215 protein-coding genes, 2 tRNA genes, 1 pseudogene and 1 riboswitch (1 of these 219 cut by a window edge) are annotated in these 223,834 nt (G+C 71.8%); of the genes and pseudogenes, 130 read left to right on the forward strand and 88 right to left on the reverse strand.

Annotated features, from left to right (window positions below):
• Positions 1–117 precede the first annotated feature (117 nt).
• The 3 genes from ACLQ27_RS14475 to ACLQ27_RS14485 all read right to left on the reverse strand — a co-directional run bounded on the left by ACLQ27_RS14475 (position 118) and on the right by ACLQ27_RS14485 (position 4,592).
• Positions 118–2,139, reverse strand: a complete 2,022-nt coding sequence (locus ACLQ27_RS14475) for an ABC transporter permease subunit (protein WP_425867117.1) — start codon at positions 2,137–2,139, stop codon at positions 118–120.
• Positions 2,136–3,566, reverse strand: coding sequence for an extracellular solute-binding protein (locus ACLQ27_RS14480; RefSeq protein ID WP_357491352.1), 1,431 nt, complete (start codon positions 3,564–3,566; stop codon positions 2,136–2,138). The genes ACLQ27_RS14475 and ACLQ27_RS14480 overlap by 4 nt, the downstream gene beginning before the upstream one ends.
• A gap of 255 nt (positions 3,567–3,821) precedes the next feature.
• A complete protein-coding gene (locus tag ACLQ27_RS14485; protein WP_357491350.1) occupies positions 3,822–4,592 on the reverse strand; it encodes an IclR family transcriptional regulator in 771 nt (256 codons plus the stop codon).
• A gap of 217 nt (positions 4,593–4,809) precedes the next feature.
• On the opposite strand from ACLQ27_RS14485, the gene ACLQ27_RS14490 reads away from it, so the two are divergent.
• From ACLQ27_RS14490 to ACLQ27_RS14520, 7 genes are all read left to right on the forward strand, one after another.
• A complete protein-coding gene (locus tag ACLQ27_RS14490; RefSeq protein ID WP_357491349.1) occupies positions 4,810–5,361 on the forward strand; it encodes an RNA polymerase sigma factor in 552 nt (183 codons plus the stop codon).
• Positions 5,358–6,164, forward strand: coding sequence for a zf-HC2 domain-containing protein (locus tag ACLQ27_RS14495; RefSeq protein ID WP_357491347.1), 807 nt, complete (start codon positions 5,358–5,360; stop codon positions 6,162–6,164). Before ACLQ27_RS14490 ends, ACLQ27_RS14495 begins: the two co-directional genes overlap by 4 nt.
• A gap of 11 nt (positions 6,165–6,175) precedes the next feature.
• Entirely contained in the window at positions 6,176–6,976 is an 801-nt protein-coding gene (locus tag ACLQ27_RS14500) for an ATP-binding cassette domain-containing protein (protein WP_234588531.1), read from the forward strand.
• Positions 6,973–8,295 (forward strand): hypothetical protein, encoded by a 1,323-nt coding sequence (locus ACLQ27_RS14505; protein ID WP_425867120.1) that lies wholly within the window; start codon positions 6,973–6,975, stop codon positions 8,293–8,295. Before ACLQ27_RS14500 ends, ACLQ27_RS14505 begins: the two co-directional genes overlap by 4 nt.
• Positions 8,292–8,864, forward strand: a complete 573-nt coding sequence (locus ACLQ27_RS14510) for a hypothetical protein (RefSeq protein WP_425867121.1) — start codon at positions 8,292–8,294, stop codon at positions 8,862–8,864. Before ACLQ27_RS14505 ends, ACLQ27_RS14510 begins: the two co-directional genes overlap by 4 nt.
• Positions 8,865–8,996: 132 nt before the next feature.
• Positions 8,997–10,118, forward strand: a complete 1,122-nt coding sequence (locus ACLQ27_RS14515) for a hypothetical protein (protein WP_425867123.1) — start codon at positions 8,997–8,999, stop codon at positions 10,116–10,118.
• 16 nt (positions 10,119–10,134) lie between these two features.
• On the forward strand, positions 10,135–10,419 hold the full coding sequence (locus ACLQ27_RS14520) for a hypothetical protein (protein ID WP_357491341.1): 285 nt from the start codon (positions 10,135–10,137) through the stop codon (positions 10,417–10,419).
• A gap of 61 nt (positions 10,420–10,480) precedes the next feature.
• Here ACLQ27_RS14520 and ACLQ27_RS14525 read toward each other — a convergent pair whose 3' ends face one another.
• From ACLQ27_RS14525 to ACLQ27_RS14535, 3 genes are all read right to left on the reverse strand, one after another.
• Positions 10,481–11,224 carry a hypothetical protein gene (locus ACLQ27_RS14525; RefSeq protein ID WP_425867125.1) on the reverse strand — a complete coding sequence of 248 codons (744 nt, stop codon included), beginning with the start codon at positions 11,222–11,224 and terminating at the stop codon, positions 10,481–10,483.
• Positions 11,225–11,349: 125 nt separating this feature from the next.
• A complete protein-coding gene (locus tag ACLQ27_RS14530) occupies positions 11,350–11,775 on the reverse strand; it encodes a nitroreductase/quinone reductase family protein (RefSeq protein ID WP_234588539.1) in 426 nt (141 codons plus the stop codon).
• On the reverse strand, positions 11,772–12,551 hold the full coding sequence (locus ACLQ27_RS14535) for an SDR family NAD(P)-dependent oxidoreductase (RefSeq protein WP_425867127.1): 780 nt from the start codon (positions 12,549–12,551) through the stop codon (positions 11,772–11,774). The genes ACLQ27_RS14530 and ACLQ27_RS14535 overlap by 4 nt, the downstream gene beginning before the upstream one ends.
• Positions 12,552–12,656: 105 nt before the next feature.
• On the opposite strand from ACLQ27_RS14535, the gene ACLQ27_RS14540 reads away from it, so the two are divergent.
• Entirely contained in the window at positions 12,657–13,262 is a 606-nt protein-coding gene (locus ACLQ27_RS14540; protein ID WP_425867129.1) for a TetR/AcrR family transcriptional regulator, read from the forward strand.
• A gap of 390 nt (positions 13,263–13,652) precedes the next feature.
• On the opposite strand, the gene ACLQ27_RS14545 is transcribed toward ACLQ27_RS14540, so the two are convergent.
• Positions 13,653–14,099: a hypothetical protein gene (locus ACLQ27_RS14545; RefSeq protein WP_425867131.1), complete on the reverse strand. Its 447-nt coding sequence runs from the start codon at positions 14,097–14,099 to the stop codon at positions 13,653–13,655.
• Between the two features lie 286 nt (positions 14,100–14,385).
• Here ACLQ27_RS14545 and ACLQ27_RS14550 point away from each other — a divergent pair, with 286 nt between their 5' ends.
• Entirely contained in the window at positions 14,386–14,913 is a 528-nt protein-coding gene (locus ACLQ27_RS14550; RefSeq protein ID WP_425867132.1) for a hypothetical protein, read from the forward strand.
• A gap of 501 nt (positions 14,914–15,414) precedes the next feature.
• Here the strand turns inward: ACLQ27_RS14550 and ACLQ27_RS14555 are convergent.
• A tRNA-Lys gene (locus tag ACLQ27_RS14555) sits at positions 15,415–15,486 on the reverse strand.
• A gap of 208 nt (positions 15,487–15,694) precedes the next feature.
• Here ACLQ27_RS14555 and ACLQ27_RS14560 point away from each other — a divergent pair.
• Together ACLQ27_RS14560 and ACLQ27_RS14565 are read left to right on the forward strand one after the other, a co-directional pair.
• Positions 15,695–15,997, forward strand: coding sequence for a hypothetical protein (locus tag ACLQ27_RS14560; RefSeq protein ID WP_357491335.1), 303 nt, complete (start codon positions 15,695–15,697; stop codon positions 15,995–15,997).
• A gap of 129 nt (positions 15,998–16,126) precedes the next feature.
• Positions 16,127–17,209, forward strand: a complete 1,083-nt coding sequence (locus ACLQ27_RS14565; protein ID WP_425867134.1) for an NAD-dependent epimerase/dehydratase family protein — start codon at positions 16,127–16,129, stop codon at positions 17,207–17,209.
• A gap of 111 nt (positions 17,210–17,320) precedes the next feature.
• Here the strand turns inward: ACLQ27_RS14565 and ACLQ27_RS14570 are convergent, their stop codons facing one another.
• The 7 genes from ACLQ27_RS14570 to ACLQ27_RS14600 form a co-directional block, all read right to left on the reverse strand.
• The gene (locus ACLQ27_RS14570; RefSeq protein ID WP_425867341.1) at positions 17,321–18,517 is read right to left on the reverse strand and encodes a hypothetical protein; all 1,197 of its coding nucleotides are present in this window, start codon (positions 18,515–18,517) and stop codon (positions 17,321–17,323) included.
• A 104-nt stretch (positions 18,518–18,621) separates the two neighbouring features.
• The gene (locus ACLQ27_RS14575; protein ID WP_234588548.1) at positions 18,622–19,371 is read right to left on the reverse strand and encodes a ZIP family metal transporter; all 750 of its coding nucleotides are present in this window, start codon (positions 19,369–19,371) and stop codon (positions 18,622–18,624) included.
• 42 nt (positions 19,372–19,413) lie between these two features.
• Complete coding sequence (locus tag ACLQ27_RS14580) at positions 19,414–20,604, reverse strand: GNAT family N-acetyltransferase (RefSeq protein WP_425867136.1); 1,191 nt, start codon at positions 20,602–20,604, stop codon at positions 19,414–19,416.
• Between the two features lie 90 nt (positions 20,605–20,694).
• A complete protein-coding gene (locus ACLQ27_RS14585) occupies positions 20,695–21,387 on the reverse strand; it encodes a hypothetical protein (RefSeq protein WP_425867138.1) in 693 nt (230 codons plus the stop codon).
• Entirely contained in the window at positions 21,384–22,229 is an 846-nt protein-coding gene (locus tag ACLQ27_RS14590) for an ATP-binding cassette domain-containing protein (RefSeq protein ID WP_234588551.1), read from the reverse strand. The genes ACLQ27_RS14585 and ACLQ27_RS14590 overlap by 4 nt, the downstream gene beginning before the upstream one ends.
• On the reverse strand, positions 22,226–22,564 hold the full coding sequence (locus ACLQ27_RS14595; protein ID WP_357491326.1) for a PadR family transcriptional regulator: 339 nt from the start codon (positions 22,562–22,564) through the stop codon (positions 22,226–22,228). Before ACLQ27_RS14595 ends, ACLQ27_RS14590 begins: the two co-directional genes overlap by 4 nt.
• Before the next feature lie 102 nt (positions 22,565–22,666).
• Positions 22,667–23,386, reverse strand: coding sequence for a PP2C family protein-serine/threonine phosphatase (locus tag ACLQ27_RS14600; protein ID WP_234588555.1), 720 nt, complete (start codon positions 23,384–23,386; stop codon positions 22,667–22,669).
• Positions 23,387–23,448: 62 nt separating this feature from the next.
• Here ACLQ27_RS14600 and ACLQ27_RS14605 point away from each other — a divergent pair, with 62 nt between their 5' ends.
• A complete protein-coding gene (locus ACLQ27_RS14605) occupies positions 23,449–24,504 on the forward strand; it encodes a LuxR C-terminal-related transcriptional regulator (protein WP_425867141.1) in 1,056 nt (351 codons plus the stop codon).
• Between the two features lie 7 nt (positions 24,505–24,511).
• On the opposite strand, the gene ACLQ27_RS14610 is transcribed toward ACLQ27_RS14605, so the two are convergent.
• Entirely contained in the window at positions 24,512–25,072 is a 561-nt protein-coding gene (locus tag ACLQ27_RS14610) for a helix-turn-helix domain-containing protein (protein WP_425867143.1), read from the reverse strand.
• A 55-nt stretch (positions 25,073–25,127) separates the two neighbouring features.
• Here ACLQ27_RS14610 and ACLQ27_RS14615 point away from each other — a divergent pair, with 55 nt between their 5' ends.
• Positions 25,128–26,360, forward strand: a complete 1,233-nt coding sequence (locus ACLQ27_RS14615; protein WP_425867145.1) for a benzoate/H(+) symporter BenE family transporter — start codon at positions 25,128–25,130, stop codon at positions 26,358–26,360.
• Between the two features lie 42 nt (positions 26,361–26,402).
• Here the strand turns inward: ACLQ27_RS14615 and ACLQ27_RS14620 are convergent, their stop codons facing one another.
• The 4 genes from ACLQ27_RS14620 to ACLQ27_RS14635 form a co-directional block, all read right to left on the reverse strand.
• Complete coding sequence (locus ACLQ27_RS14620) at positions 26,403–26,771, reverse strand: hypothetical protein (protein WP_234588559.1); 369 nt, start codon at positions 26,769–26,771, stop codon at positions 26,403–26,405.
• 79 nt (positions 26,772–26,850) lie between these two features.
• Entirely contained in the window at positions 26,851–27,102 is a 252-nt protein-coding gene (locus ACLQ27_RS14625; RefSeq protein WP_357491318.1) for a hypothetical protein, read from the reverse strand.
• An 81-nt stretch (positions 27,103–27,183) separates the two neighbouring features.
• Entirely contained in the window at positions 27,184–27,657 is a 474-nt protein-coding gene (gene mscL, locus ACLQ27_RS14630; RefSeq protein ID WP_234588566.1) for a large conductance mechanosensitive channel protein MscL, read from the reverse strand.
• A gap of 39 nt (positions 27,658–27,696) precedes the next feature.
• Positions 27,697–28,413 carry a FadR/GntR family transcriptional regulator gene (locus ACLQ27_RS14635; protein ID WP_425867147.1) on the reverse strand — a complete coding sequence of 239 codons (717 nt, stop codon included), beginning with the start codon at positions 28,411–28,413 and terminating at the stop codon, positions 27,697–27,699.
• A gap of 50 nt (positions 28,414–28,463) precedes the next feature.
• Between ACLQ27_RS14635 and ACLQ27_RS14640 the strand changes: the two genes are divergently transcribed.
• On the forward strand, positions 28,464–29,741 hold the full coding sequence (locus tag ACLQ27_RS14640) for an MFS transporter (protein ID WP_425867149.1): 1,278 nt from the start codon (positions 28,464–28,466) through the stop codon (positions 29,739–29,741).
• Positions 29,742–29,754: 13 nt separating this feature from the next.
• On the opposite strand, the gene ACLQ27_RS14645 is transcribed toward ACLQ27_RS14640, so the two are convergent.
• Positions 29,755–30,111 carry an STAS domain-containing protein gene (locus ACLQ27_RS14645; protein ID WP_007454464.1) on the reverse strand — a complete coding sequence of 119 codons (357 nt, stop codon included), beginning with the start codon at positions 30,109–30,111 and terminating at the stop codon, positions 29,755–29,757.
• 165 nt (positions 30,112–30,276) lie between these two features.
• Here ACLQ27_RS14645 and ACLQ27_RS14650 point away from each other — a divergent pair, with 165 nt between their 5' ends.
• From ACLQ27_RS14650 to ACLQ27_RS14675, 6 genes are read left to right on the forward strand one after another with little or no spacing between them, the layout of a single operon-like run.
• Positions 30,277–31,137 carry an STAS domain-containing protein gene (locus ACLQ27_RS14650; protein WP_357491316.1) on the forward strand — a complete coding sequence of 287 codons (861 nt, stop codon included), beginning with the start codon at positions 30,277–30,279 and terminating at the stop codon, positions 31,135–31,137.
• Positions 31,137–31,547, forward strand: coding sequence for an STAS domain-containing protein (locus tag ACLQ27_RS14655; protein ID WP_234587807.1), 411 nt, complete (start codon positions 31,137–31,139; stop codon positions 31,545–31,547). The genes ACLQ27_RS14650 and ACLQ27_RS14655 overlap by 1 nt, the downstream gene beginning before the upstream one ends.
• On the forward strand, positions 31,544–31,963 hold the full coding sequence (locus ACLQ27_RS14660; RefSeq protein WP_234587805.1) for an ATP-binding protein: 420 nt from the start codon (positions 31,544–31,546) through the stop codon (positions 31,961–31,963). Before ACLQ27_RS14655 ends, ACLQ27_RS14660 begins: the two co-directional genes overlap by 4 nt.
• Entirely contained in the window at positions 31,960–32,967 is a 1,008-nt protein-coding gene (locus ACLQ27_RS14665) for a SpoIIE family protein phosphatase (protein ID WP_425867343.1), read from the forward strand. Before ACLQ27_RS14660 ends, ACLQ27_RS14665 begins: the two co-directional genes overlap by 4 nt.
• The gene (locus ACLQ27_RS14670) at positions 32,964–34,325 is read left to right on the forward strand and encodes a sensor histidine kinase (RefSeq protein WP_357491311.1); all 1,362 of its coding nucleotides are present in this window, start codon (positions 32,964–32,966) and stop codon (positions 34,323–34,325) included. The genes ACLQ27_RS14665 and ACLQ27_RS14670 overlap by 4 nt, the downstream gene beginning before the upstream one ends.
• Position 34,326: 1 nt before the next feature.
• Complete coding sequence (locus tag ACLQ27_RS14675; RefSeq protein ID WP_425867152.1) at positions 34,327–35,865, forward strand: SpoIIE family protein phosphatase; 1,539 nt, start codon at positions 34,327–34,329, stop codon at positions 35,863–35,865.
• A gap of 37 nt (positions 35,866–35,902) precedes the next feature.
• Here the strand turns inward: ACLQ27_RS14675 and ACLQ27_RS14680 are convergent, their stop codons facing one another.
• Positions 35,903–36,706, reverse strand: a complete 804-nt coding sequence (locus ACLQ27_RS14680) for an AraC family transcriptional regulator (RefSeq protein ID WP_357573582.1) — start codon at positions 36,704–36,706, stop codon at positions 35,903–35,905.
• A 31-nt stretch (positions 36,707–36,737) separates the two neighbouring features.
• Here ACLQ27_RS14680 and ACLQ27_RS14685 point away from each other — a divergent pair, with 31 nt between their 5' ends.
• From ACLQ27_RS14685 to ACLQ27_RS14700, 4 genes are all read left to right on the forward strand, one after another.
• A complete protein-coding gene (locus ACLQ27_RS14685; protein WP_357573581.1) occupies positions 36,738–37,316 on the forward strand; it encodes a TIGR03086 family metal-binding protein in 579 nt (192 codons plus the stop codon).
• A 163-nt stretch (positions 37,317–37,479) separates the two neighbouring features.
• The gene (locus tag ACLQ27_RS14690; RefSeq protein WP_234587799.1) at positions 37,480–38,016 is read left to right on the forward strand and encodes a PadR family transcriptional regulator; all 537 of its coding nucleotides are present in this window, start codon (positions 37,480–37,482) and stop codon (positions 38,014–38,016) included.
• Positions 38,013–38,714, forward strand: coding sequence for an ABC transporter ATP-binding protein (locus ACLQ27_RS14695; protein WP_234587798.1), 702 nt, complete (start codon positions 38,013–38,015; stop codon positions 38,712–38,714). The genes ACLQ27_RS14690 and ACLQ27_RS14695 overlap by 4 nt, the downstream gene beginning before the upstream one ends.
• Positions 38,711–40,234: an FtsX-like permease family protein gene (locus ACLQ27_RS14700; protein ID WP_357573580.1), complete on the forward strand. Its 1,524-nt coding sequence runs from the start codon at positions 38,711–38,713 to the stop codon at positions 40,232–40,234. Before ACLQ27_RS14695 ends, ACLQ27_RS14700 begins: the two co-directional genes overlap by 4 nt.
• A gap of 36 nt (positions 40,235–40,270) precedes the next feature.
• On the opposite strand, the gene ACLQ27_RS14705 is transcribed toward ACLQ27_RS14700, so the two are convergent.
• A complete protein-coding gene (locus ACLQ27_RS14705; RefSeq protein WP_357573579.1) occupies positions 40,271–40,456 on the reverse strand; it encodes a hypothetical protein in 186 nt (61 codons plus the stop codon).
• 153 nt (positions 40,457–40,609) lie between these two features.
• Entirely contained in the window at positions 40,610–42,706 is a 2,097-nt protein-coding gene (locus ACLQ27_RS14710; protein WP_357491300.1) for a S9 family peptidase, read from the reverse strand.
• A gap of 96 nt (positions 42,707–42,802) precedes the next feature.
• On the opposite strand from ACLQ27_RS14710, the gene ACLQ27_RS14715 reads away from it, so the two are divergent.
• Positions 42,803–44,161 (forward strand): FAD-binding oxidoreductase, encoded by a 1,359-nt coding sequence (locus ACLQ27_RS14715; RefSeq protein WP_357491298.1) that lies wholly within the window; start codon positions 42,803–42,805, stop codon positions 44,159–44,161.
• Between the two features lie 22 nt (positions 44,162–44,183).
• On the opposite strand, the gene ACLQ27_RS14720 is transcribed toward ACLQ27_RS14715, so the two are convergent.
• A complete protein-coding gene (locus tag ACLQ27_RS14720) occupies positions 44,184–46,253 on the reverse strand; it encodes a SpoIIE family protein phosphatase (protein WP_234587785.1) in 2,070 nt (689 codons plus the stop codon).
• Between the two features lie 355 nt (positions 46,254–46,608).
• Here ACLQ27_RS14720 and ACLQ27_RS14725 point away from each other — a divergent pair, with 355 nt between their 5' ends.
• Both ACLQ27_RS14725 and ACLQ27_RS14730 read left to right on the forward strand, forming a co-directional pair.
• On the forward strand, positions 46,609–50,976 hold the full coding sequence (locus ACLQ27_RS14725; RefSeq protein WP_357491294.1) for a HAMP domain-containing protein: 4,368 nt from the start codon (positions 46,609–46,611) through the stop codon (positions 50,974–50,976).
• Entirely contained in the window at positions 50,973–51,527 is a 555-nt protein-coding gene (locus ACLQ27_RS14730) for a response regulator (RefSeq protein WP_357491292.1), read from the forward strand. Before ACLQ27_RS14725 ends, ACLQ27_RS14730 begins: the two co-directional genes overlap by 4 nt.
• Positions 51,528–51,536: 9 nt before the next feature.
• Here the strand turns inward: ACLQ27_RS14730 and ACLQ27_RS14735 are convergent, their stop codons facing one another.
• Positions 51,537–52,034 carry a GbsR/MarR family transcriptional regulator gene (locus ACLQ27_RS14735; RefSeq protein WP_234587782.1) on the reverse strand — a complete coding sequence of 166 codons (498 nt, stop codon included), beginning with the start codon at positions 52,032–52,034 and terminating at the stop codon, positions 51,537–51,539.
• 92 nt (positions 52,035–52,126) lie between these two features.
• On the opposite strand from ACLQ27_RS14735, the gene ACLQ27_RS14740 reads away from it, so the two are divergent.
• Entirely contained in the window at positions 52,127–53,023 is an 897-nt protein-coding gene (locus ACLQ27_RS14740) for an ABC transporter ATP-binding protein (protein ID WP_357491289.1), read from the forward strand.
• Complete coding sequence (locus tag ACLQ27_RS14745) at positions 53,020–54,633, forward strand: ABC transporter permease (RefSeq protein WP_425867158.1); 1,614 nt, start codon at positions 53,020–53,022, stop codon at positions 54,631–54,633. Before ACLQ27_RS14740 ends, ACLQ27_RS14745 begins: the two co-directional genes overlap by 4 nt.
• Positions 54,634–54,751: 118 nt before the next feature.
• On the opposite strand, the gene ACLQ27_RS14750 is transcribed toward ACLQ27_RS14745, so the two are convergent.
• Complete coding sequence (locus ACLQ27_RS14750) at positions 54,752–55,087, reverse strand: STAS domain-containing protein (RefSeq protein WP_007454492.1); 336 nt, start codon at positions 55,085–55,087, stop codon at positions 54,752–54,754.
• 164 nt (positions 55,088–55,251) lie between these two features.
• On the opposite strand from ACLQ27_RS14750, the gene hemL reads away from it, so the two are divergent.
• Genes hemL through ccsB form a run of 6 tightly spaced genes read left to right on the forward strand, consistent with a single transcriptional unit; the run spans position 55,252 to position 61,271 of the window.
• On the forward strand, positions 55,252–56,592 hold the full coding sequence (gene hemL, locus ACLQ27_RS14755) for a glutamate-1-semialdehyde 2,1-aminomutase (protein ID WP_357491285.1): 1,341 nt from the start codon (positions 55,252–55,254) through the stop codon (positions 56,590–56,592).
• 3 nt (positions 56,593–56,595) lie between these two features.
• Positions 56,596–57,243: a histidine phosphatase family protein gene (locus ACLQ27_RS14760; RefSeq protein ID WP_234587777.1), complete on the forward strand. Its 648-nt coding sequence runs from the start codon at positions 56,596–56,598 to the stop codon at positions 57,241–57,243.
• A complete protein-coding gene (locus tag ACLQ27_RS14765) occupies positions 57,243–57,812 on the forward strand; it encodes a TlpA family protein disulfide reductase (RefSeq protein WP_425867160.1) in 570 nt (189 codons plus the stop codon). Before ACLQ27_RS14760 ends, ACLQ27_RS14765 begins: the two co-directional genes overlap by 1 nt.
• Positions 57,812–58,639 carry a cytochrome c biogenesis CcdA family protein gene (locus ACLQ27_RS14770; RefSeq protein WP_234587772.1) on the forward strand — a complete coding sequence of 276 codons (828 nt, stop codon included), beginning with the start codon at positions 57,812–57,814 and terminating at the stop codon, positions 58,637–58,639. Before ACLQ27_RS14765 ends, ACLQ27_RS14770 begins: the two co-directional genes overlap by 1 nt.
• Positions 58,639–60,294: a cytochrome c biogenesis protein ResB gene (gene resB, locus ACLQ27_RS14775; RefSeq protein ID WP_357573574.1), complete on the forward strand. Its 1,656-nt coding sequence runs from the start codon at positions 58,639–58,641 to the stop codon at positions 60,292–60,294. Before ACLQ27_RS14770 ends, resB begins: the two co-directional genes overlap by 1 nt.
• On the forward strand, positions 60,294–61,271 hold the full coding sequence (gene ccsB / locus ACLQ27_RS14780) for a c-type cytochrome biogenesis protein CcsB (protein ID WP_425867163.1): 978 nt from the start codon (positions 60,294–60,296) through the stop codon (positions 61,269–61,271). Before resB ends, ccsB begins: the two co-directional genes overlap by 1 nt.
• 70 nt (positions 61,272–61,341) lie before the next feature.
• Here the strand turns inward: ccsB and ACLQ27_RS14785 are convergent, their stop codons facing one another.
• The 3 genes from ACLQ27_RS14785 to ACLQ27_RS14795 form a co-directional block, all read right to left on the reverse strand.
• Entirely contained in the window at positions 61,342–62,703 is a 1,362-nt protein-coding gene (locus ACLQ27_RS14785) for a hypothetical protein (RefSeq protein WP_357573572.1), read from the reverse strand.
• Positions 62,704–62,781: 78 nt separating this feature from the next.
• A complete protein-coding gene (locus tag ACLQ27_RS14790; RefSeq protein ID WP_357573571.1) occupies positions 62,782–63,057 on the reverse strand; it encodes a hypothetical protein in 276 nt (91 codons plus the stop codon).
• Between the two features lie 180 nt (positions 63,058–63,237).
• Positions 63,238–63,714, reverse strand: a complete 477-nt coding sequence (locus ACLQ27_RS14795; protein WP_357573570.1) for a MarR family winged helix-turn-helix transcriptional regulator — start codon at positions 63,712–63,714, stop codon at positions 63,238–63,240.
• A gap of 74 nt (positions 63,715–63,788) precedes the next feature.
• Between ACLQ27_RS14795 and ACLQ27_RS14800 the strand changes: the two genes are divergently transcribed.
• Positions 63,789–64,343: a carboxymuconolactone decarboxylase family protein gene (locus ACLQ27_RS14800; protein WP_357491274.1), complete on the forward strand. Its 555-nt coding sequence runs from the start codon at positions 63,789–63,791 to the stop codon at positions 64,341–64,343.
• 4 nt (positions 64,344–64,347) lie between these two features.
• Here the strand turns inward: ACLQ27_RS14800 and ACLQ27_RS14805 are convergent, their stop codons facing one another.
• Entirely contained in the window at positions 64,348–65,223 is an 876-nt protein-coding gene (locus ACLQ27_RS14805) for an alpha/beta fold hydrolase (protein WP_357491272.1), read from the reverse strand.
• Between the two features lie 134 nt (positions 65,224–65,357).
• Here ACLQ27_RS14805 and ACLQ27_RS14810 point away from each other — a divergent pair, with 134 nt between their 5' ends.
• The 4 genes from ACLQ27_RS14810 to mqnP all read left to right on the forward strand — a co-directional run bounded on the left by ACLQ27_RS14810 (position 65,358) and on the right by mqnP (position 69,151).
• Positions 65,358–66,164 (forward strand): helix-turn-helix domain-containing protein, encoded by an 807-nt coding sequence (locus tag ACLQ27_RS14810; protein ID WP_234587759.1) that lies wholly within the window; start codon positions 65,358–65,360, stop codon positions 66,162–66,164.
• Complete coding sequence (locus tag ACLQ27_RS14815; protein WP_425867167.1) at positions 66,155–66,343, forward strand: DUF397 domain-containing protein; 189 nt, start codon at positions 66,155–66,157, stop codon at positions 66,341–66,343. Before ACLQ27_RS14810 ends, ACLQ27_RS14815 begins: the two co-directional genes overlap by 10 nt.
• Positions 66,344–66,779: 436 nt before the next feature.
• On the forward strand, positions 66,780–68,240 hold the full coding sequence (locus ACLQ27_RS14820) for a menaquinone biosynthesis decarboxylase (protein ID WP_357573569.1): 1,461 nt from the start codon (positions 66,780–66,782) through the stop codon (positions 68,238–68,240).
• Positions 68,240–69,151, forward strand: a complete 912-nt coding sequence (gene mqnP, locus ACLQ27_RS14825; protein WP_357491268.1) for a menaquinone biosynthesis prenyltransferase MqnP — start codon at positions 68,240–68,242, stop codon at positions 69,149–69,151. The genes ACLQ27_RS14820 and mqnP overlap by 1 nt, the downstream gene beginning before the upstream one ends.
• Here the strand turns inward: mqnP and ACLQ27_RS14830 are convergent.
• Positions 69,148–70,110 (reverse strand): terpene synthase family protein, encoded by a 963-nt coding sequence (locus ACLQ27_RS14830; RefSeq protein WP_425867170.1) that lies wholly within the window; start codon positions 70,108–70,110, stop codon positions 69,148–69,150. The genes mqnP and ACLQ27_RS14830 overlap by 4 nt on opposite strands.
• Before the next feature lie 161 nt (positions 70,111–70,271).
• Between ACLQ27_RS14830 and ACLQ27_RS14835 the strand changes: the two genes are divergently transcribed.
• Positions 70,272–70,901: a UbiX family flavin prenyltransferase gene (locus ACLQ27_RS14835; RefSeq protein WP_357573568.1), complete on the forward strand. Its 630-nt coding sequence runs from the start codon at positions 70,272–70,274 to the stop codon at positions 70,899–70,901.
• A gap of 101 nt (positions 70,902–71,002) precedes the next feature.
• Here ACLQ27_RS14835 and ACLQ27_RS14840 read toward each other — a convergent pair whose 3' ends face one another.
• Complete coding sequence (locus tag ACLQ27_RS14840; protein WP_007454516.1) at positions 71,003–71,269, reverse strand: BldC family transcriptional regulator; 267 nt, start codon at positions 71,267–71,269, stop codon at positions 71,003–71,005.
• Between the two features lie 269 nt (positions 71,270–71,538).
• Here ACLQ27_RS14840 and ACLQ27_RS14845 point away from each other — a divergent pair, with 269 nt between their 5' ends.
• From ACLQ27_RS14845 to ACLQ27_RS14855, 3 genes are read left to right on the forward strand one after another with little or no spacing between them, the layout of a single operon-like run.
• Entirely contained in the window at positions 71,539–71,997 is a 459-nt protein-coding gene (locus ACLQ27_RS14845) for an Lrp/AsnC family transcriptional regulator (RefSeq protein ID WP_234587753.1), read from the forward strand.
• A gap of 56 nt (positions 71,998–72,053) precedes the next feature.
• The gene (locus ACLQ27_RS14850) at positions 72,054–72,884 is read left to right on the forward strand and encodes an SDR family NAD(P)-dependent oxidoreductase (RefSeq protein WP_357491261.1); all 831 of its coding nucleotides are present in this window, start codon (positions 72,054–72,056) and stop codon (positions 72,882–72,884) included.
• Between the two features lie 31 nt (positions 72,885–72,915).
• Positions 72,916–74,007 carry a PLP-dependent cysteine synthase family protein gene (locus tag ACLQ27_RS14855; protein ID WP_357491259.1) on the forward strand — a complete coding sequence of 364 codons (1,092 nt, stop codon included), beginning with the start codon at positions 72,916–72,918 and terminating at the stop codon, positions 74,005–74,007.
• A 72-nt stretch (positions 74,008–74,079) separates the two neighbouring features.
• On the opposite strand, the gene ACLQ27_RS14860 is transcribed toward ACLQ27_RS14855, so the two are convergent.
• The 3 genes from ACLQ27_RS14860 to ACLQ27_RS14870 all read right to left on the reverse strand — a co-directional run bounded on the left by ACLQ27_RS14860 (position 74,080) and on the right by ACLQ27_RS14870 (position 77,424).
• A complete protein-coding gene (locus tag ACLQ27_RS14860) occupies positions 74,080–74,700 on the reverse strand; it encodes a putative glycolipid-binding domain-containing protein (RefSeq protein WP_425867344.1) in 621 nt (206 codons plus the stop codon).
• 116 nt (positions 74,701–74,816) lie between these two features.
• Entirely contained in the window at positions 74,817–76,808 is a 1,992-nt protein-coding gene (locus ACLQ27_RS14865) for a DEAD/DEAH box helicase (RefSeq protein WP_425867173.1), read from the reverse strand.
• A gap of 205 nt (positions 76,809–77,013) precedes the next feature.
• Positions 77,014–77,424, reverse strand: coding sequence for a hypothetical protein (locus ACLQ27_RS14870; RefSeq protein ID WP_425867175.1), 411 nt, complete (start codon positions 77,422–77,424; stop codon positions 77,014–77,016).
• Here ACLQ27_RS14870 and ACLQ27_RS14875 point away from each other — a divergent pair.
• Positions 77,402–78,139 carry a hypothetical protein gene (locus ACLQ27_RS14875; RefSeq protein ID WP_425867177.1) on the forward strand — a complete coding sequence of 246 codons (738 nt, stop codon included), beginning with the start codon at positions 77,402–77,404 and terminating at the stop codon, positions 78,137–78,139. The genes ACLQ27_RS14870 and ACLQ27_RS14875 overlap by 23 nt on opposite strands.
• Before the next feature lie 9 nt (positions 78,140–78,148).
• On the forward strand, positions 78,149–78,301 hold the full coding sequence (locus ACLQ27_RS14880) for a hypothetical protein (RefSeq protein WP_425867179.1): 153 nt from the start codon (positions 78,149–78,151) through the stop codon (positions 78,299–78,301).
• 579 nt (positions 78,302–78,880) lie between these two features.
• Here the strand turns inward: ACLQ27_RS14880 and ACLQ27_RS14885 are convergent.
• Entirely contained in the window at positions 78,881–80,419 is a 1,539-nt protein-coding gene (locus ACLQ27_RS14885) for a C40 family peptidase (protein WP_425867181.1), read from the reverse strand.
• A gap of 237 nt (positions 80,420–80,656) precedes the next feature.
• Between ACLQ27_RS14885 and mqnE the strand changes: the two genes are divergently transcribed.
• The 3 genes from mqnE (at position 80,657) to ACLQ27_RS14900 (ending at position 82,628) form a co-directional block, all read left to right on the forward strand.
• Positions 80,657–81,826 (forward strand): aminofutalosine synthase MqnE, encoded by a 1,170-nt coding sequence (mqnE, locus tag ACLQ27_RS14890; RefSeq protein WP_354853815.1) that lies wholly within the window; start codon positions 80,657–80,659, stop codon positions 81,824–81,826.
• 23 nt (positions 81,827–81,849) lie between these two features.
• The gene (locus ACLQ27_RS14895; protein WP_357491253.1) at positions 81,850–82,287 is read left to right on the forward strand and encodes a hypothetical protein; all 438 of its coding nucleotides are present in this window, start codon (positions 81,850–81,852) and stop codon (positions 82,285–82,287) included.
• A 62-nt stretch (positions 82,288–82,349) separates the two neighbouring features.
• A complete protein-coding gene (locus tag ACLQ27_RS14900; RefSeq protein ID WP_357491251.1) occupies positions 82,350–82,628 on the forward strand; it encodes a DUF4229 domain-containing protein in 279 nt (92 codons plus the stop codon).
• 101 nt (positions 82,629–82,729) lie between these two features.
• On the opposite strand, the gene ACLQ27_RS14905 is transcribed toward ACLQ27_RS14900, so the two are convergent.
• Positions 82,730–84,067, reverse strand: a complete 1,338-nt coding sequence (locus ACLQ27_RS14905) for a C39 family peptidase (RefSeq protein ID WP_425867183.1) — start codon at positions 84,065–84,067, stop codon at positions 82,730–82,732.
• Positions 84,068–84,279: 212 nt separating this feature from the next.
• On the opposite strand from ACLQ27_RS14905, the gene ACLQ27_RS14910 reads away from it, so the two are divergent.
• From ACLQ27_RS14910 to ACLQ27_RS14925, 4 genes are all read left to right on the forward strand, one after another.
• Complete coding sequence (locus ACLQ27_RS14910; RefSeq protein WP_357573563.1) at positions 84,280–86,157, forward strand: M14 family metallopeptidase; 1,878 nt, start codon at positions 84,280–84,282, stop codon at positions 86,155–86,157.
• A 177-nt stretch (positions 86,158–86,334) separates the two neighbouring features.
• Positions 86,335–86,399: riboswitch (cobalamin riboswitch) on the forward strand.
• Positions 86,400–86,508: 109 nt separating this feature from the next.
• Positions 86,509–87,438, forward strand: coding sequence for an ABC transporter substrate-binding protein (locus ACLQ27_RS14915; RefSeq protein WP_425867186.1), 930 nt, complete (start codon positions 86,509–86,511; stop codon positions 87,436–87,438).
• Positions 87,439–87,469: 31 nt separating this feature from the next.
• The gene (locus tag ACLQ27_RS14920; RefSeq protein ID WP_357491243.1) at positions 87,470–88,567 is read left to right on the forward strand and encodes a FecCD family ABC transporter permease; all 1,098 of its coding nucleotides are present in this window, start codon (positions 87,470–87,472) and stop codon (positions 88,565–88,567) included.
• 47 nt (positions 88,568–88,614) lie between these two features.
• Positions 88,615–89,409 (forward strand): ABC transporter ATP-binding protein, encoded by a 795-nt coding sequence (locus tag ACLQ27_RS14925; RefSeq protein ID WP_357492058.1) that lies wholly within the window; start codon positions 88,615–88,617, stop codon positions 89,407–89,409.
• Here ACLQ27_RS14925 and ACLQ27_RS14930 read toward each other — a convergent pair.
• From ACLQ27_RS14930 to ACLQ27_RS14950, 5 genes are all read right to left on the reverse strand, one after another.
• A complete protein-coding gene (locus tag ACLQ27_RS14930) occupies positions 89,381–90,154 on the reverse strand; it encodes a VOC family protein (protein ID WP_357491241.1) in 774 nt (257 codons plus the stop codon). The genes ACLQ27_RS14925 and ACLQ27_RS14930 overlap by 29 nt on opposite strands.
• Before the next feature lie 93 nt (positions 90,155–90,247).
• A complete protein-coding gene (locus ACLQ27_RS14935; protein WP_357491239.1) occupies positions 90,248–90,985 on the reverse strand; it encodes an ABC transporter permease in 738 nt (245 codons plus the stop codon).
• A gap of 11 nt (positions 90,986–90,996) precedes the next feature.
• Positions 90,997–91,950: an ABC transporter ATP-binding protein gene (locus ACLQ27_RS14940; protein WP_357491237.1), complete on the reverse strand. Its 954-nt coding sequence runs from the start codon at positions 91,948–91,950 to the stop codon at positions 90,997–90,999.
• Positions 91,947–92,273 carry a transcriptional regulator gene (locus ACLQ27_RS14945; protein ID WP_234584813.1) on the reverse strand — a complete coding sequence of 109 codons (327 nt, stop codon included), beginning with the start codon at positions 92,271–92,273 and terminating at the stop codon, positions 91,947–91,949. The genes ACLQ27_RS14940 and ACLQ27_RS14945 overlap by 4 nt, the downstream gene beginning before the upstream one ends.
• Positions 92,270–92,908 carry a transporter gene (locus tag ACLQ27_RS14950; protein ID WP_357573559.1) on the reverse strand — a complete coding sequence of 213 codons (639 nt, stop codon included), beginning with the start codon at positions 92,906–92,908 and terminating at the stop codon, positions 92,270–92,272. Before ACLQ27_RS14950 ends, ACLQ27_RS14945 begins: the two co-directional genes overlap by 4 nt.
• A gap of 180 nt (positions 92,909–93,088) precedes the next feature.
• On the opposite strand from ACLQ27_RS14950, the gene ACLQ27_RS14955 reads away from it, so the two are divergent.
• Positions 93,089–93,652 carry a hypothetical protein gene (locus ACLQ27_RS14955; RefSeq protein WP_425867191.1) on the forward strand — a complete coding sequence of 188 codons (564 nt, stop codon included), beginning with the start codon at positions 93,089–93,091 and terminating at the stop codon, positions 93,650–93,652.
• Positions 93,653–93,723: 71 nt separating this feature from the next.
• On the opposite strand, the gene ACLQ27_RS14960 is transcribed toward ACLQ27_RS14955, so the two are convergent.
• Together ACLQ27_RS14960 and ACLQ27_RS14965 are read right to left on the reverse strand one after the other, a co-directional pair.
• The gene (locus tag ACLQ27_RS14960; RefSeq protein WP_425867193.1) at positions 93,724–96,099 is read right to left on the reverse strand and encodes a HelD family protein; all 2,376 of its coding nucleotides are present in this window, start codon (positions 96,097–96,099) and stop codon (positions 93,724–93,726) included.
• Between the two features lie 692 nt (positions 96,100–96,791).
• Entirely contained in the window at positions 96,792–98,042 is a 1,251-nt protein-coding gene (locus tag ACLQ27_RS14965) for a DUF222 domain-containing protein (RefSeq protein WP_425867195.1), read from the reverse strand.
• A gap of 351 nt (positions 98,043–98,393) precedes the next feature.
• Between ACLQ27_RS14965 and ACLQ27_RS14970 the strand changes: the two genes are divergently transcribed.
• The 3 genes from ACLQ27_RS14970 to ACLQ27_RS14980 are packed head-to-tail and all read left to right on the forward strand — an operon-like array spanning position 98,394 to position 101,489.
• The gene (locus tag ACLQ27_RS14970; RefSeq protein ID WP_425867196.1) at positions 98,394–98,972 is read left to right on the forward strand and encodes an ArsR/SmtB family transcription factor; all 579 of its coding nucleotides are present in this window, start codon (positions 98,394–98,396) and stop codon (positions 98,970–98,972) included.
• A 43-nt stretch (positions 98,973–99,015) separates the two neighbouring features.
• On the forward strand, positions 99,016–100,686 hold the full coding sequence (locus tag ACLQ27_RS14975; RefSeq protein WP_425867198.1) for an MFS transporter: 1,671 nt from the start codon (positions 99,016–99,018) through the stop codon (positions 100,684–100,686).
• Positions 100,638–101,489 carry a menaquinone biosynthetic enzyme MqnA/MqnD family protein gene (locus ACLQ27_RS14980; protein ID WP_357491221.1) on the forward strand — a complete coding sequence of 284 codons (852 nt, stop codon included), beginning with the start codon at positions 100,638–100,640 and terminating at the stop codon, positions 101,487–101,489. Before ACLQ27_RS14975 ends, ACLQ27_RS14980 begins: the two co-directional genes overlap by 49 nt.
• 189 nt (positions 101,490–101,678) lie before the next feature.
• Here the strand turns inward: ACLQ27_RS14980 and ACLQ27_RS14985 are convergent, their stop codons facing one another.
• Both ACLQ27_RS14985 and ACLQ27_RS14990 read right to left on the reverse strand, forming a co-directional pair.
• On the reverse strand, positions 101,679–102,641 hold the full coding sequence (locus ACLQ27_RS14985; protein ID WP_357491219.1) for a hypothetical protein: 963 nt from the start codon (positions 102,639–102,641) through the stop codon (positions 101,679–101,681).
• Positions 102,641–103,630 (reverse strand): hypothetical protein, encoded by a 990-nt coding sequence (locus ACLQ27_RS14990; protein ID WP_425867200.1) that lies wholly within the window; start codon positions 103,628–103,630, stop codon positions 102,641–102,643. Before ACLQ27_RS14990 ends, ACLQ27_RS14985 begins: the two co-directional genes overlap by 1 nt.
• 371 nt (positions 103,631–104,001) lie before the next feature.
• Between ACLQ27_RS14990 and paaA the strand changes: the two genes are divergently transcribed.
• The 29 genes from paaA to ACLQ27_RS15135 all read left to right on the forward strand — a co-directional run bounded on the left by paaA (position 104,002) and on the right by ACLQ27_RS15135 (position 133,407).
• Positions 104,002–105,081 carry a 1,2-phenylacetyl-CoA epoxidase subunit PaaA gene (paaA, locus tag ACLQ27_RS14995; protein ID WP_425867201.1) on the forward strand — a complete coding sequence of 360 codons (1,080 nt, stop codon included), beginning with the start codon at positions 104,002–104,004 and terminating at the stop codon, positions 105,079–105,081.
• Positions 105,078–105,365 carry a 1,2-phenylacetyl-CoA epoxidase subunit PaaB gene (gene paaB, locus ACLQ27_RS15000; protein WP_234584771.1) on the forward strand — a complete coding sequence of 96 codons (288 nt, stop codon included), beginning with the start codon at positions 105,078–105,080 and terminating at the stop codon, positions 105,363–105,365. Before paaA ends, paaB begins: the two co-directional genes overlap by 4 nt.
• Positions 105,362–106,087, forward strand: coding sequence for a 1,2-phenylacetyl-CoA epoxidase subunit PaaC (gene paaC, locus ACLQ27_RS15005; protein WP_357491213.1), 726 nt, complete (start codon positions 105,362–105,364; stop codon positions 106,085–106,087). Before paaB ends, paaC begins: the two co-directional genes overlap by 4 nt.
• A complete protein-coding gene (gene paaD / locus ACLQ27_RS15010) occupies positions 106,084–106,560 on the forward strand; it encodes a 1,2-phenylacetyl-CoA epoxidase subunit PaaD (RefSeq protein WP_357491211.1) in 477 nt (158 codons plus the stop codon). Before paaC ends, paaD begins: the two co-directional genes overlap by 4 nt.
• Positions 106,557–107,666, forward strand: a complete 1,110-nt coding sequence (paaE, locus tag ACLQ27_RS15015; protein ID WP_425867204.1) for a 1,2-phenylacetyl-CoA epoxidase subunit PaaE — start codon at positions 106,557–106,559, stop codon at positions 107,664–107,666. The genes paaD and paaE overlap by 4 nt, the downstream gene beginning before the upstream one ends.
• Positions 107,663–108,064, forward strand: coding sequence for a hypothetical protein (locus tag ACLQ27_RS15020; RefSeq protein WP_357573554.1), 402 nt, complete (start codon positions 107,663–107,665; stop codon positions 108,062–108,064). Before paaE ends, ACLQ27_RS15020 begins: the two co-directional genes overlap by 4 nt.
• 52 nt (positions 108,065–108,116) lie before the next feature.
• Positions 108,117–108,395, forward strand: coding sequence for a type II toxin-antitoxin system Phd/YefM family antitoxin (locus tag ACLQ27_RS15025; protein WP_357573553.1), 279 nt, complete (start codon positions 108,117–108,119; stop codon positions 108,393–108,395).
• The gene (locus ACLQ27_RS15030) at positions 108,392–108,802 is read left to right on the forward strand and encodes a type II toxin-antitoxin system VapC family toxin (protein ID WP_357573552.1); all 411 of its coding nucleotides are present in this window, start codon (positions 108,392–108,394) and stop codon (positions 108,800–108,802) included. Before ACLQ27_RS15025 ends, ACLQ27_RS15030 begins: the two co-directional genes overlap by 4 nt.
• A 75-nt stretch (positions 108,803–108,877) precedes the next feature.
• Positions 108,878–110,068, forward strand: coding sequence for a cyclic dehypoxanthinyl futalosine synthase (gene mqnC / locus ACLQ27_RS15035; RefSeq protein ID WP_425867206.1), 1,191 nt, complete (start codon positions 108,878–108,880; stop codon positions 110,066–110,068).
• 217 nt (positions 110,069–110,285) lie between these two features.
• On the forward strand, positions 110,286–111,488 hold the full coding sequence (locus tag ACLQ27_RS15040; protein ID WP_425867208.1) for a hypothetical protein: 1,203 nt from the start codon (positions 110,286–110,288) through the stop codon (positions 111,486–111,488).
• Positions 111,489–111,691: 203 nt separating this feature from the next.
• The gene (locus ACLQ27_RS15045) at positions 111,692–112,960 is read left to right on the forward strand and encodes an LPXTG cell wall anchor domain-containing protein (protein ID WP_425867210.1); all 1,269 of its coding nucleotides are present in this window, start codon (positions 111,692–111,694) and stop codon (positions 112,958–112,960) included.
• Between the two features lie 186 nt (positions 112,961–113,146).
• Positions 113,147–113,857, forward strand: a complete 711-nt coding sequence (locus tag ACLQ27_RS15050; RefSeq protein WP_357491203.1) for a demethylmenaquinone methyltransferase — start codon at positions 113,147–113,149, stop codon at positions 113,855–113,857.
• 68 nt (positions 113,858–113,925) lie between these two features.
• Positions 113,926–114,150 (forward strand): hypothetical protein, encoded by a 225-nt coding sequence (locus ACLQ27_RS15055; protein WP_425867213.1) that lies wholly within the window; start codon positions 113,926–113,928, stop codon positions 114,148–114,150.
• Positions 114,151–114,289: 139 nt separating this feature from the next.
• Positions 114,290–115,567, forward strand: coding sequence for a geranylgeranyl reductase family protein (locus ACLQ27_RS15060; RefSeq protein ID WP_234584654.1), 1,278 nt, complete (start codon positions 114,290–114,292; stop codon positions 115,565–115,567).
• A gap of 135 nt (positions 115,568–115,702) precedes the next feature.
• The gene (locus ACLQ27_RS15065; protein WP_007454588.1) at positions 115,703–116,068 is read left to right on the forward strand and encodes an NADH-quinone oxidoreductase subunit A; all 366 of its coding nucleotides are present in this window, start codon (positions 115,703–115,705) and stop codon (positions 116,066–116,068) included.
• 14 nt (positions 116,069–116,082) lie between these two features.
• Complete coding sequence (locus tag ACLQ27_RS15070) at positions 116,083–116,760, forward strand: NuoB/complex I 20 kDa subunit family protein (protein ID WP_234584640.1); 678 nt, start codon at positions 116,083–116,085, stop codon at positions 116,758–116,760.
• A gap of 55 nt (positions 116,761–116,815) precedes the next feature.
• Positions 116,816–117,553: an NADH-quinone oxidoreductase subunit C gene (locus ACLQ27_RS15075; protein ID WP_357491199.1), complete on the forward strand. Its 738-nt coding sequence runs from the start codon at positions 116,816–116,818 to the stop codon at positions 117,551–117,553.
• A 112-nt stretch (positions 117,554–117,665) separates the two neighbouring features.
• A complete protein-coding gene (locus tag ACLQ27_RS15080; protein ID WP_234584613.1) occupies positions 117,666–118,991 on the forward strand; it encodes an NADH-quinone oxidoreductase subunit D in 1,326 nt (441 codons plus the stop codon).
• Positions 118,988–120,148, forward strand: coding sequence for an NADH-quinone oxidoreductase subunit NuoE (gene nuoE, locus ACLQ27_RS15085; protein ID WP_425867216.1), 1,161 nt, complete (start codon positions 118,988–118,990; stop codon positions 120,146–120,148). The genes ACLQ27_RS15080 and nuoE overlap by 4 nt, the downstream gene beginning before the upstream one ends.
• Positions 120,145–121,461, forward strand: coding sequence for an NADH-quinone oxidoreductase subunit NuoF (nuoF, locus tag ACLQ27_RS15090; RefSeq protein ID WP_234584607.1), 1,317 nt, complete (start codon positions 120,145–120,147; stop codon positions 121,459–121,461). The genes nuoE and nuoF overlap by 4 nt, the downstream gene beginning before the upstream one ends.
• Complete coding sequence (locus ACLQ27_RS15095; protein ID WP_357573546.1) at positions 121,461–123,968, forward strand: NADH-quinone oxidoreductase subunit G; 2,508 nt, start codon at positions 121,461–121,463, stop codon at positions 123,966–123,968. The genes nuoF and ACLQ27_RS15095 overlap by 1 nt, the downstream gene beginning before the upstream one ends.
• Entirely contained in the window at positions 123,965–125,317 is a 1,353-nt protein-coding gene (gene nuoH / locus ACLQ27_RS15100) for an NADH-quinone oxidoreductase subunit NuoH (RefSeq protein ID WP_234584602.1), read from the forward strand. The genes ACLQ27_RS15095 and nuoH overlap by 4 nt, the downstream gene beginning before the upstream one ends.
• Before the next feature lies 1 nt (position 125,318).
• On the forward strand, positions 125,319–125,960 hold the full coding sequence (nuoI, locus tag ACLQ27_RS15105; RefSeq protein ID WP_234584599.1) for an NADH-quinone oxidoreductase subunit NuoI: 642 nt from the start codon (positions 125,319–125,321) through the stop codon (positions 125,958–125,960).
• Positions 125,957–126,727 (forward strand): NADH-quinone oxidoreductase subunit J, encoded by a 771-nt coding sequence (locus ACLQ27_RS15110; protein ID WP_357573544.1) that lies wholly within the window; start codon positions 125,957–125,959, stop codon positions 126,725–126,727. The genes nuoI and ACLQ27_RS15110 overlap by 4 nt, the downstream gene beginning before the upstream one ends.
• A gap of 58 nt (positions 126,728–126,785) precedes the next feature.
• Complete coding sequence (gene nuoK, locus ACLQ27_RS15115; RefSeq protein ID WP_357491189.1) at positions 126,786–127,085, forward strand: NADH-quinone oxidoreductase subunit NuoK; 300 nt, start codon at positions 126,786–126,788, stop codon at positions 127,083–127,085.
• A gap of 11 nt (positions 127,086–127,096) precedes the next feature.
• Complete coding sequence (gene nuoL / locus ACLQ27_RS15120; protein WP_357491187.1) at positions 127,097–129,022, forward strand: NADH-quinone oxidoreductase subunit L; 1,926 nt, start codon at positions 127,097–127,099, stop codon at positions 129,020–129,022.
• A gap of 64 nt (positions 129,023–129,086) precedes the next feature.
• The gene (locus tag ACLQ27_RS15125; RefSeq protein ID WP_234584591.1) at positions 129,087–130,622 is read left to right on the forward strand and encodes an NADH-quinone oxidoreductase subunit M; all 1,536 of its coding nucleotides are present in this window, start codon (positions 129,087–129,089) and stop codon (positions 130,620–130,622) included.
• A gap of 55 nt (positions 130,623–130,677) precedes the next feature.
• Positions 130,678–132,231 (forward strand): NADH-quinone oxidoreductase subunit NuoN, encoded by a 1,554-nt coding sequence (gene nuoN / locus ACLQ27_RS15130; protein WP_234584574.1) that lies wholly within the window; start codon positions 130,678–130,680, stop codon positions 132,229–132,231.
• A gap of 90 nt (positions 132,232–132,321) precedes the next feature.
• Positions 132,322–133,407 (forward strand): polyprenyl synthetase family protein, encoded by a 1,086-nt coding sequence (locus ACLQ27_RS15135; protein WP_234584573.1) that lies wholly within the window; start codon positions 132,322–132,324, stop codon positions 133,405–133,407.
• An 80-nt stretch (positions 133,408–133,487) separates the two neighbouring features.
• On the opposite strand, the gene ACLQ27_RS15140 is transcribed toward ACLQ27_RS15135, so the two are convergent.
• Entirely contained in the window at positions 133,488–134,687 is a 1,200-nt protein-coding gene (locus tag ACLQ27_RS15140) for an MFS transporter (RefSeq protein WP_425867221.1), read from the reverse strand.
• Positions 134,688–134,841: 154 nt separating this feature from the next.
• Here ACLQ27_RS15140 and ACLQ27_RS15145 point away from each other — a divergent pair, with 154 nt between their 5' ends.
• Entirely contained in the window at positions 134,842–135,624 is a 783-nt protein-coding gene (locus tag ACLQ27_RS15145; RefSeq protein ID WP_234584571.1) for an IclR family transcriptional regulator, read from the forward strand.
• A 111-nt stretch (positions 135,625–135,735) separates the two neighbouring features.
• Here the strand turns inward: ACLQ27_RS15145 and ACLQ27_RS15150 are convergent.
• Positions 135,736–137,864 (reverse strand): annotated as a pseudogene (locus ACLQ27_RS15150) (PhoX family protein).
• A gap of 215 nt (positions 137,865–138,079) precedes the next feature.
• Here ACLQ27_RS15150 and ACLQ27_RS15155 point away from each other — a divergent pair.
• Together ACLQ27_RS15155 and ACLQ27_RS15160 are read left to right on the forward strand one after the other, a co-directional pair.
• Positions 138,080–138,595, forward strand: coding sequence for a sigma-70 family RNA polymerase sigma factor (locus ACLQ27_RS15155; protein WP_266249813.1), 516 nt, complete (start codon positions 138,080–138,082; stop codon positions 138,593–138,595).
• A complete protein-coding gene (locus ACLQ27_RS15160; RefSeq protein WP_357491179.1) occupies positions 138,592–139,311 on the forward strand; it encodes an anti-sigma factor family protein in 720 nt (239 codons plus the stop codon). Before ACLQ27_RS15155 ends, ACLQ27_RS15160 begins: the two co-directional genes overlap by 4 nt.
• Positions 139,312–139,485: 174 nt before the next feature.
• Here ACLQ27_RS15160 and rarD read toward each other — a convergent pair whose 3' ends face one another.
• The 4 genes from rarD to eccE form a co-directional block, all read right to left on the reverse strand.
• Entirely contained in the window at positions 139,486–140,403 is a 918-nt protein-coding gene (rarD, locus tag ACLQ27_RS15165) for an EamA family transporter RarD (RefSeq protein ID WP_357491177.1), read from the reverse strand.
• Positions 140,400–140,897, reverse strand: coding sequence for a GNAT family N-acetyltransferase (locus ACLQ27_RS15170; RefSeq protein ID WP_357491175.1), 498 nt, complete (start codon positions 140,895–140,897; stop codon positions 140,400–140,402). Before ACLQ27_RS15170 ends, rarD begins: the two co-directional genes overlap by 4 nt.
• A gap of 118 nt (positions 140,898–141,015) precedes the next feature.
• Positions 141,016–141,402 carry a phage holin family protein gene (locus ACLQ27_RS15175; RefSeq protein ID WP_234584566.1) on the reverse strand — a complete coding sequence of 129 codons (387 nt, stop codon included), beginning with the start codon at positions 141,400–141,402 and terminating at the stop codon, positions 141,016–141,018.
• 110 nt (positions 141,403–141,512) lie between these two features.
• Positions 141,513–143,510 (reverse strand): type VII secretion protein EccE, encoded by a 1,998-nt coding sequence (eccE, locus tag ACLQ27_RS15180; RefSeq protein ID WP_425867225.1) that lies wholly within the window; start codon positions 143,508–143,510, stop codon positions 141,513–141,515.
• Between the two features lie 287 nt (positions 143,511–143,797).
• Between eccE and ACLQ27_RS15185 the strand changes: the two genes are divergently transcribed.
• The gene (locus ACLQ27_RS15185; protein ID WP_234584564.1) at positions 143,798–144,118 is read left to right on the forward strand and encodes a WXG100 family type VII secretion target; all 321 of its coding nucleotides are present in this window, start codon (positions 143,798–143,800) and stop codon (positions 144,116–144,118) included.
• Positions 144,119–144,138: 20 nt separating this feature from the next.
• A complete protein-coding gene (locus tag ACLQ27_RS15190; protein WP_234584563.1) occupies positions 144,139–144,432 on the forward strand; it encodes a WXG100 family type VII secretion target in 294 nt (97 codons plus the stop codon).
• A gap of 85 nt (positions 144,433–144,517) precedes the next feature.
• Here ACLQ27_RS15190 and mycP read toward each other — a convergent pair whose 3' ends face one another.
• A complete protein-coding gene (mycP, locus tag ACLQ27_RS15195; protein ID WP_425867228.1) occupies positions 144,518–145,741 on the reverse strand; it encodes a type VII secretion-associated serine protease mycosin in 1,224 nt (407 codons plus the stop codon).
• A 152-nt stretch (positions 145,742–145,893) separates the two neighbouring features.
• Between mycP and ACLQ27_RS15200 the strand changes: the two genes are divergently transcribed.
• Positions 145,894–149,001, forward strand: coding sequence for an SseB family protein (locus ACLQ27_RS15200; protein ID WP_425867230.1), 3,108 nt, complete (start codon positions 145,894–145,896; stop codon positions 148,999–149,001).
• A complete protein-coding gene (locus tag ACLQ27_RS15205) occupies positions 148,998–149,363 on the forward strand; it encodes a hypothetical protein (protein ID WP_234591389.1) in 366 nt (121 codons plus the stop codon). Before ACLQ27_RS15200 ends, ACLQ27_RS15205 begins: the two co-directional genes overlap by 4 nt.
• Before the next feature lie 4 nt (positions 149,364–149,367).
• Here the strand turns inward: ACLQ27_RS15205 and ACLQ27_RS15210 are convergent, their stop codons facing one another.
• The 5 genes from ACLQ27_RS15210 to acs form a co-directional block, all read right to left on the reverse strand.
• Positions 149,368–150,300 (reverse strand): alpha/beta fold hydrolase, encoded by a 933-nt coding sequence (locus ACLQ27_RS15210; protein ID WP_425867232.1) that lies wholly within the window; start codon positions 150,298–150,300, stop codon positions 149,368–149,370.
• 65 nt (positions 150,301–150,365) lie between these two features.
• Positions 150,366–150,767, reverse strand: a complete 402-nt coding sequence (locus ACLQ27_RS15215; RefSeq protein ID WP_425867234.1) for a hypothetical protein — start codon at positions 150,765–150,767, stop codon at positions 150,366–150,368.
• Between the two features lie 204 nt (positions 150,768–150,971).
• A complete protein-coding gene (locus tag ACLQ27_RS15220; RefSeq protein WP_234591394.1) occupies positions 150,972–153,398 on the reverse strand; it encodes an immune inhibitor A domain-containing protein in 2,427 nt (808 codons plus the stop codon).
• Positions 153,399–153,730: 332 nt separating this feature from the next.
• A complete protein-coding gene (locus ACLQ27_RS15225; protein ID WP_357491162.1) occupies positions 153,731–156,523 on the reverse strand; it encodes an immune inhibitor A domain-containing protein in 2,793 nt (930 codons plus the stop codon).
• Positions 156,524–156,765: 242 nt separating this feature from the next.
• On the reverse strand, positions 156,766–158,730 hold the full coding sequence (gene acs, locus ACLQ27_RS15230; RefSeq protein WP_425867236.1) for an acetate--CoA ligase: 1,965 nt from the start codon (positions 158,728–158,730) through the stop codon (positions 156,766–156,768).
• A 501-nt stretch (positions 158,731–159,231) separates the two neighbouring features.
• Between acs and ACLQ27_RS15235 the strand changes: the two genes are divergently transcribed.
• Entirely contained in the window at positions 159,232–159,978 is a 747-nt protein-coding gene (locus ACLQ27_RS15235; protein ID WP_425867238.1) for an oxidoreductase, read from the forward strand.
• A 6-nt stretch (positions 159,979–159,984) separates the two neighbouring features.
• On the opposite strand, the gene ACLQ27_RS15240 is transcribed toward ACLQ27_RS15235, so the two are convergent.
• From ACLQ27_RS15240 to ACLQ27_RS15270, 7 genes are all read right to left on the reverse strand, one after another.
• The gene (locus ACLQ27_RS15240; protein WP_234584132.1) at positions 159,985–160,617 is read right to left on the reverse strand and encodes a TetR/AcrR family transcriptional regulator; all 633 of its coding nucleotides are present in this window, start codon (positions 160,615–160,617) and stop codon (positions 159,985–159,987) included.
• Entirely contained in the window at positions 160,512–161,876 is a 1,365-nt protein-coding gene (locus ACLQ27_RS15245) for a methyltransferase (protein WP_357573537.1), read from the reverse strand. The genes ACLQ27_RS15240 and ACLQ27_RS15245 overlap by 106 nt, the downstream gene beginning before the upstream one ends.
• Positions 161,873–162,805, reverse strand: a complete 933-nt coding sequence (locus ACLQ27_RS15250; RefSeq protein WP_357573536.1) for a hypothetical protein — start codon at positions 162,803–162,805, stop codon at positions 161,873–161,875. The genes ACLQ27_RS15245 and ACLQ27_RS15250 overlap by 4 nt, the downstream gene beginning before the upstream one ends.
• Before the next feature lie 201 nt (positions 162,806–163,006).
• On the reverse strand, positions 163,007–163,810 hold the full coding sequence (locus tag ACLQ27_RS15255; protein WP_234584135.1) for an HAD family hydrolase: 804 nt from the start codon (positions 163,808–163,810) through the stop codon (positions 163,007–163,009).
• Positions 163,811–164,390: 580 nt separating this feature from the next.
• Positions 164,391–165,110, reverse strand: a complete 720-nt coding sequence (locus ACLQ27_RS15260; RefSeq protein WP_425867241.1) for a hypothetical protein — start codon at positions 165,108–165,110, stop codon at positions 164,391–164,393.
• Between the two features lie 208 nt (positions 165,111–165,318).
• Positions 165,319–165,855 carry a hypothetical protein gene (locus ACLQ27_RS15265; RefSeq protein ID WP_357573534.1) on the reverse strand — a complete coding sequence of 179 codons (537 nt, stop codon included), beginning with the start codon at positions 165,853–165,855 and terminating at the stop codon, positions 165,319–165,321.
• A gap of 205 nt (positions 165,856–166,060) precedes the next feature.
• Complete coding sequence (locus tag ACLQ27_RS15270) at positions 166,061–166,675, reverse strand: DUF4240 domain-containing protein (RefSeq protein ID WP_357573533.1); 615 nt, start codon at positions 166,673–166,675, stop codon at positions 166,061–166,063.
• 396 nt (positions 166,676–167,071) lie between these two features.
• Between ACLQ27_RS15270 and ssd the strand changes: the two genes are divergently transcribed.
• The 7 genes from ssd (at position 167,072) to ACLQ27_RS15305 (ending at position 172,311) form a co-directional block, all read left to right on the forward strand.
• Positions 167,072–168,175, forward strand: coding sequence for a septum site-determining protein Ssd (gene ssd, locus ACLQ27_RS15275; protein WP_234584139.1), 1,104 nt, complete (start codon positions 167,072–167,074; stop codon positions 168,173–168,175).
• Complete coding sequence (locus ACLQ27_RS15280; RefSeq protein ID WP_357491148.1) at positions 168,172–169,383, forward strand: TadA family conjugal transfer-associated ATPase; 1,212 nt, start codon at positions 168,172–168,174, stop codon at positions 169,381–169,383. Before ssd ends, ACLQ27_RS15280 begins: the two co-directional genes overlap by 4 nt.
• Positions 169,380–170,567, forward strand: coding sequence for a type II secretion system F family protein (locus ACLQ27_RS15285; protein WP_357573532.1), 1,188 nt, complete (start codon positions 169,380–169,382; stop codon positions 170,565–170,567). The genes ACLQ27_RS15280 and ACLQ27_RS15285 overlap by 4 nt, the downstream gene beginning before the upstream one ends.
• Positions 170,567–171,250, forward strand: coding sequence for a type II secretion system F family protein (locus ACLQ27_RS15290; RefSeq protein ID WP_425867245.1), 684 nt, complete (start codon positions 170,567–170,569; stop codon positions 171,248–171,250). The genes ACLQ27_RS15285 and ACLQ27_RS15290 overlap by 1 nt, the downstream gene beginning before the upstream one ends.
• Before the next feature lie 22 nt (positions 171,251–171,272).
• Complete coding sequence (locus ACLQ27_RS15295; protein ID WP_234584142.1) at positions 171,273–171,440, forward strand: DUF4244 domain-containing protein; 168 nt, start codon at positions 171,273–171,275, stop codon at positions 171,438–171,440.
• Between the two features lie 113 nt (positions 171,441–171,553).
• The gene (locus ACLQ27_RS15300; RefSeq protein ID WP_357492050.1) at positions 171,554–171,868 is read left to right on the forward strand and encodes a TadE family type IV pilus minor pilin; all 315 of its coding nucleotides are present in this window, start codon (positions 171,554–171,556) and stop codon (positions 171,866–171,868) included.
• Complete coding sequence (locus ACLQ27_RS15305; RefSeq protein WP_425867247.1) at positions 171,868–172,311, forward strand: Rv3654c family TadE-like protein; 444 nt, start codon at positions 171,868–171,870, stop codon at positions 172,309–172,311. The genes ACLQ27_RS15300 and ACLQ27_RS15305 overlap by 1 nt, the downstream gene beginning before the upstream one ends.
• A gap of 122 nt (positions 172,312–172,433) precedes the next feature.
• Here ACLQ27_RS15305 and ACLQ27_RS15310 read toward each other — a convergent pair whose 3' ends face one another.
• The 3 genes from ACLQ27_RS15310 to ACLQ27_RS15320 form a co-directional block, all read right to left on the reverse strand.
• The gene (locus ACLQ27_RS15310) at positions 172,434–173,012 is read right to left on the reverse strand and encodes a hypothetical protein (protein ID WP_234584144.1); all 579 of its coding nucleotides are present in this window, start codon (positions 173,010–173,012) and stop codon (positions 172,434–172,436) included.
• Positions 173,013–173,131: 119 nt separating this feature from the next.
• The gene (locus ACLQ27_RS15315) at positions 173,132–173,335 is read right to left on the reverse strand and encodes a hypothetical protein (RefSeq protein WP_234584145.1); all 204 of its coding nucleotides are present in this window, start codon (positions 173,333–173,335) and stop codon (positions 173,132–173,134) included.
• 99 nt (positions 173,336–173,434) lie between these two features.
• A complete protein-coding gene (locus ACLQ27_RS15320) occupies positions 173,435–175,813 on the reverse strand; it encodes a DEAD/DEAH box helicase (protein WP_425867347.1) in 2,379 nt (792 codons plus the stop codon).
• Between the two features lie 188 nt (positions 175,814–176,001).
• Between ACLQ27_RS15320 and ACLQ27_RS15325 the strand changes: the two genes are divergently transcribed.
• The 7 genes from ACLQ27_RS15325 to ACLQ27_RS15355 all read left to right on the forward strand — a co-directional run bounded on the left by ACLQ27_RS15325 (position 176,002) and on the right by ACLQ27_RS15355 (position 185,465).
• The gene (locus tag ACLQ27_RS15325) at positions 176,002–176,358 is read left to right on the forward strand and encodes an STAS domain-containing protein (RefSeq protein WP_007454668.1); all 357 of its coding nucleotides are present in this window, start codon (positions 176,002–176,004) and stop codon (positions 176,356–176,358) included.
• The gene (locus tag ACLQ27_RS15330) at positions 176,358–176,792 is read left to right on the forward strand and encodes an ATP-binding protein (protein WP_234584146.1); all 435 of its coding nucleotides are present in this window, start codon (positions 176,358–176,360) and stop codon (positions 176,790–176,792) included. The genes ACLQ27_RS15325 and ACLQ27_RS15330 overlap by 1 nt, the downstream gene beginning before the upstream one ends.
• A 339-nt stretch (positions 176,793–177,131) precedes the next feature.
• Positions 177,132–179,492, forward strand: coding sequence for a sodium-translocating pyrophosphatase (locus ACLQ27_RS15335; RefSeq protein ID WP_357573531.1), 2,361 nt, complete (start codon positions 177,132–177,134; stop codon positions 179,490–179,492).
• Between the two features lie 102 nt (positions 179,493–179,594).
• Entirely contained in the window at positions 179,595–180,137 is a 543-nt protein-coding gene (locus tag ACLQ27_RS15340) for a hypothetical protein (protein ID WP_234584148.1), read from the forward strand.
• Positions 180,128–180,877: a hypothetical protein gene (locus ACLQ27_RS15345; protein WP_357491137.1), complete on the forward strand. Its 750-nt coding sequence runs from the start codon at positions 180,128–180,130 to the stop codon at positions 180,875–180,877. Before ACLQ27_RS15340 ends, ACLQ27_RS15345 begins: the two co-directional genes overlap by 10 nt.
• A gap of 435 nt (positions 180,878–181,312) precedes the next feature.
• Positions 181,313–184,159: a type I DNA topoisomerase gene (gene topA / locus ACLQ27_RS15350; RefSeq protein ID WP_234584150.1), complete on the forward strand. Its 2,847-nt coding sequence runs from the start codon at positions 181,313–181,315 to the stop codon at positions 184,157–184,159.
• Between the two features lie 79 nt (positions 184,160–184,238).
• Positions 184,239–185,465 (forward strand): CapA family protein, encoded by a 1,227-nt coding sequence (locus ACLQ27_RS15355; RefSeq protein ID WP_357573529.1) that lies wholly within the window; start codon positions 184,239–184,241, stop codon positions 185,463–185,465.
• Positions 185,466–185,512: 47 nt separating this feature from the next.
• Here ACLQ27_RS15355 and ACLQ27_RS15360 read toward each other — a convergent pair whose 3' ends face one another.
• Positions 185,513–186,829, reverse strand: coding sequence for a D-arabinono-1,4-lactone oxidase (locus ACLQ27_RS15360; protein WP_357573528.1), 1,317 nt, complete (start codon positions 186,827–186,829; stop codon positions 185,513–185,515).
• Positions 186,830–187,055: 226 nt separating this feature from the next.
• Here ACLQ27_RS15360 and ACLQ27_RS15365 point away from each other — a divergent pair, with 226 nt between their 5' ends.
• Positions 187,056–187,661 carry a TetR/AcrR family transcriptional regulator gene (locus ACLQ27_RS15365; RefSeq protein WP_234584216.1) on the forward strand — a complete coding sequence of 202 codons (606 nt, stop codon included), beginning with the start codon at positions 187,056–187,058 and terminating at the stop codon, positions 187,659–187,661.
• 21 nt (positions 187,662–187,682) lie between these two features.
• Here ACLQ27_RS15365 and ACLQ27_RS15370 read toward each other — a convergent pair whose 3' ends face one another.
• The gene (locus ACLQ27_RS15370; protein WP_425867251.1) at positions 187,683–188,888 is read right to left on the reverse strand and encodes an amino acid deaminase/aldolase; all 1,206 of its coding nucleotides are present in this window, start codon (positions 188,886–188,888) and stop codon (positions 187,683–187,685) included.
• Positions 188,889–189,232: 344 nt separating this feature from the next.
• Between ACLQ27_RS15370 and tmk the strand changes: the two genes are divergently transcribed.
• The 6 genes from tmk to ACLQ27_RS15400 all read left to right on the forward strand — a co-directional run bounded on the left by tmk (position 189,233) and on the right by ACLQ27_RS15400 (position 195,134).
• On the forward strand, positions 189,233–191,296 hold the full coding sequence (tmk, locus tag ACLQ27_RS15375; protein WP_425867349.1) for a dTMP kinase: 2,064 nt from the start codon (positions 189,233–189,235) through the stop codon (positions 191,294–191,296).
• Entirely contained in the window at positions 191,296–192,570 is a 1,275-nt protein-coding gene (locus ACLQ27_RS15380; protein ID WP_425867253.1) for a DNA polymerase III subunit delta', read from the forward strand. Before tmk ends, ACLQ27_RS15380 begins: the two co-directional genes overlap by 1 nt.
• A 122-nt stretch (positions 192,571–192,692) precedes the next feature.
• Positions 192,693–193,022 (forward strand): YbaB/EbfC family nucleoid-associated protein, encoded by a 330-nt coding sequence (locus ACLQ27_RS15385; protein ID WP_007454690.1) that lies wholly within the window; start codon positions 192,693–192,695, stop codon positions 193,020–193,022.
• A gap of 1 nt (position 193,023) precedes the next feature.
• Complete coding sequence (locus tag ACLQ27_RS15390) at positions 193,024–193,329, forward strand: hypothetical protein (protein ID WP_357491123.1); 306 nt, start codon at positions 193,024–193,026, stop codon at positions 193,327–193,329.
• Positions 193,329–194,009: a hypothetical protein gene (locus tag ACLQ27_RS15395; protein ID WP_357491121.1), complete on the forward strand. Its 681-nt coding sequence runs from the start codon at positions 193,329–193,331 to the stop codon at positions 194,007–194,009. Before ACLQ27_RS15390 ends, ACLQ27_RS15395 begins: the two co-directional genes overlap by 1 nt.
• A gap of 285 nt (positions 194,010–194,294) precedes the next feature.
• Positions 194,295–195,134 (forward strand): PSP1 domain-containing protein, encoded by an 840-nt coding sequence (locus ACLQ27_RS15400; RefSeq protein WP_234584157.1) that lies wholly within the window; start codon positions 194,295–194,297, stop codon positions 195,132–195,134.
• Positions 195,135–195,217: 83 nt separating this feature from the next.
• Here ACLQ27_RS15400 and ACLQ27_RS15405 read toward each other — a convergent pair whose 3' ends face one another.
• The gene (locus tag ACLQ27_RS15405; RefSeq protein ID WP_357491119.1) at positions 195,218–196,954 is read right to left on the reverse strand and encodes a metallophosphoesterase family protein; all 1,737 of its coding nucleotides are present in this window, start codon (positions 196,952–196,954) and stop codon (positions 195,218–195,220) included.
• A 143-nt stretch (positions 196,955–197,097) separates the two neighbouring features.
• Here ACLQ27_RS15405 and ACLQ27_RS15410 point away from each other — a divergent pair.
• A tRNA-Thr gene (locus tag ACLQ27_RS15410) sits at positions 197,098–197,174 on the forward strand.
• 250 nt (positions 197,175–197,424) lie between these two features.
• Here ACLQ27_RS15410 and ACLQ27_RS15415 read toward each other — a convergent pair.
• Positions 197,425–198,477, reverse strand: a complete 1,053-nt coding sequence (locus ACLQ27_RS15415) for an aldo/keto reductase (protein WP_357491117.1) — start codon at positions 198,475–198,477, stop codon at positions 197,425–197,427.
• Between the two features lie 89 nt (positions 198,478–198,566).
• On the opposite strand from ACLQ27_RS15415, the gene ACLQ27_RS15420 reads away from it, so the two are divergent.
• Positions 198,567–199,172, forward strand: a complete 606-nt coding sequence (locus ACLQ27_RS15420; protein WP_357491115.1) for a TetR/AcrR family transcriptional regulator — start codon at positions 198,567–198,569, stop codon at positions 199,170–199,172.
• 142 nt (positions 199,173–199,314) lie between these two features.
• Here the strand turns inward: ACLQ27_RS15420 and ACLQ27_RS15425 are convergent, their stop codons facing one another.
• From ACLQ27_RS15425 to ACLQ27_RS15435, 3 genes are all read right to left on the reverse strand, one after another.
• Positions 199,315–199,923: a nucleotidyltransferase domain-containing protein gene (locus tag ACLQ27_RS15425; protein ID WP_357573524.1), complete on the reverse strand. Its 609-nt coding sequence runs from the start codon at positions 199,921–199,923 to the stop codon at positions 199,315–199,317.
• 147 nt (positions 199,924–200,070) lie between these two features.
• Positions 200,071–200,601, reverse strand: a complete 531-nt coding sequence (locus ACLQ27_RS15430) for a 2'-5' RNA ligase family protein (protein ID WP_357491111.1) — start codon at positions 200,599–200,601, stop codon at positions 200,071–200,073.
• 16 nt (positions 200,602–200,617) lie between these two features.
• Entirely contained in the window at positions 200,618–201,412 is a 795-nt protein-coding gene (locus ACLQ27_RS15435; RefSeq protein ID WP_357491109.1) for an AraC family transcriptional regulator, read from the reverse strand.
• A gap of 97 nt (positions 201,413–201,509) precedes the next feature.
• Between ACLQ27_RS15435 and ACLQ27_RS15440 the strand changes: the two genes are divergently transcribed.
• Together ACLQ27_RS15440 and ACLQ27_RS15445 are read left to right on the forward strand one after the other, a co-directional pair.
• Positions 201,510–202,715, forward strand: a complete 1,206-nt coding sequence (locus tag ACLQ27_RS15440; RefSeq protein ID WP_357491107.1) for an MFS transporter — start codon at positions 201,510–201,512, stop codon at positions 202,713–202,715.
• Complete coding sequence (locus tag ACLQ27_RS15445) at positions 202,712–202,906, forward strand: ATP-binding cassette domain-containing protein (protein ID WP_357491105.1); 195 nt, start codon at positions 202,712–202,714, stop codon at positions 202,904–202,906. Before ACLQ27_RS15440 ends, ACLQ27_RS15445 begins: the two co-directional genes overlap by 4 nt.
• On the opposite strand, the gene ACLQ27_RS15450 is transcribed toward ACLQ27_RS15445, so the two are convergent.
• The gene (locus ACLQ27_RS15450) at positions 202,907–203,551 is read right to left on the reverse strand and encodes a class I SAM-dependent methyltransferase (protein WP_357491103.1); all 645 of its coding nucleotides are present in this window, start codon (positions 203,549–203,551) and stop codon (positions 202,907–202,909) included.
• A 153-nt stretch (positions 203,552–203,704) separates the two neighbouring features.
• On the opposite strand from ACLQ27_RS15450, the gene ACLQ27_RS15455 reads away from it, so the two are divergent.
• Both ACLQ27_RS15455 and ACLQ27_RS15460 read left to right on the forward strand, forming a co-directional pair.
• Positions 203,705–204,109 (forward strand): VOC family protein, encoded by a 405-nt coding sequence (locus ACLQ27_RS15455; RefSeq protein WP_357491101.1) that lies wholly within the window; start codon positions 203,705–203,707, stop codon positions 204,107–204,109.
• An 80-nt stretch (positions 204,110–204,189) separates the two neighbouring features.
• Complete coding sequence (locus tag ACLQ27_RS15460) at positions 204,190–204,546, forward strand: VOC family protein (RefSeq protein WP_357491099.1); 357 nt, start codon at positions 204,190–204,192, stop codon at positions 204,544–204,546.
• 21 nt (positions 204,547–204,567) lie between these two features.
• Here the strand turns inward: ACLQ27_RS15460 and ACLQ27_RS15465 are convergent, their stop codons facing one another.
• Positions 204,568–205,185: a pyridoxamine 5'-phosphate oxidase family protein gene (locus ACLQ27_RS15465; protein WP_357491097.1), complete on the reverse strand. Its 618-nt coding sequence runs from the start codon at positions 205,183–205,185 to the stop codon at positions 204,568–204,570.
• A gap of 164 nt (positions 205,186–205,349) precedes the next feature.
• Between ACLQ27_RS15465 and ACLQ27_RS15470 the strand changes: the two genes are divergently transcribed.
• The 3 genes from ACLQ27_RS15470 to ACLQ27_RS15480 are packed head-to-tail and all read left to right on the forward strand — an operon-like array spanning position 205,350 to position 207,513.
• Positions 205,350–205,850, forward strand: a complete 501-nt coding sequence (locus ACLQ27_RS15470; RefSeq protein WP_357491095.1) for a DUF2231 domain-containing protein — start codon at positions 205,350–205,352, stop codon at positions 205,848–205,850.
• Positions 205,847–206,398, forward strand: coding sequence for an Hsp20/alpha crystallin family protein (locus ACLQ27_RS15475; RefSeq protein WP_234584176.1), 552 nt, complete (start codon positions 205,847–205,849; stop codon positions 206,396–206,398). Before ACLQ27_RS15470 ends, ACLQ27_RS15475 begins: the two co-directional genes overlap by 4 nt.
• An 8-nt stretch (positions 206,399–206,406) precedes the next feature.
• A complete protein-coding gene (locus ACLQ27_RS15480; RefSeq protein WP_357491093.1) occupies positions 206,407–207,513 on the forward strand; it encodes a glycosyltransferase family 9 protein in 1,107 nt (368 codons plus the stop codon).
• Positions 207,514–207,520: 7 nt separating this feature from the next.
• On the opposite strand, the gene ACLQ27_RS15485 is transcribed toward ACLQ27_RS15480, so the two are convergent.
• On the reverse strand, positions 207,521–208,399 hold the full coding sequence (locus tag ACLQ27_RS15485) for a glycosyltransferase (RefSeq protein WP_234584178.1): 879 nt from the start codon (positions 208,397–208,399) through the stop codon (positions 207,521–207,523).
• Positions 208,396–210,192 carry a D-glycero-beta-D-manno-heptose 1-phosphate adenylyltransferase gene (gene rfaE2 / locus ACLQ27_RS15490; protein ID WP_357491091.1) on the reverse strand — a complete coding sequence of 599 codons (1,797 nt, stop codon included), beginning with the start codon at positions 210,190–210,192 and terminating at the stop codon, positions 208,396–208,398. The genes ACLQ27_RS15485 and rfaE2 overlap by 4 nt, the downstream gene beginning before the upstream one ends.
• A 181-nt stretch (positions 210,193–210,373) precedes the next feature.
• Between rfaE2 and ACLQ27_RS15495 the strand changes: the two genes are divergently transcribed.
• The gene (locus ACLQ27_RS15495) at positions 210,374–210,916 is read left to right on the forward strand and encodes a type 1 glutamine amidotransferase domain-containing protein (RefSeq protein ID WP_425867263.1); all 543 of its coding nucleotides are present in this window, start codon (positions 210,374–210,376) and stop codon (positions 210,914–210,916) included.
• Positions 210,917–211,056: 140 nt separating this feature from the next.
• Positions 211,057–212,733 carry an MDR family MFS transporter gene (locus ACLQ27_RS15500; protein ID WP_357491087.1) on the forward strand — a complete coding sequence of 559 codons (1,677 nt, stop codon included), beginning with the start codon at positions 211,057–211,059 and terminating at the stop codon, positions 212,731–212,733.
• 62 nt (positions 212,734–212,795) lie between these two features.
• Here ACLQ27_RS15500 and ACLQ27_RS15505 read toward each other — a convergent pair whose 3' ends face one another.
• A complete protein-coding gene (locus tag ACLQ27_RS15505) occupies positions 212,796–213,428 on the reverse strand; it encodes a TetR/AcrR family transcriptional regulator (protein ID WP_425867267.1) in 633 nt (210 codons plus the stop codon).
• A 127-nt stretch (positions 213,429–213,555) separates the two neighbouring features.
• Between ACLQ27_RS15505 and ACLQ27_RS15510 the strand changes: the two genes are divergently transcribed.
• Positions 213,556–214,590: an aldo/keto reductase gene (locus ACLQ27_RS15510; RefSeq protein WP_357491083.1), complete on the forward strand. Its 1,035-nt coding sequence runs from the start codon at positions 213,556–213,558 to the stop codon at positions 214,588–214,590.
• 3 nt (positions 214,591–214,593) lie between these two features.
• Here the strand turns inward: ACLQ27_RS15510 and ACLQ27_RS15515 are convergent, their stop codons facing one another.
• Positions 214,594–215,085, reverse strand: a complete 492-nt coding sequence (locus ACLQ27_RS15515; RefSeq protein WP_355134399.1) for an NUDIX domain-containing protein — start codon at positions 215,083–215,085, stop codon at positions 214,594–214,596.
• Positions 215,086–215,141: 56 nt separating this feature from the next.
• Here ACLQ27_RS15515 and ACLQ27_RS15520 point away from each other — a divergent pair, with 56 nt between their 5' ends.
• Entirely contained in the window at positions 215,142–216,791 is a 1,650-nt protein-coding gene (locus ACLQ27_RS15520; RefSeq protein WP_357491081.1) for a fatty acid--CoA ligase, read from the forward strand.
• A 187-nt stretch (positions 216,792–216,978) separates the two neighbouring features.
• Here the strand turns inward: ACLQ27_RS15520 and ACLQ27_RS15525 are convergent, their stop codons facing one another.
• The 6 genes from ACLQ27_RS15525 to ACLQ27_RS15550 form a co-directional block, all read right to left on the reverse strand.
• On the reverse strand, positions 216,979–217,989 hold the full coding sequence (locus ACLQ27_RS15525) for an NADPH:quinone reductase (protein ID WP_357491079.1): 1,011 nt from the start codon (positions 217,987–217,989) through the stop codon (positions 216,979–216,981).
• 28 nt (positions 217,990–218,017) lie between these two features.
• On the reverse strand, positions 218,018–218,707 hold the full coding sequence (locus ACLQ27_RS15530) for an HAD family hydrolase (protein WP_425867351.1): 690 nt from the start codon (positions 218,705–218,707) through the stop codon (positions 218,018–218,020).
• On the reverse strand, positions 218,704–219,528 hold the full coding sequence (locus ACLQ27_RS15535; RefSeq protein ID WP_234584218.1) for an SCO6745 family protein: 825 nt from the start codon (positions 219,526–219,528) through the stop codon (positions 218,704–218,706). The genes ACLQ27_RS15530 and ACLQ27_RS15535 overlap by 4 nt, the downstream gene beginning before the upstream one ends.
• 189 nt (positions 219,529–219,717) lie before the next feature.
• Entirely contained in the window at positions 219,718–220,434 is a 717-nt protein-coding gene (locus ACLQ27_RS15540) for an FKBP-type peptidyl-prolyl cis-trans isomerase (RefSeq protein ID WP_234584188.1), read from the reverse strand.
• Positions 220,435–220,534: 100 nt separating this feature from the next.
• Positions 220,535–221,173: a DUF4241 domain-containing protein gene (locus tag ACLQ27_RS15545; RefSeq protein WP_425867271.1), complete on the reverse strand. Its 639-nt coding sequence runs from the start codon at positions 221,171–221,173 to the stop codon at positions 220,535–220,537.
• A gap of 75 nt (positions 221,174–221,248) precedes the next feature.
• A complete protein-coding gene (locus ACLQ27_RS15550) occupies positions 221,249–222,271 on the reverse strand; it encodes a Ku protein (RefSeq protein ID WP_357491071.1) in 1,023 nt (340 codons plus the stop codon).
• A gap of 85 nt (positions 222,272–222,356) precedes the next feature.
• Here ACLQ27_RS15550 and ligD (ACLQ27_RS15555) point away from each other — a divergent pair, with 85 nt between their 5' ends.
• Together ligD (ACLQ27_RS15555) and ligD (ACLQ27_RS15560) are read left to right on the forward strand one after the other, a co-directional pair.
• Positions 222,357–223,298 carry a non-homologous end-joining DNA ligase gene (gene ligD, locus ACLQ27_RS15555; RefSeq protein WP_425867273.1) on the forward strand — a complete coding sequence of 314 codons (942 nt, stop codon included), beginning with the start codon at positions 222,357–222,359 and terminating at the stop codon, positions 223,296–223,298.
• On the forward strand, positions 223,288–223,834 hold the 5' portion of the coding sequence (gene ligD / locus ACLQ27_RS15560; RefSeq protein ID WP_234584192.1) for a non-homologous end-joining DNA ligase. It continues 371 nt past the right edge of the window; 547 of the gene's 918 nt are visible here — the first part of the coding sequence; it begins with the start codon at positions 223,288–223,290; its stop codon lies beyond the right edge, outside the window. The genes ligD (ACLQ27_RS15555) and ligD (ACLQ27_RS15560) overlap by 11 nt, the downstream gene beginning before the upstream one ends.

The following is a 223,834-nucleotide window of genomic DNA, read 5'->3' on the forward strand; positions in this document are numbered from 1 at the left end:
TGGGGGGGGGGGGGGGGCGGGGGGTTGCTGACGCGGCGGGGGGGGGCGGGGGGCGCCCTACGGGCGCCCGCGCCCCGTCCGGACCACGCCACGCGACGGGTTCGGCGTCCACGTGCGTCAGCCCTTCACCGCGCCCGCGGTGAGCCCTTCGGTGAGGAAGCGCTGCCCGAGGGCGTACATGATCACCACGGGGATGCTGACGAGCAGCGACGCCGCGGCGAGTTGTCCCTGCGGCACGACATCCCCGGCGATCATCGACTGCATTCCCACCGGCAGCGTCTTGTACTCGTCCTTCGTGATGAACACGAAAGCGAAGAGGAACTCGTTCCAGGCGTTGGTCAGGGTGAAGAGCGCGACCGCCAGCAGCCCCGGCTTGGCCAGGGGCAGCACCACCCGGCCGAACGCCTGGATGCGGCTGCACCCGTCGACGAGCGCGGCCTCCTCCAGCTCGACGGGGATCGACGAGAAGTACCCGACCAGCAGCCAGGTGGCGAACGGCAGCGTGAACGTCGGGTACGTGACCACCAGCGACCACAACGAGTCGGTGAGCCGCGCGCCGATGAGCATCTGGTAGAGCGGGATGAACAGCAGTGCGCCCGGCATCACGTAGGTGAGCAGGACCGTGACGGTGAAGCCCTGCGCGCCCCGGAACCGCAGCCGGGCCAGCGCGTATCCCGCGAGGGCCGCGCAGACCAGCGCCACCGCCGTGGACGCCGCGGACACCAGGAGGGTGTTGAGGTACCAGCGGCCGAACGGCTGGTTGGCGAAGAGCGCGGTGAACTGCTCGGTGGTCCAGGGTGTCGGCCACAGGTCGTCCGTCCGCATCACGACCTGGCCCTCGGACTTGAAGGCCGTGACCCCGATCCAGTACAGCGGACCCAGCACGAAGAAGAGCAGCCCGGCCAGCGCGACCCAGGAGCCCAGGCCCGACACCGTCGAGGATGCCCGGCGACCGCCGCGCGACTGGAGGGTCGAGACCACGCGGCCGACCGCCGCCGCGATCAGCAGGATCACCCCGAGGATCACCGCCGCCTTCCAGAAGATCTGCGGCGAAGCCCAGAGCAGCAGGCCGGTGACCACCGCGGTGATCATCCACGGCAGGGCCTTGCGCGCCCGCGTACCGACCCGCAGCGCCGCGCGTCGTGCCCGGGGCAGGTTCGCTCCCGAGTCCTGACGCAGCAGCCGGACCAGGAGGAACACCAGCCCGCCGATGACCGGCAGCATGATGAGCGTGACCGCCGCACCGGCGCCGTACTGCAACTGCAGAATCGCCTTCGAGTACGCGACGAGCACGTACGGCGCTGTCACGTCACCCGGGCCGCCCTGGGTCAGCAGCCAGACCAGGTCGAAGTTGTTGAACGTCCAGATCGACGACAGGGTCACCGTCACGGTGATCACGTGACGCAGTCCGGGCAGCGTCACGTTGACGAACCGCTGCATCGACGAGGCACCGTCGATTGTCGCCGCCTCGTACAGGTCCGCCGGGATGGCCTTCAACCCGGCCAGGAAGCACACGGTGAAGAACGGCACCCCCTTCCAGACGTTCACGAGGATCACCGACGGCATGGCCAGCTCCGGGTCGGACAGCCAGCCCGCCGGCCAGCTGTCGACCAGGTGCAGGTCGACCAGCAGCGGTCCGATCCCGGTGGCGGTGAGCAGGTTGTTGACGCTGCCGAAGATCGGGTCGAGCAGCGCGCGCCAACTGAACGCCGTCACCACGGTCGGCACCACCCACGGCACCAGGAGCAACCCCGCCAGCACCGCCCGCCCGCGGCGCCGGTGGTGCAGCAGCAGGGCCGCGGCCAGCCCGAGCACGACCTTGAAGATCTCGGCGTACGCGGTGAAGACGAACGAGTTCACCACGCCCGTGTGGAACTGGCCGTCGTCGACGAGGTGCAGGTAGTTGTCCAGGCCGACGAAAACGGTGTCCTGCCCGTGTCGTTCCGTGGTGCTGGTGATGATCGACCGGGCGATCGGCACGAGGACGAGCCCGCCGACCAGTACGGCCATCGGGGCGAGGAACAGCGCGGCCAGTCGCCAGTCACGCCCCAGCCGCCGCTGGACCGCCGTGAGGGAGCCGGGTCCCGGCGGCGGGGAGACCCTCGCCGCCGGAACCCGCGCGGGACGGACCGACCTCACTGCGGCAGCCCCTGCTGGTTGAAGATCTGCACCATCTTCGCGTGGGCCGCCTTCACGGCCTGCGCCGGCGCGGTGCCCTGCACGACCTGCTGCATCATGTCGGTGAGGACGTACGCCGAGCCGACGGCCTGCTGGCCGGCGCTGGCCTTCTGCGGGAAGGTCAGGCCGTTCTTCGTGTTCAGCGGCAGTTTCAGTTCGGTGATCCTGCGGAGCATCGGGAACGCCGGGTCACCGCTGGTGAAGAACGGGTCGGCGTCCCAGACCTTCTCCCAGGCGGGCATCACCAGGCCGGGCGCCTCCTTCGCCACGCCGAGCAGCGCGGGCGCGCTGACCAGGTACTGCGCGAGGAGCTTGGCGAGCTGAGGGTTCTTGGCGCCCTTGAAGACGACGAAGCCCTGCGACTGGCCGAGCAGCAGGGGATTGTTGGTCGCCGGCCCGATGCAGTCGGAGAACACGTGGGTGTTGGCGTGCACCGGGTTCTTCTTGGTCCGGGAGTCCGCGTAGACGCTGAACTGGTTGCGGGTGTAGCCGAGGATCCCGGCGAGCCAGTTCTCGTTGTTGCTGGTGTCGGTCCAGCTCGCGATCCCCGGCGGCAGCATCGGCTTGTACTTGGGATTGGTGTAGATGTCGCCGAGGAAGGTCACCGCCTGCACCGTCTCGGGGGAGTCGAACGTGACCTTCCGGGCGTCGTTGGAGGCGATCGATCCGCCGTACGCGTTGATCAGCGCCTCGATCATGCCGTTGCCGTCACCGGACCGGTTGACCGTCATGCCCCAGCCGAACCGCCGCTTGCCCGGATCGGAGATCTCCAGGCACAGGTCCCGCAGCTCCTCCCAGCTGTAGATGTCCTTCGGGGTGATGCCCTTGTCCTGCATCCAGTCCTTTCGCAGGAACGATCCGATCCCGATGAAGTGGTACGGGATCGCGAACCACCTGCCGTCGAAGACGCAGAAGTTCTTGGCCTCGGCGCAGGGTTCGCCGTACTTGGCGGTCAGCGCCTGGACGACGTCCGTCACGTCCTCCAGGTCGCCCAGCGACTGGAACTGCGCGACGAACCGTGAGTCGGTCATGAACGCCAGGTCGCGCGCCACCCCACCCTTGACCTCGGCGTCGATCTTGGCCACCACGTCACCGGCGTCGGCCTGGACCAGACTGTTCTCGATCTTCGTGCCGGTGGTGTCGGCGAACTTCTTGATCGAGCTGTCGAGGGCCTCGTTCGCAGCCGTCGAGTACAGCTTCTGGGACAGCATCCCCATCGAGGAGCCCTTCATCGACGACGCGGCGTCGATCAGCTCCTGTGGAACGTCCGGTTGCACCTTGCTGGGTGATTCGGAGCTGCCCCCACACGCGGCCAGGCCGGTCGCGCCGAGCACTCCCACCCCCACCCCCAGAAAGCCGCGCCGAGACCACGCCGACTTTTCCTCCATGGAACTTCGCCTCCTTCGTTTCCCCGCGCACGGCGGCACGCCGAAGGCTCGCCTGGCGAACGCCGTGATGGTTGTGTGTTCCAGTTGGGTTTCTGTGGCGGCGACCACCTGCGGTCGCCCGTCGAGAAGGGACCACCGCCGTTCGAGATTTCGAACTAGGTTCGATATACCGGATCGAGTGGACGCGACGCTAGAGCAGCTTGGTGAGTTATGTCAATGTTTCGATGTTGTTTCGAGCCGAAAGCGGGAGGTCGGCTATCGAGACTGGGCCCGGTAGCCCATGCGAGCCGACAGCGCAGCAGCGCCGTCCCGAACCAGCCCGGTCCACTCCACCTGCACCTCAGGCGTCCAGCGAATGATCGGCGCGGACAGGCTCATCGCGGCGATGGTGGCACCGGAGTGGTCCCGGATCGCCGCCGCGACGCAGCGCATCGCGCTGTCCGACTCGCCGACGTCTACCGCGACGCCGTCCGCCCGGACACGTTCCAGGTGCTCACGCAGCAGCTCCGGGTCGGTGATACTGGCCGGCGTCATCCCCGGCAGAGGATCCTTCAACAGGACGCCGTCCAGGTCCGCCTGATCGAGGGCTGACAGCAGCACCTTGCCGACCGCCGTGCAGTGGGCCGGCAGGCGCAGCCCGACACCGGACACCATCCGCACGGGGTGCGTGCTGTCGAACTTGACGAGGTAGATGACATCGGCGCCGTCGAGCACCGCCACATGAACCGCCTCGTCACACTTGGCGGCCACGTCCCGCGCGACCCCCTGCGCCTCGCGTACCAGATCAAGCCGGCCCGCGAACGCCGCGCCCAGCTGGAACAGCGGCATGCCGAGCCGGTACTGCACCGGCTGGCCCGGTACGGAGATCAGATACGAGCGGGCCTCGAGGGTGACGAGCAACTCGTGGACTGTGGTGCGGGGCAGGTCGAGTCGCTCCATCACCTGACGGGCCGACAGCTGGGGGCAGTCCAGGAACAGTTCGAGGACGTCAAGCGCGCGGATGACTGCCGGTACCACACGGGGCATGTCGAAAGTCCCTTCGCAGTGCCGGACTCGTGCCAACGATCTCCACACGGACCAGCACCCGAAGAGGATAACTACGTCAACTCCGAGCGCGCCACGAACGTGGCTGGACAGTAAGGGAGGCCGGGCACGCTCACGTGCCCAGACCGCCGCCGAGGTTGGTGACGGCGGTCACACCGGTGCGTGACCCGATCGCGAGGAGGTCGTCGTCTTACCTGTTGTGAGACGAAGCCTGGACGCGGCCGACGAGCAGGAACTCGTACGCCGCGTGGCCCGCGGTGACCGGCGGGCCTTCGACGAGCTCTACCGGCGTACCGCACCGTGGCTGGAGGTGCGGCTGCGGCGTCGGTGCGCCGACCCGGACGTGGTCGCCGACGTCCTCCAGGAGACCTACCTGACCATCTGGCGGGCGGCCGGCAGCTTCGCCGGCGACCAGGCCAGCGGCAGCGCCGTCGGCTGGCTGTGGACCATCGCCGCGCACCGCCTGGTCGACGCGTTCCGGCGTCGCTCCCGGCAGGCCCGGACGCCGCAGGTGCACCCGGCCGAGACGGTCGTGCCCGCCGCCGAGGACGAGGTGCTCGCCGGCCGCGTCGGGCAGGAACTCGAACAGGCCCTCGCCGTACTGCCGCCCGAGGTCCGCGCGGTGCTCCGCGCCACAGTCCTCGACGGCTTCACCGTCCGCGAGACGTCGGTGCTGCTGGGCGTACCCGAGAACACCGTCAAGTCCCGGATCCGCCGCGCCCGGATCGTCCTGCGGGAGGCCCTGTCATGACCACGCATCCCACCCTGAACGACATCGACCGCTACGCCGACGGCGATCCCGGCCTCGACGAGGCGACCGTCTGGTCGATCGAGGTGCACCTGGAGAGCTGCGCCGACTGCCGCGCGCGCCTGGCCGGCAGCACCACCGCCGAGTCGCGCGCCCTGGTCGCCGAGGTCGCGGCAGCCGTCGACCGTGGGATCGCCGCCGGCCCCGCCCCACGATCAAGGGCATTTTTCCGTACGCCGGTGCGCCAGCGCTGGTTCGTGGCGGCGCTGCTGCCGTGGGTCGCCATGACCGCCGGCGTGCTCGGCAGCGCGGCCCTGCTCACGTACTTCCTGGCCGAGTTGCCGTCGATCGTGTTGCTGCTCGCGCCCCTGGCGCCGCTGCCCGGGGTCGCGGCTGCCTGGAGCAGACGCGGCGACCCGGCCTGGGAGCTGATCGTCGGCACCCCCTCGGCCGGTCTGACGATGCTGCTGCGCCGTACCGCAGTGGTGCTCGTCCTCGTCATCCCGGTCCTCGCCGCGTTCGCCGTCCTCGGCGCCAGCCGTGCGAACCTCGCGCTGATGCTGCTGCCGTGCCTGGCCTTCACCGCCGCCACGCTGCTGCTCGGCTCCCTCGTCGGCGTCCACCGCGCCGCGATCGGCCTGATGGTGGCCTGGGCCGCCGCCGTGGTCGCGCCCAGCCTCGCCACCGCCGAACTGCCGGTGCTCCTGCAACCGGCGGCCACCGGTGGGTGGGCCGTCGTCACTGTCGTGCTGGCCGCCCTGACCCTCCTGCGCGCCAACAGCTTCCGGCGCCTCACCTCGTTCTGAAGGGAACCACCATGCGAGCGGTGAGTACGGTCGAGACGGCCGCCACCATCCACCCCTGGGCCATCCACGCCGAGGCGCTGAAGGTACGAGCCGGCCGCCACCTGGCCGTCGACGGGCTCGACCTGAGCCTGGGTACGGGCGTGCACGGCCTGCTGGGGCGCAACGGCGCGGGCAAGACGACGTTGATGCGTGCCCTCGCCACGGTGCTCAAGCCGGCCGGAGGTCGGCTCACCCTGCTCGGCAGTTCCGTCGACGGCCGCGCCGACCTGCGCCAGGCCCGACGCGCGCTGGGCTACCTCCCGCAGCACTTCGGCTACTACCCGCGGTTCACCGTGCGCGAGTTCGTGTCGTACCTGGCCTGGTTGAAGGAGATGCCGAAGCCCGACATCCCGGCGGCCACACAGCGGGCGATCGACCGCGTCGGCCTCAGCGCCAAGGCCGACGCCCGTCTGCGGACACTCTCCGGCGGGATGCTGCGCCGGGCCGGCGTCGCCCAGGCCATCGTCAACGACCCGCAGGTGCTGCTGCTGGACGAGCCGACCGTCGGCCTCGACCCCGAACAGCGCCTCGACCTGCGCGAGTTGCTGCGCGACCTGGGTACTGACGCCTGCGTACTGGTCTCCACCCACCTCGTCGAGGACGTGGTAGCCGCCTGCACCGAGGTCGTGCTGATCAACGAGGGCCGGCTGGTGTGGCAGGGCACCCCCGCCGCGCTGGCCGAGCAGGGCGACGAACACCACCCGGGCGACAGCCCCGCCGAACGCGGCTACTCCGCTCTGCTCCGCCGCCACCTCGCGGAGGCCGCCCGATGAGCGTCCTGGGGATCGAACTGCGGCGCTCCGCCGCGGCCGGCGCCGCCCTGATCACGTTGACGGTCGGCGTCGCCGCCCTCTACACCGCCCCGGGACGCTGGTCGCAGGGCTGGATGTCCCTCGCGCTGACGGTGAAGGAGTACATGATCCTGCTGTGGCCGATCGCCCTGGCCGCCGGAGCGTGGCAGGGCCGCCGCGAGCACCGGGCCAAGGTCGGCGAACTGTTCGCCACCACACCCCGGTCCCGTGCCCGCCGGATGCTGCCGGTCCTCGTCGCGATGGGGGCGTCGGCCGGGCTCGCCTTCCTGCTCGTGATCGCCGCAGGCGGCCTGCGGATCGCCTCGACCGCCGCCTACTTCCCGCCGGACGTCGTCGCCATCACGCTTGTCGGCGCGCTCTCCCTCGTCGCGGCGGCCTGGCTCGGCCTGGGCATCGGGCGGCTGCTGCCCACTCTGGTGACCGCTCCCGTGCTCGCCGTGGCCGGCGTGCTGCTGGTCTTCTTCACCGCGATCATGCGACCGGACTGGATGGGCGCGATCCTGTCGCCCGCCTACGGCAGCAGCCCGTTCTACGCGTTCCAGACCATCGACCCACGGGTCACCGCCGTGCTCGCCCTCTTCATGGGCGGGCTCGCGCTGACCGGCGTACTCCTGCTGGTCGCCGGTGGCCGACGGGCCTCGATCGCCGCCGCGTTGCCGGTGCTGCTCGGCTTCGGCGTCGCGGCGGCGATCGTCCCCCGCGACGAGGCAGCGCTCGTCGCGCCGGTCGACCCCGTCGCCCGCGAACTCGTCTGCACCGACGACGCGCCGAAGGTCTGCGTCACCCGCGTCAACGCGAACGTGCTGGACGCGCTGACCCCACTCGCCCGCCAGGGCCTGGCCGTCCTCGCGCAAATGCCGGACGCCCCCACGCAGGTGTACGAGGACCGGCGGGCCTACCTCATCGAGGACGCGCCCGCCCGCGACACCGACATCGTCACGATCGTCGTCCGGATCGACGACCACGGTGGCCTGGCCCACCCCGACGCCGTGGTCCCCGAGATGGTCTTCGGCCTGGGCACCGGGTACGGCAACCCGGACTGCGAGCGCAACGGCGCTGTCGAACGGGCGGCCGCCTACCACCTGCTCGGCCGCGAGCCGGTCTCCGACGTCGGCGTCATCCCCGAGATGATCGAGGAAGAACCGCAGCTCAACGCCGAGGCGGTCGCCCTGTGGCAGGGCCTGCAGAAGCTACCCGCACCGGAGGCGATGTCCCGCGTGACTGCGGTACGCGACGCGATCCTGGCCTGCCAGGACCCCACCGGACTGCTGTCGCGATGACCCTGCACCTGCGCGCGCGACGCGTACCCCTGGCGCTGGCCGCCTCCGTCGGCGCGGCGGCCCTGATCTGGGCGCTGTGGCTGACCCTCGCCAAGGAACGCGACGCCATCCTCCTGCTCGTCGTGCTGACGGTCATGCTGATGGTGGCGGTCCTGTCGACCACGCTGGCCGCCCCCGACGAAGACCTGGAACGCACCGCCGCACTGCACTGGCCGTGGCGCCGAGCCGTGCATCTGCTGGCCGCGCTGGCGCTCGTACTCGGCGTGCTGCTCGCCACCCAGCTCACCGGTGCCCGGTTCGGCCCCGCCGCGCTGGTGGTCCGCGACTCCGCCGGCCTGCTGGGCCTGACCGCCCTCTGCGCGGCGGTCGTGGGCGCGGCCCGCGCCTGGTTCGTCCCCATGGGCTGGGCTGTCGTCGCGGCCCTGTTCCCCCAACCGGGCACGTGGGGGACGCTCGCCACCTGGCCGGGGCAACCCCACACCAGCCGGCCGGCGGCGGCGCTCGCGGCCGTCCTGGCAGTGGCGGGCCTTCTGGCGTACGCGCTGCGGGGAGCCGCCCGACCCGAGTGACGGCGTGCGCGAGCATGGCGATCTGTGGTTGTCAGGTGACACCATGTGGTCATGATGGGTTCGTCCTCTATGGAGATCCTCGGGCTGGTTCGTCGGCTCCGGGTCGGGACACGCGGTCTGGGTCGGGTGCAGGTGGCGGCCGTCGAACTGGACGATTTCGTCACGTCCTACCGGGACTCGCCCGCCCTGCTCCTCGCCGTGGCGCGCGCCTTCGTCGCCGTGCTGGACGAAGCCGACGTCCCGCACGATCGGTTGTGCCAGATCGAGTCGCTGGTCGAAGCGCTCGCCGCTCACCTGGGCGCGGCTCTCGCGGTCGAGGAGAGGGTCGCCCCGCAACCGCCGAAATGGCTCGACGTCGCATCGCCCGCACACGGTCACGTCAACGTCTCCGGGGTCCTCACCGCGTTCAGCAAGGGGCACGTGACGACCGCCGACTCCGCCACAGTCGTCACGGCCAACAACTGCACGCTTGAGGCCGAGGACCACTACCACGTACGCCGGGTGTCGCTCGACTGCCGCAGCCTCTACGAGGACACGAAGGCGATGGCTGCCTTCGTTCGGGCGATGCACGACCCGTCGCCCGACAACACCGCACAGCTGCTGGCCCGACTGGAAGGCATCATCGGCCCGCGGCGTCCCGTGGGGCCGCAGCAGTATCGCCATCGCCTGCCCGCCGCCGTCGCCACGCACACGGCCCGCGCCGCCGTCGTCGCAATGGGCACGGGCTCGACCGCGCACACCGAAACCAACTACCACATCCGCGAGACTGTGGTTCCCCTCGCCGAGCTGCTGTTGCTACGGCCGGACCTCATTGCCGCCCTGGCGGTACGCCGTGACGGTGACACCCTGGCAGGGCCGCTCCTGGCGGCACTCGGCACGGTCGAGGACCCGGTCCTGCTGCGCAACGCGAGGAGCCTCCCCTCTGTCGGGACCTCGGTGTCACACTCCCTCGGCGGTACGCGCGTCCGCCTGGCGAGCGCCGTGATGGTCGGCTACGGCAACACGCTGACCGCCACCAGCACGGTGAAGCGCGGCCAGTTGGGGCACACCAACCTCAACCGGTTCGACAGAACCCTGGCGAAGAGCAGCAAGGCGCAGCGCGAGAGGGCGAAGTTGCACTCGCCGCAGACCGCGCCATTCCCCCGTCGGGCTTCCATGCCCGACGACTTCTCGCGCGGGCGAGGCCCGCAGCCCTGCCAGCCTGACAAGGGCCCGAAGCGGCGCCCCCGCCCGTCTGGGCCAGGCCCCATCTGAGGAAGAGAGGGTTCCTGTGAAGCTGCTCGTCGCGGTCGTCTTCGTGGTGGCGCTTGTCGCCGCCGGCATCTTCTTCCTCAACCAGGGTCTGAGTCGCGCCAACCAGTTCGCGGGAATCGGATCCTTTCTGCTCGCCCTGCTCGTCGCGGGCTCCACGGCGATGAACGCCGTCCGCCGGCCGTCCACCAGGGAGCCCGAGACCGTGACGAAGGACGGCAACACGGCGACCAACTCCGGTGTGGTGTCGATGGGGCCGAACGCCGTCCACCACACCGTGATCAAGAAGCCCCGGTGGCGGTGACCCACCAGGACGGGCTGTTTGCGGCCGCGTCCGGCAATGCTGGTTGCGTCGCCGCTGCCGGCTAGGATCCGGTCGACTGGTATCTGCGGAGCGCGGCTTCGGCGACCTGGATCAGCAGCTCGTCGTCGCCAGGTCTGTTGCCCTCCTCCTGGATCGCTACCAGGGCGGTTCCGACATGGATGAGCAGGACGTCGCACTTGAGGACGTTGGTGCCCGACGTCGCCGTGCAGTTGAGGTGGACACTGTCGTCGCCCAACTGGGGGCCGGGCGTCAAGGCGAATCGGTGGATGGCATTGTCGCCCTGACCGGAGAGCGCAACCGTGGGGCAGCGGTCGACGAAGGTACGCAGGCCCGCCATCGCCCGTCGGGCACCGTCATCGGGGTAGGTGCGGAGGACTTCCGTGCCCACCCAGAGGTCATCGGGACCGGTGTCATAGCTGAGGGTGGCCGCGGCGGTCGCCGACGGAGCCCCGGTCAGCCGGCGGGCGGACAGCAGGGGGATCATCTCGCGTGAACAGGGCGCGTCACCGGCCGAGGGGCCATCTCCCGCGTCCGAGGCCATGACCGTCGCGATGTCCACGGAGAATCCCGGCGGCAGCGACTCCGTACCCACCAGGCGCGCGGACAGCGTCGGCGAGTACCCGGCACCGCCCGTCGCTGGAACGGGGGAGGGTGGCGTGGTCGCCGCCGCTGGCTTCGTTCCGCTCGCCGACGGATTGGCCGCGGGAGCGGTCGACGGAGCGCACGCCGCCGCCATGCATACGGCCACCACCGCGACCGACCTACGCAGCACCACAATGAGCACGGACCCGACTCCACCTCTCGCGGGACGCGTCAAGCTACCAGCGATGGGCCGGCCGAGCCGTCCCGGGCCATCGAGCTGACGGGGGTTGGCGAGTCGACGCGGGTGACATCTCGTGACGTGCGCCCTCAGTCGAAGTCGATGCGCATCAGTCTGCTGTTTGCCCAGTCCTCCAGCCGTGTCGGTCGTATGGTGCCGGGGTCGTGGGGCTGGTTGAGGTCGTCGACGATGGCGGCGAGGACCGCCGCTCGTTCGGCCGGGTCGGTGACCGGCGTGGCGTGGGCCGCCAGGTCGGCAGTGACGCCGTTCTTCAGGTGGAAGGTGAAGGCGGGGTTCGCGCGCAGGTTCGCGTGCCAGCCGGTGGCCCCTCCGCCCGCGCCGCTACAGAGGTAGGTGGCGCCGTGGGCGCGGTAGAAGAAGATTTCGATGCGACGGGGCCGTCCGGTGCGCCGCCCGGTGGTGGTGATGTCCACGACCCGTTCGCGGGTGCCGGCCGCTGGCGTGATCTCGATGGCTCGTCTGATCTCCGGTGGCAGGTGCGAAAGCGATGTCATGCGGCCTCGTTCTTCACGGCGGGCCCGAGGAGGAGCCCGCCGTCGACGATGTGTTCGGCACCGGTGATGAAGGCGGCGTCAGGCGAGGCCAGGAACAGCAGCGTCGCCGTGATGTCGGCGGGTTGCCCGAGCCGGGGAACCGCGAACGGCTCGGGTGTGTAGAAGTCGGCGATCGGGGCGTCGGCACCGGCCGCTGGCTCGGTGATGAACGCGGTGGCGACGACACCGGGGTGGATGGTGTTGACGCGGATGTTGTCGCGGCCGAGTTCGAGGGCGGCGGTCCGGGTGAGCCCACGGACGGCCCACTTGCTGGCGACGTAGGGCGCGTAGAAGGCGGTGCCGCCGGTGCCCATCGTGGAGGCGATGTTGACGATCACCCCGCCGCCCGCTCGTCGCAGCGCTGGTGCGGCGGCCCTGATGCCGAGGAACGTGCCGGTGAGGTTGATGTCGAGGATGCGAGCCCACGTGGCCAGGTCGGTGGACTCGATCAGGGCTGGCGGGTTCTGCACCCCGGCGTTGTTGACCAGGATGGTGAGCGCGCCGAACGCTTCCTCGGTCGCCGCGACGGCGTCGGCCCACGACGTCTCGTCGGAGACGTCGAGGCGTACGAAAAGGGCTTTGTCTCCCAGGTCGGCGGCGAGGGCGGCGCCGCGCTCGGCGTCGATGTCGCCGACGACGACGTTGGCGCCCTCGGCGTGGAAGGCGCGGACGTGACTCGCGCCCTGGCCTCCGGTGCCGCCGGTGACGAGAACTGTCTGAGCGGTGAAGCGGGACATGCGGTCCTCCGTGAGGGGCCAGATGGTGAGTCGAACGACTCACCATGACGACAGTACGTCGCCGCTAATGGTGAGTCAACCCACTCACCTCGCTATGATGGCCGCATGACGACCTATCACCAGCGGGTGGCTCAGCAGAAGCGCGCGCTGATCGTGCAGGCCGCCACGCAGCTGTTCCTCGAACTGGGCTACGACCGGGCGTCGCTGGCGCGCATCGCCGAGGAGGCCGGGGTGTCGAAGGCGACGCTGTTCAAGCAGTTCCCGACGAAGGCGGCGCTGTTCGACGCCATAGTCGTCGACTCCTGGGCCGGCGAGGATGACGCCGAAGTGCCGTCCGTGGGTGACCTGGCAGCCGGCCTGACCGCGCTCGGACGCCATTACGCCGCGCTGTTGGGCCGGCCCGGGATGGTGGATCTGTTCCGCATCGTCATCGCCGAGCTGCCCCGCTTTCCCGAACTGGCCAAGGCGCACTTCGCAGAAGGCAAGCTGCCGTACTTCGAGACGGTGCGCACCTACCTCATGGCCGAGCGCGACGCGGGGACGGCCGACATCTCGGATCCGCAGATGGCCGCCACGCAGTTCCTCGGGATGATCTCCAACTACGTGTTCTGGCCGAGCCTGCTGGTCCCGGGCTGGACCGTCACCCCGCAGCGCGTGAGCGCGGTGGTGGACGACGCCGTCCGCACCATGGTCGCCCGCTACGGTCGGTAGACATCCGACGGGGTCTGTCCACGTCTACGACCTCGGGCTGCCGCCCTCCCCCGCACAGCCTTTGGCTGCCCTCGTCCGGGCCGTTTGCTCGCAGGGCCGTCGCGCAGCGATGCGAAGCACCCTTGAGGTCGGAGAGGCGGCCCCGCATCCTCCGCGCCGCATCCCCACCACGGCCGGCGGTGACTCGCCCTACGGCGCGGCGGTGCGACGGCCGCCACGCACCGGCCGCCTTGATAGACGTACAGAAAGTCCTCCCACGGCCGGCCGGCAGCCGGCTGTCCGCTCGGGGCTTGCGTGACAGATCGGTATCAGGACCTGGGTGATGCCTCGCTGAGGGTGGCAACAGCGACCGATGGAACTCCGTGAAGGCAGGAGGAGATCCGAGCCGGCTCACTGATCCGGCTCACGCTCCGGGCAGTCGGCGTGCCGCCAGGTAGCCGCCAGGTCCTGGCTCGTCACGATCAACCTTCCGGAGAGACAGTCGATTTCGTGTCGGCACCCGTGTTCGTGCGGCAGCACTTCGTCCAGCATCACGTCTTGGAGCTGGACCACGTCCAGCCCTTGGCCGGCCGGCTCAATCGCCAGGCTCTGCACGCCGCTGTACCGGATCGTCAGGTCTTCCTCGTGTTTCCAACAGTTGTGCCGCAGGTACAGCTCAAGCCACGCGCTTCCGCCGGTTCCACCGGACGTCAGTCGCGCGGGCTTGAGGTCCTTGACGCACCGCTGACCGAAGAAGTCATAGTGGCCGGGGTCAGTGGCGAACCTGCGTGCTCCTTCGGGCAACGAGTCAGCAAGCGACGGCAACTGCCGCAGGTATTCGTTGGGATCCAGAGTCACGCCACTGCGGGTCCGCCCAACGCTGACGTATCTCACTGCCGCCCTCCACTCCCGCTACCCACAGCTGGTACGAGCGGGGGCATCATCGCACCTACGGCGGAGCGCACAAGAGATCGTCTAGCCGAACGCGTCGCCCACGTTCCGAGACTGATCTGTCACGCAAGTCCTGAGACCCGACACGGCCGGCAGCCGGCCTGTCCGGGTGTGAGTCCGTCACGGTGGGCGAGAGGGGGCCAATGAACTTCCTCAGTTCCGATGGGATGCTGAAACGGTGGCCGGCGGATGGATGCGGAAGCAGATCAACGATTTCTTGGCGTTGAAGGATCAGGTCATCCGGTCATGGAGTGGCGTGGAGATGGCAGTGCGGGGCGGCGACGGGCCGGCACCCGAGTTCGCTGACCAGGACGTGCCCTGCCTACATCTGTGGGCCCTGCACGCACGGACCGACTCCGGCGAGACGGTCACCATCGCCACTTATCAGGACGACGACCTGTTCGGATTGAGGATTGACTTGAGTGCCGGGTCGAACGTCGATGACGTTAGCCATGGTTATCGACGTCGTAACCTGCCAGAGTTGCCCACGGGGCTGGTCCGGAAGGTGTCGATTGATCTGGACGGTGACGTTGTCGCCGAAGTCGGACTTCAAGTTGAAGGCCACGATCTGCTGCTGGTGGCCGGCGAAGCGGAGGAGAACTTCGAAGGCCGGCTCGTATGGCGCCGCCTTGACGAGTCTGTCCTCGCGTTCACTGACCCGAACACTGTCGAACAGATGCAGTGGGTACCAACTCGTGGGCGGCTACGAAGAATCACCTGATGCCTCACTGCGTGCCGGAGGAGCAACCTTGTTCGAGTACCTGGCCACCCCGTGCACCCTTGGACATCTCACTGCCCCATGGCCGCTCGCCTCAAAGCCTCGTCGTCAAGACCGCGTTCTCGGCGACGCGACCACAGCTCATGCAGACCGTCCTCGATGGCACCTGGCTCCATGAGTCGATCGGCGGATGCAAGCGCGCTCAGGATGGTCAACTTGTCGGTGAGTACGACGAGTGTGCAGCGGCCTCGGCAGCGATGCCTCGCCCGGCGGCCTCCACGGCTCGCTGGGTCCCCTCCGGGCCTTGAACGATCTCGGCGAACAGGCCGAGTAGCCGTGAGTTGCGCACGAGTGGTCGGTCCGTCATCACCGGCCCTTGTAGCCGAGTGCTTGGACTCAGGAGGTGGCCCGACCAGCGACCGGGCTACTGCTGTACTTCGCTGCCGTACCGGCCTGGATCATGGCAACAGCGGCCCTACGAAGGGCCGCTGACCTGCGGAAGAGTGGGCCGCCAGGGACTCGAACCCTGAACCTATGGATTAAAAGTCCACAGCTCTGCCATTGAGCTAGCGGCCCGCGCGCTCAGGTTACCTGACAGTCAGCATCGCTGACTCTCGGCTTCCAGTCGGCCGTCGATGCCTGGTGAGGCCACGTGATCAACACCAGATCGGCGATGTGGCGGTGTCCGAGGCGCTGGATACCGCCAGGTCGGGGAGGTGGAGTGGATCACGCCGGCCGCACGCCCCCGTGTGTGGCGGGGGGCGGCTGGGGAACGGGTACGGACATGAGCGCGAGCGGCAGCCCGGCGGTGGCGGCTTCCGGGGAGGTGATCGGGCCGGACGGCGTACGTCAGCCGGGCGGGGAGGTGCACGCGTGGCTGCCCGGCCAGAACCAGACCGTCTGCGGTCTGGCGCTCAGCCGGACCCGGCTGCGCCGCTTTCCGCATGTGCGCTTCGACTATCTGGGTAGCGACGTGCTCACCGAAGCGGACGCGGTGGGCTGGATCTGCCCACGTTGCCTGGCGGCCACGCTTGGCCGCCGGGGCAAGGAGAAGCACGGCTGGGTCCGCGACTCGCCGCGCCCTTGATCCACTCGGGTTCACGGAAGTCGGGCTGTCCCGGCCCCGCCGATACCCCGGTATGCAGGAAGCCGAGTCGATCACGGGTGCGGCGCGCGACGGAGGTTGACTGGCTGCTGGACGGGTACGGGGTCGGACATGCGGATCGTGGTGGTGGGGGCGAGTGGCAACGTCGGCACGGCGGTGCTGCGGCGGCTGCGCCGGGAGCGCGACGTGGAGCTGGCCGGGGTGGTCCGGCGGTTGCCCGGCCCGCATGCCGGTACGCCGTACGAGCAGGTGGAGTGGCACTCGTGCGACATCGGTGCGCCGGGCGCGGCGGGCCAGCTCGCCGAGGTGTTCGCGGGAGCGGACGCGGTGGTGCACCTGGCCTGGCAGATCCAGCCCAGTCACGACCAGCGGGTGCTGCGCCGGACGAACGTCGACGGCAGCCGGGCGGTGTTCGAGGCGGTGGCGCGGGCCGGGGTGCCCGCCCTGGTGTACGCCTCGTCGGTCGGCACGTACGCGCCCGGCCCGAAGGACCATCCGATCAGCGAGCGGTGGCCGGCCACCGGAGTCCCCGGCTCGTCGTACAGCGAGCACAAGGCCGAGGTCGAGGCGCTGCTGGACGGGCTGGAGCGGGAGCACCCGACGCTTCGGGTGGTTCGCCTGCGGCCCGGTCTGATCTTCCAGCGTGACGCCGGCACGGAGATCACCCGCTATTTTCTCGGCCCCTTGGCGCCGGTACGACTGCTGCGCTTCGGCCGGATACCGCTGGTGCCGACCAACCGGCGGCTGCGGATGCAGGCGGTCCACGCCGACGATGTGGCTGACGCGTACGCCAGGGCTGTTCTTGGTGATGCGCGCGGCGCGTTCAACGTCGCCGCGGACCCGGTGCTGACCCCGGAGCTGGTGGCTCGGCACTTCCACGGCTGGACGGTGCCGGTGGCCGCTCCGGTGCTGCGGGTGGCGGCGGCGCTGACCTGGCGGGCCCGGTTGCAGCCGGTGGACGCGGGCTGGGTCGAGTTGGGCCTGAACGCGCCGCTGATGTCCAGCGAGCGGGCCGAGACGGAGCTGGGTTGGGTACCCAAGATCGATGCTCTGACCGCGCTCAAGGAGCTGGTCGCCGGCATGGCCGGTGGCGACCACACGGCGAGCCCGCCGCTCTCCGCGGCGCGGACCCTGCCCGGCCGCCCCGCCGGCCTCCTGCACGCCCACCCGCCAGGCGAGAAGAACCCCTACTGACGCGGTGATCAAGAGCTTCGGGTCAGAAAACCCGCCCGAGGTGACCCAAACCTCTTGATCACCCGCGGCAGCCGACAGCCGGCCAGGGAGCCAGGGAGCCGGAGAGCAGGGTCAGGCGGGTTTGGGGCCGATCACCTCGGGGTTGCGGGCGCCCAGGAAGAAGATGCCGCGGTAGCCGGGGGTCTCGAACTTGCCGCTGGGATTGCGGCGCAACGGGGAGTTTTCGATCTTCATCGTGCCGGTGCGGTTGTTGCTCACGAAGAAGATCGCGCCGCCGCCCTCGTTGGCCTTGTTGTTCTCGATGACGGTGCCGGCGATCCGTACGGTGAACTCGTTACCGTCGCAGTAGATCGCGCCGCCGCTGCCGCCGCCGGGCGTGCCGGACTTGGCCGGGTTGGCGCCGCTGCCGATCGCCTCGTTGTTCCGCAGCAGGCTGTTCAGCACCACCCAGGACACGCCGATGCTGCTCAGCGCCCCTCCGTTCGAGCAGGAACCGCCGTCGAAGGTGCTGCTCACGACGTACACCGGCTTGTTCTCGTACTGGCTCAGCACCCGGACCGCCGCGCCCCCCAGGTCCGGGCCGGTACGGTCGCAGCGGTTGTGGACGAAGCGCGAGTTGACCACCTTGAACCGCCCGCCGCGGACGAAGATCGCGCCCCCGCCGCCGCCCTCGGTCCGGTCGCCGGTGGAGTTGCCGTCGGCGAAGGTCAGGTTCTGCACGGTGAGCTGTGGGTGGTCCTGGTTCTGGCAGTGCGAGGTGGTGAAGCCCTGGGCCTCGTCGCAGGTGTTCATGTAGAGGATGCGGCGCTGCCCCTGGCCGCTCAGCGTGACCCGGCCGCCGCCGTCGAGCACGATCTTCGGCCCGTTGGCGTTGCGGACCTTCGCGGTGGCGGCCATCTTGATCGTCACCGGGGCCGGTCCACAGTTGAACGTGATGACGCCCCCGGCGGCCACGGCCTTCACCACCGCCGCCGAGGTGCAGCTTGCCGGGGTGCCGGTGCCGATGGTGCGGGTCGGCTTCGACGTGTCCACCGCGCGCGCCTCGGTCGGCACGCTGGCGTGGCCGTTCGGGTTGCCGGCCGCCAGCGCCTTGGCGGCCGGGGTGGTCGGCTTCGGGCTCGCGCTGGCTCCGGGGCCGCCGAGACCGTCCCGGCCCGCCGGTGCGACACCCTGGTCGCCAGTCGCGAGGGCGTCCGGCGTGGCCTGCGGGGTGGCCGACGCGCCGGCCGGAGCCGGATCGGTGGACCCGCAGGCGGGCAGGGTCGCGGTGGCGACACCGAGGACGAGCAGAGCGGCAAGCGACGTCATGCGCACCCGGGTGATGCTAGGAGCCGCGACGGCGTCACCACTAATCCGCCGGGCCGGTTTAATGCCCCGCTAAGCCACGCCGGGCATCGGGACCACCGGGGCGCTCACGCGTGGGAGAGCGCGAAGGCCGTCAGGAAACCGGCGACCGTGATGAGGCCGACCAGCAGGTGAGCGTTCTCGAACGCCTCCGGGACCATGGTGTCGGTGATCATGGCGAGGATCGCGCCGGCGGCCAGCGCGGTGATGGCGGCCAGCACCTCCGGCGGTGCGCCGCCCAGCAGGGTGTTGCCGACCAGCGCCGCCACGCCGCTGATCAGCGCGATCCCGGTCCACAGCAGGAAGACGTACCGCCGGGTGCGGCCCGCCTGACGCATGCCTGCCGCGCTGGACAGCCCCTCCGGGACGTTGCTGAGGAACACCGCCGCCACGGTGACCAGGCTGACCGTGCCGCCGGCGAGCAGGCTGGCGCCGATCACCACCGATTCCGGTACGCCGTCCAGCAGCGCCCCGACCGCGATCGCCGACCCCGAGCCGGGCTGCTCGCCCTCGGACGGCTGCTGGTCCCCCGAGCGCTTGCGGTGCCGCGCGCCGTGTCGGGCGAGACCCACGTTGGCCAGGGTGTAGGCGGTTGCGCCACCCGCCGCGCCGAGCACGGTGGGCAGCATCCCGCCCTGCTCGTGGGCCACGTCGATCAGCTCGTACGAGACGGCGGAGATCAGCACCCCCGCGCCGAACGCCATGATCGACGCGGTGATCCGCTGCGGCACCCGGGCGAAGAAGCCGACCGCCGCCCCGATCAGCAGAGCCGACCCGGCCAGCAATCCCCAACCACCCGCCTGCAACCACTCCGGCATTCCGGGGACCGTACCCGCCGGAGCGAGGTCGGCAAACCGCGCTCAGAAGTCGGCGAAGAGGTACGGCACCCGGCGTCCGAAGATGTCGCGCAGCTCGGTAGCGGCGTCCGCCGGTACGTCGCCCAGCCCTCGCAGCGGTAGCTCGGCCGGGTCCAGGACCCCGTACGCCAGGGCGGACAGCCCGGCCGCGGTCAGCGTGGCCGTCGGCGTGCGGCCGTCGTCGTCGGCGACCAGTTCCAACGCGCCTGTCGTACCGTCGAGCAGGTGGGTGCCGGCCAGCCACCGGTCCCCGGTCAGTTCGATCCGGACCCGGCCCGGGCCGACGGGCAGCCCGTGCAGCGCGTCCAGCGACAGCAGCCGGGCCATCGGGGCGGACGAGCCCGGCCGGCCCACCCGCGCCTCGACGTGCACGTCCAGATCGGTCAGCCACAGCTCCGGCAGCTCGTCCGGCGGGACCTGGACGGTGACCCGCTCGACCTGGTCGACGTGCCTGGCGAAGAACTGCAGCAGCAGCGTACGGGCGAGGGGGTCGCTGGCGAGCAGTTCGTTACCGTGCAGCGTGCCGCCGTGCTCGTCGATCCGGTAGGTGACCGCGCCGGTGACCTCGCCGTCCACCTTGGCGGTGAGCAACCAGTGCTCGTCGCGGTCCCGCAGGCCGGCCGCCCGGTGGTCGGGGAACACCGAGAAGCCGTGCCGGGTCTGCAGGCAGCGCTCGGTGAACGCCCGCCACGTTGGATAACCGGCGGCGATCCGCTCCCAGCCCACCTCGCCGGGCAGCTCGGCGCGGAGGAGTGAGCCCAGGTCGGCCGGGGAGAAGGCGACCGTACGCGGCTTGGGCAGCCCCACGTAGCCGAACCGGGCGTAGAAGCTGGGCCGGAACGGGTAGAGCGCGCTGAGCACGTGCCCCTCGTCGCGCATCTCGTCGAGGAGCTGGTGCAGCAGCTCGCGGACGTGCCCCTGCCGGCGGGCCAGCGGGTGGGTGGCCACCCCGGCGACACCGGCCATCGGCAGCACCACCCCGCGCAGGTTCTGCCGCATCGGAATGGCCGAGACGGCCGCCAGCGTGGTGCCGTCCTCCTCCACGATCAGCGTCCGGTTGCCCTGGTTGTAGGGCAGGTAGTCGCGGAACTCCTCCACCCGGGCGGCACTGAGCGGCGATGCCTCGAAGGCGTACGCGGCCAGCGGAAAACTCGTCGTGAGACGTTCGTCGGCGGTCACCCGTCGGATGGTCATCCGCCTATCTCAACCCGCCGGCCGGGTGACAGCAACCGGATTGGCACGATCCGTGGGCGACCGCGGCCCGACCCGCTGTGCCGACGCCCCTCAGCCGACCGGCAGGTGCCGCAGGTGTCGACGGCGGCGCAGCCGGACGGTGGCCACGGAGGCCACACCGAGGGCGAGCAGACTGGTGACGACGATGCCGTGCACCACTCCCCGGGCGAGGTAACCGCCGTCGGTGTGGTCCACCGACCAGGTCGCGATCTCCCGGCTCGACCAGAACGGCGTCAGCTTCGCCCCCGATCCGGCCGGGTCGATCAGCATCTGCACCGTCACCACGGTGAGCAGCAGGAGCGTCCCCTCAAGTTCGCGGGGCAACAGCGCACCGATCAGCATCCCGAACGGCGCGGCCACCCCGACGGAGCAGAGCAGCGCCGCGGCCAGACCGCCGTACCGCAGATCCGCGCCGTCGAGCATGGGGAGCAGGAAGAACGGTACCGAGATGACCAGGCCGACCGTCCACAGACCGAGCATCCGACCCAGATAGAGGTGATGCGGCCGATAGCCGGCCAACCGCAGCCTCGGCTCCAGCTCCCGCGCGGCGGTGGTGGCGAACAGCGCGGCGGTGCTCACCGCCCAGCCCACGCCGAGCAGCAGCGAGCGGACGGACTGCCCGAGGTAGGCGTCCCGCCGGATCAGGTAGAAGGTCAACGGCATCAACAACAACAGCAGGAGTACGCCCCGACGCCGCAGCAGTTCCCGCAGGGTCATCTCGGCGACTGTGACGAGCCGGTTCACGGGTGGCCTCCCTGGACGCCGGGCGTGCGCCACCCGGACTGTTGCGCCGGGGTCAGGTCGAGCACGGTGTCCACCCGGTCGAGTTGGTTGAGCAGGTGCGTCACCACGACGATCGCCGTGCCCGCGTCGCGTAGCGCGCGGAGCTGGTCCCAGAAGTTGACGTAGGTGCCCTGGTCGAAGCCCTGGTACGGCTCGTCGAGCAGCAGCACGTCCGGGTTGCTGAGCGCGGACATCGTCAGGTTGAGCTTCTGACGGGTACCGCCGGAGAGATGTCGGGCCTGCACGGCGCCGCCCGCCTCCCAGCCCAGCTGTCGGGCCGCCGCCCGGCCGGCGCGGCGGGCCGGCCCTCTGGCGACGCCCTGGCCGGCGCCGACCAGGACGAAGTGCTCGTCGGGCAGCAGGAAGTCGGCGGTGCCACCGGACTGGGGGCAGTAGCCGAGCTGCCCGGAGACCGTCACCTCGCCGCTGTCGGGTGAGATCAGCCCGGCGCAGATCCGCAGGAAGGTGCTCTTGCCGCAGCCGTTCGCGCCGACGACGGCGGCGATCTGTCCGGCCCGGACGGTAAGTGTCGCGTCGCGCAGCACGGTCTGCCGGCCGTACCGTTTGGTGATGCCCCTCGCGTGCAGCCGCACCGGCCCGGGCCGTGGCCCGGGGGCGGTGCCGATGCTCTCGACGATCGCGTTCGCGTAGTCCTGGGGCGGGCCGAAGACGACCCAGGGGTTCCCGCCCCCCTCACGCAGGTGTGTGGCGGCCTCGGCGACCACGTGCCGGGCGGCGTCGGCCGCGACCCGGCGCTGGTGCAGTTCCGCCGTGAGCGCGCGTAGCCAGTCGTCGGAGTTCACCGGGCGACCCCCTTCGTGACGATGTCGTTCACCGGCCGGACGAAGGTGAGCCAGGCGGTGCCGCCCTGGCGCAGCGCGGAGTGCCCGTCGTCGGTGAGCCGGTAGTACTTGCGGGCCGGCCCGGCGGTGCCTTCCCGCCACTGGGCCGTCACCAGGCCGGTCTTCTGCAGGCGCAGCAGAACGGGATAGAGCGTGCCGCCCTGGATCGGCCCGACGCCCGCCGCGTCGAGCGCCTGGGCGAGCTGGTAGCCGTAGGACTCGCGTTCGGCCAGCAGGGCCAGTACGCAGATGTCGAGCACCCCCCGCAGCCACTGCCCGCGCCGGTCCGATTCCACAGGCCGGACACTAGCGGTGCCAGCTAGATGGCACAACTACCTAGTAGCTCCTGACGGAATCCGCGCGGCCGGTCCGGGGGCCTTCCGGGCAGCTCGCGTGGGTCAGCGGGTCGTGACGTCGGAGACGACGACTGTGACGTTGTCCGGGGCGCCGGCGTGGTGGGCGAGCTTCACCAACTGCTCGCCGCACTGCTGGCGGTCGGCGTACATGCCCAGCGTCGTCGCGATGGCCTCGTCCTCGACGTAGTCGGAGAGCCCGTCGCTGCACAGCAGCAGCCGGTCGCCGGGGACCACAGTGAGCACGCCGACGGCCGGCGGGGTGTCGGCGCCCTGCACGGCCCGGGTCACCAGGGACCGCTGCGGGTGGTGCCGGGCCTGCTCGGGGGAGAGCGTGCCCTGGTCGACGAGCGCCTGCACGAACGTGTCGTCCCGGGTGAGCTGGGTCAGCTCCCCGTCGCGCAGCAGGTAGCAGCGGGAGTCGCCGACCTGGGCCAGCACCAGCGTCTCGGTGGCCAGCAGCGCGGCGGTGAGCGTGGTGCCCATCCCCTCGCGGGCCGGGTCGACGGTGATCGCGGCGTGGATGCGCTGGTTGGCGGTGCTGACCACGGCACGGAGGGCGTCGGCGGCCTCGTCCGGGTCGGTGGGCGGGGCCAGCTCGTCCAGGATCCGGATCACGATCTCGCTCGCCACCTCGCCCGCGGGCAGTCCGCCCATGCCGTCGGCGACGGCGATCAGGCGGTCACCGGCGAGGGCGGAGTCCTCGTTGTTGGTGCGGACCAGGCCGATGTCGTTGAGGATGACCGAGCGGAGGATCAGCGTCATGGTGTCAGCTTGCCAAGAACACCCTGCCTTCGTCTCTACGCACTACTGCGTAGGGTTGAGAAATGATGCCGGTGTCCATGGTCGGACGCGTCGGCGAGCTCGCCGAGCTCGACCGGGCATGGTCCGCCGTGGCGGCCGTACGCCGCTCGTCGCCCGCCGTCGCGGTGCTCACCGGAGCGGCGGGGGTGGGCAAGAGTCTGCTGGTCGCGGCCGCTGTGGACGCCTTCGCGCCGCGTCCCGCGCTGATCCTCTCCGGTGCCGCCCGGGTGCACGGCCCGGCCCCGTACGACTGGCTGGCGGCGGTGCTCACCGGTCGGGACACCAGCCGGCTCGGCCTGCCGTCGGACGCGCTGGCCTGGTTGGCCCAGCAGCCCACCGCACCCCGCGAGCGGTACGCGCCGGGCACCCTGCTCCGCCTCGCCGTGCGGACCGTCCAGTTGCTGGTCGGCGCCGGCCCGGCCGTGCTGGTCGTGGATGACCTGCACGCGCTCGACCCGGCCAGCGTCAACCTGGTCGGGGAGCTGGCCACGGTCGCCGACCTGCCCGCCCTGCTCGTGGTGGCCAGCCGACCGCCGACCGACGCGGTGGCACCGGACCTCACCCGCCGCGCGCTGGCCCGCCTCAGCGGCGTGCCCGGCGCCGTCCGGCAACATCTTGGCCCGCTGCGCCCGGCCGAGGTCGCCGAGGTGCTGACCCAGGTGTACGCGGGCAGCAACCCGTCCGGTCGGCTGGTCACCTCGCTCTGGCGGTGCACCGGCGGCAACCCGTACGCGCTTACCGAACTGCTGGCCGCGCACGCGTCGGAGGGGCCGGAGGCGTTGCTGCGGCGGCTGCCCGGCCCGCGTCAGCCGGCCGCGCCGCGCGCTCCGGCGGCCGCGGCCGATCCGGTCGTCGACGTGCCGCTCGACCCGGAGTTGACCGCCCGCGAGGTCGAGGTGCTGGGCTGCCTGGTCGCGGGAATGTCCAACAAGCAGGTGGCGAAGGCGCTGGGCATCTCGGTGCGTACGGTCACCGTGCACGTGTCGAACCTGCTGCGCAAGACCGGCTCGGTGTCGCGTACCGAGGTGGCGCTCTGGGCGGTCCGGCACCGGCTGCCGGTGCCGGCGCCGGTGGACTGAGTCGGGTTCAGCGGCGCGGGTAGCGCAGCAGCAGGCTCGCGGCGACCTCGTCGTCGCCCACCGCCGCGTAGCTGTGCGGCATGTCGGAGACCCAGCGCAGGTGCCCGCCGGCCGGGGCGGTCAGCGGCGCGTCGGCCGGGCCGGCCCGCAGTACGCCGGCGAACACGGTGATGTGTTCGGTGACGCCCGGTTGATGGGCGGGGGAGATCTGCACGATGCCGGGCGCGACGCGCATCCGGTACAGCTCGTAGGTCGCGTCGGTGTCGTCGAACACCTCCAGCAGGGTGGCGGTGACAGCGGTGCCGTGCACGGTGGGCTCGGCGGCCGGCTCGGCCAGCAGCGCAGTGAACGGCACGCCGAGCTGCGCGGTGACCGCCCAGAGCGTCTCCAGCGTCGGGTTGCGGGTGCCGTTCTCCAGGCCGGAGAGGGTGGCCTTTCCGACGCCGGCGAGCCGCGCCAGTGTGGACAGCGAGATCCCCCGCTCCTCGCGCAGGGCGCGGACCCGCCGGCCGACGACTGCGGGATCCACGTCGAGGCCCGGACGGCGGGCTGGTGGTGGCTGCGGCACCCGGCTATCGTGCTACACACTGTCGTTCCGTAAACGGAACACTTGGGGGGTCGGGATGGCGGGACGGGCGCAACCGGTGCTGGCCGGCGTCGTGACCGCACTGGTGGGCTTCGCCAGCTCGTTCACAGTCGTGCTGGCCGGGCTCCGCGCGGCTGGAGCGTCGGACGCGCAGGCAGCCTCCGGCCTGCTCGCTCTCTGCGTGGCGTGCGGGCTCGCCGCCGCCTGGCTGGGCTGGCGGCACCGGATCCCGATGAGCGTGGCCTGGTCGACGCCGGGCGCTGCGCTGTTGGTGGCGACCGGGCCGCCGACGGGCGGTTGGCCGGTCGCGGTGGGCGCCTTCCTCGTCTCCGGAGCGCTGATCGTCGCGGCCGGGCTCTTCGGACCGCTGGGCCGGGCGGTGGCCGCGATCCCCAAGCCGGTGGCCGGCGCGATGCTCGCCGGAGTGCTGCTGCCCCTGTGCACCGCCCCGGTCCGCGCGCTCGTCGAGCTGCCCCGGGTGGCCGGTCCGGTGGTGCTCGGCTGGCTGCTGCTGCACCGGTTCGCCCGTCGTTGGGCCGTGCCGGGCGCGCTGCTGGTGGCGGTGGTGGCGATCGCGCTGACCGCGCCGCCGGCCGGACTGAGCGGTGCCACGCTGACCCCGTCGCTCGCCCTGACCGCGCCCGCCTGGAACGCGTCCGCTCTGGTCGGGCTCGCCCTCCCGCTGTTTTTGGTCACGATGGCGGCGCAGAACGTGCCCGGCATGGCGGTGCTGGTCGGCTACGGCTACCGGCCGCCGTTCGGGGCGGCGCTGCGGGCCACGGGTCTGGCCAGCCTGCTCGCCGCCCCGGCCGGCGGGCACGCGGTGAACCTCGCGGCGATCACCGCCGCGCTGGCCGCCGGCCCCGACGCCCATCCGGAGCCGGAGCGCCGATGGGTCGCCTCGGTCACCGCCGGGCTCGGGCTGGCCCTGCTCGGGCTGGGCGCCGGCGTGGCCACGGCCCTGGTCGCTGTCGCGCCGCCGATCCTCATCGAGGCGGTCGCCGGTCTGGCCCTGCTGGGCGCGCTCGCCACGGCGCTCGCCGCGGCGGTGACCGACCCGGCGACCAGGGAGGCCGCAGTGGTCACCTTCGTGGTGACGGCCTCCGGTGTGACGCTGATCGGCGTGGGCGGCGCGTTCTGGGGGCTGGTCGCCGGCTGCCTGATGCTGCTGCTCTTCCACCGCCGCCCGGCCGCGCCCGTCCCGCCCGCCCCGGAGGCCCGCCCTGATCAACTCGGGTTCGTGGAAGGCGGGGTGTCCGGGCTGCGGTGACGCCCCGGTTTGCGGGAATCCGAGTTGATCAGGGCGACCGGGTCACTCCTCGGGTGGCAGGTCGGCCACGCCGACCGAGAGGCGTACCCGGCCCTCGGCGACGGCGGCGATCCGGTCGGCCGGCACGTAGACGGCACCGACCGGCGAGTCGGTGGAGACCTTCAGGTAGCCGGTGTGCAGCAGCCGCGCCGCCAGGTCGGCCGGAACGTCCGGCTCCTCGACAGCCGTCGCCTCGATCAGCTCGTCCAGGCTGCTGCCCGGGTCCGCGGTCGGTGTCTGCACGGTCACCGCGTTGGGGTCGCCCCGCTGAACGAGGTCCACGGTGCCGACCTCGGTGCCGGCGGAGTCGATCACCGACATCCCGGTGGTGATCCGCGAGATGGTCGCCTGCTGCTCGTCCTGCTGGTCCATCCCTCAGCGGTTCCCGGGGCGGAACGCCGCTAAACGCCGTCGCCGCCCCGCCGGCGGCTCAGCCCACCCGCCCGCCCGCTCAGCTGTTCGGGAGCGTCCAGCCGCCCGGTGGGCGCGGGGACAGTTCCCGCCAGGTGTCCGAGCCGTCGAGCAGCGCCCGGACCGTCTCCTCGGCCTCGTCGGCGCTGCCGTACTCGTAGAACCGGGAAATGCCCTCGGCGCCGCCGGCCCGCTGCTCGACGTGCCAGCGGTCGGCGTCCACCCGCAGGAAGACGTCCCGCCGGGCCAGCCGCCCCCATTTCCCGTTCCACCAGTGCTTTCGCTGCTCCATGGCCGGACTCTATCGAACACACGTACGAGAAGGCGCGGCCCCTGCGGGATTCCCGCAGGGGCCGATGTGCATCCGTTCGGGTCAGCGCGGCGCCGGCGGTTCGGTGCGGCGGCCCAGCACGTCGTCCAGCGCCCCGCGCTGCTGGCCGGGGGTGGTGTGGCCGGCGGAGACGAGCGCGTCCCGGATCTCGGTGAGCAGCTTGACCTCCTCGCTGGGCGCGGAGGGCGGCGGCTCCTCGCCCCGCTTGCGCCGCTCGGCCAGCCGGTTCATCGGGTAGACGACCAGGAAGTAGAGCGCAGCGGCGGTGAGCAGGAAGGTGATCACCGCGTTGACGAAGGCGATCCAGTCGAACGCGATGCCGCGGAACTCGGGTGCCGTCCCGGCGAGACCCTTGTCGCTGCCGGTGATGAGCAGCACGATCACCCGGATCAGCGGTTCGAGGAACGACTTGGTGAGCTGGGTGACCACGCCGGTGAACGCGGCGCCGATGACGACACCGACCGCCAGGTCGACGACGTTGCCGCGCATGATGAAATCTTTGAAGCCCTTGAGCATCCGTACTCCCGAGGTGTCCGGTTTTCCGTCCGGCACAACCTATGCCCCGGCGGCGGGCTCCAGAAAAGCGCCGGCTTCGATCGCCGCCCGGCCCGCGTCGCCGGTCCGGATCGCCTCGATCAGCCGGGTGTGGTCGACGTAGCGCTCGGGCGTGAGCGCGCCGCCCATCGCCTGGGCGACGGTGCTGCGCAGGGCGGTGCCGACCGAGGCGTACAGCTCGGCGAGCATGGTGTTGTGCGCGGCGGCGACCACCGCGACGTGCAGGGCCGCGTCGGCCTCGACGAACGCGTCGACCCGGCCGCCGCGCCAGGCCGCCTCGCGCTCGGCGAGCGCGCCGTCGAGGGCCACCAGGTCCTCCGGTGTACGCCGCAACGCGGCGAGCCGGGCGGCCTCCACCTCGAACGCGCGCCGGACCTCGATGACCTCGGTCATCCGGTCGTCGCCCAGTCGGCGGGCCACCACCGGCGCCAGCTCGTCGGTGGACACCACGTACGTGCCGGAGCCCTGCCGGCACTCGAGCACCCCGGCGTGCACGAGGGCGCGGACCGCCTCGCGGACCGTGTTGCGCCCGACGCCCAGCGTGGCGACCAGTTGCGGCTCGGTGGGGATGCGCCCGCCGATCGGCCACTCGCCGCCCAGGATCCGGGCCCGGAGCTGCTCGATGGTCTGCCGCACGCGGTGCCCGCGGGGCGGCACGGCGGGCTGGTCGCGAGGCGGCGCCGACGGCGCGGAGGGGGAATCGACCGACGGTGGCACTGGTTACATCACCGGCCCTAAATTCATCCCATGATTGTAGGTTAGAGGTCATGACCCCGCCACCCATCGCCGCTCCGGCCCCGCCCGCTCCCGCCGCCGTCGACACCCGCCCGACGCGCGACTCCGCGGGCCGGCGGACCCACCCGGCGACCGGTGGCGCGCTCGTGCTGGTCGGGATGCTGCTGGTCGCGCTCAACCTGCGCACCGCGGTAACCAGCCTCGGCGCCCTGCTCGACGAGATCCGCGACGGGCTGGGGCTCTCCGGCACCATGGCCGGTCTGGTCACCACCCTGCCGACCATCGCGTTCGCCGGCCTCGGCGCGCTCACCCCGTGGCTGGTCCGCCGGGTCGCGCCGGCCCGGGTGCTGGTGGTCGCCATGATCGTCCTGGCCGCCGGTCAGGTGCTCCGGGCGGCCACCGACTCGGCCTGGATCTTCGTGTTCACCAGCGCGCTGGCCCTGGCCGGCATCGCGGTCGCCAACATCCTGCTGCCGATGCTCGTCAAGCAGCACTTCGGCCACCGGACCGGCCTCGTCACCGGGGCGTACACGATGGCGTTGACCCTGGGCACGACGGTGGCCGCGGCCAGCGCGGTGCCGATCGCGCACGCCTTCGGCTCCTGGCGGGCCGGGCTGGGCGTCTGGGCCGTGCTGGCCGCGGTGGCCGTACTCCCGTGGGTGCCGCTGGCGCTGCGGACCCGGGCGGGCGCGCGGCGCGCGACGCCGACGGCGGCCGTCGCCGCGCCGACGCGGATCCGCCCGGCGCGGACCCGGCTGGGCTGGGCCATGGCGGTCTACTTCGGGGCGCAGTCACTCAGCGGGTACGCGATCATGGGCTGGCTGGCCCAGCTCTTCCGCGATGCCGGCTACCGGCCGGAGTCGGCCGGGCTGCTGCTCGCCGGGGTGACCGCGCTCGGCGTGCCGATCGCGCTGCTGATGCCCACCCTCGCCGGCCGGCTCGCCACCCTGCGTCCGCTGGTGCTCGGCCTGACGGCCGCCTCGACGCTGGCCTACCTGGGGCTGGCGCTGGCCCCGCACGGCGCCGCACTGCTCTGGGTGGCCCTGCTGGCGATCGGCCAGGGCGCGTTCCCGATGATCCTCACTACGATCGGCCTGCGTGCGCGCACCGCCGAGGGAACCGTCGCGCTCTCCGCGTTCGCGCAGAGCACCGGCTACGTGATCGCCGCCCTCGGCCCGCTGATGGTCGGCATCCTCTACGAGGTCACCGGCGGCTGGACGGCACCGATCGGATTCCTGCTGGCCGCACTCGCCGTGCAGACGACGGCGGGCATGGCGATCGCCCGTCCCCGCTACGTCGAGGACGAGTAGGTCGCAACAGCGATCAGGAGGACGCCGGGGTGGGTTCGCCGGCGACGGCCTCATCAACCGTCGGGTAGGTGTGCAGCACCTCGACGAGCCCGCTCACCTCGAGGATGCGCAGCACCCCGCGCTGCGGAGCGGCCAACCGCACCACACCGCCGGCCTCGTCACAGCTGTTCTTGGCACGAACGAACACCGACAGACCGGTCGAGTCGCAGAACGAGACGTCCGCCAGGTCGAACACCAGCCGGTTACGGCCCTTGTCGAGCAGGTCGGTGATCTGATCCTGCAACTGCGGTGCGGTTGCCATGTCCAGCTCGCCCGCGACCGACACGACGACCACGTCGCCGCGTTGTTCCGTATGCACCGTCAGGGACATTCGCCAGACCTCCTGTTATCGGGGGAACGGTATCCCACGAACGCGATCCGACGAAGAACGGGAGCCGGCACCCGGTGGCCATCATCATTCCATTGCTACGGAGCAAGTAGTTGCCCAGACCCCGGTGATAGAGTCCGGCCGGTCCAGGTCGAGGGGGGTTTCACGATGGCGTTGAACGCCGAGGAAAGTGGTCGGCTCGCCGCGCTGCTGGGTGGGCATGCCGAGCAGGTCACGCAGCGGTGGACCGACATCGTCGCGAGCTCGCTGCGGGGCCGGCTGAGTCACGCCGAGCTGCGCCGGCAGGTCGAGGACCTGCACCGTGCCATCGTCGGCGCGGGTGAGCAGGGCGCGATCGACCTGTCCGCCGAGCACGCCGCAGAACTGCGCGCTGCGCTCTCCGAACTGTCCCGGGGCAGGGCCCGACAGGGCTTCTCCGCCACCGAGACGACGATCAGCATCTTCGCGCTCAAGGACGTGCTGGCCGACCTGGTGCAGGGGTCCGGCACCGCCGACGCGCTGCACGACTACGTCGCCTTCTCCAAGCTGGTCGACGAGCTGGGCCTGTTCACCTTCGAGAGCTTCGTCCGCACCCGCGAGAGCCTGATCGCCGACCAGGCCGAGCAGCTGCTCGAACTCTCCACCCCGGTGGTCAAGCTCTGGGAGGGTGTGGTTGCCGTCCCGCTGGTCGGCACGCTGGACTCGGCCCGCGCCCAGGTGGTCATGGAGCGGCTGCTGCAGACCCTGGTCGACACCGGCTCCCCGTACGCGATCATCGACATCACCGGCGTCCCCGCCGTGGACACCCAGGTCGCCCAGCACATCCTGAAGACAGTGGTGGCCGCCCGGCTGATGGGCGCCGACTGCATCATCTCCGGCATCCGTCCGCAGATCGCGCAGACGATCGTGGCGCTCGGCATCGAGTTCGGTGACATCGCCACCAAGGCGAGCCTGGCCGACGCGCTGCGGCACGTGCTGCGGCTCAACGGGGTGGAGACCGCCCGTCGCCAACCACGCCGGGACGTCTGATGGAACGCGTACCGATCCTCAAGATCGGTGACATCCTGCTCGTCTCCATCCAGCTCGACATGTCCGACCAGACGGCGGTCCAGCTCCAGGAGGACCTCGCCGAGCGGATCGTGGCCACCGGCTGCCACGGCGTCATCATCGACATCACCGCGCTGGACATCGTCGACTCGTTCGTCGGGCGGATGCTCTCCACCATCGCGTCGATCTCCAAGGTTCTCGACGCGGAGACGGTGGTGGTCGGCATGCGACCCGCCGTCGCCATCACCCTTGTCGAACTGGGGCTGTCACTGAACGGCATCCGTACCGCGCTGAACGTCGAGCGCGGCATGGAGCTGATCGCGGCGGCCCGCGCCGACGAGCTCGACCACCAGCTCGACGACGATCCGGACGCCGAGACGGCCACGCCGTGACCACGGGCGTCGACCTGGGCCAGCCGCAGGCACAGGCGGTCCGCAGCGATGAGGACGTCGTCCGCGTCCGGCAACTGGTCCGCACGGTGGCGGTCGCCGTCAAGCTGTCGCTCGTCGACCAGACCAAGGTGGTCACCGCGGCGAGCGAGCTGGCCCGCAACACCCTGGTGTACGGCGGCGGCGGCACCGTGGAGGTGACGACGGTGGAGAACGGTCGTCGCAAGGGCGTCCGGATCGTCTTCGCCGACTCCGGCCCCGGCATCGCCGACCTCGACCTGGCCCTGACCGACGGCTACACCACCGGCGGTGGCCTCGGCCTCGGGCTCAGTGGGTCGCGCCGGCTGGTCGACGAGTTCGAGATCGACACGTCGGCGGAGACCGGCACGCGCATCACGGTGACCAAGTGGTCGCGGTGAACGGGGACCCGGTCACCGACAGCGGCATCTGGTTCCGGGTGGAGGCCGGCAGCACCGCCAGCGCCGTACGACGCGCAGCGGAACGCCTCGGCGAGCAGATCGAGATGGGTGCGGCGCGCATCGCTGACCTGGCCATCGTCGCCGCCGAGTTGACCAGCAACCTCGTCAAGCACGCCGACAACGGTGTCCTGCTGCTCCGGCCGGTCCGCCGCGCCGGGCAGGCCGGCGTGGAGTTGGTGGCGATCGACTCCGGGCCCGGCATGGCCGACCTCGCCGTCTCGTCCCGCGACGGGCACTCCACCACCGGCACGCTCGGCATCGGCCTGGGCGCCATCGTGCGGCAGGCGAGCTGGTTCGACGGGTACTCCGTGCCCGGTCAGGGCACCGTCCTCGCCGTGCAGGTCTGGCCGGCCGAACCGGCCCAACTCTCCTGGGCCGGCGCCCTCACCCGGCCCATTAGCGGCGAGACGGTCAGCGGCGACGGGTACGCCGTCCGCCTCGCCGACGGCCGCCACCAGGTCCTCGTCAGCGACGGGCTGGGGCACGGCCCGCTGGCCGCCGCCGCCACCGAGGCGGCGCTCGCGGCCTTCCGCGACGCCCCGGCCAGCCCGCCGGCAGCGGTGGTCAGCCACCTGCACCGGAGCATGTCGCACACCCGCGGCGCCGCGCTCGCGGTCGCCGAACTGGCGGCCGACGTGCTGCACTACGCCGGCCTGGGCAACATCACCGGCGTGATCGTCGAGGGCGACGGCAAGCGCCGGGGGCTGGTGTCGCTGCCCGGCATCGCCGGGCACCAGCGGCCGACGGTCCGGGGCTACGAGTACCCGTTCAGCCCCGGCGCCCGGCTGGTGATGCACAGCGACGGCGTGGTCGACCGCTGGCGGTTGACCGACTACCCGGGTCTCGCCGAACGATCACCGCTGGTGATGGCGGCGGCCCTGCTGCGCGACGCCGGCGTGCGACGCGACGACGCCTGCGTTCTGGTCGCGAGGTCGTGGACATGAGCGCGGAGCCGGCCGCGCCGCCGCTGCTGCAGATGGCGCTGCGGGTCGAGCAGGACATCTTCGTCATCCGCCAGCGGGGCCGCGAGGTGGCCAACGTGGTGGGCCTCGAACACCAGGACCAGGTCCGGATCGCCACCGCGCTCAGCGAGGTCGCCCGGGACCTGCTGCGGACGACAGGCGGCGCGGACGTCGCGTTCCACATCGACGCGGGACCCGACGGCAGGTTCCACCTCCGCGCGGACCTGGCCCCGGTGACCCCGCTGCCCGACGGCCGGTACGAGCCGCAGTCGGGTGCGGTGTCCCGCCTGGTCGACTCACTCAGCGTGTCGACCGCCGAGGGGGTTACGGTCGTACGGATGTCCCGAAGAGTCCCGGCCAACGCGCCGACGCCGACTCCGGAGCGGCTGGCCGAGTTCCGTGCGGAGCTGGGCCGCACCGCCCCGGCCAGCGCGCTGGACGAGCTGACCGTGCAGAACGGCCAGCTCATCGCGGCACTCGACGAGGTACGCAGCCAGCGCGACGAGCTGGCCGTGCTGAACGAGGAGCTGGCCGAGACCAACCGAGGTGTGCTGGCGCTCTACAACCAGCTCACCGAGGAGCTGGAGGAGACCAACCGGGGCGTGGTCGCTCTCTACGCCGAGCTGGACGAGAAGTCGGCCCAACTGCGCGCCGCGAGCGAGTCGAAGAGCCGCTTTCTGGCCAACGTGAGCCACGAGCTGCGCGCCCCGGTCACCGCGATCATCGGGTTGGGGCGGCTGCTCGCCGACTCCTCCTCCGACCCGCTCACCGCCGAACAGGCCCGCCAGGTGGGCCTCATCCGCTCGTCGGCGGAGGACCTGCTCGGGCTGGTCAACGAACTGCTGGATCTCGCCAAGGCCGAGTCGGGCCGGATCGAGCCGGACTGGGCGGACGTGGATCTGCGCCCGGTCTTCGGCCAACTGCGCGGCACCATGCGGGCGCTGGCCACCCGGCCGGGGGTGGAGCTCACCGTGGAGGAGCCGACCGCGCCGGCCGTGCTCCGCACCGACGAGGTGCTGCTCGGCCAGGTGCTGCGCAACCTGCTGCACAACGGGTTGAAGTTCACCGCGAGCGGCGAGGTGCGGCTGCGCGCCTGGCACCGCGACGACAGGTGGAACTTCGAGGTCAGTGACACCGGGCCGGGCATCGCGCCCGAGCTGCACGATCGGATCTTCGAGGAGTTCTACCAGGTGCCGGGGGCGACCCGGGTCGGCGGCACCGGCCTCGGCCTGCCGTACGCCCGGCGGCTGGTGACCCTGCTCGGGGGCACGTTGGAGCTGGCCAGCGAGCCCGGCCGGGGCAGCACGTTCACCGTCTCCCTGCCCACCGGCGGAGCGTGACGTGGACGGCGGCCCGGCGACAGTCCTGGTGGTCGATGACAGTCGCACCAAGCGTTACCTGCTGGTCAGTTGGCTGACCCGGGCCGGGTACACGGTCCTCGAAGCGGAGAGCGGCACCGAGGCGCTCGCCCGGGTCGAGACGGAGCGGATCGACCTGGTGGTGCTCGACGTCCGGCTGCCCGACCTGAGCGGCTACGAGGTGTGCGAGCGGATCAAGGCGAACCAGCCGGCGATGCCGGTGATCCACGTCTCCGCGCACGCTGTCGATGTCGCCGACCGCGCCCAGGGGCTGACCCGGGGAGCGGACGCGTACCTGGCCGAGCCGATCGAGCCCGAGGAGCTGATCGCCACCACCCGGGCGGTCCTGCGCTACTACCGGGCCCGCCAGCGTGCCGAACTGCTCGCCGAGCGGCTGCTGGGCCTCGCCGACACGACAGTAGCGGTGCACGCCGCGTCGACCTTCGCACGGCTGCTCGAGGTCGCGGCGGAGGGCGCCGCGCAGATCTTCAAGAGCCCCGCCGCCGTGATCGCCGAGACGTTCGACGGTGACTGCATCGCCGGCATCTGCGCCGGCCCCGGCGCCGAGGCCGCCATCGTGCCGTGGGTCGTCGACGACACCGGGGTGCCCACCGGCGCCACGGTCCGGGTGGAGTCCCCGGCGAACTGGGGGCTGCTCACCTGGCCGGCGGACGACTCGGTGACGGTGGCCGCCGCTCGACTGCGGGAGGACCGGGCACCGCTGTACGTGGTGGTCCCCACCGCCACCCAGACCGCCCGAACGCCGGTCCTCGTGCAGCTGGCCCAGGCCGTGGCCGCGGCGGTCGAGGCCCAGCGCTCCTTCGACGAGGAGCACCGCATCGCCGTCACCCTCCAGCGCAGCCTGCTCCCGCGCAGCCTGCCCACGGTGACCGGACTCGATTTCGCGGTGCGCTACGAGCCCGCCGGCGCGCAGACCGAGGTGGGTGGCGACTTCTACGAGCTGGTGATGCTCGACGGGCACCTCCTGCTGGCGATCGGCGACGTGGCCGGCCACTCGCTGCACGCGGCCACCGTGATGGCCGAGCTGCGGCACGCGGTGCGGGCGTACGCCGTCGAGGGGCACCAGCCAGGCGAGATCCTGCACCGGGTCAACGAGCTGATGCGCACCCTGCTGCCGAACGAACTGGCCACGCTCTGCGTCCTGCTGCTACACCCGCCGAGCGGGCGGGTCCGGCTGGCCAGCGCCGGACACCTGCCGCCGCTGCTCAACCAGAACGGCACGGTCGAGTTCGTGCAGCACTCGGCGCCGCTGCTCGGCGTCCGCGCGCCCCGACCGGCCGACCTGGAGTTCGTCCTGCCGGCCGGCGCCACCCTGGTGTTCTACACCGACGGGCTGATCGAGCGCCGGGACGCCACGATCGACGAGGGGCTGGCCGCGCTCGCGGCGGTCGCCACCACCGTGGACGAGAACCTGGACGACTTCTGTGCCCGCCTGCTGGTGGAACTGGCCCCGGCCAAGATCCAGGACGACGTCGCAGTGGTCGTCCTGCGCCGTCGCTGAGCACGGCGACGGCTGTCCGGTGGTCGCTGCGCGCGGCTCAGTGCACCGAGCGGGCGTACGCGGCGGGTGACACTCCGGCGACTGCGGTGAAGTCGCGGACCAGGTGGGCCTGGTCGCTGTAGCCGAGGGTGGCGGCGAGGCCCGCCCAGTCGAGGGGAGCCCCCGCGGCCTGCTCGACGGCCTCCTGGAGGCGGTAGCGCCGGATCACCCACTTCGGGCCGACCCCCACGCGCTCGGTGAAGAGCCGCTGGAGCCGGCGGACCGGAACGCCGTGCCGCGCGGCGAAGTCGTCGACGCGCAGCACCGTACGGTCGGCCCGGATGGACTCGGCCAGCCGGACGGCCTCCGCCGCGGCCGGGTCCGGGTCGGGCGCCCACGCGGTGAGCGCCGCGTCGAGCGCGCGACAGCGGTCGGTGTCGGTGCCCGCGCAGACGGGATGGGCGGGACGGGTCAGCCGGCCGGCGGGCAGCGGCAGCCGACGGCCGGTCAGCTCGGCCACGGGCCGACGCCAGAACGGGTGGAAGCCACCGGGACGGAACTGGATCCCGCAGACCCGGCCGGTGCCGGTGAGCGTGATCCGGAACAGGTCGCGGCCCACCCCGGCCACCTCGCCGGTCTCCGCCGCGTCGCCGTCGCCGTCGCTGCGGAACACCACGTTCACGGCGGGGTGCGGCACGACCCGTTGCTCGAACGGCGCGCTCAACGTCCAGTCGATCAACCAGTAGTGCTCGACCCATCCGCGCAGCGGTTCGGCCGGCAGGTGCCGCCGGAAGCGGACCTCGCGCAGCAACCGCGCCGGGTCGAGAATGCCCCGGCTGTCGCCGCGCGGTCGCTGTCGCATTTCTTCAAGACCACCCTCATACGCTGGCCGTATGGCCACTCAGACTAGCGATCTGCTGGCGGCTGCCGCGCCGCGAACCGTCGACGTCGTACGCGGTATCGCGGACGACCAGCTCGACAGCCCCACGCCGTGCCGCGACTACGTGGTCCGGGATCTGCTCAACCACCTGTTCGAGGTGGTGGTGAACTTCCAGGACCTGGCCGAGAAGAGACCGGTGGAGTGGGCCGAGAAACCCGATCACCTGGACGACGGCTGGCGGGACCGGTTCGCTGTCGAGACCGACCGCCTGATCGCCGCCTGGTCGGACCCGTCCACGCTGGAGGGCGTGTCGCCGGGCATGGGCCTGCCGCAGACCGTCGTCGGCGGCATGGCGCTGCTGGACCTGACCGTGCACGGCTGGGATCTCGCCGTGGCGACCGGCCAGCCCTATCAGCCCGCCCCGGAGGCGGTGACCGAGCTGCACGCCCTGGTCGAGCGGTTGGGCCCGACCGCCCGCAAGATGGGCGTCTTCGCCGACCCCACCCCGACGCCACCCACCTCCACGACTGCCGACCTGGACCACCTCCTGACCCAGACCGGCCGAACCCCCACCTGGCCCCAAACCCACTAACCCCGGGTCCACCCACCCCTTTCGCCCCGGTGATCAAGAGGTTTGCGTCATCAGCGGGGCCGGATCTGACCCGAACCTCTTGTTCACCAGGGGTCAGGGTCCGGAGGGGGCGGGGCGGGAGGGGTGGTTGACGTTGGTATTCGCTGGGTGAATAGTGGGCGGGGTGTCCACGCCGCATGTGCTGCTCGGGTTGCTCGCTGGGGGCAGCCGGCACGGGTATGAGCTCAAGCGTGCGCATGACCAGCGGTTGCCGCGGGCTCGGCCGTTGGCCTTCGGGCAGGTCTACGCCACCCTCGGCCGCCTGGAACGGGACGGTCTGGTGGCCACCGCGGGTCAGGACCGCGCCTCCGGGCCCGACCGCACGACGTACGAACTGACCGACGAGGGTCGCTCCACGCTGGACCACTGGCTGTCCGCTGTGGAACCACCGATGCCGTACGTGGCCAGCACGCTCTTCGCCAAGGTGGTGGTGGCGCTGCTGGTCGCCGACGTCGACCGGGCCCGGTCGTACCTGGTGTCCCAGCGCGCGGCGCACACCGCACGGCTGCGGGAGCTGACGGCGGTCAAGACCGACCCGGCCGCCACCCTCAACGACGTGGTCGCGGCCGATTTCGCGATCGCCCATCTCGACGCGGACCTGCGGTGGCTGCACACCACCCTGGGCCGGGTCGCCGACTGGCACCGGGAGGTGCACGCGTGACGCAACTCCAGGCTCGCGGCGTGGTTCGGGCGTACGGTCCGACGCCCGCCCTGCGCGGTGTGACGCTCGACGTGGCCGAGGGCGAGATCGTCGCGGTCACCGGTCCGAGTGGCTGCGGCAAGTCGACCCTGCTGCACTGCCTGGCCGGGATCCTCCGGCCCGACGCGGGCGAGGTCACCTGGCGTGGCCACCGGATCGACACCTGGTCGGAGGCGGCCCGGTCCCGGCTGCGGCGCACCGAGTTCGGCGTGCTGTTCCAGTTCGGGCAGCTGGTCGCCGAGCTGACCGCGGCCGAGAACGTGGCCCTACCCCTGCTCCTCGCCGGCACGGGGCGGCGAGAGGCACGGACGGCGGCCATCACCTGGCTGGAACGGTTCGGGGTGGCTGACCTGGCCGACCTCCGGCCGGGTGAGATGTCCGGCGGTCAGCAGCAGCGGTGCGCCACGGCCCGGGCGCTGGTCACCGAACCGTGGGTGCTCTTCGCCGACGAGCCGACCGGCGCGCTGGACACGCTCACCGGCGAGCAGGTGCTCACCCAGCTGGTCCGGCTCGCCCGCGAGCAGCGCACGGCCGTCGTGCTGGTCACGCACGAGCCCCGGATCGCCGCGTACGCCGATCGGGAGATCGTGCTGCGCGACGGCCTGGTGGACCACACCGGCCTGGGGCTCGACGTGCCGTTGGCGGGCGGCTCCCGGTGAGGCCGGCGACGCTGGTGCGGCTCGCGCTGGCCGGCAACCGGACCGACACCGCACGGGTGGTGCTGACCGCGCTCAGTGCGCTGCTGGCGGCGCTGGCCGGGCTCGCGGCGCTCACCGTGCTGGCCATCCAGAAGCCGGCCGGCGACGCCTGGGCGCAGTCCGAGCAGTACCGCAACGCGCTGCTGCGTGAGCCGGGGCTGCGCGGGGGGACGGCGTTCGCGTTGCTGATGCTGGCCGTGCCGGTGCTGGCGCTGGCCGGTCAGTGCGCCCGGCTCGGAGCGCCGGCCCGGGACCGGCGACTCGCCGCGCTCCGGCTGGCCGGCGCCACCCCCGGTCAGGTCACCCGCCTGGCGGTGCTGGAGACCGGCCTGGCCAGCCTGCTCGGCACCCTCGCCGGGTTGGGCGTCTACCTGGCCGGCCGCGAGCTGCTGCATCGCCCGGACGAGCAGGGTCGGCTGGCCCTGCCCACCGACGTGCTGCCGTCGGCCGGCGCGGCTGTCGCGGTGGTGCTGGGTCTGCCGGTGGTCGCGGCGCTGGCCACCGCCCTGATGCTGCGGACGGTCACGACCAGCCCGCTCGGGATCAGTCGCAAGGCCGCCCGGGAGCGGGGTCCACGCCCCTGGGCCGGGCTGCTGATCGGCCTGGGGCTGGCCTGCTTCGTCGCCGTACGCCCGGTGCTGTCCTGGGTCGACGGGAACCGCTTGGTGCTGGGCTGGCTGGTGCCGCTGCTGTTCCTGGTGGGCGGGCTCACCGCGATGATCGGGGTGGTCATCGGCACCGGTTGGATCTCGCACACCTGCGGACGGTTGCTGCGCCGGCACGCCCGGGGCGCGTCGGCGCTGCTCGCCGCGGGTCGGCTGATGGCGGACCCGTGGGCGGGCAGCCGGACGTTCGCCGCGTTGCTGGCCGCCGTGATCTTCGGTGCCGGCGCGGCGGCGCAGCGCGCCTACTTCGTCGCGCAGGACGAGGCGGAACGGGAACAGAACCGGCTCGCCGGGGTGGACGCGGGCACCAACCCCTTCTACCTGTCGACGATGAATCTGGTCGACGCCGCGGTGGCCGTGGCGGTGCTGATCGCGGCGGGTGGCCTGATCGTCGCGCTGGTCGAGGGGATCGTGGCCCGCCGACGCGCCTACGCCGCGCTGGTCGCCACCGGCGTGCCCCGCAGCACGCTCAGCGCATCGGTTGCCTGGCAGGCGCTCACCCCGGCCGTGCCGGCGATCCTGCTGGCGCTCACCGTGGGCCTGCTGCTCGGCCGGGGGCTCTTTCGCAACATCACCACGAGCGGGTCGTCGGTTGCGGTCTGCGACGCCGGCGCGGCGCTCTGCGACGATCCGGCCACCCGCGACCAGTACACGCGGATCGTGCAGACACCTGGGGTGGAGCGGGCGATCGCCGTACCCCTGGAACAGCTGGCCTGGCTCGGCGCCGGCGCCCTGGCGGCGGTGCTGGTGACGGTCGGCGTCGGCCTGCTCTTCCTCCGGGTGAGCACGGCGGTGGACGAGCTGCGGACGGCCTGACCCGGGGTGGCCCGCCGTGGCCGTCGTCGGGCGGCGTCAGGCGCTGAGCAGGCCGGCGGAGAGCGCGACAAGCGTGCCGACGACGGCCGAGCAGCAGCACACCAGAAGGCCGGCGACCACGGCGAGGATCAGCCAGACGCGACGGTCCCGGGCGAGGACCGCGATGCTCGGCCGGCGGACCTCGTCGGCCGACCCGCCGTCATTCTCCGTTGCCCTGGTCACGCCGGAAGTCTAGGCCGTGACCACTTCGGCTCGGCCCGGACGACGCCTGACCGGTCATGATCGCGCTCGATCCTGGAAACAGTGGCCTCCCGAGCCGTCGAGGGGACTACTTCCAGGATCGAGCGCGATCATGCCAACGTGCGGCGGGGCCGGTCAGGCGCGACCGAGGCGGTCCAGGACCCAGGCGTTGATGAACGCCTCCTCGCGCCAGGCGTCGTAGCGACCGCTCGGGCCACCGTGCCCGGCACCCATCTCGGTCTTGAGCAGGTAGTCGCCCTGCGGCGCGGTCGCCCGCAGCCGCGCGATCCACTTCGCCGGCTCGGAGTAGAGCACGCGCGTGTCGTTGAGGCTGGTCACCGCGAGGATCGCCGGGTAGTCCACCGCCGCGACGTTCTCGTACGGCGTGTACGACTTCATGTACGCGTAGACCTCGGGGTCGTCGAGGGGGTTGCCCCACTCCTCCCACTCGGTGACGGTCAGCGGCAGCGACGGGTCGAGGATCGACGTGAGCGCGTCCACGAACGGCACCTGCGCCACGATCCCCGCGAACGCGTCCGGCGCGAGGTTGGCGACCGCGCCCATCAGCAGGCCGCCGGCCGAGGCGCCCCGGGCGACCAGCCGGTCGCTGGCCGTCCAGCCGGCCTTGACGAGGTGCCGGGCGCAGGCGACGAAGTCGGTGAAGGTGTTCTTCTTGGCCAGCATCTTGCCCTGGTCGTACCAGCGCCGGCCCAGCTCGCCACCGCCACGGATGTGCGCCACCGCGAAGACCACGCCCCGGTCCAGCAGGGACAGGCGGGCCACCGAGAACCACGGGTCCATGCTGGCCTCGTACGAGCCGTAGCCGTACAGCTCGCACGGCGCCGAGCCGTCCCGCGGCGTACCGACCCGACAGACCAGCGAGATCGGCACCCGCGTGCCGTCGTCGGCGAGCGCCCAGTCGCGGTGCTGCTCGTACTCGGCCGGGTCGTACGGCCGACCGTCCGGCCCGGGCAGCACGGGCTTCTGCTTGCGCAGCACCATCTGCCGGGTGACCAGGTCGAAGTCGTACACCGAGTCGGGGGTGACCAGCGAGGAGTAGCGCAGCCGGATCTGCCCCGTGCGGTACTCCGGGTTGGCGTCCAACCCCACGCTGTAGAGCGGCTCGGGGAAGTCGATGTCGTACGAGTCGTCGCTGCCGACCGGCAGCACCCGCAGGCCGGTGAGCCCGTCGGTGCGCAGCGACACCACCAGGTGGTTGGCGAACGCGTCGACCGCCTCCAGGCGGGTGCCGGGGGTGTGCTCGATCAGCGGCACCCAGTCGCCCGGGACGTCCGCCGAGGTGAACGCCAGCGCGAAGTCCTCAGCGCCGTCGTTGTGCAGGATCAGGAAGCGGTGGCCGTGGTGCTCCACGGCGTACTCGACGCCCTGCCGGCGGGGTGCGATCACGGCCGGCGCCCCGGTGGGGTTGCCGGCCGGGATCACCAGCACCTCGCTGGTGATCTTGCTGTGGATGTCGATGAGGATGAACTTCTCCGACCGGGTCAGCTCGACGCCTACCCAGAACCGCTCGTCGTCCTCCTGGTGGACCACGACGTCGTCGGCGGCGGCTGAGCCGATGGTGTGCCGCCAGACCTTGTTCGGCCGCCAGGCGTCGTCGACGGTCACGTAGAACAGCACCGAGGCGTCGGCCGACCAGGCGGTGCCGTAGAACGTGTCGGGCACCTCGTCCGGCAGCAGCTCGCCGGTGCTCAGGTCCTTCACGCGCAGGGTGAACCGCTCGTCACCGGAGAAGTCGGTCGAGTACGCCAACCAGCGCCCGTCCGGGCTGACGTCGAACGCGCCAAGCGAGAAGAAGTCGTGCCCCTCGGCCAGCAGGTTGCCGTCGAGCAGCACCTCCTCACCGTCGAGCGGTGCGCCGTCCGCGCTGACCGGCGGGTCGGTCTCGCCGTCACGGACCGCGCGTCGGCAGTGCACCCCGTACTGCTGCCCCTCGATCGTCCGGGTGTAGTACCAGTGCCCGCCCTTGCGGGTGGGCACGGACAGGTCCGTCTCCCGGGTCCGCTGACGGGTCTCCTCGAACAGCTCACCCCGCAGGGCGGCCAGGTGCGCGGTGCGCTCCTCGGTGAACGCGTTCTCGGCGGTCAGGTAGGCGATCGTCTCCGGGTCGTCCTTGGCGGCGAGCCAGGCGTACTCGTCGACGACCGTGTCGCCGTGGTGGGTGCGCTCGGTGGGCACCCGCTTCGCCGCGGGCGGGGCAGTCTCGGTGGTCACGGCGGCCACGTTACCGGCCGGCTCACCCTGCGTGCCGGACCAGTGGCATCCCGAAGGCCATCACCACGGCTTTCGAACACATGTACGATAGCCGGCATGGCGGCAGCAGCGAGTTCCCTCGGTCGGTCCGGAGCCCTCGAGATCACCCGGCGACTGACGGCGATCTGCGGTCCGCCGTTCGCCCGACTCGCCGGCCCGGCCGACGAGGTCGCCGGGCGTCCGGCCCGCTGGGTGGCGGTGCCCGGTGGCCCGCACGCCGCAGCCGAGGTGCTGCGGCTGGCCGCCGTGCACGACCTGGCGGTGGTGCCCCGAGGCGCCGGCACGAAGATCGACTGGGGTGCCACCCCCACACAGGTCGACATCATGCTCGACACCGGCCGGCTGGCGGGTATCGGCCACGAGCCGGTGGGCGCTCCGGTGGCCGAGGTGGGTGCGGGCACCCCGCTGCGGGCGGTGCAGGCCACTCTGGAGCGCACCGGGCAGCGGCTCGCGATGGACGCCCCGTCGCCGGGCGCGACGCTGGGCGGGGTGCTCGCGGCCGGGGAGGCCGGGCCGCTCCGGCACCGCCACGGCAGCCCGTGCGACCAGCTCCTCGGCGTCCGCTACCTGGGCGCCGACGGTGAATTGGTGAGCGCCGGTGGTGGCGCACCGGGGCTCGACCTGGCCCGCCTGCTCTGCGGCTCGCAGGGCGCCCTCGGCGTGCTCGTCTCGGCGAGCCTGCGGGTGCAGCCGGTGCCGGCCACCCGGCTCTGGGTGTCGCGTCCGGTGTGGACGCCGCTGGAGGTCCACGACCTGGTCCGGGTGATTCTCGCCGCCCGACTCGAGCCGGCGGCCATCGAGCTGGACCTGCCCGGCGGGCCGCCCCGGCCGCGCACCGCCTACCCGCCCGGCCATCCCGCCGCCACCGCCCGCGAGCGCCACCCGTCGATGTCCGGCCGGCCCAGCGCCCCGTCCCGGGCGGGCAGCCTGGTCGTGCTGCTGGAGGGTGGCCCGGCCGAGGTCACCGAGCGCGCTGAGCGGCTGGTCGGGCTGCTGCACGGCGAGGCGACGGTCGCCCACTCCGCCCCGCCGTGGTGGCGGCGTTACCCGTTCGCGCCCGGCGACACGGCGCTGCGCCTGGAGGTGCCGATCAGCGATCTCCACGCCGCCGTCTACGCGCTGCGGGACGCGGCCGGCGCCCCCGTGCCGGTGCGGGGCTCGGCCGGGATGGGCGTGGTGCACGCAGCCCTGCCCGGCGCGGTGGCACCCGACCGGGTGGCGTCCATCCTGGCCGCGGTCCGTGGCGTGCTGCTGGCCCGGCAGGGTCGCTGCGTGGTCGTCTCCGCCCCCGCGGCGGTGCGCCAGGCCGTCGACCTGTGGGGCGAGCTGGCCGGCCTGGCCCGGCTCCGGGCCGCCAAGGAACACCTCGACCCGGAGCACCGCCTCGCCCCCGGCCGCCTCCCCGGCGGCCTGTGACCCGGGATCGGGCGTGTCGGCGTCAGGCCGCGTCGTTGCGCAGCACCAGCACGGCGATGTCGTCCCGGGGCGGCTCGACCGAGAAGTTGATCGCGGCGGCGCGTAGGCGGGCGGCGACCACGTCGGCCGAGTAGCCGGCCAACGGCGCTGCCGCGTCCCGCAGCCGGTCGGTGCCGAACAGCTCCCGGCCGCGCCGCCGCTCGGTGACCCCGTCGGTGTAGAAGATCAGCGAGTCACCCGGGGCGAGGGTGATCTCGGCGGTCGGCGAGGTGATCGTGTCGAGCAGGCCCAGCGCCGTGCCGCCGGTGCCGACGAACCGGGCGCCGCCTCCACCGGCCAGCAGCACCGGCCGGTCGTGCCCCGCGAGGTGCAGGGAGACGTCCAGGCGGTCACCGTCACCCGGCCCGACCGCCGCCAGGGCCAGCGTGCAGTACCGGCCGCCACCCCGCTCGACAAGCGTCTCGTTGAGCCGGGCCAGCGCCTCCGGCAGCGGCTTGCCGTCGCCGACCAGCACCCGGATCACGTCGCGGACCAGTCCGGTGACCGCCGCCGCCTGGACGCCCTTGCCCGAGACGTCCCCGATCACCACGAGCCAGCGCCCGTCGGGCAGCGGCACCACGTCGTAGAAGTCGCCACCCACCTCGGCGTCGTCGCCGGTCGGCACGTACTCGGCGGCGAAGCCGATGCCGTCCACCACGGGCAGGACGGGCGGCAGCAGGGAGTGCTGGAGTGTCTGCGCGACCCGTCGGCGCTCGGCGTGGATGCGGGCGTTCTCGATCGCCAGCGCGGCCCGCCGGGCCACGTCCTCCAGCACCGCCACCTCGTCCGGGTCGTGCCGGTGCCGTTGGTGCCGGCCCACCGCCAGGGTCCCGAGCCGCTGGCCGCGGGCGATCAGCGGGACCGCGAAACCCTCCATCGGCCCGCCCAGCGGGATCTGCGCCGCGCTGCGGGTCGCCTCGCGCAGCCGGGCCTGGATGGAGTCCTGGCCGGTCTCGGCCAGCACCTTGTGCAGTTGCGGCAGCATCGACTCGTCGGCGTGGCTGGCCGCCGCCAGCCGCAGTCGGCCCCACTCGTCGGTGGTGTGCACCGCGCACCACTGGCCGAGGCGGGGCACCACCAACTGCGGGATCAGCGCCATGGTCAGCTCGACGTCCAGCGACTGGGCCAGCAGTTCGCTCGCCTCGGCCAGGAACGTCAACCACGCCTGGCGGCGTACGTCCGCCCGGCGCAGCCGGTCGTTCTCCAGGTGCAGCGACAGGCGCTCGGCGGTGAGCACCGCCAGCGGTCGGGCGTACGCCGACGGCGCGGCGTCCAGCTCCAGCTCCCCGGCGTACGGGCGGTGCACAGTCAGCGGCACCCGGAGCAGCTCGCTGTCGGGGCGGGGCTGCCGGCCGAAACGGGCCAGCAACTGTCGCCCCTGACCGTCGCCCCGGTCCAGTCGGATCGCGCCGCCGGCCGCGCCGACCATCTCGGCGACCCGGCTGAGCAGGCTGGCGGCGAAGTCGGGCAGCGGGTCGTCCGCGTACACGTCGGGGGCGGTCTGCATGAGTTCGCTCATCGCGCCGGCGCTCGGCGCCGAGCTGTCGACGGCCTCGGGGTTGCCGGCCATCGACGTGCCGCCGGAGCTGGCCCCGGCCGCCGGCTCGGCGCCGGGACGGTCCAACCGGAACCAGACGCCCTTGCCGGTGGGCAGGTACGTGGTGCCCCAGCGGCTCGCGAAGTGGTCGACGAGGAGCAGTCCGCGACCGCGTACGGAAACCTCGTTGATCTCGGTCGCGTCGTTGCGGGTGCCGACGGTCAGCTCGTCGTTGCCCGAGCTGGGCGCGAAGTCGGAGACGGTCACGGAGAGCCCGACGCCGTCCGCGACGACCTCGATGTCCAGTTCGGTGCCGGCGTGCTCGACGGCGTTGGTGGTCAGCTCGGTGGTGAGCAGCAGCGCCTCGTTGACCAGGTCGTCCAGGTGCGCCTCGGCGAGGACGGAGCGGACGACCGCGCGGGCGGCGGCGGGCGTACGGCGGTCGGCGGGCAGGCGGACACGCCGGACGGCCCCGCTTTCGGCCCCGGCCGTCGCGGCCCCCGCCTCGGCTGACACCCCCGTATCCTCCACCGTTCCCCCGTCGGGTGCCAAGCCGATGCGCGATCGGCGGGGCGGGCCTCGGTCGGCGGAGTGCGGCGGGTGCGTGTCGGCGGGCTGGGCGCGAAAGGCCCGCACCGGTGACGACGGGGCCTGGCAGCGTCCCGCCAACTCGGGGTCGGCCACGCGATCCCTCCGGTGATCAGCGCCACTCGGCGAGGTCTGTGCCGGGTTGGGCGTCGCCGGGGGGATCGCGGAGGCCACCAGGGCCGATCGGCGGGTCGCGCACCCTGGCACTACGGCGCGCGCGGGCACAATATGGGGTGCCGGTGTGTCCGTACGGGCACGGGCCCCCCGAGCTGAGCGAGGAATGATGACCACGGCGAAGCAGTCGGTCGCGGATCCGTCCGCGCCCGACCACGAGGCGCTCCTCGGTGAGTTGACCGAGGCGCTGCGACGGATCGGTCGCGGCGACCTGAAGGTCCGGCTGCCCCGCCGTGCCGGCAAGGCCGGCGAGGTGGCGGACGCCTTCAACGAGGTGGTTTCGCTCCAGGAGCGGCAGTACCTGGACCTGCGGCGGATCAGCCGGATCGTCGGTCGGGACGGCCGGCTCACCGAGCGACTCGACGACGAGGGGCTGGACGGCTCCTGGGCGGAGGGGCAGCGGGCGATCAACTCGCTGATCGACGACCTGGGCCGGCCCACCACCGAGATCGCCCGGGTGATCGTGGCGGTCGCGGACGGCGACCTGTCCCAGCACATGGCGTTGGAGATCGACGGTCGGCCGCTGCGCGGTGAGTACCTGCGCATCGGGCGCACCGTGAACACGATGGTCGACCAGCTGTCGTCCTTCTCCAACGAGGTGACCCGGGTGGCCCGTGAGGTGGGCACCGAGGGCAAGCTGGGCGGCCAGGCCGACGTCCGGGGCGTCGCCGGCACCTGGAAGGACCTCACCGACTCGGTGAACACCATGGCGTCGAACCTGACCGGCCAGGTGCGATCGATCTCGCAGGTGGCGACGGCGGTGGCCAAGGGCGACCTGTCGCAGAAGATCACGGTCGGCGCGCGCGGTGAGGTCGCCGAGCTGGCCGCCACGATGAACTACCTCACCGACACGCTGCGGCTCTTCGCCGAGCAGGTGACCCGGGTGGCCCGCGAGGTGGGCACCGAGGGCAAGCTGGGCGGCCAGGCCGAGGTGCCGAACGTGGCCGGCACCTGGAAGGACCTGACCGACAGCGTCAACTCGATGGCGTCGAACCTGACCGCCCAGGTCCGCAACATCGCGCAGGTCTCCACGGCTGTCGCGCGCGGTGACCTCTCCCAGAAGATCACCGTGGCGGCGCAGGGCGAGATCCTGGAGCTGAAGGACACCGTCAACACGATGGTGGACCAGTTGTCGTCGTTCGCCGACGAGGTGACGCGGGTCGCCCGTGAGGTGGGCATCGAGGGCAAGCTCGGTGGTCAGGCGCAGGTGCGCGGCGTCTCCGGCACCTGGCGGGACCTCACCGAGAACGTCAACCAGCTCGCCGGCAACCTGACCAGCCAGGTCCGCAACATCTCCCAGGTCTCCACCGCGGTGGCGAAGGGTGACCTGTCGCAGAAGATCACCGTCGACGCCCAGGGCGAGATCCTGGAGCTGAAGAACACCGTCAACACCATGGTCGACCAGTTGTCGTCGTTCGCCGACGAGGTGACGCGGGTGGCCCGTGAGGTGGGCACCGAGGGCAACCTGGGCGGTCAGGCGCAGGTGAAGGGTGTCTCCGGCACCTGGCGGGACCTGACCGACAACGTGAACTCGATGGCGTCGAACCTGACCAGCCAGGTCCGCAACATCGCGTCGGTGACCACGGCGGTGGCCAAGGGTGACCTGTCGCAGAAGATCACGGTGGACGCGCGGGGCGAGATCCTGGAGTTGAAGTCGACCGTCAACACGATGGTGGATCAGCTGTCGTCGTTCGCCGACGAGGTGACGCGGGTCGCGCGTGAGGTGGGCACCGAGGGCAAGCTCGGCGGTCAGGCGCAGGTGCGCGGGGTCGCCGGCACCTGGCGGGACCTGACCGACAACGTGAACTCGATGGCGTCGAACCTGACCGCCCAGGTGCGCAACATCGCGCAGGTCTCCACGGCGGTGGCGAAGGGTGACCTGTCGCAGAAGATCACGGTGGACGCGCGGGGCGAGATCCTGGAGCTGAAGTCGACCGTCAACACGATGGTGGATCAGCTGTCGTCGTTCGCCGACGAGGTGACCCGGGTGGCCCGTGAGGTGGGCACCGAGGGCAAGCTGGGCGGCCAGGCGCAGGTCAAGGGCGTCTCCGGCACCTGGCGGGACCTGACCGACAACGTGAACTCCATGGCGTCGAACCTGACCAGCCAGGTCCGCAACATCGCCTCGGTGACCACGGCCGTGGCGAAGGGTGACCTGAGCCAGAAGATCACCGTCGACGCGCAGGGCGAGATCCTGGAACTCAAGTCGACTGTCAACACGATGGTCGACCAGTTGTCGTCGTTCGCCGACGAGGTGACCCGGGTGGCCCGCGAGGTCGGCATCGAGGGCAAGCTGGGCGGTCAGGCCCAGGTGAAGGGTGTCTCCGGCACCTGGCGCGACCTCACCGAGAACGTCAACCAGCTCGCCTCGACCCTGACCACCCAGCTGCGGGCCATCGCCCAGGTGTCCACGTCGGTGACCCGGGGCGACCTGACCCAGCGGATCGCGGTCAAGGCGCAGGGCGAGGTCGCGGAGCTGAAGGACAACATCAACCAGATGATCGTCACCCTCCGGGAGACGACCAAGAAGAACGCCGAGCAGGGCTGGCTGGACTCCAACCTGGCCCGCATCGGTGGGCTCCTGCAGGGCCAGCGGGACCTGGGCGAGGTCTGCCGCATGATCATGATGGAGGTGACCCCGCTGGTCGACGCCCAGCTCGGCGCCTTCTTCCTGGCCGACGACACCGACGGCAGCATGCGGCTGCGGTTGACCTCGTCGTACGGGTACGTGGCGCGCGGGCACGACGTCACCTTCGGCCCGGGTGAGGGGTTGGTCGGTCAGACCGCCCTCTCGCGCCGGACGATCCGGGTCAGCGCCTCCCCGAACAGCCGCCTCACGCTGCGCTCCGGCCTGGCCGAGACACCCCCGTCCGACCTGGTGGTGCTCCCCGTGCTGTTCGAGGGGGAGCTGCTCGGGGTGATCGAGTTCGCCAGCGTGGCCGCGTTCTCCGAGCTGCACCTGTCGTTCCTGGAGCGGCTGGTGCTCACCATCGGCATCGCGGTCAACACCATCCAGGCCAACCGGCGTACGGAGGAGCTGCTGGCCCAGTCGCAGCGGCTCGCGCACGAGTTGCAGGAGCAGTCGGCGGAGTTGCAGCGCACCAACGCCGAGCTGGAGGAGAAGGCCACCCTGCTCTCCGAGCAGAAGGGCAACATCGAGACCAAGAACCGGGAGATCGAGCTGGCCCGGCTGGGCCTGGAGGAGAAGGCGCAGCAGCTCACGCGGGCTTCGGCGTACAAGTCGGAGTTCCTGGCCAACATGAGCCACGAGCTGCGTACGCCGCTGAACTCGCTGCTGCTGCTGGCCCGGCTGCTGGCCGAGAACTCGGAGCAGAACCTCAACCCGAAGCAGATCGAGTTCGCCCGGACCATCCACAGCGCCGGTTCGGACCTGCTCTCGCTGATCGACGACATCCTGGACCTGTCCAAGATCGAGGCCGGCCGGATGGACGTCGAGCCCACCGAGATCCGCTTCGCGGAGATCCGTGGCTACGTGGAGCAGGCGTTCGCGCCGCAGGCCGAGGAGAAGCACCTCGACTTCCAGGTACGGGTCAGCAAGGATCTGCCGCCGGCGTTGGTCACCGACGCGCAGCGGTTGCAGCAGATCCTGCGCAACCTGCTCTCCAACGCGGTGAAGTTCACCGACAACGGCGCGGTGACGTTGCGGATCGCCCCGGCGGCCGAGAACGCGGTCTTCGACGTGCCGGCGCTCACCAACGCCCAGCAGGTGATCGCGTTCACGGTGATCGACACCGGCATCGGCATCTCCGACGACAAGCTGTCGATCATTTTCGAGGCGTTCCAGCAGGCGGACGGCACGACCAGCCGCCGCTACGGCGGCACCGGCCTGGGGCTGTCGATCAGCCGTGACCTGGCCCGGCTGATCGGCGGCACCATCACGGTGTCGTCGGCGCCCGGACAGGGTTCGACGTTCACGTTGTTCGTGCCGCAGGTCCTCGCTCCGGACGCGGTGGTCGCGCCCCAGGCGCCGTCACCGCAGCGTGCCGGCCTGCCGTCGTCGCTGCTGATGCCGCCGCTGGAGCTGCTGCCGGCGCGGCCGGAGGCGCCGGCCACCCGTCAGCTGGACGGTGCCACAGTGCTGATCGTGGACGACGACGTCCGCAACGTCTTCGCTCTGACCAGCGCGTTGGAGCTGCACGGCATGACCGTGCTGTACTCGGACAACGGGGCGGACGGCGTCCGCCTGCTGGCCGAGCACCCGGAGGTGGACATCGTGCTGATGGACGCCATGATGCCGGACCAGGACGGATACGAGACGACCCGCCAGATCCGCCGTAACCACCGGTTCGCCGATCTTCCGGTCGTCTTCCTGACCGCGAAGGCGATGCCGGGTGACCGCGAGTCCGCGCTGGCGGCCGGCGGAAGTGACTACATCACCAAGCCGGTCGACCTGGACGACCTGATCGAGCTGATGTCGTCCTGGATCAGCGGCGGCCGGACCGAGGAGACTTCGTGACCCAGATGGCCAAGGCGCTGCTCGTGGACGACCGCCGCGAGAATCTGATGGCACTGGAGGCGATCCTGCAGGGCCTTCCGGTGCAGTCGGTGGCCGTGGAGAGCGGCGAGGCGGCGCTCAAGCAGCTGCTGGTGGACGACTTCGCGGTGATCCTGTTGGACGCGCAGATGCCGGACATGGACGGCTTCGAGACGGCCAGCCACATCAAGCGCCGGGAGCGGACCCGGCACGTGCCGATCATCTTCCTCACCGCCGCCGACCGGGACGCCCAGCTCGCGCTCCGGGGCTACCAGGTGGGCGCGGTGGACTACCTGACCAAGCCGTTCGACCCCTGGGTGCTGCGGGCCAAGGTGTCGGTCTTCGTCGAGCTGTGGGTGAAGACCCGGCAGTTGGCCGCCCAGTCGGACCTGGTGCGCGAGCGTGACACGCAGTGGCGGCGGCTCACCGACGCGGTCGACGAGGCGACCACCCTGCTCCGCTCCGACGACGAGGAGTCGCAGAGGCGTGCGGTGGAGCTGCTTGAGCAGGCCCGCTGGGGCAGCTCCGCCTGACCGGGCCGGTCAGCCCTCGCCGGGGCGCAGATGGCCGGTCTGGGCCCGGCGGACCCGCCAGCGTTCGCCCAGCGAGTCAATTTCCTCCTGGACGAAGATGAAGAAGTCGCGCATCTCGGCGACCCGTTCGCCGGCCGGTGTCTCGGGGCCGTTGAGGGCGGCTACTCCGCCCTCGGCTACGTCGATGAACGTCTTGTAGATCGCGGTCTTGGTGATGGTCCCCTCGTACCAGGGGTTCTCCGGCATCCGGTAGCGATCGCGGCGGGACCGGGGGACGGGCTCGCGGATCAGCATGCCGAACTGGGTGAGATAGCGGACCGCGCCGCTGACCGCCGCCGCGCTGACGCCGAGCCGCTCGCCGATCTCGGCGGCGGTCAGGGGGTCGTCGGCGCTCATCACGGTGAACAACACCCGGGCGGCCATCCGTGGGAAGCCGACCTCGGCGAACGTGAGGGCCATCCGTTCGACGAAGAGGTGCACGGGGTCGTGGCCGTCGTCGGCTGCCATGGCGGTCCCTCCCTGCGCGGTTCGTGGGCACCGATGGTGCCCCGACTCTCACTGTCTTCACAACTTTGTGAAACGAGTGTAGCTTCCGATATATGGAAACTCCGATTGAGGTGTCCGGCCTGGTCAAGACCTTCGGCCGGACCCGGGCGCTGGACGGTCTGGACCTGACCGTCCGCGCCGGCGAGGTGCACGGCTTCCTCGGCCCGAACGGCGCCGGCAAGTCGACGGCCATCCGGGCCCTGCTCGGGCTGCTGCGGACGGACGCGGGGGACGTCCGACTGCTCGGCGGCGACCCGTGGCGCGACGCGGTGGCCCTGCACCGCCGGCTGGCGTACGTGCCGGGCGACGTGACGCTCTGGCCCAACCTCTCCGGGGGCGAGGTCATCGACCTGCTCGGCCGGATGCGCGGCGGCCTCGACCCGGCCCGCCGAGCCGAACTGCTCGACTCCTTCGAGCTGGACCCCCGCAAGAAGGGCCGGGCGTACTCCAAGGGCAACCGGCAGAAGGTCGGCCTGGTGGCCGCACTCGCGTCGGATGTCGAACTGCTCATCCTGGACGAGCCGACCTCCGGCCTGGACCCGCTCATGGAGGAGGTCTTCCAGCACTGGGTGCGCCGGGCCAGGACCGACGGTCGCACGGTGCTGCTCTCCAGCCACATCCTGGCCGAGGTGGAGGCGCTCTGTGACCGGGTGACGATCATCCGCAACGGGCGGGACGTGGAAACCGGCACCCTGAGCGAGCTGCGGCACCTACGACGCACCTCGATCGAGGCCGAAGTGACCGGGTCGGTGGACGGCCTGGGTCAGCTCGGCGGCGTACACGACCTGCGGGTGGACGGGCAGCGGGTGCGCTTCGACGTGGAGGACGCCGCGCTGGACGCCGCGCTGCGCCGGCTCACCGAGATCGGCGTACGCAGCCTGACCAGCCAGCCGCCGACGCTGGAGGAGCTGTTCCTGCGGCACTACCAGGCCGAGCAGGTGCGGTCATGAGCGCCTTCACCGGCACCCGGCACCTGGTGCGGCTGATCCTGCGGCGGGACCGGGTCGTGCTGCCGATCTGGATCCTCCTGCTCGCCGTGCTGCCGGCCAGCTACGCCAGCGCGTACGCCGAGCTGTACCAGACCGCCGACGAGCGGGCCGCGTACCTGGCCAACACGGCGAGCAACCCGTCGATCGTCGCGTTGCTCGGCCCGGTGTTCGGCGACAGCATCGGCGCGCTCACCGTCCAGCGGGCCGGCATGCTGGTGCTGGTCGCCGCGTTGGCCAGCCTGCTGACGGTGGTGCGGCACACCCGCACCGAGGAGGAGGCCGGCCGGCGGGAACTGCTCGGCGCGACGGTCCTCGGCCGGTACGCGGGTCTGACCGCGGCGCTGCTGGTGACGTACGCCGCGAATGTGCTTCTCGGTCTGCTCATCGCCGGCGGCCTGGTCGCCGCGGGTCTGCCCGGTGCGGGGTCGCTGATCTTCGGTGCCGGCCTGGCGCTCACCGGCGTCGCCTTCGCCACTGTCGGCGGTCTCGCCGCGCAGCTCACCGAGAGCGCCGGCGGGGCGCGCGGCATCGGCCTGGGCGTGCTCGGGTTGGCCTTCGTGCTGCGGCTGGCGGGCGACGCCGGAGGGTCCGGCGGCGCCGGTGGAAAGGCCGAGTGGCTGAGCTGGGTCTCGCCGCTGGGCTGGGCGCCCCGGGTGCGGGCCTTCGCCGGTGAGCGCTGGTGGGTGCTCCTGCTGCCGGTGCTGTTCGCCGCGGTGGTCGCGCTCGTCGCGTACCCGGTATCGGTGCGCCGCGACCTCGGCGCGGGGGTGCTGCCGCCACGACTCGGCCCGGCCACCGCGGGTCCGCGGCTGGCCGGTCCGTTCGGCCTGGCCTGGCGGCTGCACCGGGGCCAGTTGCTCGGCTGGACGCTCGGCTTCGGGCTGCTCGGTCTGGTGCTGGGTGGCGCCGCCGACGCGGCTGCCGACGCGGTGCAGGGCAACCAGCAGGTCGCCGACATCCTGGCCCGGTTGGGCGGCACGGCGACGCTTGCCGAGGCGTACCTCGGGAGTTCGTTGAGCCTGACCGCGTTGGCCGCGGCCGGGTACGGCATCCAGGCCGCGCTGCGGGCGCGGGCCGAGGAGACCGCCGGGCGGGCCGAGCCGCTGCTCGCCACGGCGGTGAGCCGGTCCCGCTGGCTGGCGGCGCACCTGCTCTTCGCGCTGCTCGGCCCGGTGGTGGTGCTGGCCGTGGCGGGGCTCGCGACCGGGCTGTCGTACGGTCTCAGCGTGGGCGACGTCGGTGGTGAGCTGCTCCGGCTGCTCGGCGTCGGGCTGGCACAGGTGCCGGCGGTGTGGGTGCTCGCCGGGCTCGCCGCGCTGCTGGTGGGCTGGCTGCCCCGGTTCTCCTCGGCGGCCTGGGCCGTGCTCGCCGGCTGCCTGCTGCTCGGTCAGATCGGCGCGGTGCTGAAGCTGAGCCAGTGGGCGCTGGACGTCTCCCCGTTCACGCACACCCCCCAGGTCCTGGGCGACAACTGGACGGCCACCCCCCTGGTGGCCCTCACGGTGATCACCGCGGCCCTCCTGGCCCTGGCCCTGCGCACCTTCCAAACCCGCGACATCCCCACCCAGTAACCGACCCCCGGCCCCGATCCGCGTTGATCATGAAGTTATTGCCGACAAATGGGACAGAATTCGGCAATAACTTCATGGTCAACCCCGGGAACCGGCGGGAGGTGGGGCCGGGTGGGGGTCAGCCGGTTGGTTGGTCGTTGCGGATCATCAGGGCGCTGCGCAGGCCGGTGATGTCCAGGACGCGGATCAGGAAGTCGCCGACGTGGGTGAGCATCAGCAGGCTCTGCGCGTGACTGGCCTTGCGGCTGAGCACCACGAGCGTGCCCAGGCCCTGCGAGTCGCAGAAGGTGACGCCGCCGAGATCGAGCACGATCCGCGGGGGCGGATCGGCCAGCACCTCGTTGACGACGGTGCTGAGCTGGGCGGCCGTGAGCATGTCGATCTCACCGGCCAGGCGCAGCACTGCTTCGTCGCCCGTCCGGTGTAGCGTGATGGACAGTTCGGCACGATCCACCCGGTCAGCCTAGCGCGATCCAGCTGACCCGGCCTGTTGAGGCCGCGAGCCGCCGGCCGGCAGGTGTCGGGGCTGGTGACGGGCGCCGGCAGCGGGTGAGCCTGGTAACCCCGGCCCGGGGTGGCTGCTGGTTGACCGTCCGTCGCTGACACAATGGCGGCATCGTGACCGACATCGTTTCCGCCGGAAGAGGCCGTTACCCGGCCGACGCGCCGGCTTCCGAGGCCCTGTTCGACCGCGCCCGCGCCATCGTGCCGGGCGGGGTCAACTCCCCCGTGCGTGCCTTCCAGGCGGTCGGCGGCACCCCGCGTTTCATGGTCCGTGGCGAGGGCCCGTGGCTGTACGACGCCGACGGTCGCCGCTACGTCGACCTGGTCTGCTCGTGGGGTCCGCTGATCCTCGGGCACGCCCACCCGGAGGTGGTGGAGGCCGTGCAGGCCGCCGCCGCCCGGGGCACCAGCTTCGGCACGCCCACCCCGGGTGAGGTGGAGCTGGCCGCCGAGATCGTCGACCGGACGCCGGTTGAGCAGGTACGCCTGGTCAACTCCGGTACCGAGGCCACCATGTCGGCGATCCGGCTGGCTCGCGGCTTCACCGGCCGTTCCAAGATCGTCAAGTTCGCCGGTTGCTACCACGGCCATGTCGACGCGCTGCTCGCCTCCGCCGGCTCCGGCGTGGCGACCCTGGGCCTGCCCGACTCGCCCGGCGTGACCGGCGCGGCGGCCAGCGAGACGATCGTGCTGCCGTACAACGACATCCGGGCCGTCGAGGAGGCGTTCGCCGCCGAGGGCCCGCACATCGCCGCGGTGATCACCGAGGCCGCCGCCGGCAACATGGGCGTGGTCGCCCCCCGCGACGGGTTCAACCAGCAGCTAGCCCGGATCGCGCACGCGCACGGCGCCCTGCTGGTGGTCGACGAGGTGATGACCGGGTTCCGGGTCTCCCGCGCCGGGTGGCACGGCCTCGACCCCTCCGACGCCGACCTGTGGACGTACGGCAAGGTCATGGGTGGTGGCCTGCCCGCCGCGGCCTTCGGTGGCCGCGCGGACATCATGGCGCGGCTGGCCCCGGCCGGCCCGGTCTACCAGGCCGGCACGCTCTCCGGTAACCCCCTCGCGTGCGCCGCCGGCCTGGCCACGCTGCGTCTCGCCGACGACGCGCTGTACCAGCGCCTCGACGACACGGCCGCCGTCGTGGGCAAGCTCGCGTCCGACGCGCTGGCCGCCGCCGGGGTCCCGCACCGGCTGTCGTACGCGGGCAGCATGTTCTCGATCTTCTTCACCGACGCCGATGTGGTCGACTACGACAGCGCCCGCACCCAGCAGGTGCCGGCGTTCAAGGCGTTCTTCCACGCGATGCTCGCCGCCGGCGTCTACCTGCCGCCGAGCGCGTTCGAGTCGTGGTTCGTGTCGGCGGCGCTCGACGACGCCGCTCTGGAGCACATCGCCGCAGCGCTGCCCACGGCGGCGAACGCGGCGGCGGCGGCTGGTCACGGGGGGTCGTAAACGGTGAGCAAGACGGTGGTCCACGTGCTCCGGCACGGCGAGGTGCACAACCCCGACCAGATCCTGTACGGGCGGCTGCCCGGTTTCCGCCTGTCCGAGCTGGGCGTGCAGATGGCCAAGGCCGCCGCGCAGGGGCTGGCCGATCGGGAGATCGTGCACGTGGTGGCCAGTCCGCTGGAGCGCGCCCAGCAGACCGCCGAGCCGATCGCCGCCCAGTTCGGGCTGCCGGTCGGGGTGGACGAGCGGCTGATCGAGAGCGCCAACTGGTTCGAGGGCAAGAAGGTCTCCCCGGGCGACGGGTCGTTCCGCGACCCGCGCAACTGGTGGGTGCTGCGCGACCCGGTGACGCCGTCCTGGGGCGAGGCGTACCGGGTGATCGCCGAGCGGATGTTCGCCGCCGTGCACGCCGCCCGGGTCGCCGCCGAGGGCCGCGAGGCCGTGCTGGTGTCGCACCAGCTCCCGATCTGGACGCTGCGCCGCCACGTCGAACGCAAGCGGCTGTGGCACGACCCGCGCAAGCGGCAGTGCGGGCTGGCGAGCCTCACCTCGTTCCACTTCGACGGCGCGAAGGTGGTCGGCATCGGCTACAGCGAGCCGGCCGCGCACCTCATCGCCCTCTCCGCGACAGCCCGGACGGCCAAGGGGGCCTGATGACCGCCCGGAGGTGGACCGCGGGTCTGCTCGCCACCGTCGCAGCGGTGGCGCTGGTCGGCTGCACGTCGTCGAAGGGGCAGGAGAAGACCTGCTCGACCACCTCCGACGGCATCATCGAGTGCGCACCGGACCAGCGTTCGGCCCCTCCGAAACTCGCCGGTGAGCTGCTCACCGGCGGCACCTACGACGTCAACCAGGCCCGCGGCCAGGTCGTGGTGGTCAACTTCTGGGGCTCCTGGTGCGCGCCGTGCCGCGCCGAGGCCGACGACCTGGAAGCCACCTACCAGGCCACCAAGGGCTCCGGCGTGAGCTTCCTCGGCATCAACGTGCAGGACCAGCGGGACAAGGCCAAGGCGTTCGAGGAGGGCCGGGTCACCTATCCGAGCCTCTTCGACCCGTCCAGCCGTCTGGCACTCGACCTGGACATCCCGCCGAACACCGTCCCGGCGACAGTGGTGCTCGACCGGGAGGGCCGGGTCGCGGTGGTGATCCGCGCCGCCGTCAAGCAGGAGGGCCTGCAACCGGTCGTCGAGCGGGTCGCGGCCGAGAAGCCGGCGCCGAACTGATGGGTGAGACCTTCAAGGAGTTGGCCCAGAGCGGGCCGCTGGTGCTCGCGATCGGCGCGGCGGCGCTCGCCGGGCTGGTCAGCTTCCTCTCCCCGTGCGTGCTCCCGCTGGTCCCCGGCTACCTGTCGTACGTCACCGGCCTGGCCGGCGCCGACCTGGAGGGCCGCCGCCCGGTGACGGCTCCCGCGCCCGCCGAGACGACCGGCGGGGGTGTCGCGGTCCGGGAGCGGACGGCGCCGTCGGCGGCGGTCAAGGGTCGGGTGCTCGCCGGCACCCTGCTCTTCATCGCCGGCTTCACTGTCGTCTTCGTCGCCACCGCGATCCTGTTCGCCGGCATCGGTCGGGTCTTCTTCGACTACAAGCGCGAACTCCAGATCGGCATCGGCGCGCTGATCATCGTGCTCGGCCTGGGCTACCTCGGCATGATCCCCGCCCTGCAACGTGAGTTCCGGATCTCCCGGCTGCCGTCCGCCGGCCTGCTCGGCGCACCCGTGTTCGGTGCGGTCTTCGCGCTCAGCTGGGTGCCGTGCACCGGTCCGACCCTCGGCGCGGTGATGGGCATGGCCGCCACCAGTGGTCAGAGCGACCGCGCGGTGGTGCTCGCCGTGGCGTACTGCCTCGGGTTGGGGATACCGTTCGTCGTCTTCGGGCTGGGCTTCCAGCGCCTGCTCGGAGTCTTCCGTGCCATCCGGCGCAACAGCCGCTGGGTCACCCGGGTCGGCGGCGCCCTGCTCATCCTGATCGGCCTGGCGCTGGTCACCGGCGGATGGCAGAGCTTCGTGATCTGGTTGCAGACCACCGTCGGGGTGGGCGAGGTGAGCATCTGATGACTGTCGTCGACGACCGACCGGAGGCCGAGGCCCCGGCGCCCCGGCGCCGGCCCAACCGGCTGCTGGCCCTGCTGCGCAACTCGTGGCGGCAGCTCACCAGCATGCGTACGGCGCTGATCCTGCTCTTCCTGCTGGCCATCGCCGCGATTCCCGGTTCGGTGCTGCCGCAGCGGGGGATCAGCCCGGAGAAGGTCAACCAGTACTTCGTCGACCACCCGGACTGGGCCCCCCGACTGGACCGGATCGGCGCGTTCCAGGTCTTCGGTTCGGTCTGGTTCTCCGCGATCTACCTGCTGCTGTTCACGTCGCTGATCGGCTGCATCACGCCCCGGCTGCGCGACCACGTCCGGGCGCTCCGGTCCCGGCCACCTGTCGCGCCGAAGCAGCTGGCGCGGCTGCCGCAACACGCCGTACTGCAGGCCCCGGCCGGTGGCGCGGCCGCCGTCGCCGAGGTGCTGCGCAAGCGACGCTGGCGGGTCGAGGTCCGCGGCGACGAGGTCTCCGCCGAGAAGGGCTATCTCAAGGAGACCGGCAACCTGCTGTTCCACACCTCGCTGATCGCGGTGCTGATCGGTGTCGCGCTCGGCTCGTGGTACGGCTGGAGCGGCAACCGTCTGCTCGTCGCGGGCGCGGACAACGCGTTCTGCAACACCCGCCAGCAGTACGCCGAGGCCAAGCTCGGCCCCCGCGTCGACAGCGGGGACCTGCCCCGCTTCTGCCTGCGGCTGGACGACTTCCAGGCCCGGTTCCTGCCGTCCGGCCAGCCGGAGTACTTCAACGCCCGGGTGACCGTCGACGGTCCGGACGAGCCGACCCGTAGCGCGGACTTCTCGGTGAACTCACCACTGCGACTCGCCGACGCGAGCGTCTACCTGCTCGGTCACGGGTACGCCCCGGTGATCCGCTACACCGACCGGTTCGGCAACAGCCAGGTCAGTGACGAGCCGTTCCTGACCACCGGCGACATGGGCCTGACCAGCGAGGGACTGGCGGCCTTCCCGGACGCGAACGTCGACCCGGCCACCGGCAAGCGGACCCCTGGTGAGCAGATGGCGTTCACCGGCATCTACCTGCCCACCGCGCCGCAGCAGGCCCCGTTCGTCCGCTCGGAGTACCCGACCGAGCGCAACCCGGCGCTGAACCTGGTCGCCTACCGGGGCAACCTCGGCCTGGACGCCGGCATCCCCGGCTCGGTCTACCAGCTCGACCAGCGGCAGGTGCGCAACGGCAAGGTCAAGGAGATCGGCAGCAAGCTGCTGCGCAAGGGCGAGAAGTGGACGCTTGACGACGGCACGACAGTCGAGTTCCTGGGCACCGAGCGGTACGTGACGCTCTCCGTCCGGCACGACCCGGGCTCGACGCCGCTGCTGGTGAGCTGCGGCGCGCTGCTGGTCGGGCTGATGGGCTCGCTGTTCGGCCGGCGCCGCCGGGTGTTCTTCCGGGTGGCACCGGCCGACCCGGCGAATGGATCTCCGACGGGCGGTAGTAGCTTGATGGAGGCCGGTGGGTTGCCACGCACCGACTATCCAGGGTTCGCCGACGAGTTCGCCCAGCTCGTCACCGCTGTGAGCGGTGCCGACGGGGCTGCCGAGCGGGCCGGCACCGACGCTGACTCCAGCGACCGGGCCGGTGTGCGAGAAGGGACCGAGTGATGTCCGCGCTCTCCGACAATCTGGTGACCTTCGCGATCCTGACGTACCTGATCGCGATGATCAGTCACGCCGTCGAGTTCGCGCTGGGCAACGCGCGTACCCGGATCGCCGTGGCGTCGCCCGCCCGCGAGCTGGTGGGGGCGGGGGTCGGCGGTGGCGGCGGCGTCCTCCCGGAGCCGCCCGCGCCGGTCCCACCGACTGCCGACGGCGCGGCGCGTCGGGCCCGGATCGCCGGCCTGGTCGCGGTGGCTGCCACCGCGCTGGCCGCCGTGCTGCACCTCGCGGCGCTGGTCACGCGGGGTCTGGCCGCCGACCGGATGCCCTGGGGCAACATGTACGAGTTCGTGCTCACGGTGACGTTCATCGGGGTCGCGGCCTGGCTCGTGGTGCTCTGGAAGCGACCGTCGCTGCGCAAGCTCGGGCTGTTCCTGACCCTGGTGATGGTGCTGCTGGTGGCCACCGCCGAGCTGGTCCTGTACGTGCCGATCGTGCCGCTGGTGCCGGCCCTGAACTCGTACTGGTTCGTCATCCACGTCTCGACGATCGTCTTCGCGTCCGGCATCTTCCTGCTCGGCGCGGTGCCGGCGGTCGGCTTCCTGATGCGCAACGGGTACGAGCAGGGCAAGCGGAGCTTCCCGTACACCCTGGCGAAGCGGCTGCCGCCCGCGGTCAGTCTGGAACGGCTCACCTTCACGCTGCACGCGTTCGCGTTCCCGATCTTCACGTTCGCGGTCATCGCCGGCGCGATCTGGGCCGAGGCGGCCTGGGGTCGGCCGTGGGGCTGGGACCCGAAGGAGACCTGGGCGTTCATCTCCTGGGTCGTCTACGCCGGCTACCTGCACGCTCGCGCCACGCCGAGCGTGAAGCGCAACGTGGCCACCTGGATCGCGGTGCTCGGCTTCCTCACCATGCTGATGAACCTGTTCGGCGTGAACATCTTCTTCACCGGCCTGCACTCGTACGGTGGGCTGAACTGACAGCTGTCGACGACGCGCGGGCCGGCCACGGATTCGTCCGTGACCGGCCCGTCGTCTTTCGGTGCCCTGGTCAGCTCACGGTCACCGGGGCGATGTCGTTGCTCGGGTCGTCGTCCACGCGCGGGTAACGCTGGTACGGCTGGATCTCGCCGGGCGTACCGGAGAGGCTGTCGATGCGCAGGTCGAACGCGACGGTACGGCTCGTCCCGGCCGGGAACACGGAACCCGGCCCGTTGCAGTACCAGGTTGTCGGGGCGTCCCCGGCGCTCTCCTCGTCCCCGTTGAGCCAGCAGCCCGACGGGTTGCCGAGCACTGTGGTGCCGGCCGGCGGCACGAAGAGGAAGGCGCCGACGCCGTCACCCGAGTTGGTGGCGTCCGGGACGCCGGGGCCCTCGTTGCGCAGGCCCACCGTGACCCGCACGGTGTCACCGACGGCCCCGGTGACTGTCGCGCCCTGGGCGACGATGTCGAAGGCGCCCTGGACCTTGCGCAGGTAGGTCTGCCCGCCGGCGCCGGTCACCTCGACCGGGATCACGTCGAGCGGCCGTCCGACCGCCCGCAGCCGCAGCGCCTGGTCGGCCTCGCGGTGCGCGAGTTTCACACCGCTGGGCAGCGGCCCGGCGGTGGTCAGCGGCTCCACGATCTGCGTGATCCGCTTGTCGCCGAGGGTGGCCGGGCCGACCGTGGTGGCGAGCCCGCCGCGCAGCTCGTGCCGCTGACCTGGCGCGAAGGTGCCCCGCACGGTGCAGACGGCCACTGTGGCGAGCACCCGGTCGGTGCCGTACCGGCAGTTGCGGTAGCTGGCGGGCGTCAGACCCACCGGGAAGCGCATGGTGAGCCGCAGGTCCACGGTCGGCTGGTCACCGGCGTTGACCACGACCACCGGGACCTGGCGCGTGTCGCCCACCTCGACGCCCGAGACGTACTCGTCGACCATGTCGAGCAGGGCGGGCCCGGACCGCACGGTGATCGTCGCCTGCTGGGCGTACGCCTCGGTCTGCTCGCCGAACGCGGTGTAGTCGAGCGTGCCTGTCGCGCCGTCGGCGGCGCCGGGAGCGGCCCGGAACACCACCGGCACGGTGCCGGTGAGCGTGCCGAACTCGTCGACGGCCGTCGGGGGCATCGGGCAGGTCGTCGAGGTGCCCGCGGTGACGCACCCGGCGGGGAAGCTGGCGGTGGCCACGCCGGCCAGACCGGCCAGGTCGATGCTCACCCGGGGCTCGGTGGCGCCGGTGCTGGTCAGGGTCAGCGAGACCGTCCGGGCGGGAGCGCCGGGACCGCCCACCGTCACGTCTTCCATCCAGGCGTTGACCCAGCCGGGGTCGTCAACCGCGAGGGCGGGTGCTGCCGTCGCACCGACCCCCGCGGCGGTCACGACCAGCGCGGTGAGCCCGCGCAGGAGCCGGCCACGCGTAACGCGCACAGATCTCATCGATCTCCTTGGTGAGGGTGAGCCGGTCGGAAGAAGCCGGAGTTGCTGCCGCCCCGACCCGACCGGGCACCCCTGATCCTAGAGATCACTTGTGACAGTTCTCGATCCGTCGATCGGTGCGCGACCACCGTCGAAACGGGCCCCGCCGCGCGGCTGCGACCCGGGTCGCCAGAGGCGCAACGCCCGCTCGACCTGGATGGTGACCTGATAGGACACCTCGGGCAGGTCGGCCAGCTCGATCCGCTCGCCCCGCAGCGCCACCTGCGCGTGCAGCTCCCGGGCGATGGTGTCGCGCAGCTCGACCAGCAGGGGCGACAACCCGTCCGGGTCGCCGACCACGTACGCGTCCGACATGCCTCCAGCCTGCGCTGCGGTTCGGCCGTTGCGCCACGAACGGTGAGATGTGTCCGCAGGGCTTGACCCGCCTTGATCCACACCACATCGGGGAGGTGGGGGTGTCACGCCGCCGGCAAACCGCCACCTCGCCGATGTGGTGTCGATCAAGGGCCGCAGCGCCGGCGATCTGGGGTGGGGTCAGCCGCCGAACCAGCCCGGCACGTCGAGGCGGAACCAGTTGGCCGAGGCCATCGTGCGCAGGTCGTCCTCCAGGGCGGCGACGCGCTCCTCGCCCAGTGCCTCGGCCCACTGCTCGCGCAACCGGTCGAAGGTCTCCGCCGAGCGGCGTAGCCCGTCGGCGCCGTGTTCGGTCACCCGGACCAGCCGGCGGCGGGCGTCGGACGGATCGTCGACCCGTTCCAGGTAGCCGACGGCGACCAGCCGGTCGACCGTCTTGCCGGCCGCCTGCTTGGAGATGCCCAGCCGTTGGCCCAGCTCGGTGGCGGTGGTGCCGTGCACCCCGACGGCCTGCAACACGAAGCCGTGCAACGGGCGCAGCTCGGGGTGCCCCTGTCGGGCCAGTTCGGCGTGCAGGTCGTCGATCAGGGTGCGGAAGCCGGCCAGCAGCAACAGGGGGAGCTGGAATCCGGGCCGGGCGGGATCAGAGGTTGCCATGTTCGACAACCACGTTTACTATTTCGTCAACCACGTTGACCATCTTACGGCGTACGCCGTGGAAGCAGGTAACCATGTCCGTCTTCACCGTCCACACCGCCGAGACCGCACCGACCGCAGCCCGCCGGACCGTCGAGAGCGTGCGCGGCCGGTTCGGCTGGCTTCCCACCGGGGTGGGGCTGATGGCCGAGTCGCCGCAGCTGCTCAACGGCTTCCTCGCCGCCAGCGCCGGATTCGAGCAGACCAGCCTCGCGCCCGTGGAGCGGGAGGTGGTCATCCTGACCGTCTCCACCTCCCACGAATGCCACTTCTGCGTGGCTCTGCACAGCGGCAAGATCACTGAGCTCGGCGCGAGCGCCGCGCTGATCACCGCGCTCCGCGCCGGCGCGGAGCTGCCCGAGCCGCGGCTGGAGGCGCTGCGCCAGTTCACGCTTGCCGTGCTCACGCACCACGGCGCGGTGCCCGACGAGGAGCTGGAGGCCTTCCTGGCCGCCGGCTACCAGCCCCGGCAGGCGCTGGACGTGGTGCTGGGCGTCGGGGCGTACACCATGTCGACCTTCGCCAACCGGCTCACCCGCGCACCGCTCGACCCGCCGCTGGCCGCCCACGCCTGGACGCCCGCCGCCTGACCGGTCATTTCGCGCCGAGGAAGTCGCGCAGCAGGGCCAGCATCTCGTCCGGGCGTTCCTCGTACAGCCAGTGCCCGCAGTCGTCGATCACCTCGCCGCGGACCGTGTCGGCGTACCGGCGGACCTGCTCGGCGACCTGTCCGCCGAGGCTGGCCGACGCGCCGACGGCCAGCACCGGCATCGTCAGCTTCGTGGCCCGGTACGCCGCGTTGTCGACGATGTCCTGATCGAACGCCCGGAAGTAGGCGAAGCTGGCCCGCAGGTGCGCCGGGTCGCGCAGGTGGCGGGCGAACTCCTCGATGTCGGGCGCGGCGATGCTGCCCTTGCGCACCATCAGGGCATCGGTGAACCGGTCCACCCAGAGCGACTCGCGCCCCCGGACCAGCTCCTCCGCGAGCCCGTTGCCGATCGAGAAGAAGCCGAAGTTCCACACCCCCGGCCCGGCGGCGGTGAGCGCGGGGAACGTGTAGATGCTCTCGTCGGGGATCGGCGCCTCGGTGAGCGCCAGCCGGCTCACCCGCTCCGGATGGGCGGCGGCGTACGCGTACGCCACCATCGTCCCGAGGTCGTGCCCGACCACCCGCAGGTCACCGGTCAGGCCGAGCTGGTCGAGCAGTCCGTGCAGGTCGGCGGCGACGGTCTTCTTGTCGTAGCCGCCGGCTGGGGCGTCGCTGGCCCCGAAGCCGCGCAGGTCGGGCGCGACCACGTCGAAGGAGCGCCCCAGCTCGGGCAGCAGGTGCCGCCACATGTGCGAACACTGCGGATAGCCGTGCAGCAGCACCAGTGGCGGGCCGCTGCCGCCCCGGACGTAGTTCAGGGTGATCTCGCCGACCCGTGCCCGTTGCTCGGTGAACCCCGCCGGCACCGTTTCGCCGCCCATCGCTGCCTCCATCCGCCGGCTTGAGACTCGCGATACCCCGATATGGCCGTTGGATGCTGACTCAGCGTCGTGAGTTCGCTACCTTGCGGCAGGCGGGCCGATGTGGTCCTTCATTCCTGGCGGGAGGTGGGCGAATGGCCCCAGTGGTGTCGACGGTGGCGATGATCCGGGACCAGCTCCGGCGGTCGCGGCTCGCGGCCGGCATGAGTCAGGAGGAGTATGGCAAGCGGGCGCACTACTCACCCTCAATGGTGTCGGCGGTCGAGTTGGGCCAGACCGTGCCCAACCTGGCGTACCTGACCCGGGCCGACGAGGTGCTCGACACCGGAGGGCTGCTGGTCTCGCTGCGCGAGCTGGGCCGGCGGGACGGTGAGCCGGTCTGGTTCCGGCCCTGGTTGGAGGTCGAGCGCGTCGCCACCCAGTTGCGCTGCTTCGAGTCGACGATGATCCCCGGCCTGTTACAGACCGCCGACTACGCCCGCGCGGTGTTCCGGCTCGACCTGGGGCTCACCGCCGAGCGGGTGGAGGAGTTGGTGGCCGCCCGGCTGGAGCGGCAGGTGATCCTCGACCGGGAGCACCCGCCGCAGCTCACCGCCGTGATCGACGAGGCCGCGTTGCGGCGCTTCGCGGAGGGCTGCGCCGGAGTGTTGGCCGATCAGCTCCGGCACCTGGTGGCGTGCGCCCGTCGGCCACGCATCCGGGTGCACGTGCTGCCGCAGGCGGTCGGGCTGCACGCCGGCCTGTTCGGGCCGTTCATCCTCGGTCGCACCGCTGACGGCAGCTGGCTCGGCTTCCTCGACAACCAGACCGGCGGCACCGCCGTCGACGAGAACAACGAGGTAGCGACCCTGCTCGGAAGGTGGGAGAGTCTGCGCAGTGACGCGCTGCCCCGGCAGCAGTCCATCGACCTGCTCGAGGAGATCGTGAAGCCATGGATCTGACCGGAGTCCGCTGGCACAAGTCCACCCGGAGCGGCAACAACAGCGGCGCCTGCGTCGAGGTCGCCGACAACCTGCCCGGCCGGGTGCACGTCCGTGATTCCAAGGACCGCGACGGTGGCGTGCTGACCTTCAGCCCGGCCGCGTGGCGCGCTTTTGTCGACCTGGCCCGCACCGACTGACCCGCCACCGGGCGCGCGTGCCGGCCACCGATCGTCCGTCTACCTGCGCCTGGTCGCGCTGACCGCGACGCGCGCCAGGTCCACCCCACGCTCGGAGCGCCCGTGACTGACAGGCGGGTGGTCAGCCCGGAGCTGACAACGAGTAACTCAACGGCAGTAGCGCGGACACCGGCGCAGCCGCCCGCACCAGGTGCTCGTCGCAAGATCCGCACAACATCAGGGATGTTGGTGTCTCCAGCGTGTCGGAGGCAGCAACATCCGGGAAGTTGCGCGGATCTTGGGCGCGGGGCGCGGGGCGCGGGGCGCGGGGCGCGGGGCGCGGGGCGCGGGGCGCGGGGCGCGGGGCGCGGGGCGCGGGGCGGGCGCACCCGGCCGTCGCGGGTGTCACAGCACCCGCTGTGGGTCGCCCCGGACCCGGTGCGGGAGACTGGGCGTCATGGCGGCTCGTGGCTTCCCGTACACCGATCTCAAGGACTTTCTCGCGGCGCTGGAGCGCGCGGGGGAGCTGCGCCGGGTCGACGTGCCCGTCGACCCGACCCTGGAGATCAGCGAGGTGGTCACCCGGACGGTGCGGGCCGGCGGGCCGGCGCTGCTCTTCGAGCACCCCACCCGGGGCGAGATGCCGGTCGCGATCAACCTGTTCGGCACCGAGAAGCGGATGGCGATGGCCCTCGGCGTCGACTCGCTGGACGAGATCGGCGAGCGGATCGGCGCGATGATCAAGCCGGAGCTGCCGGTCGGCTGGTCCGGCATCCGCGAAGGCCTCGGCAAGGTCATGCAGCTCAAGTCGCTGCCCCCACGCAAGGTCAAGACCGCGCCCTGCCAGGAGGTCGTCTACCGGGGCGACGACGTCGACCTGGGCCGCCTGCCGGGGCTGCAGGTCTGGCCCGGCGACGGCGGGATCTTCCACAACTACGGGCTGACCCACACCAAGCACCCGGAGACCGGCAAGCGCAACCTGGGCCTCTACCGGCTCCAGCAGCACGGCCGCAACACCCTCGGCATGCACTGGCAGATCCACAAGGACTCCACCGCGCACCACGCGGTCGCCGAGCGGCTCGGCCAGCGCCTGCCGGTCGCGATCGCGATCGGCTGCGACCCCGTCGTCTCGTACGCGGCAAGCGCGCCGCTGCCCGGCGACATCGACGAATACCTGTTCGCCGGGTTCCTGCGCGGCGAACGGGTGGAGATGGTCGACTGCCTCACCGTCCCGTTGCAGGTGCCGGCGCACGCGCAGATCGTCCTGGAGGGCTACCTGGAGCCCGGCGAGCGACTGCCCGAGGGGCCGTTCGGCGACCACACCGGCTACTACACGCCCGTCGAGCCGTTCCCGGTGCTGCACATCGAAGCGATGACCATGCAGCGCGACCCGGTCTACCACTCGATCGTCACGTCGAAGCCGCCGCAGGAGGACCACGGCCTCGGCAAGGCCACCGAGCGGATCTTCCAGCCGCTGCTCAAGCTGATGATCCCGGACATCGTCGACTACGACCTGCCGGCCGCCGGGGTGTTCCACAACTGCGCGATCGTCTCCATCCGCAAGCGCTACCCGAAGCACGCGCAGAAGGTCATGAACGCGATCTGGGGCGCGCACCTCATGTCGCTCACCAAGCTGATCGTGATCGTCGACGAGGACTGCGACGTGCACGACTACAACGAGGTCGCCTTCCGCGCGTTCGGCAACGTCGACTACGCCCGTGACCTGCTGCTGACCGAGGGGCCGGTGGACCACCTCGACCACTCGTCGTACCAGCAGTTCTGGGGCGGCAAGGCAGGCGTCGACGCGACCCGCAAGCTGCCCACCGAGGGCTACACCCGAGGCTGGCCGGAGGAGATGACCATGGCCCCGGAAGTCGCGGCCCTGGTCGACAAGCGCTGGAAGGAGTACGGGATCTGATGGCCGTCCTCGACGCACCCGTGGAGAAGCCGGGCCGGGTCAAGTCCTTCCTCAAGCTCGTCGCGATCGAGCACTCGGTGTTCGCGCTGCCGTTCGCGTACCTGTCGGCACTGACCGCCATGCAGGTCAACGGCGGGCACGTGCGGTGGCTCGACCTGCTACTGATCACCGTGGCGATGGTCGGCGCGCGGACGTTCGCGATGGCCGCCAACCGGATCCTCGACCGGCGCATCGACGCCCGGAACCCGCGTACCGCCGGACGGGAACTGGTCACCGGGGCCGTGAGCGTGCGCACGGCCTGGACCGGCGCGGCCGTCGCGCTCGTGGTGTTCCTCGTCGCCGCCGCGCTGCTCAACCCCCTCTGCCTGGTGCTGGCGCCGCTCGCCGTGGTGCCGCTGGTCGTCTACCCGTACGGCAAGCGGTTCACCAACTGGCCGCACGCCATCCTCGCGATCGCCCAGGCGGTCGGCCCGGTCGGCGCCTGGCTCGCGGTCACCGGCACCCTGGACGGCTCCTGGCCGGCCTGGCTGCTCGGCGCGGCGGTCGGCCTGTGGATCGGCGGCTTCGACCTGATCTACGCCTGCCAGGACTCCGAGATCGACCAGGAGATCGGCGTGCACAGCGTGCCCGCCCGGTACGGCCGGCGCTTCGCCCTGCACGCCTCCACCGTGGCGCACGTGGTGACGTTCGCGCTGTTCATCTGGTTCGGCGCGCTGGTCGGCTTCGGCTGGCTCTGGTGGATCGGGCTGGCGTTGACAGCTGTCGCGTTCGGCTACCAGCACCTGGTGGTCAGCCCGACCGACCTCAGCAAGGTCAACCGGGCGTTCTTCACCGCCAACGGCTTCGTCGGCATCGCGCTGTTCGTGTTCGCCCTGCTCGACCTGGTGATCCGCCTCGACCTGCGCGGCTAGGCGTTGGTCGGGTAGCGGGCGCTCTCCAGCGTCCAGTCGATGGTGCCGCGCACCGCGTACGCGACCCCGTCGAGATGGTCGGTGACCGCCTCGTCCAACGCCGGCCCGAACGACGGCACGGCGGCGCGCAGCGCCACGAACTGTCGCATCGACTCCCGCCAGCGCTCGGCCACCCGGTCGACCGCCTCCGCCGCCGACACGCCCTGCTCGGCCTGCGTGGCCAGGACCAGGTTGTGCCCGCCCGAGGTGGCCCGGTCCCGGTCCAGCGAGGCGACGTCGTTGTACCAGGAGAGCAGGTCGTTGCCGGTGCGCGCGATCTGCCGCAGCAGCGGGTGGTGGTAGACCGGGTCGGGCAGCGGTCGGCCGCTGACGAACTCCACCAGCGGGTACGACACCTCCGCCGCCGACGTTTCCCGGCGCAGCTCGACGTACTCGCCGACGCTGGGCCGGCGGCCGGCCTCCTTGTTGACCGCCTCCCGCCAGGTGCCGTCGAGGTGCCGGGCCACCGCGTCGGCGAAGCGCAGGCGCCACCGGGCCGGCATCCGTCGGCGCGGCTCCCGCCAGGCCAGCACCAGCAGCCGCCGCAGCGGACCGGTCAGGCCGCCGTGCCGCAGCCGGGGGCCGTCGTGCAGCAGTGCCAGCGTGCCGTCGCGCAGCGCCCGGATCTGCGCCGGATCGAGCCGGTTCGGCCCGTCGCACGCGTCGTCGACGAGGAAGAACCAGGTGAAGAGAGCGGTCAGCACCCGCAGGTCGGCTTCGCTGGCGTCCGGGTAGAGCCGCCCCGCGTACCGTGCGAAGCCGCCCCGGGCCAGCCGGTGCAGGGCGGCGTCGTCCAGCGGCAGACCCAGCTCGGGCAACAGACCGAGCAGCCAATGTTGGACCCGGTCCGCATGCGGTGAGAGCCGGGCAGGAATCGGGCACTCGGCGCGCAGCGCCCAGAGGACCTCGCCGGTCGTCACCCCTGCCTCCCGCGCGATCTGCTTCCGGCGCGAATCGCCACCGGCAGCATGTCAGGTCGCCGGGACGAGCAGATACCCGCCCGGACATCTCGGACGGCTCGCGTCGAGGAGATCGCGGGGGTGCCCACCGGCGTGCGACGCCGACCAGGCAGGCTGAGGGCATGCGGGAACCATGGGTGGTCGGGGTCTCCGGAGCCTCCGGCACGCCGTACGCGGCGGCCGTCGTCGGCGGGCTCCTCGACGCAGGCGAGCCGGTGGACCTCATCGTGTCCCGGGCGGCACGGCTCACCGTGCTCGACGAGACCGGACGGTCGTTCCGCGACGCGCACTGGGCCGAGGACCTCGCCGCCTGGCTCGGCCGGGACCTGACCGACGCGGACGTACGGCACTGGCCGGCGGGTGACCTGGCGGCCGGGCCCAGCAGCGGCTCCTACCGGGTCCGCGGAATGGCAGTGGTGCCCGCGAGCACGGCGGCCTGCGCGGGCATCGCGATCGGGCTCTCCAAGGACCTGCTGCAACGCGCCGCCGAGGTCAATCTCAAGGAGCGTCGACCGGTGGTGGTGGTGCCCCGGGAGACGCCGGTGACCCGCAGTCACCTGGAGCATCTCATCGCGTTGCACGACGCCGGCGCTGTGGTGCTCCCGGCCAGCCCCGGCTTCTACGGCGCGGGCGCGGCGGCCAGCGCGCAGCAACTTGTCGATTTCGTGGCCGGCAAGGTGCTGGACGCTCTCGGCGTGCCACACACCCTGTTCCGCCGCTGGTCCGGCCAGCTCGGCGCCGCCCGGGGCTGAGCCGTCGGCTCAGCCCGTCCGGCCCCGGACGCCGCACGGGTCGTCGCAGCGGGACGCGGACCGGACTGGTGTCCGGTCCGCCTGACGTTGTCCGCACCAGTTCAGTACATGCCGGCGTTGGCCGGACCCGGCCCGGTGGAGGCAGCCGGACCCACGTTGCGTGGCTTTCCGACCTCGTCCACCTCGTCCAGCATGCCCTCCCCCTCAAGCAGGGCCCGCACCTCGGATTCCCGAAACCGGCGATGCCCGCCTGGAGTCCGGATGCTTCCTATCCGGCCGGCCGCCGCCCATCTCGTCACAGTTTTCGGGTCCACCCGAAACAGCGCGGCGACCTCACCCGGTGTCAGCAGGCGATCTCCAGTGTCCACAGCCCCCTCCTCGCGTCGACGAAGCCCCTGGCTGAACACACTGCCCCCGGCTGGTGCGAGCCCAGAGCCGTCATGAGGGACGTATGGCAATTACAGCACCAGGGACCTGGCCTGTCCGCCAAACGCGAAAAATGCACTGACTGGGAAGTTAGTAAATGGTACTGGTGCAACCCCTACCTAGACCGTCAGTTTATGAACAGTTACTCACTGTTCTGACCAACGGATGCCGAAGGCATCGCGTTACGCCCAACCCGTTAAGGTCACTCTCCGTGGACGCCATCGACCTGAGCCTCGTCGACCTGCTGCGGGGCAACGCCCGCCTCTCGTACGCCGAGCTTGCCCGGCAGGTGGGCCTCTCCGCCCCCGCCGTGCACGAACGCGTCGGCAAGCTGGAGAGCAGCGGCGTGGTCCGGGGCTACCGCGCGGACGTCGAACCCGAGGCGATCGGGCTGGGCGTCACGGCGCTCATCGGCATCGTCGAGGACTCCGGCGCGGACTCCGACGACATGCTGGAGTCGCTGCGGGTGCTGCCCGAGATCGAGTCCTGCTACTTCATGGCCGGCGTCGAGTCGTTCCTGCTCAAGGCCCGGGTCGGCACGATCGCCGAGCTGGAGCAGCTCATCGTGCGGCTGAACCGGACCCCCGGGGTCGCCTCCACGCGCACCGCCATTGCCCTCTCCACCAAGTGGGAGAACCGCCCCCAGGCGGTCGGCCCGCAGCCCGCCTGACCCTGCTGCACCGCGTACCCCTGGTGTCGTGCCGCGCACGGCGGTAGCGTGCGCCGATGACCTCGCCGGAACGCGGCGCCGCAGTGGTGACCGGGGCCGCCGGCGGCCTGGGCCGCGCCGTCGCCGCCGCGCTGCACGCCGACGGCTGGTCGGTGCTGCTCACCGACCTCGACCCGGCCGCGGCGGCAGCAGCCGCCGTGCCGTTCGGAGGCTGGTCGGCCGCACTGGACGTCCGCGACGAGGCCGCGTGCGCCGAGATCGCGGCGCACGCCGCGAGCCGGGGCGGCCTCGGCCTCTGGGTCAACAACGCCGGCATCCTGGTCACCGGCCCCTCCTGGGAGCACGACGGGCCGACCCGCCGCCGCGTGCTCGACGTCAACGCGCTCGGCGCCATGAACGGCACACTCGCCGCGCTGGCGGTCATGCGCGGCCAGGGCCACGGCCACGTCCTGAACATCGTCTCGCTGGCCGGGCTCATCGCCGCACCCGGCGAGACGGTGTACGCCGCCAGCAAGCACGCACTGCTGGCATTCAGCCTCGGCACCCTGTCCGACCTGCGGATGGCCGGGTACCGGCGGGTGCACGTCTCCTGCCTCTGCCCGGACGGCATCTGGACCCCGATGCTGCACGACCGCCTGGACGATCCTGGCGCGCTAGCCTCGTTCACCGGGTCGATGCTGACCCCGCAGCGGGTGGCCGCCCGGGCGGCCCGGCTGGCCCGCCGGCCCCGCCCGGTGGTCAGCCTGCCCCGCTGGCGGGGCGCTCAGGTCCGGCTCCTGGACGCCCTGCCCCGACTCGCCGTCGGACTGAATCCTCTCGTTGAGGCCGTGGGTCGGGCCGGGCAACGCCGACAGTCACGCCGGTCGACGCCTCCGGACCGCGGCTGAGCGCCGCTGGCCTGCTTGCTAGGTTTCCCGCGTGACTCATCTCGACCGGTGCGACGAGGCCAGCCGCAGCTGGGTGACCGAGGCGATCGCCGCCGTCGAGGCGGACGCGAACCGCTCGGCCGACACCCACCTGCTGCCGTTCCCCCTGCCCCGGGCCTGGGGAATCGACCTCTACCTCAAGGACGAGTCGTCCCACCCGACCGGCTCGCTGAAGCACCGGCTGGCCCGTTCGCTGTTCCTCTACGGCCTCTGCAACGGTTGGATCGGGCCGCGCACCACGATCGTCGAGGCGTCCTCCGGCTCCACGGCGGTCTCCGAGGCGTACTTCGCCCGGATGCTCGGGCTGCCGTTCATCGCCGTGATGCCCGCCTCCACCTCGCCCGAGAAGATCACGCAGATCGAGTTCCAGGGCGGCCGCTGCCACCTGGTGGACGACCCGGCGAGCGTCGTGGTCGAGGCCCGCTGGCTGGCCGAGGACTCCGGCGGCCACTTCATGGACCAGTTCACGTACGCCGAGCGGGCCACCGACTGGCGGGGCAACAACAACATCGCCGAGTCGATCTACGCGCAGCTGGGGCTGGAACGCCACCCCATCCCGGCGTGGGTCGTCGTGGGCGCCGGCACCGGGGGCACCAGCGCCACCATCGGCCGGTACGCCCGCTACCGCCGCCTGGCCACCAAGCTCTGCGTCGTCGACCCGGAGAACTCCGCCTTCTATCCGGCCTGGCTGGCCGCCGACTGGTCGGTACGCACCGGCAGGGGCTCCCGCATCGAGGGGATCGGCCGGCCCACCGTCGAGGCATCCTTCCTGCCATCGGTCGTGGACCGAATGGTCCAGGTGCCGGACGCCGCCTCGCTGGCCGCGATGCGCGCCGGCTCGGCGGTGCTCGGCCGGCGGGTGGGCGGCTCCACCGGCACCAACCTGTGGGGCGCGTTCGGCCTGATCGCCGAGATGCTCGCCGAGGGCCGGACCGGCTCGGTGGTCAGCCTGATCTGCGACGCCGGTGACCGGTACGCCGACACGTACTACTCCGACGACTGGGTGGCCGCCCAGGGGCTCGATCTGGCACCCCATGCCGCGACCATCGAGCGCTTCCTGACCAGCGGCGCCTGGCCCGCCTGAGCAGCGCGTTCCCTCCCGCAGGTCGCGCGGGCGCTGGCCTGCGGGAGGGCCCGGTCTGGGCTGTCGGCCCGGTCACCGTGGGTCGATGCGCTCCGCCAGGCCGGGGTAGCGCACCACGTAGCCGTCGGCGTCCAGGTCGATGTCCGCCGTGAAGGTGCCGCTGGCGAACCGGACCCGGCCCGGCCCGAGCCCCGTGTAGATCTGCTCGGCCGGCACCACCTCGAGGCCGGGCAGCAGCACCCACGCGACGGTGATCCGGCGCGGCATGTCGGCCGGCCCGCTGGTCAGCCCGAGCCGGCGCACCGGCACGGCGTTGAACAGCGGCGAGCCGCTCAGGTCGACGTCGAGCGCCTCGGCCAGGCGATCCGGGTCGTCGGTGCCCGGCAGGCCGGACCGGGGATGCCCGGCCCTGGTCAGCGCCGCGTCCAGGTCGCCCTGCTCGGCGGTGGTCACCCGCCACCGGGACGCCGCCCGCTCCAACGTCACCCGGCGCAACCAGCCCGACCCCTCGGCCTCGACCTCGACCCGGACGGTGCTCCAGTCGGGCGCCGTGGCCAGCCGGTAGCGGGCGGTGAACGGAATCGGGTCCACGGCGAGGAGCGTGCCCCGCGCCGCCAACCCGTCGCCGTCGGTGAACAGAGCCTGCTCACTGCCGGCGGTGTCCGTCCGGGACCAGAAGATCGACTTCGCCATGGTCGCCATGAGCCGGACGTTACGCGACCGGACCGACATCGGCCACGGCATGCGAGAACGCCGTCGCGAAGCGTGCGCTCCGCGACGGCGTTCCGGTGAATCAGTGAATCAGTGGATCAGTGGGTACGCGCCGCCGGCCGGCCGCCGAAACCGCGACGGTCGTCGCGCGGCCGGTCGTCCCGACCGCGGCCCTCGGAGCGGTAACCACCCCGGGCGTCCCGGTCGGCGAAACGCCGCTCACCGGCCGGCCGGTCACCCCGGTCAGCCTGCGGCCGGTCGCCGAAGCGCCGCTCGCCGGTCGGCCGGTCGCCGTACTGCCGCTCGCCGGTGGGCCGGTCGCCGTAGCGGCGCTCGCCCTGCGGTCGGTCGCCGTACTGCCGGTCGCCCTGCGGCCGGTCGCTGAAGCGGCGCTCGCCGGTGGGCCGGTCGCCGTACTGCCGGTCGCCCTGCGGGCGGTCGCCGTAGCGGCGCTCGCCCTGCGGACGGTCGCCGTACTGCCGGTCGCCCTGCGGGCGGTCGCTGAAGCGGCGCTCGCCGGTGGGCCGGTCGCCGTAACCCCGGCTGTCCCGATCGGCGTAGCGGCGCTCGCCGGTCGGTCGGTCGCCGTACTGCCGGTCGCCGGTGGGTCGGTCGCCGTAGCGGCGCTCGCCCTGCGGACGGTCGCCGTAGCGGCGCTCGCCACTCGGCCGGTCACCGAAGCGGCGCGGGCCCCCGGAACGGTCGTCGAAGCGGCGTGCGCCGCCGGAGCGGTCACCGAAGCCGCGAGGCTCCGCCTCCAGGCGAACCGGGACGCCGCTGGGCTCGCGGGCACCGATCAGCTCGGCCAGCGCCGGGTCGCCGAGCCGGACGCGGGTCTCGGCCGGCTCCACGCCGGCCTTCTCCAGCATGGCGAGGGTGGTACGACGCTGCTTGGGCAGCACGAGCGTGGCGACCGCGCCGGACTCGCCGGCCCGGGCGGTACGGCCGGCGCGGTGCAGGTAGTCCTTCGGGTCCTTCGGGGGGTCGACGTGCAGCACCAGGGTGACCCCGTCGACGTGGATGCCACGGGCCGCCACATCCGTGGCGACCAGGACGTTCATCCGGCCCTCACGGAACTCGGCAAGGGTCTTGGTCCGCATCCGCTGGGTCTTGCCCCCGTGCAGCCCACCGGCCCGTACGCCGACCGCCGCGAGCTGCTCGACGAGCCGGTCCACACCCAGCTGGGTGCGGGCGAAGACCATGGTCCGCCCGTCGCGAGCGGCGATCGACGCGGCCACCGGGAACTTCTCGTGCGGCGGGATCAGGAGCATGTGGTGATCCATGGTGGACACCGACGCGGTGGACGGCGCGGTGGAGTGGGTCACCGGGTCGTTCATGAACCGCTTGACCAGCGCGTCGACGTCACCGTCGAGGGTGGCCGAGAAGAGCAGCCGCTGACCGTTGGCCGGCGTCTTCGCCAGCAGTTCGGTCACCTCGGGCAGGAAGCCCATGTCGGCCATCTGGTCGGCCTCGTCGAGCACCGTCACCTCGACGTCGTCGAGCTGGCAGATGCCCCGCTCGATGAGGTCGCCGAGCCGACCCGGGGTCGCCACGATGATCTCCACGCCGCGCCGCAGCGCGTCGATCTGGCGGTCGTACGGAACACCGCCGACGGCGGTCTTGAGGAAGATGCCGACGGACTTGCCCAGCGGCACCAGGGCGTCGTTGACCTGCATGGCCAGCTCGCGGGTGGGCACCAGGACCAGGGCGCGCGGACGCATCGGCCGGGCCCGGTTGCGGTTGGCCAGCCGGGCGATCATCGGCAGACCGAAGGCGAGCGTCTTACCCGAACCGGTCTGCCCGCGGCCCAGCACGTCGCGGCCGGCGAGCGCGTCCGGAACGGTGGCCCGCTGGATCTCGAACGGGCTGGTGATGCCCTGCTGCGCCAGCGCGCGGACCAGCGGCTCGGGCAGGCCGAGAGCGGCGAAGGTCATCGGCTCGGTTGTCTCGGTCGGCTCGGCCTGCGCGGTCGCTGCCGGCGCGGTGCCGGTCTCGCTCGGGGCGACGTCGAGCTGCTCCCGGGCGGTGTCGGCCGCCGGGACTGAGTTGAAAACGGACGTAACGGTGCTGGGGTCAGCAGAGGTGGTCAACAAATGCCTTTCGAGCGGGGCGCATCTTCGCGATGGCCTGCCGCGGCTGTGCCGCCGGATCGCCCGCAAGATCGCCCAGGGGCGCGCACCACGCGCGCCGGGTCAGTGATCTCGACCAGTGTACGGCGGTTCGGCGAAGCCGCCAGCCGGTTGACCGACGGTAGTGGGCGGACTCACGGAAGCGCGAACCCGCCCGGTCGCCGGATCAGCCGTTGAGCACGCCGCCCACCAGGCCGTCCAGGGCGTCGTTCGCGAGCAGGACTACCAGCACGCTGATCCCCACCAGCAGCGCCAACGCGGCGATCAGGACGATCACCACCCGGGTGTTTCGCGACCGCTCGGCCGGCGTGTCCGACCAACCCTGGGCAAGGATGTGCCCGGTCAGCGAGCCGGAATTCTCCACCGCCGCGTTGGCCGGCAGGGCGATCGTGGCGAACCCCGGGCCCTCACCGCCGCCGTAGACGGTGCCCGCCAGGTCGGTGCCGCCGTCGCGCCTTGCGGCGGGCGGGCCCGCCGGCGCGTCCCGCCGGGCAGCGCCGCCCGGCGGCGTGGTCGTCCGGTAACCCGTGCCACCGGCCGCCGGCGTGCCGGCGGTGGACGGTGGCCAGCTCGGCAACGCGGGCGCGGGCACCACAGGTGGGGCCGAGACGGGCACCTCCGCCCGGGTGCTGCTCGCGGCCTCCGACGTCCGTGCGCCGCTCGGGGCGGAGGACGCGGCCCCCGACGTGCAGGCACTGCTCGGGGCCGACGACGCGGCACCCGACGTCCGTGCGCTGCTGGGGGCCGACCAGGCGGCCTCCGACGTCCGTGCGCCGCCTGGTGCCGGCGGTGCGGCATCCGGTGACGGCTGTGCCGCGGTCGGGGCGCTGACGGTTCGCGGTGCGGCGTCGGTCATGGACGGCCAGGCAGCCGGCGGCGCGGAGACCGGGGCGGTGGCCCGTACGCCCGGCGTGCCGATCGTCGCCGGGGGCGGCGGGAACGGTGGCGCCGGCATCGGACCGGGCGGCGGCGGTGGCGCGGGCACCGGCGGGCCGGACGGGGGCATCGGAGGCCCGGGGACGGGTGGTGTCGGCGGGCCCGGCATGGGCGGCAGCGGCGAGGGCGGCGGCACGGGTGGCCCGGGCACGGGCGGCACCGGGTCCGGCGGCGGCGTGGGGGAGGGGCCCGGGGTCGGCGACGGACCGGGCGGGTACGGACCCGGACTCGGCGCGGGCTCCGGGTCACCAGGCCCGGGGGGCGTTGGTTCCGGAGTCGGCGGCTCGGGGGGCTGCACCGGCTCGGGGGGCTGCACCGGCTCCGGAGGCTCGGTATTGACCGGCGCCGACCGGTAGACGGCGGACGTGCTGGCCCGGGAGTCCGGCGTGCCCTCGCTGCCGGCCACGACCCGGCTGCTGCCCGGCACCGTGGCGCTGGCGCGCGCCGGAGCCGTCGAGGCGGCCCGCTGGCCGGGCAACGGGACACCTACCGGGCTGGCTGAGCCGGTCGCCCGGTAGGTGGTCGCGCTGGCCGGAGCGCTCGCCGGGAGATCGCCGGGCAGCGCTCCGACGGTCGCGACGCTCGCGCGGGCTCGCACCGGGGCCGCGACGATCGAGCCAGGGGCAGCGGTGTCCGGCGTCGGCTGCTCGACGTCCGCCTCGCTGGGCTGAGCGGTGGCAGCGTCGTCGGCGGGAGCGCCGCCGGTGCCGGTGTCGTTTGCGGCGTCGTCCTCTGGCGGGTCGGCCTTCGCGTCGCCGGGCGCGGCCTTCGCGTGGGATGCGTTGTCCGCCGCATCCGCGTCGCCGGGGGCGGCCTTCGCGTGGGGCGCGGCGGCCTCCGCGTCGTCTGCGGCGGCCTTCGCGTCGGGCGCGGTTGCCTGCGCGGGGGCCCGCCCGTCGAGCGTGGCGGGGGCTTCGCCGTCGAGCGGGCCGGCCTCCGTCAGTGCGGAGTCGACACTCTCCGCCGGATCTCTCTGCTCGGCCATCTCCGCCCTCCGCGCCACGCTCGCACCCGGCCCGTGACATCGGACCGGATGTGCCTGGTTGTCACCGTGCCACAGATCGCCCCGGGCGGACAGCCGGAGCCCGTGTGGCGGCTCAGCCAGCGGTGCTCGGGCTGTTCGTCGGGCCGTCGGTGGACGTCCCGCTGCGGCTGGTGGACGGCGTGGCGCTGGCGGAGGCCGACGCGCTGGCCGGTGGCGTGGTGGGTGGCGGCGGCGGGGTCTGCGGGGTGTTGGTCGGGCCGCCCGTCGGGGGCGGCGTGCTGCCGGTCGGCTTCGGGGTCGGGGTGCCGGTGGGCTTGGGGGTGGCCGTCCCGGTCGGCTTGGGCGTCGGCTTGGTGGTCGGCGTCGGCTTCGCGGTGGGGGTCGGCTTGGTGGGCGGGGTCGGCTTGGTGGTGGGGGGCGGCGGAAGGGGCACGTTCGGGGTCGGCACCGCGCCGATCACCCGGGTCGCGGCGTAGAGCCGGGACCAGCCGACCACCGAGATCTTGACCACGTCGCCGGTCGTGGGCGCCTGCACCATCTTGCCGTTGCCGATGTACATGCCGACGTGGTGGATCGTGGTCCAGCTGCTGCCGGAGGCGAAGAAGAGCAGGTCGCCGGGGAGCAGTGCGCTCTGCGGCACGGTGCGGGAACGGGTGGCCGCGTACTGGTCGCGGGAGACCCGGGGCAGGTCGAAGTAGTCGGCGCCCGGGGACCGGTACGCCGCCCACATCAGACCGGAGCAGTCGAACTCGTCCGGCCCCTCCTCCGACCACTTGTACGGGTCGCCGAGCTGGGCGAGCGCGTACCGGACGGCGGCGAGCGCCCGCGGGTGCGCGGACATCCCGCTGGTGTTCTGGCCGGCGACGTAGCCCGCGCCCAGCTGCTGCTCGGTGGCCTCCTGCTGACGCTCGATCTCGATCAGCTGGGCGGCGTTGTCCCTGCGCAGTTTGAGCAGGCCGGCCTCGGCGGTGCGCAGCGCCTTCTCGCCGGTGGCGAACTCGGCCTCGGCGGCGTCGACGGCGGCCTTGGCCCTGGTGTGCTCCTGGTAGGCGGACTGCTCGTTGGCGCGGGCCCGGGACAGCTCGCCGGCCACGGCGGTGGTCGCGCCCTCGACCTTCTCGCCACGGTTGATCCGCTGGAGCCGGCTCAACCCCTGGATGTCGTTGGCGAAGTCACCGGGCGGCAGGGCGGCGGCTGCCTTGACCGCGTCCGAGGCGGCCGCGTCGGCTGCCTGCTGGGCGCGGAGGAGGGCGTCCTGCGTGGTCGCCAGCACCTGGCCGGCGGCGGCGAGCTGGGCCTGCGCGTCGGTGCGTTTCTGCCGGGTCAGCAGGAGCTGGTCGCCGAGCAGGCCGACCTGGCTCTCAGCGGCGGCGATCTGGGCGGCCAGCGGGCCGGCGCCGATGTTGACCACCGGTGGGGTGGGGATGCCGGCGACGGGCGGGCTGCCGGGCAACTGCGGCGCCCCGATCGACGGCGGGCGGGCGCCGGTGTCCGGCACCGTCGCGGGCACGGCCGGATCGGCGTACGCGGGAGTGGCCAGCACGGCGGCGGCGATCGCGCCGAGCAGGGCTGCCCAGAGCTTCGGTCGCAGCACCGGCGAGATCACCGGGCTCCGTCGTCGCTGCCGCCGCCCGCGCCCGCTGTCGACCATTCCACTCCCCGTCCGGTGCTCGGCGCCGCGCTCGGTGGGCGCGGCCGTCGGGACGGTACCAGTGTGTGAGTTCCGCCCCACCTTGTCTTACCGCACGATGGCAGTGATGTCGATGCATCGGTGGGTTACGGGAGGCTGAGAGTCCGGTGAAGTGGATCGCTGCCGCCGACCGTGCCGCCGGGGCCACCGGAACGCCGACGTACCCTCGGGAGGGACCGCAGGTGGAAGGGACGTGCCATGGACGCCGGACTCAAGCGTGAGCTCGAAGCGAAGGTGTACGCCGGTGAGCGGCTGAGCCGCGAGGACGGCATCGCCCTCTACGACAGCGACGACCTGACCTGGTTGGGACGGCTGGCGCACCACAAGCGCACCGAGCTCAACGGCGAACGGGTGATGTTCAACGTCAACCGTCACCTCAACCTCACCAACGTGTGTTCGGCGTCGTGTGCGTACTGCTCGTTCCAGCGCAAGCCGGGCGAGAAGGACGCGTACACGATGCGCATCGACGAGGCTGTCCGCAAGGCCAAGGAGATGGAGGACGAGCAGCTCACCGAGCTGCACATCGTCAACGGTCTGCACCCGACGCTGCCGTGGCGCTACTACCCCAAGGTGCTGCGCGAGCTGAAGGCGGCGCTGCCGAACGTCAAGCTCAAGTGCTTCACGGCGACCGAGGTCCAGTGGTTCGAGAAGATCAGCGGCCTGAGCGCCGACGAGATCCTCGACGAGCTGATGGACGCCGGTCTGGAGTCGCTGACCGGCGGTGGCGCGGAGATCTTCGACTGGGAGGTCCGGCAGCACATCGTCGACCACGCCTGCCACTGGGAGGACTGGTCGCGCATCCACGCCCTGGCGCACCGCAAGGGCATGAAGACCCCGGCGACCATGCTGTACGGCCACATCGAGGAGCCCCGGCACCGCGTCGACCACGTGCTGCGGCTGCGTGAGTTGCAGGACGAGACGGGCGGCTTCGCGGTCTTCATCCCGCTGCGCTACCAGCACGACTTCGTGGACTCGGCGGACGGCAAGATCCGCAACCGGATCCAGGCGCGCACCACGATGGCCTCGCCGGCCGAGTCGCTGAAGACGTTCGCCGTGTCCCGGCTGCTCTTCGACAACGTGCCGCACCTGAAGAACTTCTGGGTGATGCACGGTCTCTCGGTGGCCCAGCTCTCGTTGAACTTCGGTGTGGACGACCTGGATGGCTCGGTGGTCGAATACAAGATCACGCACGACGCCGACTCGTACGGCACCCCGAACACCATGCACCGCGACGACCTGCTGCACCTGATCTGGGATGCCGGGTTCCAGCCGGTCGAGCGGGACACCCGCTACAACGTGGTCCGGGAGTACGACAAGGCGCCGTCGCTGGCCGAGCGCCGCGCCGAGCCGCAGCAGGTCTGGGCCTGAGGCACCACGTACCCTCGCAGTCGATGACCGAGCAGCGCGGATCCGAGCAGCAGGGTGGGTTTCCCCGTCGGGACGCCGAGGGGCGCGTGCGTACCCTGGGCGACCTGCTCGGGGTGTGCCTGGCCGGCCTGGTCATCGGCGTGCTGGCGCTCGTGCTGTTCGAGTGGGCGTTCGCCTCGTTCGGTGCCGGCGACTTTGGCCACACCAACGGTTGGCTGGCGGTGATCCTGCCGGCCTGGCTGTTCTGGGACGACTTCCGGGCCTGGGACTTCGGCGCGGCCCGGGTGGCGGCGGCGTTCGTCGCGTTGGCGGTCGCGGTGCTCGTTGGGCTGCTGGTCGCCGGGCTTGCCGCCGGGTTCCCGCCGCTGCTGTCCGGGGCGTTGGGGGCGGCGGCGTTCACCGTGGCGTACGCGCTGGTCTGGTTTCCCGGCGTCCGTTGGCTGGCCCGCCGGACCGGCTGACCCGACCAGGTTGACTCTTCCGCCGGCACCGGCGGCTGACGGAGAGAACGGAAGTGGTGCAGGTGAGCGCGGCGGTCAAGTACACGCTGGGCCGGATCGGGCTGTTCGTCGCCGTGCTGGCGGGTCTCTGGCTGGTCGACATGAACGTATTCCTGAAGCTGATGCTGGCGCTGGTCTTCTCCGCCGCCCTCTCCTTCTTCCTGTTGCGCGGCTGGCGCGACGAGATGGCCGGGGAGATGGCAAGTGCCGCCGAACGCCGCCGCACCGAGAAGGAACGCCTCCGCGCGGCCCTGGCCGGCGACGACGACCAGCCCGACGAGGCGGAGCGCCAGCAGCCGTAGGACCCCACCCCACCCCCCCGACAACCAGCGTCGATCATGAAGTTATTGCCGCGACACGCCGGGCGGTCGGGCAATAACTTCATGATCGACGGCGTCTGGGCTTACCAGTTGGTGGAGCCGGGGACCTTGGGCCAGGGCTTTGACAGGGGCTTGATCAGGTACGCGATGCCACCGGAGCCGCCGGAGACTCCGCCGGTGGCGTTGGTGCGCTTGGTCCGCAGCCAGATCTGCTCGAACTGCGCCCGCTTGTAGACGTTGCGCACGACGTCGTTGCTGGACGACGCCGGGTCGTTGACGATGACGTCGCCGTCGGCGGTGAAGCCGACCACCACGAACAGGTGCCCGGAGGTGCCGTAGTTCGCCCCGTCCAGCTCGCTGGCGAGGAAGGACTGGCTGGTCACCACGGGGATGCCGGCGGCGATGAAGCGCTCCAGCTCGTCCAGCGAGTGCAGTCGGGTCACCCGACCCTCCAGGCCGGGGTAGCTGGCCGCGTACGCGGTGTTGAACGGCCAGTTGCCGGCGCCGTCGTACGCGTAGTCGAAGGTCATCCGGGCGGCGTGGTTGACCGTCGGGTCCGGGTAGGTCGGGTCCACCCAGGAGGTGTCGGCCTCCGAGGGCTTGCGCCCCCAGTACTCGACGACCATCTCCGTGGAGGTGGGCGAGCACCAGGCCTCGCCCCCGCCGTCGTACTCGGGGTAGTGGCCCTTGTGGACGTTCTGCGAGTAGCGCGGCACCGGCAGCTCGACACCCCAGGCGATGTGCCCGGCGCTCGGCGGCACGGTGAACCGGTCCGGCACGGTGGAGCTCATCGCGCCGAGCATCCGCACCACCGGCGCGGCGGTCTGCCCCGGCGCGCGGTAGAGGGTCAGCCGCAGCTGGTACGACCGCAGCAGCACCCCGGCGTCGGCGTCGTCGATGCTGAAGGTGTCGGTCCAGATCGTCGACCAGGGGTCACCCTGCTTGTTGACGCTGGTCCGCTTGATGTCGGTGTCGCCGGAGGCCCAGCGGCCCATGACGTACCACGGGGTCTGGTCGCCGCTGGTGTAGCTGCCCTGCATCTCCACCTGGATCCAGGTGCCGGCGGGGGTCTCCGCGTTCCAGGAGGCGATCAGCTCGGTCGCGTCGAAGCCGATCCGGGTCACCGGCGAGGTCCAGGTGCCGTACTCCCAGGTGCGGGTGGTGCCGGTGTGCGGGTCGGCGTACTCGATGGTGCCGGCCGGGCGGGCCAGGGTGACGCCCGCCCGCGCGCCGGGCACGACGCGGGTGCCGTCCCGGCTGCCCCGGTGCCAGTCGGCGGGGCCGGACCAGTCCTGGAAGGTGATCTGCTCGTCGTGGGTGGGGGCCGGCGGCCGGGCCGCCGTCGCGGGTGCTGCGGTGGCGAGCAGGGTGAGCGCGCTGACGCCGGCGAGGGCGGCCGCGTGCAGGCGGGAGGAGGCCATGGGTGCTCCGCGGTGTCGAGTGGGGGCATCGTCGCTGGTCAGTGTTCCGCTTGGAGGGAAGTTTCGCCAGATGTTCAGCGGCAGAAAATCTTTGCCGCAGCGATGGTCAACCTGGGATGCATAAGGCAGCGATCAATATTGATATGACCATGTGACTGATGGTGAAGTGTGCTTCACCGAGCGGGACATCCCGCCCTCCGAGGAGGTAGTCCATGACCCTGGGCAGACCCCACCCTCTCCGTCGCCTCCTGGCGCTCGCCGTCGTCACCGGGCTGGGAATCGTCACCGTCGCCGCCGGACCGGTCGCTGCCAAACCGGCGCCGGACCGCACCGCCGAGCCCGTCGCCGCCGGCTACCGGGTGCTCGGGCCCCGGACCCTCGCCGACCGCAACGCGGTGGCCCGCACCGGGGCCGCCATCGACTACTCCGAACACGGCGTCCTGCACGTCTCGGCCACCGCCGGCGAGGCCGCCGCCATCGGCAAGCTCGGCTTCCGGTTGGAACCGCTCGCCCCACCACCGAACGCCGAACGCGGCGCCGGTGAGATGGGCACGCTGGCGTTCCCGCCCGCCGACTCCAACTACCACGACTACGCGGAACTGACCGCCGTCGTGAACCAGGCCGTCGCCGACCACCCGGCCATCGCCCGCAAGATCAGCATTGGTACGTCGTACGAGGGCCGCGACCTGATGGCCGTGAAGATCTCCGACAACGTCGGCACCGACGAGAACGAGCCGGAGATCCTGTTCAACGCCCAACAGCACGCGCGCGAGCACCTGACCGTCGAGATGGCGATCTACCTGCTCAACCTCTTCACCGACAGCTACGGCAGCGACTCCCGGATCACCAACATCGTCAACAGCCGGGAGATCTGGATCGTGCCGACGGTCAACCCGGACGGCAGCGAGTACGACATCGCCACCGGCTCGTACCGGTCGTGGCGCAAGAACCGGCAGCCCAACAGCGGTTCGTCGAACGTCGGCACCGACCTGAACCGCAACTGGGGCTACAACTGGGGCTGCTGCGGCGGCTCCTCCGGGTCGACGTCGTCGGAGACCTACCGCGGTCCGTCCGCGTTCTCCGCACCCGAGACGCAGGCGCTGCGCAACTTCGTCAACAGTCGCGTCGTCGGCGGCACCCAGCAGATCAAGGCCAACATCGACTTCCACACCTACTCGGAGCTGGTGCTCTGGCCGTACGGCTACACGACCGCGAACACCGCCACCGGGATGAGCGCCGACCAGTACAACACCTTCGCCACCATCGGCCAGCAGATGGCGGCCACCAACAACTACACCCCGGAGCAGTCCAGCGACCTCTACATCACCGACGGGGACAGCCTCGACTGGATGTGGGCCACCCACAACATCTGGGCGTACACGTTCGAGATGTACCCCGGCTCGTCCGGCGGCGGCGGCTTCTACCCGCCCGACGAGGTGATCACCGCGCAGACCACCCGCAACCGGGAGGCGGTGCTGCTGCTCAGCGAGTACGCCGACTGCCCGTACCGGGCCATCGGCAAGCAGTCGCAGTACTGCGGCGGTGGCGGCGGCACCACGGTCTGGTCGGACACCTTCGAGACCGCCACCGGCTGGACGATCAACCCGGCCGGCACCGACACCGCGACCCTCGGGGTCTTCGAACGGGGTGCCGCCCAGGCCACCACGTCCTCCGGCGCCAAGCAGCTCACCCCGTACGCCGGATCCAACGACCTGGTGACCGGCCGGCTCGCGGGCTCGGCGGCGGGTGACTACGACCTCGACGGTGGGGTGAGCAGCGCCCGGTCCCCGGCGGTGACCCTGCCGTCGTCCGGCACGCTGACCCTCTCGCTGGCCTGGTACCTGGCACACGGCTCGAACGCTTCGTCGGCCGACTACCTGCGGGTGAGCGTGGTGCACAACGGCGGCACCACGGCCCTGCTCACCCAGGCCGGCGCGGCCGCCAACCGCAACGGGACCTGGGCGGTGGCGAACCTCAACCTCACCCCGTACGCCGGTCAGTCCGTGCGGATCCTCGTCGAGGCGGCGGACGCCTCCGGCGCGAGCCTCGTGGAGGCGGCTGTGGACAACGTCACCATCACCGCCTCCTGATCGGGTGGGGCCCCGCTCCGCCCCCGGCGGGGCCCCGCCACCCGCTCCCGAGCCTCAGATCCGGGACAAATGCCGCTCCTGCGACCGCACGCCTATCGACGAGTGTTGATCAACACTTGATCGATCCGGCACGTCCCGGCGGGTGCGCTACCGTCTTACCGACCACTCCGCAGCGAAGCCGGTGTGAAACCGGCGCTGTCCCGCAACTGTGATGCCCCGCCCGACGGCGGGGACGAGCCAGGTCGCCTGCGGAGGGGTCGCGACACGCGCTCTCGAGGAAGGGCGCCTCGTGGGCGGGCGTACGAGTCCTGTCGGCGAAGCACCACACTCCTCGACCGACAGGAGGCCCCCATGTCCAGACGTACCCCCCGGCTCCTCGCCGCGACCCTCGCGGTCGCCGCGCTCGCCCTCGGCGCCTGCGCCGAGAAGACCGACGACAAGCCGAGCGCGGGCACCGCCGCCGCCAGCTACCCGGTGACGGTCGGCGCGCTGACCCTCGACAAGCGTCCCGAGAAGATCGTGTCGCTCTCGCCCAGCGCCACCGAGATGCTCTTCGCGATCGGTGCCGGCCCGCAGGTGACCGCGGTCGACGACCAGTCCAATTACCCGGCCGACGCGCCCAAGACGGACCTGTCCGGCTTCCAGCCCAACGCCGAGGCGATTGCCGGCAAGAACCCTGACCTGGTGGTGCTCTCCAACGACATCAACAAGATCGTCGACCAGCTCGGCAAGCTGAAGATCCCGGTGTATCTGACCCCGGCGGCCAGCACGCTTGACGACTCGTACCGGCAGATCACCGAGCTGGGCACCCTGACCGGGCACGCCGACCAGGCCACCGACGTCGCCGGTCGGATGAAGGACGACATCGCCAAGCTGGTCAAGGACCTGCCGCAGCGCACCGAGAAGCTCACCTACTACCACGAGCTGGGCCCGGAGCTGTACAGCGCGACCAGCAAGACCTTCATCGGCTCGCTCTACGGCCTGGTCGGCCTGACCAACATCGCCGACGCGGCCGACGCCGACGGCAAGAACGGCGGCTACCCGCAGCTGTCCCAGGAGTTCATCGTCAAGGCCGACCCGGACTTCGTGTTCCTGGCCGACTCCAAGTGCTGCCAGCAGAACGGCGACTCGGTCAAGGCCCGCAGCGGCTGGTCCGGGATCACCGCAGTGAAGAACAACCAGGTCGTCGCGCTGGACGACGACACCGCCTCCCGGTGGGGCCCGCGGGTCGTGGACCTGCTCCGGGTGATCATCGACGCGGTCGCCAAGGTGCCCGCGTGACGGTCGTCCGTCAGTGACCGGAACGTCGCAGATGACCGCTGGAGCACCCGCCACCCGGCCGGCCGGTACGCCTCGCGCGTCCCGGCCCGCCGGGCTGCGCAAAGGCTGGGTGGTCGCCGGCGTCCTCGCGGTGCTCGTCGCCCTCCTCGCCGGGGTGTCGCTCGGGCCGGTAAGCCTCCCGCCGGGCAGCGTCGCCGCCGAGTTGCTCAACCTGATCCCCGGGGTGCACCTCGACAGCGGGCTGAGCGAGCGGGAGATCGCCATCATCACCGAACTGCGGCTGCCCCGGGTCGTGCTGGGCCTCCTCGTCGGCGGCCTGCTCGCCCTGGCCGGCGGCTGCTACCAGGGTGTGTTCCGCAACCCGCTGGCCGACCCGTACCTGCTCGGCGTCGCCGCCGGCGCGGGCCTCGCGGTCACCGCGGTGATCGCCCTCGGCGGCGCCGGTCGGCAGGGGGCGATCTCCGGGCTGCCGCTGACCATCCCGCTGGCCGCGTTCGTCGGCTCGTTGCTCGCCGTGACGATGACCTACCTGCTCGGCGCGGCCGGCGGGCGGAGCAGGTCCCCGGCGATGCTGATCCTGGCCGGCGTCGCGGTCTCCGCCTTCCTCTCCGCCGGGCAGACGTACCTGCTCCAGCGGCACTCCGACAGCATCCAGCCGGTCTACTCCTGGCTGCTCGGCCGGCTGGCCACCGCCGGCTGGCACGACGTGCTGCTGGTGCTGCCGTACGCCGCCCTGACCACGGTGGTGGTGCTGCTGCACCGCCGCGAGCTGGACGTCCTCGCGGTCGGCGACGACGAGGCGAGGAGCCTCGGCCTGCACCCGCAGCGCTCCCGCTACCTGCTGATCGCCGCAGCGTCGCTGGGCACCGCCGCGGCGGTCTCCGCGACGGGGCTCATCGGCTTCGTCGGCATCATCGTGCCGCACACCGTCCGGCTGCTCGCCGGGTCGAGCTACCGCGTGATCCTGCCGCTGTCACTGCTGTTCGGGGCCGCTTTCCTGGCCCTGACCGACGTGGTGGCCCGTACCGCCGCCGCCCCGGCCGAGGTGCCCATCGGCGTGGTCACCGCACTGCTCGGCGGCCCGTTCTTCGTCCTCGTGCTGCGCACCGCCCGACGGGTGCTCACGTGAGCCCCGAGCCCGGGCCGGCGGGCGTGCCGGCTCCCGGGCCGACCGGCGTGCCGGCCGTCGAGGTGCGGGGTCTGCACGTCAGTCTGGACGGCACGCCGATCCTCACCGGCGTCGACCTCACCGTCGCGGCCGGCGAGTGGGTCACCGTGATCGGCCCGAACGGCGCCGGCAAATCCACCCTGCTGCGCGCCGTCGGCGGCCTGCTGCCCGCGCCGGAGGCCATCACCCTGTTCGGTACGCCGAGCACCGCGCTGCGCCGCCGCGACCGCGCCCGGGTGGTGGCGACGGTGACACAGTCCCCGGTGGTGCCGCCCGGCATGTCGGTGCTGGACTACGTGCTGCTCGGCCGCACCCCCTACATCCCGCCGCTGGGTCGGGAGTCGACAGCGGACATCGCCGCTGTGCAGGAGGTGCTGGACCGCCTGGACCTCACCGGCTTTCACCGCCGCGAGCTGGCAACCCTCTCCGGGGGCGAACGACAGCGGGTCTTCCTCGCCCGCGCGCTCGCCCAGGGCGCGACGCTGCTGCTGCTCGACGAGCCGACCAGCGCGCTGGACATCGGTCACCAGCAGGAGGTGCTGGAGCTGGTCGACCAGCTGCGTCGCGCGCACGGTCTGACGGTGCTCGCCACCATGCACGATCTCTCCCTGGCCGGGGAGTACGCGGACCGGATGGTGCTGCTGGCCGGCGGTCGGGTGGTGGCGACCGGGACGCCGCACGAGGTGCTGACCGAACACCTCCTCGCCACCCACTACCGGGCCAGCGTCCGGGTGGTCCCCGGCACCAACGGCCCGTTGGTGGTTCCCGTGCGCCCTAACTCCCGTCGTCACCCAGGTCGATGACCGAGAAGAGTGCGCCCTGGGGATCGCGGAGGGCGGCGAACCGGCCGGTCGGGATGTCGCGGGGTGGCACGAGGATGGTTCCGCCGAGTTCGGCGGCGCGGGCGGCGGCGGCGTCCGCGTCGGTCACCGCGAAGTACACCGTCCAGTAGGCCGGGAGGTCGGCCGGGAAGTCGTCGGCGAGCGGCGGCATCATTCCGGCGACGATCCGCGCGCCGAGCCGCCACCCGGTGTACGTCATGCCGCCGACCGGCTGCTCGTCCGGCTGCCACCCGAACACCAGCTCGTAGAAGACCTTCGCCCCGTCCGGGTCGGGGGTGACCAGTTCGTTCCAGCTCATCGCGCCGGGCACGTTGAACGCCTCGGCGCCGGGCATCGCCAGTGGCTGCCAGACGCTGAACGTGGCGCCCGCCGGGTCGGCGAACACCGCCATCCGGCCCCGGTCGAAGACCTCGAACGGCGGCACCACTACCTGCCCACCGGCGCGTTCGACCCGCCCGGCGGCCAGTTCCGCGTCGTCGGTGGCGATGTACGTTGACCAGATCGGCACCTGGTCGGGAATGGCCGGCGGGCCGACACCGGCCACCGGCCGGCCGTCGAGCAGGAAGACGGTGTAGCCGCCGGCCTCGGGCTCCGGTGTCACCCGTCCGGTCCAGCCGAAGAGTTCGGGGTAGAAGCGGCGCGCGTCGGTCAGGTCCGGGGTTGCCAGGTCGGCCCAGCACGGCGTACCCGGCGGGACGGTGCTCACGTCAGACCCCTCTCGGCCGGCGGCCACGGGCGGCCCCCCTGCCGGAATCCTGGCACCGTCCCGCCGTCGTACGGGGCGGAAACGGACGAATCGTCAGCTGAACCGGCGACCCTCGTCCCGTCGGTACGCCCAGGCGGCGAGTGAGGCGAGCAGCGCGACCCAGACGCCGAGCATGATCAGCGCCAGCGGCTCGACCGGGTAGTCCCCGACCGCCGACCACATGAGTTCGGCCGCGCCCCGGGTGGGCAGGTACGGCGCGATCGTCTCGATGAACCCGGGCGCGTCTCCCGGTGCGGAGAGCAGCCCACCGCCGAACGCGAGCGGCAGGAAGACGACCTGCGCCACCACGACCGCCGCCTTGCTGGGCAGCGAGTAGCCGATGGCGAGCCCCATCAGCGTGAACGGCACCGAGATGACGGCAACCGTCACGGCGGTCACCAGGAACGCCAGCGGGGTGATCCGGGCCGGGGTCAGCGTCGCGCCGATCACCACGACCGGGATCAGCGAGAGGTACGTCAGCGCGAGGCCGGCCAGCACCCGACCCGCGAAGCGCGGCGCGGGTCCGGCCGGCAGAGTCCGCGTGTACGGGTTCCACGGCTGGTCGCGGTCCTCGGCGACGCCGACGCCGTACTGGAAGATGTTGGCGCTCATCACCGAGAAGGTGATCATCGACGCGGTGGCGAAGGTGGCGCCGACCGGGTCGTCACCGGTGAACGGCACCACGAAGAAGATCATGGCGGCGGCGGGGAAGAAAGCGCTGCCGACGACGGCCACCGGGATCCGGATGATCTCCAGAAGTTGGTAGCGGGCGTGGACCAGGGCGAGCTGCACGGTGCGCCTCCTCAGCGGGTGGTGGGTCGGCCGCCGGCAGCGGCGGGGGCGGGGTCTTCGGGGGCGGGCTGCGCGGCGACGTGGGCCTGCTCCTGGCTGCCCGTCCCGCTGGTGATGGCGAGGAACGCCTCCTCCAGCGAGGTGGGCCGCACCTCCAGGTCGGTGAACGCCGCCCGGGAGCCGACCAGCGCCCGGACCAGCTCGTCGGCGTCGGTGGTGAGCAGGTGCAGTCGTCCGTCGACCCGTTCGGCGCGTACGACGCCGGGCAGTTCGGGCAGCTCATCGGCGACCAGGCTGACCCGGCGTACGCCGACGATGCCGCGCACGGCCTCCACGGTGTCGTCGGCGAGCACCCGGCCCTGCCCGATCACCACCACGCGGTGGGCGAGCGCCTCCACCTCCTCCAGGTAGTGGCTGCTCAGCAGGACGGTTCCGCCGTCGGAGTGGAACGCGCGGATCGCGTCCCACAGGGTGTGCCGGGCCTCGACGTCCAGGCCGGTGGTCGGCTCGTCGAGCAGTACGAGCCGGGGTCGGCCGACGAACGCCAGCGCCACGGCCAGCCGGCGACGCTGGCCGCCGGAGAGCCCGCCGGTCTGCCGCCGGGCGAGGTCGCCGAGGCCGAAGCGGTCGAGCAGCTCACCCCGGGGCACCGGGTCGGGGTAGTGCGCGGAGACGAAGTCGACGACCTCGCCGACCCGCAGCGTGCCCGGCAGACCGGTCTCCTGCGGGGTGACGCCGATCTGCCGCCGCGACGCCGGGTCGCGGGGGTCGCGCCCGAACAACTCGACACGGCCCGAACTGGGCCGACGCAGACCGACCAGCAGATTCATCAGGGTGCTCTTGCCGGCGCCGTTGGGGCCGAGCAGGCCGACGAGCTCGCCGGCCCGGACCTCCAGGTCGACGCGGTCGAGGGCGAGGACGTCGCCGTACCGGCGGCTGGCCTGGTCGGCGCGGGCGAGGGTCATGACTGCTCCTTCGACGGGGTGGGGCCGAGCTGGGAGGGATCGAGCAGGGTGCGGATGGCTTCGGTGTACTCCTCGAACGCCAGCCGGCCCCGCCGGCTGAGCCGGATCAGGGTGGCCGGGGTACGTCCACGATGGGTCTTGCTGATCTCGACGTACCCGGCGTCCTCCAGCTTTCGCAGGTGGACGGAGAGGTTGCCGGCGGTCATCGCGAGCAGTTCCTGGAGCCGGGGAAAGGTGATCCGGTCCCCGTCGCCGAGCGCGGAGAGCGCGGCGACCACCCGCAGCCGTGCCTGGGCGTGGATGACCGGATCGAGGTCGGTCATGGCCGGCGTCGCTGTCGCAGCCGGGCGATGGTTCCGGCGACCAGGATCCCGGCCCCGCCGGCCACCGAGATGACGAGGGCGTGCCAGCCCGGCCCGGCGATCACCCCGAGCACGTTGATCACGCTGATCCAGACGCCCAGCCGGAAGAGGTCCCGGTCCAGCCAGATCGCGCCGCCCGCCATGTGCAACGCCCCGGTCAACCCCACGGCGGCAGCGGACCAGAGCAGCGCCGCCAGATCGTGCGGCAGGTGTTCCGAGACCCGGCCGACCGCCGCGTACACGCTCACCGACCCCAGGGCCCAGGCCCACCCGTACCACCGGCCGCGCCGGGCCGAGTCCCCGCTGACCTGGCCGTACGCCCGCGCGCCGGCCACGGCCTGGATCGCGCCGGCGGCCACCAGCAGGGCGAAGAGCGCGGTCAGGGGCAGCCAGTCGGGCAACCGGACCAGCACCCGCCCGTCCGGGGAGTAGCGCAGGAAGAACAGCCCGAAGCCGACCAGCCACGCCACGCCCCACGGCCAGTAGATGAGCCGGGCGTCGGGTTCCAACCGGGAGACCGTGGCCGCCCGCTGGTCGCGGATCAGTTGGAGTGCCGTCGCGGCGTCGGCGGGCGGTCGATCGTCGTCGTGTTCCACGCAAACAACTTTACGGCGCAAAGTCGAAGCCGTGTGCCCCGCTCCCGTGGCGGGTACCCGACAGCGGCGCGGAGTGCCTACGGTGGGAGTCGTCTGTGGCTGACCCGTCGCACAGGACAGAGGAGGGCCGGCATCAATTACCAGGCACGGCTGACCGACCTTGTCGAGCCGGACGAACAGTTGCTCGCCGTCGCGAAGGCGGAGATCGCCCAGGGCGTCGGGCCAGCCGATCCGCCCGCCGCCGATCCGCCCGCCGTTGACCGCCCAGCCTCCTCCCGTGCCGCCGGCGTTGTCTCCGGGGTCCTGCTCAACCTGCTCGTACCGCTGCTGTCCTTTTCGGCGGGCGACCGGATCGTCGACCGCGTCGCCTTCGGGGTCGCCGGCCGGGGCTCCCCCGGCTCGGCCGCCTCCACGCTCCGGTACGCCCGGCGGCCGGTGCCTCCGGTGACCTCGATCGAGGACACCGTCCTCGCGGTCACCGACCGGCGGCTGCTCGTGTGCGCGTCCGGGCCGAGGAAACTCTGGTCGAGCCAAGCTGACGACGAGCGGGCCACCGCCGAAACCCGGATCGTCTGGTCCGTGCCCCGGCCGGCGGTGGCCGATGCCCGCGTGGGTTGGCACCGGCTCAACCCGAAGCGGCTGCGGATCGAGTTCACCGACGGCTCGTGGCTGGCGTTCACGGTGCCGATCGCCGAGCACGGCAAGCCACTGCGCGAGATCGCCGCCGCGCTGACCGGCCGCTGACCCGCCCGACCCGCCGCGAGCACCGGCGAGCTGGCCGTGGCCCGCGCCAACGCCGCCGGGGACAGCGCGGTCTACAGCGGCGCCGGCTCCAGTGGCGCGGCCTGCGCCGGCGTCTGCGGCGGCGCGGTCAGCAGTGGCGCGGGCAGCGGTTCGCTGTGCAGCACCGAGAGGCGGGACACCGCGCGGGTGAGCACCACGTACAGCCGGTGCAGCCCGCGTGGCTCGGCCGCGACGATCGCGGCCGGCTCGACCACCACCACGTGGTCGTACTCCAGACCCTTGACCAGCGTCGCGGGCACCACTGTGACCCGCTCCGCGGCGGCGACGTCGTCGGCGGTCGCGGTGGCCACGCCCGCGGCGGCCAGCGCCGCGCGCAGCTCGTCGACCGCGTCGTCCGCGGCGATCACACCTACCGAACCGTCGTGCGCGAGCGCCGTCCGCACCTCGGCCACCGTCGCGGCGGTCAGATCGGCCACGGTACGCACATCCAGGCCGCCGTCGTGACGCAGCGACTCGGCCGGCGGTACGTCCACCGCCAGCGCCGGCAGCAGCAGGTTGGCGAACGCGACCACCGCGGCGGGCACCCGGAAACCGACAGTCAACGGCACCACCACGGCGTCCGGCTTGCCCAGGTGGGTCAGGGACTCCCGCCAGTCGGTCGCCGCCCACGGCGCGGTGCCCTGCGCGAGGTCACCGAGCAGGGTGACCGAGCCGTGCTCACTGCGGCGGGCGATGGCCCGACACTGCATGGGGGAGAGATCCTGAGCCTCGTCCACCACCACGTGCCCGAACCCGGAGGGGCGCTCCAGCAGCCCGGCAGCCTCGTCGACAAGCACCGCGTCGGCGGCGGTCCAGCGGGCGGCCTTCGGCGTACGGGCCGGCTTCGCCCAGACCAGCTGCGCCTGCTCGGCGTCGCTGAGCAACCCGTCCGCAGCCGTGGCGAGTCGGGCCGGGTCGGAGAGCAGACCGTGTACCAGCCCCTCCGGGGTGAGCGCCGGCCAGACCGCGTCCAGGAAGTCCACCACCGGCCGGCACCGGCTCATCCGGCGCAGCCACGCGTCGCTGGGCGACTCCGCTCGCCGCGCCTCGGCCTGCCGTTGCAGGAGACTCACCACGCGCGCCCGCACCCGCTCCCGGCCGGTGCCGTACGGCAGCCCCTCCCGACGGGTCTCCTCGACGATCCGGTGCAGCGGCTCCAAGCCGATCCGCCACCGGAACGAACCGTCCGACACGGTGATCGAGTCGGTCGGCGTACCGATCCGTGTCTGCACCGCGCGCCGCAGGACGCCCGCCATCCGCGCGTCGTGCTTGATCGCCGCCACGGCCGGCGCCTCCACCGCCCGCACCGGCACCCGTGAGATCAACTCCTCCACGGTGGCCTGCTCGACCTCGACCTCACCGAGCGCCGGCAGCACCGCCGCGATGTACGACAGGAACGCCCTGTTCGGCCCGACGATCAGCACGCCCGCCCGCCGCAACCGCTCCCGGTGCAGATAGAGCAGGTACGCGGCCCGATGCAGGCCGACAGCCGTCTTGCCGGTGCCCGGCGCCCCCTGCACGCAGATCGAGTCGGCCAGGTCGGCCCGGACCAGCTCGTCCTGCTCCGGCTGAATCGTGGCGACGATGTCGCGCATCGGCCCGACGCGCGGTCGCTCGATCTCGGAGGTGAGGATCCGACTGGCCGTGCCCAGTTCCTCGCCCCGGTCCAGCCGCTCATCCTCGAAACTGGTCAACACCCCGTTGCTGAACCCGAACCGCCGCCGGACCGCCACTCCCTGCGGATCGCGCGCGCTGGCCCGGTAGAACGACCGGGAGACCGGTGCCCGCCAGTCCAGCACCAGCGGCTCGCCGTGCTCGTCGGTGACATGCCGCCGCCCCACGTGATACCGCCGACCGTGATGATCGCCGCTGCCGCTGCCGCTGCCGCTGCCGCTGCCGCTGCCGCTGCCGCTGCCGCTGCCGCTGCCGCTGCCTTCGCGGCCACTGCTTCCGCGGCCGCTGCCTCCGCTGCCTCCGCTGCCGCTGCGTCCGGTGCTGCCTCCGCTGCCGCTGCCTTTGCTTGCCTCGCCGGCGCTGGTGGTGGTCGTGCTGCTGGTGGCGGTGCCTGCGCTGGTGGTGGCTGCGCTGTTTGTGGTGTCGGCGTTGGTCGTGGTGGCGCTGGTCGTGGGTCCGGTGGCCGTCTTGTCGTCGCTCGTGGTTCCACCGAAGTCGAGGCGGCCGAAGAACAGCGGCGTGGTGGGGTCGTCGGCCAGTTCGGCCACCCGGCGGGCCAGCGTACGGCCGAGCATCTCCGCCGCGTACGGGTCGCCGGCCACCTGGTCGCCGGTCGAGAAGAGGGCTTCGGCCCGCTCCCGCATCCGGCGCAGCGCCGCGCGCGAGGTGGCCAGATGGGCGCGTTCGGCGACCAGATCCGTTTCGGGGTGGGTGTCCAGGTCAGGTGCGGGCATGCTGACGTCCCATCGTTCACATCTGCTGCGCGCTCGCGTGTCCGGTGGCGGATGGCCGCCCGCCCGGCGCGGTGACGTCCGTTCCGGTGCAGCTCACCTCGGCCGTCAGCGGGCTGCAACCCTACGCCCTCCCGAGGGCCCCTTCCACCGAATTACCGACGAGACCACCCGTTCGCGTTGGCGTGGCGCAGAACGACGTAGCGCCGGGCGCGCACTGCCCGGGCCTGGTGCTGGTCTCGTCGGTCTTCGTCTGGCCGTCGGTCCTGAGCGACGCAGGATCATCGCGTGCGGTTGCCCTGGTGTTGCGGGCGCTACCTCGCGGGTGGATCCACGGGCCGGTGTTGGGCAGGTAGGCAGGCGGGTCGACCTGGGCCGAGCCGGCCGGGCCTATCCGCAAAGTAGCGCCACGCGCTCCCGAGCCGGGCCGGGGTCCGACGTGGGCCGGGCCAGCCGGGCCTATCCGCAAAGTAGCGCCAGGCGCACCCGAGCGGGGCCGGGGTCCGACGTGGGCCGGGCCGGCCGGGCCTATCCGCGAGGGAGCGCCGGGCGTACCCGAGCCGGGCCGGGGTCCGACGTGGGCCGGGCCAGCCGGGCGGCCGGTGCGTCGGGGGGCCTGGCTAGGCGTGGGCGAACGGGCCGCCGGGCTTGGTTGCTGGGCTCGGCCGGTTCGCGATGAGTGAGCTTGGCCGGTCTCAGCAGCGCCGGTGGTAGAGGTTGCGCCGTGGGGTGCGGAGCGGGTCCATCCAGTCGGGCGGGAGGAATTCGGCCTGGCCGTCCGGCGCGATGCGGACGATCCAGTCACCCTGGTGGAGGAGCCGGTGATGGTGGCCGCACAGCAGGACCGCGTTGCTCAGCGTCGTCGTGCCGCCGTCGGCCCAGTGGCGGACGTGGTGGCCGTCGCACCAACGGGATGGCCGGTCGCAGCCGGGGAAGGCGCAGCCACCGTCGCGTAGCACCAGCGCGCGCCGCAGTGGGCCGGTGAAGAGTCGGCGTTGACGCCCGACGTCCAGGATCTGGCTGTTGCCGCCCAACACGGCCGGGAGGACCGAGGAGTCGCAGGCCAGGCGTCGGACCGCGCCCGGTGTGAGGCGCACCCCGGTTTCCAGGGTGCCTGCGCGTACGCCGTTGACCAGCGCGTCCAGTGACATGGTGACCACCAGTTGCGGGCGGTCCCCACCGTTGTCGGGCAGGCCGCCGGTGCGCAGTGCCAGCCGGCAGATCTCACCGAGTGCGTCCGCCCGGCGTTGACCGGGACTGCGCTCGTCGTGCTCACCGGCCGGGGCGCAGAGCGGATCGATGGCCTCGCGCAGCAGGCTCGCGGTTTCGGTGTCGAGGGTGCCGCTCAGACGTACCTGGCCATCCTGCTGGTCGGAGAGGGTGACGTGCCGGCGGGCCTCGGCTCGCTCGGTGGCTCGCTTGAGAGCTGCCAGCTCTGCCTGGTCGGCCGCGTCGGGCGCGACGTGTGCGAGGACGCGCTCCCCGAGGCGGCTCAGGGTGGCCGGGTCGAACCGATCGGCCCACGTGATCAGCAGCTCGGTGGCTTTGTCGGCCACCTCCGGCCCGGCCTCGACGGGCAGGGCGGCGATGGTCTCCGCCAGCACCCGGCCCTGCTCCACGGTGATGGTGCCGGCGTGCACGGCAGCGCGGACCGCTGGTGGCGCGGCGTCGAGGGTGGCCGCGAGCTGAACGAGCTGGCGGGCGGACCGGCTGGAGAGCCGAAGGCGATCCCGCAACCAGACCGCGGTGGACGAGGCGCCTTCGGCGACGGCCAGACCTCGGGCGTCCAGCTCGCGCACCAGACCGAGCTGGACGGCGGCCAATCGCTGCGCCACCTGGTGAGCTGCGTCGAGCGAGGCGAGCAGTTCGTTGTCGGGGAGGGCCCACGCCGCAGCCTCGACGCAGTCGTCGACGGCACCGCTCGCCTGTGCCAACGCCCCCAACATGAAGCCACGATAGAACAGGTGTACGACAACTTTGCGCCGCCGGATGACTCTCCGGCCCGGCTCAGCCAATCCGCCAATACGGGTACGCGGCTCCCGGCGGCGACATCTGGCAGCCGGTTCCCGGGTGAAATGAGCGAACCCGGGCTCGGGGACGCGCAGGCGGGCCGCCGATGCTGAGCGCCTCCACCACCGCCAACCTGCGGTATCGACGCAGCCCGCGACCCCGGTTCGACCTTCGGGGCGGTCGGCCGGCTGTCGGATGATCGCGGCACGGTGCCTGCGCCGGGCGTCCGACGTGGCGGGATGTGCGGGGTGATGGCGGGTCGGGTGGGCGGCCGGGATCATGGAGGCATGACCGAGGCCCGTCCCGAGCCGCTTCGGATGGTCAGTGACCCGCAGGTGATGCGGGCGCTGGCCCATCCGGCCCGGATCGCGATCATGGAGTATCTCCACAGCCATGTCGATGGCAGCACCGCCACCGAGTGTGCGGAGATCGTCAGGCTGTCACCGAGCGCGACCAGTTATCACCTGCGGGCGTTGGCGAAGTTCGGCTTGGTGGAGCAGGCGCCGAGCCGAGGGGACGCCCGGGAGCGGGTGTGGCGCACGTCGAACCCAAGCCTCATGGTCGACGCGGGCCGCGAGGCCGGGCCCGAGGCGCGGGCCGCGGAACAGGCCCTGGTGGAGGCGCATGCGGCGCGCGCCATGGAGCGGACCCGGGACTGGTTGCGCCGCGCCGGGGATGAACCTCCTGAGTGGTACGACGCGGCGCTGTTCAACGAGGCGCTGCTCGTGCTCACAGCGGAGGAGTTGGCCGCCCTCAACGAAGCGGTCCTGGCGCTGCTGAGGCCGTACTACCCGCGGCACCGCACGGAGGTGCCGCCGGACGCGCGCTCCGTCGCCGTGCAGTACCGGACGGTGCCGCTGGCATAGACGGGGGTTGTGCGGACCAGTTGTGAAGGATTATTTTCGAAGCATGTCCTTCACAACTGGTCAGCCGCGCTGGTCCGACGTGTGGCTCGCCGCCTCGGCTCGTGGAATCACGATCTGTGGCGACTTCCTCGCCGCCACCGCGCTCGCCCTCGCCCTCCAGGGTTCCGGAGCTGGCGGGCTCGCCGTGTCGGGGCTGCTGCTCGCGGCCACCCTGCCCCTGGTGGTGCTGGCACCGCTCGCCGGCCGGCTCGCCGACCGGGTCGACAGCCGTACCCTGCTGGTGACCGTCGGGCTGGCCCAGGCCGCGATCTGCACGTTGCTCGCCGTCGTCACCCACCCGGTTCTGGTGGTGGGGCTCGTCGCGCTGCTCGCCTGCGGGCTCGCGGTGACGCAGCCCTGCCTGGCGGCGCTGCTCCCGGCGATGGTCCGCCCGGCCGACCTGCCCCGCGCCAGTGCGATCAGTCAGACCGCTGTCTCTCTCGGCGCGCTCGGCGGCCCGGTGCTGGCTGGCCTGCTGGTGGGGCAGTTCGGCACCCGCGTACCGCTGCTGGTCGACGCCGCGACCTACCTGGCACTGGTGGCGGCCGGCCTGCTGCTGCGGACCCGACGCGGTGATCGCCAGACCGCAGCCGCCGTGCCGACCGCCCCCGTACCGACCGCTGCCGCCGGATCGAGCGCTGCCGAACCGTGCGCTGCCGAACCGACCGCTGCCGGCTCGGGAACGCGGACCATAGGCCCGGAGGCGCAGGCCGGTCCGACCGAGGCCGGTCCGACCGAGGCCGGTCCGACCGAGGCCGGTCCGACCGAGGCCGGTCCGACCGAGACCGGTCCGACCGCGGGCGGATCGGCTGGGGCCGTACCGACCGGGGCCGGGCCATCGGTGGCCGGGCTGCCTGCTGCGGGCGGTACGGCGGAGGGCTGGCGACTGCGGCTGGATCCGCTGATGCTCGTCATGGTGGCGAGCACCGCAGTGGTGATCGCGGCGGTCGGCGGCATCAACGTGATCGAGGTCTTCTTCATCCGGGAGACGCTGAACGGCTCTGCCACCACGTACGGCCTCGTGGGTGCCGCCTGGATGGCCGGGATGTTGCCCGGTGGCTGGCTGGCGGCGCGACTCGCGCGTCGGCTGGACGACGACGGCGCGCTGGTCCGTGCGGTGCTGATCGCGCTCGCCGGGTGCAGCCTGATGGTGCTGCTGGCGGCGTTGGTGCCGACGGCGGGTGTGCTGGTGCCGCTCTGGCTGGTGGCGGGAGCGGCGAACGCCGGGGAGAACGTCTTCGCCAACCTTCTCATCGCTCGCCGGGTGCCGGAGGCCATGCACGCCCGCGCGTACGCCAGTTTCGGCGCGGCGGTGCAGGGCGGTTCGATGACCGGTTATCTGCTCGGCGGTGCGCTGCTCACGCGCGTTTCGCCCCGGCCGTTGATCGCGGCGGCCGGCGCGGCGGGGCTCCTGGTGGTGCTGGTGTTCGTGCCGGTCGTCGCCAGGGCGGTACGCAGGCCGGGGCGTGAGCGGTCGGCCGGACCGGTACCTCCGCAGTCGACCGGCCCCGAGCGCGAGGTAACGACGGCACCGGAGGAACCGCGACCGGGTGGGACGGATGCGGGGTTGGCCACTCCAGGCCGGCCCGCCGGGCCCGAGCCGGAGGCCGGGGATACCGTCGGGTCATGGCTGAGCGCGTCGCACGCCCGCGGGTCGGGCACATCCAGTTCCTGAACTGTCTGCCCATCTACTGGGGGCTGATGCGCTCGGGCACCCTCCTCGACGTGGACCTGCACAAGGACTCGCCGGACCGGCTGAGCGCGGCGCTGGTGGCCGGCGACCTCGACATCGGCCCCATCACGCTGATGGAGTACCTGAAGCACACCGACGAGCTGCTCCTCCTGCCGGACCTCGCGGTGGGCAGCGACGGGCCGGTGCTCTCGGTCAACATGGTCTCCACCCGTCCCCTCGCCGAGCTGGACGGTGCCCGGGTGGCACTCGGCTCGACCTCGCGGACCGGGGTCATGCTGGCGCAGTTGTTGCTCGCCGAGCGGTACGACGTGCGGCCCGACTACTTCCGCTGCCCTCCGGATCTGACCCAGATGCTGCTGGAAGCCGACGCCGGGGTGCTGATCGGGGACGTGGCGCTCCGGGCCTACTACGAGGCGCCGTTGCGGGGGCTCACCGTGACCGACCTCGGGCAGGCGTGGCGGGACTGGAGCGGGCTGCCGATGGTCTTCGCCGTCTGGGCGGTCCGTCGCGACTTCGCCGCCGCACACCCGGGCCTGGTCAAGGAGGTGCACGAGGCGTTCCTCCGCTCGCGCGACCTCTGCCTCTCCGAGCTGGACCAGGTCGCCGAGGCGGCAGCGCGTTGGGAGGCGTTCGACGCCGCGACACTGGCCACGTACTTCCGGACTCTGGACTTCTCGCTCGGCGAGCGGCAGGTCGCCGGGCTGCGCGAGTTCGCCCGGCGGGTCGCCGCGCTCGGCGAGGTCCCGGCGCTGCCCGAGGGTGGCCCGGAGTTCTTCGCCGGCTGAGCAGCCGGCGCGAGCCTGCCGAGACCCGCTGAACCGCCGGCCAGGCCGACCGCCGGGCCGAGCCGACCGTCGGGCCGAGCCGACCGTCGGGCCGAGCCGACCGTCGGGCCGAGCCGACCGCCGGCCGGAGCTGACCGTCGGGCCGAGCCGACCGCCGGGCCGAGCCGACAGCCCGCGGTCGGCAGTTGATCAGGTGCCGGGGCGCAGCAGCGCCTCGGTGATCTTCTCGCAGTTCTTCATGCCGTAGTCGTAGCCCATGCCGATCGGGTACTTGACCATCACGCCCATCGTCCAGGTGTCGCCGATGGCCAGGCAGTTGATGTGCATCTCCTGCTCTTTGGTCCGGTCGATCCACCCGTTCTTGATGGCGATCTGCTTCTGCTCGGCGGCCGGGAACGCCTTGCGGATGCCGAAGTCGCCGGCGCCGCGAACGAGCTTCATCTCGTTGAGCAGCCACTTGGTCCACTTCGGACCGGCGGCGGTGCCGGTGGCGATGCAGTTGCCCAGGCGGGCGGTGTCGCGGGGGGAGAGGGCCGTGCGGGACCACCCCTTGTCGGGGGCGACGCTGCTGTCGGTCAGCTTGCACATGGAGAGCAGCCGCTTGATCGAGGCGTCCCGGCCGACCGAGTTGTAGAACTGTTCGGCCCGGGTGTTGTCGCTGTCCCGGATGATCCGGGTGGCGTCGGCGAGCTTCGCGTCGCTCGGCGTCTCGCCGGCGTCGGCCGCGCGACGCAGGTAGTCGGCGACGATCCAGGATTTGATCATCGAGGCGGTGGTGCTGGTCTCGTCCATGTTCTTCGAACCGATGATCTTTCCGGTCCGGCGGTCGAGCACGCTCCAGGAGTACCAGCCCTGAATGTCGAGGTTGAGGTCCTTGGCCTGGAACGGCAGCGGCTCCAGGGCGGCGCTGGGGCTCGGCGACGGCGGGGCCGGCTGACGGGCGCTGCGGTCGGTGGCCGCGCCGGTGGACCGGTCGCTGGTCGTCGCCTCGGAGTCACCCCACTTCGCGGCGGCTGCCGACTCGAACGGCGACCCGGGCAGGAGGCGGAGCGACACCAGGACCAGCCCGATGAGGATTACCGCGACAGCGATCAGGCGCAGCGGCGAGGTCTCGCCCGCGCCGCGCCGGTCGGCACGCCGGTTGCCGGCCATCAGAGCTTTCCGACCGGCTGCTGCGGCACCTTGAGCGCGGCACCCGGCTGCGGGGTGACCAGTTGGGTGGCCACGCTGGCGCAGACCTGCGCGCCGTAGTCCAGGCCGCTCCTGATCGGGTAGCGCAGCATCACCGCGAGACTCCACTTGTCGTTGACGGCGAGGCAGTTGACGTGCCAGTTGCCGTCGTAGCTGATCGGGGTCCACCCGTTCTTGATGCTGACCGGACCCTGAGCGGTGATCGACTTCGGTAGACCGTCGATGATGCCCCAGCGGCCACCGCCGTATTCCGACTTCTGGTCCTTCTTGGCGGTGCTGCCGCGGACCTTGCTCATCTGATCCAGCACCCACTTGGTCCACGTCGGGCCGGCGGCCTTGCCGTCGGCGATGCAGTCGCCGAGCCGGACCGCGTCGCGGGGCGACATGCGGGTGAAGCTCCACCAGCCCGTGTAGGGCTCGACGTTGCCGCGCTTGGTGTCGGTCAGTCCGCAGATCTTGATCGCCCGCTGGATCACCGCGTCGGGGATGCTGCTCTTCGACCGCGCATACGACCCGCCCGCGGCGGCGTGGACCTTGTTGGCCGCGGTGTCATTGCTGTCGATGATGGCGAGCCGAGCCGCTTCTTTCAGCGCGGCGGTCGGCTGCTTCTTGGGGCCGAGCTGGCGCAGATAGTCCGAGACGATCCACGCCTTGATCATCGACTCGGTGGAGCTGGTCGCGGTCATGTTCGAGGACCCGGAGATCTTGCCGGTCTGCCGGTCCATCAACGCCCAGGAGAAGAAATCGCCCTTGAAGCTCACCGATACCCGGCCAGCCGCCAGCGTGGGCGGTGGCGGCGGGGTCGGCTTGGGCGCGGCGACGCTGGCCCCGCCACCGCTGCCGCCAGAGCTGTCGTCGGTGGAGAGCCGGGCGTACGCGGTGGGGACCAGCAGGACGCCACCGAGAAGAACTGCCACGACGGCGAACACCATGGTCACGCGAGATCGCATGAGTTGGGTGAGCTCCAGATGTCAGGGCCGGGGGGACCGGCTGTGTTGTCCGGGGCGACCGGTGCGTTCGCCAAGGCCGGGGGAGGTGGCCTCTGTGGAGACGGCGTGGGGGCAGCCGATCGTGTGACCGGCAGAAGTCTACGTCCGGACAGGCCGGGCACCAGAGTTCGACACCAGGCAACGTGCGAAATCGGTGGAAAATCCCGCTGGTATGCGGCTTCTGAGGGGTTTCATCTTCTCCCCGTGACCCAAGTCATACAGGCCGGGGTCACGACCCGTAGCCAGGAACTGCCCATCGGTGACGGAACGTCATTCGGGTTTCCTGTTACACCCCCTGGTGCATCGAGGCGCAAGCTGTAACACTTGTCCGCATGTATGGCAACGACTTCTCCGCCCCTGGCGATGCACCGGACGACGCGCCCGGCGCCGGCCTGCTCGGCGAGGTCGAGGCCGCCGAGGCGGAGCTGCGTGCCGCCGCCGCGCGCGAGCGCCGCGGCGGCCCCGCACCGGACGAGGACCTGGCCGCGTACTTCACCGAGGTGGTCGACGCGGAGCAGAAGATCGAGCCGCGCGACTGGATGCCCGAGGCGTACCGCCGGACGTTGATCCGGCAGATCGCCCAGCACGCCCACTCGGAGATCATCGGCATGCAGCCGGAGGGCAACTGGATCAGTCGGGCGCCCTCGCTCAAGCGCAAGGCGATCCTGCTGGCCAAGGTGCAGGACGAGGCGGGCCACGGCCTCTACCTCTACGCCGCCGCCGAGACCCTCGGTATCAGTCGCGACGAACTGGTCCAGCTGCTGCTCGACGGAAAGCAGAAGTACAGCTCGATCTTCAACTACCCCACGTTGACCTGGGCTGACGTGGGCGCGATCGGCTGGCTGGTGGACGGCGCAGCGATCGTCAACCAGGTGCCGCTGTGCCGGTGCTCCTACGGCCCGTACGCGCGAGCGATGATCCGGGTCTGCAAGGAGGAGTCGTTCCACCAGCGCCAGGGCTACGAGATCCTGCACACCCTGGCGCACGGCACCCCGGCCCAGCAGGCCATGGCCCAGGACGCGGTGGAACGCTGGTGGTACCCGTCGCTGGCCATGTTCGGCCCGCCGGACGGCGACTCCACCCACTCCGCCCAGTCGATGGCGTGGAAGATCAAGCGCTTCTCCAACGACGACCTGCGGCAGCGCTTCGTCGACATGTGCGTCCAGCAGGCGGAGATCCTCGGGCTGCGTATCCCCGATGACGGCCTGCGCTGGAACGAGGAACGGCAGGCGTACGACTACACGCAGCCCGACTACGACGAGCTGATGCAGGTCATCAAGGGCAACGGGCCGTGCAACCGGGAGCGGATGGCGCACCGCCGGGCCGCCCACGCCGACGGCGCATGGGTACGCGAGGCCGCCGCGGCGTACGCCGCCAAGCGGGCCGACAAGAGGGAGAAGGTGGCCGCGTGAGCAACGAGCACTCGCCTCTGTGGGAGGTCTTCGTGCGGGCGCGGCGCGGCCTGTCGCACACCCACGTCGGCAGCCTGCACGCCCCGGACGCCGAGCTGGCCCTGCGCAACGCCCGCGACCTCTACACTCGCCGACAGGAGGGCGTGTCGATCTGGGTGGTGCCGGCGGGCGCGATCACCGCGTCCAGCCCGGACGAGAAGGACTCCTTCTTCGACCCGGCAGCCGACAAGGTCTACCGCCACCCGACGTTCTACGAGGTGCCGGACGGGGTGGCGCACCTGTGAACGGCCCCTTCGCCTTCGCTCTCGGCCTCGGTGACGACGCGCTGATCGCCGCACAGCGGCTGGCCGAGTGGACGACCCGCGCGCCGGAGATGGAAGAGGACATCGCGCTCGCCAACATCGCCCTCGACCAGCTCGGCGCGGCCCGCCTGCTGCTGTCGTACGCGGGTGAGCTGGAGGCGGCAGGTCGGGACGAGGACGCGCTGGCGTACCTGCGTGACGACCGCGAGTTCCGCAACGCACTGCTGGTCGAGCTGCCCAACGGCGACTTCGCGGTGACCATGGCGAAGCTGTTCTTCCTCGCGGCGTACCAGTTGCCGCTCTACACCGCGCTGGCGTCCTGCCCGGACGAGCGGCTGGCCGCCATCGGAGCGAAGGCGCGCAAGGAGTCGGCGTACCACCTGGACCACGGCGCGCTGTGGGTCAGGCGGCTCGGCGACGGCACCGAGGAGTCGCACCGCCGGATGCAGGACGCCGTCGACCACGTCTGGCCGTACACCCACGAGCTGTTCGCCGCGGACCCGGCGGCGCCGGTCGACCCGGCGGGCCTGCGGGCGGCGTTCGACGAGACCGTCGGCCCGGTGCTGGCCGAGGCGACGCTCACCCGCCCGGAGCGCGGCTGGGCGCCGACGGGAGGGCGCAAGGGCGTGCACACCGAGCACCTGTCCTACCTGCTGGCCGAGATGCAGGTGCTGCACCGCGCGCACCCCGGGGCGCAGTGGTGACCGACGCGCGACTGGCGGCGGCGAGCGTGGTGGACCCGGAGATCCGGGTGATCACCATCGACGAGTTGGGGATCCTGCGTGCGGTCGAGGAGGACCGGGCCAGTGGACGGGTCACCGTCACCATCACCCCGACGTACACAGGCTGCCCCGCCATGGACGTGATCCGGGCCGACGTCCGGCGCGCGCTGGCCACGGCCGGTTATCCGGACGCCGAGGTGCGGACGGTCTACAGCCCACCGTGGAGCACCGACTGGATCTCCGATGTCGGGCGGGCCAAGCTGGCCGCCGCCGGGATCGCCCCGCCGTCGCCGGTGCCCGCCCCGGGCGTGGTGGCGTTGACCCTCGCGGTCCGCTGCCCGCTCTGCGGCTCGCCGGAGACCGAGCAGGTCAGCCGGTTCGGCTCGACCGCGTGCAAGGCGTTGTGGCGCTGCCGTTCCTGCTCCGAACCCTTCGACCACCTGAAGGCGCTGTGACAGTCACCATCTCCCGCCCGGTCCGCCGCCGGCCGGCCTTCCACCCGCTGCCCGTCGCCGCAGTCGACAGGCTCACCGACGACTCGGTAGCGGTCACCTTCGACGTACCGGAGGAGTTGCGGGAGGCGTTCGCGTTCCGCGCCGGTCAGCACCTCACCGTGCGGCGGGTGACCGACGACGGCGACGACGTGCGCCGGTCGTACTCCATCTGCTCCACCCTCGACGACCTGGCCCGGCACGGCCGGCTGCGGATCGGGGTGCGGGAGATTCCCGGCGGCGCGTTCTCGGCGTTCGCCTGCGGCGCGCTGCGCCGCGGCGACACCGTCGAGGTGATGACGCCGCTGGGCACCTTCACCACGGCGTTCGCGGCGGACCGGGTGCGGCACTACGGCGCGGTCGTCGCCGGCTCGGGCATCACCCCGGTGCTCGCGCTCGTCGGGACGGCCCTGGCCGTCGAGCCGGCCAGCACCTTCACCCTGGTGTACGGCAACCGCACGGCCAACCGGGTCATGTTCGCCGAGGAGTTGGCCGACCTGAAGGACCGCTACCCCACCCGACTGCACCTGGTGCACGTGCTGTCCCGGGAGCAGGGTGAGTCGCCGTTGCTGTCCGGGCGGATCGACGCCGACCGGCTGGAGCGCCTGCTGGGCACCATCGTGCCGGGCGAGGTCATCGAGGAGTGGTTCCTCTGCGGCCCGTACGGCATGGTGGTCGACGCCCGCGACGTGCTGACCGCGCGCGGGCTGCCGGAGTCGGCGGTGCACACCGAGCTGTTCCACGTCGACGCGCCACCGGAGCCGGTGGCCCGCCCCGCCGACCAGCCGGGCACCGGGACGGACGTCACCATCGTGCTCGACGGCCGGTCGTCGAGCTTCACGATGGGCCGCGAGGAGCGGGTGCTGGACGCCGCGCTCAAGGTGCGCGGCGAGCTGCCGTACGCCTGCAAGGGTGGTGTCTGCTCGACCTGCAAGGCGAAGGTCGTCGACGGGGCGGTCACGATGGCCCGCAACTACGCCCTGGAGCCCGACGAGCTGGCCGCCGGCTACGTGCTGACCTGCCAGTCCAGCCCGACCACCGACAGGCTCACGGTGGACTACGACGCGTGAGGACGCCGAATGACCGGGAGTTCGTCGAGCGGTTCGCCGAGGTCACCGGGGGGCGCCGTCCAACCGGTTACGTGCAGGGGTGGGAGCAGTTCGTCGGGTTCTGCGAGGACGGCTACGACGACATTCTCGAGGAGTACCGGTTCGACCTGAGCGTCCGGCACGCGATCGAGAACGTGCTGACCGACGAGAGGTTGTTCGGCTTTCCGCAGATGGGCTGGGTGCGTGAGCGGATAGAGGCGGCGGACGAGCGGTTCCGAGCGGTGCTCTCCGAGCAGCGGATGCCGGGGCCGGACGAACGGCAGTGGTGGGAGGCGCACGTGCTGGCGTGGGCGGGTCCGACGCTCGCGGCGGATCTGCGGGACGCGTACGGCATACACGTCCAGGTGCGCGAAAGCTGACGCTCCGACTACGAGGCGTGACGTGTAGAACAGGTCGTACTACACTCGTCGCGTGGAACAGGTAGCTGTTCGAGAGCTCAACCAGCACACCAGTAGGGTGCTGGCTCGGGTGCGTGCCGGCGAGACGGTCGAGGTGACGGATCGCGGCGAGCCGATCGCCCGGCTGGTTCCGATCGTCGCCGGTGGTGCTCTGCTGTCCCGGCTCGTCGCCGAAGGACGGGCGACCGCGCCGACGGACGGTGGGCCCCTGCCGCTGCCTCCGGTGCTCGGTGACCCTGATGTCGATGTGGCTGCTGGGCTCGCCGCCGCCCGCGAGGAAGAACGCTGGTGATCTACCTCGACTCGGCGGCGATCATCAAGTTGCTTCGACGTGAGCCAGCGACCGAAGAGTTGATCGCGTGGCTGAACGAGCGGTCCGGGATGTCTCTCGTCGCGTCCGCGCTGGTCGAGGTCGAGGTGCCGAGGGCATTGCGTCGGTCGGCCCCCCTGGCTCTGGTGGGCGTGCCCGGGGCGCTGTCCCGTCTGTACCGGGTGGAGATCGACGCCTCCGTCCGGGCTGCGGCCGGTGCCTATCGCGATCCGTTGCTGCGCAGCCTCGACGCCATCCACCTCGCCACGGCGGAGATCCTCGCCGCGCAGTCCGGCTCGGACTTCGCCGCCTTCGTCACGTATGACCGTCGCCTGTTGGACGCGGCGAAAGGGGTCGGGCTTCCGGTGGCGAGTCCGGGGATGGACTGACACCGTCCTGGGGCGCTCGTCACCGGTCACGGAGGGGCGTGCCGGCGGCTGAGCGGGCGACGTAGGCTCGGGGGCGTGACGGTGAGCCGGGAGATCGACGACATCCTGCAGCGTGGCGCGGACGGCGGGCGGATCACGCCCGAGGAGGCCCTGCTGCTCTACACCGAGGCGCCCTTCCACGCGTTGGGCGAGGCGGCGGACGCGGTGCGCCGGCGGCGCTACCCGGACAACGTCGTCACGTACCTGATCGATCGCAACATCAACTACACGAACGTCTGCGTGACGGCGTGCAAGTTCTGTGCGTTCTACCGGGCGCCGAAGCACGCCGAGGGGTGGACCCACCCCACCGAGGAGATCCTGCGTCGCTGCGGCGAGGCGGTCGAGCTGGGCGCGACCCAGGTGATGCTCCAGGGCGGCCACCACCCGGACTACGGCGTCGAGTACTACGAGGAGCTGTTCTCCTCGGTCAAGCAGGCGTACCCGCAGCTCGTCATCCACTCGATCGGGCCGAGCGAGATCCTGCACATGGCCAAGGTCTCCGGCGTGAGCCTGGACGAGGCCATCGCCCGGATCAAGGCCGCCGGCCTGGACTCCATCGCCGGCGCCGGTGCGGAGATGCTGCCCGAGCGCCCGCGCAGGGCCATCGCCCCGCTCAAGGAGTCGGGTGAGCGTTGGCTGGAGGTCATGGAGCTGGCCCACCGGCAGGGCGTCGAGTCGACCGCGACCATGATGATGGGCACCGGTGAGACGCACGCCGAGCGGATCGAGCACCTGCGAATGATCCGCGACGTGCAGGACCGCACCCGTGGGTTCCGGTCGTTCATCCCGTGGACGTACCAGCCGGAGAACAACCACCTCAAGGGCCGCACCCAGGCGACCACGCTGGAGTATCTGCGCCTGGTCGCGGTGGCCCGGCTCTTCTTCGAGACGGTGCCGCACCTGCAGGCGTCCTGGCTGACCACCGGCAAGGACGTCGGGCAGTTGTCGCTGCACATGGGCGTGGACGACCTCGGCTCGATCATGCTGGAGGAGAACGTCATCTCCTCGGCCGGCGCCCGGCACCGCTCCAACCTGCACGAGCTGATCGGCATGATCCGCTCCGCCGACCGGATCCCGGCCCAGCGGGACACCCTCTACAACCGGCTCGCCGTGCACCACACGCCTGCCGACGACCCGACCGACGAGCGCGTGGTCTCGCACTTCTCCTCGATCGCGCTGCCCGGCGGCGGCGCCGGGAAATCGCTGCCACTTGTCGACGCCCGTTGACCGTTCGGGTGATCGGGCCAGGTCCACAGGTATCGATTGGGTGAACGTTGCCCCGACGGCTGCCGCCGATCGGGGGCCACAGCCGCCATCAATCTGGACAATTCTCGATTCGCTCGCGCCGCCGCGCCCGGATAAGCCGGGTTCGGGGCTGCGGGGTTGATCGAGGCCCGCTAACGTCCCCGCCCGAACCCATCCTTCACTCACGGGCGGACCCTTCATGATCTACCGTAACCGGCCGCTGGCGCGGCTCGGCGCGGCGGCGCTCCTCGCGTCCTGCGCTCTCACCGCTTTTGGGGTCCCGGCGCACGCCGCCGGCACCCCCACCGACCTGTCGGTCGCGTTGGCAGGCACCAAAGTCGCGGCGGGCGCCGAGGCCAAGGTGGCGTTTGCCAAGATCATGAACAACGGGCCCGGCACCCCGAGCAACTTCCTGATCAAGCTCGACGTCTCGAAGGTTGACTTCGACCGCGTCGAGGTGGTGCCGCTGGCCGACACGCCGTGCACCATCGACGGCGCCGAGCGTCCGGTGAACATCACCTGCCGCATCCAGGACGACGAGGTCCCCGCTCCCGGTGAGACCATCGAGATCCCGATCATCATGTTCAAGGCCGAGCAGGGCGCTGAGCTGCCGTACACGGCTCCGCTCACGTTCGCGCTCGAATCCGAGGACGACACCACGCCGGGCAACAACGCGGCGTCCGCCGACCTCGTGCTGACCGACGAGAGCGGCGTCGACATGGGCATCGTCGTGCCGGACGTCAAGTTCCAGGTCTCGCCGTCGGAGCAGCCCCCGCTGCTCACGCCCGGCACCGAGACCGAGGTGCTCGTCGAGATCATCAACCAGGGCGACGTGATCGCCGACGGCGTCAAGCTCGACCTCACCCTGCCGAACGGCGTCACCTTCACTGAGGACCTGCGGGAGTGCACGTACTCGCCGGACCGCCGGATCGCGAACTGCCCCGCACCGCTGATCCAGCTGGGGCCGCAGGATGTTCTCGTGGGCGTCTTCCCGGTCAAGGTCGCCGCGAACGTCAAGGCGCCGGTCGCTCTCCAGGGGGGCAACGGCACCGTCGCCGCGATCGGCCAACTGCCGGCGACCAACGCCAACCTCGCCGCCCGGAAGTCGGCTCTCCCGTCGTTCCTCAAGGCCGCCACGACCGCGCAGGCCACGGCGGTGCGCGACATCGACGACACCGACAACACCGACGCGTACGCGGTGCTCGTGGCCGCCAAGGGCGGCACCGGCGGCGGCGGCGGCACCGGCGGCGGCGACGGCGGCCTCCCGGTGACGGGCGCCAAGGCGGGTCTCATCGGTGGAATCGGCGTGGCCGTGCTGCTCGCGGGTGGTGTGATGTTCCTGATCGCCCGGCGGCGTCGGGTGGTCCTGGTGGCGCCGGCCGACGAGAGGCCGACCGCCTGAGAAGGTCCTCCATCGGCCCAGGCGGGCCGTTCATATAACGCACGGCGGTACGGGCGGGATGGGTGACCATCCCGCCCGTACCGTTTGCCCGGTCCAGTCCGGACGGTTGAACTTCATCGCCCAGGCTGGCGGGGGAGTTTGACCTTCGATAACGTCCGCTCGTTCCGCAACCCATTCTTTCTTCCCTACCCCCCGGGGGACTGATGACAGCCTTCCACCGCTCGACGCTGGCTCGTGTCGGCGTCGTGGCACTGCTCGCGGCCGGTGGCCTGGCCACCGTTGCCGCCCCGGCGCAGGCCGCCGACCAGGCCGACCTGGCCCTGGTGCCCCTCAGCTACGAGCTGGCCCAGGGCGTCAAGGCGGCCAAGGCGAAGCCGTTCAAGTTTCAGGTCGACAACACCCGCAGCACTGTCGACGCCAAGGACGTCCGGGTCACCGTGGAGACGAAGGGCCTGAAGAACCGCAAGGTCGGCGTGCTCACCCCGGTCGGGTGCGACCTCACCGGCACGACCTTCACCTGCCTGCTCGGCGATCTGGCGGCCGGCACCACCGAGGACTTCGGCATCCCGATCTTCTCGACCGGCGGTCGCGGTGACGCCGGCACGCTCGTGGTCAGCATCAGCTCGGCCACCGCCGACCCCAATCCGCGTGACAACACCGTGCGGCACGACATCACCGTCGCCAAGCCCGGTTACGACCTGACCACCTGGGTGCAGGACGTCTACGCCGACGTGACGGTGGACGGCGACGAGGCCGGCGAGTCCGGTCTCAAGCCGGTCAAGCTCGGCGCGACCGCTCCGCTCGACTGGGCGGTCTACAACGACGGCAGCCGCAAGGCGACCGGCGTCGCGTACGGCATCACCCTGCCGGCGGGCGTCACCTTCGCCGAGCTGCCGGACGGCTGCGTCGAGCAGCCGCTGGGTGGGTTCGCGAACGCGTACTGCGAGGACACCGGCGTGGTGCTGAAGCCGGGGCAGTTCTACACCGCCGACGTGCGGGTGAAGGTCGGCGCGGACGTCACCGAGCCGGTGCTCCGGCCCGGTTTCCTCTGGGCCGCCGGCCTGGAGGCCGCCGAGGGTAGCCCCGAGGAGCAGCCGAAGGTGGCCTCCAGCGCGCAGCGCCGGGCGTTCACCGAGACCGACGAGGTGGACAACACCGCGCAGTTCGACGTCTTCGTCGACCTGAGCGCGCAGCCGACCCCGACCCCGACCCCGACAGCCACGCCGACGCCGACGGCGACCCCGACGGCTACTCCGACGCCGGGCGGCACGACGACGCCGGGCACGACCACGTCGCCGACCTCCGGTGGCGGTGGTTCCGGTGGCGGTGGGCTGCCGGTGACCGGTGTGCAGGCCGGCCTGATCGGCGGCATCGGCGGGCTGATCCTGCTCGCGGGCGGGGCGCTGCTGGTGCTCTCCCGCCGGCGCAAGGTCGTCCTGGTCGCCCCGGGCGACGAGAAGTCGACCGACTGACGTCGGCACGAGCTGACGGGCGTGGGCACGATCTGACGTAGGCACGACGCGAGGGCGGGGTGGGCGACCACCCCGCCCTCACGCATGCCGGGCCGCGGTCGTCCGCCGCGTCGACGCTTCCGGTCGCCACGGGGGTACGCGGACCCAGCGGCCGAGGGCTTGAACGTGGCTGGCAGAGTGGGGCGGGTGAGCCGTACACCGCAGGGTCAGCGCGCCAGTCTGGACAAGCAGCCGCACGAGGTCGCCGCGATGTTCGACGGCGTGGCCGAGCGTTACGACCTGACCAACACCGTGATCTCGCTGGGCCAGGACCGCTCCTGGCGTCGGGCCACCCGGGCGGCGCTCGGGCTGCGGCCGGGCGAGCGGGTGCTGGATGTGGGCGCGGGCACCGGCGTCTCGACGCGCGAGCTGGCCCAGTCCGGGGCGTACGCGGTCGGGGTCGACCTGTCGCTGGGCATGCTGTACGCGGGCAAGCGCGCCCGGCCCGAGGTGCCGCTCCTGGCCGGGGACGCGCTGCGACTGCCGTTCGCCGACGCGAGCTTCGACGCGGTGACCATCTCCTTCGCTCTGCGCAACGTCAACGACACCGACGCGGCCCTGCGCGAGCTGGCCCGGGTCACCCGGCCGGGTGGACGGCTGGTGGTGTGCGAGTTCAGCACCCCGGTCAACCCGGCGTTCCGGACGGTCTACCTGTCGTACCTGATGCGGTCGCTGCCGGTGGTCGCCCGCGCGGTGTCGAGCAACCCCGAGGCGTACGTCTACCTGGCCGAGTCGGTCCGGGCCTGGCCGGACCAGGCCGCGCTGGCCGGGCGGGTCGCGGCGGCCGGGTGGGGTCGGGTGGCGTGGCGCAACCTGACCGGCGGCGTGGTCGCGCTGCACCGGGGCGTCCGTCAGTAGCACACGAGACGGTCACACGTTTCAGGAATATCCGACTTTAGTCCACTTTGCCCCGTACGCTCGTCGGCATGACCGGAGCAGAGCCGGCGGACCCGGTGGCCGCCACCGACGACGACGCGGCCGAACTCATCGCGCAGTTGCGCGCGCTGGCCGGCGCGGATCCGGCGGACGTCCGGCAGGTGGTGGCCGAGGTGCTGGCCGCGCTGGACCGGGCGGCGGGCGGCGCCCTGCGAGAGCATCTGCCGGAGGCGATCCGGGTCGACGCGGGCCTGGACGCCTCCCGAACGGCCTGACAGTCGCCTGCTGTGGACGGTCGCCAAGTGTCACATCGGCGAGTTAGGTACCCCTGATCCTGCGCAGGTATGACGCCGGTCATACACTCGTCCCGTCTGGCTTGTGAAGCATTTCACGAGCGTGCGGGAGGAGGCGCGAATGACCGCGGTGGAACACGACGCCGACGTCATCGTCGTTGGCGCCGGTCCCGGTGGATCGGCAACTGCGTACCACCTGGCCCGGCACGGCGTACGGGTGTTGGTGTTGGAGAAGACCGAGTTCCCCCGGGAGAAGGTCTGCGGCGACGGGCTGACCCCGCGCGCCGTGCGCCAGCTCATCCGGATGGGCGTGGACACCTCGCCCGAGGCCGGCTGGCTGCACAACAAGGGCCTGCGGGTGATCGGCGGCGGCGTACGGCTGGAACTGGACTGGCCCGAGCTGGCCAGCTTCCCCAACTACGGCCTGGTCCGCACCCGACTGGACTTCGACGACCTGCTCGCCCAGCGGGCGGTGGCGGCCGGCGCCAAACTGCGGACCAACGTCAACGTGCTGGGCCCGGTGCTCGACGGCGACGGCCGGGTGACCGGCGTCGAGGCGGAGGTGGGGCCCGGCAAGGAGCCCGCCACCTTCCACGCCCCGCTGGTCGTGGCGGCCGACGGGGTCTCCGGTCGGTTCCCGCTCGCGCTCGGGCTTGCCAAGCGGGAGGACCGGCCGATCGGCGTGGCCGTCCGCCGCTACTACCACTCCCCGGTCAAGCACGACGACGACTACCTGGAGTCGTGGCTGGAGCTGCGCAGCAAGGACAGCGGCGACAACCTGCTGCCCGGGTACGGCTGGATCTTCGGCCTCGGCGACGGTCGGGTCAACGTCGGCCTCGGCGTGCTCAACTCGTCGTCCGCGTTCGGCAAGACCAACTACCGCCGGCTGCTCACCGACTGGCTGGCGAACACGCCCGCCGACTGGGGCATGACCGACGAGGCGAACGCCGACGGTCCGATCCTCGGCGCCGCGCTGCCGATGGGCTTCAACCGGGTGCCGCACTACACCCGCGGCGTCCTGCTCGTCGGCGACTCCGGCGGGATGGTCAACCCCTTCAACGGCGAAGGCATCGCGTACGCCATGGAGTCCGGCGAGCTGGCCGCGGAGGTGGCGGTGCAGGCCCTCGCGCGTCCCGCCGGGCCGGAGCGCGAGCGGGCCCTGATGGCGTACCCGAACGAGCTGAAGGCCCGCCTCGGCGGCTACTACCGGCTCGGCGGCATCTTCGTGAAGCTGATCGGCCGCCCCGAGATCATGCGGATCGCCACCAAACACGGCATGCCGCACCCGACGCTGATGCGTTTCGTGCTCAAGCTGTTGGCCAATCTGACCGACCCCCGTGGTGGGGACGCGATGGACCGGGTCATCAACGCGATGACGAAAGCCGCGCCAGCTGTGTAAGTAGGACGGCATCGGTGCTGGTCACAGCCCCGACGCCGACAAAGATCGACCCCCGCCGGCAGCCACCGCGAGGGACGTGAATAGTGTGATTTTCGTCAAGCACCGAGGGCAGGGAAGGACGAGCAGGAGAAAACGATGTCGCTCTCGCCTTACGCACCGATCATCGGGCTGTTCGCCCTCGCCGCGGCGTTCTCGCTGTTCTCTGTCGGCGCCGCCCGCTTCGCCGGTCCACGTCGATACAACAAGGCCAAACTCGAGGCTTACGAGTGCGGCATCGAGCCCAGCCCCCAGCCGGTCGGCGGCGGCCGGTTCCCGATCAAGTTCTACCTGACGGCGATGCTCTTCATCGTCTTCGACATCGAGATCATCTTCCTCTACCCCTGGGCGGTCTCGTTCGACGCTCTGCCGATCTTCGGCTTCGTGGAGATGGTCCTGTTCATCGTCGCGGTCTTCGTCGCGTACGCCTATGTGTGGCGGCGCGGCGGCCTGGACTGGGACTGAGGAAGGAACGTCAGATGGGCATCGAGGAGAAGCTCCCCGCCGGCGTCCTGCTCACCTCGGTGGAGAAGCTGGTCAACTGGTCCCGGAAGTCGTCCGTGTGGGGCGCCACCTTCGGCCTGGCCTGCTGCGCCATCGAGATGATGGCCGCCGGTGGTCCGCACTACGACATGGGTCGCTGGGGCATGGAGGTCTTCCGGGCCTCGCCCCGGCAGGCCGACCTGATGATCGTGGCCGGCCGGGTGAGCCAGAAGATGGCACCGGTGCTGCGCCAGATCTACGACCAGATGGCCGAGCCCCGCTGGGTGCTCTCCATGGGCGTCTGCGCCAGCAGCGGCGGCATGTTCAACAACTACGCGATCGTCCAGGGCGTCGACCACGTCGTGCCTGTCGACATGTACCTGCCCGGCTGCCCGCCCCGGCCGGAGATGCTCATCGACGCGATCCTCAAGCTCCGCGAGAAGATCATGTATGAGCCGCTGGGCCCGAACGGTCGCAAGATGCTGGCGGCCCGCCAGGAGCGCGGCGACGTTCCGGTAGTGCCGTACGGCTCCATGCCGTCCTCGTACCGCAACGACAAGGCCCGGCGTGCCGAGTGGACCCAGGCGGTCCGCGAGGGGCGCGAGGAGCAGTTGCGGATCGAGAACTGGATGAACGCCCAGAACCACCTTCACGCGCAGCGGGGCCCCAAGTGAGCGCGAGGAGTGCAGCGAAGCGGAGCCCCGCAGGCGCGAACGGAGGGCAGGCGCAGTGACCGCACCGAACGACAGGACCAACGACGGGGGTGTGCCGGTGCCGGTCACCCCGGCCGGCGCCAGCGGCACCGCCCCGGCCGAGTACCCGCCGTCCAGCCCGGCGGGGCGCGGCATGTTCGGCAACCAGGGCACGGGCGACGTGTCCGGCTACGGCGGCCTGGTCCGCCAGCGCCAGCCCATCGAGGAGGCGTCCCGCCCGTACGGGGGCTACTTCGACGAGGTCCGCGACGCTCTCGAAGAGGCGTACCCGGCCTTCGGCGACGCGATCGAGAAGGTGGTCGTCGACCGGGGCGAGCTGACCCTGCACGTCCGCCCGGAGCGGATCGCCGAGGTCTGCCAGGTGCTGCGGGACGACCTGGCGTTGCGCTTCGAGCTGTGCTCCTCGGTGTCCGGGGTGGACTACCTCGGCGCCGACGAGCGCCGGCTGCACGTGGTCTACCTGCTCACCTCGATGACCTACCGGCGTCGGATCCGGCTGGAGGCCGCGGTCTCCGTCGAAGCGCCGCACCTGCCCAGCGTCACCGCCATCTACCCGACCGCGGACTGGCAGGAGCGGGAGGCGTACGACATGTTCGGCATCGTCTTCGACGGCCACCCCAACCTGACCCGGATCCTCATGCCGGACGACTGGGAGGGCCACCCGCAGCGCAAGGACTACCCGCTCGGTGGCGTGCCTGTCGAGTACAAGGGCGCCGAGATCCCGCCGCCGGACCGCAGGAGGTCGTACCAGTGAGCGCGAGGAGTGCAGCAGGTCGGCGCCCCATCCGCCCGCGCGAGGAGCGAGCGGAGCGAGCCCCGCAGTCGCGGGCAGGGGACCACCCAGTCGCGAACGGAAGGCCGGTGCTGTGACCACGTCGAACTACGCGACCGAACGCGAGACCACCGAGGGTCGGGTCTTCACCGTCACCGGTGGGGACTGGGACACGGTCGTCTCGGGCACCGACCCGATCAACGACGAGCGGATCGTGGTCAACATGGGTCCGCAACACCCGTCCACGCACGGGGTGCTGCGACTGATCCTGGAGCTGGAGGGCGAGACGGTCCGCGAGGCCCGCTCGGTCGTCGGCTACCTGCACACGGGCATCGAGAAGAACCTCGAATACCGCAACTGGGTCCAGGGTTCGACGTTCGTGACCCGGATGGACTACCTCGCCCCGATCTTCAACGAGACGGGTTACGCCCTCGCGGTCGAGAAGCTGCTCGGCATCACCGACGACATCACCGAGCGGGCCACCACCATCCGCGTGCTGATGATGGAGCTCAACCGGATCTCGTCGCACCTGGTCTGGCTGGCCACCACCGGCATGGAGCTGGGCGCGATCTCGATCATGCTGTACGGCTTCCGCGAGCGGGAGTACATCCTCGACATCTTCGAGACCATCACCGGCCTGCGGATGAACCACGCGTACGTCCGCCCGGGCGGTGTCGCGCAGGACGTGCCGGACGAGGCGATCGTCAAGATCCGCGAGTTCCTGAAGATGATGCCGAAGAAGCTCAAGGAGTACGAGGACCTGCTCTCCGGTCAGCCCATCTGGCTCGAGCGGACGAAGAACGTCGCGGTGCTGGACGTGACCGGCTGCGTGGCGCTCGGCATCACCGGTCCGGTGCTGCGTTCGGCCGGGCTCGCCTGGGACCTGCGCAAGACCATGCCGTACTGCGGCTACGAGACGTACGAGTTCGACGTGCCGACCCACCCCGACGGCGACGTGTGGGGTCGCTACCAGGTGCGGCTCGCCGAGATCCGCGAGTCGATGAAGCTGGTCGAGCAGGCGTTGGACCGGCTGCGGCCGGGCCCGGTGATGGTCGCCGACCGCAAGATCGCGTGGCCCGCGCAGCTCGCCATCGGCGTCGACGGCATGGGCAACTCGCTGGAGCACGTCGCGAAGATCATGGGTCAGTCGATGGAGTCGCTGATCCACCACTTCAAGCTGGTGACCGAGGGTTTCCGGGTTCCGCCCGGCCAGGTGTACGTCGCCATCGAGGCGCCCCGCGGCGAGTTGGGCGTGCACGCGGTCTCCGACGGCGGCACCCGGCCGTACCGGGTGCACTACCGGGAGCCGAGCTTCGTCAACCTCCAGGCCCTCCCGGCGATGGCCGAGGGTGGCCTCATCGCCGACGTGATCGCCGGCGGCGCCTCGCTGGACCCCGTGATGGGTGGTTGTGACCGATGAGTGTTTTCACCGAAGAGACGCGGGAGCGGGCACGCGAGATCATCGCCCGCTATCCGGCGGACCGGTCCCGCTCGGCGCTGCTGCCGCTGCTGCACCTGGTCCAGTCCCAGGAGGGGTACGTGTCCCCGGCCGGGGTCACGTTCTGCGCCGAGGTGCTCGGGCTGAACAAGGCCCAGGTCGGCGCGGTGGCCACCTTCTACACGATGTACAAGCGCAAGCCCACCGGTGACTTCCTGGTCAGCGTCTGCACCAACACGATGTGCAACGTGCTGGGCGGCCAGGAGGTCTACGACACCCTCGTCGAGCATCTGGGTGTCGGGCACGACGAGACGACCGCGGACGGCACGATCACGCTGGAGCACGCCGAGTGCCTGGCGGCCTGCGACTACGGCCCGGTGATGACCGTCAACTACGACTTCTTCGACGGCGTGGACCCGTCCACGGCGGTCGGCGTGGTCGACGAGCTGCGCGCGGGTGGCCGGCCGATGCCGACGCGCGGGGCGCGGCTCTGCACGCTCAAGGAGATGGCGGTGCAGCTCGCCGGTTTCGCCGACGAGCGCGACGGCGCGGTAGCCGACGGCGGGCCGGGCGAGCCGACCCTGCAGGGTCTGCGGCTGGCGCAGGAGCACAACGTCTCGGTGCCGGGCTTCGACCCGAACACCCCGATCCGCAGCAAGGCCGAGGCCGACAAGGCCGCCGCCGAGGCGAAGGCGAAGGCGGAGGCCGCCAAGCCGGCGCCCGCCGAGGCCAGCGCGGCACCGGTAAAGGGTGGCGACGGGGCGTCCGCCCCGACCGGGGTCGCCGAGCCGGCGAAGCCGGAGGCCGCCACCGGCAGCACCGCACGCGACGTCAAGGCACCTGACGACAAGTCGCCGCAGGTGCGTACCGCCGAGACCCGGCAGCCGGACGCGGGCACGGCCGTGCCGGACGCTCCTGGCACCAAGGTTCCGGTGGACGGCACCGGCACGGCGCCCGAAGCTGGCGACGCACGGTCGGCCGAGGCCGCCGGCGCGGCGGCCAACCCGCCGGCCGGCGACGGCAAGCCCGCCGGCGACGAAGCCGGGGCGCAGGAGCGCAACCTCACCGAAGCGAAGGCCGGGACGGACGCCGACGGCGCCGGATCGGCGGACGCGAGCGAAACGGGGGCCCAGAAGTGACCACTCCCCGCCCGGAGACGCTGGCCAAGCTGACGCCGGTGCTGACCAAGCGCTGGCTGTCGCCGGACGCCTGGCGGATCGGCACGTACGAGCAGCTCGACGGCTACGCCGCGCTGCGCAAGGCGCTCAAGGCACACCCGGACGACCTGATCCAGCTGATCAAGGATTCCGGTCTGCGCGGTCGCGGTGGCGCCGGCTTCCCCACCGGCCTCAAGTGGGGCTTCATCCCGCAGGGCGACGGCAAGCCGCACTACCTGGTGGTCAACGCCGACGAGGGCGAGCCGGGCACCTGCAAGGACCTGCCGCTGATGACCCACGACCCGCACGCGCTGGTCGAGGGCGTGATCATCGCGTCGTACGCGATCCGGGCCAGCCGCGCGTACATCTACATCCGGGGCGAGGCGGTGCACGCCGCGCGCCGGCTGCGCAACGCGGTCCAGGAGGCGTACGACAAGGGCTACCTCGGCCGGAACATCCTGCGCAGCGGCTACGACCTGGAGCTGGTGGTGCACTCCGGCGCCGGGGCGTACATCTGCGGCGAGGAGACGGCGCTGCTGGACTCGCTGGAGGGGTTCCGGGGTCAGCCCCGGCTGCGCCCGCCGTTCCCGGCCACCCACGGCCTGTACGCGAGCCCGACGGTGGTCAACAACGTCGGCACCATCGCCAGCGTGCCGCCGATCGTGCTCGGTGGCGCCGACTGGTGGAAGACCATGGGCACCGAGAAGTCCTCCGGTCCGATGATCTACTCGCTCTCCGGCCGCATCAACAACCCCGGCCAGTACGAGTGCTCGATGGGCATCACGCTGCGCGAACTGCTGGAGCTGGCCGGTGGCATGCAGCCCGGCCACAACTTGAAGTTCTGGACCCCGGGCGGCTCGTCCACCCCGCTGCTCGCCGCCGAGCACCTGGACGTGCCACTGGACTTCGAGGGGGTGGCGGCGGCCGGCTCGATCCTCGGCACCACTGCCACGCAGATCTTCTCCGACCAGGACTGCCCGGTCTACGCGACGTACCGGTGGCTGGAGTTCTACCACCACGAGTCGTGCGGCAAGTGCACCCCGTGCCGCGAGGGCAACTACTGGATGGTCCGGGTCTACCGGCGGATCCTCTCGGGTCAGGGCACCCACGAGGACCTGGACACCCTTCTGGACACCTGCGACAACATCCTCGGCCGCTCGTTCTGCGGCCTCGGTGACGGTGCGACCAGCTCGGTGACCTCGTCGCTGAAGTACTTCAAGCAGGACTACCTCGACTACATCGAGGGACGTACCGCACCCAAGCTGTCGGAGAAGACCCTGGTAGGGGCGCACTGATGACCGACGTAGCCAAGCAGACCGAAACCGTCACGCTCACCATCGACGGCGTCGAGGTCACCGCCCCGAAGGGGACGCTGCTGATCCGGGCCGCCGAGCAGATGGGCACCGAGATCCCCCGGTTCTGCGACCACCCGCTGCTGGCCCCGGCCGGCGCGTGCCGCCAGTGCCTGGTCGAGGTGGAGGGGCAGCGCAAGCCGGTCGCCTCCTGCACCCAGACCGTCGCCGACGGCATGGTGGTCCGCACCCAGCTCACCTCGCCGGTCGCCAAGAAGGCGCAGGAGGGGGTGATGGAGCTTCTCCTGCTCAACCACCCCCTGGACTGCCCCATGTGTGACAAGGGCGGCGAGTGCCCCCTGCAGAACCAGGCGATGTCCACCGGCCGCACCGACTCGCGCTTCCACGAGCACAAGCGGGAGTACGAGAAGCCGATGGCGATCAGCAGCCAGGTGCTGCTGGACCGCGAGCGGTGCGTGCTGTGCCAGCGCTGCACCCGGTTCTCCGAGGAGATCGCCGGCGACAAGTTCATCGACCTGATGGGCCGGTCGTCCGCCGAGGAGATCAACATCTACCGGGACGACGCGTACGGCGAGGAGGGTGACGCCGGTGACGTGCCGTTCAACTCCTACTTCTCCGGCAACACCGTGCAGATCTGCCCGGTGGGCGCACTGACCGGCGCGCAGTACCGGTTCCGGGCCCGCCCGTTCGACCTGGTGTCCAGCCCGAGCGTCTGCGAGCACTGCTCGGCCGGCTGCGGGCAGCGCACCGACTGGCGGCGCGGCAAGGTGCTGCGCCGGCTCGCCGGTGACGAGCCGGCGGTGAACGAGGAGTGGAACTGCGACAAGGGCCGCTGGGGTTTCCAGTACACCCGCGCCGCCGACCGCCTGACCAACCCGCTGGTCCGCGACGAGCACACCGGTGAGCTGCGGGAGGCGTCCTGGAGTGAGGCGCTGACCCGGGCCGCCGAGGGGCTGCACGCGGCCCGCGAGGGTGGCCAGGGCACTGCGGTGCTCACCGGCGGTCGGCTGACCGTCGAGGACGCGTACGCGTACGCCAAGTTCGCCCGCGTCGCGCTGAACACCAACGACATCGACTTCCGGGCCCGGCCGGTCTCCCGCGAGGAGGCCGACTTCCTGGCCAGCTCGGTCGCCGGGGTCACCGACGTCACCTACACCGACGTGGAGAACGCGCCGGCGGTGGTGCTGGTCGGCCTGGAGCCGGAGGAGGAGTGCCCGATCCTCTTCCTGCGGCTGCGCAAGGCGTACCTCAAGAAGACCCTGACGGTGTACGCGCTGGCGCCGTTCGCCACCCGCGGCCTGGAGAAGCTCGGCGCCAAGCTGGCCCGGGTCGTGCCGGGCGAGGAGGCCAGCGTGCTCGCCGAGCACGCCACGGTCACCGAGGCGCTCAGCGCCCCGGGCGCGATCCTCATCGTCGGTGAGCGGCTGGCCACCGTGCCGGGCGGGCTCTCCGCCGCGGCCGACGTGGCCCGGCGTACCGGCGCGAAGCTGGCCTGGGTGCCGCGGCGCGCGGGTGACCGCGGCGCTGTCGACGCCGGCTGCCTGCCCAACCTGCTCCCCGGTGGCCGACTGGTCACCGAGCCGGCGGCGCGGGCCGAGCTGGGCGAGGCGTGGGACATCCCGGCCGGGGTGATCCCGAGCCAGGCCGGTCGGGACACCGACGGCATCCTCGCGGCGGCGGCCAACGGGCAGCTCGGTGCGCTGGTGGTCGGCGGTGTCGACCCGGCCGACCTGGCCGACCCGCGGCTGGCCGAGTCCGCTCTGGACGCGGTGCCGTTCCTGGTCAGCCTGGAACTGCGCGCGAGCGCGGTAACCCGCCGGGCCGACGTGGTGCTGCCGGTGGCGCCGGTGGTCGAGAAGGCCGGCAGCTTCCTGGACTGGGAGGGCCGCCTGCGTCCGTTCGAGGCGGTGCTGAACACGGCCGCGATGACCGACGGCCGGGTGCTCGACGCGCTGGCCGCCCTGCTCGACGTGCGGCTCGGCACCGCCGACGTGCCGAGTGTGCGTCGCGAGCTGGGCTCGCTGCCGGCCACGCGCACGTCCCGGCCGTCCGCACCGTCGGTGTCGCCGGGGACGGTGCCGCACCCGCGTGCCGGGGAGGCAGTGCTGGCGACCTGGCACCAGCTGGTCGACCTCGGCACCCTGACCGACGGCGACGAGCACCTCGCCGGCACCGCCCGCCCGCCGGTCGTCCGGCTGGGCAAGGGCACCGCCGAGGCGCTCGGTGTCGCCGACGGGGACGCGGTCACGGTGGGCACCGACCGCGGGGCGCTGACCCTGCCGGCGGAGCTGACCGAGATGCCGGACGGCGTCGTCTGGCTGCCGACCAACTCACCCGGTTCGACAGTGCGGCGCAGCCTCGGGGCGGCATCCGGCACGGTCGTCCGGATCTCCGTTCCCGCACCGAGCGCTACCGTTCCGGCCGGGCGGGTCGCGGCGGACGAGGCCGGTCTCCCGGGTCCGCTGCTCAACACTGGGGGTAACCAGTGACACCGTCACTCCTGGCCCAGGACCCGACGCTCGCCGACTTCGGTCGGGATCCGTGGTGGCTGGTCCTTGGCAAGATCGTCTTCGCGTTCGCCTTCGGTCTGCTGGCCACCCTGCTCGGTGTCTGGTTCGAGCGGCGCGTCGTGGGCTATATGCAGGTGCGGCCCGGCCCCAACCAGGTCGGCCCGTTCGGCCTGCTGCAGACCCTCGCCGACGGCCTCAAGATGGCCTTCAAGGAGGACATCCTGCCGAAGGCGGCCGACAAGGTCGTCTACTTCTTCGCCCCGACGATCTCGGTGATCTGCGCGGTCACCGCCCTGTCGGTGGTGCCGTTCGGCCCGATGGTGAGCATCGCCGGTCACCACACGCCGTTGCAGGTCACCGACGTGCCGGTGGCGGTGCTGCTGCTGCTGGCCTGCTCCTCGATGGGCGTCTACGGCATCGTGCTGGGCGGGTGGGCCTCCGGCTCGACGTACCCGCTGCTCGGCGGCCTGCGGTCGAGCGCCCAGATGATCTCGTACGAGGTCGCCATGGGACTCTCCATCGTGGCCGTCTTCATGACGGCCGGCACGATGAGCACGAGCGGGATCGTCGCCGCCCAGGGTGACGCGACCCGACTGACCATCGGCGGCTACGAGATCCCGGCGCCGGGCTGGTACGCGATCCTGCTGCTGCCCAGCTTCATCATCTTCTTCATCGCCACCGTCGGCGAGACCAACCGCGCGCCCTTCGACCTGCCCGAGGCCGAGTCGGAGCTGGTCGCCGGCTTCATGACGGAGTACAGCTCGCTGAAGTTCGCGCTCTTCATGCTCAGCGAGTACGTCGCCATGGTGACCATGTCCGCGGTCACCACCACGCTGTTCCTGGGGGGCTGGCGGGCGCCGTGGCCGATCACGCTGTGGGAGGGCGCCAACTCCGGTTGGTGGCCGATGCTCTGGTTCTTCGGCAAGGTGATCGCGCTGGTCTTCGTCTTCGTGTGGCTGCGTGGCACGCTGCCTCGGCTGCGCTACGACCAGTTCATGCGCTTCGGCTGGAAGGTGCTGCTGCCGATCAACCTGGTCTGGATCCTGGTCCTGTCGGGCCTGCGTTCCATCGAGGGTTGGGACTGGAAGGGCAAGGCGATCGCGGTCGGCATTCCGGCCGGCATCGCGCTGATCGCCACGCTCTTCTGGCCGAGTCGGAAGCCGCAGCCGACGCCGACGACGCAGGAACAGGTCGACAACCGGCCGTACGGGAGCTTCCCGTTGCCGCCGATGGATCTACAGGTACCACCGAGCCCGCGTATCACGCGCGTGGTCGCCGAGCGGGAGCCGGCCAACATCGTCGCCGGCTCGGACTCCAGGGAGGTGTGACGTGGGCGCGATCACCGGAACGTTCAAGGGATTCGGTGTCACCTTCTCGCACATGTTCAGGAAGGTCGTCACCACCGACTATCCGTTCAAGCCGCCGGTGTCGGCGCCGCGCTACCACGGGCGGCACATCCTCAACCGGCACCCGGACGGTCTGGAGAAGTGCATCGGCTGCGAGCTGTGCGCCTGGGCCTGCCCGGCGGACGCGATCTACGTCGAGGGCGGCGACAACACCGACGAGCAGCGTTTCTCGCCCGGTGAGCGGTTCGCCAGCACCTACCAGATCAACTACGCGCGGTGCATCTTCTGCGGGCTCTGCATCGAGGCCTGCCCGACCCGTTCGCTCACGATGAGCAACGAGTACGAGCTGGCCCGGGACAACCGGCAGGACCTGATCTTCACGAAGGAGCAGCTGCTCGCTCCGCTGCTCGAGGGCATGGAGCAGCCGCCGCACCCGATGCGACTGGGCGACAGCGAGAAGGACTACTACGTCGGCGCGCTGGACAACCCGGGCACCTCCGCCGGTGCCGAGACGTCCCCCATGGGTCCCGGCCGCTACCAGGTCGAGGAGCACCCCGGCGTGACGTTCCCGGGTGCCGAGCAGGCCGCCCAGCGCGCGGCGGCCGGCAAGGGAGAGGGAGCATGACCACGTCTACGGTGCTGGCCGCGGCGGGCGGTGTGTCCGGCGGCGAGGAGGTCACCTTCTGGATCCTCGCGCCGCTCGCGCTCATCGGCGCGATCGGGATGGTGGCGGCCCGCAACGCGGTGCACTCGGCGCTCTGGCTGGTGCTCACGATGCTCTGCCTGGGCGTGTTCTACGTGCTCCAGGCCGGGCCGTTCATCGGCATGGTGCAGATCATCGTCTACACCGGCGCGATCATGATGCTCTTCCTGTTCGTGCTGATGCTGGTCGGCCGGGACGCCTCCGACTCCCTGATCGAGACGCTGCGCGGCCAGCGGGTCGCCGCGATCCTGCTGGGGCTCGGCTTCGCCGGCCTGGTCGGCACCGCCGTCTACAACGCCATGGACAAGACCACTGCGGTCGGCCTGGACGAGGCCAATGCCGAAGGCAACGTGCAGGGCATCGCCCGGCTGCTGTTCACCAAGTACGTCTTCGCGTTCGAGCTGACCTCGGCGCTGCTGATCACCGCGGCGGTCGGCGCCATGGTGCTCGCGCACATCGAGCGGCGTAAGCAGGACAAGGTCGACCAGGTGTCGACCATGCGGGCGCGCTTCGCGCCGGGCAACTACCCCGGACCCAAGCCGGGCCCCGGCGTCTTCGCCACCTCCTCCTCGGTGGCCACCCCGGCACGGCTGCCGGACGGCCGGCTCACCGAGCGGAGCACGCCGGACATCCTGCCGGTCCGCGAGCTGACCGCGCAGGAGACCACGCTGAAGGGGACCGACAGGTGAGCGCGAGGAGTGCAGCGAAGCGGAGCCCCGCAGTCGCGAACGAAAGGCTGGCCCAGCGATGACGCCCAATCATTACCTCGTGCTGGCGGCGGTGCTGTTCACCATCGGCGCGTCCGGGGTGCTCGTCCGGCGCAACGCGATCGTGCTGTTCATGTGTGTCGAGCTGATGCTCAACGCGGCCAACCTGACGCTGGTCACCTTCAGCCGTATCAACGGTGACCTCAACGGCCAGATCATGGCGTTCTTCGTGATGGTGGTGGCCGCGGCCGAGGTCGTCGTCGGCCTCGCGATCATCATGTCCATCTTCCGGACCCGGCGCTCGGCGAGTGTCGACGACGCCAACCTGCTCAAGTACTAAGGGGCAAGCGAGTGGAAGAGACTGTGCAGTACGCAGAGGCCACGGGCTTGCTCGGCAGCGTCTGGCTGCTGGTGGCGATCCCGCTGGTCAGCGCGGCCATCCTGCTGCTGCTCGGCCGGCGGGCCGACCGCTGGGGGCACTGGTTGGGCGTCGCGGCCATCGGGGCCGCGTTCGTGCTCGGGCTGGCGTCCTTCTTCCAGCTGCGCGGCCTGGAGAACAAGTCGGCCGAGCTGAGCCTCTGGGACTTCATCGCGGTCGGTGACCTGCGGGTCGACTTCGGCCTGCTGTTCGACCCGCTGGCCGCGGTCTTCGTCCTCCTGATCACCGGCGTCGGATTCCTGATCCACCTGTACGCCGTCGAGTACATGGCGCACGACGCGGGTCGCCGCCGGTTCTTCGCGTACTTCAACCTGTTCGTCGCGGCCATGCTGCTGCTGGTGCTCGGCAACAACTACGTGATGCTGTACTTCGGCTGGGAGGGCGTCGGTCTGGCGTCGTACCTGCTGATCTCCTTCTGGTACGGGCGGCCGAGCGCCGCCACGGCCGGCAAGAAGGCGTTCCTGATGAACCGGGTCGGCGACACCGGCCTCGCCATCGGCATCTTCATCATGTTCGCGACCCTGGGCACCACCCAGTACGACGAGGTGTTCAACGGTGTCGGCGCGCTGACCGGCACCACGGTGCTGGTGCTCGGCCTGCTGCTGCTGCTCGGTGCGGCCGGTAAGTCCGGCCAGTTCCCGCTCCAGGCGTGGCTGCCGGACGCGATGGAGGGCCCCACCCCGGTGTCGGCGCTCATCCACGCCGCCACCATGGTCACCGCCGGCGTCTACCTGATCGCCCGGTCGAACCCGATCTTCTCCGCCAACTCGACGCTCCAGCTCGTGGTGGTCAGCGTCGGTGCGCTCACCCTGCTGATGGGCTGCATCATCGGCGCGGCGAAGGACGACATCAAGCGGGTGCTGGCCTGGTCGACGGTCAGCCAGATCGGCTACATGTTCCTCGGCGTCGGCCTGGGCGGTGGCGCGTACGCGCTGGCCATCGTGCACCTGCTGGCGCACGGCTTCTTCAAGGCCAACATGTTCCTGGGCGCCGGTTCGGTCATGCACGGGATGAAGGACCAGGTGGACATCCGCCGCTTCGGTGGGCTGTCGACGTACATGAAGGTCACCTGGCTGACGTTCATGATGGGCTGGCTGGCCATCATCGGCATGTTCCCGTTCTCGGGCTTCTTCTCGAAGGAGCCGATCATCGTGGCCGCCTTCGAGCGGGACGACTGGACGGCCTGGCTCTTCGGTGGTGCGGCGCTGCTCGGCGCGGGGCTGACCGCGTTCTACATGACGCGGCTGTTCGTGCTCACCTTCCACGGCCCGAAGCGGTGGACCGAGGACATCGAGCACCCGCACGAGTCGCCGAAGCTGATGACCATCCCGCTGATCCTGCTGGCGGTCGGTTCGGTCGGCGCCGGTTTCCTGCTCTCCACGTCCGTTCCGGACTGGCTGACCTCCACCGCCGGTCTGGGCGGTGAGCACGCCGAGCACGAGCCGGTCCTCTCGCACCTCGTGATCACCACGCTGTCGCTGCTGGTGACCGTGCTCGGCGCCGGCCTGGCCTGGTTCCTGTTCCGGGCCGGTACGGCCACCGCGCCGCAGCCGGCCGGGGTGCTGGTCACCGCCGCCCGCCGCAACCTCTACACCGACGCGGTCAACGAGGCGGTCTTCGAGAAGCCGGGCATCTTCCTCACCCGGGCGCTGGTCTTCCTCGACAACCGGGGCATCGACGGGCTGGTCAACGGTCTCGCCGCTGGCGTCGGCGGCGGTTCGGGCCGGCTCCGGCGGCTGCAGACCGGTTTCGTCCGCTCGTACGCCACCTCGATCCTGGCCGGTGCGCTGCTGGTGATGGCGGCGTTCCTGGCGGTGCAGGCGGGGTGGTTGGCGTGATCGACCTGAATACGCCCGCCCCCGCCGGCGGACCACGCATCCACGACGGAGGTAAGGCCGCATAATGTCCAACTTCCCGTTCCTCTCGGTGCTCACCGTGGCGCCGCTGGTGGGCGCCCTGGTGGTGGCCTTCCTGCCGCGCCACCGGCCGGAGCTGGCCAAGCAGGTGGCGTTCGTCTGGTCGCTGCTGGTGCTGGTGCTCTCGGTGGTGATGTGGGTCAGCTTCAACGCGGGCGGTGACCGGTTCCAGTTCCGGGAGTCGTACACCTGGATCCCGAACTGGGGCGTCAGCTTCACGTTCGCCGCCGACGGCATCGCACTGGTGATGCTCATGCTGATCGCGGTGCTGGTGCCGCTGGTGATCCTGGCCTCCTGGCACGACGCGGAGTCCTCCAAGCGATCCATTCCGGTCTACTTCGCGCTGCTGCTGATCCTCGAGAGCACGATGATCGGCGTCTTCGCGGCCGCCGACGTCTTCCTGTTCTACGTGTTCTTCGAGGTCATGCTGGTGCCGATGTACTTCCTGATCGGCAGCTACGGAGGTCACCAGCGGCAGTACGCGGCGGTGAAGTTCTTCCTCTACTCGCTGGTCGGCGGTCTGTTCATGCTGGCCGCGGTGATCGGCCTCTGGGTGGTCGGCGGGAAGACCTTCGACTGGCAGGCGCTGTCGCAGGTGGACATCAGCACCGGCACCGAGCGGTGGCTGTTCCTCGGCTTCTTCCTCGCGTTCGCCATCAAGGCCCCGTTCTTCCCGTTCCACACCTGGCTGCCCGACGCCGGTGGCGCCGCCCCGGCGGGCGCCGCCGCGCTGCTGGTCGGTGTGCTGGACAAGGTCGGCACGTTCGGGATCCTGCGCTACTGCCTGCCGCTGTTCCCGGAGGCGTCGAAGTGGTTCGCGCCGTGGGCGCTGGCGCTGGGCGTGATCGGCATCATCTACGCGGCGCTGCTGGCGGTCGGCCAGAACGACCTCAAGCGGCTTGTGTCGTACACGTCGATCGCGCACTTCGGGTTCATCGGGGTGGGCATCTTCGCCTTCACCACGCAGGCCGGCACGGGCGCGGTGCTCTACATGCTCAACCACGGTCTGGCCACCGGCCTGCTGTTCCTCGTGGTCGGCATGCTGATCTCCCGGCGCGGCTCGTCGTTGATCAGTGACTTCGGCGGCGCCGGCAAGCTGGTCCCGGTGCTCGCCGGCGTGCTGTTCTTCGCCGGTCTCGCCTCGCTCGCGCTGCCCGGCACCGCGCCGTTCATCTCCGAGTTCCTGGTGCTGATCGGCACCTTCACGGTGAACAAGCCGGTGGCGGTCATCGCCACTGTCGGCATCATCCTGGCGGCGGCGTACGTGCTGTGGATGGTGCAGCGCACCACGCAGGGCACGCTCAATCCGGCGCTGACCGAGGTCGACGGGATGCGCCGGGACCTCAACCTGCGCGAGAAGGTGGTGGTCGCCCCGCTGATCGCGCTGATCGTGCTGCTCGGCTTCTATCCCAAGCCGGTCACCGATGTGATCAACCCGGCCGTCCAGGCGACCATGGACGACATCGGCAGAACCGACCCGGCCCCGTCCGTGGGCGGCACCGTCCAGGAGGCGCAGCGGTGAGCGCGAGGAGTGCAGCGAAGCGGAGCCCCGCAGTCGCGAACGGAAGGCTGGCCCAGTGACCGAGTTGAAATTGCCGTCGCTCGACTACGCGGCACTCGCCCCGATCATGATCATGCTGGGCACCGCGTTGCTCGGTGTGCTCGTCGAGGCGTTCGTGCCGCGGCGCTCGCGGCACGTCGTGCAGCTGACGCTGGCGCTGCTGGCCGTCCTCGCCGCGCTGACCATGGTGGTCCTCAACGCCGACGACCGGCTCGTCACGGCCGGTCAGGCCATCGCGGTGGACGGGCCGACGCTCTTCCTCCAGGGCGCCATCCTGGTGCTGGCCGCGATGGCGCTACTGCTGATCGGTGACCGTACCGTCGAGCGGGGCGGCGCGTTCGTCGCCCAGGCCGCGGTGACCGCCGAGTCCGCCGACGACCGGAAGCAGGCCGAGGGGCGCAACGGGCTCACCGAGGTCTACCCGCTCATCACGTTCGCGATCGGCGGCATGCTGATCTTCGTGGCGGCGAACGACCTGCTGACCATGTTCATCGCGCTGGAGGTCTTCTCCCTGCCGCTGTACCTGCTCTGCGCGCTGGCCCGCCGCCGGCGTCTGCTGAGCCAGGAAGCGGCGATGAAGTACTTCCTGCTCGGCGCGTACGCCTCGGCGTTCTTCCTGTTCGGGGTGGCCCTGATCTACGGCTTCACCGCAGGTGTTCCGGGCCGTTCGGCAGGTGTCGACTTCGCCACCGTCAACGCGGCGGTCAGCGAGTCGCCGGCCAGCCAGGTGCTGCTCTTCGCCGGCATGGCGCTGCTCGCCATCGGTCTGCTCTTCAAGGCCGCCGCCGCCCCGTTCCACGTGTGGACGCCGGACGTCTACCAGGGTGCGCCGACGCCGATCACTGGTTTCATGGCCGCCTGCACCAAGGTCGCGGCGTTCGGCGCGCTGCTGCGCGTCTTCCACGTCGCGTTCGAGGGCGGGGGCTGGGACTTCACGCCGGTGCTCGGTGCGGTGGCGGTGCTGACCATGCTGGTCGGCGCGGTGCTGGCGGTCACCCAGACGGACATCAAGCGGCTGCTCGCGTACTCCTCGATCGCCAACGCCGGCTACCTGCTGGTCGGTGTGCTGGCGCCGAGCCGGGACGGGCTCTCCGGCACGATGTTCTACCTGGTCGCGTACGGCTTCTCGGTGCTGGCCGCGTTCGCGGTGGTGACCCTGGTGCGCGACGCCGACGGCGAGGCCACCCACCTGTCCCGCTGGGCCGGGTTGGGACGGCGCTCGCCGTTCTACGCCGGGCTGTTCACGTTCATCCTGCTCGCGTTCGCCGGTATCCCGCTGACCAGCGGCTTCACCAGCAAGTTCGCGGTCTTCGGGCCGGCGCTGGACGGCGGTCAGGCCTGGCTCGTCATCGCGGGTGTGCTGACCAGCATGGTGCTGGCGTTCCCGTACCTGCGGGTCGTGGTGATGATGTGGCTGTCCGAGCCGGGCGAGTCCACGCCGACGGTCACCGTGCCGGGCGGCCTCACGTCCGCCGCGCTGATGGTCGGCGTGCTGGCCACCCTGGTGCTGGGTGTCGCCCCTGGTCCGTTGCTCGACCTGGCTACCGGAGCCGCAGAATTCGTGCGGTGAGACGTACCTCGGACACCGGGGGTCGGCGCGCGGACGCGTGCCGGCCCCCGCTGCGTATCCCCGACCCGGAGCAGGTCGAACGGGTGTGGCATGGTTGATGGTGTGGTGATTCCGGCTGGCGAGCGTTCAGGTGCCACCGGTTCCGGCGGTCGCCGGGGTCGGGCGAGCACGAGTCAGTTCGGCGCGCTCGGCCTTCATCTTGCCGATCCCCGCGTCGAGGCGTCCGTGCTGGGGCTGCTGGACGCGGTCGAGATCGAGCTGCGCGCCAGTGTGGCCAGCGCCGACCCGTTCGTCACGGAGGCGGCCCGGCACCTCCTGGAGGCCGGCGGGAAGCGGTTCCGGCCGCTGCTGGTGGCGCTCGGCGCACAGTTCGGCGATCCGTCGGGCGCGCAGGTGGTCCCGGCGGCCGTGGTGATGGAGCTCACCCACCTGGCCACCCTCTACCACGACGACGTGATGGACGAGGCCGCCGTGCGGCGGGGCGCACCGAGCGCCAACTCGCGCTGGACCAACTCGGTCGCCATCCTGGTCGGCGACTACCTCTTCGCCCGCGCCGCGGACATCGCGGCCGATCTGGGCCCCGAGGCCGTCCGGTTGCAGGCGCGCACCTTCGCCCGCCTGGTGCACGGTCAGATCGCGGAGACGGTGGGCCCGCGCGCCGGGGAGGACCCGGTCGCGCACTACCTGAGCGTGATCGCCGAGAAGACCGGCTCGCTGATCGCCACGTCGGTCCGGTTCGGCGGCATGTTCGGTGGCGCCCCCGCCGAGCAGGTCGAGGCGCTCGCCGGTTACGGCGAGACGATCGGCGTCGCGTTCCAGCTCACCGACGACCTGCTGGACATCGCGTCCGAGTCGGTGCAGTCGGGCAAGACGCCCGGCACGGACCTGCGCGAGGGTGTCCCGACGCTGCCGGTGCTCTACGCCCGTGCGGCCGACGACTCCGACGCGGCGTCGGTGCGGCTGCGGGAGATCCTGGCGACCGGCCCGTTGACCGACGACGCGCTGCACGCCGAGGCCCTGGGGCTGCTGCGGGAGAGCCCGGCGCTCAAGCGCGCCCGGGAGACCGTCCGCAGCTACGCCGAGGACGCCCGCGCGCGCCTGGCGCCGCTCCCGGCGAGCGCGTCCCGCCAGGCGCTGGAGTCGCTCTGCGACTACATCGCCGACCGCACCAGCTAACCCCACCATCCGGTCCGTCCCCCGGTTGATCATGAAGTTACCGCCCCGACACACCGTCTGATCGGGCAACAACTTCATGGTCACGCGCGGGTTGGGGGTGCGGCGGCTGTCAGTAGGCGGCTGCCCATCAGCATCAGGGCGGCGGCGAGCAGCATCGCCACCGCCGCCGTGACCCACATGGTCGGATAGCCGAAGTGGGCGGCGAGTGGGCCGAGGCTCAGCGGGCCGAGGCAGCCGCCCGCGTACACCCCGGTCTGCGTGATCGAGGTGGCGGCGGCCGGAGCCTGCGGATGCAGCCGGACCACCGCGAAGTTCACCAGGCCGGGCCACGCCCAGCCGAGGCCGAAGCCGAGCACCACGCCGGCCACCAACGGCACCGGACCGGCCACCGCGAGCAGACCGAGCCCGGCCGCCCCGACCACCAGCATCGCGGCGATGAGTGCGACGTGCCCGCTGGCCCGGCGGTCGGCCAGTCCGCCGGCACCTACCCGGGCGGCCACGCAGACCGCGCTGCCCAGCGTCAGGGTGAGGCCGGCGAGGCCCGGCGACAGACCCCGGGCGGCGGCCGAGTCCACCAGGAAGGTGCCCAGCGCGTTGGCCGCGCCCGCCGCCAACGTCGCCGCCGCGCCGATCACCACCAGGGCCGTCGTGGCCCGGCCCGCGCGTGCCGCGTCGGCCCGTCGGTCCCGGCCGGGCAGTTGCCGGGGTACGGCCGGCAGCGTCGTCAGCGCCGCGACCGCTGCGGCCACGAACGCCCAGCGCCAGCCGGCGGTGAGCGCGATGGTGGGCACCGCCGCGCCGGCCAGCAGGGTGGAGACCGGAATGGCCGCCTGCTTCACACCGAACGACAGCCCCTGCCGGTTCGGAGGCACGTGCTGGGCCAGCGCTGCGTTGCTGGCGAGTTGGCCGAGGGCGTTCGCTGCGGCGCTGAGCGCCAGCAGGGCGAGCAGCACCTCGTACGAGCTGGCGAACACCGCCACGGCCAGCATGGACCCGGAGGCCAGCACGATGCCGCTGCGGGCCACCACTGCCGGCCCGTACCGCTCGACGAGCCGGCCCGACGGCACCGAGGCCAGCGCGCTCACGCCGAAGTAGACGGACACGGCCAGGCCCAGCCCGGCCGGGGAGAAGTCGAGGTCGGCTCCCATCTGCACGGCGAGGCCGCCGAGCAGGAAGACGGGCAGTACGCAGGCCACGGTGGTGGCGACGGCGCCGGCGCTGGCCCGGATCGGGCGGGTGCGGGTGCGGTCTTCAGCGGGGGTGAGGGCGGTGTCGGTCATCGTCCGGCAAACCTACGCGAGTCAGGCTCAGACCACTCCTGGTGACCATCGGCCTACAAGGAGTGGATGGTGATCTGGCATCCTCGACCCGAACAGGCATTTCGCGCCCGGCCTGTTTTTCATATGGTGTAAGTCCCCGGCGGCGGAGGTGGTTGTGCGCGACCCCTTGGCAGAACCCTCGGACCTGATCCGCAGCGTGTCCCGAGCCCTGCGGGTGCTCGAGTCGGTCGGTCGCGCCCCGAAGGGCCTGACCGTCAAGCAGATCGCCCGACGGTGCGAGCTGACCGTGGCCACCACCTACCACCTGGTCCGCACCCTCGCCTACGAGGGCTACGTGATCCGTCGCGAGGACGGCACGTACATCGTGGGGCTGGAGGTGGCCGACCGCTACCGCGAGCTGGTGACCGCGTTCCGGGGCCCGCCAGTGGTCGGTGAGACGTTGCGCCGGGCCGCCGTGGACACCGGCTACAGCCACTACCTGGGCCGCTTCGTCGGCGGTCAGGTCGCCATCACCGCGGTGGCCGAGGGGCACCGCTCGCCCTACCTGGAAGACCTGGTTCCCGGCTTCGACGAGGGGGCGCACGCGACGGCCCTCGGCAAGTCCCTGCTCGCCACCCTCACCACCGAGCAGCGTTTCCGCTACCTGCGCGAGTACGGCATGCGCCCGTTCACCACCGCCACGCTGACCACCACCGAGGCGTTCGAGGCCGACCTGGCCGCCGGCGACCGACGCGGGATGCAGCTGGAGCTGGGGCAGTTCCGCCAGGGCGTGGCCTGCGCGGCGGTGCTCGTCACGCCGGACAAGGACATGGAACGCCGGGTCGTACTGGCCTGCGCCCTGCCGGCGAGCGAGATGATGACGTCCGCGCGCGTCGTCCGGGCCAAGCTGCTCACCGTCGCCCGCACGGTCGCCGACGGCATCGCCTCCGACCACTGACCCACCGGATGCCGAAAGGCCCTCTCCCGGGCTGGGAGAGGGCCTCTCGGGGCGGTCCAGCGCCGGACCGCCTGGGGGAACGTCAGCGGCCCGCCGGCCGCGGGGGCACCGTCAGCTGCCCACCGGGCCGCCGTCGAGACGCCAGGTGACCACCACGCCCGGCTTGGCGTAGTCGCCGTCCGGCCAGTTCGAGGCCGGGTTCTCCACCGACGCGCCGGTGATCTCACCCGGGTGCTGCACCGCGACGAACACCGAGCGGTTGTCGCCGGTGATGAACGGGCCGCAGGTCTCCGCACCGAGTGGCACGGTCAGGAACTGCTTGAGGTGACCCTTCTCCGGACCCTCGACGGCGGTGGCGAAGAGGCCGTCGTTGCTGCCCAGCGCGTTGCCGTCGGTGGAGATCCACAGGTTGCCGGTGGCGTCGAAGGCGACGTTGTCCGGGCAGGAGATCGGGGAGACCTTGGTCTTGTCGTACCCGGAGAAGAAGGTCGACGGGTCGGTCGGGTCGCCGCACACGATCGGCAGCGACCAGGCGAAGGTCTCCGAGGTGTTGTCGTTGCGGTCCTCGACCAGCTCCAGGATCTGCCCGTGCTTGTTGGCGTTGCGCGGGTTGGCCTCGTCGGCCGCCGCCTTGCCGGCCTTGCCGCGGTCGGTGTTGTTGGTCAGCGCCACGTAGACCTTGCCGGTGAGCAGGCTCGGCTCGACGTCCTCCGGGCGGTCCATCTTGGTCGCCCCGACCTTGTCGCCGGCGAGCCGGGTGAAGGTCAGCACGTCCGCGGCGGTCATCCCGTCGACGAACGAGCGGTTACCGCTGACCAGCTTGATCCAGCGCCCACGACCGTTGAACGCGCCGTCGGCGGGGACGTTGCCCGAGCCGTCGATCTCGCCCGCGCTGGTCTGGTCGAGCTGCGCGACGTAGAGCGTGCCGGACTCCAGCAGCGTGAGGTTGTGCTTGCGGGCCGCCCACGAGTTGCCCTTGAGGAACTTCTTGTCCGAGACGAACTTGTAGAGGTAGTCGAACCGCTCGTCGTCGCCCATGTACGCGACCACGTGCCCGTCCTTGGCGACGATGACGTTCGCGCCCTCGTGCTTGAAGCGGCCCATCGCCGTGTGCTTGCGCGGGCGGCTCTCCGGGTCGAACGGGTCGATCTCGACGATCCAGCCGAACCGGTGCGCCTCGTTGGGGTGCTTGGCCAGGTCGAAACGCTCGTCGGCGCGCTCCCACTTACGGCTGCCGCTGGGGTAGCGGGACGCGGTGGTGATGCCGTAGCGGTCCAGCTTCGGCTTGAGGTCGGCCGGAGCGGCGTCCGCGCCGACGAAGTACTGGTTGAAGTTCTCCTCGCCGGAGAGCACCGTCCCCACGGGGTCACGCCACCGGAGCAGTTGTTCAGCGTGCCGACGACCGTACGACCCTTGGGGTCGGCGGCGGTCTTCAGCCAGGCCGAGCCGGCGGCCGGGCCGGTCAGGTCGAACGTGGTGCTGAGCGCGGTGACCCGCCGGTTGTACGGCCGGCGACCGTTGTCCACGGGCTTCCACTGCCCGGTGCCGGCGACCCGCTCCAACTCCACCACGGACATGCCGTGCGCGGCCATCGCCGTGCGCAGCTGCTCCACGGAGAGCCCGTCCAGGCCGGGAAAGCCGGGGAACATCAGGTCCTCGTTGGTGTACTCGTGGTTGACCACGAGCAGCGCCCGCCTGCCCTGCTTGTCCAGCGGCAGCACCCCGACGAAGTCGTTGTTGTAGCCGAACTGCTTCGACTGGGCGGCGGCGGTCTGGTGGTGCAGATTGAACTCCGGCGCCCCCGGCAGCACCGCGTCGCCCCACTTGATCACCACGGCGTGGTCGTAGCCGTTCGGCACGACAAGGGTGTCCAATTTGTTCGGCGGGATCGGCTTGAAAGTCAGCGCGCCGCTGCCGACACCCGTGGTGGGACGGCCGAAGCCGAAGTTTTCCGGCACGTCCGGGGTGGCGGGGGCCGCGGCGGCGGCGGGGGCCGCGCCGGCCAGCGCGCCGGCCGCCGCGCCACCGAAGCCGAGGACCAGGGCGCCGACCGCGCCGGCCCGGACGACGCCGCGCCGGGAGACCTCCGCGTTCACCACGTCCCCGAAGTACGCGTTGTCCGACGTGTTCGGGACGGGGTGGTCACAGGCGTTGCCGCAGCGGTACAGACAGGTCATGGCATCACGGGTGCCGTGACGGTTGCCGGTCAACAGGGGGAGCAGCCGGGGACGGTCGCTCATGGAAGTGGCCTCCAGGAAAGTCGGTGGCACGACAGGCGGCGTACCAGCCGGACGCTAGGAGGACGTGGTGAGCGGTCGTCGGCCGCAGTGTGAACCAGGCGTGAACACCTGCGCGGGCACCAGCGGTCTGACCTCGGTCTGAACCGTTCGGCGTGACCGCACGTATTCCCGAGCGGACACACCGCCGGACGCGCGCCGGAAGTGAGGAGACCGCCATCAGCGACCATGACGCCCAACTGCTGCGGGCGCTGCACGACGAGCACGCGGAGGCGCTGTACGCACACGCCCTGCGGCTGGTCAACGGCGACCGGCAGCGGGCCGAGGACCTGGTGCAGGAGACGCTGCTGCGGGCCTGGCGGCACCCCGAGTCCCTCGACCCGCGACGCGGCTCCGTACGCGCCTGGCTGTTCACCACCGCCCGTAACCTGGCCATCGACGCCTGGCGGCGACGGTCCACCCGGGTCGGCGAGGTGTTCACCGACGAACTGCCCGAGCCGCCCGAGGTGGTCGACGAGGCCGAGCGCGCGGTGGAGGCGTGGACCGTCGCCGAGGCGTTGAACCGGCTCAGTCCCACCCACCGTGAAGTGCTTGTCGAATGCTTCTACCAGGGGCGGTCGGTGGCCGAGGCGGCATCGAGGCTGGGCGTACCGCCGGGCACGGTGAAGTCGCGCACCCACTACGCCCTGCGCTCACTACGGTTGGTCCTGGCCGAGATGGGGGTGACGGGATGACTCGGTGCGAGTTCGCGCACGACGACGGCGCGTACGTGCTGGGCGCCCTGGCCCCCGCCGAACGGGCGGCCTACGAGCGGCACCTCGCCGGCTGCGCCTCCTGCCGGGACGCGGTCGCCGAGATCGCCGTCCTGCCGGGACTGCTCGGTCGTCTCGACCCTGCGGGTCTGGAGCAGTTCCTGCCGCCGCCGTCCCCGCCCCGGGTGCCCGCGCTGCTCGAGGAGGCCCGGAACCGCCGGCGCCGCGAGCGTGCAGCGACCCGTCGGCGGTACGCCCTCACGACGCTGGCCGCCGCCGCGCTCGCCCTCGTGGTGGGTGTCGGCACGGCCGCGGTGCTGCCCCGACCGGTCGCCCCACCGGTGACCCCGGGCGCACAGGGCACCCACCCCGGCCCGCAGGTGTCGATGGTCGCCATGCGGCCGGTGGCGACAGCCGGGCCGGTGCACGCCGAGATCGGGCTGGCCGGCAGCAAGTGGGGCACCGAGGTGACCATGCACTGCGGGTACGACGCGCGGACGAGCTACGGCAAGGCGTACCCGTTCCGGCTGGTGGCCCACGGCCCGAACGGCAGCAGCGAGCAGATCGGCTCCTGGCTGGCCGCCCCCGGCGACGACCTCAGCTTCACCGGCGTCACCCGCTTCACCGACGCCGAGCTGGTCAGCGTGGAACTCCAACGTTCCGACGGCACCCCCCTGCTCACCTACGCAGTCCCGTAACCCCGCCCGCCCTTCGCCGCCTCCCGCGACCCCGCCCCCCTTCGCCGCGATCTTGCACTTTCTGTCGTCCCGTAACGGGTCAAGAACCGCAAATCGACGACACAAACTGCAAGATCGCGGGGGTGGGGTGGGGCGGGGCGGGGCGGGGCGGGGCGGGGCGGGGCGGGGTGTGGGTTAGGGGGTTGGGACGGGGCTGGGGAGGCGTGGGGTGCTTCTGGAGTGGCGGGCCTGGCGAATGGCGTCGGCGGTGAAGACGACCAGGGCCAGCCAGACCAGTGCGAAGCCGGCGAGGCGGGCCGGCGGCATCGGCTCGTGGAAGATCAGCACGCCGCAGGCGAGCTGGAGGATCGGCGCCAGGTACTGGATCATCCCGAGGCCGGTCAGTGGCAGCCGGTTGGCAGCCCCGGCGAAGAGCAGCAGCGGGATCGCGGTGGCCGCGCCGGCCAGCACCAGCAGCGCGGTGTGCCCGGCGGAGACATGCCCGAAGGTCAACCCGCCGTGCCGGCTCAGCCAGGCGAGATAGCCCAGCGCGGGCAGCGCCAGCACCGCCGACTCGACGAAGAGCCCCTCGGCGGCGGGCAACCCGAGCTGCTTCTTGATCAGGCCGTAGCCGGCGAAGCTGAACGCGAGGCTCAGGGCCAGCCAGGGCAGCCGGCCGTAGTCGACGGCGAGCACCGCGACGGCCGACGCGCCGATGCCCAGCGCCACCCACTGCGCCGGGCGGAGTCGTTCCCGCAGCACCGTCACCCCGAGCAGCACCACCACGAGGGGGTTGATGAAGTAGCCGAGCGCGGTCTCCACCACCCGGTTGGAGCTGACTCCATAGATGTAGATGCCCCAGTTGATGGCGATGAGCGCGGACGCGGCGACGATCCCGGCGACCGTCCGGCGGCGGCGTAGCAGCGCCCGCAGGAAGCCGATGTTGCGCAGCGCGCCGAGCAGCAGGGCCACGAAGAGCACCGACCAGACGATCCGGTGGGCCAGGATCTCCAGCGGGCCGGTGGGTCGCAGCAGCTTGAAGTAGAGCGGAAAGAAACCCCAGAGCAGGTACGCGCCGATGCCGTAGAGGTATCCCAGGCGGAGTGGCGTCACGCCTCCACCGTAAGGGGTGAACCTCCGCTTTGTTCCTTTCCGGTGATCGGCGTCACCGGTGGGCGCCGGTCGAGCTGCATCCACCGCTGCGGAACGTCCAACGGGGTGAAGCCGACCCGCGCGTACACCTCGTGCGCGTCGCTGGTCGAGAGCAGAATCCGGCGTACGCCCAGCTCGGCGAGGTGGTCGCGGACCGCGCCGGCCAGCCAACCGCCCAGCCCGCGGCCCCGGGAGGCACGGTCGACGTACACGTCGCAGAGCCAGGCGAAGGTGGCGCCGTCGGTGACCACCCGGGCCACCGCCACCTGGTGGCCGTCCCCGGGTCGGTAGACGCCGAACGGGAGTGACCCGGCGAACGCCCGCACCACCGTCTCCCGGTCACGCCCCAGCGCCCAGTAGGCGTCGGTGGACAGCCAGTGGTGGATCCGGTCCAGGTCGAGCCGGGCGGGGTCGGTGCTGATCAGGTGGCCGTCGGAGCGGGTCAGCGAGAACACGTCTGTGAGGCTAACCAACCCGATCGGCTCGCCGGCCCGCCAATTCCCGAACTCTGGTCACCGGACCGCCCGGCCCATCGGGGGCCGGGCGGTCCGGGTCGGTGGTGGTCGGTCGCCGTCAGTCCCGGTCGAGAACGGCGCCCAGGATCCAGGTCACGATGCTCACGAACAGGGCGCCGAGCACGGCGGCCGGCCAGAAGCCGTCCACCGAGAACGGCAACCCGGCCTGGTCGGCGATCCAGCTCGTGAGCAGGAACAGCAGCCCGTTCACCACCAGCGCGATGAGACCCAGGGTGAGCAGGTAGAAGCCGCAGCCGACGGTCTTGATGACCGGCTGGAGCACCGCGTTGACGACGCCGAAGATCACCGCCACCAGGATCAGCGTGGTGACCGTCTCCACTGCCGAGGTCGACTCCAGGTCGATGCCCGGAATGAGCAGTGTGGCCAACCAGAAGGCCAGCGCCGTGGTGGCCAGCCGAATCAGCAACCCTTTCAGAAAACCCATGGCCGGGATCGTGCCACGGACCACTCACCGGCGTAACCCACCAGTTGACCATCCACGACGACGCGGCCCCGGGAGCGCCCGGCAGCACTCGGGTCGGCGTCCCCGCCGGCTCAGCCGCGTGCCGGCGGGCCGATCAGCTGGGCCTCGATCGGGGTGGGGGAGAGCAGCGCCCAGCGCAGGGCTCGGCGGTTCACCACCGCCACCATGTCGTCCCGGATCCGGGTGAGCCAGTCGGCCGAGCCGCCCAGCCCCAGCGCCGTTCCAGCCAGCGCGGCCTCGGCCCCGTGCAGCGGCTGCAACACGGCCAGATCCGCGCGGCTCAACGCGTCCACATCGGCCGGGGTCAGCTCGTCGCGCACCACGAGGGTGGCCCGCCACGCCGGACCCGGCTCGGTCTCGGCCGGCACCGGCCCGGCGTCGACCACCAGCAGCAACGGTTGAAGCGCGGTACCCACCGAGTCGGCGACCGGTCGGCCCGGCGGGATCAGCGGGATCGTTCCGCCCGGAGCGCCCACACCCCGCACGAACGGCTCCCAGGCGCGGGGTCGCGCCGTCTGCACCACCACCAGCGCGCCCAGGGCCATCGCCCGCAGCGCCACCAGCTGCGCGGCCCGCACCCCGCCCACCAGCATCACCCGGGTGCTCTCCGGCCGGAACAACCGTACGGTCACCGCGCCGCCGTGCCGGTTGGTGCCGACCATCATCCCCGCCTCGCCCAGGGTCAGCTCCCAGTCGTCCAGCGCCACAGCCGATTGCCCCCCGGCGCTGGTGAGCGCCACCGGCAGCGTGCCAGCCAGCCCGCTCAGGTGCGCGCCGTCGAGTCTGCGCAGCGTCCCGCCGACGCCGTCGACCAGTCGACTCAGCGCGTCGACGGCCACGGTCAGCTCGGCGGTCGACGTGGCGGCCAGGCGTACGGCCATCTCGGTCGGCGCGGTCCCGGTGTCGCCGGCCGCCGGCGGCCCGACGCAGAGCGACACCGTCGTCGCGGTCGCCGGCAGGGCGAGCAGCCGGGGCACCAGCCGCCGCGCGGCCGGTGCGCCGGTCTGCGGCCAGTCGACCAGCCGGAACGTGGCCTGGACGAGTGCGCCCGAGCGGAGCAGCGGCCACGACTCCCGCACCGGCTGGCCGTCGTGGTGGGCCAGCTCGCCCAGCACGCGCAGTGCCGCAGGCACGCCGAGCGGCCGGGCGGTCAGCGGCCCGAGTCGGCGGACGATCCGGCGTACCGTGCCGGCGAGCGCCCGACGCAGGGCCTCCTGCGTCCACCCGTCCGCCCGCAGCACCCGAACCGCCAGCACCGCCCGCTCCCGCCCCGCGAGCCGGCCGTCGGTGAGCTGCCGGTACGAGGTGCCGACGGTGCCACCCGCCGTCGGGACGGGTGCCGGCGTCCCGCTGAGAAGCAGTTGGATCCGCACCGGCGGGACGTCCGGACCGGGCGTCGGCAGCAGCGCGGCCGGCGCGGGGATCTCCCGGGACGCGTCGCCGAGCAGGTCGCCGGGGTCGCCGAGCTCCAGAAGCGCCACCATGCCGCCGGTGTCCTCCAGCACCGCCGCCGGCCCGCCCGACAGCTCCGTCGAGTGGACCACGGCACCGGGTGCGACAAGGGCGAGCAACCCGGCCGGGTCGGCCTGCCGACCCAGCACGCGCCGCCGGGTCAGATGCGCGGCGGCGGTGCCCAGCCACTCGAAGAGCCACCTGCCGCGCACCCGCACGCCGGCGACCGCGACCAGGAGCGCGGCCACGAGCAGTGCGGCGACGGTGAGCGGCGTGCCCCGACCCAGCGCGGCGAGGACGACCGCGACGGCGACCTGCCCGGTGACCAGTTGGCCCGCGCCGATCCCCGCGCCGCGTCGGCTGAACGCGGCCCAGCGACCGCGGGATCGTCGACCCGGTGCGCCGTCCCTGGCCGCCCTCGGCCCGGGAACGCCGAGCGCGGCCGGCGCGGCGGTGACGGCTTCGGTCGCTCCGGTGTCGACACCCGGCGCGGTGCCGACAGAGGCTCCGACGGCGGTGGGGGCGCCCGACCCGGCTGTCGGGGCGGCGGCGGCCGGGACCGGGCCCCAACCCTGCCGGCTCGCCGGGTGCGGGCCTCCGGTGGTGATCGGCGACACCGCGCCTCCTCGACCAGTTTGGACGTGCCGGGCGGCCGACCGCCCCGGGACTGCCCGTCACGCGCCGCGACGTGGCTGCGGCACATAGTAAGCGACCGATGGCTGCCGTGGTTGTCCACAGGGGAGCCCGGTGGGGTAGCAGAACTGCTACCGGGCCGCTACCGTCAGCCACGAAGTTCATCGCTGACCCGCGTCCAGCCATGCTCGTCGACCGGGCCACGCGATAGTGCGCTCCCCCTGGGCGCACAGCCGGCCAGGCACGACCGAGGAGACGAGGTGATGTTCGGGTGTCCCAGACCCAGGCAGAAGCGGCGGTGATGCGGCAGACCGCCGCGAAGTTCGAGCAGGTGGACCAGTCGTTGCAGTCCATGCTGACCGGCCTGCTGGCCGAGCTGGAGGTGTTGCAGCAGGCCTGGCGCGGCGCCGGTGGGCGGTCGTTCGAGCAGGTCAAGCGGCAGTGGTCACAGGATCAGGCCGCGTTGCACCGGGCCCTGCGGGAAACCGCCGGGGCCATCCGCACCGCCGGCCGACAGTACGACGTCTCGGACGACGAGGCGGCCAGCCGGGTGGCCGGCACCAACCGCGGCGGCATCCAGCTGCCGCTCTGACCTGCCGGGAGGGAGTTCCGATGGACCACGGTGTGCTGGTCGTCAACTTCGCCGCGCTGCAACAGGCCGGCGTGGACATTCAACGGGCGCTGAACACGCTCGACTCACAGCTCGGCCAGCTCGAACGCGACGCCGCGCCGCTGGTGTCGGCCTGGGCGGGTGACGCCCGACAGGCGTATGAGCAGCGCCAGGCGCGGTGGCGGTCCGCCTCGCAGGACCTGCAGGCGATGCTGCGCGCCATCAAGGTGGCGGTGGACGACTCCGCGGCCGACTATCTGGACACGGAGAAGAAGAACACCGGGCTGTTCCAGTGACGCCGGTGGGCCGGGAGCGCTGACCGTGCCCGCGTCGGCGCCCCGGCCGCCCTCCGACGAGGGCCACCGAGGCGACCCGGTCGGGTCAGACCGGCTCGGCCGGTCGCCAACGCCGGCGCGCGCCGCGGGGCAGCACGACCGCGAGCAGCACCACGGCGACCGCCGTCAGGCCGATCGCCGCGCCAGCCATCAGAGCCCGGTCCCGGGCGGTCGCGCGGCGGGCCTGGCGGGCGAGCACCGCCGGATCGGGCCGGTCCTCGGCGAGTACGGCAACCGGCCGGGCGGCGGCCGACCGGCCGCCGCCCGTCTCGGTGACCGCCCGGTAGGGGTTCAGCACCCCGGCGCCGTACCCGCCGCCGTGTCCCGGGCCGGGCGCCGGGTCGACGGTGGCGACGATCCGCTCCGCCACCTCGGCGGCGGTCAACTCGGGTCGGTACGCGCGCAGCAACGCCGCAGTGGCGGCCACGAACGGCACCGCGTAACTGGTGCCCTCGACCTGCTGGTGGCCCTGCGCGGGGGCGGCGACAAGCACGGCGCTGCCCGGGGCGACCAGATCGACGTACGGGCCGGTCTGGGAGAACGTCGCCCGCGCCCCGTCCGCCCCGATCGCGCCCACCCCGAGCACCCCGTCGTACGCGGCGGGGAACGGGCGCGGGTCGCCGCTGTCGTGCAGGTTGCCCACGGCGGCCACCAGCACCACGTCCCGCTCGACGGCGTACCGCACGGCGGAGCGGACCTCCGGGTCGTCGGCGTACAGCACCACGGAGAGGTTCACCACGTCGGCGTCGTGGTCGACGGCCCAGCGGATGGCGTGGGCGAACTCGTCGGCGCTCACCGTGCGCCCCGACTCCCGACCCTGCACCACCTGCTGCTCACTCACCCGTACCGGCAGGATCCGGGCGGCCGGGGCCAGGCCGTGGAAGGCGACACCGGGCCGGGGCGCCGCCGCGATGATGCTCGCCACGCCGGTGCCGTGCCCGGCGCAGTCCCGGCTGCCGTCCCCACCCGGGTCGAGCAGGTCGGTGCCGGCCAGCACCCGTCCGGTCAACTGGGGATGCGCCCGGTCGACTCCGGAGTCGACCACCGCGACCGTCACACCGGCGCCCGTGGTCAGCGGCGCGAGTCGCGTGGGGTCGTACCGCTGCTGGGGCCAGGGTGTGGCCTCGACCGGCCGGACGGGCGCCAGTGGCGTCGCGCAGGCCGGGGCCATCCCCAGCCCGGCGCTGGCGGCGACGGCCGGACCGGCCGCAGCGGTCAGCAGAGCAGCCGCCAGACCTGCCAGGACGGGGCGCGCGATCGACCGGGACATCGACAGCCTCCGTATCGTGTCGGCTCCGGAACGGGATGTTATCGCCTCGACGCCGCCCCGGCGGACCGCCACCGGCCAGCCATTGTGATCTTGATACCACCTTGTAGGTTGTACGCGATACCTGTGGCCTGTTCTCGGAAGGAGAGGTGGCCGTGACCGAATGGGAGCCGGCCACGGAGGCCGAGGTGGCGATGCGGGACGCGCTGCGCGCCAACGACCAGGAGCTCTACTTCCGCCTCCTGTCCCGCACCGATCTGCTGTTGCCGGTCTCCACGCCGGCGCCGTCCGGCCAGTCCTCCGCCGGCTGGGGCACCTGGACCACCGGCGGCCGGACCCACGTGCTGGCCTTCACCTCCGCCGCGGCGCTGCGGGCCTGCCTCGGTGAACACGCCGGCACCAACCGGCGCGTGCCGTTCACCGACCTCGCCCTCGGTTGGCCCAACCACGAGTGGTGGCTCGCGGTCAACCCCGGGTTGCCGGTCGAGGGCTACCTGCCCGCCTGGTTCGTGTCGCAGCTCTCCCGTGGGGACGTCCGGCTGCCGGGCCGTGCCATGGGCGCCCGCGCCCGGCTGGAGCGCGCCGAGACGCTGGCCCGATCGAGAGCCGGTACGACCGGCCGGGACGGCTCGCCCGCCACCGGGTTCGTGCCGCCCATGCCGCCCATGCCGCCCACGCCGCCCGCGTCGGACCCGACGCCGTCGGGACGGTCCGCGCCGAGGAACGCGGTGCCGCCGGTGGGCACACCCTCGGGATCGGCCACCCCGACCCGCGCGCCCGGCCCGGGTGAGCTGTCGCGCCGGTCCGGCCCGGAGGATCTGCCCGCCGCCGGTCAGCGGCAGCCGACCGCCCCGCCCCGACCGGCCCGCCCCGGCGTCGGCCCCGTGCCGGGCGCGAGCCGTGCCGGCGCATCCCGGTACGTGCCGCTGGCCTCCACCGACCGCGCCCAGGTCGCCCCGGTCGACCAGCCGGGTCCACGCGCCGGCCGGCCGTCCGCGAGCCGTCCGGCGGGTGACGGCGACGGCCCGGCCGCCGGTGACGGCAACACCCAGGGTGGCCGGCGCTCCTTCTTCGAGCCGACGTCCGGTCGAGCGTCCGGGCCGGTTCCCGGGGACGGCCGGCCGGGCGACCGCGCGGTGCCCCCGTCCCGGTTCGGGCGGGGCAGCCAGCCCTTCCCGCGTCGCCGTCCCGCGGACGCGCCGGGCGGCGACAGCGCGGCCTCGGCCTTCCCGATGCCGACACCGGACGCCACCCGACCGCTGCGGCCACCGGCCGGCGACCTGGGCGCGTCCCAGGTGGTACGAGCGCCCGCGACCGACGACGAGGCCACCCAACCTCTGCCACCGCGACGGCCCACACCGTTGGCCGAGGAACCCACCCATGCGTTCCGGGTGCCCGGCCCAGCCGCGGGTGAGCCGTCACCGACAGGCGTCGGAGGGCACGTTCCCACGGCCGACGAGACCCAGGCGATCCCGCGTGGCCGCCCCGGTGACCGGCAGCGTTTCGAGCCGGTGGAGGAACTGCCGCCGTCGGTCGCGGAGCCGGTCTCCGGCCCACCCGCCCCGCGTCGCGGCTTCACGCCCATCGTCATCGAGGGCACCATCATCGAGTCCCGCGATCTCCTCGACCCGACCGAGGGCGCTCCCGCCTTCGACACGACACGGCGACCCGGCCCGACGACGGCCGGCCCGACGACGGCCGGCCCACCGCCGTTCGGCCCGACGACCGCTGGGCCACCGCCGTTCGGGCCACCCGCGCCCGACCCGGCCGCACCCGGTCCCGCCGTTCCCGGGGCCGCGATGCCCGGCCCCTTCGTTCCCGGACCCTCCGCCGCGGCCCCGGATCCGATCGGCGTGCCCTCGTCGTTCGCGCCCGCCCCGTCCGGCACAGCTCCGTTCGAACCGGCCGACACCGGCACGGGTCTGGCCGATCCCCCCGAGACCGCCGCCGGCCTGTTCGGCACGGACAGCACCGGCGCGGGCCCGTTCGATCCGGCCGGCTCCGACCTGAGCGGCGCTGGCTTGAGCGGCGCTGGCCTGAGCGGCGCTGGCCTGAGCGGCGCTGGCCTGAGCGGCGCTGGCCTGAGCGGCTCCGACCTGAGCGGCTCCGACCTGAGCGGCGCTGGCTTGAGCGGCGCTGGCCTCAGCGGTGACGACCTGAGCGGTGGCGGCTCGGCCGGTTGGTCGGCGCCCCGATCCCCGGTGGGCTACGAGCCGGAGACGGTACGCGCCGACGACGAACGCCCGGTCGTGGACGACAAGCGTGCGGTGGTCGACGAGCCGGCTCCGGTGCAGTTCGAGCCGGCCAACACGGTCGAGGAGGACCTGCTCGGCGCGGCCGGCGCGGGCAGCACGGACACGTTCCTGTCCACCCTGCTGTTGGCGAGGGTCCTGCTTCCGTCGGCGGCGGACTCGGTGCGCGGCAGCCGTCCCGGCGACCCGGGCTTCGTGTGGCGTACCGCCCAGCTCGACGGCGAGACGTACGTGGTGGTCTACACGTCCCCGGAGCGTCTCGTCGACCACGTCGAGGGTGACGTCGACACCGTCCGGGTGAAGTTCGCCCAGCTGATCCGGCGTTGGCCGGACGAGGACTGGTCGTTCGCCGTCAACCCGGGCACGCCCGTCGGCGCGAAGCTGCCCGGCGACCAGATCGTCGCGTTGGCCAACTGGGCCGCCGAGGTGGGGCTCGGCGACGATCTGGAGGTCGACCCGCAGGAGCCGGCGGTCGAGGCGGAACCCACGGCCCGCCCCCGGTACGCTCCGGCGGCGGTCGACCCGGCCCGTCCGACAGTGATGCAGAAGGCGATCGCGCCGAGTCAGCTCGCGTACTACCTGGAGCGCGGGTACGACCGGGTGTCCGGCTTCGTGCACCGGGCCGGCGAGTTGGCGCACCTGACCACGCCGGCCGAGCTGCACGATGCACTGGGCCTGAGCTACCCGGGGTCACCGTTCGTACGCGACGCGGAGGAGATCTACGTGCTGCGCTGGCCGGCGCACCGGCCCAGCCTCTACCGGATCCCGTACGGCGGTCAGAACGAGCCGGCGATGCGGGCAATGGAGGGTTGGGTCATCGAACGCCCGCCGTTCCGGGGCAACGGCTTCGCCCCGGGTGAGAGCAGCGACGTGGTGGCGGAGTTCAAGGTGGACAGTGCCCGCCTCCCGCACGGCGCGCAGCTCTGGCGCATCGGCGGGGACGGCACCGAGCGGGTGATCGCGGTGCTCGACACGGACGCGGTCATCTGGCGACGGGTTCCGGAGGCGTGATGCGCGACGGCTACGTGGCCCGCTGGCGGGGCCGGGAGTACCAGGCGAGCCCGGACGGCGACGACATCCGGCTCTACCAGCCGGAGCCGGGTGAGGGCTTCGAGGAGATCCGTCCGGGCCGGTACGTGCGGGTGCTGCCGGCGAGCGAGATCGAGGACCTGGCGTACGTGCGGACCACCTGCACGTGGCAGGGGCAACCGTTCATCGTGCTCGGGAAACACGACGCCTGGCTGCGGGTGGAGTACACCGGCGGTCGCTGGCCGGTGGCCGAGGCCATGCGGCTGGAGGTCTTCGACTTCGGCGTCTACCAGGGCTGGGCGCCGGCCGCCGAGGTCACCGACCTGCGCGAGCAGCGGGTCTGATCGATCAGGACTTGGCCCACCGCAGGATCTCGCCGAGGACCAGCTCGGGAGCTTCCAGGTGGGGGAAGTGCCCCACCCCGTCGAGCAGGCGCCACTCGTACGGCGCCACGACGTACCGGCCGGACCCCAGGGCGGTTCGTGGCAGGGCGGCGACGTCCCGTGCGCCGTGCAGTTGCAGGGTCGGGGTGACCAGCGGCTTCTGCATGAGGCGGACGAACCGGTAGCCGTGCAGCCGCAGCACCGACCGGAAGGCCCAGCGGTAGCCTTCCAGCGCGCAGAACGCGGCCTGCGGGATGCGCATCGCCTCCCGGCACCGCTCGGCGTACGCCTCGAAGCCCGAGCTGACCGCCCAGCGCGGCCCGGCCCAGCGGCGCAGGATCTCCCCGACGGCCGCCCCGCCGTCCTTGGTGAGCACGTGCTCGTAGCGGGGAAGCTGGAACTTCAACGCCGGGGTGGAGGCGGCGAACTGCCCGCGTGGGTCGGCGAAGATGGCGGCGCGCAGCCGCAGCGGGTGGGGTGCTCCCAGGACCACCAACCGCCGGACCAGCGACGGGTGGAACGACGCCACAGTCCAGGCGACCATGCCGCCGACGCCGCTGCCGACGACAGTCGCCGAGCGTTCGCCCAGCGCACGGATCAGACCGGCGATGTCGGCGGCGAGCGTGTAGCCGTCGTACCCCCGGGGTGGTTTGTCGCTGGCGCCGTAACCGCGCAGGTCCACGGCGACCGCGCGGAAGCCGGCGTCGGCGACCGCCGGGAGCATCTGGTGCCAGGCCCACCAGTGCTCAGGGAAGCCGTGCAGGAAGAGCACCATCGGCCCGGTGCCGGCCTCGACCACGTGGAACCGGGTGCCGTTGGCGCCGACGAAACGGTGCGTCCACGGCCCCTCGGTGAGAACACAGGACTCGTCGACGGCTCCGCCGCGCTGGTCGGTCATGGTTGACAGCCTAGGACCCCGTCGACGGGCAGCCGTTTCGCCGGCCCGGGAGCGTCGGGCGACGGTCAGCCGACCGGGCTGATGTCGACGATGCTGGCCGGGGTGCCCGGGCCGCAGTCGGTGGTCGGGTCGGCCGGGCCGATGGTCACCCGGACTGTCGTGCCGACGGCGAAGGTGCCCTGGCCGGTGCCGTGCAGCGCGTACTGCCGGCCGTCGTCGGTGACCAGGCCGTAGCAGGGGCCGGCGCCGCCCCGGTTGATCCGTCCGGCCAGCACGTTGGCCTTGCGGGCGTCGGTCGGCTCGCGCGGTGGGCCGGTCGGCGGGCGCAGGGTGGGCAGCGGGACGCGCGAGCGCGACGGTCGTCCGGAGGGGGACGACGGCGTCGGATCGGTGGGCCCGGTCGGCGCGGTGGCGGACGAGGGTGCGCCGGTCGACGGGGCGTCGGACGGGGTCTGCTCGGTGGACACGCCGTCTCCTTCGTTCCGCGCTCCGGCGCAGCCGGTGAGCGCCAGCAGGGCGGCCAGACCGGCGCCGGTCACAGTGGTGCGGGTTCGCGGTTGCACGGGTGATCGGACGCGCGGGGCGTGGCCGGGGTTCCCGCAAACGGGCGATGCCCGGGCAGGTGACCTGCCCGGGCATCGCCGTGGTGCGGGTGTCGCGTGATCCGAGGATCAGAAGAAGCGGACGGTGGTGTTGATGCCGTCCTGCGACACGACCTTGATCTTCCGGCCGGTCGCCGGGAGCTTGACGCCGTGGTTCGGCAGCTCCGGGTACCAGTACTGCTGGGTGTCGTCGAACAGCGGCTGCGCGGCCTGGCCACGGACGTAGTTGGCCTGGCTGTCGATGTGCAGCGTGAACGAGTCGGCCTTCTTCAGGCTGAACGGAGCGTCGTAGACCTGGACGCGGGCCCGCCAGGGGGCACCGGTCAGGTTGTACAGCGGCTCCGGGTGCGCGTCGATGATCAGGTTCCGACCCTCACCCGGGTGCGCGAACGTGTCGTTGTCCGCCCAACGGGTATTGTGGTACGAGATCAGCAGACCCTCCTGGTACGCGTAGTGGTCCACGTAGTCCGGGCGGGTGTTCGCGTAGCCGAAGTAGTACGGGCCGGTCTTGAGGTACTTGTCGTACGAGGTGTACGACCGGGTACCGGCGATGTAGTAGTTGTCGAACGAGCGGGTGTAGGTGGCCGCGGCGATCTCGAACTTCCCGGCGAAGGTCCAGCCGTTGGCACCGTTCTCGGCACCGTCGGTGAACACGGTCTGGCCGTCGGCGGTCACGGTGATCGCGTCACCGTAGAAACCGCCCTTGGACAGGCCGCCGTCGGTCTGGTAGCGCAGCCGGAACTGCACGACCTTGCCCGCCACGGAGTTCATCGGGATGTTGACGTCGACCCACTTGCCGTTGCTGGAGCCGTCCAGGGCGAAGCGCCCGGGGGAGATCTCCTTCAGCGGGTTGCCGTTGACGGTGCCGGGCAGGGTCGCCCAGGTCTTGCCACCGTCGGTCGACGCCTCGAAGAACAGGTAGTCGAACCCGCTCTCGATGTTGTAGCGGCCCTTCATGGCCAGGGCGGCCGACGACTTCCCGGTGAGGTCCAGCGTCCGGGTCATCGTGCTGTTGAGGTCGTCCTCGTTGCCGGTGAAGAACTGCTTGCTGCCCTCGAACGGTGCGCCGTTCGAGAAGGTGTACTCGCGGTCCGGGAGCACGACAACCGCGCCCTGCGCCTCCGGCGAGTTGTACTCCTGCGGGCCGAGAACCAGCGTCTTCTTCTGCCCGATACCGATCGTCTCGTAGTCGAGCCAGCCGAGCTGGTACTTGTTCCACGCGCCGAGGTCGCCACCGCGCTCGCCGATGCCACCGTCGTTCTTGGCACCGAGCCGGCTCTGGGCCATCAGGGTCCAGTGCTCGTTGTTGTTGTCGCCACCACTGACCACGTTGTAGTCGTCCGGCAGACCGAGGTCGTGACCGTACTCGTGGTAGAAGACGCTCCGGCCACCGTTCTCCGGCTGGATCGTGTAGTCACCGATCCAGACGCCGGTGTCGCCGATCTCGGTGCCGCCGGCCGGGAAGTTCGCCGGGCCGGTGTTGCCCTGGTCCGAGGCGTACGCGTACCAGCGGTGGCTCCAGATGGCGTCCTCACCCTGGATCGGGTCACCGTCGGCCTGGTCGCCGCCGGAGTGGACGATCTGGAAGTGGTCGATGTAGCCGTCCGACTCGTTGAAGTCGCCGTCACCGTCGAAGTCGTACCGGTCGTACTGGTCCATCGACTTGACGTCGGCGGCGATCTGCGCGTCGGTGCGGCCGGCGGCCTTCTGGTCGAGGACCCACTGGTTGGCGGCGTCGCGGACCAGGTCCCAGGTGTTGCTGCAGACGTTGCTGTCGCAGACGTTCGGGTCACCGGTCGGGTCGTCGTCGGCCTTCGGGTCGTCGGAACGACCGTAGCGGGCCTCGTTGTACTTGACCTTGACCCAGTCGGTGACCTCGCCCTCGACGCTGTAGCGACCCGAGGACTGGGCCTCGTAGTACTGCTTCAGCGACTCGTCACCGGGGTTGGTGCCGAAGTAGAGCTGCCGGTAGTGGTCGGCGTTGTAGTCCGGCTGCCAGACGGTGGAGTTGTCCACCGCCCGGTTGGGCGCCGGGATCTGGTTGTGCAGCGGCCCGTCGAACTTGGTCGGCCCCGCGGTGTTGGGGTCGATGTTCTTGTCCGGGAAGTCCGGGTGCCGCTCGTTGCCGAACTCGGCGAGGATCACGAAGATCTTGTCGGTCCGCTGACGGGAGAGTTCGACGTACTGGTCTTCCGTCTGGGCCGTGCCCGCCCCGGTGGTGCGGGCGCTGGCCCCGTCGGCCTGGGTCTTACCGACCTTGACGACGGTGCTGCCGTTGATCTTCTCTGCCTTGGCCTTGCCCTTGAGGACCTCGTTGAGGCCCTCCTGGCGCAGCGCTCGCCGCTTGTCCTCCAGCGGGTTCGGCAGGTCGTGGTCGGCAAGGGCGGGCTCGGCGACCGACGGAGCGGCCGTCGGCAACTTCGGCTGCGGCGCGGCACTGGCGGACGGTCCGAACGCCAGCCCCGTCGCCGTCAGCGAAAGCCCGAGCAGACCCACTGCGACTTTGCGCACGTGGTACCTCCGGTGTGAGGGAACCGACCCAACGGGGGTACGGGCCGGTGATAGATCGATCCCACTAGTGGGACCAATGGTGAACATAGACACTGCCGGGACGGGTGGGAAGATGCGCGCGTCGATTTGTTGCAAGATTTTGTTGGGAACGCTTTTCACCGTCACACCCCTGCGCTTCATCTGCGCCGCGAACCAGGGCGGACTGGCCGCGCGCAAAGACAGCGACATATTTCGATCAATATGATCGGGTGTACGACAGTGGGGCCGGCGGCGTTCCCGCCACCGGCCCCACCATCAGTTGTTGCTCCGCGAAACCGCTACTTCTTCGCCGGGGTGACGTAGATCGTGGCGGACGTGTTGTCCCGCGCGGTCTTACGGATCGTCAACGACACGCCGTTCTGCACGCCCGCGTCGCCGGGGTTACCGGTGCCGAGCACGATCGCGCCGCCGCCCAGCGTCACGCCGTAGAACTCCGGCGCCGGGCTGCCGTCCGGGTTGGTCACCCGGGTGGTGTACGGCGCGTTGCCACGCGACGGCACCACCACGGAGGCGTCGTTGTCCCGCGCGTACGGTGCCCCGTCGCGCATCTCGATGCCCGGGTACCAGCCCTTGGCGTCGGTGAAGCTCTTCACCGGTGCCTGCGCCTTGAACTTCGTGCAGTACGCGCTGTACGGCTCGTCCGCCGCCTCCAGGCACTCCGTGAAGGGGTACGTCTTCTGGAGCGTGAACGCCGCGTTGGCCGACTGCGGACGGCTGGGCAGGTTGTCCGTCACCGACGGGTCCTTCTCGGCCGCCGTGCCGGTCCGCCGGTACGGGTCGAAGTGCGAGTCCACGATGAGCAGACCGCCCTTCGCGCCGTAGCTGGGCAGCGCGGTCATCTGCCCGGTGACGTGGTTGACGTCGCCGAGCGCGCTGTCCCGATACCACACCAGCATGCCCGGCGCGTTGTAGGAGATCCGGTCGACCTTCCACGCCTCGTGGGAGTAGATGGTGTCGTAGGCGTACTTCAGGCCCTTGTCGAAGCCGTCGAAGTTGCGCCACTCGGCCAGGTAGTACTGCGCGTGCACCTCGGTGCCACCGGAGACCTTCCAGCCCGCGCCGGTGGTGTCCACGAAGGTGCCGCCGGTGGCCGTCCAGCCGTTGGCGCCGCCCTCGACGTCGTCGCTCCAGGTGGTGGCGCCGCCGCCGGTGACCGAGAAGTCGTCGACGAACCAGTTGCGCTCCTCGAACGCCTCATCGGTGGCCAGGCGCAGCCGCACCTGGACGGTCTTGCCCGCGTACGCCGACAGGTCGACGTAGTCGTGGCGCCAGCCGTCGGTGCTGCCGGTCAGGCCGTACTTCTTGCCGCCGAAGTCGTTCATCCGGCCGTTCGGGTCCGGGTAGTTGTCCGGCGTGGTGACCACGGAGCCACCCTCGGCGTACACCTTCTGCTCGGTCCAGGTCGCGCCGCCGTCGGTCGACAGCTCGACGAAGCCGAAGTCCCAGTCTTCTTCGATGATGTAGTTGTTCCACATCCAGAACTTGGCGTCCGCGGCGTTGGGCACGTCGACCGAGCGGCTCAGCTTGACGTCGGCCCAGCTCTGGTCGTTGTTGCTGTGCCACATCTTGGTGCCGCTGTGCGGCGTGGCCAGGACCGTCACCTTGTCCGGCAGGTCGACCTTGATGCCGTCCTCGGCGTCGATAGGCGTACGCGAGGTCTGCCCGAGCTTGACCTCACGCGGGTTGGACCCGGGGCGGATGGTCAGCGGGTCGGCCCAGCCGAGCACCCACTTGTCCCAGATGCCCATGTGCGTCGGGAGCGCCTGGAAGATCTCACCCGAGTGCGAACCCGAGGCCATCAGGTCCCAGAAGTCCACGTCGGAGTCGGCGTTGCCGGAGGTGTCGTAGAGGTCCGGCAGGCCGAGGTCGTGGCCGAACTCGTGGGCGAAGACACCGACACCGGCGTCCTCCGGCTGCACGATGTAGTTCGACACCTTCAGGTTGGTGCCCGGGATGCTGTAGCCACCCGGGACCGAGGAGGAGTGCGCCCAGACGGCGTACACGCCCTGGTCGCCGCCGCCGCGCGACTTGCCCTGGCCGGCGTGCACCAGCACCAGGTGGTCGATCACGCCGTCCGGCTCGAAGAGGTTGCCGTCACCGTCGCGGTCGGCCTGGTCCTCCTTGTCGTACTCGGCCCACGGAAAGCTCGGGTCCTTGGCGGCGAGCGCGTCGATCGCGTCGGCCGCCAGCTTGCCCGCGCCAGCCGGGTTGTCCGGGTGGCCGTTCATCGACTGCTCCCGGCCGGGGACCCAGTTGCCGTTCTCGTCCTGGGTGCAGCGGTTGGCCGCGTACCAGCCCTCGGAGTGCGGAACGGTGATCCACGGGCTGGCCTGCCCGTCGACCGTGTACGCGTTCTTGGACATCTCCAGGTACATGTTGTGCATCGTGCGACCGGAGAGGTCGATGCCCTTCTTGCCGTCCGGGCCCTTCAGGTCCTTGCGGACCCGCTCGGTGATGCCCTTCTTGCTGTACAGCATCTTGTCGTAGTGCGACGGCGAGAAGTCCGGCACCCACATCGAGTTGTTGTCCTCGTGCGGCAGCGTCGCCGGGTTCGCGATGGTGTTGTGCTTCGGCCCGTTCTGCACGGTGCCGGGGACACAGGTCCGATCCTCGAACACCGTCTTCGGGACCATCACGTTCGTGAAGTCGTCGTTCGCCTTGTCGTTGAACTCGACAAGCAGCGTCAGCAGCTTCGCCGTCTGCGTGGTCGGCGACTGCTTGATCTGCCGCGGGCTCTTGCCCGTCTTGATCGACTTGGCTTCGATCTGCGCGAGCTGGCGCGCGGTCACCGGGTTGCCCCGCGCGTGCTTCTGGTCGAACGCGCGCGCGGCGTCGACGGCGGGGGTGTAGACGCCACCCTTGCCCTTGACCTCGCGGCCGGTGGTGTCCGTCTGCACCTCGGGCTCGGCGTAGTTGATGTAGTACTCGTCAGCCCCGATCACCGCCCGGGGGGTGGTGGACGGCTGCGCCGCCGCACTTCCACTCACGGTCAGTGAGGTGGCCGCGAGGGCGATGACGGGCAGCGCGACGAGTAGTCGTCGACGCGACCCCGGATGGGAGTTTCTGTTCATGCCGCTCCGTTTCTCGGGCATGGGCGGAGGAAGCCGGCCGACTCCGGGCGCGCAGGGGCGCATCGAGGCCCACCGACCTCCGTGAAACTAAATGAGAAACACGCCGAACGGCGGGAACGTGATGGAGGCGTTATTCGTCCAACCTCCGCGGCCGGCGGGACGCGGTGGTCGTACCTCTACAAAAGACGACGGTGGGTGACGGTCCGGACGGACCGTCACCCACCGATGGGGTACGCCTGTCGTCAGTCCTCGTCGGACTTCGTGCCGCTCATCCCGGACGAGATCAGCTCCATCACCGAGGAGTCCTGCAGCGTGGTGACGTCGCCGAGCGACCGGTTCTCGGCCACGTCCCGCAGCAGGCGACGCATGATCTTGCCCGAACGGGTCTTCGGCAGCTCCGGCACCAGCATGATCTGTCGCGGCTTGGCGATCGGGCCGAGCGTCTTCGCCACGTGGTTGCGCAGGTCCGCGATGAGCTGCTCACCCGCCTCGCCGGCGATGTCCGTGCTGCCCCGTGGGATGGCGAACGCCACGATCGCCTGGCCGGTGGTGGGGTCGGTCGCACCCACCACCGCCGCCTCGGCCACCGACGGGTGCGACACCAGCGCCGACTCGACCTCGGTGGTGGAGATGTTGTGCCCGGACACCAGCATCACGTCGTCGACCCGACCGAGCAGCCAGATGTGCCCGTCGTCGTCCTTCTTCGCCCCGTCGCCGGCGAAGTACATGCCCTCGAACCGTGACCAGTACGTCTCGATGAACCGGTTGTCGTCACCCCAGATGGTGCGCAGCATCGACGGCCACGGCTCGCGCAGCACCAGGTAGCCGCCCCCGCCGTTGGGCACCGACTGGCCCTGGTCGTCCACCACGTCGGCGACGATGCCCGGCAGCGGAGTCATCGCCGAACCCGGCTTCGCCGCCGTCACCCCAGGCAGCGGGGAGATCATGATGGAGCCCGTCTCGGTCTGCCACCAGGTGTCCACGATGGGCAGCTCGCCGCCGCCGACGTGCTGCCTGTACCACATCCACGCCTCGGGGTTGATCGGCTCACCGACGCTGCCCAGGAGCCGCAGCGACGACAGGTCGAAGCCGGCGGGGATGTCCTCGCCCCACTTCATCATCGTCCGGATCAGGGTCGGCGCGGTGTAGAGGATGCTGACCTTGTACCTGTCGACGATCTCCCAGAACCGCCCCTTGTGCGGCGTGTCCGGGGTGCCCTCGTACATGACCTGGGTGGCGCCGTTGGAGAGCGGGCCGTACACGATGTAGGAGTGCCCGGTGACCCAGCCGATGTCGGCGGTGCACCAGTAGACGTCCGTGTCCGGCTTCAGGTCGAAGACCGCGTGCGTGGTGTACGACGCCTGCGTCAGGTAGCCGCCCGTGGTGTGCAGGATGCCCTTCGGCCGGGCCGTGGTGCCGCTCGTGTAGAGAATGAACAGCGGGTGCTCGGCGTCGAACGGCTGCGCCGTGTGCTCGGCCGACGCCGTCTCCACCACCTCGTGCCACCAGTGGTCCTTCTCCGACCAGGCCACGTCCTCGCCGGTACGGCGGACCACCAGCACGTGCTCGATCGACGGGCAGTTCGCCACCGCCTCGTCCACCGTCGGCTTCAACGCCGACGGCTTGCCCCGCCGGTAACCACCGTCGGCGGTGATCACCACCTTGGCGTTGGCGTCCTGGATGCGGTTGCTCAACGAGTCGGCGGAGAACCCACCGAAGACCACGCTGTGCGCCGCGCCGATCCGGGCGCAGGCCAGCATCGCGACCGCCGCCTCCGGGATCATCGGCAGGTAGATCGCCACCCGGTCGCCCGCCGTCACCCCCAGGTCGGTGAGCGCGTTCGCCGCCCGGCAGGTCAGCTCGTGCAGATCGGCGTACGTGAGAGTGCGGGTGTCACCCGGCTCGCCCTCCCAGTGGATCGCCACCTTGTCACCCCGACCGGCCTCGACGTGCCGATCAAGACAGTTGTACGCCACGTTGAGCTGCCCACCGACGAACCACTTCGCGAACGGCGGGTTCGACCAGTCGAGCACCTCGTCCCACTTCTTCGACCAGGCCAGGCGGTCGGCCTGCTTCGCCCAGAAGGCGAGCCGGTCGGCCTGCGCCTCGGCGTACGCGTCGACTGTGACGTTGGCGTGCGCGGCGAGTTCGGCCGGCGGGGGGAACTGGCGCGTCTCGTTCAGCAGATTGGCCAATGCCTCGCTCATGCCGTGACTCCTCGTCCTCGGGTGACCTGCGTCTCGCTGGGCACGAGGGTAGTCGCGGGGTCCCCGACCGGCGACCGCTGCCCACCCCGTCGCGCCGAGCGGCCCCCGCCGCGCGCCCGACGGCCGGCCCTGCCCGTCCCGCCCGGCCCCGGCCCGCCCTGCCCGGCCCGCCCCGGCCCGCCCTGCCCGGCCGGCCCTGCCCGCCCTGCCCTGCCCGCCCTGCCCGGCCCGCCCCGGCCGGCCCTGCCCGCCCTGCCCTGCCCGCCCTGCCCGGCCCGCCCCGGCCCGCCCCGGTCCGGTCTTGATCGACACGGGTTCGGCGATGTCGCGGTATCCGGACCGGTGGGACACCCCGATATCGCCGATCTCGTGTCGACCTTGCCCAGCGGCGGGACGGGAGCGGCGGGGACGGGAGCGGCGGAACAGGGTCGCCGGGTGGCCGGGGTCGCGTTGCGGGCGGGTGCGGCCCGTCGGGCCGGGCCGGGTCGCTAGCGTGACGGGGTGACCACCGACCCGCTCGCCCCGCTGCTCGCGCTCACCGACGTCGCCGCTGCCGTCGACCGGGCCCGTGAGCGCTTCGACCAGGCGCTCGGGCACCGCGCGCTGCGCCGCAACGGTGGCCAGGTCGCGGCCGAGGTCAGCCTGCGGTCGGCGGTGGCCAGCGCCGCGCTCGAAGGCGCCGTCCACGAGCGTGAGGAGGTCCGGGCCGGCACCGTCACCGACCCGGTGCTCCAGGGGGCGCTGCGGGTCGCCGGGGCGCTGCCCGGCCTGAGCGAACTCTGGCCGAAGGCACCCCGGCAGGCACTCGCCCGGCTGCACGTCCTCGCCGCCCGCGACATCGTGGGGGAGGCCGAGCTGGGCCGACCGGTGCCCGACCCGGTGGTCGCCGCCCGCCTCGACGGGCTCGCCGCTCTGGTGGCCGGCGGCACGAAGGTCTCGCCGCTGGTGCTCGCCGCCGTCGTACACGGGGAGTTGCTGAACCTGCGTCCGTTCGCCGGGCCGTCCGGCGTGGTGGCGCGCGGTGCCGCCCGACTGGTGCTGCTCGCCAGCGGCCTCGACCCGCGCGGCCTGCTCGGCGTCGACGTCGGTCACCGGGAACGGGAGCCCGAGTACGTCGGCTCGGCCGGCGCGTTCGCCACCGGCACCCCGGACGGGTTGCGCTCCTGGCTGCGCCACTACATGGCGGCCGTCGAGGTGGGCGCCGACCAGCTCACCGCCATCGGCGACGAGATCCTCGCGGCCGCCTGAGGTCGTTCAGGCCCGTCGTACCGCCCGGTTGACCTTGGCTTGGAGCGCCCGGCGGGCGATGGGCCCGAGGTCGTCGACGACCTCCAGCAGCAGCGCGAGTTGGTCGAGCGCGGCCATCGCCTGGTCGGCGCCGGCCCGGTCCACCCCGTCGTAGAGTTCCAGCCCGATGAACGCGGCCGAGACCGCACGGGCCAGGCCGGGTACGTCGGCGACCTCGGCGAACGGGGAACCGGCGAGCAGCCTGCGCAGGACTGCCTCGATCTCGTCCACCCACAGTTGGAGCGCGCCGGCGGTGGGGGCGGCCATCCGCTGGTCCGCCTGTGCGGCAGCGAGCATCTGGGCCAGGAACGTGACGTTGCCGAGTTGGCGTTCCTCCTCGTGCAGCGCACGCCCGACCGCGAGCAGTTCGCGCAGCGACCCGGCCGAGGCCAGGCGGGCGGACCAGTGCTCGACCCGCTTCGCGGTGCTGTCGCGGCAGGCCGCCGCGAGCAGGTCGTCGACGGTGCCGTAGTGGTAGAAGACCAGGGCCTGGTTCACCCCGGCGGCAGCGGCGATGGTCCGTGCGGAGACGCCCGCGATGCCGTGTTCGCGGATGGCGGCGATGGCGCCGTCAAGGAGACGCTGCTTGGTGTCGGACATGGCGCTCCTCGCGGGCGGGCCGGGTGCGGTGGTGCGATCATCGCATCGGTGACCAGTTGGGCGAGCCAGGCGACGCCCGGTAGCCGGACGGCCCAGCCGACCACCGCCCAACCGAGGTGCACGTGTTCGAGCGCGCGGGCGACGGCGGCCACCCCCCGTTGCGCGTGACCGTCGCCGCCCACGTACTCCGCCCGCCACAACACACGGTCGTGTTCCCGGGCGGGCCGGATGCGCAGCCCCACCGGGTGGCGCCGGGCCAGCATCCGCCAGATCGCCGCGCAGGGTCCGCAGTCGTCGTCCAGCCAGAGCACCGCGGGTGGCCCGGGCGCGTACGGCCGCCACCGGGGCCACCAGTCACGAACCTGCCGCCGGTACGACCGCCAGGAGTCCCCGTACCGGGCTCGCAGGTCGTGTCGCTCGTGCGGCGTCGCGACCGCCGCGCCGAACGCCACCGCCGACACCGCCGCCAGGACGAGCGTGGCGCTGCGCGTCACCGCTGCGGTGAGCAGCAGCAACACCACCGCGCTGAGTTGCATGGGGTTGGCCAGGTAGGCGTACGGGCCGGTGGTGACCAGTCGACGCGGCGGGTCCCACGGGTACGGCGTGCCGCCTCCCCGGGTGACGAACTCCGCGACCGCGGCCAGCGCCGGGGTGGCCGTCAGGAGGGCCAGTTGCGCCAGCACCAGCAACTCGGTGCGGTTCAGCCCGGTCAGTCGGGCCCACGACCCGTCGCCGAGTTCGAAGGCCAGGCTGGGCAGGAACCAGAGGAGCAGCGCGGTGAAGAGCCCTACCTGCAGCAGTGTCCTGGTGCGCAGGCGCCGCCGGTCGGCGCCGGACCGACCGAGCAGTTGGGCGGGTAGGGCCACCAGGAGCAACCCGGCCACCTCCCCGACGAGCCAGTACGGGCCGAGGTGGACAAGCGGGTGCAGCGCCGGCATCGCCACCACGTCGACCCAGAGCAGCAGACCCAGTGCGACAGGCAGGGGCAGCAACCGGCGCAGCAGCACGGGCAGCGGCCCCCAGAGCGCAGCCCAGCCGATCCACAGGTCCACCGGCATCCCCCGGTACGCGCCGTCGACCGGGGCGAACGCGTACCAGCCGGCCGTCCGGGCGGCCTCGTGCAGTGCGGCGATGCCGACCCCGGCGGCCACGAACGCCAACAGCGCGGCACCACGGGCGGCGCGGTCCCGCTCCCATGCGCCGACGGCGAGCACCGCGAGAAGCGGCACCCCCAGGCTCAACCACCTGGCGACTGTCACTTGAGTGCCAGCATGTCGAGCAGGTGGCCGACCCCGGCGCCGAGCAGCGCCTGCTGGATGGGGCCGAAGTACCAGGACGGGTCCAGACCCCGCGTGTAGTCGACCCGGATCTGGACCTCGGTGTGCCCGGCGTCGATCGCCCGCCAGGTCAGCGTCGCGTGCCGCCAGGTGAACCAGCGCGCGGTGATCGAACTGTCCTCGACGAACCGGAAATCCACACGTTCCGGCGTTACGTTCTCGACCTCGGCGAGCAGATGGCCGCCCGGGCCGTGCGCGCTGCCGTGGTAGCCGAACATCCACCTGTCGCCGGGATCGAGCCCGTCGCCGCTGACCCGCCCGGGTGTGGGCACGCCCAGCAGGCGCAACGGCGCAGACCGTACGGCCGTCGGGCGTGGACCGGCGGCAAGGCGCTCGGCCACCCGGTCGGCGGGTAGCTCGACGACGCGGGTCACCTCCACCGTCTGCTCCGGACCGAGCCGGGGAGCCATGCCACTGCCCTCCAGGCCGGGCAGGAGCAGCAGCGGCACGGCGACGAGCACGTAGGGCCGGTTGGCCTCCCGCAGGGCGCGGATCAGCGCGGTGGTGCCGTGGGCCACCGCGTACACCAGGGGGGCCGCCAGGATGACGCAGATCGCTCCCTCGTGCAGCGCCACCGCCGCCAGCAGCAGGGCCACGGTGGTGGCGGCGAAGACCTGGCCGTGGGCCGTCCGGCGCGGGGTCAGCGCGAGGGCGGCGGCCAGCAGCACCGGGAGCGCCACGAAGAGTACGGCGCTGTCGGCGCGGCCCTCACGCACCACCGCGACGAAGACCACCAGCCCGAAGAGCGTTATCAGGCCGGCCAGAGTCCAGTGGGCGGCGGTGCGCTGTGGTGGTGGTTCGGTGGTGTTGGTCCATCCGGACGGTTCGGGTGTCTCGTCGACGTCGGCCATGCTGATCTCCCCGTTTTAAGCGATCGCTCAAATCCGAGCGTACGACGATTTGAGCGATCGCTCAAGACGTTGCTGAGGGGAGGTGCGAAGGTGGGGCGGGCGGCTGGATCCGTCGATGCGGCGCTCGGCTGTCGGAGAGGCGGCGCCGCCCTGCTGTTGCCGGACCGGTCCTCGGTCTGGCCGGGCGGCTGCCTGAGGTGATCAGGCGGTGGTGGCGGCGCGGGTCCGGCGATGCCTGCCGTACCAGGCGATGCCGATGGCCACCCCGACCCCCACGCCCAGGGCCGCCGCGGCGACCGGAACGGCCGGCCGCTCCCGCAGCCGGCGACCCAGCGGAATCGGGTGCCGGAACTCCAGCACCGGCCAGGCGTTCTCCGAGGCCAGCTTGCGGAGCTGCCGGTCCGGGTTGACCACGCTCGGGTGACCCACGCACTCCAGCAGCGGACGATCGCTGTACGAGTCGGAGTAGGCGTACGAGTCGGCCAGGTCGTAGCCGCGCACGGCGGCCAGCTCGCCAACCGCCTCGACCTTGCTCGGACCGGCGGCGTAGAACTCGACCTCGCCGCTGTACCGGCCGTCCTGCACCGCCATCCGGGTGGCGATCACGTCGGTCACCCCGAGCAGCTCGCCGATCGGCCGGACCATCTCCTCGCCGGACGCGGAGACCAGCACCACGTCCCGCCCGGCTGCCTGGTGCTCCTCGATCAGAGCGGCAGCCTCGGCGTACACATAGGGGTTGATCAGCTCGTGGAGCGTCTCCGCGACGATCTGGCGGACCTGTTCCACCTGCCAGCCCTTGCAGAGCGCGGCCAGGTAGTCCCGTGTTCGGGCCATGGTCTGCTCGTCGGTGCCGCCCAGCCGGAACATCAGCTGCGCGTACGCCGACTTGACCACGTCACGCCGGGTGATCAGCCCGTCCCGGTAGAACGGCCGACCAAACGCCAGGGCGCTCGACTTGGCGATGACGGTCTTGTCCAGATCGAAGAAAGCGGCACTTCGGCCCACGGCGCGAAAGTCTAGCCGGATGGTCTATCGTCGGCGGGTGCCCGGGGTCAGGCCACCCCTCGGACCTGCGGGCGGGTGCCTCCAACTCCGCTGGGCGTGACCGTGCTCACACTCCGCGAGGAGAATTTCGCGCTGAGTGGAGTGAACACCACTCGACGTGACGGTTCCGCTCAGGCAGACTTGTCCGCACGACGAGCTCTCACATCCCCGAAACAGACAGACCCTCAGCGGTTGCACCCCCCGTGACCGCTGAGTGGTTCGGCTCGACCCCCCCGGAGCCGAACCGTCGACGACCCCCGTCTCCCCCCGACGGGGGTCGTCCCTTTGCGGGGAGCGCTCCCGCCCTGGTGGAAGCGCCTTTGCCGGCTCGGTCGGGCCCAACGCCGGGCGGAAAGTCAGCGAATCACCAGGGAACGTCAGCCGGACCCGGTCGGCGTAGTCGTCGGGCGTGTGCGTGTACCGGTCCAGCGTCGTCGACGCCTTCTCGTGGCCCGCCACCCGCCGCCGGAAGTTCGACTGCCGTTGCGGCTCACCGTGTCGGCGATGAGGCCAGCGTCCGCAAAGACACGGGGCACCGGATTCAGCGGTCATCAGCGGGCCGAATGGCGGCGAGGTTCGTTCCGTCGGTGGTCTTGGCGATGAGTTCCTTGAACCGGACCGGGTCGGATTCAGCGATCGCGCGGGCCGCAGCCACCCCGCGGTGCAGGCTCGCCGGATAGTAGGACTCATCCAGAATGAAGCCTCGGGCCAGCCATTCACGTGTGGCGTCGTGATCGCACTCGACGAAGGCGGTGAGACAGGCTGCGCGGTACCACCCGCGCAGGTCAGCAACCTCATCATCGTGGGCTTGGCTACCCGTTGTTGGCTGTTTGCCAGTCAGCGCTTGAGGCGACTCGTACACGAGCACGGCCTGCGACCAATACCAGGCGCGGACTGCGCAGACGCGTTGCAGTAGCGGGCCGGACGTAACGACCGAGATGAGGTACTCCTGGACCCGGCGACGGCCGACCGCCGTCAACACCGGTTCGATGAGTTGACGATTGGCGGCCACATCTTCGTCGCAGACCACTGCGGCCAGGACTCGGCTAGCCAGGGTGGCGGCCAGGTCAGGACGTTCTCGAAGAACGCAGGCAAGCTGCCAGCGCTTGCCGTTCCTCCGGTGGTAGCGACGGAACGACTCGTTGCTGGCGAACCTCGGCTGCAGTTCGGGCTCTACCCAGGCTGAGTCCAGCTCGGCTAGGAGGTCATCAAGCTGCCGCTCGAACTCGTCAGCCAGGTCGCCGTCCACCCATGCGTCCATGTCGACATCATCTGCGCCGACCCCCTCCGTCATCGACTGGCCGAACGGATCTTGTAAAGGGCGCGGGACGCAAGTGGTCAAGCATGTCCGGTGACCGGACCACGTCCGCAAGGACACCACTGCCGAAACACCCGGACGAGTGCGGACGCGATGCACAGAGCTTGTAAGCGAGACGTCGGGTGACTGTCGTTGCCCGCCGACGGAGCGCTCACCGCAGCTCCGTCTGAGTAGCCCGGTCGGCTTCCAAGTCATCGTCATGCAAAACCGCCTCTGGGTCTTCTGCGCCGAGTTGGGCGCGGACCGCGCGGTAGAACTCTTGGAGAGCGTCGTTGAGGCGAGCTGTTGGCGACTTGGAGGGGTACTCCGCTGCCCGAGGGTCACGGCCGTCCTCGGCCTGAACCCGCACAGCATAGGCATGGCGAGTTACTACCCGTGCTGCAGTCTGGACCCTCTTGTTGCCCAGTAGCCGAAGCTGCTCGCAGGCTACCCGCATCCCCTGGTGCGCTTCGTCTAGCGCCTTCCGGTGACTGTTCTCATCCTCGCTACGCGAGGGATGCTCTGCCAGGTGGCGCAGGGTGCGCGCCGAAGCGACGAAGGCGCCGCTTCGCTCAAAGAGCGCGCTGTCCCAGCGAGCCCGGACCTCGGCTGCCATCCGCTGGTTGTTCGTCCTCACCACGACATAGGCCGCGACGGACGCCGAGATCAGGCCGCCGAGGAACGACAGGGCGGCGGTCAGCCATTGCATCCACCGAGTGTCGTCTCGATCATGCTTGAAATCTAGACAGAGGCAGCGACGAGGCAGCAGACCCTCCGTTGTGGAGCACCACCAGCCGTCACCTGACGATCCTCCCTACCTGCCAGTCGACACTGTCTGATGAGCACCGACACTGGCCGGCAAGCTGAGACCGCATCCCCCGACGGGGGTCGTCTCTTTCCGCTGGGAGCGCCCCCTAATCCAGCGCGAGTCGGCGGGCGCCGAACAGCTCGAAAAGCCTGGGCAGCCGCTTTCGCCACTCGGCCTCGTCGCTGAGGTCCCAGCGCTCGTCGGCTGGCTCCGGGCTCGGCGGTGGCGCAGTGGCCGCGGACTCCGCTGATTCGACGGCGTCCCAGAAGGCCTCATCGTCGCCGGTCAGTTGCTCGTACGCCTGCTGCGCGGCGAACTGGAGGGCTTCGTCGCCGATCCACAGGTCGCGGCCTTCCGATGCGCTGATCTGCCGTACCGCGGGATGGTCGGCGAGCGAGTCGGGGTCCCGCGCGGCTGACTCGAACGCCGCTCTGCCCAGGCCGACCAGCCCTGCCTGGAAATCGGAGAATCCGTCGTCGGAGAGGAACCCGTACTCGATGATCCAGCACGCCGCGCAGAGATCCCAGGTGTCGGCCTGGTCCATCACCTCGTTGAGCGTCTGGTCGAACGCCACGATGTGTGACAACGGGAGTCGCGTCAGCTCCGCGACCAGGGCGTCAGCGACCACATCCGGCTGACCGTCGGGGCGGGGTTGGTCCGCCGCTGCGCCGGCCGCTGCTCGTGCCCGCTCCACGATGCTCCAAAACTCTTCCAGCTCCACGGCCGGGAGTGTCCCCGACGGCTGTGACAGTCGATCTCGGCGGCTCAGTCTCTGCTGATCTTCGATCCGGCGACGGGTGAGCTGCTCGCCCACGAGTTGCTGACGCGGGCTCCGGTGCGGATCAGCGCGTACCGGCTGATCCTGGAGACGACCTGGACTGACCGGATCGGCTGACCGCCGACTTTGTGGGACCGCTCTCTCGGGAGCGGCCCCACGGTGTTTTCCCGGTAGCCGCCCTAGCTGCGCGGCAACCCGCGCGCATAGCAGATCAACCGTCTCGTCGGGCGTTGTCCACAGGCCCCGGAGTTGTCCACAGGCGAGGCGTCGGGGGGAGTCCGCGAGGCCGATCGCGAGCAGGGTCGGCGGTGCATCCGATCCCGACCGCTGGAGGCCGCGATGGCACCCCGTACCTCCGTTCCGCCGATCCGACGGCTCCCACTGGTCGTCACGGGGGACGGCGACCTGCTCGACGACCTGCTCCGGCTCGCCGCTGCCGGCGGCACCGAGGTGGAGCTCGCCGCCGACCCGGCCGCCGCCCGCACTCGCTGGGGTCCCGCGCCGCTGGTGCTGCTCGGCGCCGATCAGGCGCAGGCGTGCCTGCGCGCCCGACTGCCGAAGCGGCCCCGGCTGGTGCTGGTCGGCCGGGCCGGTCAACTCGACCCCGGCTGGCACATCGCCGAGCTGATCGGAGCCGAGCACGTCGCCGCACTGCCCGCCGCCGAGCCCTGGCTGGTGGACCGCCTGGCCGAACAGGGCCCCGACCAGCAGAACGGTCCGGGTGCCCGGGTCGTCGCGCTGTTCGGCGGTCGGGGCGGTGCCGGCGCGAGCGTCCTCGCGGGCGGGCTCGCCGTGACCGCGGCGCGGGCCCGACTGCGCACCCTGCTCATCGACGCCGACCCGCTCGGGGGTGGCCTGGACCTCGTGCTGGGCTGGGAGCAGCTGGAAGGGCTGCGCTGGCCGTCGCTCACCGACGCGGACGGGCGGGTGGACGCGCCCGCGCTTGTCGATGCGCTGCCCAGCCGGGGCGACCTGGTGGTGCTCTCCTGGGATCGCGGCGAGATGCTGGCGCTGCCCGCCTCCGCGATGGCCGCGACCGTCGACGCCGCGCACCGTGGCCGGGACTTCGTGGTGATCGACCTGCCCCGACAGTTGGACGACGCCGCCGTGGTCGCGTTGCAGGCAGCCGACCAGGCGTACGTCGTCGTGCCGGCGGAGCTGCGCGCCACCGCGGCCGCCGCCCGGGTGGTGGCCTCGGCCGCACCACACTGCGCCGCGCTCTCGGTGGTGGTGCGTGGGCCCGCCCCGGGCCGCCTGCGCGCCACCGAGGTGGCACGGGCACTCGGGCTTCCTCTCGCTGGCACGCTACGTCCCGAACCCGGGCTCTGCCGGGGGCTCGAACGCGGCGAGGCACCGGCGGCGGCCGGCAAAGGCCCGCTCGCCACGCTCTGCCGACGGATCGTCGCGGACCTCACCGGCGTCCCCGCGACGGGTGCGGCATGAGCGGCCGGCCGGAGGACGGCACCTTCGCGGCCCGGGTGCGCCAGCGGATCGCCGCCGCCACCGACCCCGTCACCCCGGCGGCGATCGTGTCCGCCGTACGCGCCGAGCCCACCGCGGCGGTGTTGGGCGACACCGCAGTACTGCGGATCGCCGACCGGGTGCACGACGACCTCGTGGGCGCCGGGCCGCTGGCCCCGCTGCTGGCCGATCCGGAGGTGACCGACGTCCTGGTCAACGGTGTCCGCGTCTGGGTCGACCGGGGCGCGGGGCTGCACCAGGTAGCGGTCCCGGTGGGCTCGGTCGAGGACGTCCGCCGGCTGGCGCAGCGACTGATCGCCAGCGCCGGGCGGCGGCTCGACGACGGCTCCCCGTACGCGGACGCTCGGCTTCCCGACGGCACCCGGCTGCACGCCGTGCTGCCGCCGGTGGCGACCGAGGGGCCCTACCTGTCCCTGCGGACGTTCCGGCACCGCCCGTTCACCCTCGACGAACTGGTGCGCCAGGGGACGGTGCCGCGACCGGTGGCGCCACTGCTCGCCGCCGTCGTCGCGGCCCGGCTGGCATACCTGGTCACCGGCGGCACAGGCTCGGGCAAGACGACCCTGCTCAACACGTTGCTCGGTTTGGTGCCCACCACGGAGCGGATCGTCCTGGTGGAGGACGCGGCCGAGTTGCAACCGGGGCACCCGCACGTGGTCGGGCTCCAGGCCCGCACCGCCAACGTCGAGGGGACGGGCGTCGTCAGCCTCGGCGACCTGGTTCGGCAGGCGTTGCGGATGCGCCCGGACCGGCTGGTGGTCGGGGAGTGCCGGGGCGCGGAGGTGGTCGACCTGCTGGCCGCGCTGAACACCGGCCACGACGGCGGCGCCGGCACGCTGCACGCCAACACCCCGTCCGACGTGCCGGCCCGGCTGGAGGCGCTCGGCATGCTGGGCGGGCTGCCCCGCTCCGCCCTGCACGCCCAGGTGGTCGCGGCGCTCCAAGTGTTGCTTCAGGTACGCCGAGGGGACCGCGGTCGTGTCCTCGAGTCGATCTGCCTGCTGCTCCCCGAGGGGCCCGAACGACTGGCCACTGTGGTGCCCGCCTGGATACGTGGACGTGGGTTGGGGTTGGCCGCACGTACCTTCGGCACGCTGCTGCGAGACCGGGGCGTGGCGGTGCCGCCGATCCTCAGCGAGCCGTGGCCCGGATCGGCGGGCCCGGCATGACCGGCGGAACGGCGCTCGTGGTGGCGCTGCTGCTGGCCGCCGCGGTCCTGGTGGCCTGGCCGGTGCAGAGCGTCCGGGCACGCCGCCGCCGAGTGCTGGCACCGGGCCGTGGCGCCACCGGCGCTGATCCGGACGACGCTCTGGTGGAATGGATCAGGGGCCTCGCTCGGGCGCGGGGCGGGCCGACCGATGAGCTTGGCGGGGTGTCGGACCAGGTCCATCCGGGTGCCCTCTCGTACCCGCCGGGAGCGTCGACGTCCGTCAGCGGGCGGACGGTTGTCGCCTGGTCCACTCGGGACCTCGACGACAGCCCGAGCCGTCCGAGGGCGACCGGCGGGCCGGGTGGATCCACGCGACCGGCAGGTCCGGCACGGCCGCCGATCCGTCGGGATCCTCGCCGCCCGGCTGCCACTGCCCGGCCGGAGACCGAGACCATCGAGGCCGTCGAGCATCCGGGCCGCAGCAGGGCCGACCCGGCGGACCATCGCACCGTTGGCCCGCCGGACCAACGCCTCGTTCGCCCGGCGGACCGAACGGCCGGCGCGTCGTACGAGGCCCGTCGGCTGCGCGTGCGTCGGTCGCCGAGGCGTGTGCTGCTGCTGGTTGGCCTGGTGGGGGCAGGGGTCGGTGCCGTGTCCGCCGGGCCGGTGGCCGCTGTCGCGGTGGCCGGCTACGGCACGCTGGCCGTGCGCGCCCTGCTCCGCTGGAGAGCGGGCCGGCACGCGGACCTGGTAAGGCGGCGCGGCCTGGACCTGCTCTGCGGTCTGGCAGCCGACCTCCGGGCGGGCCTGCCCGTCCCGCCAACCCTGGAGATCGCCGCCGTCGAGGGGACGGGTCGAGCCGACCGGCTTCGCGAGCTCACCTCGGCCGCCGTGCGGCTGGCGGACCGGACCGGCGCACCGCTGGCCGAGCTGATCGAGCGCATCGAGGCGGACGCCCGGGCGACCGACCGGGGCCTGGCCGCCGCGGCGGCACAGGCGGCGGGCGCCCGCGCCACGGCCTGGTTGCTGGCGGCCCTGCCGGTTGGCGGGATCGCGCTCGGCTACGGGATCGGAGTCGACCCCTTGGCGGTGCTCCTGCACAGCACTGTCGGCGGGGTCTGCGCGGTCATCGCGGTCGCCCTGCAGATAGTCGGCCTGTTCTGGGCCGAGCGGTTGGGCGCGGCGTCGGGGCGGGCCGCCTGATGTCCCCGGTGCGCCTGGGCGGTTCGGTCGGTCGGCGCGGCTCGCCGCACCGGGCCGGCTCGGGTGGCGGCGGTGTGGAGAGTCGGCGACGACCGGACGCGATCCGCCTCGCGGCAGCGATGGCCGGGCTCGCCGTCGCGGTGGTCGTCGGGGGCTGGTTCGGGCTGCTCGGTGCGGTTCCGACCGCAGTCCTGCTGGACGTGCTGCTGCGGCGGATCGAGTCTCCGGCGGCGCGTGACCGGCGACTCCGGGAGGCCGCCGACCTGCCGCTCGCCGCCGACCTGCTGGCGGCGGCGATGCGGGCGGGTGCGCCGGTGGACCGCTCGGTGCTGGCCGTGGCCGAGGCGCTGGACGGCCCGCTCGCGAGCCGACTGGCCCGGGTCGGCCGCACCCTGCTCCTCGGCGGTGGCCAGGCCGAGGCGTGGTCGGCGTTGGACGGGGTGCCGGGAGCCGATCGGATGGCAGCGGCGGCCTTCCGCTCGGCCAACAGCGGCGCCGCGCTGGCCGGTGCGCTGACCCGTCTCGCCGACGACCTGCGGGCCGACCGGGCCACCGCCGCCGAAGCGTCGGCCCGCCGGGCTGGCGTCCTCATCGTGCTGCCGCTGGGGCTGTGCTTCCTGCCCGCGTTCATTCTCGCCGGCCTGGTGCCGGTGATCGTCGCCGTCCTCGGCGACGTGCTCTGACCCATCGAGAAAGGAAAGACGCATGCGCAAACTCATCGCCCGACTCCGCGGCGACGACGGGATGAACACCGCCGAGTACGCCGTGGGCACGCTCGCCGCGGTGGCCTTCGCCGGGATTCTGTTGAAGGTCCTGACCTCCGGCAATGTCCAGTCGGCGCTGACCGCAGTCATCGACCGGGCGCTCAAGTGAGCGGGCGCCGGCAGGTCGGCCATGGTCGGAGACCGGGTACCCCCGGGCGAGCGTGCGACGGCAACCGGGGGGCCCATTTCGTCGGCGGCGACCGGGGCTCCTTCACCGCCGAACTGGCGGCCGGCCTGCCGGCGCTACTCCTGCTGCTGCTCGCCGGCCTGACCGCGGTCAACGCCGTCAGCACCCAGGCGAGCTGTCTGCACACGGCCCGGGAGGTGGCGTTGGCCGCCGCCCGGGGAGCCGACAGCGCGGATGGGGAGCGCGCGGCGCCACCGGGGGCAGAGGTGTCGGTGTCGGTCGACGGCGACCGGGTGCAGGCGACGGTCCGCGCGCCCGTCCGCGCGCTGGGCGGCCGGCTACCGAAGATCACCGTTCTCGCCACCGCCGTCGCAGCCGTGGAACCCGGCGCGGACGAGGGGAGATGGTGATGCGGCATCCCGACACCCGGTCGCGAGGGCACGGCCCGGACGCCGAGCGACACGACGGCGACCGACCGGACGCCGAGCGACACCACGGCGGCCGACCGAACGCGGAGCGAGGTGGTGCAACCGTGCTGCTGCTCGCGTTGGGACTGGTCTTCGTGCTGGTTGGGACGTTCGGCGCCGCTGTCACCGCCGCCGGGATGGCGGCTCAGCGGGCGGCGGTGGCCGCTGATCTCGGTGCGCTGGCCGGGGCTGCCCGGGCGCTTGACGGCGACGCGGTGGCGTGCGCGTCCGCCGCGGACATCGCCCACCGCAACGCTGGCCGACTGATCGACTGTCTCCTCGACGGGCTGGACGTGCTGGTGACCGTCGAGGTGGCGTTCACACCGCTTCCGGGCGTGACCCGGGTCGTCGCGTCGACGGCCCGCGCCGGCCCGGTACGCGGCTGAGTCGATGGTCCGCGTGGACCGCGCCGGGCTGTTCGACCGCGGCCGGCTGGCCGGGACAGGCTTGGGGTCCTGTCCCGGTCAGCGGCCGAGAGGGTGGGTCGCCGGGTGTGAGCCGGGTTGCGTCAGCGGGACTGGAGCGCGTCGAGGGCGACGGCCATCGCGATGACGAGACGACGGTCGATCTGCGGGTTCTGCACCTCGACGACGTACTTGTCGCGCAGGCCCCACTTCTTCACCACCGAGAAGATCGGCTGACCGCCGGCGGTGAAGTCGAAGTGGTACGGCAGCCAGGACAGCGAGTCGACGAACCGGCGCAGCAGCGCCACCGGCAGGCTGCGCTCCTGGCCCGTCACCTGCGGCAGGCCGGCCTGCTCGACGTGCCAGGTGGAGCGGAGCAGCGACTGGGCGAAGTCCTTGCGGAACAGGCCGATCGCGTTACCGGCCGCGTCGGTGACGTCGTACGTCGCGCCGAGGTCGATGCGCTGGCGGGCCTTGAAGCCGAGCAGGGGCTGCTGCTTGGAGTCGTCGGTGTAGATCGTCACCTGCTCCTTGAAGGCGAGCCGCTTCTGCTGCGCGAACGCCAGCAGCTCACCCTCGGTGCCGTCCGGCGCGACCGCCCGGACCTCGTACTGGTTGACCATCATCCGCAGCCGCTGGCGGATGTGGAACTGCTGCAGGGCCTGCAAGTTGTCGAGCTGCATGTGTTCTCCTCAGGGGGATGGTGCGCCGGAGTCTCGCACAGCCAGGCAACCACCGTCGGCCCGTGCCCCTGGCGCTCCCACCCCCACCGGTCCGCCCCGCGGGACCGGGCCCGCGACGGTCAGCGACCGTCCACGGTCACGCGCAACGACCAGGTGTTGAGCACCTGGTGGATGCTGCGCAGCCGTTCGTTGATCTGCTCCAGTCGTTCCGCCTGGGCCAGGGCGGCCAGCGCCGCCCCAAGTGCGATCTGCTGATCAAGGGTGAGGTGGTCCTGGTCGATGGTGTAGAGCAGGTCGACGGTCTCAGCGATCGTGTCGGCCACGGCTTCTCCTCGGGCGCGGGGGCTAACTGGAACACAAGCATCGATGGAAGCGCTCCCATGCCATTGTGCCCAGTGCCGTCGGGATTCATGCAAGGTGCGTCAGGCGGGCAGATTCTCCAGCACCACGTCGAGCACCCGGATCGCGTCCGGCTTCGAGAGCGGGTTGTTGCCGTTGCCGCATTTCGGCGACTGCACGCAGGACGGGCAGCCGGTCTCGCAGCCGCACTCCGCGATGGCGTCCCGCGTGGCGCGCAGCCACGCCGAGGCCGTCCCGTACGCCCGCTCGGAGAAGCCGGCGCCGCCCGGGTGCCCGTCGTAGACGAAGACCGTCGGCGCCTCGGTGTCCGGGTGCAGGGCGGTGGAGAGCCCGCCGATGTCCCACCTGTCGCACGTCGCCATCAGCGGAAGCAGGCCGATCGCGGCGTGTTCGGCGGCGTGCAGCGCACCCGGGACGTCGGCCTGCTGGACCCCTGCGGAGGCCAGCGACCGCGGTGACAGCGTGAACCAGACCGCCACCGTGCGCAGCTCCCGGGTGGGCAGGTCGAGCGGCCGGGTGTCGATCACCTCGCCGGTGGCGATCCGACGCCGCTGGTACGACACGACCTGGCTGGTCACGTCCACCTCGCCGAGGAACATCCCGACCGGCCCGGCGTCGACGTAGGAGCGCACCGACACCACGGACAGGTCCGTGACGTCCCGGGCGTGGGTGGACCAGTCCGGCTCCTCGACGTGCACCAGCGCGCAGCCGTCGGCCAGGTCGAGGTCGTCGACCACGTACGAGATGCCCTGGTGCAGGTAGACCGCGCCGGGGTGGAGCAGGAAGTGCGACGAGCCGCCGTCGACGGTGCCGAGCAGCCGGCCCGTGGCGGACTCCACCACGCACACCGGGGCGCCGCCCTCGCCGCGCAGGTCCACCTCGGGGCGCTCGCGGTGCCGCCAGTACCAGCCGGTGGGCCGCTGCCGCAGCGCGCCGGCCTCGACCAACTGGTCGATGGCCTCCTTCGCCCCGTCGCCGAAGAGCGCCAGGTCGGCCGGGGTGAGCGGCGCCTCGACTGCCGCGCAGGCCAACTGCGGCGCCAGCACGTACGGGTTGGCCGGGTCGAGCACCGTCGCCTCGACGGGCGCACCGAAGATCGCCTCCGGGTGGTGCACCAGGTAGGTGTCCAGCGGGTCGTCCCGTGCCACCAGTACGGCGAGGGCCTCCTGCCCGGATCGCCCGGCACGGCCGGCCTGCTGCCACAGCGACGCCCGGGTGCCCGGATAGCCGCAGATCAGCACGGCGTCCAGACCGACCAGGTCCACGCCCAGCTCCAGCGCGTTGGTGGAGGCGAGGCCGAGCAGGTCACCGTGCAGCAGGGCACGTTCCAGCTCGCGCCGCTCCTCGCGCAGGTAGCCGCCCCGGTAGGCGGCGACCCGGTCACCGAGCCCCGGGACGGCGTCGTCCAGGGCCCGGCGCGCGTTGGCGGCCACCACCTCGGCGCCCTTGCGGGATCGCACGAACGCGAGCGTGCGTACGCCCTCGGCGACCGTGTCGGCGAGCAGGTCCGCGGTCTCGCGCAGCGCCGACCGGCGGACCTGGACGAGGTCCGTGGTGGCGTCGTGGTCGCCGGCGGCCTGCGCGGGCACCGCGGGGGTGGCCGAGTCGGGTGCGAGCAGCGGCGGCTCCCAGAGCGCGAAGGTCACCCCGCCGCGCGGTGAGGCGTCCTCGGTGACCGCCGTCACCGGCAGGCCGGTCAGTCGGCCGGCGGCGGTCGCCGGGTCGCCGGACGTCGCCGAGGCGAGTACGAACACCGGGGTGGCGCCGAAGCGGGCGCACTGCCGGCGCAGTCGCCGCAGCACGTGCGCCACGTGCGAGCCGAACACCCCCCGGTAGGTGTGGCACTCGTCGATCACCACGTACGCGAGGCGGCGCAGGAAACCGGACCACTGGGCGTGGCCGGGCAGGATGCCGTGGTGCAGCATGTCGGGATTGGTCAGCACGAAACGGGAGTGCCGGCGGATCCACTCCCGTTCGGCGCGCGGCGTGTCCCCGTCGTAGCAGGCGGGGCGTACCCCCTCCAGCTCCAAGCCGGCGACGGCGCGGAGCTGGTCGGCGGCGAGGGCCTTGGTGGGCGCCAGGTAGAGAACTGTGGCCCGGGGGTCGGCGAGCAGGGTGGCCAGCGCCGGGAGCTGGTACGCCAGCGACTTGCCGGACGCGGTGCCGGTGGCGACGATCACGTGGCCGCCGTCGTACGCCAGGGTGGCCGCCTCGGCCTGGTGCTGCCAGGGCGCGACCACGCCGCGGCGGGCGAACGCCGCCCGCAGCTCCGGTGGTGCCCACGCCGGCCAGGGTGCGGGCACGCCGACCCGGGCCGGCACCCGCTCGACGTGGGTGACCGGGTCGCCGGCGCCCCGGGCGCGTAGCCGGCGCAGCAGGTCGACCGGCGCTGGTCCGACGTCGTGACCTGCGGATACGGTGGGCGCGGCGGACGACTCCAGGTCACGGCGCGGCGTAGGCCGCGCCGAGAGGAAGTCGTTGGAGGTCACGTCCTGCACTCTCGCACTGGTGTTCGGAGATGAAAAGCCGGGGCCGGGGGTAAGGGGAAGCCTCCGCCGGTGACCGCAGGGTGTCCCGGCGGTAGTGGTTAGATGCCCAGGAGAGTTTACGGCTCTGGCGAGGAGGACCGATGGAGCTGTCGCTGGCGACGCGCACCGTGGGCGAGCACACGGTGCTCGAGGTCGGCGGTGAGGTGGACGTCTACACCGCGCCCCGGCTCCGTGAACGACTCCTCGAGCTGATCGACGGTGGCGCCCGGCACGTGGTCGTCGACCTCGGGCGGGTGGACTTCCTCGACTCCACCGGTCTCGGCGTGCTGGTGGGCGCGCACAAGCGGCTGCGTACGGCCGGCGGCTCGTTCGCCCTGGTCTGTGACAAGGAGCCGCTGCTCAAGATCTTCCGGATCACGGCGCTGGACCAGGTGTTCCCGCTGCACCCCACGGTCGAGGCTGCGGTCGGTGCGGGCCCGACCGGCGCCAACGCGTGATGGCGACGGTCCGGCTCTCCTTCTCTCCGGCGCCGGTACACGTGCGTACCGCCCGACTGGTCGGCGTCGCCGTCGCCCGGCGTGCCGGTGTCCGCGAGGATCTGCTGGACGAGGTGCGCCTGGCCATCGGTGAGGCCTGCACCCGGGCGGTCGCCCTGCACCGGCAGTACGGCCTGGCCGATCCGGTGCTGGTGGAAATGTCCGACGGCGGCACGTACGCGGTGCGGGTGGTGGACCGTGCGCCGATCGAGGCCGGCATCGGGTTGGCGGCGCTGCCGCCGGACGAGTTGGCCAACGAGTCGCTGACCGACGAGGCGTTGACCACGGGCGTCGGGTTCGCCCTGCTGGCGGGCTTCGTCGAGGATCTGCAGGTGCGCCCGGTCGACGAGGGCATCGGCACCGAGGTGCGGATGGTGTGGCCGGTCGGCCGCTGAGTCGAGGAACCGCTCAAGCCCGAGAAACCGCCGAAGAAGGCCGTATCCCTGCCGAGGGTGCGGCCTTCTCGTCATGGATCGGGCCCTATATCAGATTTCGTTTCATAACACAGCGACGAAGATCATCGAGACACGGTGCCACCTCGGTGTGACCTCGAACACTGTGGAGGGCTACAGTACCCGGGTTGTCAGCAAGTGATCCAACCCGCAGCCAGCGGGTATGGGTGGTCATCGCTGGTCCGCTGGGGTGGGTTGGCGCGCGCTTGCGAGTCCGCATCCAGGCGTCGACCGGTGCGTCTCCACCCGTCGACGCGAGTGTTCGGTAACAGGAGGACACAGATGTCCGAGACCTTGGCCGCCGATGGCGGCGGGCTTTCCCTTACCGGAAGCAATGTCACATACGTCGTCATCGCCGCGGTCATCGCGCTGGTGGCGCTCGTCTTCGCCGCCGCGCTGACGAAGACGGTGCTGGCAGCCGGCAAGGGCACCACGAACATGCAGGAGATCTCGGGGGCGGTCCAGGAGGGCGCCTCGGCCTACCTGCTCCGCCAGTTCCGCACCTTGGCGATCTTCGTCGTCGTCGCCGTGGTGCTGCTCTTCCTGCTGCCGGTGCACGACACCGACGGCAGCGAGGTGGCCGTGAAGCTCGGCCGCTCGCTCTTCTTCATCGTGGGCGCCGTGTTCAGCGCGTCCATCGGCGGTGCCGGCATGTGGTTGGCGACCCGCGCCAACCTGCGTGTGGCCGCCGCCGCCCGGGAGCGGCAGGGTGGCCGCGAGGCGGCCATGAAGATCGCCTTCCGGACCGGCGGCGTGGTCGGCTTCCTCACCGTCGGCCTCGGTCTCTTCGGCGCCGCGCTCGTCGTCCTGGTCTACCGGGGTGACGCGCCGACGGTGCTGGAGGGCTTCGGCTTCGGCGCCGCGCTGCTGGCGATGTTCATGCGGGTCGGCGGCGGCATCTTCACCAAGGCCGCCGACGTCGGCGCCGACCTGGTCGGCAAGGTCGAGCAGGGCATCCCCGAGGACGACCCGCGCAACGCCGCCACCATCGCCGACAACGTGGGCGACAACGTCGGTGACTGCGCCGGCATGGCCGCCGACCTCTTCGAGTCGTACGCGGTGACGCTTGTCGCAGCGCTGATCCTCGGCCGCGCCGCCTTCGGCGAGGACGGGCTGGTCTTCCCGCTGATCATCTCCACCATCGGCGTGCTGGTCGCCATCGTCGGCGTCTTCATCACCCGGCTGCGCGCCTCCGACCGCAGCGGCCTCACCGCGATCAACCGGGCCTTCTACATCTCCGCCGTGCTCTCCGCGGTGCTGGTGGCGATCGCCGCGTACGCGTACCTGCCGGCGACCTTCGCCGAGCTGGAGGGTGGCCTCACCGACGTCGACCGTAACCCGCGACTGGTGGCCATCGGCGCGGTCGTGATCGGCATCGTGCTGGCCGCGGCGATCCAGGCGCTGACCGGGTACTTCACCGAGACCAACCGCCGGCCGGTGCAGGACATCGGCAAGAGCTCGCAGACCGGCGCCGCCACGGTGATCCTCGCCGGCATCAGCATCGGGCTGGAGTCGGCTGTCTACTCGGCGCTGCTGATCGGCGCTGGCGTCTTCGGGGCGTTCCTGCTCGGCGGCAGTTCCATCACGCTGTCGCTGTTCGCGGTGGCGCTGGCCGGCACCGGCCTGCTCACCACCGTCGGCGTCATCGTCGCCATGGACACCTTCGGACCGATCTCCGACAACGCGCAGGGCATCGCCGAGATGTCCGGCGACATCGACGAGCACGGCGCCCGGACGCTCACCGAGCTGGACGCGGTCGGCAACACCACCAAGGCGATCACCAAGGGCATCGCGATCGCCACGGCGGTGCTGGCGGCGACCGCGCTGTTCGGCTCGTACACCGACACGCTGCGCACCTCGTACGCGGACGCCGGTGTGGGCGACGTCGGGACCGAGATCCTCAACTCGCTGAACGTGGCCAACCCGCGCAACCTGGTCGGCCTGATCATCGGTGCGGCTGTCGTCTTCCTCTTCTCCGGGCTGGCCATCAACGCGGTGTCCCGCTCGGCCGGCGCCGTGGTGATGGAGGTCCGCCGGCAGTTCCGTGAGCTGCCCGGCATCATGGACCGCACCCAGCGCCCGGAGTACGGCAAGGTCGTCGACATCTGCACCCGGGACGCGCAGCGCGAGCTGATGACCCCCGGTCTGCTCGCCATCCTGGCGCCGATCGCTGTCGGCTTCGGCCTCGGGCCCGGCGCGCTGGCGGCGTACCTCGCCGGTGCGATCGGCGCCGGCACCCTGATGGCTGTCTTCCTGGCCAACTCCGGTGGCGCGTGGGACAACGCCAAGAAGCTGGTCGAGGACGGCGCGTACGGCGGTAAGGGCTCCGAGGCGCACGCCGCCACGGTCATCGGCGACACCGTCGGCGACCCGTTCAAGGACACCGCCGGCCCGGCGATCAACCCGCTGATCAAGGTGATGAACCTGGTCTCGCTGCTGATCGCGCCCGCCGTGGTGGCGTGGAGCGTCGGCGACGACCGCAACGTCGGCCTGCGGGTGACCATCGCGCTGGTGGCGACGGCGATCATCGTGGCGTCGGTGGTGTTCAGCAAGCGCAAGGGCATCGCGATGGACGACTCCGACGCCGGCGGCAACACCGGTGCGGGCAGCGCCGACCACCGGCCGGAGACGATCAACGCCTGAGCGACACCGGCACCGGGGTCCCCGTCCGACGTACCCGTCGGGCGGGGACCCCGGCCATCCGGACCGGTGCCAGGCCTGGCCGCAGGCCGTACGCTGCAACGCATGCGTACGTGCCGGGCGTCTGCCGCCGGAAAGCTCACGGTGGTCCTGGCCACGATCGTCGTCGTCCTTTCCGGTTGCGGTGGTGGGCCCAGCCCGCGGGCCTGGGCGGCGTCGGTCTGCGGCGCGCTCACGCCGTGGCGTTCCGAGATCAGCAAGTTGACCAGCAGCGCCGATCAGCAGATGACGGCGCAGACCACTCCGGCGCAGGCCAAGGAGAACCTGGTGCGGCTCTTCGGCGGTGCGGAGCAGGCCAGTGAGACCGCGCGCCGCAAGGTCGAGCAGGCCGGCGTCCCGGAGACCGACAACGGCGAGGCGATCTCCGCCGGGTTCCGCAGCTCGCTGAGCAAGATGCGGGACGCCTACGGCCGGGCCCGGGACACCATCGAGGGGCTGGGCACCGGCGAGCCGGCCGCCTTCTACGACGGCGTGCGGGCCGCCGTCGAGACGCTGAACAAGGAGTACGACGCCAGCGCCCTGGACACCAGCCAGCTCAACTCCGAGGAGTTGAAACAGGCATTCGACGAGGTGCCGGAGTGTCGCTGAAGGGGCTCGGGGACTCTCCGGCGGCGCAGCCGCTGCCGGCGCTGTTTCCCGCACCCGAGCCCGATCCGCCGGACACCGGCGCGGCGACGTCGGGTGCCGGCCGGCGACGCGGCGGCCCGGCCCGATCGGAGTCGGGTCGTCCGGGGCAGCCGCACGCCGACGACGCGGGGCGGCAACTGGTCTTCTTCGGCGCGGATGCCGCCGAACCGGCGGTCGCCGATCTGGCCGGCCTGCTGGCCGGGCCGGGCGAGGTGGTTCGGATGGGCGGCACGGCCCGGCTCGCGGTGCGGGTGGACGCCGCCTGGCGGGTGCACGTGCTCGTCGCCGAACTGGCGCTGCGCGGGCTGGCCGCGAGCTGGGAGCCGACCGAGGACGAGCGACACACCGTCCGGACGTCGTACACCCGGCTGTTGAAGCCGCTCGCGGTCGCGTGGCTGCACGGCTCGGCGAAGCGCCCGCCGGAGGTCTTCCACCTGACCGGCCGGCGGCTGCGGCTCTGGCTCGCCGCCGCCGGGACCCCGGAGCCGCCCGGCGGCTTCCTGCTGCGGCTCGGCGAGGGCGATCAGGAGTCGTGGGACGCGATCGGCGCCGCCCTCGCCGCCGCCGGCCTGGACGGCACGTTGCTCGGCCCCGGCGAGGGCGGCCCGGCGTACCGGATCACCGGCCGACGCCGGATGGCGCGGCTCGCCGAACTGGTCGGCGAACCGCCACCGGCCGCACCACCAGACGCCTGGCCCTGACCCCGCCGCCCCTGACCCCGCCCCCTCGTTGCCGATCATGGAGTTTTGGTGGTGGACTTTCCTCTCCTTCGGGGCTGAACGCCCACCACAACCCCATGATCGACGCGGGTGGGGGGTATGGGACGGGGTGTCCGGTGACGGACAGCTGGCGGGCCGATCCGGGGGAAAACAGCCGGGTCGGGCCTCGGCCGAGGGTCCGCCATCGTCACAGTGACCCGCTTCGAGCCCTACTCACGGTGTACGGTGGCGCCGTCCGGCAGTGCCGAGCGCGGCGGGGCGGGGAGCGCCGCGCCGCAGCGGATTGCCGCCCGCGAAACCCGAAACGCGGACGGCGGGTTACGTTGGACATCCGGACCGCCGGTGCCACGGCGGGGTCGAGAGCGGTCGCTGTCCGGGCGCCGGAAGGCCACGAGCAGGAGTGAGGTCGACAGAGACGTGCCGAGCAAAGCTGGAACCACCCGTCTGGTCATCGTCGAGTCACCGGCGAAGGCCAAGACGATCTCGGGCTACCTCGGCCCGGGGTACGTCGTGGAGGCCAGCTTCGGTCACGTCCGCGACCTGCCGCGCAACGCCGCCGACGTGCCGGCCAAGTACAAGGGCGAGTCCTGGGCCCGCCTCGGGGTGGACGTGGACAACGGGTTCCACGCGCTCTACGTCGTCTCCGCCGACCGCCGCCAGCAGATCAGCAAGCTGGTGAAGCTGGCCAAGGAGGTCGACGAGATCTTCCTGGCCACGGATGAGGACCGCGAGGGCGAGGCGATCGCCTGGCACCTGGTGGAGACGCTCAAGCCCAAGGTGCCGGTCAAGCGGATGGTCTTCCACGAGATCACCAAGCCGGCGATCCAGGCGGCGGTGGCCAACCCCCGGGAGATCGACCGCGACCTGGTCGACGCCCAGGAGGCCCGGCGGATCCTCGACCGCCTCTACGGCTACGAGGTCTCCCCGGTGCTGTGGAAGAAGGTCATGCCGAAGCTCTCGGCCGGCCGGGTGCAGTCCGTGGCGACCCGGATCGTGGTCGAGCGGGAGCGGCAGCGGATGGCGTTCCGCACCGCCGAATACTGGGACATCCTGGCCACCCTCGCCGTGGCGAACGCCGGCGAGGGGCCCCGGGCCTTCAACGCCACCCTGATCGCGTTGAACGGCGACCGGATCGCCACCGGTAAGGACTTCGAGCCGACCACGGGTCGGGTCCGGGCCGGCGCCGGCGTCGTCCACCTGGACGAGGGCGGTGCCCGAGGGCTCGCGGCCCGCCTTGAGGGCCGGCCGTTCACCGTCACCCGCGTCGAGGAGAAGCCCTACCGTCGCCGCCCGTACGCGCCGTTCATCACCTCGACGCTCCAGCAGGAGGCGGCCCGCAAGCTGCGCCTGTCCTCGCAGCAGACGATGCGTACCGCGCAGCGGCTCTACGAGAACGGCTACATCACCTATATGCGTACCGACTCGGTGAACCTGTCGGAGACCGCCATCTCGGCGGCCCGCCGGCAGATCGTCGAGCTGTACGGCGAGCGCAGCGTTCCGCCGGAGCCGCGCCGCTACACCGGCAAGGTGAAGAACGCGCAGGAGGCGCACGAGGCGATCCGCCCGGCGGGGGACAACTTCCGCACCCCGGGCGAGGTGGCCAAGGAGCTGTCCGCCGAGGAGTTCAAGCTCTACGAGCTGATCTGGCGGCGGACGATCGCCTCGCAGATGACCGACGCGGTCGGTTCCAGCGTGTCGGTGCGCATCCGGGCGGTCTCCACCTCGCAGGAGGAGGCCGACTTCGGCGCGACCGGCAAGACCATCACCGACCCGGGCTTCCTGCGCGCGTACGTCGAGTCCAGCGACGACGAGAACGCCGAGGCCGAGGACGCCGAGCGCCGGCTGCCCACCCTGGTCAAGGACCAGCCGCTGACCGCCGACGAGCTGGCCGCGCAGGGTCACCACACCCAGCCGCCGTCGCGCTACACCGAGGCGTCGCTGGTCAAGGCCCTGGAAGAGCTGGGCATCGGCCGTCCGTCGACCTACGCGTCGATCATGCAGACGATCCAGGACCGGGGGTACGTCACCAAGCGCGGCCAGGCGATGATCCCCACGTTCCTGGCCTTCGCGGTGATCGGCCTGATGGAACGGCACTATCCCCGCCTGATCGACTACGACTTCACCGCCAGCATGGAGAACGAGCTGGACGAGATCGCCGGCGGTGACCACGCGGCCGTCGACTTCCTCACCGCGTTCTACTTCGGCAGCTCCAACGGTGCCGGTGACCAGGACATCGCCCGCTCCGGCGGATTGAAGAAGCTGGTCACCGAGAACCTCAGCGACATCGACGCCCGCAGCGTCAACTCCATCCCGCTCTTCACCGACGAGGACGGCCGCGAGGTCGTCGTCCGGGTCGGCCGGTACGGGCCGTACCTCCAGCGGGAGCTGCCCGGCGGTGAGCAGCCGACGCCGGCCGCCACGGGTGAGGGCGAGGAGAGCGGCCCCCAGGGTGACCGGGCGCCGATCCCCGAGGGCCTCGCCCCGGACGAGCTGACCCCGGAGAAGGTGCACGAGCTGTTCCTCGGTGGCAGCGGCGAGCGCAAGCTCGGTGACGACCCCGCCACCGGCGAGCCGATCGTGCTGAAGTCCGGCCGCTTCGGCCCGTACGTGTCCAGTGGTGAGCGCAAGTCGTCGCTGCTGCGGTCGCAGACTCCGGATTCGCTGTCCCTGGAGGAGGCGCTGCGGCTGCTCAGCCTGCCTCGGCTGGTGGGCGTCGCGCCCGACGGCGTCGAGGTGTTCGCCAACAACGGTCGCTACGGCCCGTACGTGAAGCGGGGCGAGGAGTTCCGCTCGCTGGAGTCCGAAGAGCAGATGTTCACGGTCAGCCTGGACGACGCGTTGGCCCTGCTGGCCGCGCCGAAGACCCGGGGCCGGCGGGCCGCCGCGCCGCCACTGCGGGAGATGGGCGTCGACCCGCTGACCGAGAAACCGCTCGTGATCAAGGATGGGCGTTTCGGCCCGTACGTCACCGACGGCGAGTTCAACGCGTCCCTGCGGCGCGGGCAGACCCCGGAGGCGTTGAGCCTCGAGGAAGCCTCGGAGATGCTGGCCGACAAGCGTGCCAAGGGTCCGGCGCCGCGCAAGAAGGCGGCGGCGAAGAAGGCGCCCGCGAAGAAGGCGACGGCCACCAAGAAGACGGCCGCCGCCAGCAAGTCCACTGCCGCGAAGAAGACCACCACCGCCAAGGCGACGGCGGCCAGGAAGGCGGCCCCGGCGAAGAAGGCGGCCCCGAAGAAGGCCACCGCCAGTCCCGCCGAGGAGTGACAGCCAGCACACTGCCCCTAATGGGTTAAATGTCCGATTCGGTGGCGGGGCTCTGGTGTGGACTGCCTAACGTGAGGGGATGTTCGCAACCCCGGTCCCGCGCCGCCGCGTGCTCGTCGGTGCTGCGGCGGGTGCGCTGCTGCTCGCCGTGGCCGCGGTCGGCATCCGGACGATGGACGCCGACAGCCCCTCGCCGGCCGGCGCCATCGCGTCGCACGCTTCCCCGCCGACCGTCGCCCCCGGGTCGTCCACCGGGCCGAGCCGGGATCCCGCCAAAGGGCGGACCGTGCGGCTCGTCGCCGCGGGTGACGTTCTGATCCATCCAGCGGTGACCGAGCAGGCACGCCGGGACGCTGCCCGTGCCGGCGGCATGGACTTCGCCCCGATGTTCGCCGGGGTCGCCCCGGCGGTCCGCGGCGCCGACCTGGCGCTGTGCCACCTCGAGACGCCACTCGCCGATCCCGCCGGCCCGTTCGCCGGCTATCCGTCGTTCAACGCGCCCCCGCAGGTGCTCGACGGGCTGCGCACCACCGGCTTCGACGGCTGTTCGACCGCCTCCAACCACACCCTCGACCAGGGCGCCGACGGGGTGGCCCGGACCATCCGCGCACTCGACGCCGCCGGGCTGGGGCACACCGGCAGCGCCCGCAGCGCCGCCGAAGCGGCCCGGCCCCGGATCTACCAGGTCGGCGACGTCCGCGTCGCCCACCTGGCGTACAGCCTGAACTTCAACGGGCTGACCCGACCCCCGGGTCAGCCGTGGCTGGCCAACCTCATCGATCCGCCCAAGATCCTCGCCGCCGCCCACAAGGCGCGCGCCGCCGGCGCCGACATCGTCGTGCTCAGCCTGCACTGGGGTACGGAGTATCAGCACCTGCCGGACGCCGACCAGCGGGCCTGGGCCGAGCAGTTGATCTCGTCGCCCGACGTGGACCTCATCCTGGGCCATCACGCCCACGCGGTGCAGCCGTTCCAGCGCTTCGGCGACAAGTGGGTGGTCTTCGGCATGGGCAACGAACTGGCCCGGCACGAGGAGCCGATCAACGACAACCGCGAGGGTGTGATGGCCCGGGCGACCTTCACCGAGACCGCCCCGGGGCGCTGGACGGTGACCCGGATGGAGGCACTGCCCACCTGGACCGACCTGACACCGGCCCTCCGGCTGGTCGACCTGACCACAGCGCTTGCCGACCCGGGCACCCCGCCGAAACTGCGGGGCGACTACCGGGCGGCGTACCAGCGGGTGCTCGGCTACGTCCGGGCCCTGGGGGCCGGCGCGAACCAGGTGGTGGCGTCGGGCGGCTGAGCCCCTCTCGACACCGGCCGTGACCCAAGTCCTGGTCCAGCGCGCCGTCAGACCCCGAGGACGTGGGTCAGGTGGGGGTTGGTGAAGACCCGGTGGGGGTCCAGGCGGTCGCGGACCGCCTGGAAGTCGGCGAAGCGGGGGTACGCCGTGGCGAGTGACGCGGCGTCGCGGTAGTGCAGCTTGCCCCAGTGCGGGCGGCCACCCAACCCGGCGGCGACCTTCTCGAAGGCCTGGAAGTACGGCTCGTACGGCATGCCGACGTACTGGTGCACGGCGACGTACGCGTTGTCCCGGCCGTAGCCGTGCGACAGCCAGATGTCGTCGGCGGCGGTGAAGCGCACCTCGACCGGGAAGAGGACCTTGAACGGCAGCCCGTCCACTATCCGTCGCAGCGCGGCGAGCGCCTCGGGCAGCGCCTCGCGGGGCAGGCCGTACTCCATCTCGACGAAACGGACCCGGCGCGGGGTGCAGAACACCCGGTCGGAGCGCCCGGTGTACTGCCGTTCGGTGAGCGCGCGGGCGGAGACGGCGCTGATGCCCGGTGCCAGCGCCGGCACGGCTCGGCCGAGTCGGCAGGCCCCGGCGAAGACCGTGTTGGACAGGAAGTCGTCGTCCAGCCAGCCGCGCCAGCGGGGCAGCGGCCGGTCGTTGGCGGGCGCCCGGTTGTTGGTCTTGACCTGGACCCGGGACGTGTAGGGGAACCAGTAGAACTCGACGTGGTCGTGGCCGCCGATCAGCGTGGGCAGGTCGCCGAGCACGTCGGCCAGCGCGGCGGGGCGTTCGTGGGCGTGCAGGACGAAGGCGTCCACGCAGCGCAGGGTCACCTCGACCAGGACGCCGAGCGCGCCGAGCGCGACCCGGGCGGCGGCGAAGACGTCGGGATGCTCGTCGGCGGAGCAGCGCAGCACCTCGCCGGTGCCGGTGACCAGGGTGAGGGCCTCGACGAAGGTGGACAGGCAGCCGAAGCCGGCGCCGGTGCCGTGGGTGCCGGTGGAGATCGCGCCGGCGACTGTCTGCGCGTCGATGTCACCGAGGTTGGGCAGTGCGAGGCCGTGCCGGGCGAGGAGCCCGTTGAGCGTGTGCAGGGTCATTCCCGCCGGTACCGTGACGAGTCGGCGCGCGACGTCGACACTGACACCGGTGTCCAACTCGGACAGCTCCATCCGCCGGTCGTCGGCCAGGGCGACAGCGGTGAAGGAGTGGCCGCTGCCGGCGACGCGGATCCGGCCTCCGGCGGCGGCGGTGGCGCGTACGGCTTCGGCGACGTCGTCCGGCGAGCCGGGGCGCAGGATCGCTGTGGCGCTGCCACGCTGGTTGCCGGCCCAGTTGGACCAGCGGGCGGTGAGCGGTGCGGTGCCGACCATGCGCGCTCCTTGTTCATGAATATGAACTGACTTCATATCAGGAACGTTGTACCTGGTAAATACCGCAATTGCGATCCGCTCGTTGTACCGGTAGTCACGGACTCGTGACGTGGAGATATGTTCATCCGTCGAAGGGGGGTGGCGCCGAGTGTCCACACCAGCCGCCACGACCGGGCCGCTGCGCCGCGTACCGGTGCAGGGTCGAAGTGTCGCGCGGGTACAGCGCATGTTGGATGCCTGCGCCGAACTCGTCGACGAGGTGGGGTACGAGGGTCTGACGACGACCCTGCTCGCCGAGCGGGCCGAAGTGGCGATCGGGTCGGTCTATCAGTTCTTCCCGGACAAGCGGGCGATCGTGCAGGCGTTGACCCTGCGCACGATGGAGTCCTACCTGCAGCGGCTCGACGAGCGCTTCGCCTCCGACGAGATGACCCACTGGTGGGACGGCGTCGACGCGGGCATCGACGAGTACATCACGATGCACCGCACCGTCCCTGGCTTCCGTACTCTGCACTTCGGCGACGTGGTCGACCTGCACCTGCTCGATGAGCAGCGGGACAACAACGGCGTGATCGCCGACCAGTTGGCGCGGGTGCTCACCGAGCGCTTCGGGCTCACCGACGTGCCGAAGCTGCGCTTCGTCCTGGAGATCGCGGTGGAGGCCGCCGACGCGTTGATCAAGCTCGCGTTCCGGCGGAAGTCCGACGGCGACGAGCGGGTGCTGCTTGAGGCGAAGGCGCTGATCCGGGAGTACCTGCATCGCCAGGTCGACGGGCGCGACAGCGGTCGACCCGCCGCCGAGCAGCAGGCCGAGGCCGTCCAGCACGCCTGAGCCGGCGCGCGGGGCGGCCCGTCAGAGGAACGCGTGGCCCTCGCCCCGGTAGGTGGGCACGGTCGCCACGATCGCGTCCCCCTCGACCAGGTGCAGCTCGTTGACCCGTTCGCACAGCTCACCGGCCTTGGCGTGCCGGAACCACACCCGGTCGCCGACCTTCAGGCCGGCCGCCGCCGCGCCGGACAGCGGAGTCTGCACCTCGCCGGCGCCCTCCGTGGCGACGAGCTTCAGGCCGGCCGGCAGCCACGGCCGGGGCAACCGGCTGTCGGCGGCCTGGCCGGAGGCGATCCAACCGCCGCCCAGCACCGTCGCCAGCTCCGGCGTCGGCCGGCGGACCACCGCGCAGGCGAAGAACGCCGCGGGGGTGGGCCGCCAGGCGCGGTACGCGTCGAACAGCGTCGGCCCGTACAGGCCCGATCCCGCGGTGACCTCGGTGACCGCGGGATCGGCGCTTGTCGCGGCCACGCTGCCGGTGCCGCCGCCGTTGACGAACTCCAGGTCGGCGTGCTCGCGTACCGCCGCCACCGCCGCGCCCCGGCGGGCCAGCAACTCGCGGTACGACCCGCGCTGGGCCAGCCGGATCGCGCCGGCCAGCAGCGTCCGCCCCGGCGGCGCGTCGCCCAGGCCGGCGATCTGCGCCTCGTACGACATGAGCCCGACCAGCCGGAAGCCGGCGCGGCCGGCGACGGCGGCGGCGAGCGCGCCGGCCGCCCGGGCGCTGTGCACCGGCGAGCGGCGGACGCCGACGTGCACCCCGCGCAGTGGTCGCCAGGAGGCGTCCAGGTCCAGGCAGAGCCGCAGTTCGGCGCGCTGCCCCGGGGCGCGGACGGCGTCGATGAAGTCCAGCTGCCCGGTGCCGTCGATCATCAGGGTGATCGCGGCGGCGAGCGTCGGGTCGGCGGCCAGCTCGGCGAGGGCCGCCCGGTCGGCGCTCGGGTACGCGACCAGCACGTCGTCGCTCACACCGGCGCGGACCAGCCAGATCGCCTCGGGCACTGTGAACGCCATGACGCCGTGCCAGCCGGGTCGGGCGAGTGCCCGGCCGATCAACTCCCGGCTGCGCACCGACTTGCTGGCCAGCCGGAGTGGTTTGCCGGCGGCGCGGTCGGTCAGGGCCGCCGAGTTGGCGTCGAAGGCGGTGAGATCCACCACGGCGTACGGGGGGTCGAGATGGGCGGTCGCCCGGTCCAGGCGGTCGCGCAGTTTGTCGCTTTCGATGGCCACGTGTGCACGCTAACTGTCCGACGGTGAATGCGAAATACCCTCGCGTACGTCCCGGGCTGCGGCCGGTGCCTCCGGCGGCCTAGGCTCAGCGAGCAGGAGAATGTCGCCGGTGGGGCGGCCCCCACCGGGTCTAGAGTGTTCCACCGGGGGTGCCCAGCGATGGGCCGGCACGTGGAGGTACGGCCATCGAAAGCCAGAACAGCGGCGAGTCGCCCGGCGTGTCGCGCGCGGGTGACCAGTCGGGCAACGCCGCCAACCAGTCCAGCTCCGGTCAGGTCGATCCGTCCGGCTACGCCGCGATCCGCTCGGTTCTGCGGATCAGGCCGTTCCGGCGGCTCTGGATCGTGCTCGGCGCGGCCTCCTTCGGCGACTGGCTCGGTCTGCTGGCCACCGCTCTCTTCGCCGCCTCCCAGGTGCAGGGCAGCACCGCCCAGGGCGCCGCGTTCGGCGGTGTGACAGCGATCCGGCTGCTGCCCGCGCTGGTGCTCGGCCCGGTGGCCGGCGTCTTCGCCGACCGGTTCGACAGGCGCTGGACGATGGTCATCTGTGACCTCCTGCGTTTCGTCCTCTTCGCGTCCATCCCGCTCTACGCCCTCACCGGCGCCGCGGGCGGTCTGGTGGTCGGCTGGGCGCTGATCGCCACCTTCCTGATCGAGTCGATCACCCTGCTCTGGATCCCGGCCAAGGAGGCCGCGGTCCCCAACCTCATCCCGCGGGCCCGGCTGGAGGCGGCGAACCAGCTCACCCTGATCACCACGTACGGCCTTACCCCGATCGCCGCCGCGATCGGCCTGGCCGTGCTCGACCGTGGTGTCCGTGGCGCCGTCGGCGGTGACCTGCCGAACTGGGCGGAACCGGCCCAGCTCGCGCTCTGGTTCAACTCCTTCTCCCGGCTCGCCACCGCCCTGGTGGTGGCCTTCGGGATCAAGGAGATCAGCGAGGCGCAACGCGGTGAGGCCGAGCGCTCCGAGCAGAGCATGTTCCGGCAGTTCTCCGAGGGCTGGAAGTACATCGGCAAGACCCCGCTCGTGCGTGGTCTGGTGCTGGGCATCTTCGGGGCGTTCGCCGGTGGCGGCATCGTCGTCGGCACGGCCAAGTTCTTCGCCAACTCGCTGGGCGCCGGCGACGCCGCGTTCTCGCTGCTCTTCGGCGCCATGTTCGCCGGTCTGGCCCTCGGCATCGGTCTCGGTCCGATGATCGTCAAGGACATGTCCCGGCGCCGGTGGTTCGGCATGAGCATCGTGCTGGCCAGCGCCGCCGTGATGACCCTCGCCTTCGCCATCCACCTGTCCATGGCGATCGTCGGCGCGGTCCTGGTCGGCGCCGGTGCCGGGATGGCTTTCCTGGCCGGCACCACACTGCTGGGCGGCGAGGTGGCCGACGAGGTGCGGGGCCGGGTCTTCGCGGTGGTGCAGATCGGCACCCGGCTGGTGCTGATCCTGGCCATCGGGCTCAGCAGCGTGCTGGTCGGCGTCGGCGGCTCCCGCAAACTGACAATCGCCGACCTCGGCATCTCCATCTCCTCCACCCGCCTGCTGCTGCTCGCCGCCGGCGCCGCCGGCATCTTCGCCGGGATCAGCGCCTTCGGCCAGATGGACGACAAGAAGGGTGTTCCCGTCCTCGCCGACCTCTGGGGCTCGATCCGGGGCCGCCCGCTGATGCCCTCCGAGCCGTTCGTCTCCGCCGGGCTCTTCGTGGTGTTCGAGGGCGGCGAGGGCGCCGGCAAGTCCACCCAGCTCACCGCGCTCGCCGAGCGGCTGCGCGGCCAGGGCTGCGACGTCCTGGTCACCCGCGAGCCGGGGGCCACGGCCGTCGGCCAGCGGATCCGGTCGCTGGTGTTGGACACCTCCGGCGACGAGGCGCCCTCCCCGCGCGCCGAGGCGCTGCTCTACGCCGCCGACCGGGCACACCACGTGGCCGCAGTGGTCCGGCCTGCGCTGGTCCGTGGCGGTGTGGTGATCAGTGACCGGTACGTCGACTCGTCACTCGCGTACCAGGGCGCCGGGCGGACGCTTCCGGTCGACGAGGTCTCCTGGCTCTCCTCCTGGGCCACCGGAGGGCTCAAGCCGGACCTGGTGGTGCTGCTCGACGTCGAGCCCCGGACCGGCCTGTCCCGGGTGGCCTCGCGCAACGCGGGCGCCGACCGGCTCGAGGCGGAGTCGATCGCCTTCCACGAGCGCGTCCGCTACGCGTTCCTGGACCTCGCCGCCGCCGACCCGAAGCGCTACCTGGTGCTCGACGCGTCCCGACCGGCCGACGAGATCACCGGCCTGGTGGTCCGGCGTGTGCAGGAGATGCTGGGTAAGCCGGGCGGCATCGTGCACCCCCGCCCCGCGCAGGGCCCGGACACCTCGGTGCAGCCCGAGTTATCCGACGCGGAGCTGGTGACGATGGAGCACAAGACCTGATGCCGGACGTCTTCGCCGATCTGGTCGGCCAGGACGAGGCGGTCGCCGAACTGCGCCGGGCCGCCGGCGCGGCGGCGGCAGTGCTGCGCGCCGGCGCGGCCGACCGGGCACCCGCGCTGATCGCCGCAGGCGCGGCCGGCGAGGCCGCTCCCGAGCCCGGCGACACCGAGCCCGGCGCGCTGGACCCGTCCACCGGGATGACGCACGCCTGGATCTTCACCGGGCCACCCGGTTCCGGTCGCTCGGTCGCCGCCCGCGCCTTCGCCGCAGCCCTCCAGTGCACGTACGGCACCGGCTGCGGCGAGTGCCCCGGCTGCCACACCACGATGGGCGGCACCAACGCCGACGTCCGGATGGTGGTGCCGGAAGGGCTCTCCATCGGCGTCGGCGAGATGCGCGCGCTGGTGTTGCGCGCGGCCAGCACCCCGTCCGGCGGGCGGTGGCAGGTGGTGGTCATCGAGGATGCCGACCGGCTCACCGAGGCGGCCGGCAACGCGCTGCTCAAGGCCATCGAGGAGCCGCCACCGCGTACGGTCTTCATGCTCTGCGCCCCGTCCACCCACCCGGACGACATCTCGGTGACCATCCGGTCGCGCTGTCGTCTCGTACCCCTGCGCCAGCCGCCGGCCGCCGCGGTGGCCGAGGTGCTGGTCCGGCGGGACGGCATCGCGCCCGACGTGGCGCAGTGGGCGGCGGCTGCCGCGCAGGGGCACGTGGGTCGGGCCCGCCGGCTGGCCCGTGATCCGGAGGCCCGCAAGCGGCGTGAGGCGGTCCTCGCCGTGCCGCGCCGGCTGACCGGCGTCGGCGCGGCGTTCGACGCGGCGTCCGCGCTGATCGAGGCGGCCGAGGCGGAGGCCGAGGCGTCGGTGTCCGAGTCGGACGCGACGGAACGGGCCGCGCTGGAGACCGCGCTCGGCGCGGGCGGCACCGGTCGGGGCGCGGCCGGCGCGATGCGCGGTGCCGCCGGGCAGCTCAAGGAGTTGGAGAAGCGGCAGAAGTCGCGGGCCACCAGGGCCCAGCGGGACGCGCTGGACCGGGCGCTCGTCGACCTGGCCGGCTTCTACCGGGACGCGCTCACCATGGCGCTGCGGGCCCCGGTCGATCCCGTGCACACCGACACCGCCGCGCTCGCCGGCGCGGGGGCCCAGAAGTGGGACGCCGAGGGTTCGCTGCGCCGGTTGGAGGCCGTTCTCGCCTGCCGGGCGGCGATCGAGGCGAACGTCAAGCCACGGATCGCGGTGGAGGCGATGATGCTCGCCCTCTGGAAGGGCTGACCCGCAGCTCCAGCCGGTTGTCCACAGCCATCGACACGCGCGATTGCGGTGCGGTACGGTCCGGTGTGCCGTGGTGACGGTGACGGCACGCTCAGTGAGGGGCCATCCGGGAGGAGTCGCCGATGCCGCGGGGGGAGATCGACGAGGCCTGGATCGAGGAGGCGGTGCGGCGCTACCGCCGCATCGAATCGCTGCAGGCCGAGTTCGACCAGGCCGTCTCGACAGTCGAGGTCACCGTCCGGTCGCCGGACGGGCTGGTCGAGGTGGTGGTCACCGCCGGCGGGCGGATCACCGACGTCCGGTTCCTCGGGCCGCTGCACACCCGCAGCCCACGAGACGTGGCGGGCTCGGTGCAGGCCGCCGTCACCGCGGCCGCCGACGCCGCCGAGTGGGCCCGGGAGAAGCTGCACAACGAGACGTTCGCCGCCTACCGACCGCTCGCGGGGGCCTGACATGGACGCACTGCGCGCGCTCTCCGCGCGGCTCGATGAGGCGAGCGCCATCCTGACCACGCTGTCCCACACGGTCACCGCAAGCGACCCGGCCCAGGCCGCGTTCGGCGCGGACGCCCCGGGCCGCCCCGGCGAGATCGGTCGCGCGCTGCACCGACAGTGGACCGCCGCCACCGACGATCGGGCCCGCGAGGCGCGAGCCGCCGCCGCTCGGCTCGCCGCCGCCTCCTCGGCGGTCCGCGAGGCCGCCGACCGGTACGCCGAGGTCGACCGCGCCGCCCGCCGCCGGATCATCGGGGAGCCGTGATGGACCCGCTGGACCGGCTCGCCGAACCGGGCCTCAACCTGCTCTACCGGGTGGACGCGTTGCTCGCGGCCGGCGTTCCCGAGGGGCACCGCGTCTGGCCTCTGCTGCGCCGGATGCAGGTGCTGCCGGGTGACGCCGTCCGGGGCTTCCTCGACCTGCACCCGGCGCCGCTGGCCAGCGCCGGGCACGCGGTGCGCCGGCTGGTCCGGGGGTACGACGACGTCGGCGCGGCGCTCACCGACCCGGTGCTCTGGTCCGGTCCGGCCGCCTCGGCGTACGGGCAGGAGCGCGCCGCGCTGCTGCGCCATCTCGACGAGGGTCCGGAGAGCCTGGTCGGGCGACTGGAATCCACCGCCGGGTACGCGGACGCCCTCGCCGACTGGGTGGAGGGCAGCCGCCTCGCCCTGGCCCGGACGATGGCCGACGTGCTGCGCTCGGCCGAGGCGGTGGCCGTGGTCGCCGCCACCGCCACCGGTCCGCCGACCCGCCTGACGCCGGTCGGGCCGGGTGTCGCCGACGCGGCCGAGATCGCGGCGCGGGTGCTGGCGGTGCTGTGCGTCGCGTACGACGGTGCCGAGACACTGCTGCGTCAGTGGGCGCCGAGCCTGGCGGAGTCCACCTGGCGGTCGTCGATGGACGGCCGTCCCCGCTACGACCAGCCCACCCGGGTCGGCTGGTAGCCGGTCGTCGCGTCCCCGGACAGGCCACGGCGTCGCTCGCGGGCGCCCGAGCAGAGTCGGCGCCCACGGCGACGCCGTGGTCTTCCCCCTGCACCCCCCGCAGGTCTGCCTCCACTCAACGCCGCCCGGAGACGTTTGTCCCGCACCCGCGGCCGGAATCAACCGTCCGGGCGAGGGTCAACGGCACGACGGGTGGCCCGGCAATAGGTCGAGTCGACGGTCATGGATGCCGGTGTGCGGATCGGCCGCTGCGTCCTTTGCGGTGATGCGTCGTAAGGTGGGGGGATGGGCATGCTCTGCGCGGTCAGCTTCAACCGGTACGGGCGCCTCTACTACCTCGACCCGGGCGAGTTGCGCCCGCAGGTGGGCGACCGGGTGCTGGTGCCGACCGACGACGGGCCCGAGGTGGCCGAGTGCGTCTGGGCCGCCCAGTGGGTGACCGAGGAGACCGACGGCTTCCCCCGGCTGGTCGGGCTGGCCGGTGACGACGACCTGGCCCGGGACGAGGCGCTGCGCCGTCGTAAGGCCGAGGCGAAGGTGGCGGCGAAGCGGTTGATCCGTGCGCACGGCCTGCCGATGAAGGTGGTGGCCGTCGACCACGTCCTCGGCTCGGGCGACGGCGGCGGCGAGCGCAGCACCGTCTACTTCACCGCCCCGCACCGGGTGGACTTCCGGTCCCTGGTCCGCGACCTGGGCGCCACCCTGCACTGCCGGGTCGAGCTGCGGCAGCTCTCGGCACGGGATTCGGCGCGCGTCCAGGGCGGCATCGGTTCGTGTGGCCGGGACCTGTGTTGCGCGACGTTCCTGACCGACTTCGAGCCGGTGACGATCCGGATGGCCAAGGACCAGGATCTGCCGCTGAACCCGCTGCGCATCTCGGGGGCGTGTGGCCGGTTGATGTGCTGCCTGAAGTACGAGCACCCGCTGTACCAGCGCTTCCAGGAGACCGCGCCGGCCGTCGGCAGCCGTGTCTCCACCCCCGAGGGCGACGGTCGGGTGGTCGGCCACAGCGTCCCGCGAGACGCGGTCACCGTCCGCCTGGACGCCGACGGTTCCCGCTGCTCCTGCTCCCGCGCCTCCGTCTGCGCCCCCCGCCAAGCCCACGACCAGCACTACACCCCCTAACCCCCGGGGTCATCTTGTTGATCAAGAGCTTTGCGTCATTCGGAGCCCGAATTCTGACGCAAAGCTCTTGATCAACAGGTGGGTCAGGAGAGGACGATGGGGGGTTCGGTCAGGTGGGGGGTTAGCGGGGCGCGGGGGGTCAGCCAGCTGGCTGTGGGGGACTGGTCGGGGTTCACCTGCCAGTCGCGGGCCACCCGGTCCACCCCGAGCGGGTACACCGTCAGCGTGCCATCCGGGTCGATGCGCAACCGCAGGAACGACTTGGAGTCCTCGATGCCCTGCCCGGCGAACAGCTCGTTGACGTTCACCCCGAACGCACTGGCGACCAGCAGGTACGCCGCCACCAGCTGACTGGCCACCAGGCCGATGACCGGGCCGTACAGCACCGCCGCGGCGACCGCCGGCAGCGGCCACGGCCAGTCGTAGAACGGCAGCGCCAACCAGACCCAGGTGCCGCCGGCGGCCAGCGCCACCTGGGCCACGCCGTGGCTGACGCCGAGAATCCAATGCCGGACATGCCGCTTGCCACTGGCGCTGGGCGGCTTGGCGAACAGCACCGCCGCCACCACCGTCACGAGCACCATCAGCACCAGCGGGACGCTGAACAGTCGCTGGTTGGTGCTGTCGGCCCAGTTCGCCGTCGCACCCGCCATGGCCAGCATCAGCAGGGTGTGCAGGGTGCCGAGCAGCGTGGCGAAGCCGGGGTTGCGAAACGGCAGCCGGGCGAAGATGCCCCAGCCGTAGCGCCGGGAGCGGGCCGCGTCCGGATAGCGGGCCACCAGGTCGTACGGCTCTGTGCGGCTGGCCCGTCGGGTCAGCGTGTCCCGGGGCGGCACCTCGATGCGCTTCGGGAGCTTGTGCGTCGGGTACAGGTACGCGCCGCCGCCGCCACAGGTGATCAGCTGCCGCTCCGGGCCGGCATAGCGGGCGTAGTGGTGCAGGTCGCCGGAGAGCAGCAGACGCACCTGCGCCCCGGTCGGATCGATGATGGTCCGGATGAAGTAGTCGATCGAGTCGTACGCCGTGGGGATGTCGGCGGCCTTGACCCACGTCGGCGACGGCGCCGCGATGATCACCTTCGACTCGGGGGTGAGTCGCCGGGCCACCTCGTCGAAGTACGCCAACTGTGGGTCGTCCAGGTATGAGCCGGACTGGTCGTCGACGCCCAGCAGCCACCAGCCGGCCGGCAACTCCACGGCGAAGTACGACCGCGACTGCCCGGTGCGCCAGCCGGCGAAGTTACGGTCCCGGGAGCGGACGAACAACCGCAGGAAGGCGGTCAGGCCGTCGTACCAGTCGTGGTTGCCCGGCACCGCGAACAGCGTGGGACCCTCGGGCGGGGTCGCCGGCAGCGCGGCCTGGTACGGCCCCTTGCACCGGTTCTCGTACTCCGCGTAGGCCGCCGACGGGTACACCTGGTCCCCGCCCATCACCAGGGTCTGCCCACGGGGCAGCCGGTGCCCGTCCACGGTCAGCTCCGGCTGCGCCAGCAGGTACGCGACGGAGTAGGTGGCGTGGAAGCCGTCACCGAGGTCGGCCACGTAGTCGAGCCAGAGTCCGCCGTCCGGCCCCGCCTGGCGGAAGATGCCGTCGCCGAAGGCGTTCTGCAACTCGCGCTTGTCCAGGTACGCCCCGAAGAGGATCGCCAACAGTGTCCGGATGCCGGTGCTGATCAGCAGGAACGGCGCCAGCCAGGGCACCGGCTTGCGGGGGGTGAAACCCAACTCCAGGGGGTCGGTGGAGCGCGGCCGGCGAGGGGCCCGCTCCCCGTCGGGTTGCTCGCCCGCCGGGGTCTGGTGATCGTCGCGTTCGTCACTCACGCGCCGCAGCGTAGTACCGGTCCCGCCGAGGCGCTGTCCGGTAATTAGCCAGATGGCGGTGGTTGTCCGGTTGGTGCCGGCGGCGGCGCGGGGGTATCCCGCTCGGTCCGGAGCCGGGGGGTGCCGTACACTTGCTGATCGTTGCCGCCTTAGCTCAGTCGGCTAGAGCGACGCACTCGTAATGCGTAGGTCGACGGTTCGATTCCGTCAGGCGGCTCCACGGAAAGGCCCAGGTCACCGGCTTCATCGCCGATCATGACCTGGGCCTTTCGCTGTGCCGCCAAGGAGGCCAGAGCCAGTCCAAGGAGGGCAGCCACCTGCTCTGTCGTCGGCAGCTCGCCAGCCACGCACTCGATGAAGGATTCCGCTCGATGAAGGACTCCGCGATCTCCCAGAGCGGTCTTTCGATTGGGCTCCGAGGCCAGACGAAGGTGGCAAGACGCTCTTCGTCTTCGACGGGGGCGTGCTGATCAGGCGGCGCCACGCTCACTGACCGGCCGCCGGCGCAGGTTCGGGTTCAGCAGGGCCGGGGGCAGGTAGGCCTGGTCGAGCCGGGTGACGTCGGTGCCGGGCGCGACGATCTCGTCGATCCGGTCGAGGATCTCGTCGGTGAGCGTGACGTCGACGCCAGCGAGCAGGTTGTCGAGGTGCTCCATCGTGCGCGGGCCGAGGATTGCGCTGGTCACGCCCGGGTGTGCGATGGCGAATGCCATGGCGAGGTGGGTCAACGGCATGCCTGCCTCGTTGGCGAGCGGGATGAGCTGCTCGACGACGTCGATCCGGCGCTCGTCGGTGAGGTGCCTGGAGAAGCGGGCGCGGCGCAGGTCGTTCTGCTCGCCCTTGCGGACCCGGCCGGTGAGCATTCCCTGCCCGAGCGGGCCCCACACCAGCGTGCCCATCCCGTAGCGCTGCGCGGCCGGCAGCACCTCGCTCTCGATGCTGCGGTTGAGGATCGAGTAGGGCGGCTGCTCGGTGTGGAAACGTTCCAGCCCGCGCCGCTCGGCGACCCACTGGGCCTCGATGATGTCGGATGCGGGCATCGTGGACGACCCGATCGCCCGGACCTTGCCACTGCGGATCAGGTCGGAGAGCGCGGAGAGCGTCTCCTCGATGTCGGTGTCGGGGTCCGGGCGCTGGATCTGGTAGAGGTCGATGTGGTCGGTCTGCAGGCGGCGCAGCGAGTCCTCGACCGCGCTCATGATCCAGCGGCGGGAGGCGCCTCGCTGGTTGGGGTCGGTGGCCGTGCCCGGCGTCCGGGGCAGCGCGTTCAGCCTGGGAAGGCCCACCTTGGTCGCGAGGATGACCTTGTCGCGGCGCCCCTTGAGGGCCCTGCCCACGATCTCCTCCGAGTCGCCGTAGGCATCGGCGGTGTCGACGAGGTTGATCCCCGCGTCCAGCGCCCTGTGGATGACCTTGATCGAGTCGTCAGGGTCGGGGTTCCCGATCACCGTGGCGAACATCAGCGTGCCGAGCGCGTACGGGCTGACCTTGATGCCCGTCCGGCCCAGGGTGCGGTACTGCATGAGCGTCTCCCTGCGGTATCGTCGTTATCTGGAAACTCTTTCCGGAACTATACGGAAAGCCTTTCCGGAACAGCAAGGGAGGCGCAGCCATGTCCGACAACACGGCAGATTTCAGTGTTCGCGATCGCGCCCCGCGCCGGCTGCGCACCGACGCGCGCCGCAACATCGAGTCCCTGCTCGAAGCGGCTAAGACGGTCTTCAGCACCGTCGGCGTCGACGCCCCCGCCAAAGAGATCACCGATCTGGCCGGCGTCGGCGTCGGCACGCTCTACCGGCACTTCCCGCAGCGCTCGGACCTGATCAAGGCCGTCATCGAGCGCGAGATCGACGCCTGCGCCGACGCTGCCCCGGCTCTGGCCGCCGCGCACGAGCCGGGGGTCGCCCTCGCGAAGTGGCTCGACCGGTTCACCGCGTTCGTCGCGACCAAACGCGGATTTGCCGCAGCCCTGCACTCCGGCGATCCGGCGTTCGACGGCCTGCCCGGATATCTCCTGCAGAAGCTGGGACCGGCCCTCGAGTCCCTGCTCGACGCCGCGACGGCCAGCGGCGAGGTCCGGGCCCGGGTCGGTGCCCAGGACCTGCTGTACGCCGTTGCCAAACTGTGTGCGCCCATGCCGGACGAGGAACCCGACTACGGGCGGCGCATGGTCGCGCTCCTCGTCGACGGACTGCGGTCCGGCGAATCCCCGCACTGAGACACCAGTCGACTCGCGCGGAGTTGAACGAACAGACGTCGGGCGGTGCGGCAGCACGAGCATCGGCGCGGGTCGGCCCTGAAGGTCATTCGATTCCGTCCGGCAGCTCCGCTCGAACCGGGTCTCAGTTCCGCGCCGACGATCAGCCGCGCGCCGGGGGGTCGTTGGCCCACGGCGAGTGCGGGTGCGCGGTACGGATCGCCATCCGCAACCACCGGCGTTGCTCGGGGAGTAACAGGCGGTCGGCGATGCTCAGGTCATGCTCGTCCTGCGGGCGTGGATCTCGCGCCTTCCACAGGAGTTGAGTGGCCAGCGTTCCGGTCGGTACGCCACGGACAGTCGCGACGGCCGAACTCCACCCGAGACTGATCCGTGGATCTCTGCGGTACCGCCAGACCGACTCGTCGCCGTCCTCCACGTTGACCTGAAGGACGAAACGATCGCGGTTCTCGTCGTGTATCCAGATATTGCGCAGCTCGGGGTCGTCAAGGTGCTCCGTCAACGGGAGAAGACGCCCGCTCATGGCCGCGATCGGCCGCAGCTGGGCGGGCATGCTGCCGAGCAGGGCTGGGAGCCCCGGCCGGAGGGTGCTGACGTCGATGTCGCCGTGCTGGCGGCTGACCGCGCCCAACCAGTGGTCGATGGCCCATCCACCGGAGAGCCACCAGCGGGCCGGACAGCGGCCGAGCAGCGAGCAGACGTCGGTGATGGAGAGCGCCGCCCAGACGTGCCGTTGAGGGTCGTACCGCACGCCCCCAGGCTGGCACCGACTCACACCGGACGCCAGGCTCCGCACCCGGGCCTGCTGGTAGCGCAGGTGCCGACCCACCGGGGTACGCCTGCGGTAGCGCCTCTGACAGAGGGGCTGGCCCGGTACGCGGAGGACTGCCGAACGTACTCAGCGATCCGCCCCCAGCGGAAACTCGCAGACGGTACGCCATGGGCTCAGGCCCGGCGTTCCGGCGATGAGTCGCACCATGTCGACGGCCGCGTTGATCGGCAGCTGCGCGGAGACCGTCTCGGCGGCGTGGCTCAGGGTGGGCTCGGGGGCGTCGCTACCGATGGTCAGGTGCGGCACCACCTCGGTGTGCGCCCCGGCATAGGGGGCGGTCTCGGGAAACCGCTGCCACACCGCCGCGGTGAGGTTCCGGAACGGACGGTCGGGCTGCGGTGCGAGCCATACGACCGTGTCGCCGAACCAGCCGATGTGAGTAAACGCAACCTCGAACCGCGGTATGCCGGCAATGGCCTTGCGCAGTACTGCCAGGACCTGGTCGCTGATCTGCTGCGGAGGCAGGAACGGGTAGAGGACTGTCACGTGTGCCGGCACGCCCCAGGAGGCAGCGGGGTCGAGGGATTCCCGAAACCGGCCCACCGCTTCCTCGGCCTCGGGTATCGGCACGATGAGCGCCGTCTGTGTCGGTTCCATCCCGGCAGTTTCCCGATCACGGCCGGTGCTCGTCCACGGGGTTTCGCCACCGGTGCTGCGTAGCGCCCGTCGGAGGAGAATCGCGCCCCTGCCGGCTCCGGCAGTACTCGCCCGGCGTCATCCCGAAGTAGGCCCGGAACGCCTGAATGAAGGCGCTGGGGCCGCTGTAACCACTGGCCGCGGCGGTCGTGGTCACCGATTCACCCACGGCGATCAACGTGAGCGAGTGATGCAACCGCAGCTGCGTCCGCCAGTGCGGGAACGACATTCCGGTCTGCTCCCGGAACAGCCGGCTGAGGGTACGCGCGCCGGCTCCCACGGCAGTGCCCAGCTCGCCGAGGGTGCGACGGTCGGTGGGGTCCTCGAGCAGGATCTCGGCAAGATCCCGCAGCCGGGAATCGGCCGGGTACGGCAGGCGAAGGCGCAGTGTGGTCGCACGTCGTAGCTGGTCGAGCGCCACGCGTTCGAGGTTGTCCCGTTCGTCGTCGGTCAGCTCCTCGCCGTCGGTGAGGCTGACGATCACCTCGCGCAGCAGCGGCGAGACGGCCAGGGCGGTCGGTTGATCCACGCCCATCGGATTCAGTGGGCGATCGAACATGATCGCGCGCATGTCGGTGGGCCCGTACGCCCGATGGGCGTGGGCGACCCCGGCCGGAATCCACACCGCCCGGTCCGGTGGCACCGTCCACATTCCCGTCGGCGTCGACACGGCCAGCACTCCGTTGCGGGGGCAGACAAGCTGGTGGCGTCCGTGGTGGTGCCAGTCGATCCGGTCACGGTCGGCCAGGGGTACCCGGGCGGGACCGTCCACATCTTGGCTGCTTGGCGACATAAGTCGGCAGGATATCGATAGCCGGCAACTGGGACGCTCGGGCATTCTTCCTCCGACACCCGCAACGAGAGAGCTGATGGTGGCGGAGACAAGCAGCCGAGCGAACCCGGCCAACCCCGAGTCGGTGCTGGCACTGGCCGAGGAGCTGGACAGGCAACCGTCGGCGTGGCGGCGGATGCGACTGTGGGGCGCGGCCCACGCGGTCGACGACCTTTATCAGGGTCTGGTGCCGGCCTGCGTCCCGTATTTCGTACTGGACCGCCATTACAGCTACGTCGCCGCAGGGGGGCTCACGCTCGCCGCGACCCTGGGCAGCTCGGTTCCGCAGCCCTTCATCGGTGTCGCCGTCGACCGTTATCGGCTGGACTGGCTGGCCGGGGCGGGAGTAACGCTCGCCGGAGTCGGGCTCGGCCTGTCCGGTCTCGTGGACAGTTACGTGGCGGTCTGGCTCCTGCTCTGCGTGTCGGGATTCGGCGTGGCGATGTTCCACCCGGCCGCCGGAAAGTCGGCACGGGTGGCGGCGGGCGACAGTGCGACAGCGATGAGCATCTTCGCCGCCGGGGGCAGTGTCGGGTTCTTTCTGGCGCCGGTGCTTGCCACTCCCGCACTGATCGCGATGGGCGTCGGAGCGACCGCGCTCTTCATCCCGCCGGCCGTGCTCATGGGGTTCCTGCTGTACCGGAACCGGCTGCGGCGACCGGCCGCGCGCACCGTCTCGCACAACGGCCGGGACCGCTGGGTCCCCTTCCTGGTGCTGACCTGCATCGAGACCGTCAGGTCGGTCGCCTTCTTCGGCGCGATCACCTTCATCGAGTTGTTCTGGATACGCCATCTGGGCGCGGGCCGGAGTCTCGCCGGGGCGGCGCTGGCGTGCTTCCTGGTCGGCGGAGTGGCCGGGACTCTGCTGGGGGGTCGGATCGCCGACCGCGTCGGGATGGTCCGCACCGTGCAGTTCGGCGCGATCGTCGCCGTTCCCGCACTCGTCGGCCTGCGGCTCACGCCCGGGGAGTACCCGCCGCTCGTCTTCGCCGTGCTCGCTGGCATCGCCCTGAACATCCCGTTCGCCGTGCTGGTCAAGCTGGGCCAGGACTATCTGCCGTCGCGGCCCGGCACGGCGGCGGGCGTGACCCTCGGGCTCGCCGTGAGCATCGGCGGCCTCCTCGCGCCCGTCCTCGGGGTGGCGGCGGAAGCCTGGGGCCCGCAGGGCGTGTTCACCATCATCTGTCTGATCCCCCTGGTGGCGCTGGCCCTCGGCGTGTTCCTCACCGAGCCGCAGAAATGACGGGGTACGCCGACCCGGGCGACACGGTGATCGAGGCCCGGGACGTCGATGTCGTGCGGGAGGGTCGCCTGCTGCTCGCGGATGTCAGCGTCACGATCCGCGCCGGGGAGCACTGCGCACTGATCGGGCCCAACGGTGCGGGCAAGAGCACGCTGCTCAGCGTGCTCGGCGCCGACCGGATCCGCGGGTGATCAGGGCTCTCGTCGACCGAAGGTGATGCCGCCGAGCTTGCTCTCGGGTGAGATGACTGTCATCTCGGCCTCGACCGCGAACCCGTTGTCGCGTAGCCAGGCGGCGACCTGCGCCGGCCGGCGGCGGTGCACGCGGATCCTCATGGGGTGACCGCCGTACCCCTCGGTCTTGAGGGTCGTCTCGTCGCCCACGTGGTAGCCGACCAGCAGCGGGCCTCCGGGGCGCACCACCCGCCGGAAGTGCGCGAGGACCTGACCGAGCCGCTCGTCGGGAATGTGGATGAGCGAGTACCAGGCGATCAGGCCGGCCACCGAGCCGTCGGGCAGGTCGAGATCGGTCATGGAGCCGACCTCGAATCTCAGGTCGGGGTGCTCGTGGCGGGCCACCGCGATCATTCCGGGGGAGAGGTCGATGCCGAAGGCGGCGATGCCCAGCTCGTTCAGGTGCGCCGTGATGCGACCCGGTCCGCAGCCCACGTCGGCGACCGGGCCCCCGCCTGTGGCGCGTACGTGGTCGGCGAACAACGCCAGAGCTGCCCGCTCGTAGGGTGCCTGTGCCAGGAAGTCGCGGACCAGGTGCGCGTAACTGACCGCGACCGTGTCGTAGGACGTGCGGGTGTCTGCCAACCAGCCGTCGACACTCATGGCGGCCACGCTAGAGGGTCATGCCGGGGGCGGGCATCCGGCGCCACCGGTTGTCGATGCGCTACGAGTGTCAGCCCCGCTGTCCATACTGGAAATGCGGTCCTCATCCCCGAGCCGGTGGCCGTGTCCGACCGACCTGTGGAGGTGCCGTCCATGCCAGCCGCACCAGTGATCATCAGCCTGCCGATCGCCGATCGTCCGACCTCGTACCGCTTCTACCGCGACAGCCTCGGCCTCGAAGCGGTGGGTGAGCTGGCCGACGACGGCATCCCGGAGCCGTTGCAGTTCGTGGTCAACGACGGGCTGCGCCTGATGCTCATCCCGACCGGCGGCTTCGGTTGGGTGATCGGCGGACACGAGGTCGCCCCGCGGGGGCAGAGCGAGTGCCTGCTCGGCCTCGGGGCCGCCACCGTGGCCGAGGTGGACGCGGTCGTCGAGCGGGCGCGCGTCGCAGGCGGCGAGGTCGTCACCGAACCGACCGCACAACCATGGGGGTACGCGGGCGTCTTCGCCGATCCGGACGGCCACCTGTGGATGGTGTCGGTCACCCCGGAGTGACGTCCGGCAGGATCAGAGTCCGTAGTCGGACGCGGTTTGCCGGGAACGCCGCGGCGAGCCTGCGCCGTTAGGGTGACCTGGTGACGGTACGGGGGTTGCGGCGGATCATCGTGTCGGTGGCGGATCGGGAGCGCGCGCTGGCGCTCTACCGGGATGCGTTGGGGCTGACCGAGAAGTACGGCGCCGGTGAGATGGTGGCCCTGGCCGTTCCGGGTTCCGAGGTCGAGCTTCTGCTGCACGAACGCCCACCCACGCCCGGCTTGGCCGGCGTTGCGGTGAGCTTCCTCGTCTCGGACGTCGACGCGGCGACCGCTGCGGCGGTGAAGGCGGGTGCCCAGGTCGTTGACGCGCCAGCTGATCAGCCCTGGGGCGAACGACAGTCGGTGCTCACCGATCCGGACGGCCATGTCCTCTGCCTGGTGACGCCAGCGGCCTGACCGCCCGCCGGCCGGGGTCGGTCAGGTGTAGATCTTCCTGGCGTACTCCGGGCCGTAGTGCCTCTCCAGGTCCTCCAGGCTCTCGGGCGGCGCCTCGACCTCCTTGATCAGGCGTGCGCGGGTCGGCAGCACGTCGGGCTGCCAGGTCTCCGGCTGCCACAGCGCGGACCGCAGGAACGCCTTCGCGCAGTGGTAGAAGATCTGCTCGATCTCCACCACCACGGCGAGCACCGGCCGGTGCCCCTTGACGACCATGTCGTCGAACCAGGGCGCGTCGCGTACCAGTCGGGCCCGCCCGTTGATGCGCAGCGTGTCGGTGCGACCGGGGATCAGAAAGAGCAGCCCGACGTGTGGGTTGTCCAGGATGTTGCGGTAGCCGTCGGCCCGCTTGTTACCCGGCCGCTCCGGCAGCGCGATTGTCGTGTCGTCCAGCACCAGCGCGAATCCGGCCGGGTCGCCCTTGGGCGAGACGTCGCAGGTGCCGTCCGCGCCCGCCGTCGCCACCAGGCAGAACGGCGAAGCGGCGAGCCACTGCCGGTCCCGCTCGTGCAGGCGGGCGCGGTCCTTGGTGGCGGCGCGTACACCCGGCGTCCCGAGCAGCTCACGCAGTTCCTCGTGCGAGGTGATCTCCACCGTCACGCGATCCTCCCCCAGCCGTTGACCCGGGTGGCGGCGCCACCGTCGCCAGCCTAGGCCCGCGTGGCCAGCGCGAGGTTTGCCCCCGGTCGCCCGGGGTACGGCCTCACCCGACACGCCCGCCGCTCATACCGTCCGCAGGAAAGCCGACCAGTGGAGGCCGGGAGATGGAGAGCCGACTCAAGGTACTGGGTCATCCAGTCCATCCGATGCTGGTCATGTTCCCGGTCGCGCTGCTGGTCACGGCGGTGCTCTTCGACATCATCGACACGGTCGGCGGGCCCGACTTCCTCGGCGAGGTCGCGTACTGGAACATCACCGTCGGCCTGATCGGCGGCCTGCTGGCCGCGGCGGCCGGCTCGTTCGACCTGCTGGCGATCCCGACCGGCACCCGCGCGAAGCGGGTGGGTCTGCTGCACGCGGGCGCCAACCTCGCGGTGATCCTGCTCTTCGCCGCCGTGTGGGCGGTCCGGCTCAACGCCGATTCGCGGGCCGCCGGTGGCGCGCTGATCGCCATCGAGGTGGTCGCGGTGGCGATCCTCGGCATCAGCGCCTGGCTGGGTGGCGAGCTGGTCGACCGGCTCGGTGTGGGCGTCGACCGGGACGCCGGTCTGGATGCGCCCAGCTCACTGCGGCCCACCACCCAGCGGATCGGAGACGTGCGATGAGCGAGCAGCAGCAGCCCGGCGGGTTCGGCCGGGGGTGGCGTGGCCGGCAACAGGGCTGGGACCCGATGGGCGAGTTGCAGTCGCTGCGCGCCGAGCTGAGCAGACTGGTCGGCGGTCGGGCCGGGTCGTCCGACGTCGAACTGACCGAGACGTCGGACGGCTGGCAGGTCGTCGTCCGGCTGCCGGGCGTCGCGCCCGAGGAGGTGGCCGTCGAGCTGGACGACCGCGAGCTGTGCGTACGGGCCCGCTCCGAGGCGGAGGTCAACGCCGAGCAGGGCATTCCCGGTGGCTTCGAGACGCGCGGTTTCGAGTACCGCATCGACCTGCCGTCCCGGGTCGACCCGGACGGCATCGACGCGGTCATGGACCACGGGCTGCTGCGCGTCCGCCTGCCGCGGGCGGCCCGGCCCACCGCGCGCACCATCACCGTCGGCCGCACCGGGCCGCGCTCGGCCGGCCCCTCCGCTGGTACGCCGATGCCGGCCGATCCCGCCGCGGACCGGGAGCTGCACCACCCGGACACCGTCGGCGAGATCGACCGGTCGTAGCGCGCCACGTGGTCACCCCGTCCCTGCTCGGCCCGACGGCCGGGCGAGTCGAAGACGTGCGCCGGATCGCGGTGCTGCGTGCCAACGCCCTCGGCGACTTCATCTTCGTTCTGCCGGCGTTGGACGCGTTGCGTGCCGCGTACCCCTCGGCGGAGATCGTGCTGCTCGGGGCGCCGTGGCACGCGAAGCTCTGGCGCGACCGGCCGGGCCCGGTGGACCGGGTGCTGGTGGTGCCGCCGGGCCCCGGCATCCGGGAGCCGGAGGCCGGTGAGTCGGCATCCACGATGGACGAGTTCGTGGCGGCGGCCAGCGGCGAGGGTTTCGACCTGGCGGTGCAGGTCCACGGCGGGGGCGCCAACTCCAACCCGTTGGTCAGCCGCCTCGGCGCCCGCGTGACTGTCGGGTTGCGCGCCGACGACGCGCCGCCGCTGGACCGGTGGATCCGCTACGTGTACTACCAGCACGAGGTGATCCGCTATCTGGAGACGGTGGCCCTGGTGGGTGCTCCGGCGACCACCATCGTGCCGACGCTCGCGGTCACCGACGCGGATCGGGCGGAGGCCGAGCGGGTGCTCGGCCCGCCGGCCCGCCCTCGGGTGGCGCTGCATCCGGGCGCCACCGACACCCGGCGTCGCTGGCCGGCCGAGCGGTTCGCCGAGGTGGCCCGTGCGCTGCACGGCGACGGGTACGAGGTGCTGGTGACCGGTACGCCCTCCGAGCGGGAGGTGGTGGACCAGGTGGTCGCGGCGGCGGGGGTGCCGGTCCGGCCGCAGGTGGGCACGCTCAGCCTCGGCGGGCTGGCCGGCTGCTACGCCGATTGCGCGCTGGTCGTCTCCAACGACACCGGCCCGCTGCACCTGGCCGCCGCGGTGGGCACGGCGACGGTGGGCATCTTCTGGGTCGGCAACCTGATCAACACGGCGACGCCGCTGCGGGGCCGGCACCGGCCGATCAGCTCCTGGATGGTGCACTGCCCGGTCTGCGGCGTGGACTGCACGCCCGGCATCTATCCGCACCGGCCGGGGGACGGCGAGTGCCCGCACCGCGACTCGTTCGTCACCGACGTGCCGGTGGTCGAGGTGCTGGAATCGGCCCGCGAACTGCTCAACCCGTAGGCGGCGCTCAGGCCGGCTGTGGGGTGTCCTCGTCGGCGAGGACCACCTCCCACGCCTCCACGTCCCGCTCGGTGACAGTGGTGGGGGTCTCCAGGTGGTAGGCGCCGCTGGGCAGGATGCCCGCCCCGCCGTGGCGGGCCAGCACCGCGAGCTGGGCGGCCACGTCCTCGCCCTGGTGCCGCTCGTGCACCCGCCGCCAGAAGTCGAAGCCCCCGGAGTCGACGAGCTTGGCCCGGTCGTAGAGCACGCACCCGCCGATCCAGGACACCTTGTACGCCCGCCACGCGCCCGGCGGCAGTGCCAGCTCGGCGGTGACGTGCAGCAGGTTGGCCGCCGAGTGGATGCGGGCGCGGTCCCACTCGGGGGTGCCCGGCCGGATCCGCTCCGGGACGGGCCGACCGGCCCACTCCTCGTAGTGCCGGTGCGTGTCCGGTCGTACGTCCTCGGTGTAGGACAGGCCGTGCACACCGTTGCCGACGAACCCGCAGCCCAGCTCCTCGATTGCGGCGACCAGCCGGTGCAGCGCCCCGGGTTCCAGCCAGACGTCGTCGTCGAGGTTGAGCACGTACCGGGCCGATGACGCGGCGAGCAGATAGGCGCGGTGCTCGGCCAACCCGCGGCGCGGCAGCCGGCGGGTCAACAGCACCGGGTGGCCCGCGTGCCGCAGCGCCCGGACCATGGTGGCCGCGGCGGGATGGGCGTACGCCGGATCGTTGTCGGACTGGTCGCTGACCACCACGCCGAAGCCGGGGACCCCGCCCTGGGCGGCGAGCCCGGCCAGGGTGACGGCCAGTTCGGCGGGCCGGTTACGGGTCGGGATCAACACGTCGACCAGCCGGTCGGCACGGAACTCCGCCGGGGCGCCGAGGGCGAGGGGCCGGTTCACGACGCCTGGGTGCGCGGGCTCAGCGACGGGTCGGTGGCGTGCGACGACGGCTCTTGGCTGTGTGACCGGATCCGGTCGATGATCGCCGAGGTGGACCGGTCCGGCACGTACCCCAGCGTGCGCACCTGACCGCCGAGTCGGCGCACCAGCGGCGCCTCCGGCACCAGCTCCGGCGGATAGTCGCCGCCCTTGACGTACACGTCGGGCCGGACCGCCTCGATCAGCGCGGCGGGCGAGTCCTCCTCGAACACCACCACATGGTCCACGCAGGAGAGCGCGGCGAGCAGGGCGCCCCGGTCCTCGACCGGGTTGACCGGCCGGTCCGGCCCCTTGAGCCGGCGTACGCTGCCGTCCGAGTTGACCGCCACGATGAGCAGGTCGCCCAGGGCGCGGGCCTGTTCCAGGTAGCGCACGTGCCCGGGGTGCAGCACGTCGAAGCAGCCGTTGGTGAACACCACGGACCGGCCCGCCTCGCGGTGCTCGGCGACGATCGCGTCCAACTCGTCGGTGCCGACCACCGCCGGGTGCCCGGCGGTCTCCGGTGGCATGTCGAGGGCGGCGAGCAGGTCGTTGCGCAGGCACACGCAGGTGCCGGTGTCCGACACGGTGATCGTTGCGGCGAGCTGGGCGAGTTGCGCGGCGGTGGGCAGCGGCGCGTCGGCGGCCAGGGCCAGCGTCATCGCCGCCAGGTAGGCGTCTCCCGCACCCACCGCGTGGCTCGCGGGGACCGGGGTGCTGTGGCTGCGCCGCCGTTCCCCGTCCGCGCCGCCGACCACCGCGCCGTCGGTGTCCAGGGTCACCGCGACCACGTCCGCGCCGGTGTGCGCGCGCAGTTCGGCGAGGCGCGACTCGGCCAGTACGGCCCGGTCCACGCCCGCTCCAGCCTCGGTGTTCACTGTGACGCCGGTGCCTGTGACGCTGAGGCCGTCGCCGGTGAGGGCCACCCGCCCCTCGCCCGGGGTGGGCTCGCCGACCGGGCCGGGCCGGTCGTCGGCGCGGGCCCCGCCCGGGGCGGCGCCGACGCTCAGCTCGGACGGCCCGTCGGCCGGATCGTTGTCGGGGTGTTCCAGGTGCAGGTCGGTGCCGGCGGTCGAGCGGTTCGCGCCACCGGCACGGGCCAGCAACCGGGTCGCCTCGGCGAAGCTGGGGGTGACCACAGTCGGCGCGAGCCCCCGCCAGTCGGCGAGGTCGTGGGCGTCCAGCGCGACAGTGGCGTACCGCTCGCGCTGCTCGACCAGCCAGGCGCGGACCGGCGCGGGCAGCGCGCCCAGGCCGTAGTCGCAGACCACCAGGGTCGGCGCCTCTCCGCCGGCGGCGGCGCGCAGCTCCTCGGTGGCGCAGTCCAGCGCCGTGAGCAGCCGGTCCACCCCCTCCGGGTCGAGCGCGTCGTCCGCGTCGCCGGAGTCCTCCCGGAGCAGGATCTGGTTGCCGGCGAGCATCCGCCGCTTCACGGGGGTGGGCCGACCGGGCTGGTTGACCGTGCGGTCCCAGACGCCGGCCCGGTCCAGACAGTCGTGCAGTTCGTCGCCGGCCACGTCGGCGCCGACCGGCGCCACCAGCACGGCCCGACCGCCGAGGGTGGCGACGTTGACCGCGGTGTTCGCGGCCCCACCGGCGGCGGAGATCCGTCGGCGCAGGGTGAGGACCGGGGCGGGCGCCTCCCGGCAGAGCCGGTCGGAGTCGGCAAACCGCCACTCGTCCAGCATGGCGTCGCCGATGATCAGGACCGGGCGCCCGAGCCAGCTCTCCACGACGGTGGCGAGCCGGCGCTGTTCCGCTGCTGCACCTGCCATGCCTCCCCGGGTCCCCAGCGGCCCTCGGGACAAACCTGCGCCGGGACCGGGCTACGCCGCAGGTCGGCGGCCTTTCGTCCCACAGTCGTCGGCGGGGTGCCCGTCGTTACCGCCGTGGGGTGTTTCGGGCGTTGGCGCTCGGGAAGGGAGTTGAGGTACCCCGGAAAGGAGATGTACCGAGATGGCAGCGACACTGCAGGGCAAGAGGATCGCCTTCCTGGCCGCCGACGGCGTCGAGGAGGTCGAGTACGTCCAGCCGCGCGAGGCGGTCGAGAACGCCGGCGCGACGGCCGAGCTGGTCTCGCTCAAGCCCGGTTCCATCCAGTCCTTCAACCACCTGGACCAGTCCAAGACGTACGACGTGGACGTCACCGCGAACAAGGCGGACGCCGCCGGGTACGACGCGCTGGTGCTGCCGGGCGGGGTGGCGAACCCGGACTTCCTGCGGTCCGACCCGGACGCGGTGCGGTTCGTGAAGGCGTTCTTCGACGCCGGCAAGCCGGTCGGGGTGATCTGTCACGGCCCGTGGACGCTGATCGAGGCGGACGTGGTGCGTGGCCGGCGGATCACCTCCTGGCCCAGCCTGCGCACCGACCTGACCAACGCCGGCGCGACCTGGGTCGACGAGGAGTGCGTGACGGACGGCAACCTGACGAGCAGCCGCAAGCCCGACGACCTCCCCGCCTTCTGCGCAAAGATCACCAAAACCTTCGCCGCCTCCTGACCCCGCCCTCCCGAGTTGATCAAGAGGTTTGCGTCATCCCACCCGGCGTGTCGTGACGCGAACCTCTTGATCAACCTTGGGAGGCTCGGGGTTTTTTGGGGTGTGGGGCATGTTCTCCGGTGGTCGGGAAAGAGGGCTTGATGACCACCGAAGCCTCTGCCGCGCCGGTACTGAATCGCCAGCAGATCCGGCTGCTCATGCTGGGCCTGATGACGGGCATGCTGCTGGCCGCCCTCGACCAGACCATCGTCGGCACGGCCCTGCCGACCATCGTCGGTGAGCTGGGTGGGATCAACCACTACTCGTGGGTGGTCACGGCGTACCTGCTCGCCTCGACCGCGTCGACCCCGCTGTACGGCAAGATGGCCGACCTGTACGGGCGTCGCCCGGTCTTCCTCTTCTCGATCGGTACGTTCCTGGTCGGGTCGCTGCTGGCCGGCCTGTCGCAGAACATGACCCAGCTGATCGTCACGCGGGGCATCCAGGGTCTCGGCGCCGGTGGTCTGCTGACGCTGGCGTTCACGATCATCTCGGATGTGGTCTCACCCCGGGAGAGAGGCCGCTACCAGGGTCTGTTCGGAGCGGTGTTCGGCATCGCGTCGGTGGCCGGCCCGCTGGTCGGTGGATACTTCGCCGAGACCGACTGGCGGTGGATCTTCTACATCAACGTGCCGCTGGCGATCCTGGCCATCGTGGTCTGCTACCACGTGATGCGGCTGATCCCGTTCGAGCGCCGGAACCACGCGATCGACTGGCTCGGCGCCGGCCTGCTGGTGGCCGGGGTGAGTTGCCTCCTGCTCGCGCTGAGCTGGGGCGGCAACGAGTACCCGTGGGGTTCCGGGCTGATCATCGGCCTCTTCGTCGCGGGTGCGGTCCTGGCGGTGCTCTTCGTGCTCCAGGAGGCGCGGGTCGCCGAGCCGATCCTGCCGCTGCGGCTGTTCCGCAGCGCCACGTTCGCGCTGGCCAACTCCGCAGGCTTCGTGCTCGGTCTGGTGATGTTCGGGTCGATCATCTTCATCCCGCTGTACCTCCAGATCGTCAAGGGCGCCTCGCCGACCCGCAGCGGTCTGCTGATGCTGCCGATGATGGCCGGCATCATCGTGACCTCGATCCTCACCGGACGGGCGATGAGCCGGATCGGCAGGTACAAGTGGTTCCCTGTGGCCGGGGCGGCCACCCTGGTGCTCGGCATGCTGCTGTTCACGCGGTTGCAGGTGGGCACGTCGCTCTGGATGGCGTTCGGCTTCATGGTGGTGATCGGCGTCGGCCTCGGTCTGTGCATGCAGTCGCTCGTCCTCGCGGTGCAGAACGCGGTCTCCATCCGCGACCTGGGCGCCGGTACCTCGTCGGCGACGTTCTTCCGGTCGCTGGGCGGCTCGTTCGGGGTGGCGATTCTCGGCACGGTGCTCTCGTCGCGGCTCAACTCGCAGCTCGCCGACCGGCTGCCCGGTGCGATCGCCCAGCTTCCGCCGGAGCAGCGGGCCGCTGTCGCGGCGAGTGGCGGCACGAACATCTCGATCAACGACCCGGCGACCATCATGGCCCTGCCCGGCGCCGTCCGGGCCGCCATCCAGGCGTCGTTCGTGGAGTCGCTGCACCTGGTCTTCCTGACCACCGGTCTCGTTGCCATCGTGGCGGTGCTGGTCACCCTGGCGCTGCCCAACAACGAGCTACGCGGTGCCGGCCCGCAGGGCGCCAAGGGCGGTGCCGACCCGCTCGGCGGAGAGGCGCCGGCGCCGGGCGGGAAACCGCTGACCAAGGAATCGAAGGATGAGGCCGCGGCGGACATGGAGGCCAAGTCCCAGACGATGATTTGACCACGCCCGGTCGCCCTGCCAGCCGACGAGCCGGCTGGCAGGGCGAATTCGAGCGGAATTGATCAAGCCGGGCGGCGGTACGCGCCGTACCACCATGTCGCCGCAAGTTCCCGCGCTGCCGCCGCGTCGGTCCCGGGGTCGGCCGTGGTCGTGCTGACGTGGTCGGCGAGGAAGCGGTCGCCGCCGATCACGATCAAGCGGCTGGCGGCCGTGACGTCCAGGTCGGCGGGGGTACGCCCGGCCTGCTGCTCGGCGCGGAGGGCATCCGCCGTGCGCCTCACGAACCGTTCCAGCCCCGCTGCCCAGTACTCCCGGACCACCTCGTCGTACGCGGCGACCTCGCTGACCGCCGCAAGCACCGGGGCGTACGTCCGGTAGATCCGGATCACGTCGGCGAAGACCTCGGTCAGCCGCGCGAGCGGGTCGCCGGGCCCGCCCGGGTCCCAGCCGCTGGTGCGGTCGAAGGAACTCTCTCGCATGGTGCCGGCGAGGCGCATGAGCAGCTCGCTCTTGTCCCGGAAGTGGGTGTAGAAGGTCGACCGGGCCACTCCGGCCTCGGCCGCGATCCGCTGCACGCCGAGGTCGGTGAAGCGGGCGCCCCCCTGGAGCAGTCGCTCCGTGGCCGCCAGCACCCGTGCCTCGACGGCCGCCCGCCCGTCCGGGTTGTGCGGGCGACGTCGGGTGATCGAGGGCATGGTCGAGATCCTAGGTGGCCGGGGGCGCGACCGACGACGTACGCTCGCTGCCGGACACAGTGTCCGACACAGTGACCGCCGGAGTGCCGACGTGGCCTCCGACCCCCCACCACGAGGAGCAACACAGGTGAAGTACCGACTGCTGGGCACCACCGGGGTGTACGTCTCGGAGATCTCGCTCGGCGCGATGACCTTCGGTGGCAGCGGACACCCGCTCTGGGGAACCCTCGGCGGACTGGCGCTGCCCGAGGCGCAGCGGATGGTCGACACGGCGCTCGACGCGGGCGTGAACTTCGTCGACACCGCCGACGGCTACAGCGACGGGGAGAGCGAGGAACTGCTCGGCCAGGCGCTCGGCAAGCGGCGTCGCGACGTCGTGCTGGCCACCAAGGTGCACTCGCGCACCGGCCCCGGCCCCAACGACGTCGGCACCTCCCGCCTGCACATCATGCAGAACCTGGAGGAAAGCCTGCGCCGGCTGGGCACCGATCACATCGACCTGTACCAGATCCACAACTTCGACCAGGTCACGCCGATGGAGGAGATGCTGCGCGCGCTCGACGACGCGGTCCGACAGGGCAAGGTCCGCTACATCGGCTGCGCCAACTTCGCCGCCTGGCAGATCTCCAAGGCGCTCGGCATCTCCGCGCGGGAGAAGCTCGCCGGCTTCGTCTCCGTCCAGGAGTACTACTCCCTGCTGGGTCGGGACGTGGAGCGCGACGTGGTGCCGATGGCGCTCGACGCGGGCGTCGGCCTGACCGTGTGGAGCCCTCTCGCCGGTGGATTCCTCTCCGGCAAGGTCGGCCGGGACGGCGCCGTCGCCGACAGCGGCGCCCGCAGCGCCCAGCCCGGCTACTCCAGCTTCACGCCGTTCGAACCCGAGCACGCCTTCGCTGTGGTCGACGTGCTCAAGGGCGTCGCCGAGCGGCACGAGGTCAGCCCGGCCCGGGTGGCCGTCGCCTGGCTGCTGTCCCGGCCGGCAGTGACCAGCGTGATCGTCGGAGCCCGCAAGCACGAGCAGTTGGTGGACAACATCGCCGCCTCGGACCTCACGCTGACCGAGCAGGACCTCACCGAGCTGGACGAGGCCACCAAGCTGCCGGTCGCGTACCCGAACTGGATCCAGGAGGGGTTCTTCGCCGAGATGCGCTACCCGCAGTAGGACCTACTTGAGGATCAGCCGGTTCGTCTGCTCGAAGACGTCCAGGTCGGCCAGGGTTTCCAACACCGAGCCGGAGAGTGGGGTCGGGAAGCGGTCGCGGGGGAAGAAGCCGGCGTCGGTGGTCTCGTCGGTGACCCGGGTCAGCTGCCCGTCCCACTCCTCGACCTTGAACGCGGTGGTGAAGACCTGGTACGTGTGCCCGTACATGTTGGTGCTGGTCCGGTCCGGGCCGGTGTAGAGGGCGAACGCGCAGACCCGCAGCGCCCGCAGCCCGGTCTCCTCGCGGACCTCGCGGACCGCGCAGTCGGCGATCGACTCGCCCAGTTCCATGGCGCCGGCGGGCATGGCCCACTGACCGTTGTCCGAGCGTTGGATGAGCAGGATGCGCCCCGCGTTGTCGCTGACCACGGCTCGGGCGCCGACGAACATCAGCGTCCGGTCCCCGGCGAGCGCGCGCAACTGCCCCACGTACGAGTCGGCCCAGGAGATGCTCACCTGCGACAATTTACGGGGGTTCCCAACGTGTGACCGCCGACACTAGCTTGTTACCCATGCGTAGCACGATGATGGACGCCCCCCTGCAGGTCTCCCGGATCCTCGACCACGGCGCAGGGGTGCACGGCACCGCCGAGGTGGTCACCTGGACGGGCGGCGAGCCCCGCCGGATGACGTACGCCGAGGTGGGTCGCACCGCCGCCCGGCTGGCCCACGCGCTGCGCGACGAGTGCGGGGTGACCGGCGACGAGCGGGTCGCCACCTTCATGTGGAACAACAACGAGCACCTGGTGGCCTACTTCGCGGTGCCGAGCATGGGCGCGGTGCTGCACACCCTCAACCTCCGGCTCTTTCCCGACCAGGTCGCCTACATCGCCAACCACGCGCAGGACCGGGTGGTGCTCGTCGACACCACGCTCATCCCGCTGCTGGCCAGGGTGATCGGCGAGCTGAGCACGGTGCGGCACGTGGTGGTGGTCGGCGGTGGCGACCCCGCCCCGCTGGTGGCGGCGGCGGGCGACCGGATCACCGTGCACCACTGGGACGCGCTGCTGGCCGACCGGCCCGACGTGTACGACTGGCCGGAGGTGGACGAGCGGGACGCCGCCGCGCTCTGCTACACGTCGGGCACCACCGGCAACCCGAAGGGCGTCGCCTACTCGCACCGGTCCATCTACCTGCACTCGTTGCAGGTCTGCATGCCGGAGGGCTTCGGTCTCGGGCCGACCGACCGGGAGCTGGCCATCGTGCCGATGTTCCACGCCATGTCGTGGGGTCTGCCGTACGCGGCGTTCCTCTCCGGCGCGTCACTGATCATGCCGGACCGGTTCCTCCAGGCCGCGCCGATCGCCGAGATGATCGCCGCCGAGCGGCCCACCCTGGCCGGCGCGGTGCCGACCATCTGGACCGACCTGCTGGCCTACCTGGACAGCCACGACGTGGACACGTCCTCGCTCACCGAGGTGATCGTCGGCGGCTCGGCGTGCCCGCCGGCGTTGATGCACGCGTTCGACGAGCGGCACGGGATCGACGTCATCCACGCCTGGGGGATGACCGAGATGTCGCCGCTGGGGTCGGTCTCCCGGCCGCCGGCGGGGGCGACCGGCGAGCAGGCCTGGCGCTACCGCTACACGCAGGGTCGCGTGCCGGCCGGGGTGCAGGCGCGCATCGTCGGGCCGCTGGGCGAGCCGCTGCCCGCCGACGGCACGGCCGTGGGCGAGTTGGAGGTCCGTGGACCGTGGGTGACCGCGCGGTACGTCGGTGACGACGCCCCGGACGAGGAGAAGTTCCGCGACGGCTGGTTGCGTACCGGCGACGTGGGCATGCTCTCCCCGGACGGGTACATCACGCTCACCGACCGGGCGAAGGACGTGATCAAGTCCGGCGGCGAGTGGATCTCGTCGGTGGAGCTGGAGAACGCGCTGATGGCGCACCCGGCCGTGCTGGAGGCGTGCGTGGTGGGCGTGCCGGACGAGCGCTGGGACGAGCGGCCGCTGGCGACCGTGGTGGTCCGTGAGGGCGCTTCGGTGACCGCCGAGGAGCTGCGGGACTTCCTGGCCGGTTCGATCGCCAGGTGGCAGCTGCCCGAGCGGTGGGCGTTCATCGACACGGTGCCGAAAACCAGCGTCGGCAAGTTCGACAAGAAGGTCGTCCGTTCGCGGTACGCCGACGGTGAGCTGACTGTCCGGGAGCTGACAGCACCGTAACGTTTTACCGGGCACTGTCGCCTGTTGGGCAGAGGAGTTCTCCTGACATTCCTCCCCAGGGGCGGCCCCGGCGTTCGCACCGCGCCGGGGCCGCCCGCTCCACGCGGGGTTATCCCGCACCGTCATTGTTGCGAAAATTGTTCGCGTCTGTCCTGATGACGGGGAAATCGGGTGTCGCGCGATCCGTTCAGGCGTCGCTGGTGGTGATCAGCACCTTGCCCACCGCCGAGTCCTCGACCGCCTGGTGGGCCGCCGCCGTGTCGGCCAGCGGATAGTGGTGCAGCGGCAGACCGGCGTCCGCACCGACCCGGATACCACCCTGGTTGGCCGCCGCCGCCACGTCGATCACACCCTGCGCCTTGGCCGCCTTCGGCTCCGTGTAGACCAGCACGAACTGCCAGCGGGCGTTCACCACGTACAGCGGGCGGATCGGGAGCGTCACCTCGGTGCCGCCGTTGTCGGCGTACACGCAGACCGCGCCGCCCTGCCGGATCATCTGCACGTCAGCCGCCGCGTTCGCGGCCGGCGCGACCTCCACGATCGTGTGGACGCCGTGCGGAGCGATCCTGCCGACCTCCTCGACCACGTCCTGCTCCCGATAGTTGATCACATGGGAGGCACCGGCCGCCGCCGCGAGCTGCGCCTTCTCCGCGCTGCTCACCGTGGCGATCACCGTCGCGTCGGCCCAGCGGGCGAGCTGGATCGCCGCGTTGCCTACCGCGCCCGCCCCGCCCTGCACCAGCACCGTGTGATCGGCAAGCGCACCGGCGCGCAGCGCGTCGGGCATGAACTCGCCGGCCGTCAGACAGCGGTGCGCGGTGAGGAACGGGATGCCCAGGCTGGCTCCCAGCTCGAACGAGGCGTCGCCCAGGGGAACCGCCTGGCGCACCGGCACCAGCGTGTACTCCGCGGAGGTGCCCCACGGCCGCTGCCAGGCCGCCTCCCAGATCCAGACCCGCTGGCCGATCAGCTCACGGTCGACCCCCTCGCCGACCGCCTCCACCACGCCCGCGCCGTCCTGCCCGGGGATCTGCCACCCGTCCGGCGGGAAGGCCCGCCGCGACTTCCAGTCCGTCGGGTTCACCCCGGACATCGCCAGCCGGACCAGCACCTCGCCCGCACCCGGCTCCGGCACCGGCCGGTCGACCAGCTCCAGCACGGAAGGGTCGCCGGTGCGCTCGTACACGATGGCTTTCATTCGTTGTTCCTTCCCCAGTCTGCCCGCGTCAACCCAGCCCCTCCACCAGCTCCGGCGTCAACTCACCGATCGACCCCAGCGTCACGACCGCGAGCCCGGCCGCGTCCGGGTCGAGGGGGTACGACAGGTGCGGCACCGCCACCACCCGCATCCCCGCCGCCGCGGCCGACCGCACGCCGTTGGACGAATCCTCCACTGCCGCGCACCGGGTCGGGTCGACGCCGAGACGCCGCGCGACGTCCAGGTAGACGTCCGGCGCCGGCTTGCCCCGCTCGGTCTCCTCGGTGGAGAGGGTCGCGCCGAACGCGCCGGTCAGGCCGGTGGCGTCCAGCGCCGCCGCGATCAGCCGGGTCGGTGACGAGCTGGCCAACCCCAGCGGCCACCGCGCGGCCAGCCGGCGTACGACCTCGTCGGCGCCGTCGATGAGCGGCACGTGGTCGGTGTAGCGCCGGGCCATCTCCCGCACCACCTCGTCGGCGACCTGCCCGGCGCTGCGGCGCACACCCAGCTCACCGCTGAGGTAGTGGGCCCACTCACCGGTGCTCATGCCCATCAGCCGGCGCTGGGTGTCCGGCTGCCACGTCCCGCCGTGTGCCGCCACGTACGCCCGCCGGACCTCCTCCCAGACCGGTTCGGAATCCACGATCACACCGTCCAGGTCGAAAACCACCGCATCCACCACGGGCCCATCCTGCCCGAGAGGCGGACCGCCGGTCAGCCGGGCAGCGCGGGCAGCCCGATCGGGCTGTTCGGCGGGATCACCGTGTGACACGACCGGGCCATCGGCTCCAGCAGCTCACGCAGCCGGTCGGTGTCGTCCGGGCCGAGGGCCAGCCACGGATGCGCGGCGGCCCGGTCGGTGGCGTCCTCGATCGCCTGGAAGCCGGCGTGACCGACGTCCGTGGCCGTGCCGTCGCCGGTCAGCCAGCCGCGCTGTGCCAGCCGCTCGCGGGCGGCCCGCCACTGCTCCTCGGACCAGCCCCGGCCGAGCAGGTTCTCCGCCGGCATGTCCACGGCGACCCGCCAGGCCAGCGTCTCCACCGGGTCCAGGCCGGCGGCCACCAGGGCGGCGTTGTGCCCGTCGCCCCGCAGCTCCCGCAGCGTGGTGGCGGCCTGCCAGAGACGGGCGAGGGGGTATTCCCCGACCGGCAGCGCCGCGTTGGCCGCGCCGAGCACCCGACCGGCGGTCTGCGCCGCCGAGGCGGCCCGCTCCAGCAGATCGGCGGCCTCGGCCAGGTGCGCCTCGGGCAGCTCGTAGGTCAGCTCGGCGAGGGCCTGCACGGCGCCGGTCAGCCGGGCGCGCAGGGCCTCCTGCGGGGTGGCGAGCCGCCAGACCGCCGGCAGGGCCCGGCTCACCATGGGTGGTGCGAAGTTGAAGAACGCGGCGATGACCGGGGCGGCCTCGGCGGCGCCCAGCGGGGCGGTCCGGCCGGCGAAGTAGCCGCGCCAGTAGCCGCGCAGCCCGACCGCCTCGTGCGCGGCCCGGGCCCGCGGGTGGAAGTAGGTGACCGCATGCACCGGCTCGAAGTGCGTCCACATCAGCCGGGCGGTCCGCCCGGGCTCGTCCAGCGCCGTCACGTGCACCTCCGCGTCCCCGGTCCGCCTGGTCACCCCGGACGGCGGGCCGCCCGGGGTGACGCCGAACCTACTGCCGGAGGGTGACGGGCAGGAAGCCCCATGTGAACAAGTCCATCGCGCCGGGGTGACAACCGGGGCGATCCGGACGGGTCACTGGGCGGCGAGCACGTCCACCACGAAGCGCAGCGGACCGGTCGGCCGCCCGTTCGCGTTCGCCTCGTCGTTGCCGTACGCCAGCTCGCCCGGGATGTCGAGCTGCACCCGGCTGCCCACTGTCACACCCACCAGACCCTGGTCCCAGCCGGGGATGACCTGGCCCACGCCGATGGGGAAGGTGGCCGGCTGGCCGGCGTTCCAGGACGAGTCGAACTCCTTGCCGTCCTTGTAGAAGACGCCCACGTAGTTGGTGGTGATGGTCTGGCCCTTCTTCACCGCCGGGCCGCTGCCCTTGATCACCGGGGTGACGGTGAGCTTCTTCAGCTCACCCTTGCCCGCCGTCACCTTCGGCTTGGTGCCCAGCGCCGGGTCGGAGCCCGCGGGCAGCTGCGGAGCCGGGGGCGCGGTGGGGGCGTCCGCGGCCGGGGCGGAGGCGGACGGGGTCGCGCCTGCCTGGTTGGCGGGCTTGTCGTCGCTCCGGTTCTTGTCGATCCACACGAAACCGCCGATCAGCAGCGCCATCACGGCGACGCCGGCGAGGCCGCCCGCCCACGCCTGGCGGCGGCGCTTCGCCTCGGCGGCCTTCTGCGCGGCCAGCTGGGCGGCCAGCCGCCGCCCCGCCTTCGTCGCCGGGCTCTGGCCCTCCGACCGGTTCTCCTGCGTGCGCTCGCTCACGTCGTCGACTCCCTGCTGCGAAGGTGTGGCCGGCACCCGGTGCCGGGGGGAAAGCCGACGCACACGGTACCCGCCCGGCGGCCTGCCGTGCCCGCCCCGGATGCCTCGGATCGCCCAGCGACGCCCTAGCGGGACGTTATTTCGGGATCACCATGAAGTCGGTCACGAACGACGTCACGCCTCCGTCGGCCGCGCGCCCGATCCAGGTGCCGTAGCAGCCGTCCCCCCAACCCGTGGCCACGGTGACGACATTGGCGCCGGTGGCCTCGTCGAGGACTGCGGTGATCAGGCCCCGGACCGGCGACACGGGCAGCTCGTCGGGGATGAACACCTCCTGGACCTGGTCGTGCTCCCAGCCGTCGAGGACGGCGAGCGCCGTCGGGTCGGCGAGCGTGCCGGCGCCCGCGTCCACCCCGTACCCGAAGTAGTCGTCCGGGCCGAGCGTGGCGACGTCCTGGTCGCCCGCGACGGCCGGCTCCCAACGGGTCGCCGGCTCGTCGGAGACCACCAGTTGCAGCGCGGCCACCCGACGGTCCACCTCGGCGCCCTCGCGCAGCACCACGGCCACCCAGGCGCGGGCGGGATACCGCCCCGGCACCACGGTCACGGTGTACGGCTCGGCCTCCGGGCAGACCAGCGGGTCGCATCCGACCACCCGGCCGGTGGGCAGCACGACGTCGTCCACGGGGTGGGCCTCGATCAGGTACGCGCCGTACTCGTCGGTGAAGCGGGCACCGGGCGTCAACAACCGGTCCAGATCAGGGGTGTACGGCATGGGGGGCTCCTCCGGTGGCCAACGGCCGGCGGAGCGTACCCGGTCCGGCGGACACCCTTCGTCGCCGCCGTAGGGTCAGGCGCTCTTGCGGGGTGCGGTCTTGCGCGCGGCCGTCTTCTTCGCCGGCTCGGCCTTCTTCGCTGCTGTCTTCTTCGCCGGCTCGGCCTTCTTGGCGGCGGTCTTCTTCTCCGCCGTCTTCTTCGCCGCGGTCTTCTTCGCGGGCGCCTTGGCGGCCTTCTTCTCGGCCGCCTTCTGGGCCGAGCGGGCCGACGAGATGGGCGTCGGCTCGCCGCCGCCCCCACCGCGCGCGGGCTGTTCGCCGCGTGCCGCACGGGCCCGGTCCACAGATGCCTTCAGCGCGGCCATCAGGTCCACCGCCGCCGCCGGTGCCTCCTCGGCCTCCTCCGGCTGGACGACCTCCCGACCCTCCACCTTGGCGTCGATGACCTCCTGCAACGCGGCCCGGTAGTCGTCGGTGAAGACGTCCGGCTCGAACTCGCCGGTCATCGAGTCGATCAGGGAGCTGGCCATGGCCAGCTCCGGTGGGCGCACCTTCAGGTCCTCGTCGAGGAAACCGAAGTCCGGCTTACGGATCTCGTCCGGCCAGAGCATCGTGTTGAGCAGCAGCACACCCTCGCGGACCCGCAGGGTGGCGAGCTGTTCACGTTGGCGCAGCGCCACCTTGACGATGGCCACCCGCTCCGAGTCGGTCAGGGCGTCGCGCAGCAGCACGTACGGTTTGGTGGCCGTGCCTTCCGGCTCCAGGAAGTACGCCTTGTTGTAGAGGATGGGGTCGACCTGCTCGGCGGGCACGAACTCCAGCACGTCGATCGCCCGCGAGCTGGTCAGCGGCAGGTCGGCGAAGTCCTCGTCGGTGAGGATCACCATCTCGCCGCCGCCGATGTCGTAGCCCTTGGCGATGTCGTCGTAGGTGACCTCCTCGCCGCAGACCGAGCAGGTGCGCTTGTAGCGGATCCGGCCGCCGTCCTCGCGGTGCACCTGGTGGAACCGGATGTCCTTCTCCTCGGTCGCCGAGTAGAGCTTCACCCCGATCGAGACGAGCCCGAACGACACGGCTCCCTTCCAGATGGCACGCATCCTGCGCTCCCTTCCCCGGTATCGACCATGCTCGCATCCGAAGGAACTCGACGCGAGGTGTTCGGCCTGCTACTACAGTCGGGTCGTGCCCGGCGTGCCGCTCAAGCCGATGCTCGCGATGACCGGGCCGCTCCCGGCGGGTGACGGCTGGGCGTACGAGTTCAAGTGGGACGGGGTCCGCGCGCTCGCCGACATCTCCGGCGGCGTCCAGCACCTGTACGCCCGCTCCGGCGTGGAGATCACCGCCGCGTACCCCGAGCTGGCCACCCTCCCCGAGCAGGTCGACGACGTGCTGCTCGACGGCGAGGTGGTGCTGCTCGGCCAGGGCGGGCAGCCGTCGTTCACGGCCCTCGCCGAGCGGATGCACGTCCGGGACCGCAACAAGGCGGCCCGGCTGGCGGCGGTCATGCCGGTCACGTACATGATCTTCGACCTGTTGCGCCGCAACGGCGACGACCTGACCGGCTGGCCGTACGAGCGTCGCCGGGAGGCACTTGACGCGCTCGGCCTCGGCGGCGCCCGATGGGCAGTGCCGCCGGTGTTCACCGACGGCCCGGCGACCTACGAGGCGGCCGGCGAACACGGCCTGGAGGGCGTGATGGCCAAGCGGGTCGCCGCCGTCTACCGCCCCGGTGTGCGCTCCCCGGACTGGGTGAAGGTCAAGCTGGAGGTGACCGGGGACTTCGTCGTGGGCGGCTGGCGGCCGGGTGCACGCCGCATCGGTGGACTGCTGGTCGGGGTGCCCGGCCCGGACGGCCGGTTGATCTACCGGGGTCGGGTCGGCGGCGGGATCGGGGCGGCCATCGAACGGCAGCTCCTCGCCGAGCTGGAGCCGCTGCGCTCCGGCGTGTCACCGTTCGCGCCGGGCGTGCCGCGCGAGGATGCCCGGGGTGCCATCTGGGTAGAACCCCGGGTGGTGGTGGAGGTGAAGTACGGCCAACGCACCCCCGACGGCCGGCTGCGCTTCCCCCGGGTGCTGCGGTTGCGCCCGGACAAGCCGCCGGAGGAGGTCGACGATGCCGGCTGAGAAGCTGCGGGTGGACGTCGAGGGCCGCCCGCTGGAGCTGTCCAACCTGGACAAGGTCCTCTATCCGGCGGTCGGCTTCACCAAGGGCGAGGTGATCGACTACTACACCCGGATCTCTCCGGTGCTGCTGCCGCACCTGTCCGACCGCCCGGTCACCCGGATCCGCTTTCCCAACGGGGTCGACGACAAGTCCTTCTTCGAGAAGAACAAGCCGGCCGCGACCCCGGACTGGGTGCGGGTGGAGACGCTGCCCGCGCCCGGGTCGACGAAGGGTCGGGAGACCATCGACTACGTGGTCGCCGACGATCTGCCCACCCTGGTCTGGCTGGCCAACCTCGCCGCGTTGGAGCTGCACACACCGCAGTGGAAGGTCGGCGAGGACCCGGACATGATGGTCGTCGACCTGGACCCGGGGCCGCCCGCCGGGCTCGCCGAGTGCTGCCCGGTGGCGGTGCTGATGCGTGACCGGCTCGCCGACGACGGCATCGACTCGTACCCGAAGACGTCCGGCAAGAAGGGCATGCAGTTGTGCTGCC

Source organism: Micromonospora sp. DT63 (assembly GCF_049841615.1).
GTDB lineage: Bacteria > Actinomycetota > Actinomycetes > Mycobacteriales > Micromonosporaceae > Micromonospora.

Excerpts from the sequence above, each read along its gene's own strand:
- ACLQ27_RS15500 (WP_357491087.1), top strand. The coding sequence starts at position 211,057 with ATGACCACCGAAGCCTCTGCCGCGCCGGTACTGAATCGCCAGCAGATC.
- ACLQ27_RS15125 (WP_234584591.1), top strand. The coding sequence starts at position 129,087 with ATGTCCAACTTCCCGTTCCTCTCGGTGCTCACCGTGGCGCCGCTGGTG.
- ACLQ27_RS14785 (WP_357573572.1), bottom strand. The coding sequence starts at position 62,703 with ATGAGATCTGTGCGCGTTACGCGTGGCCGGCTCCTGCGCGGGCTCACC.
- ACLQ27_RS15550 (WP_357491071.1), bottom strand. The coding sequence starts at position 222,271 with ATGCGTGCCATCTGGAAGGGAGCCGTGTCGTTCGGGCTCGTCTCGATC.
- ACLQ27_RS15095 (WP_357573546.1), top strand. The coding sequence starts at position 121,461 with ATGACCGACGTAGCCAAGCAGACCGAAACCGTCACGCTCACCATCGAC.
- ACLQ27_RS15400 (WP_234584157.1), top strand. The coding sequence starts at position 194,295 with ATGGGCATGCTCTGCGCGGTCAGCTTCAACCGGTACGGGCGCCTCTAC.
- ACLQ27_RS15265 (WP_357573534.1), bottom strand. The coding sequence starts at position 165,855 with ATGCAATGGCTGACCGCCGCCCTGTCGTTCCTCGGCGGCCTGATCTCG.
- ACLQ27_RS15310 (WP_234584144.1), bottom strand. The coding sequence starts at position 173,012 with ATGCAGCTCGACAACTTGCAGGCCCTGCAGCAGTTCCACATCCGCCAG.
- ACLQ27_RS14500 (WP_234588531.1), top strand. The coding sequence starts at position 6,176 with ATGCGAGCGGTGAGTACGGTCGAGACGGCCGCCACCATCCACCCCTGG.
- ACLQ27_RS15445 (WP_357491105.1), top strand. The coding sequence starts at position 202,712 with ATGACGGGGTACGCCGACCCGGGCGACACGGTGATCGAGGCCCGGGAC.
- ACLQ27_RS14655 (WP_234587807.1), top strand. The coding sequence starts at position 31,137 with ATGGAACGCGTACCGATCCTCAAGATCGGTGACATCCTGCTCGTCTCC.
- ACLQ27_RS14985 (WP_357491219.1), bottom strand. The coding sequence starts at position 102,641 with ATGGCCGGCAACCGGCGTGCCGACCGGCGCGGCGCGGGCGAGACCTCG.
- ACLQ27_RS15210 (WP_425867232.1), bottom strand. The coding sequence starts at position 150,300 with ATGACCGACCAGCGCGGCGGAGCCGTCGACGAGTCCTGTGTTCTCACC.
- ACLQ27_RS14795 (WP_357573570.1), bottom strand. The coding sequence starts at position 63,714 with ATGGCAACCTCTGATCCCGCCCGGCCCGGATTCCAGCTCCCCCTGTTG.
- ACLQ27_RS14740 (WP_357491289.1), top strand. The coding sequence starts at position 52,127 with ATGGAAACTCCGATTGAGGTGTCCGGCCTGGTCAAGACCTTCGGCCGG.
- ACLQ27_RS15140 (WP_425867221.1), bottom strand. The coding sequence starts at position 134,687 with ATGACCGACACCGCCCTCACCCCCGCTGAAGACCGCACCCGCACCCGC.
- ACLQ27_RS14620 (WP_234588559.1), bottom strand. The coding sequence starts at position 26,771 with ATGGACCAGCAGGACGAGCAGCAGGCGACCATCTCGCGGATCACCACC.
- ACLQ27_RS15415 (WP_357491117.1), bottom strand. The coding sequence starts at position 198,477 with ATGCAGTACCGCACCCTGGGCCGGACGGGCATCAAGGTCAGCCCGTAC.
- ACLQ27_RS14820 (WP_357573569.1), top strand. The coding sequence starts at position 66,780 with ATGGCGGCTCGTGGCTTCCCGTACACCGATCTCAAGGACTTTCTCGCG.
- ACLQ27_RS15335 (WP_357573531.1), top strand. The coding sequence starts at position 177,132 with ATGTCCGAGACCTTGGCCGCCGATGGCGGCGGGCTTTCCCTTACCGGA.
- ACLQ27_RS14895 (WP_357491253.1), top strand. The coding sequence starts at position 81,850 with ATGACCGAGCAGCGCGGATCCGAGCAGCAGGGTGGGTTTCCCCGTCGG.
- ACLQ27_RS14540 (WP_425867129.1), top strand. The coding sequence starts at position 12,657 with ATGACGACCTATCACCAGCGGGTGGCTCAGCAGAAGCGCGCGCTGATC.
- ACLQ27_RS14765 (WP_425867160.1), top strand. The coding sequence starts at position 57,243 with ATGACCGCCCGGAGGTGGACCGCGGGTCTGCTCGCCACCGTCGCAGCG.
- ACLQ27_RS15330 (WP_234584146.1), top strand. The coding sequence starts at position 176,358 with ATGGCGACGGTCCGGCTCTCCTTCTCTCCGGCGCCGGTACACGTGCGT.
- ACLQ27_RS14910 (WP_357573563.1), top strand. The coding sequence starts at position 84,280 with ATGACCCTGGGCAGACCCCACCCTCTCCGTCGCCTCCTGGCGCTCGCC.
- ACLQ27_RS14960 (WP_425867193.1), bottom strand. The coding sequence starts at position 96,099 with ATGCCCGCACCTGACCTGGACACCCACCCCGAAACGGATCTGGTCGCC.
- acs (WP_425867236.1), bottom strand. The coding sequence starts at position 158,730 with ATGAGCGAGGCATTGGCCAATCTGCTGAACGAGACGCGCCAGTTCCCC.
- ACLQ27_RS15395 (WP_357491121.1), top strand. The coding sequence starts at position 193,329 with ATGGACCCGCTGGACCGGCTCGCCGAACCGGGCCTCAACCTGCTCTAC.
- ACLQ27_RS15290 (WP_425867245.1), top strand. The coding sequence starts at position 170,567 with ATGTCCCCGGTGCGCCTGGGCGGTTCGGTCGGTCGGCGCGGCTCGCCG.
- ACLQ27_RS14805 (WP_357491272.1), bottom strand. The coding sequence starts at position 65,223 with ATGGGCGGCGAAACGGTGCCGGCGGGGTTCACCGAGCAACGGGCACGG.
- ACLQ27_RS15175 (WP_234584566.1), bottom strand. The coding sequence starts at position 141,402 with ATGGGTTTTCTGAAAGGGTTGCTGATTCGGCTGGCCACCACGGCGCTG.
- ACLQ27_RS15325 (WP_007454668.1), top strand. The coding sequence starts at position 176,002 with ATGGAGCTGTCGCTGGCGACGCGCACCGTGGGCGAGCACACGGTGCTC.
- ACLQ27_RS14680 (WP_357573582.1), bottom strand. The coding sequence starts at position 36,706 with ATGCGACAGCGACCGCGCGGCGACAGCCGGGGCATTCTCGACCCGGCG.
- ACLQ27_RS14510 (WP_425867121.1), top strand. The coding sequence starts at position 8,292 with ATGACCCTGCACCTGCGCGCGCGACGCGTACCCCTGGCGCTGGCCGCC.
- ACLQ27_RS15505 (WP_425867267.1), bottom strand. The coding sequence starts at position 213,428 with ATGCCCTCGATCACCCGACGTCGCCCGCACAACCCGGACGGGCGGGCG.
- ACLQ27_RS15420 (WP_357491115.1), top strand. The coding sequence starts at position 198,567 with ATGTCCGACAACACGGCAGATTTCAGTGTTCGCGATCGCGCCCCGCGC.
- ACLQ27_RS15070 (WP_234584640.1), top strand. The coding sequence starts at position 116,083 with ATGGGCATCGAGGAGAAGCTCCCCGCCGGCGTCCTGCTCACCTCGGTG.
- ACLQ27_RS14790 (WP_357573571.1), bottom strand. The coding sequence starts at position 63,057 with ATGTCGGACGCGTACGTGGTCGGCGACCCGGACGGGTTGTCGCCCCTG.
- ACLQ27_RS14965 (WP_425867195.1), bottom strand. The coding sequence starts at position 98,042 with ATGTTGGGGGCGTTGGCACAGGCGAGCGGTGCCGTCGACGACTGCGTC.
- ACLQ27_RS14745 (WP_425867158.1), top strand. The coding sequence starts at position 53,020 with ATGAGCGCCTTCACCGGCACCCGGCACCTGGTGCGGCTGATCCTGCGG.
- ACLQ27_RS15305 (WP_425867247.1), top strand. The coding sequence starts at position 171,868 with ATGCGGCATCCCGACACCCGGTCGCGAGGGCACGGCCCGGACGCCGAG.
- ACLQ27_RS15430 (WP_357491111.1), bottom strand. The coding sequence starts at position 200,601 with ATGGAACCGACACAGACGGCGCTCATCGTGCCGATACCCGAGGCCGAG.
- ACLQ27_RS15470 (WP_357491095.1), top strand. The coding sequence starts at position 205,350 with ATGGAGAGCCGACTCAAGGTACTGGGTCATCCAGTCCATCCGATGCTG.
- mqnP (WP_357491268.1), top strand. The coding sequence starts at position 68,240 with ATGGCCGTCCTCGACGCACCCGTGGAGAAGCCGGGCCGGGTCAAGTCC.
- ACLQ27_RS15385 (WP_007454690.1), top strand. The coding sequence starts at position 192,693 with ATGCCGCGGGGGGAGATCGACGAGGCCTGGATCGAGGAGGCGGTGCGG.
- ACLQ27_RS14715 (WP_357491298.1), top strand. The coding sequence starts at position 42,803 with ATGGCGGCAGCAGCGAGTTCCCTCGGTCGGTCCGGAGCCCTCGAGATC.
- ACLQ27_RS14495 (WP_357491347.1), top strand. The coding sequence starts at position 5,358 with ATGACCACGCATCCCACCCTGAACGACATCGACCGCTACGCCGACGGC.
- ACLQ27_RS14815 (WP_425867167.1), top strand. The coding sequence starts at position 66,155 with ATGGATCTGACCGGAGTCCGCTGGCACAAGTCCACCCGGAGCGGCAAC.
- ACLQ27_RS14735 (WP_234587782.1), bottom strand. The coding sequence starts at position 52,034 with ATGGCAGCCGACGACGGCCACGACCCCGTGCACCTCTTCGTCGAACGG.
- ACLQ27_RS15295 (WP_234584142.1), top strand. The coding sequence starts at position 171,273 with ATGCGCAAACTCATCGCCCGACTCCGCGGCGACGACGGGATGAACACC.
- ACLQ27_RS14685 (WP_357573581.1), top strand. The coding sequence starts at position 36,738 with ATGGCCACTCAGACTAGCGATCTGCTGGCGGCTGCCGCGCCGCGAACC.
- ACLQ27_RS14975 (WP_425867198.1), top strand. The coding sequence starts at position 99,016 with ATGTCCTTCACAACTGGTCAGCCGCGCTGGTCCGACGTGTGGCTCGCC.
- ACLQ27_RS14505 (WP_425867120.1), top strand. The coding sequence starts at position 6,973 with ATGAGCGTCCTGGGGATCGAACTGCGGCGCTCCGCCGCGGCCGGCGCC.
- ACLQ27_RS14535 (WP_425867127.1), bottom strand. The coding sequence starts at position 12,551 with ATGTCCCGCTTCACCGCTCAGACAGTTCTCGTCACCGGCGGCACCGGA.
- ACLQ27_RS14565 (WP_425867134.1), top strand. The coding sequence starts at position 16,127 with ATGCGGATCGTGGTGGTGGGGGCGAGTGGCAACGTCGGCACGGCGGTG.
- ACLQ27_RS14725 (WP_357491294.1), top strand. The coding sequence starts at position 46,609 with ATGACCACGGCGAAGCAGTCGGTCGCGGATCCGTCCGCGCCCGACCAC.
- ACLQ27_RS14905 (WP_425867183.1), bottom strand. The coding sequence starts at position 84,067 with ATGGCCTCCTCCCGCCTGCACGCGGCCGCCCTCGCCGGCGTCAGCGCG.
- ACLQ27_RS15160 (WP_357491179.1), top strand. The coding sequence starts at position 138,592 with ATGACTCGGTGCGAGTTCGCGCACGACGACGGCGCGTACGTGCTGGGC.
- ACLQ27_RS15285 (WP_357573532.1), top strand. The coding sequence starts at position 169,380 with ATGACCGGCGGAACGGCGCTCGTGGTGGCGCTGCTGCTGGCCGCCGCG.
- mscL (WP_234588566.1), bottom strand. The coding sequence starts at position 27,657 with ATGCTCAAGGGCTTCAAAGATTTCATCATGCGCGGCAACGTCGTCGAC.
- ACLQ27_RS14860 (WP_425867344.1), bottom strand. The coding sequence starts at position 74,700 with ATGGCGAAGTCGATCTTCTGGTCCCGGACGGACACCGCCGGCAGTGAG.
- ACLQ27_RS15060 (WP_234584654.1), top strand. The coding sequence starts at position 114,290 with ATGACCGCGGTGGAACACGACGCCGACGTCATCGTCGTTGGCGCCGGT.
- ACLQ27_RS15250 (WP_357573536.1), bottom strand. The coding sequence starts at position 162,805 with ATGGCCGACGTCGACGAGACACCCGAACCGTCCGGATGGACCAACACC.
- rfaE2 (WP_357491091.1), bottom strand. The coding sequence starts at position 210,192 with ATGGCAGGTGCAGCAGCGGAACAGCGCCGGCTCGCCACCGTCGTGGAG.
- ACLQ27_RS14835 (WP_357573568.1), top strand. The coding sequence starts at position 70,272 with ATGCGGGAACCATGGGTGGTCGGGGTCTCCGGAGCCTCCGGCACGCCG.
- ACLQ27_RS15225 (WP_357491162.1), bottom strand. The coding sequence starts at position 156,523 with ATGAACAGAAACTCCCATCCGGGGTCGCGTCGACGACTACTCGTCGCG.
- ccsB (WP_425867163.1), top strand. The coding sequence starts at position 60,294 with ATGTCCGCGCTCTCCGACAATCTGGTGACCTTCGCGATCCTGACGTAC.
- ACLQ27_RS14810 (WP_234587759.1), top strand. The coding sequence starts at position 65,358 with ATGGCCCCAGTGGTGTCGACGGTGGCGATGATCCGGGACCAGCTCCGG.
- ACLQ27_RS15390 (WP_357491123.1), top strand. The coding sequence starts at position 193,024 with ATGGACGCACTGCGCGCGCTCTCCGCGCGGCTCGATGAGGCGAGCGCC.
- ACLQ27_RS14605 (WP_425867141.1), top strand. The coding sequence starts at position 23,449 with ATGATGCCGGTGTCCATGGTCGGACGCGTCGGCGAGCTCGCCGAGCTC.
- ACLQ27_RS14625 (WP_357491318.1), bottom strand. The coding sequence starts at position 27,102 with ATGGAGCAGCGAAAGCACTGGTGGAACGGGAAATGGGGGCGGCTGGCC.
- ACLQ27_RS15360 (WP_357573528.1), bottom strand. The coding sequence starts at position 186,829 with ATGGTCGGCACCGCACCGCTCACCGCCCGCTGGTCCAACTGGGCCGGC.
- ACLQ27_RS14570 (WP_425867341.1), bottom strand. The coding sequence starts at position 18,517 with ATGACGTCGCTTGCCGCTCTGCTCGTCCTCGGTGTCGCCACCGCGACC.
- ACLQ27_RS14670 (WP_357491311.1), top strand. The coding sequence starts at position 32,964 with ATGAGCGCGGAGCCGGCCGCGCCGCCGCTGCTGCAGATGGCGCTGCGG.
- ACLQ27_RS14640 (WP_425867149.1), top strand. The coding sequence starts at position 28,464 with ATGACCCCGCCACCCATCGCCGCTCCGGCCCCGCCCGCTCCCGCCGCC.
- ACLQ27_RS15355 (WP_357573529.1), top strand. The coding sequence starts at position 184,239 with ATGTTCGCAACCCCGGTCCCGCGCCGCCGCGTGCTCGTCGGTGCTGCG.
- ACLQ27_RS14970 (WP_425867196.1), top strand. The coding sequence starts at position 98,394 with ATGACCGAGGCCCGTCCCGAGCCGCTTCGGATGGTCAGTGACCCGCAG.
- ACLQ27_RS15040 (WP_425867208.1), top strand. The coding sequence starts at position 110,286 with ATGATCTACCGTAACCGGCCGCTGGCGCGGCTCGGCGCGGCGGCGCTC.
- ACLQ27_RS14550 (WP_425867132.1), top strand. The coding sequence starts at position 14,386 with ATGCGGAAGCAGATCAACGATTTCTTGGCGTTGAAGGATCAGGTCATC.
- ACLQ27_RS14770 (WP_234587772.1), top strand. The coding sequence starts at position 57,812 with ATGGGTGAGACCTTCAAGGAGTTGGCCCAGAGCGGGCCGCTGGTGCTC.
- ACLQ27_RS14915 (WP_425867186.1), top strand. The coding sequence starts at position 86,509 with ATGTCCAGACGTACCCCCCGGCTCCTCGCCGCGACCCTCGCGGTCGCC.
- ACLQ27_RS15190 (WP_234584563.1), top strand. The coding sequence starts at position 144,139 with ATGGACCACGGTGTGCTGGTCGTCAACTTCGCCGCGCTGCAACAGGCC.
- ACLQ27_RS14530 (WP_234588539.1), bottom strand. The coding sequence starts at position 11,775 with ATGACATCGCTTTCGCACCTGCCACCGGAGATCAGACGAGCCATCGAG.
- ACLQ27_RS15365 (WP_234584216.1), top strand. The coding sequence starts at position 187,056 with ATGTTGGATGCCTGCGCCGAACTCGTCGACGAGGTGGGGTACGAGGGT.
- ACLQ27_RS15535 (WP_234584218.1), bottom strand. The coding sequence starts at position 219,528 with ATGTGGACGCACTTCGAGCCGGTGCATGCGGTCACCTACTTCCACCCG.
- ACLQ27_RS15495 (WP_425867263.1), top strand. The coding sequence starts at position 210,374 with ATGGCAGCGACACTGCAGGGCAAGAGGATCGCCTTCCTGGCCGCCGAC.
- ACLQ27_RS15340 (WP_234584148.1), top strand. The coding sequence starts at position 179,595 with ATGCGTACGTGCCGGGCGTCTGCCGCCGGAAAGCTCACGGTGGTCCTG.
- ACLQ27_RS14485 (WP_357491350.1), bottom strand. The coding sequence starts at position 4,592 with ATGCCCCGTGTGGTACCGGCAGTCATCCGCGCGCTTGACGTCCTCGAA.
- ACLQ27_RS15525 (WP_357491079.1), bottom strand. The coding sequence starts at position 217,989 with ATGAAAGCCATCGTGTACGAGCGCACCGGCGACCCTTCCGTGCTGGAG.
- resB (WP_357573574.1), top strand. The coding sequence starts at position 58,639 with ATGACTGTCGTCGACGACCGACCGGAGGCCGAGGCCCCGGCGCCCCGG.
- ACLQ27_RS15240 (WP_234584132.1), bottom strand. The coding sequence starts at position 160,617 with ATGTCCGACACCAAGCAGCGTCTCCTTGACGGCGCCATCGCCGCCATC.
- mqnE (WP_354853815.1), top strand. The coding sequence starts at position 80,657 with ATGGACGCCGGACTCAAGCGTGAGCTCGAAGCGAAGGTGTACGCCGGT.
- ssd (WP_234584139.1), top strand. The coding sequence starts at position 167,072 with ATGGCACCCCGTACCTCCGTTCCGCCGATCCGACGGCTCCCACTGGTC.
- ACLQ27_RS14600 (WP_234588555.1), bottom strand. The coding sequence starts at position 23,386 with ATGACGCTGATCCTCCGCTCGGTCATCCTCAACGACATCGGCCTGGTC.
- ACLQ27_RS15380 (WP_425867253.1), top strand. The coding sequence starts at position 191,296 with ATGCCGGACGTCTTCGCCGATCTGGTCGGCCAGGACGAGGCGGTCGCC.
- ACLQ27_RS14615 (WP_425867145.1), top strand. The coding sequence starts at position 25,128 with ATGGCGGGACGGGCGCAACCGGTGCTGGCCGGCGTCGTGACCGCACTG.
- ACLQ27_RS15450 (WP_357491103.1), bottom strand. The coding sequence starts at position 203,551 with ATGAGTGTCGACGGCTGGTTGGCAGACACCCGCACGTCCTACGACACG.
- ACLQ27_RS14800 (WP_357491274.1), top strand. The coding sequence starts at position 63,789 with ATGTCCGTCTTCACCGTCCACACCGCCGAGACCGCACCGACCGCAGCC.
- ACLQ27_RS14990 (WP_425867200.1), bottom strand. The coding sequence starts at position 103,630 with ATGCGATCTCGCGTGACCATGGTGTTCGCCGTCGTGGCAGTTCTTCTC.
- paaA (WP_425867201.1), top strand. The coding sequence starts at position 104,002 with ATGTATGGCAACGACTTCTCCGCCCCTGGCGATGCACCGGACGACGCG.
- ACLQ27_RS15280 (WP_357491148.1), top strand. The coding sequence starts at position 168,172 with ATGAGCGGCCGGCCGGAGGACGGCACCTTCGCGGCCCGGGTGCGCCAG.
- ACLQ27_RS14850 (WP_357491261.1), top strand. The coding sequence starts at position 72,054 with ATGACCTCGCCGGAACGCGGCGCCGCAGTGGTGACCGGGGCCGCCGGC.
- nuoK (WP_357491189.1), top strand. The coding sequence starts at position 126,786 with ATGACGCCCAATCATTACCTCGTGCTGGCGGCGGTGCTGTTCACCATC.
- ACLQ27_RS14945 (WP_234584813.1), bottom strand. The coding sequence starts at position 92,273 with ATGACCGACCTCGATCCGGTCATCCACGCCCAGGCACGGCTGCGGGTG.
- ACLQ27_RS14580 (WP_425867136.1), bottom strand. The coding sequence starts at position 20,604 with ATGACCATCCGACGGGTGACCGCCGACGAACGTCTCACGACGAGTTTT.
- ACLQ27_RS15055 (WP_425867213.1), top strand. The coding sequence starts at position 113,926 with ATGACCGGAGCAGAGCCGGCGGACCCGGTGGCCGCCACCGACGACGAC.
- ACLQ27_RS14575 (WP_234588548.1), bottom strand. The coding sequence starts at position 19,371 with ATGCCGGAGTGGTTGCAGGCGGGTGGTTGGGGATTGCTGGCCGGGTCG.
- ACLQ27_RS15440 (WP_357491107.1), top strand. The coding sequence starts at position 201,510 with ATGGTGGCGGAGACAAGCAGCCGAGCGAACCCGGCCAACCCCGAGTCG.
- ACLQ27_RS15045 (WP_425867210.1), top strand. The coding sequence starts at position 111,692 with ATGACAGCCTTCCACCGCTCGACGCTGGCTCGTGTCGGCGTCGTGGCA.
- ACLQ27_RS15260 (WP_425867241.1), bottom strand. The coding sequence starts at position 165,110 with ATGGACGCATGGGTGGACGGCGACCTGGCTGACGAGTTCGAGCGGCAG.
- ACLQ27_RS15475 (WP_234584176.1), top strand. The coding sequence starts at position 205,847 with ATGAGCGAGCAGCAGCAGCCCGGCGGGTTCGGCCGGGGGTGGCGTGGC.
- ACLQ27_RS15065 (WP_007454588.1), top strand. The coding sequence starts at position 115,703 with ATGTCGCTCTCGCCTTACGCACCGATCATCGGGCTGTTCGCCCTCGCC.
- ACLQ27_RS14980 (WP_357491221.1), top strand. The coding sequence starts at position 100,638 with ATGGCTGAGCGCGTCGCACGCCCGCGGGTCGGGCACATCCAGTTCCTG.
- mycP (WP_425867228.1), bottom strand. The coding sequence starts at position 145,741 with ATGTCCCGGTCGATCGCGCGCCCCGTCCTGGCAGGTCTGGCGGCTGCT.
- ACLQ27_RS14645 (WP_007454464.1), bottom strand. The coding sequence starts at position 30,111 with ATGTCCCTGACGGTGCATACGGAACAACGCGGCGACGTGGTCGTCGTG.
- ACLQ27_RS15135 (WP_234584573.1), top strand. The coding sequence starts at position 132,322 with ATGGTTGATGGTGTGGTGATTCCGGCTGGCGAGCGTTCAGGTGCCACC.
- ACLQ27_RS14920 (WP_357491243.1), top strand. The coding sequence starts at position 87,470 with ATGACCGCTGGAGCACCCGCCACCCGGCCGGCCGGTACGCCTCGCGCG.
- ACLQ27_RS14560 (WP_357491335.1), top strand. The coding sequence starts at position 15,695 with ATGAGCGCGAGCGGCAGCCCGGCGGTGGCGGCTTCCGGGGAGGTGATC.
- ACLQ27_RS15110 (WP_357573544.1), top strand. The coding sequence starts at position 125,957 with ATGACCACGTCTACGGTGCTGGCCGCGGCGGGCGGTGTGTCCGGCGGC.
- ACLQ27_RS15455 (WP_357491101.1), top strand. The coding sequence starts at position 203,705 with ATGCCAGCCGCACCAGTGATCATCAGCCTGCCGATCGCCGATCGTCCG.
- ACLQ27_RS14940 (WP_357491237.1), bottom strand. The coding sequence starts at position 91,950 with ATGACCCTCGCCCGCGCCGACCAGGCCAGCCGCCGGTACGGCGACGTC.
- ACLQ27_RS15545 (WP_425867271.1), bottom strand. The coding sequence starts at position 221,173 with ATGCCGTACACCCCTGATCTGGACCGGTTGTTGACGCCCGGTGCCCGC.
- nuoE (WP_425867216.1), top strand. The coding sequence starts at position 118,988 with ATGAGTGTTTTCACCGAAGAGACGCGGGAGCGGGCACGCGAGATCATC.
- ACLQ27_RS14650 (WP_357491316.1), top strand. The coding sequence starts at position 30,277 with ATGGCGTTGAACGCCGAGGAAAGTGGTCGGCTCGCCGCGCTGCTGGGT.
- ACLQ27_RS14480 (WP_357491352.1), bottom strand. The coding sequence starts at position 3,566 with ATGGAGGAAAAGTCGGCGTGGTCTCGGCGCGGCTTTCTGGGGGTGGGG.
- ACLQ27_RS14885 (WP_425867181.1), bottom strand. The coding sequence starts at position 80,419 with ATGGTCGACAGCGGGCGCGGGCGGCGGCAGCGACGACGGAGCCCGGTG.
- ACLQ27_RS15520 (WP_357491081.1), top strand. The coding sequence starts at position 215,142 with ATGCGTAGCACGATGATGGACGCCCCCCTGCAGGTCTCCCGGATCCTC.